This window comes from Croceivirga sp. ABH4_376, assembly GCF_056160685.1.
The window spans coordinates 1-230,686 of the sequence record NZ_JBSWXQ010000002.1 but is presented as its reverse complement, the minus strand read 5'-3'; the positions used below and the strand labels follow the sequence as shown (position 1 = coordinate 230,686).

General features: G+C 35.2%; 206 protein-coding genes, 2 tRNA genes and 1 riboswitch (1 of these 209 cut by a window edge). Of the genes, 111 read left to right on the top strand and 97 right to left on the bottom strand.

The features are described 5' to 3' along the window. The 14 genes from hisC to ACXAGS_RS05175 form a co-directional block, all read right to left on the bottom strand. Positions 1–796, bottom strand: the 5' portion of a protein-coding gene (gene hisC, locus ACXAGS_RS05240) for a histidinol-phosphate transaminase (RefSeq protein WP_474905153.1). It extends 251 nt beyond the left edge of the window; the window shows 796 of its 1,047 coding nt (coding positions 1–796); the start codon lies at positions 794–796; its stop codon lies off the left edge, out of view. 2 nt (positions 797–798) lie between these two features. Further along, a complete protein-coding gene (gene hisD, locus ACXAGS_RS05235) occupies positions 799–2,085 on the bottom strand; it encodes a histidinol dehydrogenase (RefSeq protein ID WP_474905151.1) in 1,287 nt (428 codons plus the stop codon). 1 nt (position 2,086) lies between these two features. Beyond that, positions 2,087–2,941 (bottom strand): ATP phosphoribosyltransferase, encoded by an 855-nt coding sequence (gene hisG, locus ACXAGS_RS05230; RefSeq protein WP_474905149.1) that lies wholly within the window; start codon positions 2,939–2,941, stop codon positions 2,087–2,089. Positions 2,942–3,162: 221 nt separating this feature from the next. Next, a complete protein-coding gene (locus ACXAGS_RS05225) occupies positions 3,163–3,978 on the bottom strand; it encodes a prohibitin family protein (RefSeq protein ID WP_010517060.1) in 816 nt (271 codons plus the stop codon). A gap of 10 nt (positions 3,979–3,988) precedes the next feature. Beyond that, positions 3,989–6,010 carry a hypothetical protein gene (locus ACXAGS_RS05220; RefSeq protein WP_474905147.1) on the bottom strand — a complete coding sequence of 674 codons (2,022 nt, stop codon included), beginning with the start codon at positions 6,008–6,010 and terminating at the stop codon, positions 3,989–3,991. A 12-nt stretch (positions 6,011–6,022) separates the two neighbouring features. After that, positions 6,023–6,769 carry a 3-oxoacyl-[acyl-carrier-protein] reductase gene (fabG, locus tag ACXAGS_RS05215; RefSeq protein ID WP_474905145.1) on the bottom strand — a complete coding sequence of 249 codons (747 nt, stop codon included), beginning with the start codon at positions 6,767–6,769 and terminating at the stop codon, positions 6,023–6,025. Positions 6,770–6,846: 77 nt separating this feature from the next. Then, positions 6,847–9,807 (bottom strand): M16 family metallopeptidase, encoded by a 2,961-nt coding sequence (locus ACXAGS_RS05210; protein WP_474905143.1) that lies wholly within the window; start codon positions 9,805–9,807, stop codon positions 6,847–6,849. A gap of 90 nt (positions 9,808–9,897) precedes the next feature. After that, complete coding sequence (gene sucD, locus ACXAGS_RS05205; RefSeq protein WP_474905141.1) at positions 9,898–10,770, bottom strand: succinate--CoA ligase subunit alpha; 873 nt, start codon at positions 10,768–10,770, stop codon at positions 9,898–9,900. 62 nt (positions 10,771–10,832) lie between these two features. After that, positions 10,833–11,768, bottom strand: a complete 936-nt coding sequence (locus ACXAGS_RS05200; RefSeq protein ID WP_474905139.1) for a UDP-3-O-(3-hydroxymyristoyl)glucosamine N-acyltransferase — start codon at positions 11,766–11,768, stop codon at positions 10,833–10,835. A 9-nt stretch (positions 11,769–11,777) separates the two neighbouring features. Then, a complete protein-coding gene (gene efp / locus ACXAGS_RS05195; protein WP_010517072.1) occupies positions 11,778–12,344 on the bottom strand; it encodes an elongation factor P in 567 nt (188 codons plus the stop codon). Between the two features lie 6 nt (positions 12,345–12,350). Beyond that, positions 12,351–13,136 carry an acyl-ACP--UDP-N-acetylglucosamine O-acyltransferase gene (lpxA, locus tag ACXAGS_RS05190; protein WP_010517074.1) on the bottom strand — a complete coding sequence of 262 codons (786 nt, stop codon included), beginning with the start codon at positions 13,134–13,136 and terminating at the stop codon, positions 12,351–12,353. Positions 13,137–13,139: 3 nt separating this feature from the next. After that, positions 13,140–14,546 (bottom strand): bifunctional UDP-3-O-[3-hydroxymyristoyl] N-acetylglucosamine deacetylase/3-hydroxyacyl-ACP dehydratase, encoded by a 1,407-nt coding sequence (locus tag ACXAGS_RS05185; RefSeq protein ID WP_474905137.1) that lies wholly within the window; start codon positions 14,544–14,546, stop codon positions 13,140–13,142. Then, positions 14,533–15,564 (bottom strand): UDP-3-O-(3-hydroxymyristoyl)glucosamine N-acyltransferase, encoded by a 1,032-nt coding sequence (gene lpxD / locus ACXAGS_RS05180; protein ID WP_474905135.1) that lies wholly within the window; start codon positions 15,562–15,564, stop codon positions 14,533–14,535. Before lpxD ends, ACXAGS_RS05185 begins: the two co-directional genes overlap by 14 nt. 23 nt (positions 15,565–15,587) lie before the next feature. After that, complete coding sequence (locus ACXAGS_RS05175; RefSeq protein WP_474905133.1) at positions 15,588–16,814, bottom strand: HD domain-containing protein; 1,227 nt, start codon at positions 16,812–16,814, stop codon at positions 15,588–15,590. A gap of 117 nt (positions 16,815–16,931) precedes the next feature. Between ACXAGS_RS05175 and porX the strand changes: the two genes are divergently transcribed. The 6 genes from porX to ACXAGS_RS05145 all read left to right on the top strand — a co-directional run bounded on the left by porX (position 16,932) and on the right by ACXAGS_RS05145 (position 21,415). Then, on the top strand, positions 16,932–18,473 hold the full coding sequence (porX, locus tag ACXAGS_RS05170) for a T9SS response regulator signal transducer PorX (protein ID WP_474905131.1): 1,542 nt from the start codon (positions 16,932–16,934) through the stop codon (positions 18,471–18,473). A 1-nt stretch (position 18,474) separates the two neighbouring features. Continuing rightward, a complete protein-coding gene (gene tsaE / locus ACXAGS_RS05165; RefSeq protein ID WP_474905129.1) occupies positions 18,475–18,885 on the top strand; it encodes a tRNA (adenosine(37)-N6)-threonylcarbamoyltransferase complex ATPase subunit type 1 TsaE in 411 nt (136 codons plus the stop codon). A 175-nt stretch (positions 18,886–19,060) separates the two neighbouring features. Further along, the gene (locus ACXAGS_RS05160; protein ID WP_474905127.1) at positions 19,061–19,198 is read left to right on the top strand and encodes a hypothetical protein; all 138 of its coding nucleotides are present in this window, start codon (positions 19,061–19,063) and stop codon (positions 19,196–19,198) included. Between the two features lie 89 nt (positions 19,199–19,287). After that, positions 19,288–19,830, top strand: a complete 543-nt coding sequence (locus tag ACXAGS_RS05155) for a hypothetical protein (RefSeq protein ID WP_474905126.1) — start codon at positions 19,288–19,290, stop codon at positions 19,828–19,830. Between the two features lie 26 nt (positions 19,831–19,856). Next, positions 19,857–21,053, top strand: a complete 1,197-nt coding sequence (locus ACXAGS_RS05150) for an alanine dehydrogenase (RefSeq protein ID WP_474905124.1) — start codon at positions 19,857–19,859, stop codon at positions 21,051–21,053. Positions 21,054–21,055: 2 nt separating this feature from the next. Beyond that, positions 21,056–21,415, top strand: coding sequence for a DUF4258 domain-containing protein (locus tag ACXAGS_RS05145; RefSeq protein ID WP_474905123.1), 360 nt, complete (start codon positions 21,056–21,058; stop codon positions 21,413–21,415). 2 nt (positions 21,416–21,417) lie between these two features. Here ACXAGS_RS05145 and ACXAGS_RS05140 read toward each other — a convergent pair whose 3' ends face one another. Next, entirely contained in the window at positions 21,418–22,584 is a 1,167-nt protein-coding gene (locus tag ACXAGS_RS05140) for a proline dehydrogenase family protein (RefSeq protein ID WP_474905121.1), read from the bottom strand. A 90-nt stretch (positions 22,585–22,674) separates the two neighbouring features. On the opposite strand from ACXAGS_RS05140, the gene aroB reads away from it, so the two are divergent. Beyond that, entirely contained in the window at positions 22,675–23,733 is a 1,059-nt protein-coding gene (gene aroB, locus ACXAGS_RS05135; protein WP_474905119.1) for a 3-dehydroquinate synthase, read from the top strand. A gap of 95 nt (positions 23,734–23,828) precedes the next feature. After that, positions 23,829–24,104, top strand: a complete 276-nt coding sequence (locus tag ACXAGS_RS05130) for a hypothetical protein (protein WP_474905117.1) — start codon at positions 23,829–23,831, stop codon at positions 24,102–24,104. Here ACXAGS_RS05130 and ACXAGS_RS05125 read toward each other — a convergent pair. After that, positions 24,101–24,622 (bottom strand): DinB family protein, encoded by a 522-nt coding sequence (locus ACXAGS_RS05125; protein WP_474905115.1) that lies wholly within the window; start codon positions 24,620–24,622, stop codon positions 24,101–24,103. The two genes, ACXAGS_RS05130 and ACXAGS_RS05125, sit on opposite strands and share 4 nt — an antisense overlap. 2 nt (positions 24,623–24,624) lie before the next feature. Continuing rightward, the gene (locus tag ACXAGS_RS05120; protein ID WP_010517091.1) at positions 24,625–25,104 is read right to left on the bottom strand and encodes an Lrp/AsnC family transcriptional regulator; all 480 of its coding nucleotides are present in this window, start codon (positions 25,102–25,104) and stop codon (positions 24,625–24,627) included. A 351-nt stretch (positions 25,105–25,455) separates the two neighbouring features. Here ACXAGS_RS05120 and ACXAGS_RS05115 point away from each other — a divergent pair, with 351 nt between their 5' ends. Together ACXAGS_RS05115 and ACXAGS_RS05110 are read left to right on the top strand one after the other, a co-directional pair. Then, positions 25,456–25,806 (top strand): helix-turn-helix domain-containing protein, encoded by a 351-nt coding sequence (locus tag ACXAGS_RS05115; protein WP_474905113.1) that lies wholly within the window; start codon positions 25,456–25,458, stop codon positions 25,804–25,806. A gap of 33 nt (positions 25,807–25,839) precedes the next feature. Then, complete coding sequence (locus ACXAGS_RS05110; RefSeq protein ID WP_474905111.1) at positions 25,840–26,211, top strand: DNA topoisomerase IV; 372 nt, start codon at positions 25,840–25,842, stop codon at positions 26,209–26,211. 71 nt (positions 26,212–26,282) lie between these two features. Here ACXAGS_RS05110 and ACXAGS_RS05105 read toward each other — a convergent pair whose 3' ends face one another. The 5 genes from ACXAGS_RS05105 to ychF form a co-directional block, all read right to left on the bottom strand. Next, positions 26,283–27,236 carry a sterol desaturase family protein gene (locus tag ACXAGS_RS05105; RefSeq protein WP_474905110.1) on the bottom strand — a complete coding sequence of 318 codons (954 nt, stop codon included), beginning with the start codon at positions 27,234–27,236 and terminating at the stop codon, positions 26,283–26,285. Positions 27,237–27,296: 60 nt separating this feature from the next. Then, a complete protein-coding gene (locus ACXAGS_RS05100) occupies positions 27,297–29,918 on the bottom strand; it encodes a DNA gyrase/topoisomerase IV subunit A (RefSeq protein WP_474905109.1) in 2,622 nt (873 codons plus the stop codon). A 31-nt stretch (positions 29,919–29,949) separates the two neighbouring features. Further along, a complete protein-coding gene (locus ACXAGS_RS05095; RefSeq protein WP_474905108.1) occupies positions 29,950–31,800 on the bottom strand; it encodes a DNA topoisomerase IV subunit B in 1,851 nt (616 codons plus the stop codon). 109 nt (positions 31,801–31,909) lie between these two features. Continuing rightward, positions 31,910–32,812 (bottom strand): DMT family transporter, encoded by a 903-nt coding sequence (locus tag ACXAGS_RS05090; protein WP_474905106.1) that lies wholly within the window; start codon positions 32,810–32,812, stop codon positions 31,910–31,912. 67 nt (positions 32,813–32,879) lie between these two features. Continuing rightward, positions 32,880–33,974, bottom strand: coding sequence for a redox-regulated ATPase YchF (gene ychF / locus ACXAGS_RS05085; RefSeq protein ID WP_474905104.1), 1,095 nt, complete (start codon positions 33,972–33,974; stop codon positions 32,880–32,882). 340 nt (positions 33,975–34,314) lie between these two features. Here ychF and ACXAGS_RS05080 point away from each other — a divergent pair, with 340 nt between their 5' ends. The 4 genes from ACXAGS_RS05080 (at position 34,315) to ACXAGS_RS05065 (ending at position 42,029) form a co-directional block, all read left to right on the top strand. Further along, positions 34,315–34,884: an RNA polymerase sigma factor gene (locus tag ACXAGS_RS05080; RefSeq protein WP_474905102.1), complete on the top strand. Its 570-nt coding sequence runs from the start codon at positions 34,315–34,317 to the stop codon at positions 34,882–34,884. Positions 34,885–35,030: 146 nt separating this feature from the next. After that, the gene (locus ACXAGS_RS05075; RefSeq protein ID WP_474905100.1) at positions 35,031–37,898 is read left to right on the top strand and encodes a TonB-dependent receptor; all 2,868 of its coding nucleotides are present in this window, start codon (positions 35,031–35,033) and stop codon (positions 37,896–37,898) included. A 189-nt stretch (positions 37,899–38,087) separates the two neighbouring features. Next, the gene (locus ACXAGS_RS05070; RefSeq protein ID WP_474905098.1) at positions 38,088–39,083 is read left to right on the top strand and encodes a FecR family protein; all 996 of its coding nucleotides are present in this window, start codon (positions 38,088–38,090) and stop codon (positions 39,081–39,083) included. 18 nt (positions 39,084–39,101) lie between these two features. Beyond that, the gene (locus tag ACXAGS_RS05065; protein ID WP_474905096.1) at positions 39,102–42,029 is read left to right on the top strand and encodes a TonB-dependent receptor; all 2,928 of its coding nucleotides are present in this window, start codon (positions 39,102–39,104) and stop codon (positions 42,027–42,029) included. Between the two features lie 34 nt (positions 42,030–42,063). Here the strand turns inward: ACXAGS_RS05065 and ACXAGS_RS05060 are convergent, their stop codons facing one another. Further along, positions 42,064–42,417 (bottom strand): 4Fe-4S dicluster domain-containing protein, encoded by a 354-nt coding sequence (locus tag ACXAGS_RS05060; RefSeq protein ID WP_474905094.1) that lies wholly within the window; start codon positions 42,415–42,417, stop codon positions 42,064–42,066. Positions 42,418–42,484: 67 nt separating this feature from the next. On the opposite strand from ACXAGS_RS05060, the gene ACXAGS_RS05055 reads away from it, so the two are divergent. From ACXAGS_RS05055 to ACXAGS_RS05015, 9 genes are all read left to right on the top strand, one after another. Next, complete coding sequence (locus ACXAGS_RS05055) at positions 42,485–43,528, top strand: acyl-CoA reductase (protein ID WP_474905093.1); 1,044 nt, start codon at positions 42,485–42,487, stop codon at positions 43,526–43,528. A 60-nt stretch (positions 43,529–43,588) separates the two neighbouring features. Continuing rightward, positions 43,589–44,653 carry a 3-phosphoserine/phosphohydroxythreonine transaminase gene (gene serC, locus ACXAGS_RS05050; protein ID WP_474905091.1) on the top strand — a complete coding sequence of 355 codons (1,065 nt, stop codon included), beginning with the start codon at positions 43,589–43,591 and terminating at the stop codon, positions 44,651–44,653. 5 nt (positions 44,654–44,658) lie between these two features. Beyond that, positions 44,659–45,588 carry an NAD(P)-dependent oxidoreductase gene (locus ACXAGS_RS05045; RefSeq protein WP_474905089.1) on the top strand — a complete coding sequence of 310 codons (930 nt, stop codon included), beginning with the start codon at positions 44,659–44,661 and terminating at the stop codon, positions 45,586–45,588. A gap of 74 nt (positions 45,589–45,662) precedes the next feature. After that, positions 45,663–46,304 carry a DUF937 domain-containing protein gene (locus ACXAGS_RS05040; RefSeq protein WP_474905088.1) on the top strand — a complete coding sequence of 214 codons (642 nt, stop codon included), beginning with the start codon at positions 45,663–45,665 and terminating at the stop codon, positions 46,302–46,304. Positions 46,305–46,373: 69 nt separating this feature from the next. Further along, positions 46,374–46,814 (top strand): DUF6146 family protein, encoded by a 441-nt coding sequence (locus ACXAGS_RS05035; RefSeq protein WP_474905086.1) that lies wholly within the window; start codon positions 46,374–46,376, stop codon positions 46,812–46,814. A gap of 28 nt (positions 46,815–46,842) precedes the next feature. Next, positions 46,843–47,358 (top strand): DUF6787 family protein, encoded by a 516-nt coding sequence (locus ACXAGS_RS05030; protein WP_474905084.1) that lies wholly within the window; start codon positions 46,843–46,845, stop codon positions 47,356–47,358. A 55-nt stretch (positions 47,359–47,413) separates the two neighbouring features. Then, a complete protein-coding gene (locus ACXAGS_RS05025; RefSeq protein WP_474905082.1) occupies positions 47,414–47,713 on the top strand; it encodes a hypothetical protein in 300 nt (99 codons plus the stop codon). A gap of 37 nt (positions 47,714–47,750) precedes the next feature. Continuing rightward, complete coding sequence (locus ACXAGS_RS05020; protein ID WP_474905080.1) at positions 47,751–50,150, top strand: TonB-dependent receptor; 2,400 nt, start codon at positions 47,751–47,753, stop codon at positions 50,148–50,150. 10 nt (positions 50,151–50,160) lie between these two features. After that, positions 50,161–50,712: a type 1 periplasmic binding fold superfamily protein gene (locus ACXAGS_RS05015; protein ID WP_474905079.1), complete on the top strand. Its 552-nt coding sequence runs from the start codon at positions 50,161–50,163 to the stop codon at positions 50,710–50,712. A 51-nt stretch (positions 50,713–50,763) separates the two neighbouring features. On the opposite strand, the gene ACXAGS_RS05010 is transcribed toward ACXAGS_RS05015, so the two are convergent. The 3 genes from ACXAGS_RS05010 to msrA are packed head-to-tail and all read right to left on the bottom strand — an operon-like array spanning position 50,764 to position 52,260. After that, complete coding sequence (locus ACXAGS_RS05010; RefSeq protein ID WP_474905077.1) at positions 50,764–51,063, bottom strand: hypothetical protein; 300 nt, start codon at positions 51,061–51,063, stop codon at positions 50,764–50,766. A 44-nt stretch (positions 51,064–51,107) separates the two neighbouring features. Beyond that, positions 51,108–51,707: a GTP cyclohydrolase I FolE gene (gene folE / locus ACXAGS_RS05005; protein ID WP_474905076.1), complete on the bottom strand. Its 600-nt coding sequence runs from the start codon at positions 51,705–51,707 to the stop codon at positions 51,108–51,110. A 1-nt stretch (position 51,708) separates the two neighbouring features. Beyond that, entirely contained in the window at positions 51,709–52,260 is a 552-nt protein-coding gene (gene msrA / locus ACXAGS_RS05000; protein WP_474905074.1) for a peptide-methionine (S)-S-oxide reductase MsrA, read from the bottom strand. Positions 52,261–52,391: 131 nt separating this feature from the next. Here msrA and ACXAGS_RS04995 point away from each other — a divergent pair, with 131 nt between their 5' ends. The 5 genes from ACXAGS_RS04995 (at position 52,392) to ACXAGS_RS04975 (ending at position 57,783) form a co-directional block, all read left to right on the top strand. Further along, entirely contained in the window at positions 52,392–53,051 is a 660-nt protein-coding gene (locus ACXAGS_RS04995) for an ABC transporter ATP-binding protein (protein WP_474905072.1), read from the top strand. Continuing rightward, positions 53,051–53,611, top strand: a complete 561-nt coding sequence (locus ACXAGS_RS04990; protein ID WP_474905070.1) for a CPBP family intramembrane glutamic endopeptidase — start codon at positions 53,051–53,053, stop codon at positions 53,609–53,611. The genes ACXAGS_RS04995 and ACXAGS_RS04990 overlap by 1 nt, the downstream gene beginning before the upstream one ends. Then, on the top strand, positions 53,608–54,369 hold the full coding sequence (locus ACXAGS_RS04985; RefSeq protein ID WP_474905068.1) for a TIGR02757 family protein: 762 nt from the start codon (positions 53,608–53,610) through the stop codon (positions 54,367–54,369). Before ACXAGS_RS04990 ends, ACXAGS_RS04985 begins: the two co-directional genes overlap by 4 nt. 121 nt (positions 54,370–54,490) lie before the next feature. Further along, positions 54,491–55,963, top strand: a complete 1,473-nt coding sequence (locus ACXAGS_RS04980) for an alkaline phosphatase PhoX (RefSeq protein WP_474905066.1) — start codon at positions 54,491–54,493, stop codon at positions 55,961–55,963. An 8-nt stretch (positions 55,964–55,971) separates the two neighbouring features. After that, positions 55,972–57,783 (top strand): cytochrome-c peroxidase, encoded by a 1,812-nt coding sequence (locus ACXAGS_RS04975; protein WP_474905064.1) that lies wholly within the window; start codon positions 55,972–55,974, stop codon positions 57,781–57,783. Between the two features lie 28 nt (positions 57,784–57,811). On the opposite strand, the gene ACXAGS_RS04970 is transcribed toward ACXAGS_RS04975, so the two are convergent. Then, positions 57,812–58,948 carry a Gfo/Idh/MocA family protein gene (locus ACXAGS_RS04970; RefSeq protein WP_474905062.1) on the bottom strand — a complete coding sequence of 379 codons (1,137 nt, stop codon included), beginning with the start codon at positions 58,946–58,948 and terminating at the stop codon, positions 57,812–57,814. A gap of 105 nt (positions 58,949–59,053) precedes the next feature. On the opposite strand from ACXAGS_RS04970, the gene ACXAGS_RS04965 reads away from it, so the two are divergent. The 5 genes from ACXAGS_RS04965 to ACXAGS_RS04945 all read left to right on the top strand — a co-directional run bounded on the left by ACXAGS_RS04965 (position 59,054) and on the right by ACXAGS_RS04945 (position 63,360). Further along, positions 59,054–60,541 carry a S10 family peptidase gene (locus tag ACXAGS_RS04965; RefSeq protein WP_474905061.1) on the top strand — a complete coding sequence of 496 codons (1,488 nt, stop codon included), beginning with the start codon at positions 59,054–59,056 and terminating at the stop codon, positions 60,539–60,541. Further along, the gene (locus ACXAGS_RS04960; protein ID WP_474905059.1) at positions 60,541–61,173 is read left to right on the top strand and encodes a CatA-like O-acetyltransferase; all 633 of its coding nucleotides are present in this window, start codon (positions 60,541–60,543) and stop codon (positions 61,171–61,173) included. The genes ACXAGS_RS04965 and ACXAGS_RS04960 overlap by 1 nt, the downstream gene beginning before the upstream one ends. A gap of 141 nt (positions 61,174–61,314) precedes the next feature. After that, positions 61,315–61,584: a hypothetical protein gene (locus ACXAGS_RS04955; RefSeq protein WP_474905057.1), complete on the top strand. Its 270-nt coding sequence runs from the start codon at positions 61,315–61,317 to the stop codon at positions 61,582–61,584. Positions 61,585–61,642: 58 nt separating this feature from the next. Continuing rightward, entirely contained in the window at positions 61,643–62,647 is a 1,005-nt protein-coding gene (locus ACXAGS_RS04950; RefSeq protein WP_474905055.1) for an LLM class flavin-dependent oxidoreductase, read from the top strand. Positions 62,648–62,685: 38 nt separating this feature from the next. After that, positions 62,686–63,360 (top strand): SGNH/GDSL hydrolase family protein, encoded by a 675-nt coding sequence (locus ACXAGS_RS04945; protein ID WP_474905053.1) that lies wholly within the window; start codon positions 62,686–62,688, stop codon positions 63,358–63,360. A gap of 22 nt (positions 63,361–63,382) precedes the next feature. Here ACXAGS_RS04945 and ACXAGS_RS04940 read toward each other — a convergent pair whose 3' ends face one another. Together ACXAGS_RS04940 and ACXAGS_RS04935 are read right to left on the bottom strand one after the other, a co-directional pair. Then, a complete protein-coding gene (locus ACXAGS_RS04940; RefSeq protein WP_474905051.1) occupies positions 63,383–63,592 on the bottom strand; it encodes a hypothetical protein in 210 nt (69 codons plus the stop codon). A gap of 27 nt (positions 63,593–63,619) precedes the next feature. Further along, positions 63,620–64,123 carry a hypothetical protein gene (locus tag ACXAGS_RS04935; protein WP_474905049.1) on the bottom strand — a complete coding sequence of 168 codons (504 nt, stop codon included), beginning with the start codon at positions 64,121–64,123 and terminating at the stop codon, positions 63,620–63,622. An 80-nt stretch (positions 64,124–64,203) separates the two neighbouring features. Between ACXAGS_RS04935 and ACXAGS_RS04930 the strand changes: the two genes are divergently transcribed. From ACXAGS_RS04930 to ACXAGS_RS04910, 5 genes are read left to right on the top strand one after another with little or no spacing between them, the layout of a single operon-like run. Further along, positions 64,204–65,199 carry a glycosyltransferase family 2 protein gene (locus tag ACXAGS_RS04930; RefSeq protein WP_474905047.1) on the top strand — a complete coding sequence of 332 codons (996 nt, stop codon included), beginning with the start codon at positions 64,204–64,206 and terminating at the stop codon, positions 65,197–65,199. A gap of 35 nt (positions 65,200–65,234) precedes the next feature. Then, entirely contained in the window at positions 65,235–67,148 is a 1,914-nt protein-coding gene (locus ACXAGS_RS04925; RefSeq protein ID WP_474905045.1) for a BatA domain-containing protein, read from the top strand. After that, positions 67,145–68,398: a dihydroorotase gene (locus ACXAGS_RS04920; RefSeq protein WP_474905043.1), complete on the top strand. Its 1,254-nt coding sequence runs from the start codon at positions 67,145–67,147 to the stop codon at positions 68,396–68,398. The genes ACXAGS_RS04925 and ACXAGS_RS04920 overlap by 4 nt, the downstream gene beginning before the upstream one ends. After that, positions 68,398–68,730, top strand: coding sequence for a hypothetical protein (locus ACXAGS_RS04915; RefSeq protein WP_474905041.1), 333 nt, complete (start codon positions 68,398–68,400; stop codon positions 68,728–68,730). The genes ACXAGS_RS04920 and ACXAGS_RS04915 overlap by 1 nt, the downstream gene beginning before the upstream one ends. Before the next feature lie 14 nt (positions 68,731–68,744). Beyond that, positions 68,745–69,407, top strand: coding sequence for an alpha/beta hydrolase (locus ACXAGS_RS04910; protein ID WP_474905039.1), 663 nt, complete (start codon positions 68,745–68,747; stop codon positions 69,405–69,407). Here ACXAGS_RS04910 and ACXAGS_RS04905 read toward each other — a convergent pair. Both ACXAGS_RS04905 and ACXAGS_RS04900 read right to left on the bottom strand, forming a co-directional pair. Then, the gene (locus tag ACXAGS_RS04905; RefSeq protein WP_474905037.1) at positions 69,404–69,898 is read right to left on the bottom strand and encodes a hydrolase; all 495 of its coding nucleotides are present in this window, start codon (positions 69,896–69,898) and stop codon (positions 69,404–69,406) included. The two genes, ACXAGS_RS04910 and ACXAGS_RS04905, sit on opposite strands and share 4 nt — an antisense overlap. A 1-nt stretch (position 69,899) precedes the next feature. Continuing rightward, a complete protein-coding gene (locus ACXAGS_RS04900) occupies positions 69,900–70,676 on the bottom strand; it encodes an MBL fold metallo-hydrolase (RefSeq protein WP_474905035.1) in 777 nt (258 codons plus the stop codon). A 75-nt stretch (positions 70,677–70,751) separates the two neighbouring features. Between ACXAGS_RS04900 and ACXAGS_RS04895 the strand changes: the two genes are divergently transcribed. Then, positions 70,752–72,221 carry a nucleotidyl transferase family protein gene (locus ACXAGS_RS04895; protein WP_474905033.1) on the top strand — a complete coding sequence of 490 codons (1,470 nt, stop codon included), beginning with the start codon at positions 70,752–70,754 and terminating at the stop codon, positions 72,219–72,221. 27 nt (positions 72,222–72,248) lie between these two features. On the opposite strand, the gene bcp is transcribed toward ACXAGS_RS04895, so the two are convergent. Beyond that, entirely contained in the window at positions 72,249–72,701 is a 453-nt protein-coding gene (bcp, locus tag ACXAGS_RS04890) for a thioredoxin-dependent thiol peroxidase (RefSeq protein WP_474905031.1), read from the bottom strand. A gap of 44 nt (positions 72,702–72,745) precedes the next feature. Here bcp and ACXAGS_RS04885 point away from each other — a divergent pair, with 44 nt between their 5' ends. After that, a complete protein-coding gene (locus ACXAGS_RS04885) occupies positions 72,746–73,414 on the top strand; it encodes an endonuclease III domain-containing protein (protein WP_474905029.1) in 669 nt (222 codons plus the stop codon). 29 nt (positions 73,415–73,443) lie between these two features. Here the strand turns inward: ACXAGS_RS04885 and ACXAGS_RS04880 are convergent, their stop codons facing one another. Next, positions 73,444–73,587, bottom strand: a complete 144-nt coding sequence (locus ACXAGS_RS04880) for a hypothetical protein (protein WP_010517167.1) — start codon at positions 73,585–73,587, stop codon at positions 73,444–73,446. 71 nt (positions 73,588–73,658) lie between these two features. Beyond that, positions 73,659–74,240, bottom strand: a complete 582-nt coding sequence (locus tag ACXAGS_RS04875; RefSeq protein ID WP_474905027.1) for an RNA polymerase sigma factor — start codon at positions 74,238–74,240, stop codon at positions 73,659–73,661. 252 nt (positions 74,241–74,492) lie between these two features. Between ACXAGS_RS04875 and uvrA the strand changes: the two genes are divergently transcribed. Further along, entirely contained in the window at positions 74,493–77,273 is a 2,781-nt protein-coding gene (gene uvrA / locus ACXAGS_RS04870; RefSeq protein WP_474905025.1) for an excinuclease ABC subunit UvrA, read from the top strand. A gap of 226 nt (positions 77,274–77,499) precedes the next feature. Further along, positions 77,500–78,738: a hypothetical protein gene (locus ACXAGS_RS04865; protein ID WP_474905023.1), complete on the top strand. Its 1,239-nt coding sequence runs from the start codon at positions 77,500–77,502 to the stop codon at positions 78,736–78,738. Between the two features lie 45 nt (positions 78,739–78,783). Here the strand turns inward: ACXAGS_RS04865 and ACXAGS_RS04860 are convergent, their stop codons facing one another. Genes ACXAGS_RS04860 through ACXAGS_RS04845 form a run of 4 tightly spaced genes read right to left on the bottom strand, consistent with a single transcriptional unit; the run spans position 78,784 to position 84,244 of the window. Next, entirely contained in the window at positions 78,784–80,253 is a 1,470-nt protein-coding gene (locus ACXAGS_RS04860; RefSeq protein ID WP_474905021.1) for a lipopolysaccharide biosynthesis protein, read from the bottom strand. Continuing rightward, a complete protein-coding gene (locus ACXAGS_RS04855; protein WP_474905020.1) occupies positions 80,237–81,523 on the bottom strand; it encodes a glycosyltransferase in 1,287 nt (428 codons plus the stop codon). Before ACXAGS_RS04855 ends, ACXAGS_RS04860 begins: the two co-directional genes overlap by 17 nt. After that, positions 81,523–83,958 carry a YfhO family protein gene (locus ACXAGS_RS04850; protein ID WP_474905018.1) on the bottom strand — a complete coding sequence of 812 codons (2,436 nt, stop codon included), beginning with the start codon at positions 83,956–83,958 and terminating at the stop codon, positions 81,523–81,525. Before ACXAGS_RS04850 ends, ACXAGS_RS04855 begins: the two co-directional genes overlap by 1 nt. 25 nt (positions 83,959–83,983) lie before the next feature. Further along, positions 83,984–84,244 carry a DUF4834 family protein gene (locus ACXAGS_RS04845; RefSeq protein ID WP_474905017.1) on the bottom strand — a complete coding sequence of 87 codons (261 nt, stop codon included), beginning with the start codon at positions 84,242–84,244 and terminating at the stop codon, positions 83,984–83,986. A gap of 84 nt (positions 84,245–84,328) precedes the next feature. Between ACXAGS_RS04845 and ACXAGS_RS04840 the strand changes: the two genes are divergently transcribed. The 3 genes from ACXAGS_RS04840 to ACXAGS_RS04830 are packed head-to-tail and all read left to right on the top strand — an operon-like array spanning position 84,329 to position 87,329. Next, positions 84,329–85,294, top strand: coding sequence for a transporter (locus ACXAGS_RS04840; RefSeq protein WP_474905015.1), 966 nt, complete (start codon positions 84,329–84,331; stop codon positions 85,292–85,294). Positions 85,295–85,353: 59 nt separating this feature from the next. Beyond that, the gene (locus tag ACXAGS_RS04835; protein WP_474905014.1) at positions 85,354–86,475 is read left to right on the top strand and encodes a GTP cyclohydrolase; all 1,122 of its coding nucleotides are present in this window, start codon (positions 85,354–85,356) and stop codon (positions 86,473–86,475) included. Continuing rightward, positions 86,475–87,329, top strand: a complete 855-nt coding sequence (locus ACXAGS_RS04830) for a fructosamine kinase family protein (RefSeq protein WP_474905012.1) — start codon at positions 86,475–86,477, stop codon at positions 87,327–87,329. Before ACXAGS_RS04835 ends, ACXAGS_RS04830 begins: the two co-directional genes overlap by 1 nt. A 1-nt stretch (position 87,330) precedes the next feature. Here ACXAGS_RS04830 and capB read toward each other — a convergent pair whose 3' ends face one another. From capB to ACXAGS_RS04815, 3 genes are all read right to left on the bottom strand, one after another. Beyond that, the gene (gene capB / locus ACXAGS_RS04825; protein WP_474905010.1) at positions 87,331–88,590 is read right to left on the bottom strand and encodes a cysteate-C-fatty acyltransferase; all 1,260 of its coding nucleotides are present in this window, start codon (positions 88,588–88,590) and stop codon (positions 87,331–87,333) included. Between the two features lie 122 nt (positions 88,591–88,712). Continuing rightward, positions 88,713–89,753 (bottom strand): cysteate synthase, encoded by a 1,041-nt coding sequence (capA, locus tag ACXAGS_RS04820; RefSeq protein ID WP_474905008.1) that lies wholly within the window; start codon positions 89,751–89,753, stop codon positions 88,713–88,715. Between the two features lie 52 nt (positions 89,754–89,805). After that, complete coding sequence (locus ACXAGS_RS04815) at positions 89,806–91,950, bottom strand: S9 family peptidase (RefSeq protein WP_474905006.1); 2,145 nt, start codon at positions 91,948–91,950, stop codon at positions 89,806–89,808. A 63-nt stretch (positions 91,951–92,013) separates the two neighbouring features. Between ACXAGS_RS04815 and ACXAGS_RS04810 the strand changes: the two genes are divergently transcribed. After that, positions 92,014–92,340 (top strand): YbaB/EbfC family nucleoid-associated protein, encoded by a 327-nt coding sequence (locus ACXAGS_RS04810; RefSeq protein WP_474905004.1) that lies wholly within the window; start codon positions 92,014–92,016, stop codon positions 92,338–92,340. 11 nt (positions 92,341–92,351) lie between these two features. Beyond that, positions 92,352–92,801: a thioredoxin family protein gene (locus tag ACXAGS_RS04805; protein WP_474905003.1), complete on the top strand. Its 450-nt coding sequence runs from the start codon at positions 92,352–92,354 to the stop codon at positions 92,799–92,801. Between the two features lie 51 nt (positions 92,802–92,852). Here ACXAGS_RS04805 and ACXAGS_RS04800 read toward each other — a convergent pair whose 3' ends face one another. The 3 genes from ACXAGS_RS04800 to ACXAGS_RS04790 form a co-directional block, all read right to left on the bottom strand. Next, entirely contained in the window at positions 92,853–93,956 is a 1,104-nt protein-coding gene (locus ACXAGS_RS04800) for an OmpA family protein (protein ID WP_474905001.1), read from the bottom strand. 449 nt (positions 93,957–94,405) lie between these two features. Beyond that, positions 94,406–95,428, bottom strand: a complete 1,023-nt coding sequence (locus ACXAGS_RS04795) for a threonine aldolase family protein (protein ID WP_474904999.1) — start codon at positions 95,426–95,428, stop codon at positions 94,406–94,408. A 9-nt stretch (positions 95,429–95,437) separates the two neighbouring features. Further along, complete coding sequence (locus tag ACXAGS_RS04790; RefSeq protein ID WP_474904997.1) at positions 95,438–97,852, bottom strand: zinc-dependent metalloprotease; 2,415 nt, start codon at positions 97,850–97,852, stop codon at positions 95,438–95,440. A gap of 83 nt (positions 97,853–97,935) precedes the next feature. On the opposite strand from ACXAGS_RS04790, the gene prfB reads away from it, so the two are divergent. From prfB to ACXAGS_RS04775, 3 genes are all read left to right on the top strand, one after another. After that, positions 97,936–99,034 (top strand): peptide chain release factor 2 gene (gene prfB, locus ACXAGS_RS04785; protein ID WP_474904995.1). Its coding sequence is split into 2 segments (ribosomal slippage): positions 97,936–97,998 and positions 98,000–99,034, totalling 1,098 coding nucleotides; the frame shifts between segments, so codons are not numbered across the junction. Positions 99,035–99,133: 99 nt separating this feature from the next. Further along, entirely contained in the window at positions 99,134–99,595 is a 462-nt protein-coding gene (locus ACXAGS_RS04780) for a hypothetical protein (protein ID WP_474904994.1), read from the top strand. A gap of 1 nt (position 99,596) precedes the next feature. After that, positions 99,597–102,089: a TonB-dependent receptor gene (locus ACXAGS_RS04775; protein WP_474904992.1), complete on the top strand. Its 2,493-nt coding sequence runs from the start codon at positions 99,597–99,599 to the stop codon at positions 102,087–102,089. Positions 102,090–102,284: 195 nt separating this feature from the next. On the opposite strand, the gene ACXAGS_RS04770 is transcribed toward ACXAGS_RS04775, so the two are convergent. Then, positions 102,285–102,458 carry a hypothetical protein gene (locus ACXAGS_RS04770; protein WP_095529366.1) on the bottom strand — a complete coding sequence of 58 codons (174 nt, stop codon included), beginning with the start codon at positions 102,456–102,458 and terminating at the stop codon, positions 102,285–102,287. A gap of 141 nt (positions 102,459–102,599) precedes the next feature. Here ACXAGS_RS04770 and fumC point away from each other — a divergent pair, with 141 nt between their 5' ends. Further along, positions 102,600–103,997, top strand: a complete 1,398-nt coding sequence (gene fumC, locus ACXAGS_RS04765; RefSeq protein ID WP_474904990.1) for a class II fumarate hydratase — start codon at positions 102,600–102,602, stop codon at positions 103,995–103,997. A gap of 80 nt (positions 103,998–104,077) precedes the next feature. Here fumC and ACXAGS_RS04760 read toward each other — a convergent pair whose 3' ends face one another. Next, positions 104,078–104,965 carry a hypothetical protein gene (locus ACXAGS_RS04760; RefSeq protein WP_010517194.1) on the bottom strand — a complete coding sequence of 296 codons (888 nt, stop codon included), beginning with the start codon at positions 104,963–104,965 and terminating at the stop codon, positions 104,078–104,080. A gap of 159 nt (positions 104,966–105,124) precedes the next feature. Between ACXAGS_RS04760 and ACXAGS_RS04755 the strand changes: the two genes are divergently transcribed. Then, entirely contained in the window at positions 105,125–105,934 is an 810-nt protein-coding gene (locus ACXAGS_RS04755; RefSeq protein ID WP_474904988.1) for an MBL fold metallo-hydrolase, read from the top strand. Between the two features lie 44 nt (positions 105,935–105,978). Here the strand turns inward: ACXAGS_RS04755 and ettA are convergent, their stop codons facing one another. Genes ettA through ACXAGS_RS04740 form a run of 3 tightly spaced genes read right to left on the bottom strand, consistent with a single transcriptional unit; the run spans position 105,979 to position 108,893 of the window. Further along, the gene (gene ettA, locus ACXAGS_RS04750; RefSeq protein ID WP_474904987.1) at positions 105,979–107,670 is read right to left on the bottom strand and encodes an energy-dependent translational throttle protein EttA; all 1,692 of its coding nucleotides are present in this window, start codon (positions 107,668–107,670) and stop codon (positions 105,979–105,981) included. Positions 107,671–107,689: 19 nt separating this feature from the next. Continuing rightward, positions 107,690–107,866, bottom strand: coding sequence for a CAL67264 family membrane protein (locus ACXAGS_RS04745; RefSeq protein WP_095529367.1), 177 nt, complete (start codon positions 107,864–107,866; stop codon positions 107,690–107,692). A gap of 49 nt (positions 107,867–107,915) precedes the next feature. Beyond that, a complete protein-coding gene (locus ACXAGS_RS04740; protein WP_474904985.1) occupies positions 107,916–108,893 on the bottom strand; it encodes a Gfo/Idh/MocA family protein in 978 nt (325 codons plus the stop codon). 74 nt (positions 108,894–108,967) lie between these two features. Between ACXAGS_RS04740 and ACXAGS_RS04735 the strand changes: the two genes are divergently transcribed. Continuing rightward, entirely contained in the window at positions 108,968–110,596 is a 1,629-nt protein-coding gene (locus tag ACXAGS_RS04735) for an acyl-CoA carboxylase subunit beta (protein WP_474904983.1), read from the top strand. Positions 110,597–110,606: 10 nt separating this feature from the next. Here ACXAGS_RS04735 and ACXAGS_RS04730 read toward each other — a convergent pair whose 3' ends face one another. The 8 genes from ACXAGS_RS04730 to ACXAGS_RS04695 all read right to left on the bottom strand — a co-directional run bounded on the left by ACXAGS_RS04730 (position 110,607) and on the right by ACXAGS_RS04695 (position 117,907). Continuing rightward, positions 110,607–110,885, bottom strand: a complete 279-nt coding sequence (locus tag ACXAGS_RS04730; RefSeq protein ID WP_474904981.1) for a Trm112 family protein — start codon at positions 110,883–110,885, stop codon at positions 110,607–110,609. Beyond that, positions 110,882–111,514: a thiamine phosphate synthase gene (locus ACXAGS_RS04725; protein WP_474904980.1), complete on the bottom strand. Its 633-nt coding sequence runs from the start codon at positions 111,512–111,514 to the stop codon at positions 110,882–110,884. The genes ACXAGS_RS04730 and ACXAGS_RS04725 overlap by 4 nt, the downstream gene beginning before the upstream one ends. After that, positions 111,505–112,566, bottom strand: coding sequence for an AIR synthase-related protein (locus ACXAGS_RS04720; RefSeq protein WP_474904979.1), 1,062 nt, complete (start codon positions 112,564–112,566; stop codon positions 111,505–111,507). Before ACXAGS_RS04720 ends, ACXAGS_RS04725 begins: the two co-directional genes overlap by 10 nt. Continuing rightward, complete coding sequence (locus ACXAGS_RS04715) at positions 112,566–113,294, bottom strand: class I SAM-dependent methyltransferase (protein WP_474904978.1); 729 nt, start codon at positions 113,292–113,294, stop codon at positions 112,566–112,568. The genes ACXAGS_RS04720 and ACXAGS_RS04715 overlap by 1 nt, the downstream gene beginning before the upstream one ends. 60 nt (positions 113,295–113,354) lie before the next feature. Next, a riboswitch (TPP riboswitch) is annotated at positions 113,355–113,448 on the bottom strand. Between the two features lie 68 nt (positions 113,449–113,516). Further along, positions 113,517–114,863 carry a M24 family metallopeptidase gene (locus ACXAGS_RS04710; protein ID WP_474904977.1) on the bottom strand — a complete coding sequence of 449 codons (1,347 nt, stop codon included), beginning with the start codon at positions 114,861–114,863 and terminating at the stop codon, positions 113,517–113,519. A gap of 32 nt (positions 114,864–114,895) precedes the next feature. Continuing rightward, complete coding sequence (locus ACXAGS_RS04705; protein WP_474904976.1) at positions 114,896–115,960, bottom strand: AMP-binding protein; 1,065 nt, start codon at positions 115,958–115,960, stop codon at positions 114,896–114,898. After that, a complete protein-coding gene (locus tag ACXAGS_RS04700) occupies positions 115,932–116,864 on the bottom strand; it encodes a lysostaphin resistance A-like protein (RefSeq protein ID WP_474904975.1) in 933 nt (310 codons plus the stop codon). The genes ACXAGS_RS04705 and ACXAGS_RS04700 overlap by 29 nt, the downstream gene beginning before the upstream one ends. Continuing rightward, positions 116,855–117,907, bottom strand: coding sequence for an o-succinylbenzoate synthase (locus tag ACXAGS_RS04695; protein WP_474904974.1), 1,053 nt, complete (start codon positions 117,905–117,907; stop codon positions 116,855–116,857). Before ACXAGS_RS04695 ends, ACXAGS_RS04700 begins: the two co-directional genes overlap by 10 nt. A gap of 45 nt (positions 117,908–117,952) precedes the next feature. On the opposite strand from ACXAGS_RS04695, the gene ACXAGS_RS04690 reads away from it, so the two are divergent. Beyond that, positions 117,953–118,741 carry an SDR family oxidoreductase gene (locus ACXAGS_RS04690; protein WP_474904972.1) on the top strand — a complete coding sequence of 263 codons (789 nt, stop codon included), beginning with the start codon at positions 117,953–117,955 and terminating at the stop codon, positions 118,739–118,741. Position 118,742: 1 nt separating this feature from the next. On the opposite strand, the gene ACXAGS_RS04685 is transcribed toward ACXAGS_RS04690, so the two are convergent. The 9 genes from ACXAGS_RS04685 to ACXAGS_RS04645 all read right to left on the bottom strand — a co-directional run bounded on the left by ACXAGS_RS04685 (position 118,743) and on the right by ACXAGS_RS04645 (position 128,295). Next, entirely contained in the window at positions 118,743–120,701 is a 1,959-nt protein-coding gene (locus ACXAGS_RS04685; protein WP_474904971.1) for a sensor histidine kinase, read from the bottom strand. Positions 120,702–121,340: 639 nt separating this feature from the next. After that, entirely contained in the window at positions 121,341–122,099 is a 759-nt protein-coding gene (locus ACXAGS_RS04680) for a LytR/AlgR family response regulator transcription factor (RefSeq protein WP_474904970.1), read from the bottom strand. Between the two features lie 33 nt (positions 122,100–122,132). Beyond that, positions 122,133–123,041: a 1,4-dihydroxy-2-naphthoate octaprenyltransferase gene (gene menA / locus ACXAGS_RS04675; RefSeq protein WP_474904968.1), complete on the bottom strand. Its 909-nt coding sequence runs from the start codon at positions 123,039–123,041 to the stop codon at positions 122,133–122,135. Then, on the bottom strand, positions 123,042–123,635 hold the full coding sequence (locus ACXAGS_RS04670) for an SPOR domain-containing protein (protein ID WP_474904967.1): 594 nt from the start codon (positions 123,633–123,635) through the stop codon (positions 123,042–123,044). A gap of 143 nt (positions 123,636–123,778) precedes the next feature. Beyond that, positions 123,779–124,618 carry a CvfB family protein gene (locus ACXAGS_RS04665; protein ID WP_474904966.1) on the bottom strand — a complete coding sequence of 280 codons (840 nt, stop codon included), beginning with the start codon at positions 124,616–124,618 and terminating at the stop codon, positions 123,779–123,781. Between the two features lie 55 nt (positions 124,619–124,673). Next, the gene (locus ACXAGS_RS04660; protein WP_010517227.1) at positions 124,674–125,015 is read right to left on the bottom strand and encodes a DUF2853 family protein; all 342 of its coding nucleotides are present in this window, start codon (positions 125,013–125,015) and stop codon (positions 124,674–124,676) included. Between the two features lie 33 nt (positions 125,016–125,048). Continuing rightward, positions 125,049–126,788 carry a 2-succinyl-5-enolpyruvyl-6-hydroxy-3-cyclohexene-1-carboxylic-acid synthase gene (gene menD, locus ACXAGS_RS04655; protein WP_474904964.1) on the bottom strand — a complete coding sequence of 580 codons (1,740 nt, stop codon included), beginning with the start codon at positions 126,786–126,788 and terminating at the stop codon, positions 125,049–125,051. A gap of 48 nt (positions 126,789–126,836) precedes the next feature. After that, positions 126,837–127,871: an isochorismate synthase gene (locus tag ACXAGS_RS04650; protein WP_474904963.1), complete on the bottom strand. Its 1,035-nt coding sequence runs from the start codon at positions 127,869–127,871 to the stop codon at positions 126,837–126,839. Between the two features lies 1 nt (position 127,872). Next, entirely contained in the window at positions 127,873–128,295 is a 423-nt protein-coding gene (locus ACXAGS_RS04645; protein ID WP_474904962.1) for a PaaI family thioesterase, read from the bottom strand. Positions 128,296–128,347: 52 nt separating this feature from the next. Between ACXAGS_RS04645 and ACXAGS_RS04640 the strand changes: the two genes are divergently transcribed. After that, on the top strand, positions 128,348–128,986 hold the full coding sequence (locus ACXAGS_RS04640; protein WP_474904960.1) for an alpha/beta hydrolase: 639 nt from the start codon (positions 128,348–128,350) through the stop codon (positions 128,984–128,986). On the opposite strand, the gene ACXAGS_RS04635 is transcribed toward ACXAGS_RS04640, so the two are convergent. Further along, the gene (locus tag ACXAGS_RS04635) at positions 128,976–129,842 is read right to left on the bottom strand and encodes a hypothetical protein (protein ID WP_474904959.1); all 867 of its coding nucleotides are present in this window, start codon (positions 129,840–129,842) and stop codon (positions 128,976–128,978) included. The two genes, ACXAGS_RS04640 and ACXAGS_RS04635, sit on opposite strands and share 11 nt — an antisense overlap. A 224-nt stretch (positions 129,843–130,066) precedes the next feature. On the opposite strand from ACXAGS_RS04635, the gene ACXAGS_RS04630 reads away from it, so the two are divergent. Then, the gene (locus ACXAGS_RS04630; RefSeq protein WP_474904957.1) at positions 130,067–131,620 is read left to right on the top strand and encodes a M28 family peptidase; all 1,554 of its coding nucleotides are present in this window, start codon (positions 130,067–130,069) and stop codon (positions 131,618–131,620) included. Between the two features lie 51 nt (positions 131,621–131,671). Here the strand turns inward: ACXAGS_RS04630 and ACXAGS_RS04625 are convergent. Next, a tRNA-His gene (locus ACXAGS_RS04625) sits at positions 131,672–131,748 on the bottom strand. Between the two features lie 109 nt (positions 131,749–131,857). Here ACXAGS_RS04625 and ACXAGS_RS04620 point away from each other — a divergent pair. From ACXAGS_RS04620 to ACXAGS_RS04605, 4 genes are all read left to right on the top strand, one after another. Next, on the top strand, positions 131,858–133,849 hold the full coding sequence (locus ACXAGS_RS04620) for a tetratricopeptide repeat-containing sensor histidine kinase (RefSeq protein ID WP_474904955.1): 1,992 nt from the start codon (positions 131,858–131,860) through the stop codon (positions 133,847–133,849). A 10-nt stretch (positions 133,850–133,859) separates the two neighbouring features. Continuing rightward, positions 133,860–135,866, top strand: coding sequence for an ATP-binding protein (locus ACXAGS_RS04615; RefSeq protein WP_474904953.1), 2,007 nt, complete (start codon positions 133,860–133,862; stop codon positions 135,864–135,866). A gap of 44 nt (positions 135,867–135,910) precedes the next feature. Beyond that, positions 135,911–137,815 (top strand): hypothetical protein, encoded by a 1,905-nt coding sequence (locus ACXAGS_RS04610; RefSeq protein WP_474904951.1) that lies wholly within the window; start codon positions 135,911–135,913, stop codon positions 137,813–137,815. A gap of 130 nt (positions 137,816–137,945) precedes the next feature. Continuing rightward, entirely contained in the window at positions 137,946–140,039 is a 2,094-nt protein-coding gene (locus tag ACXAGS_RS04605; protein WP_474904950.1) for a tetratricopeptide repeat-containing sensor histidine kinase, read from the top strand. Here the strand turns inward: ACXAGS_RS04605 and bshB1 are convergent. From bshB1 to ACXAGS_RS04590, 3 genes are read right to left on the bottom strand one after another with little or no spacing between them, the layout of a single operon-like run. Then, entirely contained in the window at positions 140,036–140,758 is a 723-nt protein-coding gene (gene bshB1 / locus ACXAGS_RS04600) for a bacillithiol biosynthesis deacetylase BshB1 (RefSeq protein ID WP_474904948.1), read from the bottom strand. The genes ACXAGS_RS04605 and bshB1 overlap by 4 nt on opposite strands. A gap of 1 nt (position 140,759) precedes the next feature. Next, positions 140,760–141,929, bottom strand: coding sequence for a trans-sulfuration enzyme family protein (locus ACXAGS_RS04595; RefSeq protein WP_474904945.1), 1,170 nt, complete (start codon positions 141,927–141,929; stop codon positions 140,760–140,762). Positions 141,930–141,967: 38 nt separating this feature from the next. Then, positions 141,968–143,377 carry an MATE family efflux transporter gene (locus ACXAGS_RS04590; protein ID WP_474904943.1) on the bottom strand — a complete coding sequence of 470 codons (1,410 nt, stop codon included), beginning with the start codon at positions 143,375–143,377 and terminating at the stop codon, positions 141,968–141,970. A 172-nt stretch (positions 143,378–143,549) separates the two neighbouring features. Here ACXAGS_RS04590 and ACXAGS_RS04585 point away from each other — a divergent pair, with 172 nt between their 5' ends. Next, positions 143,550–144,833: a M14 family metallopeptidase gene (locus ACXAGS_RS04585; protein ID WP_474904941.1), complete on the top strand. Its 1,284-nt coding sequence runs from the start codon at positions 143,550–143,552 to the stop codon at positions 144,831–144,833. 3 nt (positions 144,834–144,836) lie between these two features. Here the strand turns inward: ACXAGS_RS04585 and ACXAGS_RS04580 are convergent, their stop codons facing one another. Both ACXAGS_RS04580 and ACXAGS_RS04575 read right to left on the bottom strand, forming a co-directional pair. Further along, positions 144,837–145,388: a hypothetical protein gene (locus tag ACXAGS_RS04580; protein WP_474904940.1), complete on the bottom strand. Its 552-nt coding sequence runs from the start codon at positions 145,386–145,388 to the stop codon at positions 144,837–144,839. A 44-nt stretch (positions 145,389–145,432) separates the two neighbouring features. Next, positions 145,433–148,624 (bottom strand): cytochrome c biogenesis protein, encoded by a 3,192-nt coding sequence (locus ACXAGS_RS04575; protein ID WP_474904938.1) that lies wholly within the window; start codon positions 148,622–148,624, stop codon positions 145,433–145,435. Between the two features lie 134 nt (positions 148,625–148,758). Between ACXAGS_RS04575 and ACXAGS_RS04570 the strand changes: the two genes are divergently transcribed. The 7 genes from ACXAGS_RS04570 (at position 148,759) to ACXAGS_RS04540 (ending at position 156,567) form a co-directional block, all read left to right on the top strand. Continuing rightward, complete coding sequence (locus ACXAGS_RS04570) at positions 148,759–149,517, top strand: Rossmann-like and DUF2520 domain-containing protein (protein WP_474904936.1); 759 nt, start codon at positions 148,759–148,761, stop codon at positions 149,515–149,517. Beyond that, on the top strand, positions 149,501–150,028 hold the full coding sequence (locus ACXAGS_RS04565) for a KdsC family phosphatase (protein WP_474904934.1): 528 nt from the start codon (positions 149,501–149,503) through the stop codon (positions 150,026–150,028). Before ACXAGS_RS04570 ends, ACXAGS_RS04565 begins: the two co-directional genes overlap by 17 nt. After that, complete coding sequence (locus tag ACXAGS_RS04560) at positions 150,021–150,617, top strand: Maf family nucleotide pyrophosphatase (RefSeq protein WP_474904932.1); 597 nt, start codon at positions 150,021–150,023, stop codon at positions 150,615–150,617. The genes ACXAGS_RS04565 and ACXAGS_RS04560 overlap by 8 nt, the downstream gene beginning before the upstream one ends. A gap of 35 nt (positions 150,618–150,652) precedes the next feature. Next, complete coding sequence (locus tag ACXAGS_RS04555; protein WP_474904930.1) at positions 150,653–151,597, top strand: septum formation inhibitor Maf; 945 nt, start codon at positions 150,653–150,655, stop codon at positions 151,595–151,597. Further along, complete coding sequence (locus ACXAGS_RS04550) at positions 151,594–152,148, top strand: mechanosensitive ion channel domain-containing protein (protein ID WP_474904927.1); 555 nt, start codon at positions 151,594–151,596, stop codon at positions 152,146–152,148. The genes ACXAGS_RS04555 and ACXAGS_RS04550 overlap by 4 nt, the downstream gene beginning before the upstream one ends. A gap of 74 nt (positions 152,149–152,222) precedes the next feature. Beyond that, entirely contained in the window at positions 152,223–154,733 is a 2,511-nt protein-coding gene (locus tag ACXAGS_RS04545) for a PIG-L family deacetylase (RefSeq protein WP_474904925.1), read from the top strand. 124 nt (positions 154,734–154,857) lie between these two features. After that, complete coding sequence (locus ACXAGS_RS04540) at positions 154,858–156,567, top strand: sodium:solute symporter family protein (RefSeq protein WP_474904923.1); 1,710 nt, start codon at positions 154,858–154,860, stop codon at positions 156,565–156,567. Positions 156,568–156,618: 51 nt separating this feature from the next. Here the strand turns inward: ACXAGS_RS04540 and ACXAGS_RS04535 are convergent, their stop codons facing one another. Beyond that, the gene (locus ACXAGS_RS04535) at positions 156,619–157,461 is read right to left on the bottom strand and encodes a DUF2911 domain-containing protein (protein ID WP_474904921.1); all 843 of its coding nucleotides are present in this window, start codon (positions 157,459–157,461) and stop codon (positions 156,619–156,621) included. Positions 157,462–157,536: 75 nt separating this feature from the next. Further along, a complete protein-coding gene (locus ACXAGS_RS04530) occupies positions 157,537–158,730 on the bottom strand; it encodes a T9SS type A sorting domain-containing protein (RefSeq protein ID WP_474904919.1) in 1,194 nt (397 codons plus the stop codon). Between the two features lie 112 nt (positions 158,731–158,842). Between ACXAGS_RS04530 and ACXAGS_RS04525 the strand changes: the two genes are divergently transcribed. From ACXAGS_RS04525 to ACXAGS_RS04495, 7 genes are all read left to right on the top strand, one after another. Beyond that, positions 158,843–159,334, top strand: coding sequence for an SRPBCC family protein (locus ACXAGS_RS04525; protein ID WP_474904917.1), 492 nt, complete (start codon positions 158,843–158,845; stop codon positions 159,332–159,334). 1 nt (position 159,335) lies between these two features. After that, a complete protein-coding gene (locus ACXAGS_RS04520; protein ID WP_474904915.1) occupies positions 159,336–160,031 on the top strand; it encodes an SDR family NAD(P)-dependent oxidoreductase in 696 nt (231 codons plus the stop codon). Further along, positions 160,031–161,341: a cryptochrome/photolyase family protein gene (locus ACXAGS_RS04515; protein WP_474904913.1), complete on the top strand. Its 1,311-nt coding sequence runs from the start codon at positions 160,031–160,033 to the stop codon at positions 161,339–161,341. Before ACXAGS_RS04520 ends, ACXAGS_RS04515 begins: the two co-directional genes overlap by 1 nt. A gap of 45 nt (positions 161,342–161,386) precedes the next feature. Beyond that, the gene (locus tag ACXAGS_RS04510) at positions 161,387–162,817 is read left to right on the top strand and encodes an amidohydrolase (RefSeq protein WP_474904911.1); all 1,431 of its coding nucleotides are present in this window, start codon (positions 161,387–161,389) and stop codon (positions 162,815–162,817) included. Between the two features lie 8 nt (positions 162,818–162,825). Next, positions 162,826–163,695: a VOC family protein gene (locus ACXAGS_RS04505; RefSeq protein ID WP_474904909.1), complete on the top strand. Its 870-nt coding sequence runs from the start codon at positions 162,826–162,828 to the stop codon at positions 163,693–163,695. A 7-nt stretch (positions 163,696–163,702) separates the two neighbouring features. Beyond that, a complete protein-coding gene (locus ACXAGS_RS04500) occupies positions 163,703–164,707 on the top strand; it encodes a pirin family protein (protein ID WP_474904907.1) in 1,005 nt (334 codons plus the stop codon). Between the two features lie 61 nt (positions 164,708–164,768). After that, a complete protein-coding gene (locus tag ACXAGS_RS04495) occupies positions 164,769–165,197 on the top strand; it encodes a BLUF domain-containing protein (RefSeq protein WP_474904905.1) in 429 nt (142 codons plus the stop codon). Here the strand turns inward: ACXAGS_RS04495 and murA are convergent. From murA to ACXAGS_RS04480, 3 genes are all read right to left on the bottom strand, one after another. Next, positions 165,194–166,501 (bottom strand): UDP-N-acetylglucosamine 1-carboxyvinyltransferase, encoded by a 1,308-nt coding sequence (murA, locus tag ACXAGS_RS04490; RefSeq protein ID WP_474904904.1) that lies wholly within the window; start codon positions 166,499–166,501, stop codon positions 165,194–165,196. The two genes, ACXAGS_RS04495 and murA, sit on opposite strands and share 4 nt — an antisense overlap. Positions 166,502–166,521: 20 nt before the next feature. After that, positions 166,522–167,178 (bottom strand): DUF4290 domain-containing protein, encoded by a 657-nt coding sequence (locus ACXAGS_RS04485; protein WP_474904903.1) that lies wholly within the window; start codon positions 167,176–167,178, stop codon positions 166,522–166,524. 68 nt (positions 167,179–167,246) lie between these two features. Then, on the bottom strand, positions 167,247–167,534 hold the full coding sequence (locus ACXAGS_RS04480; RefSeq protein WP_474904901.1) for a DUF493 family protein: 288 nt from the start codon (positions 167,532–167,534) through the stop codon (positions 167,247–167,249). Positions 167,535–167,607: 73 nt separating this feature from the next. Between ACXAGS_RS04480 and ACXAGS_RS04475 the strand changes: the two genes are divergently transcribed. From ACXAGS_RS04475 to ACXAGS_RS04455, 5 genes are all read left to right on the top strand, one after another. Next, positions 167,608–168,183, top strand: coding sequence for an AAA family ATPase (locus ACXAGS_RS04475; RefSeq protein ID WP_474904899.1), 576 nt, complete (start codon positions 167,608–167,610; stop codon positions 168,181–168,183). A 4-nt stretch (positions 168,184–168,187) separates the two neighbouring features. Continuing rightward, positions 168,188–170,074, top strand: a complete 1,887-nt coding sequence (locus ACXAGS_RS04470; RefSeq protein ID WP_474904897.1) for a RecQ family ATP-dependent DNA helicase — start codon at positions 168,188–168,190, stop codon at positions 170,072–170,074. Next, positions 170,064–171,020 (top strand): methionyl-tRNA formyltransferase, encoded by a 957-nt coding sequence (fmt, locus tag ACXAGS_RS04465; RefSeq protein WP_474904896.1) that lies wholly within the window; start codon positions 170,064–170,066, stop codon positions 171,018–171,020. The genes ACXAGS_RS04470 and fmt overlap by 11 nt, the downstream gene beginning before the upstream one ends. Positions 171,021–171,197: 177 nt before the next feature. Further along, positions 171,198–171,470, top strand: a complete 273-nt coding sequence (locus tag ACXAGS_RS04460) for an HU family DNA-binding protein (protein WP_010517279.1) — start codon at positions 171,198–171,200, stop codon at positions 171,468–171,470. A 115-nt stretch (positions 171,471–171,585) separates the two neighbouring features. Beyond that, on the top strand, positions 171,586–172,146 hold the full coding sequence (locus ACXAGS_RS04455; protein ID WP_474904893.1) for a YqgE/AlgH family protein: 561 nt from the start codon (positions 171,586–171,588) through the stop codon (positions 172,144–172,146). Here ACXAGS_RS04455 and ACXAGS_RS04450 read toward each other — a convergent pair. Together ACXAGS_RS04450 and ACXAGS_RS04445 are read right to left on the bottom strand one after the other, a co-directional pair. After that, the gene (locus tag ACXAGS_RS04450; RefSeq protein WP_474904892.1) at positions 172,133–172,984 is read right to left on the bottom strand and encodes an aminotransferase class IV; all 852 of its coding nucleotides are present in this window, start codon (positions 172,982–172,984) and stop codon (positions 172,133–172,135) included. The genes ACXAGS_RS04455 and ACXAGS_RS04450 overlap by 14 nt on opposite strands. Positions 172,985–173,038: 54 nt before the next feature. Next, entirely contained in the window at positions 173,039–173,422 is a 384-nt protein-coding gene (locus ACXAGS_RS04445; RefSeq protein WP_474904890.1) for an START-like domain-containing protein, read from the bottom strand. 132 nt (positions 173,423–173,554) lie between these two features. Here ACXAGS_RS04445 and ACXAGS_RS04440 point away from each other — a divergent pair. The 4 genes from ACXAGS_RS04440 (at position 173,555) to ACXAGS_RS04425 (ending at position 177,096) form a co-directional block, all read left to right on the top strand. Continuing rightward, positions 173,555–173,628: transfer RNA gene (locus ACXAGS_RS04440), tRNA-Met, on the top strand. A 67-nt stretch (positions 173,629–173,695) separates the two neighbouring features. Then, a complete protein-coding gene (locus ACXAGS_RS04435; RefSeq protein WP_474904889.1) occupies positions 173,696–175,615 on the top strand; it encodes a DUF294 nucleotidyltransferase-like domain-containing protein in 1,920 nt (639 codons plus the stop codon). A gap of 1 nt (position 175,616) precedes the next feature. Further along, the gene (locus ACXAGS_RS04430; RefSeq protein WP_474904887.1) at positions 175,617–176,264 is read left to right on the top strand and encodes a 3'-5' exonuclease; all 648 of its coding nucleotides are present in this window, start codon (positions 175,617–175,619) and stop codon (positions 176,262–176,264) included. Positions 176,265–176,742: 478 nt separating this feature from the next. Next, on the top strand, positions 176,743–177,096 hold the full coding sequence (locus ACXAGS_RS04425) for a hypothetical protein (protein ID WP_474904885.1): 354 nt from the start codon (positions 176,743–176,745) through the stop codon (positions 177,094–177,096). 35 nt (positions 177,097–177,131) lie between these two features. Here the strand turns inward: ACXAGS_RS04425 and acs are convergent, their stop codons facing one another. The 5 genes from acs to ACXAGS_RS04400 form a co-directional block, all read right to left on the bottom strand. Beyond that, positions 177,132–179,039: an acetate--CoA ligase gene (acs, locus tag ACXAGS_RS04420; RefSeq protein WP_474904883.1), complete on the bottom strand. Its 1,908-nt coding sequence runs from the start codon at positions 179,037–179,039 to the stop codon at positions 177,132–177,134. A 29-nt stretch (positions 179,040–179,068) separates the two neighbouring features. Further along, complete coding sequence (locus ACXAGS_RS04415) at positions 179,069–180,844, bottom strand: sodium:solute symporter family protein (protein ID WP_474904881.1); 1,776 nt, start codon at positions 180,842–180,844, stop codon at positions 179,069–179,071. Further along, the gene (locus ACXAGS_RS04410; RefSeq protein WP_010517298.1) at positions 180,844–181,098 is read right to left on the bottom strand and encodes a DUF4212 domain-containing protein; all 255 of its coding nucleotides are present in this window, start codon (positions 181,096–181,098) and stop codon (positions 180,844–180,846) included. Before ACXAGS_RS04410 ends, ACXAGS_RS04415 begins: the two co-directional genes overlap by 1 nt. Before the next feature lie 186 nt (positions 181,099–181,284). Further along, positions 181,285–182,241, bottom strand: coding sequence for a phosphoribosylaminoimidazolesuccinocarboxamide synthase (locus ACXAGS_RS04405; protein WP_474904879.1), 957 nt, complete (start codon positions 182,239–182,241; stop codon positions 181,285–181,287). Positions 182,242–182,244: 3 nt separating this feature from the next. Continuing rightward, positions 182,245–183,204, bottom strand: a complete 960-nt coding sequence (locus ACXAGS_RS04400; protein ID WP_474904877.1) for a PhoH family protein — start codon at positions 183,202–183,204, stop codon at positions 182,245–182,247. A gap of 119 nt (positions 183,205–183,323) precedes the next feature. On the opposite strand from ACXAGS_RS04400, the gene ACXAGS_RS04395 reads away from it, so the two are divergent. The 5 genes from ACXAGS_RS04395 to dnaN all read left to right on the top strand — a co-directional run bounded on the left by ACXAGS_RS04395 (position 183,324) and on the right by dnaN (position 188,095). After that, positions 183,324–184,157, top strand: coding sequence for an SAM hydrolase/SAM-dependent halogenase family protein (locus ACXAGS_RS04395; protein WP_474904875.1), 834 nt, complete (start codon positions 183,324–183,326; stop codon positions 184,155–184,157). Then, positions 184,154–184,450, top strand: coding sequence for a putative quinol monooxygenase (locus ACXAGS_RS04390; RefSeq protein WP_474904873.1), 297 nt, complete (start codon positions 184,154–184,156; stop codon positions 184,448–184,450). The genes ACXAGS_RS04395 and ACXAGS_RS04390 overlap by 4 nt, the downstream gene beginning before the upstream one ends. Positions 184,451–184,454: 4 nt before the next feature. Next, on the top strand, positions 184,455–185,183 hold the full coding sequence (gene gldF / locus ACXAGS_RS04385; RefSeq protein WP_474904872.1) for a gliding motility-associated ABC transporter permease subunit GldF: 729 nt from the start codon (positions 184,455–184,457) through the stop codon (positions 185,181–185,183). A 2-nt stretch (positions 185,184–185,185) separates the two neighbouring features. Next, positions 185,186–186,853, top strand: coding sequence for a gliding motility-associated ABC transporter substrate-binding protein GldG (gene gldG, locus ACXAGS_RS04380; RefSeq protein ID WP_474904870.1), 1,668 nt, complete (start codon positions 185,186–185,188; stop codon positions 186,851–186,853). A gap of 123 nt (positions 186,854–186,976) precedes the next feature. Continuing rightward, complete coding sequence (gene dnaN, locus ACXAGS_RS04375; RefSeq protein ID WP_474904868.1) at positions 186,977–188,095, top strand: DNA polymerase III subunit beta; 1,119 nt, start codon at positions 186,977–186,979, stop codon at positions 188,093–188,095. 59 nt (positions 188,096–188,154) lie between these two features. Here dnaN and ACXAGS_RS04370 read toward each other — a convergent pair whose 3' ends face one another. The 5 genes from ACXAGS_RS04370 to ACXAGS_RS04350 form a co-directional block, all read right to left on the bottom strand. Then, positions 188,155–189,150 (bottom strand): transporter family protein, encoded by a 996-nt coding sequence (locus ACXAGS_RS04370; protein ID WP_474904866.1) that lies wholly within the window; start codon positions 189,148–189,150, stop codon positions 188,155–188,157. Further along, positions 189,113–190,162, bottom strand: a complete 1,050-nt coding sequence (locus ACXAGS_RS04365) for a cytochrome-c peroxidase (RefSeq protein ID WP_474904864.1) — start codon at positions 190,160–190,162, stop codon at positions 189,113–189,115. Before ACXAGS_RS04365 ends, ACXAGS_RS04370 begins: the two co-directional genes overlap by 38 nt. Positions 190,163–190,216: 54 nt before the next feature. Continuing rightward, positions 190,217–190,999: an MbnP family protein gene (locus ACXAGS_RS04360; protein WP_474904862.1), complete on the bottom strand. Its 783-nt coding sequence runs from the start codon at positions 190,997–190,999 to the stop codon at positions 190,217–190,219. A gap of 75 nt (positions 191,000–191,074) precedes the next feature. After that, a complete protein-coding gene (locus ACXAGS_RS04355) occupies positions 191,075–191,467 on the bottom strand; it encodes a hypothetical protein (RefSeq protein ID WP_474904861.1) in 393 nt (130 codons plus the stop codon). 60 nt (positions 191,468–191,527) lie between these two features. After that, positions 191,528–191,890 carry a DUF4870 domain-containing protein gene (locus ACXAGS_RS04350; protein ID WP_474904859.1) on the bottom strand — a complete coding sequence of 121 codons (363 nt, stop codon included), beginning with the start codon at positions 191,888–191,890 and terminating at the stop codon, positions 191,528–191,530. 86 nt (positions 191,891–191,976) lie between these two features. On the opposite strand from ACXAGS_RS04350, the gene mnmE reads away from it, so the two are divergent. Next, positions 191,977–193,347: a tRNA uridine-5-carboxymethylaminomethyl(34) synthesis GTPase MnmE gene (gene mnmE, locus ACXAGS_RS04345; RefSeq protein ID WP_474904857.1), complete on the top strand. Its 1,371-nt coding sequence runs from the start codon at positions 191,977–191,979 to the stop codon at positions 193,345–193,347. 109 nt (positions 193,348–193,456) lie between these two features. On the opposite strand, the gene ACXAGS_RS04340 is transcribed toward mnmE, so the two are convergent. Then, positions 193,457–196,315 (bottom strand): glycosyl hydrolase 115 family protein, encoded by a 2,859-nt coding sequence (locus tag ACXAGS_RS04340; RefSeq protein ID WP_474904856.1) that lies wholly within the window; start codon positions 196,313–196,315, stop codon positions 193,457–193,459. A 990-nt stretch (positions 196,316–197,305) separates the two neighbouring features. On the opposite strand from ACXAGS_RS04340, the gene ACXAGS_RS04335 reads away from it, so the two are divergent. After that, the gene (locus ACXAGS_RS04335) at positions 197,306–198,046 is read left to right on the top strand and encodes a tyrosine-protein phosphatase (RefSeq protein WP_474904855.1); all 741 of its coding nucleotides are present in this window, start codon (positions 197,306–197,308) and stop codon (positions 198,044–198,046) included. Here the strand turns inward: ACXAGS_RS04335 and ACXAGS_RS04330 are convergent. From ACXAGS_RS04330 to ACXAGS_RS04315, 4 genes are read right to left on the bottom strand one after another with little or no spacing between them, the layout of a single operon-like run. Beyond that, entirely contained in the window at positions 198,043–200,433 is a 2,391-nt protein-coding gene (locus tag ACXAGS_RS04330) for a GumC family protein (RefSeq protein WP_474904853.1), read from the bottom strand. The genes ACXAGS_RS04335 and ACXAGS_RS04330 overlap by 4 nt on opposite strands. Positions 200,434–200,465: 32 nt before the next feature. Then, complete coding sequence (locus ACXAGS_RS04325; RefSeq protein WP_474904852.1) at positions 200,466–201,236, bottom strand: polysaccharide biosynthesis/export family protein; 771 nt, start codon at positions 201,234–201,236, stop codon at positions 200,466–200,468. Between the two features lie 26 nt (positions 201,237–201,262). After that, on the bottom strand, positions 201,263–203,206 hold the full coding sequence (locus ACXAGS_RS04320) for a polysaccharide biosynthesis protein (RefSeq protein ID WP_474904850.1): 1,944 nt from the start codon (positions 203,204–203,206) through the stop codon (positions 201,263–201,265). Next, positions 203,203–204,339, bottom strand: coding sequence for a DegT/DnrJ/EryC1/StrS family aminotransferase (locus tag ACXAGS_RS04315; protein WP_474904848.1), 1,137 nt, complete (start codon positions 204,337–204,339; stop codon positions 203,203–203,205). Before ACXAGS_RS04315 ends, ACXAGS_RS04320 begins: the two co-directional genes overlap by 4 nt. A gap of 306 nt (positions 204,340–204,645) precedes the next feature. Here ACXAGS_RS04315 and ACXAGS_RS04310 point away from each other — a divergent pair, with 306 nt between their 5' ends. From ACXAGS_RS04310 to ACXAGS_RS04215, 20 genes are all read left to right on the top strand, one after another. Then, positions 204,646–205,668, top strand: coding sequence for an NAD-dependent epimerase (locus ACXAGS_RS04310; protein ID WP_474904847.1), 1,023 nt, complete (start codon positions 204,646–204,648; stop codon positions 205,666–205,668). Between the two features lie 76 nt (positions 205,669–205,744). Next, positions 205,745–207,073 (top strand): UDP-glucose dehydrogenase family protein, encoded by a 1,329-nt coding sequence (locus tag ACXAGS_RS04305; protein WP_474904846.1) that lies wholly within the window; start codon positions 205,745–205,747, stop codon positions 207,071–207,073. 398 nt (positions 207,074–207,471) lie between these two features. Further along, positions 207,472–208,413, top strand: coding sequence for a heparin lyase I family protein (locus ACXAGS_RS04300; RefSeq protein ID WP_474904844.1), 942 nt, complete (start codon positions 207,472–207,474; stop codon positions 208,411–208,413). A gap of 72 nt (positions 208,414–208,485) precedes the next feature. After that, complete coding sequence (locus tag ACXAGS_RS04295; RefSeq protein WP_474904842.1) at positions 208,486–209,691, top strand: O-antigen ligase family protein; 1,206 nt, start codon at positions 208,486–208,488, stop codon at positions 209,689–209,691. A 13-nt stretch (positions 209,692–209,704) separates the two neighbouring features. Next, positions 209,705–211,150, top strand: coding sequence for a lipopolysaccharide biosynthesis protein (locus ACXAGS_RS04290; protein WP_474904840.1), 1,446 nt, complete (start codon positions 209,705–209,707; stop codon positions 211,148–211,150). Continuing rightward, positions 211,143–212,237: a glycosyltransferase gene (locus ACXAGS_RS04285; protein WP_474904838.1), complete on the top strand. Its 1,095-nt coding sequence runs from the start codon at positions 211,143–211,145 to the stop codon at positions 212,235–212,237. The genes ACXAGS_RS04290 and ACXAGS_RS04285 overlap by 8 nt, the downstream gene beginning before the upstream one ends. Before the next feature lie 61 nt (positions 212,238–212,298). Next, positions 212,299–213,426 (top strand): glycosyltransferase family 4 protein, encoded by a 1,128-nt coding sequence (locus tag ACXAGS_RS04280; RefSeq protein WP_474904836.1) that lies wholly within the window; start codon positions 212,299–212,301, stop codon positions 213,424–213,426. Beyond that, on the top strand, positions 213,423–214,631 hold the full coding sequence (locus tag ACXAGS_RS04275; RefSeq protein ID WP_474904834.1) for a glycosyltransferase family 4 protein: 1,209 nt from the start codon (positions 213,423–213,425) through the stop codon (positions 214,629–214,631). Before ACXAGS_RS04280 ends, ACXAGS_RS04275 begins: the two co-directional genes overlap by 4 nt. 159 nt (positions 214,632–214,790) lie before the next feature. Continuing rightward, on the top strand, positions 214,791–215,411 hold the full coding sequence (locus ACXAGS_RS04270) for a sugar transferase (protein ID WP_474904833.1): 621 nt from the start codon (positions 214,791–214,793) through the stop codon (positions 215,409–215,411). A 48-nt stretch (positions 215,412–215,459) separates the two neighbouring features. Beyond that, positions 215,460–216,494, top strand: coding sequence for a GNAT family N-acetyltransferase (locus tag ACXAGS_RS04265; RefSeq protein WP_474904831.1), 1,035 nt, complete (start codon positions 215,460–215,462; stop codon positions 216,492–216,494). Between the two features lie 12 nt (positions 216,495–216,506). Further along, on the top strand, positions 216,507–217,283 hold the full coding sequence (locus tag ACXAGS_RS04260; RefSeq protein WP_474904829.1) for a VOC family protein: 777 nt from the start codon (positions 216,507–216,509) through the stop codon (positions 217,281–217,283). 100 nt (positions 217,284–217,383) lie between these two features. Then, positions 217,384–219,108, top strand: a complete 1,725-nt coding sequence (locus ACXAGS_RS04255) for an HAD-IIIC family phosphatase (protein ID WP_474904828.1) — start codon at positions 217,384–217,386, stop codon at positions 219,106–219,108. 4 nt (positions 219,109–219,112) lie between these two features. Beyond that, on the top strand, positions 219,113–219,355 hold the full coding sequence (locus tag ACXAGS_RS04250; protein ID WP_474904826.1) for an acyl carrier protein: 243 nt from the start codon (positions 219,113–219,115) through the stop codon (positions 219,353–219,355). A gap of 95 nt (positions 219,356–219,450) precedes the next feature. Continuing rightward, entirely contained in the window at positions 219,451–220,521 is a 1,071-nt protein-coding gene (locus ACXAGS_RS04245; RefSeq protein WP_474904824.1) for a 3-oxoacyl-ACP synthase III family protein, read from the top strand. A 3-nt stretch (positions 220,522–220,524) separates the two neighbouring features. Next, the gene (locus ACXAGS_RS04240) at positions 220,525–220,740 is read left to right on the top strand and encodes a phosphopantetheine-binding protein (RefSeq protein ID WP_474904822.1); all 216 of its coding nucleotides are present in this window, start codon (positions 220,525–220,527) and stop codon (positions 220,738–220,740) included. A gap of 83 nt (positions 220,741–220,823) precedes the next feature. Continuing rightward, positions 220,824–221,489, top strand: a complete 666-nt coding sequence (locus ACXAGS_RS04235; protein ID WP_474904821.1) for an LbetaH domain-containing protein — start codon at positions 220,824–220,826, stop codon at positions 221,487–221,489. A 150-nt stretch (positions 221,490–221,639) separates the two neighbouring features. Then, the gene (locus ACXAGS_RS04230) at positions 221,640–222,869 is read left to right on the top strand and encodes a GNAT family N-acetyltransferase (RefSeq protein WP_474904819.1); all 1,230 of its coding nucleotides are present in this window, start codon (positions 221,640–221,642) and stop codon (positions 222,867–222,869) included. 62 nt (positions 222,870–222,931) lie between these two features. Further along, on the top strand, positions 222,932–224,095 hold the full coding sequence (locus ACXAGS_RS04225; RefSeq protein ID WP_474904817.1) for a GNAT family N-acetyltransferase: 1,164 nt from the start codon (positions 222,932–222,934) through the stop codon (positions 224,093–224,095). A gap of 11 nt (positions 224,096–224,106) precedes the next feature. Continuing rightward, positions 224,107–225,561: an MBOAT family O-acyltransferase gene (locus ACXAGS_RS04220; protein WP_474904816.1), complete on the top strand. Its 1,455-nt coding sequence runs from the start codon at positions 224,107–224,109 to the stop codon at positions 225,559–225,561. A gap of 4 nt (positions 225,562–225,565) precedes the next feature. Then, the gene (locus tag ACXAGS_RS04215) at positions 225,566–226,522 is read left to right on the top strand and encodes a hypothetical protein (RefSeq protein WP_474904815.1); all 957 of its coding nucleotides are present in this window, start codon (positions 225,566–225,568) and stop codon (positions 226,520–226,522) included. Between the two features lie 31 nt (positions 226,523–226,553). Here ACXAGS_RS04215 and ACXAGS_RS04210 read toward each other — a convergent pair whose 3' ends face one another. After that, on the bottom strand, positions 226,554–227,486 hold the full coding sequence (locus tag ACXAGS_RS04210) for a PorP/SprF family type IX secretion system membrane protein (protein WP_474904813.1): 933 nt from the start codon (positions 227,484–227,486) through the stop codon (positions 226,554–226,556). An 18-nt stretch (positions 227,487–227,504) separates the two neighbouring features. Then, positions 227,505–230,686, bottom strand: a 3,182-nt coding sequence (locus tag ACXAGS_RS04205; RefSeq protein ID WP_474904811.1) for a gliding motility-associated C-terminal domain-containing protein, incomplete at its 5' end; no start/stop codon positions are given.

Genomic DNA, 230,686 nt, shown 5'->3' with positions numbered 1-230,686 from the left:
ATGTTTGCACTTGCTCTTTTACCGTTGTATAATTTTCTAGGGCTTCAAATGCCTTTTGTTGTGTAAGTTCGTTTACGTTGTAGGGCGGTTTAATTTTCTTTAAAACCGCTATGATATCTTCTGAAGCAAAACACAATCCCAAACGAATACCCGCCATAGCAAAAGCTTTAGAAAGTGTCTGTGTTACAATAAGGTTAGGAAAATCGTTTAAACGAAAACTCCAACTTCCATTTGTTGCAAAATCGATATAGGCCTCATCTACTACTACTAATCCCGGAAACTCAAACAACAAGCGTTCTACCGCTTCAAAATCAAAACTATTCCCTGTAGGATTGTTTGGTGTGCATAAGAACAACAGCTTCGTATTTTCATCGGTGGCTGCTAGAATCTCATCAACATTAGGCTGAAATTTATCTGTTAGCAGAACTTCCCTATTTTCTATATTATTGATGCCAGATAGTACCTTGTACATACCGTACGTAGGTGGTAAGCTTATAATATTGTCTTTACCTGGTTCACAGAACGCCCTAAAAATTAAATCGAGTACTTCATCGCTACCATTACCTACTAAAATCTGACTGGCTTCTACTTGTTTTACCTCAGAAATCAGTTGCTTTAAATTACGCTGATGTGGGTCTGGGTATCGATTTAAACCATTTTCAAACGGATTTTCATTCGCATCTAAAAAAACCATCTGTTCTCCAGAGGACACATACTCGTCTCTAGCAGATGAATAAGGTTTTAACGCCTTAACGTTTTCACGAACCAACATGTCCAAATTAAATAGTGTATTCATTACTAATCCTCCAAGGCTTTAAGGCGCAAGGTAACCGCATTTTTGTGCGCTTGTAACCCTTCTGCTTCTGCCATTAATTCTATACTTTTTCCTAGTTTTTTTATACCCTCTTTGCTCAAACGTTGAAACGTCATACTCTTGGTAAAACTGTCAAGATTAACCCCACTATACTGCTTAGCATAACCGTTTGTTGGTAAGGTATGGTTGGTACCAGAGGCATAATCTCCCGCACTTTCTGGCGTATAATTCCCTATAAAAACCGAACCAGCATTATACGTATTGTTTATATAGAAATCTTCATTTTCCACACATACAATGTAGTGTTCTGGTGCATATTGGTTAATAATAGCAAGAGCCGTCTCGTCATCATTCACGATAATTAACTTGCTATTTTCAATAGCTTGGGCTGCAATCTCTTTTCTTGGTAAAACGGCCAATTGTTTTTCTAATGCCCCAGTCACTTTAGATGCAAAGGCTTCTGAAGTGGTTACTAAAACTACCTGACTATCCACGCCATGTTCTGCCTGACTCAACAAATCTGAAGCTACAAAATCAGCATTTGCGGTGTCATCTGCTACAACTAACAACTCACTAGGACCTGCCGGCATATCTATACTTACTCCAAATTTGGTTGCCATTTGTTTGGCAGTAGTTACATATTGATTACCAGGGCCAAATATTTTATACACCTGAGGTACACTCTCCGTACCAAAGGTCATTGCACCAATAGCTTGTATACCACCTACCTTTACAATTTTGGTAACCCCGCATAATTGTGCAGCAAATAAAATAGCAGGATTCAATTTTCCTTCTTTGTTAGGCGGACTGCATAGTACAATTTCTTGGCAACCTGCAATTTTTGCAGGTAGGGCCAGCATTAAAATGGTAGAAAACAAAGGTGCTGTGCCACCAGGAATGTAAAGACCAACTTTTTGTATAGCTCGTTTTTCTTGCCAACAGTCTACGCCAGGCATGGTAGTAACCGCTACTCGTTCTGTTTTCTGCGCTTGGTGAAAAGCTTCAATATTAGCTTTGGCAACTTTAATAGCCTCTTGCAATGTTGTTGAAACTAAAGATACACCCTCATTAATCTCTTCTTCTGATACCAATAAGTTGTCAAGTTTGGCGCCATCAAATTTTTCGGTATAGGCTTTTAATGCCTTATCTCCTTGCGCCTGTACCGCATCAAAAACCTCCTTTACAATAGGTTCTAAAGCTTCGTAAGATTGTGTAGGCCTTGCTAAAATGGTAGGCCATTCACTTTTAGGCGGATTTGTATAACTTTTCATCTTAAAGCACCATTTTTTCTATTGGGCAAACCAAAATACCTTCTGCACCAGCCTGTTTTAACTCGTCTATAACTTCCCAAAAAGTATCTTTGTTAATCACCGTATGTACAGAGCTCCAACCCTCTTCTGCCAAAGGTAAAACCGTAGGGCTACGCATTCCGGGTAAAATTGTAAGAATGGTATCTAAATTTTCATTAGGTACATTCATTAAAACATATTTGCTTTGTCTTGCTTTTAGAACCGATTGAATACGGAATAATAATTTGTCTAAAATAACTTTACGTTCGTCATCAATCTTAGGAGATACCGCCAGAACCGCCTCACTCTTTAACAGTACTTCTACCTCTTTAAGATTATTCTTGAACAGCGTACTACCACTGGAAACTATATCACAAATAGCATCTGCAAGACCAATATTAGGTGCAATTTCTACAGAACCGTTAATTAAATGTATATCTGCATTAATACCATTTTGCTCTAAAAATTTGTTTACGGTATTTGGGTATGAAGTTGCAATACGTTTTCCCTCAAAATCTTTAAAGGAAGAGTACTGTTTTCCTTTAGGAATGGCCATACTCACTTTACATTTAGAAAAACCAAGCTTTTCTGCAACAGTAATGCCTTCTCCCTTTTCAAACAGCACATTTTCTCCAATTATGGCAATATCTACTACACCATCTTTAAGGTACTGCGGAATATCTCCGTTACGTAGGTAAAAAACTTCCATAGGAAAATTACGGGCAGAAGCCTTTAATTGGTCTTTACCGTTATCTATAGACACGCCGCAATTCTTTAAGATATCCAAGGAATCTTCATTTAAACGGCCGCTTTTTTGAATAGCAATTCTTAGTTTCATTTTTTAGGTTTACGTGTTTCGCTTTTCGCTGGTTCTACTTTTCTTTTTCAGTTATAGGCATAAAAAAACCCGTTTGAATGCTCAAACGGGTTTTTAATTATTTTGATATACACAAAATACAGTTACCTCGCTTGAGCGATTGTAAAAGTATGATGATGTACATGATTTCTTTTCATAATGGTTCAAAAGTAAAACGAAAATCTTTTACAAAAAAGAAATTTTTAGTTATTTCCTAAAATTAATGGCAACCCGTCATCTCCAGATCCTACCACTACCACTTTAGAATTAGGGCTTTTAGCTAATTCCAATGTCGCTTCAATTCCTTTATCCTGTAGAATCTTATCTGTTAAAGAAGCGCTTAAAATTTTATTGGCATCCGCTTTACCTTGCGCTTCTATACGTTGACGTTCAGCTTCCTTTTCCGCAGTTACCAATCTAAACTCGTACTCTAAAGATTCTTGCTCTTGCTTTAATTTACGTTCTATTGCGTCTTTTATTGTTGGTGGCAAGGTAACATCACGTACCAAAATTTCATCTAGCACTATAAATTGCTTGTCCACAATTTTTTTAGTTTCCTCAAAAATTTCACGTTGTATGGCATCCCGCTTACTAGAATACAATTGTTCTGGTGTATAGCGTCCTACAACACTTCTTGCCGCAGAGCGTATGGTGGGTAAAATAATTCGTTGCAAGTAATCTTCGCCAATTTCTTGGTGTAATTTACCTAAGTTAACAATATCTGGCTTGTACCAAGCAGAAGCATCTAACTGAATATCTAATCCGTTAGAAGAAAGTACTTTCATTTTTTCAAAAATCTCTTGTCTTCTTACTTCATAAACATAAACCTTGTTCCAAGGAGCTACCAAATGAAACCCTTCTCCTAAAGGCGGTTTTTCTGTTACTACACCACCTCCAAAGGTTTGATAGAGCACACCCGCCTCTCCCGATCCAATGGTAATGGCAGATTTTGATATTAATATGATTAACAAAATAATTGCGAATACCACAGGTAAGGCAATTTTGGGTAATTTATCCATAATTAAAATATTAAAGTAATCCGTTGTATTTTCTAATAAACCATTCTGCTGCCAAGGTTATACATAATACAACCAGCAGCCATTTAAAACCTATTAAAGGTACCACATTTTTAGTGCTTCTCTGAATTGGTTTAAAGCTATCATCTTCTAAAAGTTGTTCTTTTAGGTTTGCAATTTGATTTGGATAATAGACTTTTCCATTATTATTGCTTGCAATTTGTGTTAACCTACTTACATCCGTAGTGTTGGCTTGTGCTTCTAAACTAAACAAGGAAATCTTAAACGATCCAGAAGTTGATATCCCCTCTTTTTTTTCTTTGACGGTAAACGTATAATCACCAGCTTGCAGATTACTTAAGTCCACATGGTAACTCGAATTTTTTAGCACAAAAGGAATTTTTTGACTAAAATCATCCGCTGTATTTTTCACCGTAATTTCTAGTTGCGCTTTTTCGTCAAAGCGATACGTTTTGTCATAAAACGTAGCAGAAATCAGTGCTTGTTTAGGGGTGGGAAAAACTTTATCATAATTTAATTGGAGCCTATTTTTTTGTTGGCTAGAAGAAAGATAAAACGCTATTTTCCCCATGAAGTTATCAAAGGATGTAAAGTCGTTCTCGTTTCTAAAGGTTTGCATACGCCATTTCCAAATATCCGATGCAAACAAAACCGCTACTTTTTGTTCCCCTGTAAAAAAAGTTAGCAATGGGTCTTTTAAATCAACTCCCCTGATATTTTGATAATACAATGTTTCATGCGGATTGGTTATTAAAATATCTCCAAGTTCACCTGATAAAGGAGGAAAATTGTTAGGAGTGAAATCAGACACATCAAAAAGTGAGAACCCTTTGTTATCCGAAGCAAAAATTGTCTCCTTTTGACCTAAATCTTCTTTCTCAAAGCCCAAGTTTAATTTATTTACTCCATTCCAGTCTGTATTTGCACCAAAAATGAAAAAACTACCCACATTTTTAGACTTAGCATATTCTACAACACGCTTATGATCAACTCCTATTTGATAAAAAATGAATAAATCTATATCCGCAAGCTTTTCTTCCGTATACGGCTTATCTAAAAACAAGACTTCTCTTTGCTTATTGGCCTCTATACTTGTCTTTAGTGTACCCAAATCTGGATGTTTGTAATCTGATATGATTCCAACCTTGGTACGTTCATCTATAACTTCTACAGCCGTTTCTAAAGAGTTATTTGTAAGATTCTTCTCGTTTAAAGAAGAAGAGATGGTCACTACAATATTTTTAATTCCAGCGCTAGATGCCTTTAAATTGGTGCTAAAGTTCGCTGTATTCTTATTCTTATCTAATGTGATATTTTGTTTAGTAACCTCTTTATCGTTTATAGTTACACGAATTACCGCATTAATTGGTTGTTTCCCCGTGTAACCAATATTAGCTTCTACAGGAAATTGATTACCAACAAAGGAATAGTCATTGGCAAACAAGGAAGTTACTCTTAAATCGTCATATTGGGTGGTATCTCCAATAGCAATAGCATCTAAACTGAAATTCTCACCTAATTCTAAATATTGATATTCTTCACCTATATTCTGTATGCCATCACCTATTAATACAATTTTATTATTCTCAGTTGTATAAATCTGTTCAATATCCTTTAAAGCACTAGCTATATCAGTAGTTTCGTCTAAAAAGCTAATAGAATCAAGTTCTTTAAGCTTAGCACCATAAGTGAAAGATTTTACCTTAAAACGCTTTTCTAATTTTTCATCTTTGTATAAATCATTATAAGCCTTTAACACCTCTTGTTGATTAGGCTTTACAGAGGCAGAATTATCTACTAATAGAAAAAGATTAGGTTTTATAATAGTATTGGTTGTACTATTAAATTTTGGATTTAATAATAGTATAAAGACGGCTAATAAACTTATAAAACGTAAAACGGCCAAGATATTTTTCCATCTAGACCGTTTTTCCTTATACCGATATTGAAACACCGCGATTGCAAAAGCCAAAAAACTGGCTAAAATTATAAGCAATACGGTAGAACTATTCATGCTTTAGCTATTTTAGGTTAGCATACCACCATCAACATTTAATACTTGACCTGTAACATAAGCAGAAAGGTCTGAGGCAAAAAACAGGCATGCATTGGCAACATCGTCAGGAGAACCACCTCTTTTTAATGGTATACCGTCTCGCCAACTTTGTACCGTTTTTTCGTCTAATTTATCCGTCATTTCTGTTTCTATAAAACCTGGAGCAATAGCGTTGCAACGTATGTTTCTAGAACCCAATTCCAATGCTACGGATTTAGTAAAACCTATCATCCCTGCTTTGGATGCAGCATAATTGGTTTGTCCCGCATTACCCTTAACACCAACAACACTACTCATGTTTATAATAGAGCCCTTACGCTGCTTAAGAAAAGTACGTTGTACCGCTTTGGTCATGTTAAAGACAGATTTAAGGTTTACTTCTATAACCTTGTCAAAATCCTCTTCTCCCATACGCATTAACAAATTATCTTTGGTAATACCAGCGTTATTGATTAATACATCTATACCACCAAAATCTGCCAAAACATCTGCTACCAATTTTTCTGCTTCTGCAAAATCTGCCGCGTTGCTTTTATAAGCTTTCGCCTTAACACCCAAGGCGGTTAGTTCCTTTTCTAGTTCCAAGGCAGGTGCCTCACTAGAACTATAAGTAAATGCTACATTGGCCCCATGATTGGCAAAAACTTCAGCAATACCCTTACCAATACCCCTACTGGCTCCGGTAATAATTACATTTTTATCTTGAAGTAATTTCATTTTATATGATTTTTGTTGGTGGACAAATATATCAATTAAAAACCCTGTTAAAAAACAGGGTTTTAAAGAAATATAATTTAGTTTTTTATTGGAGGTGGCGTTTCAAAATTGAATAAATAATCTACATCTAATTCTTTTACCTTGCCTAACTTTTCTAATGCTTTGACATCCAAATCTTTCTTATTGCCTACAACAAGAATATTGTAATCTGTTTTTGCAATATTATCGGTGAAAAATGTAGATAAATCTTTAAGTTCCATTTGCTGTACTTCATCATAAATGGCTTTAGCGTTATTTTCTGTAATCCCACGTTTCTTCAACCTTTCATAATTCCAAAAAATATCTTTATCCAATACTCTTTCTGCGGCCATTTTATTTAAAGTTGCTTCCTTTGCGGCATCAAAATTTGCTTGCACTTCGGGCATCTCTGTCATTAAATCTAACATAGCATCTACTGCCTGGTTTAACTTGTTGGCCTGTGTGCCAATATAGGCATACGTATAATTGGGTTCTCCTTTTTTAGAAGCCAAGCTATGGGCCGCAAAAGCAGAATAAGCCAAGGATTGCGACTCCCTAATTTCTTGAAATACAATAGAAGATAAACCCGAACCAAAATAAGAATTAAAAACTTGTGCTTTTGCCATTTGGTCCGCATTAAATGCGTCTCCTTTTCCCAAGAAGACCATTTCTGCTTGTACCATATCGTAATTGGTAAAGAAAACATTATCTCCAGTAGCAACCTTAGTATATTCTTTCTTAGCAGGGTAATCTTTTAATTCATTGACCGTATGGTTTTCTTGTATTGCAGCTTCTGCCTCTGCCAAATCTTTTCCATAATAGAAAAAACGATGCTTATAATCCTTGAGACCTTTTATGATGTCTACCAATTCCTGCGGATTCATTTGCTTCAACTCTGCAATGGTAAAAATATCCCTTGTTGGCGAGTCTTCACCATATTGGCCATAATTGAACAATCCGTTCCATAAAATGGCTCCTTTATTAGATTTAGTATCTTCTCTGCCTTTTGCAATTTTCAGGACATATTTATCGTATGCGTTTTGATCCGGTACTGCATTGGACCATAAATCTTCTAGTAATTGCAAGCCCTTGCCCAAATTTTCCCTTAATCCATTAAGGTAAATAACCGTTTGCTCTCCCCTAGTACGAACTCCGTAATCTACGCCAAGTTTGTAAAATTCTTTACTAATCTCTTCTGCAGATAATTCATCTGTTCCCAAATATTCTAAATAGTTTAACGCTATAGGCAATTTTTTATCATGTTCACTACCCATATCAAAAATGATATTGAGTTCCATTAAATCATTCCTTTCATTAGAAACATAAGAAAGAGGTACGTTGTTAACCTCGTTTTTAGCTATGGCTTTTTCATAATCGATAAAAACTGGTTCCAAATTGGGCATTTGTATACTTTCTAATTGCACAAAGAAGTCTGATTTCTTACCTCTGTTCAATTCAACTGGAGTTATACCAGGGTTTTCTACTTTTACCACATTTGAAGGTTCTCCTTGTCTTTTATAAACCACCACATAATTGTCCTTATAAAAATCATTAGCATAAGCTACCAATTCTTCCTTAGTAACTTTTTTCATTTTATCCAAAAGAGCAAGCCTATCTTCCCAATCCTGAAAATGTACAAAAGACTGAACCAGTTCATAAGCAACATTAGATGCTTCCTCAAAGTCTCTCATTTTCCTAAGTTTAAGGTCATTTACAACAGCATCTGTTAACCAATCGTCAAAATTTCCCTTCTTTATTTCTTCTAATTGGGATAGAATCAAATCTTCTACTTCTTCCAGTGTTTGTCCAGACTTAGGGTTGCCATAGAAAACGTGCATTCCATAATCATTCAAAAATTGTGTATAACTACCGGACTGTTGAACTTTTTGTGCCTTATTTAAGTTTAAATCCATTAAACCTGCGGTAGAATTACTTAAAATCATATCAATCATCATGATTTTAATTTCATCTTCCGTTCCCATAGCTGGTGTTCTAAAGGCAATATTTACACGTTCACTTTCTGGTCCATAAACCTCTCTTTTAACAACAGTAGTCAAGGGGGCTTCCGTAGGTCGTTCAGGATGGTTAACCTCTTTGTACTCCATTTTACCGAAGGTGTCATTTACCATTTTTATAGTATTGTCAAAATTCAAATCGCCCACCAAAATAACCGCCATGTTATTAGGAACGTAGTAAGTGTTGAAGTAATCTCGAATTGCAACCATAGATGGATTTTTCAAATGCTCCGAGGTACCAATAGTGGTTTGTTGCCCGTATGGATGTTTAGGAAAAAGCGCGTCGTTCATTGCAAAGCTAGACCTTCTAAAATCGTTATCCTGACTACGATTAAACTCTTCATAAACCGCTTCTAATTCGGTATGGAATATGCGTAAAACCAATTCGCCAAAGCGTTCACTTTCTAACAACAACCATTTTTCTAGCGCATTAGAAGGTATTTTATTCGTATACACGGTTTCTTCATGCCACGTCCAAGCATTGGTGCCTTGTGCTCCGTAAGAAGCCACCATTTTATCGTATTCGTTAGCAATTGATACGGTAGAAGCTTCGTAGGAAACTTTATCTATTTGCTTGTAAATTTCCTTTTTCTTTTCTTCATCTTTTTCCGCTTTATGCAATTCGTATAAATTAGAAATAGAATCCAATAAAACTTTTTCCGTTTTCCAATCCGAAGTTCCAAATTTAGATGTTCCCTTGAACATCATATGTTCTAAGTAATGTGCCAAGCCCGTATTATCTACAGGATCATAAACCGACCCCGCCCTTACTGGTACAAATGTTTGAATTTTTGGTTCGGCCTTGTTCTGGCTTAAATAAACGGTTAAGCCGTTTTCTAATTTGTAAATACGGGTTCCGGTAGGATCATTACTAACGGTTGTATAAGAAAACCCATTTGGATCGGTTTGCTCACTTACAGCAAAATCTTGTTTTTCAGTTGTTTTTTTACAGGATTGGAGCGCAACAAAAGCCGCAACCATTCCTAAGAAGAGCGTTTTTTTCATAATAGTTTGATGATTGTTGATTGACATAAAAAAAGCCGAAGGAAAGTTATCCGACGGCTTTAAAATACTTAGAAGGAAGTTGTTACACAATTAACTTACCACTTCTTTAACTTTTTTACCTATTTCTGCAGGGGAATCTACAACATGAATTCCACAATATGCCATAATTTTTTTCTTAGCTTGTGCAGTATCATCACTACCACCTACAATTGCACCAGCATGCCCCATAGTTCTACCAGCAGGAGCTGTTTCGCCAGCAATAAAACCAACAACAGGTTTTTCACTTCCGCTCTCTTTGTACCATTTGGCAGCTTCTGCTTCTAATTGACCGCCAATTTCGCCAATCATAACCACACAATTGGTTTCTGGGTCATTCACTAACAATTCTAGCGCTTCTTTAGTTGTAGTACCAATAATTGGATCACCACCAATACCAATAGCAGTAGAAATACCTAATCCTTGACGTACAACCTGATCAGAAGCTTCATATGTTAAAGTACCAGATTTAGAAACGATACCTACCCCACCTTTTTTAAATACAAAACCGGGCATTATCCCAACTTTTGCTTCTTCTGGTGTAATTACACCTGGACAGTTAGGACCTATTAACCTACATTCTTTGTTTTGTATGTAATCATATGCCTTTACCATATCCGCAACCGGAATACCTTCTGTAATTGTAATAATTACTTTAATACCTGCATCTGCAGCTTCCATAATGGCATCAGCAGCAAATGCTGGTGGTACAAAAATAATAGTGGTATCTGCACCAACTTTCTCTACTGCCTCTTCAACTGTATTAAATACGGGTTTACCAAGGTGCTCTTGACCACCTTTTCCTGGAGTTACACCACCAACTACATTGGTACCGTATTCTATCATTTGCTCTGCATGGAAAGTTCCTTCGCTTCCTGTGAAGCCCTGAACAATTATTTTTGAGTCTTTGTTGACTAGAACGCTCATATTATTTTGTTTGTAAGTTGTACAAAAATATGGTATTACCTATGAAAAATAAAGTATCCCTTTTAAATGTTTTTTAATTTTTGAATGATTCCTGGTATTTGCTTCACATGTGCCAATTGTTTAAGCTTTTCCCGAGCCTCCTCTACAGGGCTACCAAAATAGGTCTTATGCCCTTCAAGGGATTTTGAAATACCGGTTTGGGCCAAGACTACGGCCTTGGTTCCAATAGTAATTCCACTGGTAACACCAACTTGTCCCCATAACGTAACTTCATCTTCTATGACCACACAACCGGCAATTCCACATTGGGAAGCAATTAAGCATTTATGTCCAATAACCGTATCATGCCCTACCTGTATTTGATTGTCTAACTTGGAACCTGCTTTAATGGTTGTATCTCCTGTAACACCGCGATCAATAGTACAGCCCGCTCCAATGTCCACATTATTTTCAATAACAACCCTACCCCCGGAGAGTAATTTATCAAAACCATCTGGCCTTTTTTTATAGTAAAACGCATCTGCACCTAAAACAGTACCAGCATGTATGGTTACATTATCTCCAATGACGCAATCATCATAGATAGCTACGTTAGCCTGTATTAAGCAGTTTTTTCCTATAATTACATTATTACCAATAAAAGCGTTGGGTTGTACTATAGTGCCTGTACCGATAATAGCGCTATCAGCAATATTTTTGCTTGCTTGATTAAACGGCTTAAAGTGCTGGGTTAACTTATTAAAATCCCTAAAGGGATCGTCAGAAATCAAAAGGGATTTACCCTTTGGACAATCTACCTTTTTATTAATAAGCACTGTAGTAGCATTAGATTCTAATGCCTTATTGTAATATTTAGGATGGTCTACAAAGACAATATCTCCTTTCTCCACCACATGAATTTCGTTCATGCCGGTAACAGGAAAATCTTCTGGACCAACAAACTCCGCATTTATTAGCTGAGCAATTTCTCCTAAATTATAGGTTTTTGGGAATTTCATTTAAGCTACTTATTCTTTAGCTCTTTCCATATAGGCACCCTTTTCAGTGTCTATCTTTATTTTATCTCCCTCATTAATAAACAAAGGAACATTAATACGAGCACCTGTTTCTACAGTTGCCGGTTTAGTAGCGTTTGTAGCTGTATTGCCCTTTACTCCTGGCTCTGTATGCGTTACCTCCAAAACTACACTAGCCGGCATATCTACAGATAATGGCATTTGATCTTCTGCATTAAAGATGATAGTAACCACTTCACCTTCTTTTAATAAATCTGGCGTGTCCAAATTATCTTTTTGCAGCGCAATTTGGTTATAATCATCCGTATTCATGAAATGAAACGTGTCACCTTCTGGATATAAAAATTGATACGAACGTGTTTCTACACGAACATCTTCTATTTTATGTCCGGAAGAGAAAGTGTTATCTATAACCTTACCTGAAGTAACACTTTTAAGTTTTGTTCTTACAAAAGCAGGTCCTTTTCCTGGTTTTACGTGTAAAAACTCTATAATTTTATAAATATCGTTGTTGTAACGGATGCATAATCCTTTTCTAATGTCTGATGTACTTGCCATGTTCTATTAATTGTTGCTAAAATAACCTTTCATGATTCCTCTTTGTGAATCACGAATAAATTGTAGTATTTCGTCTCTTTCTGGAGTTGCCTCCATCTCTGCCTCTATAATTTCCGCAGCTTGAGAGTTGTTGTAATTTCCTTGATATAAAATTCTGTAAATGTTTTGGATTTCGCGAATTTTTTCTGCGGTAAAGCCTCTTCTACGCAATCCTATTGAATTAATTCCTACATAGGAAAGTGGTTCTCTAGCTGCCTTAACAAAAGGTGGTACGTCTTTACGCACTAAAGAACCTCCTGTAACAAACGCATGATGTCCAACGGATACGAATTGATGTACTGCTACCATACCTGCTAGTACCACGTTATCTCCTATGGTTACATGACCAGCAAGTGTTGAGTTGTTACTAAACACGCACCCATCACCTACCAAACAATCATGGGCAATATGGCTGTAGGCCATTATAAGGCAATTGTTTCCAATTACCGTTTTCATACGATCTGTGGTACCTTTATTTATAGTTGCACATTCTCTAATTGTGGTATTATCACCAATATGCACCGTAGTTTCTTCTCCTTGGTATTTTAAATCTTGTGGCATAGCCGAAATAACGGCACCAGGAAAAATGTTGCAATTTTTACCAATGCGCGCCCCTTCCATTATAGTTACATTGGAACCAATCCAAGTACCTTCACCTATGGTAACATTATTATGAATAGTGGTAAAAGGCTCAATTACAACGTTTTTGGCGATTTTTGCCCCAGGATGTACATATGCTAATGGCTGATTCATCTCTTAATTTCCTTTTGTTTTTACAATTTGGGCCATTAACTCTGCTTCCGATACTAACTTGCCATTGGCGTAAGCATAGGCTTGCATATGGCAAATTCCCCTACGAATAGGTGATATTAAATCACATTTAAATATTAAAGTATCTCCTGGTAAAACTTGTTGTTTAAACTTAACCTTATCTATTTTCATAAAGAAGGTTAAATAGTTTTCTGGGTCTGGCACCGTACTTAATACTAAAATACCACCGGTTTGCGCCATTGCTTCTACCTGTAAAACACCTGGCATAACTGGGGCCCCTGGAAAATGTCCTACAAAAAAGGGCTCGTTCATGGTTACGTTTTTAACACCAACTACGTGCTTATCTGACAATTCCATGATTTTATCTACCAACAAAAATGGTGGCCTATGTGGCAACATATCCATTATTTGATGAATATCCTTCACTGGTTTTGCATGCAAATCAATATCCGGAACGTTGTTTCGCCTTTCTTGCTTAATAATTTTCTTAAGCTTTTTAGCAAATTGTGTATTTACAAAATGTCCCGGCTTGTTGGCTATAACTTTACCTCTAATAGGAGTACCAATCAAAGCAAGATCTCCAATAACATCTAACAATTTATGCCTTGCTGCCTCATTTGGTTGATGCAGGGTTAGATTGTCTAGAATACCATTTGGCTTAACCGACAGTTTTTCTTTATCAAAAGCTTTTTCAAGCTTTTTCATGGTACTATCAGAGATTTCTTTATCTACATAAACAATAGCATTATTTAAATCTCCTCCTTTTATCAAACCATGCTCTAGCAGCGCCTCCAACTCGTGCAGAAAAGAAAAGGTTCTTGCATAAGAAATCTCCTCCTTAAAGTCTGACATTCTTTCCAAAGTGGCATTTTGGGTACCTAAGACTTTGGTACCAAAATCTACCATTGTTGTAACTTGATATGAATCTGACGGTATGATGGTAATTTCACTCCCGGTATTCTCATCGCGGTAAGAAATTACATTTTTCACCACATATTCGTCTCTTTCGGCGTCTTGTTCTACAATACCGGCCTCTTCCAAAGCTTCTACAAAATATTTAGAAGAACCATCCATAATTGGCGGTTCAGGGGCATTTAACTCTATTAGTACATTGTCTATACCTAAGCCTACCAAGGCGGCCAATACATGTTCCGAAGTCTGTATTTTAACGCCTCTTTTCTCTAAATTAGTACCCCTCTGTGTGTTTACCACATAGTTAGCATCCGCTTCTATAATGGGCTCTCCTTCTAAATCTACACGTTTAAAAGCGAATCCCATATTTGGCTCTGCAGGTAAAAACGTCATTGTTACATCTTCACCGGTATGTAGACCAACACCTTTTAAGGTAATTGGTTTAGATATTGTTTTTTGTTTTGTCTTAATGACTTCCATTTTCTGTTCTCTTTTCTAATTCAGAAATCTTTTGAACTATTTTTGGTAAATTTTTAAAGTGTACGTAAGACTTATTATAATCTCCATAATTAAGCGCAGGTGAACCCTGAAGCACTTCGTCATCTTTAATATTACGGCCAATACCCGACTGCGCTTGAATTTTAACCCTATCTCCAATAACAATATGGCCTACAATACCAACTTGTCCACCTATTAAGCAGTGTTTTCCAATCTTTGTAGACCCAGCAACACCAGTTTGTGCCGCAATTGCCGTATGCTCTCCAATTTCAACATTATGGGCAATCATTATCTGATTATCCAACTTAACTCCATTTCTAAGTATAGTTGAACCTAAGGTAGCCCTGTCTATGGTAGTACCAGCTCCTACATCTACGTGGTCTTCTATAATAACGTTTCCGGTTTGTGGCACTTTTTTGTATACACCGTTTTCATCAGGAGAAAAACCAAATCCGTCCGCTCCTATGATGGCTCCACTGTGTATAACACATTCCTTACCAATACTACAGTCCGAATATATTTTTGCGCCAGCAAAAACTACACTATTATCGCCTATGGTTACATTGTCTCCAATGTATACATTAGGATATATTTTAACATTATCACCAAGCTTAACGTTCTCTCCTAAATATGCAAAAGCACCAAGGTAAATGTCTGTTCCATAAGTAGCACTTTCCGCAACATAGGATGGATTCTCTATACCTACTTTATTGTTTTTAACTTGATTGTAATATTCTAGAAGCTTAGAGAATGCATTATAGGCATCCTCTACCTTAATAAGTGTGGTACTCAAATCTTGCTCTGGTTCAAAGTCTTTATTAACTATGGTAACCGATGCTTTAGTACTGTATATATAATGGGTATATTTTGGATTTGCTAAAAAGGTTAAAGAACCATTTTCTCCTTCTTCAATTTTAGAAAGTTTATGAACGGTGATTTCAGGATTACCCAGAACCTCTCCTTCTAAAATGCCGGCTATTTGAGTGGCTGTAAATTTCATTGCCGCAAAAGTAAGAAAATTTGTTATACGCTTATCTTAGGGTAGCATGCATAGTATTTGGTTACTTTTTCTGAAAGTGCCGCCAAATTAAAGTGATCCGATGCTTTTGCAACATCTACCAACTTTCCATTTTTTGAAAGAATGTGTATGTTCTCACTTTCTTTATTATAAGCCTGATTACCTACAGCTCCAGTAAAAACAAAATAATCCAATTGTGAATCATCTAGATCAAACTGCTTTTTAACCAGTTCTCTTTTATGATTTAGTTTTACTTGATTAAATGGTTTGTTTTTAACTTTTACCTTTAATAAGTTTCTATTCAGAATAATTTTTGATAATTCCGAAAGGATGAAATCTTCATGAAACTGCCAACCTTTAAGAGCTGCTAGCACATCCACATCGTCTAACTGGGTAAACATTAATAAAACTTCTTGATCAAGTAGCGCTTCCTCTTTTCTGGTAATGAAAAATTCAAGTGTTTTAGAAACGTTTAGTTTAACACCGCTATCAGCAAGTTCTCTTGCCCTATTCATGATACGCACCAAAAGTTGTTCTGCAGCCAAACTAGTTTTATGTAAATAAACCTGCCAATACATAAATCTCCTCGCCATTAAGAATTTTTCAACAGAATACAATCCTTTTTCCTCTACAACCAGCTCGTTATTCTTTACATTGAGCATGGTAATTAATCGTTCAGAACTAATATTACCTTCGGTAACCCCAGTATAAAAACTATCTCTTCTTAAATAATCTAACCGATCCATATCTAATTGACTGGATACAAGCTGATTTAAAAACTTCTTATCGTGATTATTTTGAAATATTCTAATTGCTAAAGTTAATTGCCCATTAAATTCTTTATTCAACTCCTCCATTAATCGAAGGGAAAGACTTTCGTGACTATGCCCTAAAACCAAAGTATGTTCCAGTGCGTGCGAGAAAGGTCCATGGCCAATATCATGCAACAAAATAGCACATAATAGAGCGTTCTCTTCTTCTTTAGAAATAGTCACCTGCTTAAATCGAAGAATTTCAATTGCTTTTCGCATAAGATGCATGCAACCCAAAGCATGATGGAACCTAGTATGGTGTGCCCCTGGATACACCAAATAGGATAGCCCCATTTGGCTAATACGCCTTAACCGTTGAAAATAAGGATGAGCTATTAAGTTAAAAATTAGTTCGTTAGGCGTTCCTATAAACCCGTAAATTGGGTCATTAAATATTTTGAGCTTGTTGGTCTGTGCCAAGGTTTATATTTTTACCTAACAAAGATAACACACTCCATTAAATGGTTTGTTCGTTTCTTTACATACCTTACCAAGACCAAAAAAAAAGTTATAAGAAAAGCACAGTTAAAATTTGAAATGAAAGAATTTATCATTTTATGGGTCGATGACGAAATTGACTTGTTAAAACCCCATATACTTTTTTTGGAAAAAAAAGGATACAAGGTAATTAGCGCACCAAGTGGACAAGAAGCCCTTGCCGAAGTAAAGGAAAACAATTTTGATATTGTTTTTTTAGATGAAAACATGCCTGGTCTTAGTGGTTTAGAAACCCTCTCTGAAATTAAGCTTATAGACAGCACCTTACCAATTGTTATGATTACTAAAAGTGAGGAAGAATATATAATGGAAGAAGCCATTGGCAGCAAAATTGCAGACTATCTTATAAAACCTGTTAATCCAAATCAGATACTACTTTCTTTAAAAAAGAATTTAGACCATTCTAGATTAGTTTCTGAAAGAACAACTGCAAACTATCAGCAAGAGTTTAGAAAAATAGCTATGGACTTGGCTATGGTTAATACCTGGGAGGAATGGGTAGACCTATATAAAAAACTAATATACTGGGAGCTTCAATTAGAAGACATTGAAGATAACAGCATGTGCGAAATACTCAATTCTCAAAAAATCGAGGCAAACACCCAATTTAGCAAGTTTATAGATGCCAACTACCCAGATTGGTTTTCTGGTAAAGGACCTATATTAAGCCATAACTTATTTAAAACTTTGATTTCACCAGAAATCAAAGAAAACAAGACTCTTTTAATTGTAATAGACAACTTAAGATATGACCAATGGTATGCATTTGAAGAAACGCTGGGCAACTATTATAAAAAAAGACAGGAAAATGCCTATTTTTCTATTTTACCTACCGCAACACAATATGCCAGAAACTCCATTTTTTCTGGATTAACCCCATTGGAAATGTCCAAAAAACATCCAAATTGGTGGAAAAACGATACGGATGACGGAGGGAAAAATCTACACGAAGCCGACTTTTTAGGCGCACAATTAAAACGACTGAAACTAGATATTAATTGGGAATATCATAAAATTAGCAGCTTAAAACAAGGGAAACATTTGGCCTCTAATTTCAATAGTCAAAAAAACAATGATTTAACCGTGGTTGTTTATAATTTTGTGGATATGCTTTCGCACGCAAAAACTGAAATGGATGTAATACAAGAGTTGGCCGGCGACGATAAAGCTTACCGTAGTTTAACCTTAAGTTGGTTTAAAAACAGTCCCCTTTTAGAAATTATACAGCAAGCCCAGCAGTTGGGATTAAAATTAATAATAACAACGGATCATGGCACCATTAACGTTAAACAACCCTCAAAAGTTATAGGCGACAAACAAACAAGCCTAAACCTTAGGTATAAAACCGGTAAAAGCCTAACATACAATGAAAAAGATGTTTTATCGGCAACTAATCCTGCTAATATACAATTACCGGCAATTAATGTAAGTAGTTCCTATATTTTTGCTAAAAACGATTTGTTTTTTGCCTACCCAAATAACTACAACCATTATGTTAGCTATTATAGAAATACGTACCAGCATGGGGGTATATCTTTAGAAGAAATGATTGTACCCTTTATTGTTTTAGACCCAAAGTAAGATGCCAAAAATCAATTTTAATAAAAGTGAGCTACCTAACATCGCAAAAATATTATTAACCGATATAGATGAAAAAATACTGTGTTTTAAAGGTGAAATGGGAGCAGGTAAGACTACGACCATTAAACATCTTTTAAAAGAATTAAAGGTGGTTGACCAAGGGAACAGTCCAACATTTGGAATTGTAAGTGAATACCATAATGAAAATGGTGATGTAGTAGCTTACCATTTTGATTGTTATCGTTTAAACTCAGAAGAAGAAGCGTTTGATTTAGGGATTGAAGAGTATTTATATTCAGGCAAATATGTTTTCATAGAGTGGCCAGATGTAATAGCTAATTTACTACCAACGGTTAGGTCTATTATAAAGCTGTCGTTTATCGATGAAAATACAAGGTCTATCGAGTATTAATTTTTTCTTAAATAGATTTTTTCTATATTCAGGGTAACAAAAATTCCCTCGATGAATAGATGATATTATCGTTAAAAAGCAAAATATGTCGACTAAACGCTTTTTAGGTGAAATATTTTCCTACATTTGTTGTGAATTGATTCAATTTATTTATTAACCAATTACTTTTATTACGATGAACACTAAAAAAGTATTATTTGGCATGATGGCTGTAGCATTTTTAGCCATGGCGACTGTTTCAACTACAGTTCTTAACGAAGACACTGTTAAACAAGAAGCCAGCGTCAAGAAAAAAGGATATAAAAAATTTTAATTTGCATCCTTTCTGAATTAAAAAGCTCCATTAGTATGGAGCTTTTTTTTTGAACAATAATTTTAAAGTTTCTTAGTTATCATTACTGTATGGCAAAAAAAAACACACTTAGAAATAAATTTTTAATCGAAGGATTGATTTCAGTCTTTATTATTATATCTCCTTTAATTCATTATGCTTGGAAATACATTCCCGATGGAATTCAAGAAACATATTTTTTAGGAATAAAATTAGATGCAAATGGTTTTGAGGATATTAATAATGCTATTTATTACTACTTGAGTAAATATATCCCCTTAATGCTATTATTTATATGGTTTATAACCTGTAAAGAGTGGTGGTATCATGCAATTATAATACCAATTACGATGTATGCTTTTCAGCTTCTTTCTGCAATAACATTTGAATCCAATATTGTAGACGAAAATGAGATTTTATATATTGTTGCTATAAACATGGTAATCACGCCCATTATATATTTTATTCGACTTAAATTAGTTGATAAATATGTGCATGGTATTGATTTAAAAGCCATGGACCAAGAATTAAAATTTTTAAAGGAAAAAGAAGCACTTAAAAAAGAATGGGAAAAGCTAGAACAACAAAAAGCCGCCCTTTTAAAAAAAATGTAAATTTGTCTTCCTAGTGCGATAGATTTATGGACCAACCCTTTCCTTTTAGTAAACAACAACTTTTACCACAAGAAGAAACTTTAGAAATATTAAAACAAAAAGGAGAGCTCTTTATAGGTTTACCTAAAGAAAATCAATATCAAGAAAAAAGAATTTGCTTAACACCGGATGCCGTCAATGCATTAACATCCAATGGACATCGTGTCTTAATTGAATCAGGTGCAGGCGAAGCTGCCAATTATACAGATATTGACTATACCAATGCCGGCGGAGAAATTACTAATGATATTAAGAAAGTATTTTCCTGCCCTTTAATTTTAAAGGTGGAACCTCCTACCCTGGCTGAAATTGAACTGATTAATCCGCAAACCATAATAATTTCTGCTTTACAGATTAAAACACAAGAGAAAAAGTATTTTGAAGCATTGGCAAAAAAAAGAATAACCGCAATTGCTTTTGAGTATATTAGGGATGAGGATGGAAAGTACCCAGCCGTCAGATCCTTAAGTGAAATTGCTGGAATATCTTCCATACTTATTGCTTCGGAACTAATGGCTACTTCAAATGGTGGCAATGGTCTTATGTTTGGTAATATTAGTGGCGTACCTCCAGTTGAAGTTGTTATCATAGGGGCTGGTACTGTAGGGCAATTTGCTGCCCGATCCGCTTTGGGATTAGGTGCCAATATAAAAATCTTTGATAACAGCATAACCAAACTCAGAAATATCCAGACCAATTTAAATCAGACTGTATACACTTCTACCATACAGCCTAAAAACTTGCTTAAAGCCCTAAAAAGGTGCGATGTTGCTATTGGAGCCGTAAGGGGTAAAGACCGTTCACCAGTAGTAGTTACCAACACTATGGTGGAGCATATGAAAAAAGGGGCGGTAATCATAGATGTAAGTATAGATATGGGTGGTTGTTTTGAATCTTCAGAAATTACTACCCACAAAAAGCCAGTTTTAGAAAAGTATGGCGTTTTACACTACGGTGTTCCTAATATACCGTCTAGATATCCAAGAACTTCTTCTATTTCTATAAGTAATATTTTTACACCGTATCTTTTAAAAATAGGAGAAGATGGTGGGTTAGAAAATTCGCTGCGTTTTGACCGCGGCTTACGTAATGGCCTTTATATGTATCATGGTATTTTAACTAATAAAAGTGTTGGCGATTGGTTCGGACTTTCGTACAATGATATTAATTTCTTGATTTTTTAAGGATGTTCGGATTTATTAAACGTTTAGGCTGGTACCTAGTAGGACTGTCCATAGGATTGGTTTTTTTCGTCTTTATTCTTAAGCAAACTTCTGGCGGCAAATCTTTAGACTTTTGTTATTTACCTAATTGCAGAGTGCTAAAAGACATTAGAAGCAAAACATTTGTTTATGAAGATAATGTGGAGCAGTTTCTAGCTAATGACAGTATTGCCTGGAAAGCCTTTTTTAAGGAAGGCAATGTTGACTTTGGCGCAAGTGACACCAAAGCCGAACCTTGTAAATTTTATATTATAGAAAATGATAAGGGCGAAAAAATCAAAGCAACCAATTGTAAAGACAAGGTTACAATTAGTAATCCTTAAACCTACATTCTTCGTCTATTTCGTTCTTTTCTAAGTAGCTCTAATTCTCTAGAGGTCTGTCCGGCAACCGAAGTATTCTCCTCTGCCCTTCTAATTAAATAAGGCATAACATCTCTTACCGGACCGTAAGGCAAGTATTTTGCGGCGTTATATCCATAAGCCGCTAAATTATAACTAATGTTATCGCTCATGCCATATAGTTGACCAAACCATATGGACTGGTCATTGTGGTCAATACCCTTATCCGCCATAATTTGCATTAGCTTATAAGAACTCGCTTCATTATGGGTGCCTGCAAAGATGGTAAATACGTCTAAACGCTCTGCCATGAATTCAATGCCTTCATCAAAGTTTACGTCCGTAGCTTGTTTGGATTCGCAAATAGGGCTTTTGTAATTATGCTCTTCTGCCCTACTGTTCTCCTTTTCCATATAAGCACCCCTAACTGCCTTTATACCAACTTTAATACCATGCTCTTTGGCATTTTGGTATAAGCTATTCAAGAATTCCAAACGATCCCAGCGGTACAGTTGCGCGGTATTAAAAACTACAGGTTTTTCTTTATTATACTTTAACATCATTTCCCAAGCCAAAGTGTCAGCTGCTTCTTGTATCCAGCTTTCTTCAGCGTCTATTAATAAAGAAACATCTAACTGATGTGCTTTTTTACAAACTTGATCATACCGGTTAACCACTCGTTGCCATTCCGCCTTTTCATCCTCAGAAAGATTTACTTTTTGGTTAACCTTTTCTAATAGCCCAAAACGTGCAAAAGCAGTGGGCTTAAAAACTGCAAATGGTATGGCTTGTTTTTCCTTAACAAAGTCTAAAACCTTTAAAATTTTTTCTAAAGCATGGTCTAATTGATTCTCTACCGTTTTACCCTCTACAGAATAATCAAGAATGGAGTAAACACCTGCACCATACATGTTATCAATTACAGACATACAATCTTTTTCATTTACACCTCCACAGAAATGATCAAAAACAGTTGCTCTTATTAAACCTTCTACGGGTAAATGTGCATTCAATGCAAAGTTGGTTACCGCTGTGCCAATTTTAACCAAAGGTTGGTTTGCAATTAGTTTAAATAAAAAATAAGCTCGCTCTAATTCAGAATCACTTTTAAGACGAAAAGCAATTGAAGTATCCTCAAAAATTTGCTTCATTTTTACACATTCAATAAAGTTGCGAATATAAGCAAGGAATACATAAATATATCTTCAAAATATTTCTTTCTTTGAAAATAAAACTAAACTATGCAGTCTCTAATTACAGCCTCTCATGAGGTACATTTTGATGCGGTTGCTAAAGAAGCTTTAAACCAAAGTATTATAGCTAATTCTTATTCCAAAATATTTGTTTTGGTAGATGAGAACACCAATAAACATTGCCTACCATTGTTCCACAAGATGTTTAATGGTGAAGTAGATGCCATAATTACAATTGCCCCGGGAGAACCCAACAAACATATAGAAACCTGTCTTAAAGTTTGGGAATCGTTATCTAATTTAGGTGGCGACCGGAAGAGTTTATTAATAAATTTAGGAGGCGGAGTTGTAACTGATTTAGGTGGTTTTGTTGCCTGCACCTTTAAAAGGGGAATAGATTTTATAAATATACCTACCACATTACTAGCTATGGTAGACGCTTCCGTTGGGGGCAAAAATGGCGTGGACCTTGGTCCTCTTAAGAATCAGATAGGAGTAATACAACAACCAAAAATGGTTCTAGTTTTACCCAGTTTTCTAAAAACTTTACCAGAAAGAGAAGTTATTAGTGGTTTTGCAGAAATGCTTAAACATGGGTTAATTGTGGATAGGGAGTATTGGAATACTTTAAGAAATAATGGTGTAAGTAAGGATGCAAAGTCTATTCTTAAATCGGTAAAAATAAAGAGCGATATTGTTACCGAAGATCCAAGAGAAAATAGTGTTCGTAAAAAGCTCAATTTTGGACATACCCTAGGGCATGCAGTAGAATCTTATTTTCTAGAATCCACAGATAGAGAAACCCTATTACATGGCGAGGCTATAGCTATAGGTATGATTTTAGAAGCCTATCTGGCACACAAGTTAACCGGGTTATCAAAATTGGATTTAGATGAAATAAAAGAAACTTTTTTAAGGTTTTATCCTAAAGTAGCCATTTCAATTGCTGAAATATCGAAGATTAAATCGCTACTAATCCATGATAAAAAGAATAGCCATGGCAATATTAATTTTGTACTATTAAATGAAATTGGAGATGCTGTGGTAGATGTAAAAGTTCCGGATGAATTAATTGACGAAGCTTTTACATACTACAAATTACACTAAGTTAGCCAACAAAAAATTAAGCTTTTACAACTAATATTAAACAGAGCACATTGGTTTTTAGTAGCTTAGGTGTATAACCTAAACCACAGTAAACCATGCAGCGAAAAATTATTAGTTACAAGAATTTAGACCACAAAAAAGCTTCTTTATTATTAGATAAATATCCTCATGGCTATGGTGATGAAGATATCTATACCTTAAAAAAACCAAATGGTGAAATAATTGAAGCCGTAGAAGTAAAAACAGAAGATACCGTCTACCTCGTCAAAATCAGCAATAGTCTTACTTCCTTTATTGAGAACTTTGATAAAGTAATTGAAACGGAGTTAAGCAAGGAGTTAGGTGAAGCAGATTTGCCTTTAACAGATTAAAGGTTTAAATAGCGTTCTCGCAATATTTTTTCATGGTGGACCACATGACCGGCTAGCATGAAAAGTATTGCGCGTACGGACATTGAACCACCGCTTACCTTGCCTATAAATTCTAATGAAGATTGGGTTAAGCTTTTTTGCAATAAAATACTTGAATCCCGTACCACTTCAAATTCTCTAATTAAACTTTTTAGCGTTCTATTTTCTGCATTACTAAAATTGATATAATCGTCCTGTTCAAAACCAGGTAATTGAGTTTTATCATTACGAGCCAGCCTTAATACCCTGTATTGAAAAATGCGTTCTGTATCAATAATATGAATTATTAATTCTGCTACCGACCATTTTCCTTTAGCGTACCTAAAATTTAAATCAGCCTCCTTTAAAAGTGACATAGTATCTAAAAAAGAAGATTTGGAATGAATCAAAACCTGATCCAATTCCAAATCTTTTAAAGCAACTATATAAGGTTTGTAGAATTCTGGATATTCTATTTCCGGTAAATTAGATGCTTTCAATTCTAAAGTTCATTAAATATTGTATGCATTAAACGCTTTTTGTCGTTAATACTTTCCTCAAGAGAAATCATAGTCTCAGTTCTACTGATACCATCAATATCATCAATTTTAAAAATTATGTTTTTAGCATGAGTTGTATCTCTTGCACGTATTTTACAAAAGATATTGAATTTACCTGTGGTAATGTGAGCAACTGTCACATATGGTATCTGAGACAAACGCTCCAATACAAATTTAGTTTGATGTGTCTTCTCCAAAAAGATGCCTACGTAGGCAATAAAAGAGTAACCTAATTTTACATAATCTAAGGTTAAGGAAGAACCTTTAATAATACCCGCTTCTTCCATTTTCTTTACTCTAACGTGAACAGTACCAGCAGAAATCAACAATTTTTTTGCGATATCCGTAAAAGGAGTTCTCGTATTGTCAATCAGCATATCTAATATCTGATGGTCTATTTCGTCAAGCTTAACTTTACTCATTATTAAAATATTTTGCAGTAAAAGTAATTAATTAAGAAATATAACATAATAAAATGTGTGGTTTTTTGAGTATAATGTAAGTTTTTCCCGATTATCGACACAAAAAAAATAATTTTCCAAACATTTTAAACAATAACCATAGTCAAATTATAAAAACGTACAATTCTATAATTCCGCCCAACCTATTTACAATTGTAAATTATATTTAGTTACTTCATGTATAAATTTGTATTTCAATATTTTATAATATTTTACATATAATTTTTATTTAAACATATTTGTCTAGAAAAAGTTTGAAAAAATTGGTATATATTTTAGATATTTACCAATAATTTACATTTGTAAACAAGTATGTTAGATAGAATAAAAGAAGTAATTTCCTATTACGATGAAACAGCATCTAGCTTTGCCGATAAAATTGGGGTGCCGCGTTCTAGCATTTCGCACATTTTATCAGGTAGAAACAAACCTAGTTTGGATTTTATATTAAAGCTGTTTGAAGCTTATCCAGATATTAATCTTCACTGGTTTTTATATGGTAAGGGTAATATATGCGCAACTTCTAATTCGCAAAAGATGCAAGAACCAATTAACGAGAGGACAACAGAACAGGATGCTGAGAAAAGAAAATCAGTAGCTGTTAAAAACGTTGTAATTTTTTACGAGGATGGAACATTCGAATCTTATTTGCCTAAAATTTAAGGTATTTTTGTAATCTTAAATTAAAAATTGATTATGAAGTACCTTTCCCCTATTGTCTTTATATTTTTATTTACTTCATGCTTAAAGCAACCCGAAAGGGATTGTAAAAAACACCAAACGGGTACGTATTCTTTTTCTAGTATTGTAAACGGTGATACACTACGAACTAGGTTCATCAGAAATAACGAATTTGAAGTGGATTATTTCAACGGAAATATAGATACTAGTTCTGTAAGATGGATAAATGATTGCGAATGCGTTTTAAAAAACACCAATCCGAAAAACAGGTCCGAAGAAAAAGCAATACATGTAAAAATTTTGACAACAACGGACAGTTCTTATACTTTTGAATTTAGTGCTGTTGATGAAACCAATAAATTAAAAGGAACCGCTTTTAGGGAATAATTTTAAAGAATCTATTGTCAAATAAAAGATATTAAATAAAAAAGGTGCGATATACATAGCACCTTTTTTATTTAATTAGGTCGCTTAAATGCAAAACCTTTTTTCTTTTTCTCTTTAAACTCTGCTTGTTGTTGTTTAACAGTCATGGTGCTACCATCATGGCTCCAACCAGGAGGGCCAAATATGTACATTAGCTTATGCGAAAGCTTATCTACCTTTTTAACATCGTTCCATATATCTTTAAACTCATGCGTTAAAATCACTATGGGATTGTAAGAGTTTGGTGCATGTATTACGCCATACTTCACCTCTATTTCTTCATCATATTCTTTCCAAGTACCAAATAGTTTATCAAATATGTTTAGAAAACCACCGTGATTTTTATCTAAATATTCTACGTTCTGCGCATGATGTACTTGATGCATAGTGTGCGTATTAAGGATTTTCTCTAAAAACCCCATCTTAGGTATATATTGAGAATGCAATTGAAACTGCCATAGCGCTTCTATACCCAGGCAAACAATTACCATTTCTGGCGGAAAACCTATTGCTGGCATCCACATATAAAATAAAGGTTTGTAAAGAATTGTAAACCAACCATTACGAATAGCAGTACCTAGGTTAAAGTTATCTGAAGAATGGTGAACAATATGTGCAGCCCATAAAACCCTAATTTCATGATTAGCTCTATGAAACCAATAATATGTAAAGTCATCTGCCAGCATACAAAGCAACCAAACATACCAAGCATAACCAAAAGATTGGTAACCCAAAATATTGGTGCGTACCCCTTCTATGCTTTCTGGATTAAAAAAGTTATAGGTAGCATTGAATAACACCACCATAAAAATCACTTTAAACAGAGGTCCTAAAATTGCCGAACCAATTCCCATAAATCCACTAGCGGCCAAATCTTTCCATTCGTAAATATGATCATCTCCATGTGTCTTACTATACGTAAGCTCTACCAATATAAAAGCAATAAATACTGGCACACCGTATACTAACGGGTTTGTAAAATCCATAAATTAAAAAATGTAATTAGTGTTATTATTCAAGGATGGTAAGATATATTTAATATTGATCTAAAACAACGTTGTTTGGTCAGATTCGTCATTGTTTGTATCAATTTTGGTATTGTCCTCGCTTATAGCGTCATTACTATTCTCTTCAACTTCCGCTATTTCTTCTTCTACTTCATATGGTAAAGCTTCCAATACATTTACGTGTTTTAGTTTATCTGTGGTTAATTGGTTGCCTTGCGCTTTAATTCCCTTAACAGCTATAAATTCTTCTACATTTACCGTCTCATTGGGTTTAGGGTCTTTTCCTCTTGGCTTTATGAACTCCAACTCTACCATAGGCCTCCAATCCGTTAAGATTAGCTCTAGTTGTGTTTTAGGGTGCTCACTGATTATGAGCTCTTCTTTGTTTGTGTTTTCTATTAAAAAACGTTTTAGGTAATATCTTTCTTTTTCACCATCATAATAGATTACTGAGATGGGCTTTTCCGGAACCCATTTTTCCAAAATAATCATATCGTCATCAAAGCGTGTATTTAAATCTGGGGTAATGGTTTTAACAATACCCTTCTTATTGGCCACCAAGAGCAAATCTTCTCCTTTAAAAGCACCTAAAAGCTCGCCTCGCTCATCGGTATTTAGACGGCGCACAACATCATCGAACCAAATTTTTCTTGGTTTTAATGTGGAAACACCCTTTTCCTTAAGTTCAATACGTTTTACCGCATACTTAGAAACCGTATTTCCTTTAGAGCTTCTTCCCTTAATAAGAATATCGGCAAAATCAATGTCCCACTTCAACTTTTTAATACTACCAGATTGCCTTAAGTGTACGGTAATTACTTCTGCTTCACCATTAGGGTTAGCAGAAAAGTATAATAATTCACTTCCAGCTTTCCCATTGGTTAAATCATACATTTTATCCCTGGTTATACTTGTTACATTAAATCGCTTAATATAACTGGGGCCACCTTTGCCGTCTTTATAGACCATATTATAGGTTGTACGCTTGTCTTTTTTCTTAAAGACAGCCACATGTATAATTCCTTTCTCTACAAATGTTTTACTATCAACCTTGGTCACCATCATTTTCCCAGATTGTGTAAAGACAATTATATCATCAATATCGCTACAATCTGTAACATATTCATCTCTTCTTAATGATGTACCAATGAAACCCTCTTCCCTATTTACATAAAGCTTGGTGTTCCTTATAACCACTTTGGTTGCTTCAATATCGTCAAAGATTCTAATCTCAGATTTACGCTCCCTACCTTTACCGTACTTAGTTTTTAACTCTTTAAAATAGGCAATTGCAAAATCGATTAAATTATCTAGATGATGTTTAGTTTCTGCAATGCGATCTTCTAAGCTCTCTAGATATTGTTTCGCCTTATCCAAATCAAATTTAGATATGCGTTTGATACGAATTTCTGTTAAACGAACAATATCATCTTCGGTTATAGCTCTTTTAAGGTGACCTATATGTGGCTGCAAACCTTTATCTATAGCCGCTATAACCCCTTCCCAAGTTTCTTCTTCTTCTATTTCGCGGTAAATCCTATTTTCAATAAAAATGCGTTCCAAGGAAGAAAAATGCCATTGCTCCTCTAGCTCATGCAGCTGAATTTCCAACTCTTGTTTTAGCATATTCACGGTGTTATCCGTGGAACGCTTTAGAATTTCAGAAACCCCCATAAATACGGGCTTATTGTTTTCAATAATACACGCTAATGGAGATATAGACGACTCGCAAGATGTAAATGCATATAAAGCATCAATACTTTTATCTGGAGAAAGCCCGCTTGGCAAATGCACCAAAATCTCCACCTCTGCCGCAGTATTGTCTTCAATTTTCTTAACCTTGATTTTGCCCTTATCGTTAGCTTTTAAGATGGAATCGATTAAGGAAGAGGTGTTTGTGCCATAGGGTATCTCCTTAATTACCAGTGTATTCTTGTCTAAACTATCAATTTTAGCCCTTACACGTATTTTACCACCCCTAAGACCATCATTATAATTGCTTACATCTATAATACCTGCAGTGGGAAAGTCTGGATACAACTTAAAACTCCTACCTTTTAAATGATTTATAGAGGCATCTATAAGCTCATTAAAATTATGTGGTAAAATTTTGGTAGATAAACCTACCGCAATCCCTTCTGCACCCTGCGCCAACAATAGTGGAAACTTAACCGGAAGGTTTACAGGCTCTTTTTTACGACCATCATAAGACTGTTGCCACTCGGTTATTTTAGGACTAAATACAACATCTAACGCAAATTTAGATAGTCTGGCCTCTATATAACGTGATGCAGCAGCACCATCTCCTGTTAATATATTTCCCCAGTTTCCCTGAGTATCAATCAATAAATCTTTTTGGCCAATTTGAACCATTGCATCACCAATACTGGCATCACCATGAGGATGGTATTGCATCGTATGCCCTACTACATTGGCAACCTTGTTATACCTACCATCATCTAGCTCTTTAAGCGAATGCATAATTCTACGTTGAACCGGCTTAAAACCATCTTCAATTGCAGGCACGGCACGTTCTAATATTACATAGGATGCATAATCTAAAAACCAATCTTTGTACATACCCGTTACCCGGGTTAATGCCTCTTCTTGTTGATTTTCCGATTGTCCTTCGCCATTGTTCAAGGCTTCATTTTCTTCCATTGAAAGATTAGTTTGGTATAATGGTATTGGGTTAGTTCTCTTCTACTAGGTCTAGCTCTACTTTAAGATTGTTTATGATGAATTTTTGACGGTCTGGTGTATTCTTACCCATATAGAACTGTAATAATTGGTCTATAGACATCGCTTTATCCAACATCACAGGTTCTAGACGAATATCGTCTCCAATAAAATGTTGAAATTCATCTGGTGAAATTTCCCCTAAACCTTTAAATCGTGTTATTTCTGGTTTACCGCTTAACTTTTCTATGGCATTTACCTTTTCTTCATCGCTATAACAGTAAATTGTCTCTTTCTTATTTCTTACCCTAAATAACGGTGTTTGTAGTATATAAAGGTGATTTTCTCGTATTAATTCAGGAAAAAATTGCAAAAAGAAAGTGATCAGCAACAATCTAATATGCATACCATCTACATCTGCATCCGTAGCAATAACAATATTATTATACCTCAGGTCTTCTAAAGAATCTTCTATATTTAAGGCTGCTTGTAAGAGGTTAAATTCTTCGTTTTCATAAACAATTTTTTTGCTCATCCCATAAGAGTTCAAAGGTTTACCCCTTAAACTAAATACAGCCTGTGTATTTACGTCCCTAGACTTGGTAATAGAGCCAGAAGCAGAGTCTCCCTCTGTTATAAACAAAGTGGTTTCTAAGCGCCTATCGTTTTTCATGTCCCCTAAATGCACTCTACAGTCTCGCAGTTTTTTATTGTGCAGACTTGCCTTTTTAGCTCTTTCCCTTGCTAATTTACGTATGCCAGATAGTTCCTTACGCTCCTTTTCTGCCTGCACTATCTTACGTTGTAAGACATCTCTTGTTTCAGGGTTTTTATGGAGGTAATTGTCTAGATATTTCCCAACAAAATCGTTAATATACGTTCTAACCGTGGGCAGGTCCCCCCCCATATCCGTAGACCCCAACTTGGTTTTGGTTTGGCTTTCAAAAACTGGTTCCATTACTTTAATGGAAATAGCAGAAATTATAGACTTTCTAACGTCTGATGCATCGTAGTTTTTACCAAAATGGTCTCTAACCGTTTTTACCACAGCTTCCCTAAAAGCAGCTTGGTGTGTACCCCCTTGCGTAGTGTGTTGGCCATTTACAAAAGAATGATAGGACTCACTATATTGTGTTTTACTATGCGTAATGGCAATTTCAATATCATTTCCTTTTAAATGGATAATTGGATACAGAAAATCGTCTTCATTATTGTTGTCTTCCAATAAATCTTTAAGACCGTTTTCTGAATAATATTTTTCGCCATTAAAAACAATGGTTAACCCAGGGTTTAGGTACACATAGTTTTTGAGCATGCGCTCTACATACTCGTTTCTATACTTGTACTTTTTAAAAATAGTCTCGTCCGGGGTAAAGGTTACCATTGTCCCTTTACGCTTTGTAGAATCTACCAACTCCTCCTCTACCAAATTTCCAACAGAAAATTCAGCACTTTTGGCCTGACCATCCCTTACGGATTCTACCTTGAAAAAAGTAGATAAAGCATTAACCGCTTTGGTACCCACACCATTTAGACCAACTGATTTTTTAAATGCACGGGTGTCATACTTACCTCCCGTATTCATTTTAGACACTACATCTACCACCTTGCCTAAAGGAATACCACGACCATAATCCCTAACCTTTACCGTGTTGTCCTTAATAGTAATTTCGATGGTTTTACCAGTACCCATGACAAATTCATCAATACTGTTGTCTAAAACCTCCTTTAAAAGTATGTAAATACCATCATCTGCAGAAGAACCATCGCCCAATTTACCAATATACATACCGGGTCGCATACGAATATGCTCTTTCCAGTCTAACGAGCGAATATTATCTTCGGTATATTGAGTTTGTGCCATTATGTAGTAGGATTATCCCAACGAATATAAAATTATGTACGAAAAATAAAAATGGGAGCGCTATAATTTAATCAACAAATAAAAAGCTGCTATTGTTGATATGTGATTATCAACGTTTTTGTTTATTGATTGATAAATAAATAATTCCCACAATAACCACTAACATTCCTAAAAGCTGCAACCAAGATAGTTTTTCTTCTAAAAAAAGGTAGGCCAATACTATTGTAGAAATTGGCCCTACGCTACCAAGAATTGAAAAATTATTGGCGCCAATGGTTTTTATAGACCAAGAAACCAAAAACGAAGGAATTAATGTGGCAACAATAGCCATTCCAAAGCCGTAGGCATAAACGGGGTAAGGTAAATTAAGAACCGTATTTAAAGGATTTACCGCAATGTAGTGAATTAGAATACAAAAAGTAGAAACTAGCATTGCGTAGCAAGTAAAACGTAAAACCCCTAATTTTGGAATTAACCAACCACTACCTACCAAATAAGAGGCATATGTTATTGCACTTAATACAACCAGAAGCGCTCCTAGCCAGACATTATTTCCAGTAACACTTAACTCATTCCAAAATGTAATTAACACTCCCAAATAAGTAATTCCTATGGCTATTTTCTGTTTTTTAGAAACCTTTACCTTTAAAAATACGTAAGATAGCAGCACAACTATTGTGGGGTAAATAAATAAGATGATGCGCTCCAGACCAGCCTTTATATATTTTAGACCTAAAAAATCAAAATAGCTGGCCAAGTAATAGCCCACAAAACCAAACAACACCAACCACAAAAAGGTTTTAGCCCTGATTTTTTGGGGTTGCTTATACTCCAAATAACATAGGATAACAATATAAAAGGGAAGTGCGAACCCCATTCTCAAAAGCAAAAGACTTAACGTGTCAACTTTATAGAGATACGCAAGCTTAACCATAATAGCTTTAGAAGAAAAAAGAACAACTCCTAACAACCCAATTAAGATTCCAAGATTATTAGATGTAGGTTTAGTCATAGTACTAACCTACTGTGTAAAAAACATATGATTTTATACTTTAGAACTAAAATGGAATGCCCAAAGGTTAAACATTAAACCTAAAATGCATAACATCGCCATCCTTTACAATGTATTCTTTACCTTCTACACGCATTTTACCGGCCTCCTTAACTTTAGATTCACTACCAAATTGAACGTAATCTTCATATGCAATTACTTCTGCCCTAATAAAACCTTTTTCAAAATCGGTATGTATTACACCCGCAGCTTGTGGTGCTGTGGCTCCAACGGGAATGGTCCAAGCCCTTACTTCTTTAACACCAGCTGTAAAATACGTTTCCAAATCTAGTAACTTATAGGCACCTCGAATTAATTTTGCAGCTCCAGGCTCTGTTAAACCTAAATCTTCCAAGAACATTTGGCGTTCTTCATAAGAATCTAGTTCATTTATATCCGCCTCGGTACCTACCGCTAAGAAAATAACTTCTGCATTTTCGTCTTTTACGGTTTCTTTAACCTTTTCTACGTAAGCATTTCCTTCTACTGCGGCCGCCTCGTCTACATTGCAAACATACATTACGGGTTTGTCCGTTATTAACTGTAACGGTTTTACAAATTCAATTTTATCATCATCAGACACCATGATAGCACGTACAGATTGGCCTGCTTCTAATCCTTCTTTTAGTTGTATTAAAACAGCTTCTTCTTTTTGCGCTTCTTTATTACCGGTTCTTGCAGCTCTTTTTACTTTGTCAAGTTTTTTCTCAACACTTTCTAAATCTTTTAACTGCAATTCCATATCAATGGTTTCTTTATCTCTAATGGGATCTACAGAACCATCTACGTGCACAACATTATCGTTGTCAAAACAACGTAGAACATGCAAAATTGCATCCGTTTCCCTAATGTTTCCAAGAAATTGGTTTCCTAATCCTTCTCCCTTACTTGCACCTTTTACCAAACCGGCTATATCTACTATCTCTACCGTGGCCGGTACCACTCTTTCTGGATTAACAAGCGATTCTAATTTTTCCAATCGCGGGTCTGGAACATTTACCACACCAATATTTGGTTCTATTGTACAAAAAGGAAAATTTGCACTTTGTGCCTTTGCATTGGACAAACAGTTAAAAAGGGTGGATTTTCCAACGTTAGGTAAACCTACGATACCTGCTTTCATATTTAGAGAAGTTTATTGCTTGTTTATTAAAGGCTGCAAAGATAAGTTGAAGAAAACAATTAATACTATAACCTATTAAACATTGAATAAGCTAAGTAACCTAGAAGAAAAACAATACCTAATAGTGCCAAGGCCGATAAAAAACAACCTATCTTCATCCAAATACCAGTATATTCTTCGTTTTCTTCCATTATTAAATTTAAACCACAAATATAATTTAGCCCTGTACTTCTCACTAATATTTGGCATCAATTTTATAGTTTATTCTTGTTAATCTGTCTTTAACCTATAATTAACATTAAAATAATTTTATACATTTAGCAAAGAGAAGCTATAATTAATGGAGGTATTAGATCAAATACTATGGTCAGAATTTAAAAAAGGCAAGCAGGATGCTTTCAAGAGCCTTTTTAAAAAATACTACTCTCCCCTATACTTTTATGGGTTAAAATTATCTGGCAATCAAGAGATGACTAAAGAGGCATTACAAGACTTCTTTGTCTATTTACATACCAACGCCGCTAATTTCTCTGAGGTTGAAAATGTAAAAGCCTATTTGATGATTTCTTTTAGAAGAACAATTTTAAAAGAAATTACCAAACAACGAAAGGCCTTACAGCAGACCACATCAATTGAAACGGGTGAGGTATTCAACTTTTTGGAGGAAGAATTACATAAAAATCAAAAAAATTCTTTTACGGATAACACTACACTTCTTAAACACCTAAACCTACTTCCGGAAAGACAAAAGGAAGTGATATATTTGAAATTCTACAACAGCCTCTCTGTTAAACAAATAGCAGAGGTTATGGGAATAAGTACTCAAAGTGTTTCTAACACCCTCCAAAAAGCATTTTCCAAATTGAGAAAATGCATAGAATCTGACCAAATTCTATCTATTCTTAAATAAATTACGCACTACCGAGGGTATATTTCTATTTTTTTTGCTCTATAGGTTTGAATACTGAAATTTCAACTTGCTTTATTGTGCCATAGCGCTACTATCAAATGCAATTTGATTTTTCTAGTATGAACATCTAACTCATACTAAATATTATGAAAAAACCTAAATTAACGTATTGGGGCTTACTCACAGCAGCAATGGTGGCTTTACCTACCGCAACCATTGCTTCCTCAAACCCGATTACAGAAAACAAGGAGGAAAAAACAAAAATTAATGTTTCCATTAATCGTTATCAAAATGTAGTAACTGGTAAGGTAACAGATGAAAATGGCATTGCCTTAGCAGGTGTAAACATTTTGGAAAAGGGTACTTCTAATGGTACAACTTCTGATTTTGATGGGAATTACTCCATTACGGTTGCTAATGATGCAACTTTAGTTTTTAGTTATATTGGATTTGGTACCAATGAAATTAAAGTTTCGGGACAATCTACCATCAATGTAACCTTGAGCGAAGGAGTACAATTAGAAGAATTTATTGTTGTTGGATCTAGAACGGCTCCAAGAAGTAATACGGACACTCCGTTGCCCGTAGATGTATTACCGGCAAAAGAACTAACCTCTACCGGGCAAGTTACTTTTGATAAAGCATTACAGTACAAAATTCCATCTTTTAATACGGTACAAACACCGGTAAACGATGCTACTTCTCTTTTAGACCCTTATGAAATTAGAAACATGGGGCCAAGTAGAACGTTGATTTTGATTAACGGGAAAAGAAAAAACTTAAGTGCACTACTATACACCCAGACTTCTCCCGGTCGTGGTGAAACCGGTGCAGATATTTCTGCAATACCTACAGATGCTATAAAGCGTGTAGAAATACTTAGAGATGGTGCTTCCGCACAATATGGTTCTGATGCAATTGCTGGGGTAATGAACATTATTCTAAAAGATAGTCCAGAAACCGGTTCTGCAACGCTAAGAGGTGGTATTACCTCAGAAGGTGATGGAGAAATGTATGGGATTGCAGTGAATAACGGTACCTCTATTGGAGACAACAAGGGGTTTGTAAATTATACAGTAGACCTTTCTAAGGTTAGCCTAGCTAACAGACCAGGTACTGTTGACGCAGAAGGAGAAGCTGGCGATTTTGGAGCAGATTTAGCTACTGTTCAAGAGTTTTTAAGCAGAAGACCTGATGCAGGTAACATAAATGGTTCTCCAGAAACAGCAGCTGCTAAATTCTCTGCAAATTTTGGTTACGATATTAGTGAAAATACAGAGTTGTATGCAAATGCGGCCTACGTTTATAAAAACGTAAATAGTTTTGCCAACTACAGAACTCCTTATTGGAGAACGGTTGATGATTTTCCATATTTGGCAGATTTTTTCCCCGGAAATAATCCGAACACAGCAGGTGGTTATGATGGTTACCTACCAACTTTTGAAGGTTTATTGAGTGATTATAACGGTACTGTAGGTTTCCGTTCTACCATTAATGACTGGAATGTTGATTTAAGTTTTACTACCGGTGGAAATTTACAAACCTATAAAGTAAACAACTCACACAACAGAAACTTTGTGTATTCCCCATCTACATGGGTAGATGCTAATGGTAACGGAACCATAGACGATGGTGAGGTTACGGAAAGCTCTCAGTTGTACAGAGAAAATTCTCCACGTTCTTTTGATCCAGGAGGCACACGTTTTTCTCACAATGTTGGAAATATAGATATTTCTAGATTACTTTCTGATAAGGTAAGCATTGGGTTTGGTGCTGAGTTCAGAACAGAAACTTTTGAAGTAATAGAAGGTGGCCTAGCCTCTTATGATGGCGGTGGTGCCGATTCTTTTGCAGGTAACACACCTCAAAATTCGGGTAAATTTAACCGTTACAACATTGGTGGTTATTTTAGTTTAGATTATGATGTTACCGATGCTTTCTTATTAAGTGGTACCGTAAGAGCAGAGAACTATTCAGACTTTGGCGGTGCATTTGTATATAAATTCAGTTCTAGATACAAATTTAGTGATGCATTAACCCTAAGAGGTTCTATTTCATCTGGGTTTAGAGCTCCTACCCTACATCAAATTTATACCCAAAAAGCACAATATAGCTTTATTCCAGGTCAAGGAATTCAAGTAGGTGGTTTGGTCAACAATGTTTCCTCACAAGCACAATTACTCGGTATTCCACAGTTAGACGCGGAAACTTCCAACAACTTTACCATTGGTGTTGGTGGTAAAATAAACAATCACTTTAGCTATACCTTAGATTATTATAACATAGCTGTAAAAGATAGAATTGTATTAAGTACAGAGATTGGACCAACAGAAGCCGGCAATACCGCTTTAGACCAAGTATTGTCAGATAATAATTTGTCTGACGTAAGTTTCTTTGTAAACGCTTTGGATACTAGAACTTCTGGATTAGATGTTGTATTGAGCTATAAAGATATTGCCCTTGGAAAAGGCGATTTGGACTTTAACCTTTCTGGAAACTACACCTTTCAAAACGAAAGAGACGGTGCGGTAAAAAATCCAACTTTGGTAGAGAATGCTGGGCAGTCAGTTGTTAATGACACGCAAGAGGCGTTATTTTTTACCTCTAGACCCAGAACAAAATGGATATTAGGTGCTAATTACCAATTAGATAAATTAGGTATCTCTTTAAACAACACATATTTTGGTAAAACTACCTTTAAACAGCAAGGTATGGATCCAAATATTAGAACAGAGTTTACACCTAAAATTGTAACAGATTTAGGATTTAACTACAACGCTACGGATAAATTAACCTTAGCACTTAATATCAATAACATTTTGAATGTACTACCAGAATGGAGTTTTAAAGCAGAAAATGCTGCAGGTGAAACTTTACTTGCAGACCCAGCACAGGTTAAGACCCAATCTAACTTAATTACGTTCAACCAAAGATATTCCCAAATGACGTATGATGGTTATCATTTTAGTCAATTAGGGACACTGTTTAATTTGTCTGTGAATTACAAGTTCTAAGATGAATTATGATTTCTAATTATTTTTGAGTTATTCATGGAAAGGCTGCCAATTGGCAGCCTTTTTTATTTAATTGGCCTCTCCATTTTTAAGAATTATATATTTTCAACTAAAATATTTTAACTTGCTCCGTTTTATTAGGGTATATTTTTGAGATTTTCTCTCTTTACCATAAAGTTGCACGGTTAAATGGCTAATAATAAAGAGCTTTCTGTTTCTAGTTTAATAAAAGACACTTCTTTTGTAAATTGGGCAAAGGGTTTAAATCAAAACGATATTGAATATTGGAACAAGTGGATTGTCAATAATCCAGATAAAATAGCCCTTGTTACAGAAGCAAAAGATTGTATAGTTGGCATTACCTTTAATGAGCAAGAGTTAAAGGCATCTGAAATTGATACTGCGTGGCAAGACTTAGCTTCAAAATTACCCCAACATCAACAAACGGAACCTTCCACTAAAAAAATTAATTGGTGGGTTTTAAGTGGTCTTGCCGCTTCAATCGCTGTACTAATTGTCCTATATTTAAATTTTACCAATTCTTCTATCTCTACGTATAGCACGGGTATTGGAGAAACATTAGTAGTAAACCTAACGGACGGCACTAGGGTACAGTTAAATTCTAATTCTAGCATTAAATTTGAAAAGGATAATCCAAGAGCTATAAAGCTTTCCGGAGAGGCGTATTTTGAAGTAGCTAAAAAGCTAACAACAAAAGCTAAATTTGCGGTTAAGACCAACGATTTATTGGTAGAGGTTTTTGGTACTAAATTTAACGTTAACGCACATAGAAACAGAACCTCAGTAACCTTAGACGAAGGTTTGGTTAAGCTTAAACTGGCAAATGGCGTTACCAAAAATATGTTGCCAGGGGAGCATGTAAGCTATTCCCATAGCATGGACCAAACCGTAAAATCTAGTAGCCCGGAAAACATTAAAGAAATATCTTCTTGGAAAAATGGGACCTTAGAATTTAATGGCGTTCCCTTGCATCAAGTTGCTGAACGCATAGAGGACATTTATAAGGTATCCGTAGAATTTATGGATGGCGAAGCACCCAATCAGCTATTAACGGGTGGTTTACCTATAAATAACCTAGAAATTTGCCTTAAAGCAATTTCTGGTGCAACAAATACAGAGATTATTCAAAATGATGATACAATAAGTATTAAATTGAAGCCTTAAAAGCGTAGCTTTTATTTTATGACTTTAAAAGGCTTATCTAACTTATTACTTTCTTTAGTATTTTTTTGCTTTTCGATTTTTAATTCAGGAATCTATGCCCAAAATTTAAAATCGGAAACAAACCTTGTCTCGCTACTACAGCAACTAAGCAAAGATTACAACGTATATTTTAATTATAATCCAGAAGATTTAAAGGATATTACTTTGAATACTTCTAGCCTTGAAGGGCTAAGATTAAAAAAGAAATTAAAACAAATTGAACAGCTAACGGAATTAAAAATAGAAATTTTAGGTTCAAGATATTATGTCATTTATTCTGGTAAAGATTTAAATAAGAATAATAAAAAAATCACTGGCGGGCTGTTTACCCAACAGAAAAAATTAAGGTTACAAACTAACGTAATTGGTAAAATTACCGATTTAAACGGTTTGCCTTTGGCTGGGGTTAACATAAGAATTAAAGGCTCTAGCATAGGCACCACAAGTAATTTTGATGGCAATTATAGTTTGGGTGCCAACGCCAATGATATTTTGGTTTACAGTTACATTGGATTTAAAACAAAAGAACGAAAGGCAGATAAAAACGTAATAAATGTAGTGCTTATAGAGGGTATATCCTTAAATGAAGTGGTTATGATTGGTAACCGTTCTAAACCTAGAACTGTTCTAAATTCTGCCGTACCTATAGACAATATTTCTGCTGTTGATTTGAGTAGTACGGGACAACCCACTTTAGACCAGATGTTGAACTATAAGATTCCTTCATTTAATTCCACAAACCAAGCAATATCTGATGCAACGGCACATTTTGACCCTGCCGATTTAAGAGGTCTAGGTCCAAGCAGAACATTGGTATTGATCAATGGTAAAAGAAAAAACCAAAGCGCCTTGGTTTACATTAATGATACCCCTGGAAAAGGTGAGGTAGGTGTAGATTTAAAAAGTATACCTGCTTCTGCCATTGAACGCGTAGAAGTTTTAAGAGACGGTGCATCCGCACAGTATGGTTCCGATGCCATAGCGGGGGTGTTAAATATCGTTTTAAAAAAGAACAAACAATATACCCAAATAGAGACCCAGACTGGTATTACCACCCAAGGTGATGGTTTTAGTAATGGCATCTCCATTAATTCAGGAATCCCTTTTCAAAATTCCGAGGGTTACCTTAACCTAACTGCTGCATTCTACCAACAAGATTTCACCAGTAGAACCAATAATTTGGGGTTTGATGCCCTTTATAACATTGGTGAAAATGATACCGAATGGGCCAATTGGTTGCAAAAATATCCCGATTTAGGCATGACCGTTGGGCAGCCAAAGACGAAAAACTATAATCTAAACTACAACATGGAATTACCGGTGTCCGCAACCTGTAGTTGGTACTCGTTCGGTGGGCTTTCCTATAGAATTGGTGAAAGTTTTGCGCTTTTTAGGGCTCCGTATTGGATAGAGGACCCAAATAATCTATTTCATAAGCAAAACGAGGCTTACGAAGGATTTCAACCCACTTTTGAGACAGATATTAGGGATAATTATTTTACGCTAGGTTTCAAATGCCAAATACTAGGTTTTAAAACAGACATAAGTGCTACTCAGGGTAGAAATGCAGTAGATTACCACGTGGCAAATAGCCTAAACGAAAGTTTAGCAGCTACTAGTCCTACACAGTTTGATGTTGGATCATATGCTTTTGACCAAATACTGACCAATATGGACTTTACCAAGGCGTTTGGTAAAACCAATATAAACTTTGGTTGGGAAATTAGAAGGGAACGCTTTAGATCTAGCGCTGGGGAACCTGCCTCTTACTTAGGTGAAGGAACGGTTTCATTTCCCGGTATCCAACCAAGAGACCAACTTATCGCCACAAGAAATAACTTTGGCTCTTATGCCGAAATAGACCATGAATTTTCTAAAAGATTCATGTTAGGAACTGCAATTAGATATGAATACTTTAGTGATTTTGGTAAAAATATCTCTTGGAAAGCTTCTGGCAGGTATACCTTTAAAAAAGATAAAGGAGCTTTACGTGCTTCTGTAAGTACAGGTTTTAGAGCTCCTTCTTTACATCAAATTTATTTAAGCAATACACAGACCTTGGTCTCTGGAGCGTCTGTTTCCAATCAAGGAACATTTTCTAATCAAGACCCCATTATAAGGGATAATTTAGGTGTTAAACAATTAACAGCGGAAAGGTCTAGAAATATTACAGCTGGCATCACCATCAAACCGTTAGAAAACTTATTTTTCTCAGCAGATTTCTACAACGTCTATGTTAAGAATAGAGTACTATTTACCAATGAAATTGGTTTTGATGAAGATCTTGCTCAAACTAACCCGGTAGAATCTATTTTACTAGCCAATGATATTACCTCTCTCAAATTCTTTATAAATGCCGTTAATACCAATACCAACGGGGTAGATTTGGTGGGCAATTATTCCAATATAAAATTAGGGGAAGCTTGGGGAAAGCTCACATTAGCTGCCAACTTTAATAAAACCCGTATTGTAGATGATATTGCTGCACCTACTATTTTAAAAAACAATAATTACGAAATATTCAATAGAAAAGAACAAGCTAGAATATTGAGTGCTAGACCAAGGTCTAAAGTTTTATTAGGGTTTAATTACAGTCTTAGAAGATTGAGCATGGGTTTAAATAACACCTTTTTTGGTACCGTAAAATGGCAACATGCAGAAGACCCGGACAAAGACCAAACGTTTGCAGGTAAAATACTTACAGACATAACCTTTAATTATCAGTTAAACACAAATATTAGTTTTTACTGTGCCGTAAATAATATTTTTAATGTTTATCCAGATGAATTGGATAACAAAGGTGATGTGTTAACAGATTTGGGGGGGCGTTTTAAATATGCTTGGGAAGTAAACCAATTTGGTTTTAACGGAACTACTTTAAATGGTGGACTAAAAATTAAGTTATAAAAAAAGGAACCCTAAGGCTCCTTTTCTATATTTTTTATCCGTTTGGATGCATAAATTTCTGTTTTGCTAGTAGCTCTTCTTCGGTTTCTTCCCTATCTTCATCAGGAACACAACAATCTACAGGACAAACTGCCGCACATTGCGGTTCTTCATGAAAGCCCATACATTCCGTACATTTATCAGGAGCTATATAATAAAACTCGTCACTTATCGGTTCCTGTACTTCCTCGGCATCTACCGCTTTACCATCAGGTAAAACTACAGCACCGTTTAAAGAAGTTCCATCGCTATAACGCCACTCATCTGCACCCTCATAAATTGCTGTATTAGGACATTCTGGTTCACAAGCCCCACAATTTATACATTCGTCTGTTATAATTATTGCCATTATTTTTGCTTTTTCAATCCGTACTTTTGTACAAAGGTAATCCCTACTAATTTAGTCTACAAATATAATGGCAGAACAGATTCCTCATTTAGAAGCTTTTGTTAAACTCGGCAACTTATTCCAGAATTTTTGTGATAATGATACTTCCAAAGAAGAAAATTGGCATCATAGATTAACAGAAACAATTATAGTAGCCAACAATCAAAATGGTTGGTTCACCAAAGAAAATATTTTATACGCCTTAAAAAGTTGGGCAAAAGTCTTGACTATTGATAGCCTTACCGCTTGGTTAAACGCTTATAATATTCCTGCTGAACAACCAAAGCGTGTAGCTATTATTATGGCAGGAAATATTCCGTTGGTTGGTTTACATGATTTTATTTCGGTGGTACTTTCTGGTCACCAAGTAATAGCAAAACTATCTAGTAATGATAAGGTATTAATGCATTTTATTGTAGACTATCTAAAAGAAGCCGATGCTTTACTAAAACAAAAAATAAACCTCACAGAAGATAAATTAGGCGATTTTGATGCCGTAATAGCTACTGGAAGTAACAATACAGGTAGATATTTTGATTATTACTTTGGAAAGTATCCTAACATTATTAGAAAGAACAGAAACTCTGTAGCGGTTTTATCTGGAACAGAAAGCGCAGCTGAATTGCAAAAATTAGGAACGGATATTTTTACATACTTTGGTTTGGGTTGTAGAAGTGTTTCTAAAATATATGTGCCAAAAGATTATAATTTTGACCATTTTTACCAAGGTGTTTACAGCTTTAAAACGGTGATAGACCATCATAAATATGCTAATAATTATGATTATAACAAAGCCGTATATTTAATGTCTGATGTTCAAATTCTAGACAACAATTTTTTGTTGTTGAAAGAAGATAAAGGGTTTGCCTCCCCTATTGGATGTTTGTTTTATGAGACTTATGAAAATGTTGAAGAACTAAACAACACCTTACAGAAAGAAAAAGAAGCGTTACAATGCATTTTGTCCAATCTTGAAATTACTAACGCGCTACCCTTTGGTATAAGTCAAAAACCTAGCTTAACAGATTATGCCGATGGAGTTGATACCCTAAAATTTTTATCTACACTCTAGCGGTCCTTTTCTTTAAAATATTTAAAAAAAGTTAGACCTTTAACCGCTTAAAGCAATAGCATGAAAAAGCATAACTTTAGCGCGGGGCCCTGCATTTTACCACAAGAGGTGATGTTAAAGGCGGCCGCGGCAGTCCAAGAATTAGATGGTATAGGTTTATCTTTAATTGAAATTTCCCATAGAAGTAAAGAATTTGTAGCTATTATAGAAAAGGCTCGCTCCCTAGCCTTAGAATTATTGGGCCTAGAAAACAAGGGCTATCAGGCCTTATTTTTACAAGGTGGCGCAAGTACACAGTTTCTAAATGTAGCTTACAACTTACTAGAAAACAAGGCTGGCTATATCAATACGGGTACTTGGAGCTTAAAAGCTATTAAAGAGGCTCGTTTGTTTGGAGAAGTAATTGAGGTTGCTAGTTCTCAGGAACAAAACTTTAATCACATTCCTAAGAATGTTGTAGTTCCTACAGATTTAGACTACCTACATTTAACCAGTAACAATACTATCTACGGAACACAATTTAAGTCTTTCCCAGACGTAGAGATTCCTTTGGTGTGCGATATGAGCTCTGATATATTTTCAAGGCAACTAGATTTTTCAAAATTTGACCTGATTTATGCTGGTGCTCAAAAAAATATGGGTCCGGCCGGAACGGTGTTGGTAGTAGTTAAAGAAGATATTTTAGGTAAGGTTTCAAGAAAAATTCCTTCTATGTGTAATTACCAAGTACATATAGAAAAAGATAGCATGTTTAATACACCAGCGGTTTTTCCAGTATATGTGTCAATGCTTACCATGCAATGGCTCAAAGATTTAGGGGGTATTGCTGCTATTGAGGAATTAAACGAAAAGAAAGCAAACCTAATCTACTCAGAGATAGATTTAAACCCGGTTTTTTCGGGCATCGCTAAAAAAGAAGACCGCTCTAATATGAATGCCACATTTAATATTACTGACGATACTTTGGTAGAAACTTTTGATAAAATGTGCTTAGAAGCTGGTATTAGCGGAATAAAAGGCCATAGATCCGTAGGTGGCTATAGGGCTTCTATGTACAATGCGTTACCCTTAGAAAGTGTTGGGGTTTTGGTGGATATAATGAGCGAAGTAGAACGAAAAGCATAACAGCAATGAAAATCCTTTGTAAGGAGGCATTACAACCAGCTGCAACTAAACTATTAGAAGATGCGGGCCATGAGTTGACGGTAATAAATGTAGCCGACAACCAATTAGTAAATTACATACAAGAAAACCAGATTAACGGTCTAATTATCAACACATCCAAAATAGAGGTTTCTATTTTGGATCAGTTGCAAAATTTAGCTTTTATTGCCAATACCAATCTAAAAGAATGTGCTATTGCATTATCAGATAAAAAGCAATTAATAAAATTGGACTTAGTTAATGCCAATGCGGTTTCAGAATTGGTTTTTGCACATTTATTAAATGGTGCAAGAAATTTACATGATGCCAATAGAAACATGCCATTAGAAGGTGATTCCAACTTTAATCAGTTAAATACACTTTATCAAAATGGAAGAGAATTAAACGGTAAAACCCTAGGATTGGTTGGTATAAACAAAGCTGCAGAAAAAGTAGCGGCTAAAGCCATTGCATTTGGTATGCAAGTAGTTTATTATGACCCTTCATTAGAAAAGGTTCAGTTTTCAATAGAAATAGTAAACAATATAATTTCAGTAAATATACCGGCAAGGTCAAAATCTGAATTTTTGAGTGAAGTCGATTTTATCAGTTTTCATACTGAAGCTGTTGAAAAATACTGGATTGGAAAAGATGAACTAGCGCAATTAAAACCAACCGTTGGCATAATAAATGTAGACGGTAAGGGTGCTTTGGATGAAGTTGCCTTGGTAGAACAATTGGATAATGGTAAATTATTGTTTGCAGGGCTAGATACTTTTGAGTCTGAACCTAAACCAGAAATTCCTATTCTAATGAACCCAAAAATTTCGCTATCTCCCAATATTGCAAAATATACCTTGGATTCTAAACTGAACTTGGAAATAGAAATGGCAAAAATAATAGCAGAAAGCTATTAACGTTTCATTATAAGTTTGGCTTAGTTTTTGTAAATTACCAAGTAGAAAATCGTAAACACTAATTATTATATAAAATGTCAGGATTATTAGATTTAATCAATAGCCCAATTGGACAACAATTGGTAAGTGGAGTTGCAGGACAAACAGGGCAATCTTCCAATAAAACTGCAGAAGTTATTTCTATGGCTATGCCATTATTAATGGGAGCTATGAAAAAGAATACAACTTCTACGGAAGGAGCTCAAGGGTTAATGAACGCCTTAAACTCAAAACATGATGGTGGAATACTAGAAAACCTAAGTGGTTTGTTTGGTGGTGGCGTAGACCAATCTGTAATGGATGATGGCGCTGGAATATTAGGTCATATTTTAGGAGGAAAGCAATCTCAGGTAGAAAATGCCCTAAGTAGTAAAACCGGTATGGATAGTGGTTCTGTGGCACAAATACTTAAAATTGCCGCACCAATACTAATGGGTTACTTAGGTAAGCAACAACGCCAACAAAATATTAGTTCTCCAGAAGGTTTAAATGGTTTGCTAGGCGGCCTTATGGGTGGTAATGCTGCTGCCAACAAGCAACAATCCTTAATAGAATCTTTCTTAGATTCTGACGGAGATGGTAGTATCATAGATGATTTAGCTGGAATGGTACTAAGTGGAAATTCACAGAAAAAAGGAGGCATAGGTAGCTTACTTGGTGGCCTTTTTGGAAAATAAGGTGCTGTTTATAAATACATTAACAAGTCGTTTGAAATCTTCAAACGGCTTTTTTTGTACCTTTTAATTATGAAAAAGATTGTATTGATATTGGTTCCGTTAATTCTAATAGCGTGTTCCAGCGTAAAGGAAAACCTCGCAATTTCTGATAAGGAAAAACAAATTTTAAATTCTACAGAGGAGCAAGAAGTTACTATTGCTGATGAAGAAACTGAATATGAAATTATTATAATAGAACCTGGTTTTTATGCTTGGCTAAATAGTATAGCAAGACCAGAAGGATATTATTCCCAAAGTTTTTTAGAAAATAGAAACCAAATATATGTTATGAATTGGAACCAACGCGTGTTAAGCCCTACTACGTTCAACCCCAATTTGTATGAACTCCAAATAAATTATGATCCTAATATAGACTATGGTTACGAGGTAAATTATAAACTTTACAATTACTTCATTTTTTTTCAACGTAAATACAACCAAAGATTGGGTCCCTTTTTTCCACGTATATAATGCGTAACTTTGCAGCCTTTGAGGAACTATGAAAAAAATAAAAAAACGCTGGGACATAGTTAAAAACTGGCAATTGGTATTCCCCATAATTGGATTTCTATTGACGCTCGCAACTGGTTATTACTTTGCAAGAAAAGTGCTCCATTTAATAGATTTTAATAATACACCATGGGAATGGCCTATTACTTTATTGGGTACGTGTCTGTTAACATACCTGTTATTAAAGTTTTTTTTGTGGTGTTTTCAAAAATTAAAGAACAAATGGGTAACGCAATACCGATGGGAAATGATAGCCATTTTTATTGTTTTTGCCATCACCGGTAGTCTTTCTGCAAGGTTAGCTGCACCTTTGGTACACCTATTAGGGTTAGATTATGAAACCAGTAGTGGTTGGCTCTATTGGCCGGTTCGTATATTAATCATTTTTCCAATTTATCAATTATTATTAGTGGCAATTGGCTGGTTATTTGGTCAATTTCAATTTTTTTGGGCTTTTGAAAAGCGAATGCTTAAAAAAATGCGCCTTGGTTTTTTGATTCCCTAAATTGTGATTTTGTTAACAGCAAGTTCAATATTGAAAAGCTTAGTTTTGTGGTAACATGAAAATAAAACAGATTTTCACATATATACTGTTGTTTACCTTGTTATCCTTTAAGGTATCTACTTTTCATGTCTTTTCTCATGCAGAAAACGAAGAAACAGAAATTCAAAATTGTATTTTGTGTGAAGTTACATTTGCACAACAACAAGAGGCATTAATTGCGCATGCTACAATTGATTTCAAAGTTGAGTTGTTTACAGCGATTTCAATTCCATTACCAATACAGACAGAAGTACCTTCTACTTCCTATTTTTACTTTAGGCATACCTCTCGCCCACCACCAGCCCGCTTGGCTTAAGCAAACCTTAGATTAGTAATAATTGAATTTTATTTTGATGAGAACACTTGTGTTCACTATATTCTTTCTTGGAATAGCAACGGTTGGCTATTGTCAACAATGCAACCTTACCTTACAAGGTACTGTAAAAGATTTTCATGATAACTCTTATTTAGAAGGAGCAACTATTGTAGTTGTGGCTACCAATCAATATGCCATTTCTGATAAAAATGGTTTTTATAAACTTGAAAACTTATGCCCAGGGTCAATAGAAGTTGAAATTTCACACATTTCATGCAATACGCTATTGCAAGAAATTGAAATAGAAGAAGACACCACAAAGAACTTTACCCTAGAACACCATTTTGAAGAATTAAAAGAAGTTAAGGTTATTGGAGATGCTGTTCATGACAAGACCAATTCTGGACAAGAAGCCTCTATTACCACTTCAAATTTAGAAGAAAACAGTGCAGGTAATCTAGGAGATATCTTAAAGAACGTTAGTGGTATTACCACATTAAATACTGGAGCTACAATCTCCAAACCCGCTATTCATGGTTTAAATGGTAGTCGTGTACTCATTTTAAACGATGGGGTACGCATGCAAGATATGGAATGGGGAGATGAACATGCACCCAATGTTGATCCAAACAGCGTAGGCAATATCCGTGTTATTAAAGGAGCTTCTGCACTACAATATGGAGGCGATGCAATTGGAGGTGTCATTGTAATGGATCAAAACAACTATTTTAATAAAGATACCCTTTACGGTAAAACTATAGTAAATGGTATAACTAACGGTCGTGGGGGTAATATTACCTCTACCCTTACCAAAGTTTTTGAAAACCATTGGCATTTGAGCGTTAATGGTTCTTATAAAAAATTGGGAGACCAAGAGGCTCCAGACTATATTTTAAGCAATACCGGTGTTCAAGAATACGCATTGTCTTTTGATTTTGGTAAACATGGTTACAAGCAAGGATTCAATGCCAAATACTCTTATTTTAATACCGAAATTGGTATTCTAAGAGCCTCTCATATTGGTAGTGTAGACGATTTAATTCTGGCTATAAATAGCGACACACCTTTAGTAATTAACGATTTTACCCATGATATAAATAATCCTAGACAAAAGGTTAGCCATCATTTAGCCAAATTAGAATATTACAGACGTTTTAAAAACCTTGGCAAGGTACGTTTACAATACGATTTTCAACTAAACAATAGAAAAGAGTTTGATATTAGACGAGGCGAAAATGCCGATAGGGCATCCGTAGATTTGGAACTGACCACACATACCGCTGGGTTAGATGTAGAGTGGATAAACTGGGGAAAATTTAGCTTAAAATCAGGTATAATGGGGCGTTACCAAAATAACTTTCCAGACCCAAGTACCCAAGTACGCAGGTTAATACCTGATTATAAAAAATTTGACGCCGGCCTTTTTAACATTCTTACCTATAGCGCTAACGAGAACTGGACCCTAGATGCAGGATTTAGGTATGATTTTTCGCATATTGATGCTGATAAATTCTACATTACTACACGATGGGAACAACAGGGGTATGATGAAGAATTTGGAGATTGGGTAGTAGAAGACTTAGGTAACCAGCTATTGACCAATCCAAGATTTGACTTTCATAATATTTCTGCAACCGTAGGAACTAAATATGCGCCATCTAATTTTGATAGTTTTAAGGTAAATTATGCATTAGCGCAACGTGCACCCAACCCATCAGAATTATTTAGCGATGGTTTACACCATTCCGCATCTAGAATAGAGCTAGGAGATTTGCGTATCAATAGCGAAACTTCGCATAAAATAGCCATCTCTAAAGAACACGATTATGATTATTGGGGGTATGCTTTAGAACCCTATTATAATTTTATAAACAACTTCATAGTACTGGAGCCATCTGGGGTAGAATTTACTACTAGGGGCGCCTTCCCCGTTTGGTCTTACAGACAAACCAATCTTAGTATGTTTGGCTTAGATGCAAGTGCTTATGCCAATTGGACCAATAAAATTAGGACCAGTCATCTATTTTCTATAGTTAAAGCTAAGGATACCAAAAAAGAAGGACCTGTAGTAAATATTCCAGCTGCACGTACCACCAACAGTATTAGCTATAAAAACGAACAACTTAACAATCTAGAACTAAAATTAAGTAGCAATCTTGTTTTTAGGCAAAATGAAACCCCTGAGAATATTAGTGTGTACTCTCCAAGGCAAGACCAAGAAGTGGTACTGGATATTAATACAGCACCAGACACTTATCATGTCTTAGATTTTAGTTCAAAAATACAATTCAAATTAAGTGATAAAACAAAGCTAACAACATCACTTATGGCAAATAATATCCTAAATACATCTTATAGAGACTATTTAAATAGACAACGTTATTTTGCCGACGATTTGGGCAGAAATATCATTTTACAATTAAAACTCAATTATTAATAACTACTTTATGAAAACAATTAAATTTTTATCCTTATTAGCTTCTACAGCGTTCTTTTTTGCCTGTTCTGATGACAATGACACTCCAGAGGTAATTAACGAAGAAGAAACCATTACCACAATGAATATAACATTAACGCCACAAGGTGGCGGTGATGTAATTACCTTTACTTCTGTAGATTTAGATGGAGATGGCCCAAACCCACCTGTAGTGTCTGCCCCAAATTTAGCGGGAAACACGACCTACATGGGTACCATTGAAATTTTGAACGAATCTGAAGAAGAACCAGAAGATATTACAGAAGAAATTCAAGAAGAGGATGAAGAGCATCAACTTATTTACGAAATAGGTGGAGCATTAGATTCTGTTACGGTAACAGATAGTGACGGAAACGGAGACCCATTAGGACTTGAATTTACGTTGGTTACATTAACAGCTGGCGAAGCTAGTTTAAACATCTACTTAAAGCATGAACCAACCAAACCAAACGATGGTTCATTTGAAGGTTCTGGTGGAGAAAACGAATTTACAGCAGAATTTGATTTTATAGTTGCCAACTAACTATTAAAATCGTAATAAGAATAAGGCCGCTAAAAGCGGCCTTATCTATTTTTAAACGTCTATTATTTTACCAACCTTTTTACCAGAAAGCACATAAGTATACAACCACATAATGGTAAAAGTGGGTATTACATCTAAACCTGGTACCAGCTCTTCTACAAAAGTAATAACACCTGCGGCCTTGCCCGCTTTACCCTTGTACATACGGGTCATGAGCCAACCCGCAAAAGGAGCCCAAACCACGTCCAACATATCACCCAGACCAGGTAGTAATAAAGAAGACATACCTACTAGGTCTAGTAAAATACTAAGAAATAAATATTTAATCTTTTTATCTTTCATTTTAGTCATACCTGTAATTTAACTAAAAACAAGCAATTATCGTTCCAGAAAAGTTAGGATAAATTTGCGCTAATCAACTTCAAAAATTCGTTTCTAGTTTCAATTTTTTCAAATTGTCCCCTAAAACCAGAAGTAGTAGTTACAGAATTTTGTTTTTGAACTCCGCGCATCATCATACACATATGGCTAGCCTCAATTACCACTGCAACCCCCTTAGGTTGTAATGTGTTATTTAAACATTCTAAAATATCATGGGTTAACCGTTCTTGCACTTGTAACCTTCTGGCAAATACATCTACTATTCTAGGTATCTTGCTAAGTCCAACAATTTGCCCGTTAGGTATATAGGCCACGTGTGCCTTACCAAAGAAAGGTAACATATGGTGTTCACACAAAGAATATAACTCTATATCTTTTATTATTACCATGTCATCGTAATCTTCTTTAAACATGGCACTTTTTAAAATTTGCTCTGCGTCTTGTTTGTACCCTTGTGTTAAAAAAAGCATTGCCTTAGCGGCTCGTTCAGGTGTTTTTAGTAATCCTTCCCTTTCTACATCTTCGCCAATCTCATCAATAATTTTGGCATACCGATCTTTTACTTCGTTAGCCACTTCTATATTGTACTCTTCTAAATTTCTATATGGTGCCATATTAAGCTTTTTCTGTCTTTAGTTTATCCGAAAAATAGTGTTGTATTTTTTTGATTTTTGGATTAATAATAACCCTACAATAAGGCTGATTGCTATTTTCGTTATAATAGTTCCAATGCTCCTCTTCTGCCGGATAAAAAGGTTTTTCTGGACTCACTGCAGTTACTATTGGAGATTCAAAAATAGATTTTTCTGTTAACAACTCAATAAAGGCTTCGGCTTGTAAACGCTGTTCTTCGGTTGTATAAAATATTTCACTCCTGTATTGCGTACCAACATCATTGCCCTGCCTATTAAGGGTTGTTGGGTCATGCGTTGCAAAGAACACTTCCAATAATTCGTTATAGGTAATCGTATTTTTATCAAATTCAATCTTAATTGCTTCTGCATGCCCTGTTCTTCCCGTACAAATTTCTCTATAAGCAGGGTTTTTAATAGCACCTCCCGTATAACCGGACAAAACCGACAAAACACCGTTAAGTCTCTGAAAAACAGCTTCTGTGCACCAAAAGCAACCATTGGCAAAAATAGCTGTTGCCGTATCTTTGTTCATTTTCAATTTTTAGAATTTAAATTAGCAATTTTTCTGCTAAGTTAACAGTCGTTATTTTGTAAACGCCTTAACAATAACCAATTTCTAATAAAGTACTACAATTAGTACTTTTACCCTATTATAGTTAATACATGATAAAAGCAAAGAACATTCAAAAATATTACGGGGACTTACAGGTATTAAAAGGGGTAGACCTACATATTGCCAAACAAGAAATTGTTTCTATTGTAGGTGCTTCTGGAGCGGGTAAAACCACCTTACTACAAATTTTGGGAACCTTAGACACTCCAAGTAACCCCAAAGAAAGTTCTTTAGAAATAAACGGTACTTCACTTAATCAATTAAACGACAAAGAACTAGCCAAATTTCGAAACGAACATATTGGGTTTATTTTTCAATTTCACCAATTGCTACCAGAATTCACGGCTTTAGAGAACGTTTGTATTCCAGCATTTATAAAGAAAACACCAAAATTAGAAACCGAAAAGAAAGCCAAAGAGCTATTATCCTTTCTTGGGCTATCTAACCGAATTAATCATAAGCCAAATGCATTGAGTGGCGGTGAACAGCAACGGGTTGCCGTGGCACGTTCTTTAATAAACAATCCCGCTGTTGTATTTGCAGATGAACCCAGTGGTAACCTAGACTCTGAAAGTGCAGATAACTTGCACAACCTATTCTTTAAGCTAAGGCAAGAATTTGAACAAACCTTTGTTCTAGTTACGCATAATAACGAACTAGCGCAAATGGCAGATCGGTGTTTAACCATGGTAGATGGTAAAATTGTATAATGAATTTGTTGTCTAAAATCTGGGAGTTTGTAAAAGCTCCCTATTATGGCCCAATCAAAGCAAATAACCACTTAAAAGTTAAATTATTACTTAGTTTACTTTTTTGGCAGCTCGTATTGGCCTTTACAGCAGGTATGGTTATGGGTCTGTTCGTTACTTTTTTTAAACTAGAATTAGGAGAACATGCCATAAGAGAAATGGTAGCAAAAAATTCTTTTTTAAAAATCTTTTTATTGACGGCTGTAATAGCACCAGTTTTAGAGGAATTGATATTTAGAGCACCTCTTGGACTTTTTACAAACAAAAGCTTTTATAAGTATTGGTTCTATTTTTTTACCATAGCTTTTGGTTTTGTACACCTAATGAATTTTGAAAATATTGGTACAGCTATTTGGTTTGCTCCTATTTTGGTTTCTCCCCAGCTCATAGCGGGTATATTTTTAGGTTATACACGTAATAAACTTGGGCTTTTGTATTCAATGGCCTTACATGCATTATTTAATCTTATTCTTGTTAGTCCTGTTTTAATTTTTAAACTATTAAAAGGAGTTGTTTCTTGAAAAAATCCGAATTAAAATCTTTTTTGGACGAAAAGGCCGCTTATTATGAAAATCCATCCTTTTTGGATTCAGACCCCATTCAGATTCCACATTTATTTTCACTTAAAGAAGATATAGAGATTATTGGCTTTTTAACGGCTACAATAGCTTGGGGTAACCGTAAAAGTATTATTAACAATGCACATAAAATGGTGGCGTTTATGGGTAATTCGCCCTATGATTTTGTTCTAAACCACACGCAAGAAAATTTAGAACCGCTTAGCAATTTTGTGCATAGGACCTTTAACGGAACAGATTTTCAGTTTTTCATAAGAGCCCTAAGGCATGTTTATACGTTTCACGGTGGGTTAGAAGCAATCTTTACACAATATCAATCTAAAGACAGTTTGCAGCCTGCTATTACCCAACTAAAAAAACATTTCTTTGAAGTTGAACATTTGCCAAGAACCCAAAAACACCTGAGTGATCCAAACAAAGGTTCTGCTGCCAAACGCATAAATATGTTTTTAAGATGGATGTGCAGACCCGCTTCAAAAGGGGTAGATTTTGGACTTTGGAATATTCCTACCGCTAAACTTTCGTGCCCATTAGATGTACATTCCGGTAATGTTGCACGTAAGCTAAAACTAATTAGGCGCAAACAAAACGATGCGAAAACGTTATTAGAGCTAGACCATTCTCTTAGAAAATTGGACAGCAAAGATCCGGTTAAATATGATTTTGCGCTTTTTGGTCTTGGTGTTTTTGAATCATTCTAAATAGTAACACAAGCTTAATGCAGTTAAGGTTCAGCTAAACCAATCAAAATATCCACTTAAGATATTCTTAATGTTATCCAGGTACTTTTAGCACAATTAAAAGAAAAACCTTTATTAAAAAATGAGAACACTTAAAAACACCCTAATTTTTATTGGTCTTGCTACATTCGCTTCTTGCGATAGAATTGAAGATTTTATCGGAGAAGGAGGCAATGAAGGCGAAGAGCCAAAAGGTATTGAGCTTGCCAACCACTCTAATACCGCCGCTTACTTTAAAACCATGCCTGGCTTTGAGAACGTTGAGATTTATTCTCTGTTAAGTTCTGGAGACCAATTACCAGATTCTCCAAATTTTGTTTACGGTTCCATGGCAGATGGTGCTGGATTAATTGCAGAAGAGGATGGTACTTTCACCTTAATAAACAATATAGAAGCAGATTATTCTATTGCCAGAATTACTTTAGACGAAACGTTTAAGCCGGTAAAAGGAGAATACATTCTTAATGCAGAAGCCACTGCATATACGGCACAATGTTCTGGTTCTTTAATTACTCCAGAAGAACATGGTTTTGGACCTATCTACCTTTCTGGTGGCGAATGGGGCGGTTCTTCTAAAGGGGTTTTTGCAACAGATCCTTACAAAAGTACCACTAACGCAGGTGTAGCTTCTTTGCTACCAAATTTTGGACAATGGTCTACAGAAAATGCCGTAGTTATTGGAAAAGATGCTTTTCCTGGTAAAACAGTTGCTTTTATTGGTGATGACCACTCAGATAACGAAGTTCCTTCTGGCCAATTAGGTATGTACGTTGGTGACCATGGCGATTTAAACGGTGGTAAACTATATACGTTAAAAGTAATGACAGAAGGCATCAACTATGAAATGGATATGGTAGAGGGTGAAACTTACGAAGCTGAGTTTATTGAAATGGAAGAAAGAACTATTGACCTATTGGATGCTGAGGCAAAAGAAAAAGGTGCAATGGGCTTTTCTAGATTAGAAGATATAGACTGGAGAAGAGGTATTGGCGCTAACCAGAGAGAAATCTATTTTGCCGTAACCGGTAGAAAAAAAGATGGCTTAGTTGGCAAAGGAACCCTTTACGGTAGAATATATAAAGTGGTTTTAAGCGCAGATGACCCTACTAAAGCTACTATTTCTTGTGTATTAGATGGTGATAAGCTAGATGGGAAGGCCAAAGAATTCCATAGCCCAGATAACATTGTAGTTACTAGTAATTATGCTTACATACAAGAAGATCCAAATGGTTATCCAGATACTGATGATAAAGCTCATTACGCGCGTTTATACCAGTACAACTTAAACACTGGAGAAATTAAAACAGTTTTGGAATGCGACCAATTAGCTGCTGCGTCCAACGGTATTGGTAATGCCACAAGTACTTGGGAAATTACAGGAATGATAGATATTTCTGAGACCATTGGTGTAGAAGATACTTTTATCATGATTACACAAAACCACGGGTGGGAACCTGCAGACGGTTCTGCGTTTACAGACCCAATGGCAAGTACAGACCCAAATTCTAGAAAAGAAGGAAGCCAAATGTTTGTAGTGAAAGGATTGGCTAACTAATATTAGTTATGATATACTATTTTAAAACTATTACCAAAGGGGCTTATGCTTGCATAGGCCTCTTTGCTATTTTGTCTATTTCCTGTAAAAACACAGAAAAAGGCGAAGCAAATAATGCGGATAAAGCCTCTTTAAATACGCTTATTGCCCAAAATTATAAGGAAAACCTGCTTAATTGTGCTGCTTATGTAGATAGTATACAACGTACCCAAAATAGACAAGAGCTAGAACGTTATTATCTTGAAGCACGTACCCTTTTTAAAGCAGTAGAACCGGTTTTAGCATTTCAAGATGTAAGCAATTATACCTTTTTAAATGCTCCAAATATTTTAAAGATTGAAGAGGAAGATTTAACCAATATTCGCATTAATGACCCTAAAAGTTTCCAAACTTTAGAAGAAAGCATTTATGCTGATGATTTGGATATACAAACCATTCATGGAGCAGCAAATTTAATTACCCAACGGCTTAAACTATTAGAAAAGAATACAGATTTATCGTATTTAAAAGACCATCACATCCTATGGATGCTTCGGGATGCATTATTGCGTGTAGCATTAACAGGAATTACAGGTTACGATTCTCCCGTTTTAGAAGCTTCCCTTTCAGAAAGTGCAACGGTTTATCTAACCTTAAAAAACATTTTAGTTGCTGCCCAATCAAAATTCCAAGATAAAGCCTTATACGATGCATGGCTAAGTGAAATAAACCAAACCATTGGATTGTTGAGTAAAGGAGAATTTATCGCTTTTGACCGGTTTAATTTTATAAAAAACCACACCAACAAACAACTTACCCTTTTTAATAAAACAGTAGCAGATTGGCAGGTAAAATTTCCATTTACTATGGCTATTAACAATGATGCTACTTCAGTTTTTTCCAATAACGCTTTTAATACCAAACACTTTACGGATTTAAAAAACCCAAAAACTGGTAATGCCGTTGTACAATTAGGTCAATTATTGTTTAATGACCCTAATTTGTCTAAAAAAGGGAACATGAGCTGTGCTACCTGCCACCATAAAGACAAGGCGTTTACAGACGGTTTAAAGGTTTCTAAAGGACAAAAAAGAAATGCCCCTACCCTAACCTACGCAGCTTTACAGCAAAAATTCTTTTATGATACTAGGGCCGGTAGTTTAGAAGGGCAAATTGTATCTGTGGTAGAGAATGCTAACGAATTTCATGCGGATTTGGATTTTCTATTGAAAAAAGTGAAAGAAAACAACCAGTATAAATCACTATTTGATAGTATTTACAAAGGTAACGTCACCGATTTTACCATTCGTAATGCCATGGCAGAATACATACGCAGTCTGTCACCTTTTAATTCGAAATTCGACCAAAATATAAATGGATTGGAAAATACGCTTACTAAAAGTGAAAAACTAGGTTTCAACATCTTTATGGGGAAAGGAAAATGTGCAACATGCCATTTTCCTCCGGTATTTAATGGCACCATTCCACCTGCATTTAACGAAACAGAAGTAGAACTTTTAGGCGTACCCACTAAAAATGATACTATAAATGCAGTTGTAGATGCAGATTTAGGCGGCTTTCATTTATTTGGTACAGCGGAACGCAAGTACTTTTTTAAAACACCTACTGTAAGAAATGCTGCATTAACTGCTCCTTATATGCATAATGGTGTGTATTCGGAATTAGAACAAGTGGTAGATTTTTACAATCGTGGTGGCGGTGCTGGTATTGGTATAGATTTACCCTTACAGACTTTACCGCCAGACCCGTTGCAACTATCAGCAGAAGAACAACAGGCATTAGTAGATTTTATGGAGTCTTTGACTGATAGCAATTTTTAAAATAAAAGCCCCAAATTGGGGCTTTACATTATTCTGCAAAACCGTAATCTTTTGGTATATCCAAGGATATTGTTTTGCCTCCTTTAGCAATAGACCCATAAATTGCACTAACAATTATCATATCTCTTTTACCCATTTCGCCTGGGGCTAAATTGGTAGTACCATATAAAATATGAGCGGCAAAATCGTCCATTTGTAATTTTTGTTGACTTTCATGTGGAAAATCTAAAGTTTTACCATCAGAAGTACTACCGCTCAAGGGACCATAATTGTTAGCAGGTTGCAATTTAAACCAGCCATTGGTGCCAGCTACATACATACTATTTGCACTAAAATTATGCGAGGTGGTAATGTTAGCTACTGCCCCACTAGGAAAATTTAATTGTGCGGTTATGGTTTCATCGGTATCTTTAAAATACTCTGGCCGGGTAGAAAACTCCTGCGCCGCTACAGAGATAGGGTTTTCACCGGTACCGTAAATTGCACTTTGTATGGCATAAACCCCCATATTAACCAAGGCTCCGCCTCCAGATAATTCTTTGTTTAATCGCCATTGGTCAGGGTTACCAGTAGAACGGTAAGCCGCCTCTGCAGAAACAAAGGTTATATTACCGTAAGTTTTCTTTTTTACAAATTCTTTAACCTGTTGGGTATAAGGTTCTGAATGTAATCTATAACCCATGCCTAATTTTACGTTTGCTTTCTTACAAGCATTTATTATCTGCTCACATTCAGCTACGTTCATTGCCATAGGCTTCTCACAAATAACGTGCTTACCAGCTTTGGCGGCACGTACACAAAAGTCTGCATGCATAGCGTTGGGCAGTACCACGTAAACTATATCTATATCCTTGTTGTCTTTAATCGTATCAAAATTCTCATAATTATAAATACTACGCTCCGGAAGATTATATTTTTTGGCCCAACTAATTTCTTTAGAGGGGGTGCCCGTAACAATTCCAGCTAAATAACAATTCTTGGTATCTTGCAAAGCTGGAGCCAATTGGTAGGTGCTGTAACTACCCAAACCAACAAGGGCAATACCTAGTTTTTTGTCTGAGGTGCATGCGGCATTAATACCCATTGGCAAACTAACGGCTACCATGGCAGCCCCAGTTCCCTTAGTAATTTTGGTTGTAAAATCGCGTCTAGTTAGCTTATTCATAAGTCTTTAGTTGTTTTCTTTAAATATATAAAAATACCCCAGCCTAAACCCAATTACTCGCCATTAAAAATTCCTTATTTTTAGGACTAACTAAATAGACCTAAAATGAATAAGACTTTATTACTTACCTTAATTACAGGTTTTACCGTAATGTATGGTATAGCTCAAAGAACCATACCGGTAGATACTACTGTAACCACACAACACAGTGTTACAATTAACGGAAACACATTAAATTACACAGCAGTAACAGGTACACAACCTGTTTGGGACAACAATGGTAAACCAATTGCGGCTGTACATTATACCTACTACACCAAAAATGGTATAAAAAATAGAGAAAATAGGCCTCTTTTATTTTCTTTTAATGGTGGCCCAGGATCAGGATCGGTATGGATGCACCTAGCCTATACAGGACCTAGAATTTTAAAAATAGATGATGAAGGTTACCCCGTGCAACCGTATGGTGTAAAAGAGAATCCCTATTCCGTACTAGATGTAACAGACATTGTTTACATAAACCCTGTAAATACGGGTTATTCTAGAACTATTCCAGAAAATGGCAAAGAAGTGGACCGCGAGCAGTTTTTTGGTATCAATGCCGATATTAAGTACCTAGCGGAATGGATGAACACCTTTGTTACCCGTAATAATCGTTGGCGTTCACCAAAATATATCATTGGAGAAAGTTATGGAGGTACCCGTGTCATGGGTCTTTCATTAGCGTTACAAAACCAACAATGGATGTATCTAAATGGGGTAATCATGGTTTCACCTGCAGATTATAAAGTAATCCGTGTAGGTGGGCCTGTTTCTTCTGCATTAAATTTACCTTATTATACTGCCGCTGCTTGGCATCATAAAGCCTTGCCATCTTCCCTACAATCTAAAGACTTATTGGATGTTTTACCTACGGTAGAAGATTTTACTGTAAATGAATTAATACCGGCAATTGCAAAAGGCGGATTTATTGGGGAAACAGAAAAAAATACAATCGCAACAAAAATGGCAGAATATTCTGGTTTAAAAAAGCAGGATATTTTAGATCATAATTTAGACGTACCTACACGATTCTTCTGGAAGAATCTTCTAAAAGACAAAGGAGGGTTCACGGTTGGCAGATTAGATAGCCGTTATTTGGGTATTGATAAGCAAGGCTTTGGAGACAGCCCTGATTACAATTCTGAAATTACCTCTTGGTTACACAGTTTTACCCCTGCAATTAATTATTATCTACAAGAAGAGCTAAATTTTAAGACCGATGTAAAATATAATATGTTTGGTCCTGTGCACCCTTGGAATAATGAAAATGATAATACCAGAGATAATTTAAGACAAGCTATGGCACAAAACCCATATTTAAATGTTTTGATCCAATCTGGTTATTATGATGGTGCTACCACCTATTTTAATGCTAAATATACCATGTGGCAGGTAGACCCAAGTGGTAGAATGAAAGACCGTTTTGAGTTTAAAGGATACAGATCTGGTCATATGATGTATTTAAGAAAAGAAGACTTAAAAAAGGCAAATGATGATATTAGGGCCTTTATTTTAAAAACAACTACAAACGGTAAAAGCGCCAAATATTAATGAAAAAAATAAAATTTGATTCTGCCCATCGAAAAAAGCATTTTGCTTTTTTCAATGGCATGAGTCATCCTCACTTTCAGCTTACGGCAAACGTTATTATTACCAACTTCTATAAAACAATAAAAAATTATAATAAGCCACTTAACAATAGTTTAGTCTACCTTTTATCCAAAACTGCCAACGATATTAAAGAGTTTAGGTGGCGTATTCGTGGAGAAGAAGTGATTGAACATGAAATGGCTAGGCCTTCTTTTACCGTACCTACGGACCAAGCAGATGTTTTTAGCTTTTGTACTGTAGATTATTTGCCAGATTATGAAGCTTTTTTAGCTGAAGCCTCAAGAATTCAAGAATTAATGCGTACCAATCCGTCTTTTGAAGACGAAGCGGGTATGGATAATTATTTATTTATGTCTGCCATACCTTGGGTCAAGTTTACCAGTATGCAACATGCTATGAATTACCATCCACATGATTCTGTTCCTAGAATTTCTTGGGGTAAGATTTATGAGGAAAATAAGGAAATACTTATGCCTGTTAGCGTACAAGCACACCACGCACTGGTAGATGGTAGGCATATGGGAATGTATTTTAATAATCTTGAAGAAAACGCGCTTAATTTTAAATTATAATCAGACATTTGCTGTTTATTCTAGTTTTTATGTAACGTTTTAGGTTTTAAAGCTACGTATAAGTATCAATCGTGGAATATACTTATTTCGTTTTTTAAGAGCTATAAAGCCTTTCTACATCAATCATAAAAACAAACAATCATGGGATTTTCAAGCGCAGCACGTAGTGTTAAATTCAATTTAAATCAGTTAGGAAAAAGACCGCACAAAGATTATAAGGACGTTTTTGGCAAAAAGAATAAAGCAACAAAACTTGAATTCAATTTAAAGAATACAACTAGAAAAGTGGATATTCAATCTTTAATAGCCCAAAATAAAAAACGGGAGGTATTCTGGAATAGCTTTACAATTTTGCTTCCCTTGGTTATAGTTGCTATTGGGTTTTTATTCGTGTTAATCTATCTTAAATAATGTAAGTCATACCGTCATTTTACGTACCATTGAACTGCACATGAAGAAGCGTAATTGTATGGAGCCATTAAAATATTCAGTTTTAGATTTAGTACCTATTGCAGCAGGTGACGATACTGCCCAAGCTATTGATAAGAGTTTAGATTTAGCCAAGCATGTAGAAAAATTAGGCTATGAAAGGTTCTGGGTTTCGGAACACCATAATACACCCAGTTTAGCCAGTTCTGCCACGGTAGTAATTTTAAGCCATTTATTGCAAGGCACCAAACGTATACGTATTGGTTCTGGTGGTATCATGTTACCCAACCATGCCCCGTTAGTGGTTGCCGAACAATTTGGTACCCTAGCGGCTTTGTATCCAAACCGTGTTGATCTTGGTTTGGGCAGGGCTCCGGGAACAGACCAAGCAACTGCACATGCCCTGAGACGAGGTATTCAAGAAAGTGTACAAGATTTTCCAAAAGAAGTTTTGGAATTACAGCAGTTTTTATCAGAAGATAATTGGAATTCATTGGTAAGAGCCTTACCGGGAGAGGGTGCCAACATTCCTATCTTTTTATTAGGCTCTAGCACCTTTAGTGCAGAATTGGCGGCAAAATTTGGATTGCCCTACGCTTTTGCCAGTCATTTTGCACCTACACACTTACACCAAGCCTTTGAAAAGTACCATACACAATTTAAACCCAGTAAAGCCTTGGCTACGCCCTACCCTATGGCCTGCGTTAATGTTATTGCCGCAGATACGGACCAAGAAGCCCGATATTTAGCAACTAGTTTTTATCAATTTGCTATGGGTATTATCACAAACGTTAGAAAACCTTTACCCCCGCCTGTAACAAGCATGGACGGTATATGGTCTTTAGAACAAGAAATGATTATAAAAAATATGATGCACTATACCTTCATTGGTTCTATTGAAACTATACACGAACAATTAGCTGCATTTGTAGAAAAGACAAGAATTAAAGAGCTAATTATCACTACCAATATATTTGAACACGAGGCGCGCAAAAAATCTTATACGCTGGCAGCTAAAGTTCTAGACGATTTGGTATTGGTCTAATATTTTGTTTTATCTTTTGGGCTGAAACTGCACCAGTTATGAAATTGACCAAAATTATAGCGCTTATTATGTTATCGTTTTTAGGATTTTCAAAAAACAGTACGGCACAAGAACAAGATTGGCCTAATCTAACAAAGTACAAGGAGGCCAATACTAAGGTAAAAAAAGCATCTGTAGTGTTTATGGGAAACTCTATTACAGAAGGTTGGGCAAATGTAAATCCAGATTTTTTTACAACTAATAACTACGCAAATAGAGGTATTAGTGGGCAAACTACCCCACAAATGCTCTTGCGGTTTAGACAGGACGTAATCTCTTTAAAACCTAAAGCTGTTGTGATATTAGCTGGCACTAATGACATTGCTGGTAATACAGGACCAATGACCTTGGAACAAATTAGAGATAATATTTTATCTATGGTAGAGTTGGCACAAGCCAATGACATACTGCCAATAGTATGCTCTGTTTTACCTGCTTACGACTATCCGTGGCGACCTGGTTTACAACCTAATATTAAGATTCCTAAATTAAATACACTCCTTAAAGATATGTGTACCCAAACTGGGGCGGTTTATTTAGATTATTTTACATCTTTGGCAGATGAACGCAACGGTTTACCAAAAAAGCACTCGTATGACGAGGTACATCTTACAGAAGAGGGCTATAAAGAACTAGAAAAAATGGTTGCTGCCTGTTTAAATAAACAGCTTTAATCATTATTAGCGTAAAACAACCTTACGGCTTGCAATACTTGTTTAGCTCGTTTGGTTTGTTATGCCATTTCATATATCGTGGACTGGTAAAATAGGTGTCTTTTATGTACTTAAAATCCTGCTTTGCCGCCTCTATTTTATTAGGTGCAAAACCCAATTCTACCGCCTGTACGGCTGTTCTATCTTCATACATTACTGAAAAATCCAGCCCTAAATCTTCTAAGCGCCACATAAAAGATTCGGTTGCTTCTTTTATAATTTAATAGTCATAGAAATCTCGGCTTCCGTACCAATCAAAAATTACTCCATCAATTCCTGCCAATTTCATCATCAAAAAATGATATTCCTGTAAATCTGGATCAATTGATGAATACGGACCAATTAAGGGATAAAAATGGGAAGCAATCTCACGTTTACCGCTAGCATCTATTGAATCTGGGTTTTTATTGGCCATTGTCCAATATTTGCCCCAGTACCCATCAATTGGTTTGCTTTGAAACCATGGCATATAATGGGCAAATACTTTTTTAGGGTTGGTTTTTACGACATCCATGCCAGTAATTTCCATTATTTTGCTAGATTCTCCTTGTTCTAGAAGACTATCTTCCTCTATTAAAAGTTGCTTTAAATCTATGGCAGATAAAGTAGTTTTAGACTGTGTAGATGCATTGTCAGAGCTGTTGTCTACCTCCTTTTCACAAGAAGTAAGTAAAACAAAAGTTAATACTATAAAGAAGTTAATCTTTGGTTGTTTTTGATGCATGGTGTTGGTTTTGCACCACAAAAACAGGAATAAATCTACATTTTTCTATATAATTTCGATAAGCGGTATATTTAACCCTAATGGTTAGTATTATAATACCCTTTAAAAACACAGAAAACTATATAGCGGATTGCCTAAATTCTATTATAAATCAGGATTTTAAAAATTGGGAAGTTTTGGCAATAGATGATAATTCTACGGATAAAAGCACCGTGTTGGTAAAGGACCTAGCCAATAAGCACACCAATATCCATTATTTAAAAAATAAGGGCGAAGGAATTATTCCTGCTTTACAAACGGGATACGATAAAGCAACTGGCAAATTTATTACCCGGATGGATTCTGATGACATTATGACTACAAACAGGCTTAGTACAATGGTAAATGCACTAAGAAATACGGGGAAAGGCCATGTAGCTGTTGGCCAAGTAAAGTATTTTTCTGAAGAAGGTATTAGTGATGGGTATGCTAAATATGAAGCATGGCTAAATCAACTTACAGCACAAGGCACTAATTATGAAGAAATTTATAAAGAATGTGTTATACCCTCACCTTGTTGGATGGTCTATAAAACAGATTTTGAAGCTTGTAACGGATTTAACCCTCTAAGATATCCTGAAGATTATGATCTAACCTTTAGATTTTACGCTAGAGGTCTTAAAATAATTCCATGTGATGAAATTCTACACCATTGGAGGGATTATGGTACGCGAACCTCTAGAACCCACGAGCATTATGCACAAAACTATTTTTTAGATATTAAACTACACTATTTCTTAAAACTAGAATATTCTTTAAACAGACCCTTGGTTGTATGGGGAGCAGGTTTTAAAGGAAAAACAATTGCAAAAAAGTTGACTAAAAAACAAGTACCATTTACTTGGGTATGCGATAATCCTAATAAAATAGGAAAGAACATTTATGGAACTACCCTACAGCATTATTCCGGTTTAAAAAGTCTACAGAACCCACAAAGCATTATTACCGTTGCCAATGAAAAAGCGCAAATAGAAATTAGACACTTTTTAGACAAACAAGGACAAAGACAAGCATTAGATTATTTCTTTTTCTGCTAAGACCAAAAGCGTATCTTTGAAAATTAAAACACGGAATGCAGTTTAAACATCCTGAAATTCTTTGGGCGCTACTTCTACTGATTATTCCAATCCTCATTCATTTATTTCAACTTAGAAAATTTAAGAAAACCGCCTTTACCAATGTGGTAATGCTACAAAAGGTTTTTTCTGAATCCCGTAAGAGCAATACTTTAAAAAAATGGTTGCTGCTTTTATGCAGGCTAGCCATCCTTAGCTGTATTATACTTGCATTTGCACAACCTTTTACCGCAAATTCTTTGGCCTTAAAAGAAAAAGAAACGGTAATTTATATTGATGATTCTTTTAGCATGGAGGCAACCAACGATGGTGTTCCTTTATTACAAAAAGCAATACAAGAAGTTTTACAGCATGCAGATAGAGATGAAGAACTATCCATATTTACAAATACGCTAACGTACCAAAACAGTAAACTTTCCAGTCTTACCAATCGACTATTAAATGTTAAGGCTAGTGCTAACCAACTCAATAAAGAGCAAATTCAACTTAAAGCAAACTCGCTCTTTAGCAAGTCCAACACAACGGAAAAACAATTTATTGTTATATCTGATTTTCAGCAGGTTTTAAATTGGGACAATAACCCTTTACCTAGGGTTTCTACTTATTTAGTGCCTTTAAAACCATCTGTACAGAAAAATGCTAGTATAGACTCGGTATATATAGAAGATAAAGGTAACCCTAATAGATATACCCTAGAATTTAACGGAATTCCAGAAGGAGAGCAACTACCGCTTTCTATTTATCAAAATGATACTTTAATCAGTAAACTGGCCGCTGTTGGTACTAGCGAGCTTACATCAAAAATAACGGTAGACTTACCCAATAAAAAAGAATTGAATGCGCATGCTGTTTTGGTAGACAATTATTTGCCTTACGACAATCATTTCTATTTCACAAAAGATGCAACTTCCAAAATAAAGGTGCTGGCTATTTCTGATGGTAGTGATGACTTTTTAAAACGAATCTACACAGAAGATACGTTTGATTTTAAAGGATTTACGGCCACAGATTTAAATTATAGCCTTATTGATGAACAGCATACCATAATTTTAAATAATTTAAATAATATACCTGCTAATTTAATCACCTCATTAACAGGTTTTTATAAAAATGGTGGTTCGCTCATTGTAATACCGCCAGTAAAAATACCCACGGAACAATACAATAATTTACTGTTGCCATTAGAACGTATTTCTTACGGAGAAAACATTTTGAGTGGCCAAAAAATTAGCAACATTCAATTTAACCACCCATTATTCAAAAATGTATTTGAAAAAGAGGTGGCCAATTTTGATTTTCCAAGCGTAGAAAGTTATTATAACCTTAGTAACTACTCTGGTACGGCTTTGGCTTTAGATAATGAAAAACCATTTTTACAAGTTGTTAATAGACTCTATTTGTTTACCGCTAGTTTAGATATTAAGAACAGTAACTTTATCAATTCTCCACTAATAGTTCCCACATTTTTCAATATTGGTTTCTTTAGTTTTCCTAACCAGCAATTGTATTTTACAGTAGGTAAAAACAATAATCTAGCTGTAAACCAAACTAATGGCAATACAATTATAAAATTAAGTAAGGGTGAAAATGAAATTATACCATTACAACAATCTTTTGCCAAATACAACTTACTCAATTTTAAAGACGCACCTAAAAATGATGGTATATATACATTGCTCGTAGATAAAGAGTCTACCGGCACTGTTAGTTTTAATTATGATCGTGCAGAAAGTAGTCTAAAATATAGTGCTACAGAAACATATACCAATTTTAAGGTTTTAGACTCTATTGAAAACTTATTTACAGCTTTAAAAGCCGCTAATAATAGCACTGCCTATTGGAAATGGTTTGTTATTTTTGCCTTACTATTTTTGCTTTTAGAGGTGGTTATACAAAAATATCTATCATGAACGTACTGCTAAAATCGGCCAAGATTGTGGCGCCAGAAAAACCAGAATTCCACCTTAAAAAAAGAGATATTCTAATAAAAGACGGCAAAATAGCTTCTATTGCTTCTAAAATTGACAAAACCACTGTAGAAAACATTAATTACAAAAATCTGCATGTTAGCCTTGGATGGTTTGATTCTAGTGTGTGCTTTGGCGAACCGGGTTATGAAGAACGTGAAACAATAGTTCATGGTTTAGATGTTGCGGCCAAAAGCGGTTTTACGGATATAGTACTTAATCCTAACACAAAACCTAGCCCCAACTCTAATAGCACCATCATATTCCTAAAAGACCGTGCTAGCCAAAAACTTACAAACTTACACCCCTTAGGTAATTTTACCATAGATGCAAAAGGAATTGATTTAGCAGAATTGTACGATATGAAAAATGCAGGTGCCGTGGCATTTTATGATTATAAGAAAGCCATTGCCAATGCAAACCTGCTAAAAATAGGTTTGCAATATGCACAGAATTTTGATGGATTAATCTATTCTTTTCCCATGGATTTAAAAATTAAAGGAAAAGGTATAGTTAATGAAGGAAAAGTAAGTACAACACTAGGGTTAAAAGGTATTCCTGCATTGGCAGAAGAATTACAGGTTTCTAGAGATTTATTTTTATTGGAATATACTGGAGGTAAATTACATATACCTACAATTTCAACCGCTGGCTCCGTAAAATTGATAGCCGCTGCCAAAAAGAAAGGATTAAATGTAAGTTGTAGTGTTGCTATTCATAATTTAATTCTAACAGATGAAAGTTTAACTGAGTTTGAGACCAATTTTAAAGTGATGCCTCCCTTACGTACTAAAAAAGACTCTCATGCGTTGCAAAAAGCACTAGAAAATGGTACCATTGATTTAGTCACCACCGATCACACTCCAATAGATGTTGAACAAAAGAAGGTGGAGTTTGACAACGCTGAATATGGAAGTATTGGCCTAGAATCTGGTTTTGGAATTTTAAACAAGGTCATGGGAATGGAAACGGCCATTAGCTTGCTTACCAAAGGACGTTCTATTTATGGCATTGAAGAACCTACATGGAAAGAAGGAAGCAAGGCAAATTTAACACTATTTAATCCCGACGGAGAACATGTTTTTAATTCTGAAAAAATTTGGTCTGCTTCTAAAAACACTGCTTTTTTAAATACAAAAATTAAGGGCACTGTGTACTGTACTATCAATAACAATAAGTACATTAAGAACTAATGAAAAACGACATAAAAAACGGTAAAACTACTGCTATTGTATCCTACATAACTATAGTAGGCTGTTTAATAGCCATTACCATGAATTTAGAACCCAAAAATAGTTTTGCACGTTTTCACATAAGGCAGGCTTTTGGAATACATTTATTATTCCATGCAATGGCAATTGTAGCAACCTTTTCTGGTATTGCCGTGGCTTCTATTTCTACGATTCTATATATGTTTTATATGGCCATGTGGATTTTTGGCTTTGTACAAGTACTCAACGAAAAAGAAAAAGAGCTGCCCCTATTAGGTGCCTATTTTCAAAAATGGTTCACATTTATTAATTAAATTCCCCCAATACCATGATTAGCCAATCTTTATCCTTAGACCACTTAATTAGACCAAATAGCATAAAAAAAGCGGACAAACCGGCCGTAATTTTTTTATTGCACGGATATGGAAGTAATGAAGAAGACTTATTTTCTTTTGCGCCAGAATTGCCAGAAGACCAATTTATAATTTCTGTTAGGGCACCTTATAGTTTAGAACCTTTTGGTTATGCGTGGTACGCTATTAATTTTGATGCAGAGCACGGAAAATGGAGCGATGATGAACAGGCTAAAACTTCAATGGATAAAATATTAGATTTTATAGATGAAGCATGTGAAAGCTACAATTTAGATCATGAAGCGGTTACCTTAATTGGTTTTAGCCAAGGCTGTATACTTAGTTATGCCTTAGCGCTATCATACCCAAAAAAGATTAAACGGGTAATAGCCCTAAGTGGCTATATTAACGAGGCTATTTTAAATGAAAACTACGAGAACAATAATTTTTCGCAATTAAGTATATATGCATCCCATGGTAGTGTAGATCAGGTAATACCCGTAGAATGGGCTCAAAAAGCTCCAGAATTATTAGACAAGTTGGGGATAGACCACGAATACAGTGAATATCCTGTAGGTCATGGGGTTGCACCACAAAATTTTTACGATTTTAAAGCTTGGTTAGAACGTAAGTCTTAATTACTTCTGCTATAAAGCAAATGATCCATAAGGGTAAAATCTACGCTACGGTCATCGTTTATTTGGTATTTAATAATTAAGTCTCCCCAATATTTACCGTCACTAAAGTCAGTAACAATCCACTTGTGGTTTAGTACTTTAATCTTATTTAATTTAAAATCGCTATTCATACCCTCATATGGTATTAGCGGATTGTCGCCTTTCTGTTCATTTGTTTCCAATAATTTATCCTCAACATATCGCGTAGGGTTTTCTAGACCCAAATGGTCGTAAAAAGCCAATGCATCATCGTTATTATCCAAAGAAAAGTATTGCAAATCTGCTTGTTTTATCCGTGCGGCTTGTAAAGAATCTTCTAATTGCGTTACTGTTGCCAACAACTCATTTATCTTCTTATCATTTGCGGTAGATTTTTTATTACCGGTAACCAAGGCATAAAGGGCAATTAAACTGGCAAAAACAAATAAATAAAGAAATAGATTCTTTTTCATACTAGATTTCTATAGTTAAATTATCGTAGGCCAAATGTACATTTTCTGGTAGTTCTTTCTCCACTTCGGAATGAAAACCTAATAAATGGCTTATGTGGGTAAAATAAGTTTTTTTAGCGCCAATCTTTTGTGCAAAAGCTATTGCTTCTTCTAAATTAAAATGTGAATAATGCGGTTCTATCCGCAGGGCATTGATAACCAGAACATCTAAGTTATCCAACTTCTCACATTCTTTTGATTCCACCTTTTTAACGTCTGTTAAATAAGCAAAATCCTTAAAACGATACCCTAAAACCGGTAAGCGATTATGAAAGGCTTCTATTGGGGTAACTTTTAAATTGTTCAACAAAAACGTTTGGTCCTTATTTACCAAATTAATACCAACAGCAGGTGCACCTGGGTATCTATTCTCTGTTGCAAAAATATAATCAAAACGCTGCTTTAAGGAGGCTATTACCCTTTCGTGCGCATATACCGGTATATCTCCCTGCCTAAAAAAGAAAGGACGTATATCGTCTATGCCAGCTGTGTGATCAGAATGTTCATGAGTAAATAGAACACCGTCTAATTTAGGAATAGGGTGTTTTAACATTTGTTGCCTAAAATCAGGACCACAATCAATTACATAATTAAATTCTTTCCAAGATATAAGAACAGAAACTCTTAAGCGTTTATCTTTAGGATCATTACTCAAACATACTGGGTGTTTGCTCCCAATTATTGGAATACCTTGAGAAGTACCAGTTCCTAAAAATGTGACTTTCAACCTATCGCTCATGTATTTCAAAATTATAACATAAAAATTTAAAAGCTTTATATAACTTATTAACTTTGGCCTAACAAATTATTAGATATGCCCATTGCACCGCATAAAGAATACGAGTTTGAAAATATACCATCCATTAAGGCTAAAACCTTACGGATAAACTTAAATAACAACATTTACGGAACCTTTGCAGAAATTGGTGCGGGCCAAGAAACCGCACGTCATTTTTTTAGGGCCGGTGGTGCCTCTGGTACCATTGCAAAGGCCATGAGCGCCTATGATAAGGCCTTTAGTGATGCCATATATGGTATTGAGGAAGATGGCAGATATGTTACCCAATCTAGGCTACGTAAAATGTTGGCGTATGAAATGGAATTGGTAGAAGAACGTATTTCTAGGGAAGATAATCCAAACTACTTATTCTTTACCTACGCCAATACAGTGGCTACCATAGATTTTTCTAAGCGTTACAAAGGTCACGGGTGGATTGGTCTAAGGTTTCAATTAGACCCTGAGCAAAAGGAGTTTGATGAAATTATTCTACACGTACGTTTTAAGCAAAATGAAGCTAGGCTACAACAAGAAACCCTTGGTATTTTGGGTGTAAATCTTATATATGGTGCTTTCTACAAATTTGACAAGCCAAAGAAAATCCTAAAATATTTATACGATCATATTGATAAGGATACTCTTGAAATTGATATGATAAATTTCATGGGGCCAAGTTTTAGTCATGTAGACAATCGTTTAATGAGTTTGCAACTTATTAAAAATGACATGACAGATGCTGTAATGTTTGGACCAGACGGAAACAATCTATTACCTGCAGCCGTTTTATACAAAAAGAACATTTTAGCATTGCGTGGTAGTTTTAGGCCGGTTACTAAGGTTAATATGGATATGTTCCATAAATCGCACGATATTTTTATTAGGGAACCCACGGTAGACCACGATAATACCATTGTTATTTTTGAAATTACCTTGTCTAACCTAAAAGCTTCAGGAGAAATAGACGAGCAAGATTTTATGGATCGTGCAGAACTGTTGTGTTCTATGGGGCATACGGTTATGATTTCTAAATTTCAGGAATACTATAAGTTGGTAGAATACTTTAATAACTATACCAAGAATAAAATTGGACTCACGATGGGAGTCAACAATTTGGTAGATGTTTTTGATGAAAAATACTATCGCCATTTAAGTGGAGGTATTCTTGAGGCTTTTGGTAAATTATTCTTTAAAGACTTAAAAGTATACCTGTATCCAATGAAAGACCCGGAAACAGGACAAATACTTACCTCCAATAATGTACGGGTACATCCTAGGATGAAAGAATTATACAAATTCTTTAAGTATAACGGTAAGGTTATGGATATTATAGATTACGATCCTGAAATTTTACACATATTTTCTAGAGATGTTCTTAAGCGCATAATCAATAAAGAAGAAGGTTGGGAAAAAATGCTCCCAGAAGGTGTGGCAGATATGATTAAGGAAGAAAACTTATTCATTAGAAAAGAAAATACCTTACCAGAAAAAGAGAAAATTGATAAATAAAAAAAGCGGCTTTAAGGCCGCTTTTTTTTATTTCAAAATTTGAGCCGCATGCTCTTTTGTTTTAACTTTTGATATTACCTCATCTACAATACCTTCTTCATTAATTAGAAATGTAGTTCGGTGTATACCATCATATTCCCTACCCATGAATTTTTTTGGTCCCCAAACACCAAAAGCATTGATAACCGTATGGTCCTCATCTGCCAATAGCGGAAAAGGAAATTCATACTTATTCTTAAAATTAGCCTGTCTTTTCTGGGAATCCGCACTAACTCCCAAAAGCTCAAAGCCTTGTTCCTGTAGGGCTTTATAGTTATCCCTTAAATTACAGGCTTCTGCCGTACAGCCTGGTGTACTTGCTTTTGGATAGAAAAAAACAACTAATTTTTTTCCGCTGTAATCAGATAACTTCACTGTATTGCCATCCTGATCTACTGCGGAAAAATCTGGAACTTTATCTCCAACCTCTAATGTTTTCATAGCTTTGTATTGTTTAAAATATTTTCTTTCAAAATTAAACAATAATGACCAAAGCAGAGAAGGTAGATTTTACTATTAAAACGCTAGACAATTTATACCCTAAAATTCCCATTCCCTTAGATCATAAAGATCCTTATACCCTATTAATTGCGGTATTATTATCTGCACAAAGTACAGATGTTAAGGTAAATCAGATAACTCCCATATTATTTAGAGTTGCAGATAACCCATTTGATATGGTTAAATTAACCGTAGAAGAAATACGAGAAATTATACGGCCAGTAGGTTTATCTCCCATGAAGGCAAAAGGCATACATGGCTTATCACATATTTTAATTGATAAATACAAAGGAGAGGTTCCTCAAGAAATTGAATTATTGGAAGAACTGCCTGCAGTTGGGCATAAAACGGCTAGCGTTGTAGTTTCCCAAGCATTTGATATCCCTGCTTTCCCTGTAGATACACACATCCATAGATTAATGTATAGATGGGGATTTAGCAATGGAAAAAATGTGGTACAGACAGAAAAAGATGCAAAAAGATTGTTCCCAATAGAAATTTGGAACCGCTTGCATTTACAAATAATTTGGTATGGAAGAGAATATTCTCCTGCAAGGGGCTGGAATTTAGATAAAGATATCATCACCAAAACAATAGGAAGAAAATCCGTAATTAACGCCTATTTAAAAACAAAAAAAACCGCTAAAAAATAGCGGTTTTGTTTATTTGTATGGTTTGCGTCTTAATTTAAGACCGTTTCGAACTGCATGTTATCGTAGTTGATAACTTTCAATGATTTAGAGAACCCAAGTAGAAACTGAACCGTTTCTGGTTTTGCGCTAGCAATTCTACAAACTTTAGGTTCTTCAGAGTAAATTTTTTCCATATTCTAGCGTTTAAATTCTAAATAATAACGCCAGTAAAATGGATTTATTGTTGGTATCGTTCTAATGCCGATTAATTCGTTAAAACGATATTGTTGCGTTCAACTATCTTTCTTAAGTTGATTAAAGCATAACGCATTCTACCTAAGGCCGTATTTATGCTAACACCTGTGTTTTCAGAAATTTCCTTGAAACTCATATCCTTATAGATACGCATAATTAAAACTTCTCTTTGATCATCTGGCAACTCATCAATTAGTATTGATAAATCACTATCTATCTGATTTTTGATCATTTGCTTTTCAGCATTTAACTTATCGTCATGGATAACAGAGAAGATGTTGAAGTCATCACTTCCTTCAAATTTTGGCATTCTCTTGTTTTTTCTAAAGTGATCAATAATTAGGTTGTGTGCTATACGCATAACCCAAGGTAAAAATTTACCTTCCTCACTATACGATCCTCGTTTAAGTGTTTTAATTACTTTAATAAAAGTATCTTGGAAAATGTCTTCTGTAATGTCTTTGTCCAATACTTTAGAATAAATAAAGCTGGAAATTTTTTGGTTGTGCCTGTTAATTAGCACTTCTAGGGCTTTTTCATCCCCTTGGATGTAGTTCTTTACTAATACCGAGTCATCTATTTGCAGTTCCATACAAATTACTTTTTTTGGTTATAACAGTCCTGTCCTACAACTAGTTAGGAAGTCTATTGTTATTAGTTATTAAATAAAAAAGTAATTATTTACTGTATAGGCCTATCAGAGATTTAATTACACTTCAAATATAGATATTAGGTATACCTGTGAAAAAACTATGTTGTGATCTGCGGTATTTGTGATGTCAAAGTTAACAATATTGGTATAAACTGCATTCAATCGTATCTTTATTCTTTAATTTTCTGGTAAATGACCCTCATTAAAGACGTAAATCCTAAGCAAAATATAATCATTAAAGGTGCCAAACTGCACAACCTCAAAAATATTGATGTAGTAATTCCTAGAAATAAGCTAGTAGTTATTACCGGATTATCAGGTTCCGGTAAATCTAGTCTAGCTTTTGACACCTTGTATGCAGAAGGCCAAAGAAGATACGTAGAAAGTCTTTCTTCTTATGCCAGACAATTTTTGGGTAAACTAGATAAACCTAAGGTAGACTATATTAAAGGTATTGCTCCCGCAATTGCAATTGAGCAAAAAGTGAACTCTACCAATCCAAGATCTACGGTGGGTACTACCACAGAGGTGTACGATTACCTTAAACTCTTATATGCACGTATAGGTAAGACTATTTCTCCTATTTCTGGTAACGAAGTAAAAAAAGAAACCGTGTCCGATGTGGTAGACTATGTAAAGTCTTTCCCTGAAGGCACTAAAATGTTATTGCTTGCCCCCATTCAAATTAGCCAGGACAGAGATGCTTTAAAATCGTTGACCTTATTTTCAAAACAGGGTTATGCAAGGGTAAAATACCATAATAAGGTATACCGTATAGATCAAGTTCCAGAAGATATTGGTAAATCGTTTTATCTGGTTGTTGATCGTATTGTGGTAAAAAAAGAGGATGAAGACTTTTTAAACCGATTGGGCAATGCTGTGGATAATGCTTTTTTTGAAGGTAAAGGCAGTTGTATAATAGAGGACTTAAACACCAATAGCGAAACACAATTCAGTAATCAATTTGATTTGGACGGGATGAAGTTCTTAGAGCCAAATGTACACTTATTCAGTTTTAATAATCCCTACGGGGCTTGTCCTAAATGTGAAGGATATGGTGATATAATAGGTATAGATCCTGATTTGGTTATACCCAATACCGCTTTGTCTATTTATGAAGAGGCTGTTTTTCCTTGGCGTGGCGAGAGTATGGGCTGGTACCGAGAACAATTGGTAAATTCTGCATACAAATTTGATTTTCCTATTCACAAACCATGGTTTAAATTAACCGAAGCGCAAAAAGATTTGGTTTGGAATGGTAATCAGCACTTTATAGGGTTGCATAAGTTTTTTGACCAATTAGAAGAAAAAAGCTATAAGATACAGAATAGAGTTATGCTATCTAGATACCGCGGAAAAACAAAGTGCCCGGTATGTAATGGAAAAAGACTTAGAGAAGAAGCAAATTATGTGAAGGTTAATGAGAAATCCATTTCAGAATTAATTGCATTACCAATTAAAAATCTTATCCCGTTTTTTGATGATTTACAATTATCTGAGCATGATGCTGCTATTGCAAAAAGGCTTTTAAAAGAAATAACTACTAGATTATCCTTTTTGGATAAAGTTGGTTTAAGCTATTTAACGTTAAACCGTAAATCTAATACCCTTTCTGGGGGCGAAAGCCAACGAATTAACCTAGCAACTAGTTTAGGTAGTAGCTTGGTTGGTTCTATGTACATTTTAGACGAACCCAGTATTGGCCTACATCCAAAGGATACCGAAAATCTTATAGAAGTTCTAAAGTCATTAAGAGACCTTGGTAATACGGTAATTGTGGTAGAACATGATGAAGATATCATGAAGGCTGCAGATAGTATTATAGATATAGGACCAGAAGCCGGTACTTTAGGTGGTAATGTTGTTGCAACAGGAACCTTTGAAGCAATTTTAAATGCAGATTCATTAACCGCAAAATATCTTAATGGCGACTTGGAGATAGCTGTCCCCAAGGAGAGAAGAACCTCTAAAAACCATGTACAGATAATAGGCGCAAGAGAAAATAATCTTAAAAATATAGATGTAACCTTTCCCTTAAACATGCTTACTGTTGTAACTGGGGTTTCGGGAAGTGGTAAAAGTACATTGGTAAAAAAAATACTATATCCTTCCATGTTAAAAGAAGTTGGTGGGTATGGTGAAAAGGTTGGTCAGTTTTCTGAGTTAAAAGGCAAGTACTCGCAAATAAAACATGTAGAATTTGTTGATCAAAACCCTATTGGGCGTTCTTCTAGGTCAAATCCTGTAACCTATATAAAAGCCTATGATGATATTAGGGCGCTATTCGCTGCTCAAAAACTTAGTGTTCTTAGAGGCTACAAAACCAAGCATTTTTCGTTTAACGTTGATGGCGGAAGGTGCGAAAAATGCAAAGGAGAAGGAGAAATTACCGTAGAAATGCAGTTTATGGCAGACGTGCATTTAGTTTGTGATGTTTGTGAAGGTAAGCGGTTTAAAAAAGAAGTACTAGAAGTTAAGTTTGAAGAAAAAAATATAAATGATATTTTAAATCTAACAATAGATGATGCCGTTGCACATTTTGAAACGCATGGGCAGAAAAAAATTGTTCAAAAACTAAAACCATTACAAGATGTAGGTCTAGGTTACGTAACCTTAGGGCAAAGCTCTTCTACCCTATCTGGTGGTGAGGCCCAACGTATTAAATTAGCATCATTTTTGGTTAAAGGCAATACAAAAGATAAAGCGCTTTTCATTTTTGACGAACCAACTACAGGGCTTCACTTTCACGATATTAAAAAATTACTCAAATCGTTTAACGAACTTATTGAGAAAGGACACTCCATCATAGTTATAGAGCATAACATCGACTTAATAAAGTGTGCCGATTATCTTATTGATTTAGGCCCAGAGGGAGGTGAAAACGGTGGTAATTTACTAGCAGAAGGAACACCGGAAGAAGTGGTCAATAACAACGCTTCTTTTACAGCTAAGTATTTAAAAGATAAGATATAGAATTCAAGGTTCTTTTCGCTTTTTGGGTATTCCATAAATGTTTACAAAGCAAAAAAAGCTCATTTAAATTGATGTTGTGTTTTACAAATTAGGTTGCTAACTAAAACCAACGCCAACGTATCATATTGATTTTCATATATTTAAAAATAAATTTAGTTTTTGGCACGCTGTTTGTTTTGTTTTAGTGGAATGCAAATAATTGTATTCTTAATTTAAAACAGAACGTATGAAAAAGTTAGTACTATTAATGGCGGCAGTCTTGTTTGGAGCTACTAACATCCACGCAGAGACTTTGGAAGAATCAACAACAATCAGGTCTTACACATACGGCAACTCATTTATTTTTACAGAGGGTGGTATTACCTTCTCTGTATATCCAGATGGTGAATTTGATTTTTATATAGATAATCAGGTAAATGTAGGTGTAGGTGCCCGTATAGGTAACGTAGGTATCACCTTTAATTCTGGTTGGGATTATAATCCTTTTGTTCAATATGATGATTATGGGGCTATAATCCAAGTAGAGAACGTTCCTATTTTTTATGATTACTACGGTAGGGTATCCCAAATTGGAGATATAGATGTTTGGTATAGAAACGGTAGGGTTAGAAGATTGGGCGGACTAAACGTATTTTACAATGGAGGTGTAATAAGTCATTATACCGGTTTTATAAATATTTATAATAGAAGATATGTATATAGGCCTTTTCATAGATGGTTTGCGAGACCAGCTGTAGGTTTCTGCAACGTATACACAACCCCGTACAGAAGGTATTATGCACCTGTTAGATATACATGGTATAAACCATACAGAAACAATTATAGAAGGTCTTATGCACATATTGGTAAAGAGTATAGATATAACAAAGCAAGAAGAAGTACTATTTATAGAAACGATAATCGCGTAGCGGTTAACGATAGAGCGGTAAGAAGGTCTACAAATAGCGGTAGAAGTAATTTAGATTATGCAGCAAATAGGAGCACGACTAGAAGAGCTCCAGTTGCTAAGAATAACAAAAGCTATAGAAATAGTCAACGTTCTAGCGCTTCAAATGTAAACAGAAGTAATACTAAGGTTTCTAGAGGGCAAGCAACAAATTCTTCTAATAGAAACAATGTATATAGAAGAAGTAGTACTGCTCAAAGAGGTAATACAACCACAAAACGTACGGTAACAAAAACACCAAATAGGACAACCGTTACCAAACGTAGTATTACCAAAGCGCCAAATAGCAACCGTACGGTAACTAAAAAAAGTACATCTACTTATAGAAAGCCAAAAAGTAATACTTCTTCTAGAAGTTATTCTAACAGAAGTACAACTGCATCTAGGAAAGCTAACAGCAGCAGAACAGTAACTAAAAGAAGCACTAGTTCTGTTAAGAAATCTGTACCTAGCAGAACTAGTAGATCCTCAAGTTCTAGAAGTAGTAGCCCTAGGAGTACTACAAGAAGAATGCAATAAAAATTAGGTTGGTTAGTTGTTTAACCCCTTGGTAAATTTAATTTATCAGGGGGTTTTTCTTTTAAGTTTTTGAAATACACCCACTATAATTCCATTAATTTCTTCAGAGATACGGAATTTATAAATTACAAGGGTATATAAAGTTACAATTAGCATGGTTTTTAATCCAATATTTATAATTGGGCCAAATGGAAATGATAGGTACCAAAAAATTAAAGTAATACCTGCTATTAATAGGAAAGTTTTTAAAGTGCTTATGGTTAAAGGCCATAAACCAAACTTTTGTTTAACAAAAAGAAGTTTAATTATATTAAAAACGAACAACGCAATAAAACTTGCTAATGCCGCACCAAAAATTCCATATTTTGGAATAAAATATAAGTTGAGAACTATAGTGGATACCGCTAATAATACACCTAAAATTAGAATGGTTTTATAATATATAGAATTATAAAGAATAGAGTTTACATTACCCGTAAGTGATTCCATAACTTTTGCTAAACCAATCAAAAACACTACACTAAAACCTTTTGCATATTCTTTGGGCAGAAGAAGATAAAGATCATCAATATTTAATATAATCAACAGGAATATGATTCCTGAAGCAATAAATAAGGTTAAGGAAGTCTTTTTGTATAATTGGTTTAAACCTTCTAAATCATCATCATTCAATAATTTTGCAGTTAATGGATAAGTAATCTGATGCATTGCCCTAGATGGAACTATAATTACCGTTGCTATAAATATTGCCACACTGTAGTAAGCAACATTTGCAATTTCCTCAAATTGATTAATCATAAATTTATCAACCTCTAATAGTACTAGAGCGGCGGAACCACCTAGGATAATATATAAACTATAACCTAGTATATCTTTACTATTGCTAGGCAATAAAAACGTTAACTTAGGAAGTTTTAGCCTGAAAGCGTAGATTTTCATTATAATGGTTCTTACTATGTAAGTAGCTACCATTAATTTTAAAAATAAAGGAACGGATAATACTTCTAGATACAATAAGACAAGTAAAACCATGATACCAAGACGTACAAAAACTTCTTTCATGAAATTACCAAAGACACTTTTTAAGTATACTTTACTCCAAGCATAGAAGACCTCAAAATAGGACATGGCAACACCAATCCAGAAAATATACCAAATATAACCGCCCACCAGTTCGTTTTCCTTTGAAAGAAACCTTGTTATTTCTTGTTCAAAAACAAGTAGTATTACAGCCACCGGAAGTATTGCAAGCAATGGGCTAAATAACATTAATACCAAAAATCTATCTTGCTCTTCTTCTGGCTGACCGCTAAAAAACTTGACCAATGTATTTTGAATTCCAAAAGCCAGTAAAGGCATTAAAATAGCGGCAGTAGCCAATATAAAGTTCACTAAACCAAAATATTCCGGGGTTAGAATATGGGTATATAAGAAAAGAATATTTATGGCTCCTACACCAAAACCAATGTAGGTAACTACCATATTTTTAATAGATTGTTTAATTACGATTCCCATGAATCACTTTTGCTAAATCTTTGGCCAAATAACTACGTTGGTACTGCTGTATCTCCTCAGCTTCCACACTTAAATCACCATTTTTAAATTCAGTATAAAAGGCCAATACGGCATTTTTTATTTGTTCTTTATCATTGGCTGGCGAATAGCTACCAACCTTATGGGCTACAACCATATTACCTGCTTCCCAATTATTAGGTCCTATTGCCAAAATTGGTCGTTCAGCATTAAAATATTCAAACAACTTACCTGGAATTATACCCCTAGTTTTTTCAGAATCTATTTCTAAAAGTAGCAATACTTGTGCACTTTTTTGATGCATTAAAACGGATTCATGTGCTACATATGGAATTAATTCCAAGTTTGCTTCTAAACCAGAATTCTTCAAGGAATCTACAATAGCTTTACCCGTAGTTCCAACTAATTTTATTTTTAAATCTTCTTTAAAATTAGGCAATTCTGAAGCTAATTCTTTCAAAACCTCCCATAGCAGTTTTGGATTACGATCGGTAAGTAAAGAGCCAATATGCGAAAGCGTAAATGTTTGGTCTACTTTGTAATTGGCCTTATTAGGTAAATAACCATTTGTAATTACTTTTAGAGGCTTATTTGTAATTTTAGAAAACTCTAACCGGGTATGCTTACTAGTTACAATTACTGTATCTGCTTGGTTTAAAACTTGTTGTTCTAATTGTTTGTGTTTTTGGCGGGTATTCTTGGTCAATTTTAATTTAGCATGATATCCTATACTGGTCCACGGGTCTCTAAAATCTGCAATCCAGTTTATTTGAAGCTTTTGTTTTAATTTGAGTCCTATTAAGTGAATACTATGTGGTGGCCCTGTAGTAATAAGGGTATCTATGTTATGCTCTTTTAAATAAGACTCTAAATATAACACGGAGGGCTTAATCCAAAATTTTCTCGCATCCGGAACAAATAAATTACCCCTTATCCAAAGCATTAAACGTTCAAGAACAGATTGTTTTTTCTTGTTTTCAATAATTCCAGAACTTATTCGTTTGGTTTTTTTGCCAGAAAATATTTTGGCCAAACCATAAGGTTCCCAAATTGGTTGTTTTAGTATGGTTACATTTTCTGGCACTTTATCCACTAAACTTTCATCGGTAAGAGGGTAATGAGGGTTTTTAGGTATGTATACCGTTGGCTCTACCTCAAATTCAGGAAGAAATCGTGTAAAATTTAACCATCGTTGTACCCCAGGGCCACCAGCAGGTGGCCAATAGTAGGTTACAATTAGAACCTTTTTCATTATTCTTGGGTTTTATCCTTTTTTCCTTTAAAAAGAAGGAATAACCCAGTTACCAGCAGAAGCGCTAAAACAATATTGCTTATCAAAGAAATTGTGCTTCCTAATTGTACAACTTCAGGTTCAAACTCAAAAACTATTGTATGACTTCCCGCAGGTATCAATAAACCTCTTAAAGCATAATCAACCTTGTAGATTGAAGCCGGTTTACCGTCTATGGACGCTTTCCAACCGTTAGCGTAGAACATTTCTGAAAAAACGGCAAAACCTTCATTCTCATTTTTAGATTGATAGCTTATAAAATTAGGCCGATAATCTTTTACCACAATCTGAGCTGTACTATCCAAAATAAAGTTGGTTTTAGCCAGCTTTCTAGTATTGGTTAGCTCAACAAGCGCCTTATTTTTAGTGTCTAAATTTTTAAGACCTAATATAGCTTCATCCGCGGAAGCAACATGTTCTATTTGTTCTACAAACCAAGCTGGGCCATTAACATCTGGGTTAGATGCGGGGTAACTCCTACCCTCTTCATCTTGTTGAATAATGTATTTAACGTTCAGCATGTTCAATACTTCTACATTGTTGTTGTACAAGTGAAAATCGAACAAGTTTTGCATTTTCTGTGGCTTTGCCGCATGGTAACCACCTAGGGATTTATGAAAATAAGAAGTGCGCGCACCATTTAAACCTTCTTGCGGATCAAACACCCTAAATATACTTTTATCCTGCTGAATGGCTTTATCTAATTCAGATGCGGTAAAAGGTCTGTTTATTTTTCGCTGACTTACAAAATCGTCTTGGTTTACATAACGCTTATCTATACCTACTAAATCTATTAGTATTAGAAGACCTAAACCAACTATGGTAACGTTTTGGTTGAGTTTTTCTCTAATAAACAGGAATATAACACCAGCAGCAACTAATAATAAAAATAAGGATCTAAATAAGTCTTGCGTAAAAACGGTTTCTCTATCACGTTGAATCATCTGCATTAGCTCCTCCCCAAAATACTGTCTATAAGTGCCATCGCTTAAACCTTCAAAGCTAAAAGTACCTTTTAGTAAAAACAGACCTATAAGCAATCCAAAACAAATAAATGCAGTATTTCGTAAGGCATTTAATTTTGCCTTCTTTTCTATATTCTTTTTGAAGAGTGATTTTAAACCAAGAACCGCTAGAATTGGCATACAAAGTTCCAATACTATTTGAATAGATGATACCGCCCTAAACTTATTGTAAAGGGGAAAGTAGTCTATCATAAAATCCGTTAGTACACTAAAATTTTTACCCCATGATAATAGTAAGGAAAGTACAATACCACCTAATAACCACCATTTGTGTTTTTGTTTTATTAAAAATAAAGCTAAAAGTGCCAAAAAGAATATTACAGCCCCAATATAAGCAGGCCCTGCAACTATGGGTTGTTGCCCCCAATACAATGGTAAACCCTCTGTAAATTCAAGAGCTTTTGAAGATGATAGCCCTTGGCTAGTTAAAAACTCATAGGCTTTAGAACTTTTTCCTAGATCTTCGCTATTGCTACCCCCATATAACCTTGGCACTAGTAAATTAAGCGATTCTAAAATACCGTAACTGTATTGGGTAATGTACTCTTTATCTAAACCGGTAGCGGCCTCTTTTGCACTACCATCTGGATTGATACTTAATTCTGATTTTCCTCTTGTACTCCATTCCGCGTATTCCTTAGTGGCCAAAAGACTGGTAGTATTGGTGGCAATCCCTAAAATCACGGCTAAAATCAATACGCCCACAGCTTTGGCAAAAGCTACCAACTTTTTATTCTTGATAGCATAAGCCAAATACACCAGACCAACTATTAAAACCAGTAACATAAAATAATACGTCATCTGATAATGGTTGGCACTTATTTCTAATGCCATAGCTAGTGCAGTCAATAAAAACCCAGCAATATATTTTCTTCTAAATGCTAATATTATACCGCCTAATAACATTGGTAAATAAGCAATAGCATGTGCTTTTGCATTATGCCCCACTCCAAGAATAATTATATAGTAGGTAGAAAAACCAAAGGCAAGGCTACCCAAAACAGCTAATCTATAGTCTACTTTTAAGCATAACATCAAAATATAAAATCCAATGAAATATAGAAATAGATAGTCTGCTGGCCTGGGTAAAAAGCGAATTAATCGGTCTAATTTTTTTACATAATCATGTGGATAGTTTGCTCCTAGTTGGTAAGTTGGCATACCGCCAAAAGCACTATTGGTCCAATAAGATTCTTCACCTGTAGATTCCTTATAAATTTCCCTTTCTTGGGCCATACCTTTGTATTGGGCAATGTCCGACTGGAAAATACCTTTACCTTGAATAACTGGGTAAAAATAAATTACCGATGCGGCTATAAAAAAAAGGAGTACTGCTAAATGGGTAAAAACTGCTTTGGTGGTAAGCTTCATCAATATAATTTTGAGTGGCTAAAGATCACTCAATTTCTTCAAATTCTATGTATTCTCCAACTTTTTTTGAAGGATTGGATTTTGGGTTTGATTTTTTATAGACAGTAGTCTGGCCGTCTTGCTTTACTTTTTCACCGTTTTGTTCAAATCCTTGAAATTGTGCCCCAAACCGTTCTTCCGCCTTTTTTGCTGCATATTTTAGCATTCTAGGGGCCAACAATTTTAGCAGTAATTTAGCACCGTAGTATACAATAATAAGGATTAATATCGTTTTTAATAAAACCATAGTTATACTCTAATACTTCAAAATTAAAAGGTTGGTAGCATAATTATAGCTTTTGTTTCATAAAATAGTATTAAATCTATTGCCGTGGCCTTATCCAACAGATACCTATTACTTGTTTTTCTAGTGTTTCCTTTTTTAGTTAAAGCGCAATATACAGACGTTATAAATTCTAATAGACCCGGTATTGCGGTTAGTGCTTATGCTGTGGGCTCTAATGTTATACAAGCAGAGACTGGCTTTTTATATGAGAGAAGAAACCATTCTACCTTAAATACGGATGCCAGTAGGTTTGGAGGCGAGTTGGCACTTAGGTACGGTTTATTATTTGAGCAATTAGAAGTTATATACGAAGGAAGTTTTTTAAAGGAAAATATTACCTATAAAAATTTTGGGTTCACAGATAGCCGAACAGATTTTACTAGAAATAGATTGGGGCTTAAATATTTGATCTTTGATCCCTACAAAAGCGCTGAAGCCAATAAACCTAATCTATATAGCTGGCGGGCTAATAATAAGTTTCAATTAAAAAATCTAGTTCCTGCGGTATCTTTGTATGGTGGGGCAACCTTTAATCTTGGCGAAAACCCTTTTTATCCAGAAGATGGTACTATTAGTTACAGGGCAATGATTGCCACACAGAGTAGGCTTACCCCAAAATCTGTCTTAATAACCAATATTGCGTACGACCGTATTACTACTGATTTTCCGGAACTAAGTTATGCTGTCTCCTATTCTAGGGCCTTTAGAAATCCTAAATGGAGTGTGTTTGTGGAGCATCAGGGCATAAAAAGCGATAGACATTCAGACTTATTGCTTCGTACTGGAATTGCCCATCTATTTAGCCCAGATTTTCAAGTTGATTTTAGTATAGGTGGAAGTTTCAAGGATACACCTATGCGACTTTTTGGAAGAACTGGTTTATCTTATCGTTTAGACTTTCATAAAGATAAACTAGTGCCCATAAATGATCAAGCCCCAAAGAACAAAATAAAAAAGAAGGCCATGAAATCTAAAAAGAAGAAAAGAAAAAAGAATAAACTAGATTTTTAGGCCCATATTAAAAAACCATCACTTTAATTTTTTTAATATTGTGCTTCTAACAAAGCACAATGATTAGCATACACGAGGTTACCAACAAATCTGAATTAAAAGAATTTGTAAAATTCCCGTTTTCCCTTTATAAGAAAAATCCATATTGGGTACCCCCTATAATAAAAGACGAGATGGAGTCTTTTGACACCGTCAAGAATCCTGTTTTTAAAAATGCAGAAGCACAACTTTTTCTTGCCAAGAAAAATGGTAAAATTGTAGGTAGGGTTGCTGCCATCATAAATTGGTTAGAAATAAAAGACCAAGGCTTAAAAAAAATGCGTTTTGGGTATTTTGATTTCATAGATGATTTAGAGGTATCCAAAGCTTTGTTAGATAAAGTAAAAGCCATTGGTGAGAGCCATAAACTAGATTTTATGGAAGGGCCCGTGGGATTTTCTAATTTAGATAAGGTTGGTGTACTAATAGAAGGTTTTGAGCATATTGGCACAATGATTACGTGGTACAACCATCCTTACTATAAAGACCATTATGAGCAACATGGTTTTGTAAAGGAAAAAGAATATCTAGAGAATAAATTCAAAGCTTCTGCGGCAGATCCTAAGCTTTTTGAAAAAGCCAACATGCTCATTAAAAAACGATTTCAACTACGAGCATTAAACTTCTCTAGTAGCGATGAAATAATGCCTTGGGTTGATAAAATGTTTGATTTATTTAATGGTAGCTACGCCAAGCTTTCTTCTTTTGTGAAAATCACAGATGATCAAAAGGCGTATTTTAAAAAGAAATACATTTCTTTTATAAACCCAGAGTATATCAAGTTTGTGGTTGATAAGGACGATGAATTGGTTGCTTTTGCTATTGTAATGCCTTCTTTTTCAAAGGCGTTGCAAAAAGCTAATGGTAAGTTATTCCCATTTGGATTCTTACATCTTTTAAATGCTAGAAAGAAAAGCAAAGACGTAATCTTTTATTTAATTGGAATTAGGCCTGATTTTCAAAATAAGGGAATTACCGCAATAATTTTTAATGAGTACTACCACACATTCAAAGAGAAAGGTGTGGAAAACTGTATTAGAACGCCAGAATTGGAAGAAAATACAGCAATACGTCAAATGTGGAAGCATTTTGATCCTATTACACATAAACGTAGAAGAACGTATCGTAAAAATTTAGTTTAATGTTTAGTTGGGTAAAACAGTTAATACCCGAAACTCTAGTACATATAAAACCCCTTTCTGGTGGTGACACTTCAAAAGTTTTTAAGTTAGAGACCAAAAGCAAAAGCTATCTTTTAAAAACAAATCAATTATACCCAACAGATGATTTATTAGGAAGTGAGGCCTTAGGCTTAGAGGCTATTAGAAAAACAAAAACTATAAAAGTGCCTAATGTGGTTAAGATGGGTAATATTAATAACCATTCTTATTTGCTTTTAGAATGGATTCCCTCAAAACCACCAACTGCCGAATCCTTTAAAAAGTTAGGGCATAAATTAGCCTTGCTACATAAGCATACTAGCGTTACAAAGTTTGGTTTTGATACCGGTAACTATATAGGAAGCCTACCTCAACACAACAGTTGGAATGACGATTGGCCTACTTTTTACATATCAAAACGCTTAATACCACAATTTAGATTAGCGATCAAAAACAATCTATGGGCCAAGCATAAAGTGCCTACTGAAACTATTTTATACGAAAGATTGAACACTTTAATTGGAAATGTAACACCCGCTTTACTTCATGGTGATTTATGGAATGGTAACTTTCTTATCCATTCAGATGGATCCCCTTATTTAATTGATCCATCTACTCATTATGGTCATAATGAAGTAGACTTGGCCATGACCAAACTTTTCGGTGGTTTTAACGATTCCTTTTACGCGGCGTACCACGAAGTTATAGCCCCTCATGAAAATAAAAATGCACTAACCGAAGTATATCAATTATACTACCTATTAGTGCATCTTAATCTATTTGGAAAAAGTTATTTTAATAGCGTAAATACAATAGTAAAGCGCTATTTCAACTAAATTATTCTCCCATTGCAGCTGCTACAGCAGCAGATAATCTTTTGTAGGTACCATTCTGCAAACGTTCTCTAATGGCAGAAAAAGCCTCTAGGGTTTCTTCAATATCTGCCATGGTATGTGTTGCAGTAGGTATTAAACGTAATAATATTAATCCTTTAGGTATTACAGGATAAACCACAATTGAGCAGAATATGCCATAATTCTCTCTTAAATCTTTAACCAAAGCCATTGCCTCAGGAATACTACCATTAAGATAAACAGGCGTCACACAACTTTGTGTGGTACCCAAGTCAAAACCTCTTTCCCTTAATCCGCTTTGCAAAGCATTTACGTTCTCCCAAAGTTTAGCCTTAAGTTCTGGCATGCTACGCAGCATATCCAATCGTTTTAAGGCACCTTTTACAAATACCATTGGCAACGATTTTGCGAACATTTGGGAACGCATATTATATTTTAGAAAGTTTATAATTTCTTGATCTGCCGCAACAAAAGCACCAATACCAGCCATAGATTTAGCAAATGTTGCCAAATACACATCTATCTGGTCTTGAACACCCTGCTCCTCTCCGGCTCCAGCACCCGTTTTACCAAGGGTCCCAAAACCGTGAGCATCGTCTACCAATAATCTAAACTGGAATTTTTCTTTTAAGGCAACAATTTCTTTAAGGATACCTTGTTCTCCACGCATACCAAAAACACCTTCTGAAATAACTAGTATACCGCCACCGGTTTCGTTAGCCATTTTTGTAGCACGCTCTAGGTTCTTTTCTAGACTTTCAACATCATTGTGCTTAAAAGTGAAGCGTTTACCAACATGTAAACGAACACCATCTATAATACAGGCGTGGCAATCTACATCATAAACAATAATATCATCCTTAGATACCAATGCGTCTATTACAGACATGAAACCTTGGTATCCAAAATTTAATAAGTAAGATGCTTCTTTATTAACAAAAGCGGCAAGTTCTTGCTCCAATTGTTCGTGATAGTTAGTGTGTCCACTCATCATACGAGCTCCCATTGGGTATGCCGTACCGTGCTCTAAAGCTGCATCGGAATCTACTTGTTTGATTTCCGGTAAATTAGCTAAACCTAGATAGTCATTAATACTCCAGGTTATTACATCTTTACCCCTAAACTTCATTCTATTTGAAATAGGGCCTTCCAATTTTGGAAATACGAAATAACCTTCGGCCTGAGAAGCCCATTTGCCCAAGGGGCCTTTGTTTTCAATGATTCTATCAAAAATATCCCTCATCTACCTAAAATTGATTTAAATGCAAAAGTATGGATTTTCTACAACCATACAATTTTGTTTCAACACAAAAAAAGACAATGAATATAATTTTCATTGTCTTCTTTTCTATGTTTAATATATTCTTATTTAATGTATTCTATTTCTTTGGGTTTAAATGCTTTTTCACCCTCAAAAAAGCCTTGATTACCCATCCACTCGTCACTATACACTTTACTCATATATCTAGACCCATGGTCTGGAAAAATTACCACCACCTTGCTATCAGCGTTAAACTCTCCCTCTAAATGATATTGCATTATAGCTTGCATAGCGGCTCCACTTGTATAACCAACAAACATACCCTCTTCTGCTGCAATACGTCTTGCCATGTGCGCACTTTCTGCATCCGTAACTTTTATATAACGGTCTATAATATTAAAATCCGTTGCTGTAGGTATTAAGTTTTTACCTAAACCTTCTATACGGTAAGGATATACCTCGTTATGATCAAACTCTCCGGTTTCATGATACTTTTTTAATACAGAACCATAGGCATCTACTGCCAAAACCTTAATATTAGGGTTCTGTTCCTTTAGGTATCTTGCTGTTCCAGAAATAGTACCACCAGTACCACTGCAGGCCACCAAATGGGTAATCTGCCCGGCTGTTTGCTCCCAAATTTCCGGCCCAGTACTTTTATAATGTGCTTCAATATTAAGCTCGTTAAAATACTGGTTAATATAGATAGAACCGGGTGTTTCTTGGTGTAAACGTTTGGCAACTTCATAATAGGAACGTGGATCGTCTGCGCTTACATGGGCAGGACATACATAGACCTTTGCTCCCATTGCCCTTAACATATCTATCTTATCTGGAGAAGATTTAGAACTTACGGCAAGGATACATTCATAACCTTTAACCATACTAGCCATGGCTAAACTAAAGCCCGTGTTACCAGATGTAGTTTCTATAATGGTGCTATTGGAATTTAAAATTCCCTTGCGTTCTGCCTCTTCTATAATATATGTAGCAATCCTATCTTTAGCAGAGTGCCCAGGATTAAATGCCTCGACTTTGGCATAGAAATCGCCCGAAAGCGATTCTGTTAATCGATTTAGTTTTACCAAGGGGGTATTACCAACTAAATCTAAAATACTGTCGTAGGCTTTTATTTGGTTTTTCATATCGATAGTATTTAGATAGCTATTCGCCATCTGCCTGCAAAAGTACTATTTTTTAATTTGATGGGATTTTTCCTTCCAAATCTAAAAGAAATGCATACTCTTTTGCCGTTTCCTTTAAGGCCTCAAACCTACCCGAAGCACCACCATGACCTGCATCCATATTTGTATCTAAAAACAGTAAGTTTTGGTCTGTTTTTAATTCTCTAAGTTTTGCCACCCATTTAGCGGGTTCCCAATATTGTACCTGAGAATCGTGCAAACCTGTGCTTACATACATATTTGGATACTCCTTAGCGGTAACATTATCATAAGGAGAATACGATTTCATGTAGTCATAATAGGTTTTATCGTTGGGATTTCCCCACTCATCATATTCACCAGTAGTTAAAGGAATAGTATCGTCTAACATAGTAGTAATTACATCTACAAACGGTACCTGTGCTACTACACCATTATATAATTCTGGCTCCATATTTATGATGGCCCCCATTAACAATCCTCCTGCAGAACCGCCCATGGCATACAAATGCTGGCTGCTCGTATAGTTTTGCTCTATTAAATGCTTAGAACAATCTATAAAATCTGTAAAGGTGTTTTTCTTTTTTAACAACTTACCATCATCATACCATGGTCTACCCAAATATTCGCCCCCTCTAATATGGGCAATTGCAAAAATGAACCCTCTATCCAATAAACTCAATCTTTGTGTGGAAAAATAAGGGTCTATAGTAGATCCATACGATCCATAAGCGTATTGCAATAAAGGAGCCGTACCGTCTAAAGGAGTGTCTTTATGATAAACCAAACATATTGGAACCGTTTTACCGTCCCTAGCATTGGCCCAAATACGTTTTGCTTTGTAATTCTGTTTATCAAACTTTCCACCTAATACTTCTTGTTCCTTTAAAATAGTTTTCTCTTTAGTTTTCATGTCCATTTCTATAATGGCGTATGGAGACTCCATAGCATTGTAGAAATACCGAAGTTTATCGGTTTCAAAGTCTAAATTGGTATAGGTGCCGGCCACGTAGGTTTCACTATCAAAAGGCAAATAATAAGCATCCGTACCGTCCCACCTTACAATTTTCAACTTATTAAGACCTTCCTCCCGCTCTGATAAAACATAATAATCTTCAAAAATGTCTATGTCTTCTAAAAGCACTGCTTCCCTGTGGGGTATAAACTCTTTCCAGTTAGCTATGTTCGTACTTTTATCCGCAACCTGCATTAACTTAAAGTTGGTAGCTTCGTCTTTGTTGGTTAAGATGTAGAAGGTATCTCCAAAATGATAAATGCTATATTCCAAACCTCTTTCCCTTGGTGAAAAGATGGTGAATGCCGCATCTGGCTCATCTGCCCTTATGAACCGATATTCCGATGTAAGAGTGCTTACAGAACCTATTACAATGTACTTTTTGGATTTTGTTTTATAAACAAAAACATTGAAGGTTTCATCCTCTTCTTCATAAACCAAAACATCTTGGCTTGTTGGGGTACCAAGTTGATGCTTATATATTTTATCAGACCTAAGTGTTACGGGGTCTTTTTTTGTATAGAATATCGTTTTATTATCTGCCGCCCAAACAGAACTACCTGTGGTATTCTCTATTTTATCTGGATAAATCTCATTGGTTTCCAGATTTTTGAATTGAATATCATATTGTCTTCTAGATACCGTATCTGTTCCAAAAGTGGCCAATTTGTTATTTGGGCTCACCGATATACCTCTTAGATTGAAAAAATCATGTCCTTTTGCCATTACATTGCAATCAAACAAAATTTCTTCTTTGGCATCTAAAGATCCTTTTTGCCTAAAATAAATAGGATATTCCTTTCCTTTTTCGAACCTACTGTTATAGAAATAGCCATTTAACTTATAAGGTACGGATTCATCATCTTGTTTTATACGCCCTTTTAATTCATAGTAAAGCTCTTCCTGAAATTTTTGGGTATGAGAAGTCATTTCATTATAATACTTATTTTCTGCTTCCAAATAAGCTATTACTTCATCATCTTCTCGATTATTTAACCAATAGTAATTATCTACTCTGGTATCTCCATGAATGGTCAATTCCTTCGGAATCTTTTTAATCTTTGGAGGTTGTGGCACGATTGTTTCTTTCATATTAGTAGAACATGAGCTGGCAAAAGTAGTGCAGATTAAAAGAATGCCAAGCTTTCTTTTTATAATTGTCATGGTTAAATAACTAGTGTTAGTTATACAATTTAGTAATTTTGAACTGTTTAAAAATTTAAAAATATGTTTGGAGATATTATGGGTATGATGGGTAAGCTAAAAGAAACCCAACAAAAAGTAGAAGACACAAAAAAAAGATTGGACACCGTTTTATTGGATGAAAAATCTAACGACGATTTGCTAAAAGTTACCATTACCGCTAATAGGGCGATAAAAAGTATATCTATTGATGAAGCCTTATTAAAAGACAAAGAACAATTAGAAGATTATTTAATTCTTACGCTAAACAAAGCTATTGAGAAAGCCACAAAAGTGAATGACGCAGAACTGGCAGCGGTAGCTAAGGATGGCATGCCCAATATTCCAGGAATGGATTCGTTATTTAAATAAAATAACCTAATATGAAGTGGATTATTTACGTAGTTTCTATAGCTGTAGCCCTATTTCAACTTAATATAAGTTCTAGTAATACTATTAATTGGGAGACTAATTATGAGCAGGCATTTAAAAAAGCAAAAAAGGAAAATAAAAATGTACTTGTTTATTTTACCGGAAGTGATTGGTGCGGACCTTGTAAAATGCTAAAGAAAGATTTGTTTGAAACCGAAGCCTTCAATACTCTTTCAAAGGATTACGTTCTACTTTATGTAGATATACCAAGGAATAAGGATTTGTTAACAGCTGCCGAATACAAACAAAACAAAGAGCTTTTACAAAAATGGAATAAACGCGGTGTTTTTCCGCTATTGTTAGCAGTATCTGCCAAGCAAAAAGTTATTGATGAATATTCTGGCTATAGTATGAATGGTGAAGTTAGTTACCACCTACAATTTTTAGAAAAAAATAAATAAAGAAAAAGCCCTCCATTGAAGAGGGCTTTTTTATTTTAATGTTTACCAGGTTTAGTTGTTAATTAACCTAAACTCTGTTCTTCTGTTAGCAGAATGCTCTCTTTCTGTACAAGATACACCATCTGCACATCTGTTTTTAAGTCTTGTTTCTCCGTAACCATTCGCTACCAATAAACTAGAATTAACTCCTTTAGTAATTAAATAATCTGCAACGGCTTTTGCTCTTCTTTCAGAAAGGTTTTGATTAGAAGAGGCAGAACCTCTAGCATCTGTATGAGAAGCAATTTCTAACTTTACTCCAGGGTTTTGCTGTAAAACAGGCATTAACCTAGTGTCTATAATTCTTTTTGCTTCTGCAGTTAAAGTAGCGCTACCTAAATTCCAGTTAATTGGTAATGCCTGATACTCTACCAAAGCACACTCAACTTCTTTCCAAGAAGTTAAACCACCTTTAGATTGTAAAACTTCTTTAGATACCGTTTTAGTCACGGCAGGAATAACTTCTTCTACGGTATAAGCATCCTTATCTAAAACCGTTTTAGTAATTGTAGCATACTCTGCCGGGATAACCTCTTCTACAACCTTTGCTGGCTCAACCAATACTCTTTTAGTATAAGAACCAGATTTTTCTGAACCAGCTATTCTATTAAAGCTAGCATCATTAGCAAGCGTTTGTGTGCTTACTGTTGTATATTCTGCTGGGTAACCTTTATAACACCAATATCTACAATCGTCTGGGTTACCACTGGCACAGTCTGGAGCAGGTGAACCTAATTCCCATTGTGCGTAAGCTGGCTTTATCTCTATAGTTTCAGAACTGGGAGCAAATGCTGCAGGCACAATTCTTAAAGAACTACCTGCTTCTTTTGAAACATAAGATACCGTTTCTGTACCCCATTTAGCAGGCACTACCACCAATTTTTTACTTTCTTCTTTTACCAAAACACGTTCAGTAACTGTTTTAAAGGTAGCTGGTATGGTTTTCAATACCTTATAAGCTGGTTTTACCGTAACGGTAACCGTTTCGTTAGTATATACATCTGGAGTTGTACATCTAACATAACATTTACCTGGTTCTGGGTTAGTAGGCAAATCTTGCGCATAAGTTGTTGCCGCTGCGGTAAATAATGCGACAATAAAAAGTACTTTTTTCATAATTTGTTAGTGTTTGTTAAATTAATAGACCAATTATTTAATTCTGTATTTATGAAACCTATATCTTAAAAAAGTCACAAAAATTTTATCTAATTATTTAAACCAAGCAGTAAAACGTAAATACTTAAACGAGGCTAAAGTATATTAACATGCTGTTTTACAAATATATACAAATCAAAAAAACTTAAATTTTTAAGTGATTTAATTTATTTTTTAATAAATATTTGTTAACGATTTATTAGTCGAAAGCTATTTTAGACCTATAAAAACTAGAACAGAATTGAATACTTTAAAAAGAGAAGAAACCGCTGATAAAATTGGCGTCAATTAAAAAAGTTGTTCGTTTTGGAAATACAAATGAGGTTAGCCCACGTTAAATATCCATATCTAAATGGGACAGATATGGATAAAAACGCAAACAACATTTAAACTTTAATACGGAACAAGCCTTAAAATTCTTTGAGACTAGCTAAAACAACATCATGCATTTCTTTGGTGTAGTCTAAGTGGGTAACCATTCTTAGTTTACCTTGCCCCATATTTATGATGGATATTTCTTTAGCAGCCAGGAAATTTACCAGCTTTTCTTCTGAGGTAAGCGCGGTATCCAACTCAAAAATAACAATATTGGTTGCTACCGGCTCTACTTGTTTTACCCAATTACAATTGGTTAAACAATTGCCTAACTCCTTAGCTTTTAGATGATCTTCACTAAGTCGGTTTCTGTTATAGTCCAAAGCGTAAATACCAGCAGCTGCCAAATAACCTACTTGGCGCATACCCCCACCTAGAATTTTACGGATACGCAGGGCTTTTTGCATATTTTCATTTGATCCCACCAATACAGAACCAATAGGGCAACCCAACCCCTTACTAAGACATACGCTTATTGTATCAAAAAGTGAACCATATTGTTCCGCTGTTTCGCCTGTAGCTGCAAGCGCGTTCCACAATCGGGCACCATCTAAGTGGTAAGCTAAACTGTGTTTTTCACAAACTGCCTTTATACGTTCTAACTCTTTAAAGCTATAACAGGCACCCCCACCTTTATTAGTAGTATTCTCTATAGCAACTAATCTAGATAAAGGGCTATGGTAAAAATCTGGCGGATTTATAGCTGTCTCTACCTGTTCTGCCGTCATCATACCTCTATGACCATCTACCAATTTACAAGAAGCACCACTATTAAAACTTACGCCACCTCCTTCATAATTATAAATATGTGCATACTTATCACAAATAACCTGATCACCAGGTTGCGTATGAATTTTAATAGCAGTTTGGTTGGCCATTGTTCCAGACGGAAAAAACAAAGCAGCCTCCATATTAAAAAGCTTGGCCACTTTATCTTCTAATTCATTTAAAGTAGGGTCGTTCTTAAAAACATCATCACCAACCTTAGCACGCATCATGGCATCTAGCATACCTTTAGAAGGTCTGGTTACCGTATCACTAATTAAATTAATTTCCATTTACTTGTTTTAATCTTGCATACAATCCATTCCAATAGGTGAACCATCAGGAATTGTAGGTGCTTCCGTCTTTACTTTATATCCTTTAGGGTTGGCAATAAACCCTTCTACTTCTTTCTTTAAAAGAATAGCACTAGGATTTGTTGCGCGTTTGCCTTCTCCTAAATAGGTCTTGAGCTTCATCATCTCAAATAAAACGGCAGCAGTTACCTGCGGATAGCTCTCTTCACTACTAGCTAGGTGCATCATCTCTTGCAAAACGGTCCAATTTACAATTTGCTGTACTTCGCCTTCTAATCCGCTTGGCGATTTTGCTTTAACCGTGGCATTTAATAGCTGCTCTAATACTTCTTGCAATCCCAATTGGTTTTGGTCCATACCTTTTTGTTGTACCATTCTGTTTGCACGTTGTGGATGTAATAATAGGCTAGCCGTCATTTCTGCGGCTGTCTCGGCTGCACCCAAAGCGTCAAAACCTACCCCCATCTTACTTTTAAAAGATTCCCTTGTTCTGTTGTAGCCAATACTTCTTGGAGCAAATAACGCTAGTTTATCTTTAGGTATGGTTAAATTTTCTGGCTGTAACGTTTCAATAATACTATTTAAAGCCAATTGTTGCGTTTTTTTAGGCAACCATTTTACTGCTGTTTGGCTATCTCCTTTTACCTTATAATTGTAATCTAGACCACCAACCAATTTAGCTGCAGCTTCTGTTTGGTATCTGTGTAAGAAGTATAATGGTACAAAAACATCTTCCAATACGGAAAAGGGCTCTGAGGTTTTAATATTATCAATAGAAAAGTTCTGTATTACCTGTTTTCTTACGGATAAAATACGGTTTAATTCATCATAAGCATTAGCTCCATTATCCCATAAATGTGCTAATGCATGTGCACCACCTTTTGGCCTTGCGTCTTGATCCGAAATATATCTAAGACCGTCCTTTTCTGCCTTTGCTAATATGGCATCCAAAGCCGCATCTTCATTAGTTCCGGTTGGAAAGTCTGAATAGGCGTAGGCAACAGTAACTTTATCCCAATCTCCAATTCCGGTGGCATAAGCATTAGAAAAATCCATTTGGCCATCTTTAAATTCTAGATAGGGATGCGGATAGTCCATAACCGAAGCCCTATTATTGGTACTTGCCGCAAAATTGTGCGCAAAACCAAGGGTATGTCCAATTTCGTGAGCAGATAATTGCCTAATTCTAGCTATGGCTATTTCTAACATAGGATCTACATTATCGTCAGAATTTTTAAACGGTGCATTCATTAGCGCCTGGGCAATCATAAAATCTTGCCTTATACGAAGACTTCCTAAACTTACGTGCCCTTTTATAATTTCGCCAGTTCTTGGGTCTCTAACACTTGCACCATAACTCCATCCTCTGGTGGATCGGTGTACCCACTGGATTACGTTGTAACGTACATCCATAGGATCTGCATCATCGGGCAGCATTTTTACTTGAAACGCATTTTTATAACCAATGGCCTCAAATGCCTGGTTCCACCATTGCCCCCCTTCTAGTAAAGCTGAACGTACGGGTTCTGGGGTTCCATTATCCAAATAATAGATAATTGGCTCTACCGCTTCACTAACTGCTGCTTCAGGATTTTTCCTTGCTAACCTATGTCTTGGAATGTATCGTTTAACAATAGGTTCTTCTACTGGTGTTGCGTAATCATAATAAGAAAACGGATACGCACCACTTCTAGGGTCAAACTTTCGTTTTATAAACTTATTGTCCGGTAATTTCACAAAAGAATGGTGTTGGTTTACGGTCACGTTATTAGAGGTAGGTGTTACAGACCGGATATTGCCTCCTTTAGCCTTACCTGTAAAAGTTAGTAGTACATCAAACTCTACATTTTCTGGAAACGATTTTGTGCGTTCAAAATTTAAAGCACTCTTGCTTTTATCTAATTTGTAATTCCCCTGCCCTCTTGCTGCTAAACGATCGGTAACTCCATGGGCATCTTGCATTAAAAAGTCCGTCAGTTCAATTAAATAGCTTCCGTTTTTAGCTTCAACTATGGGAAATCCAAACAAAACCGATTTCGCAAATGCTTGTTCTACGGATTTTTTCTCCAAAACATTATCGGTATTGGCCCTATATTTTAAATTAGGTTGTACCAAAAGGATTTTTTGACCCATTTTTTTAAAATGTACCACTTGTTCGTTGCCCAATTGGCCCCTATCTAAACCTATATCATTACTTCCAATACCACTGCTAAGGGAATAAACATATAAAAAGTCTTGGTCTAGATTGTTTATTTGCAAATACAACTTATCTGATGTGGTATCATAATAGGTATCAAAATAGCCTTTGTAATGCTCTAAATCCTTGGTCTTATCAAATTTCTGTGCCAGCAGTAAGCTCTGGCTTGTAAGAATGGTAATTAAAACAATAAAGTATTTTTTCATGGAGCTAGTTATTTAAGTTCCTAAAATAAAAGAATATAGTTGTACAGCCATAATGAAACCTTATTTTTGCGAAAAAGACAATTATGGTAACTACAGATCAACATAAAGATCTTATTGATCGCCTTGGTGCGTTAAGGAGGTATCTTTGACATTGATGCCAAACTTATTGAAATAGAAAACGAGGAAGAAAAAACCTTGGAACCCGATTTTTGGAACAATCCCCAAGAGGCCCAAAAACAAATGCAATCCATTAAATCTAAAAAGAAATGGGTTCAGGATTATAAAGAAGCAGAAACCTTAATAGGTGATTTAGAAGTTCTGTTAGAATTTCATCAAATGGGTGAAGTTACTGAGCAAGAAGTCATAGCTAAATACACCACAGGCTTGGATTTAATTGAAAAATTAGAATTCAAAAATATGCTTTCTGATGAGGGCGATGAGTTAACCGCCGTGTTGCAAATAACAGCTGGTGCCGGTGGTACGGAAAGCTGTGACTGGGCTTCCATGCTTATGCGTATGTACATGATGTGGGCCGAAAAAAATGGCTACAAAGTAAAAGAGCTAAATTACCAAGAAGGAGACGTTGCAGGTATAAAAACGGTAACCTTAGAAATTGAGGGCGAATTTGCATTTGGTTGGTTAAAAGGAGAAAATGGAGTACATAGATTGGTAAGAATTTCCCCATTTGATAGTAATGCCAAGCGGCATACCTCGTTTGCATCTGTTTATGTTTATCCGCTAGTAGATGATAGTATAGAAATAGAAATAAACCCTTCTGAAATTGAAATTACCACTGCTAGATCTAGTGGAGCTGGCGGCCAGAATGTCAACAAGGTAGAGACCAAGGTGCAATTGGTTCACAAACCTACTGGAATTCAGATTTCTTGTTCAGATAGTAGGTCACAGCACGACAATAGGGCTACCGCCTTAAAAATGTTAAAGTCGCAATTATACGAGATAGAATTGCGAAAAAAATTAGAAGCTAGAGCGGAAATAGAATCGTCTAAGATGAAAATTGAATGGGGCTCACAGATAAGAAATTACGTAATGCATCCGTATAAGTTGGTAAAAGATGTAAGAACAAGTGAAGAGACCGGTAATGTGGATGCTGTCATGGATGGTGACATAAATGCCTTTTTAAAAGCATACCTAATGATAATGGGACAACAAGAAAAAGCCTAGCGTTAATCTTTTCTTAAACATTTTATAGTATTTTACCAATTAACAAAGCATTGGCAAAACAGTGTAATAGCAACACCTAAATTTGAAAATCGCATTAAAATGAAAATAGCTATACGTAAAATTTTACCTCTATCCTTATTGTTCTTTTCTGTATTGTCTATGGCACAATATGGTTACGGAAGTAGATACGGTGGGTATGGCAGAAGAAGTAGCATTCCGCAAGCCCAGACACCAGAAAAAGAGCCAGAAAAACTAACAGCAGAAGAAATTGTTGAACAAGAGATGCCTAAGATTATAGAAACCTTGGCCTTAGACCCTTTTGAAGAAGCAATAATGAGAACCACATTGGTAAATTCTGTTAAGAAACGTATGGAGCTTCAAATTTTAAACTTGGAGCCTCAAAAAATGCGAGAAGAGTTTAAGAAAATTCAAGATCAACAAGAAAAAGAATTAAAGGCTGGACTGCCTCCTGAAAAGTATCAGATTTATTTGGAAATGAGGGAAAATCCAACAAAGACCAAACGAAAACAGAAAAAGAAAAAAAAGAAATCCAAAACCTAGTATGAGAAAACTGTTCCTTACAATTTTGTCACTGACCACATTAGCAACATTTGCACAACGCCCAACAACACAGACCAAACCGATAAAAATAACTGGAACAGTAGTAGACAAAGACTCTGGACAACCTTTGGAGTTTGCTACGCTTGTTGTACAATCTGTAGACGACCCCAGCAAAGTAGATGGTGGTATTACCGATTTTGACGGTAATTTTACCGTGAACGTACCAGCTGGCAACTACAATCTTAAAGTAGAGTACATCTCTTATAAAAGCTTTACGCTTAACAATCAAAACCTTACAAAGGATAAAGATTTAGGTAAAATAGCCTTGACTTTAGATGCTACCCAATTAGAAGCTGTTGAAGTTGTGGGAGAGCGTACTACCGTAGAGGTGAGATTGGACAAAAAGATTTACAACGTTGGTAAAGATTTAACCAATAGTGGCGCAACAATTAGTGATGCCTTAAACAACATACCCTCTGTAGATGTTGATGTTGAAGGGGCTATTAGTTTAAGAGGAAATGAAAACGTTAGAATTCTAATCAACGGCAAGCCCTCTGCCCTAGCCGGTTTTGGTTCTACTGATGCCCTTAGGCAATTACCTGCAGATGCCATTGAAAAGGTAGAAGTTATAACCAGCCCTTCTGCCAGATACGATGCTGAGGGTACAGCGGGCATACTTAACATTGTACTTAAAAAAGAAAAAGTTTTAGGTTTTAATGGTTCTGTAAACGCTTATGTTGGCGATCCAGCTAACGCCGGAGTTACTTTTAATGGTAACCTACGAACCAAAAAATTCAACCTGTTTACTACCCTTGGTTATAGATATAGAGATGCGCCCGGTAACGCCATTTTTGATAATACCTACACATCTGGCAGCTTTGACCGTGTTTTTGAAGATAGGACTTATAACAGGTTAGACAAAAATTTAAATGCCAATTTGGGTATAGAATATTTTTTAACGGAAAATTCTTCTATTACCGCAGCTGGCTTTTATCGTCGCTCAGATGAAAATGATTTAACAGAGAACAGCAACCAAAGATTTAACAATGGTACCGTCACTAGTGAGACGTTTAGGGAAGAAGACCAAAATGAAGATGGGGATACCTATCAAGTTTCATTAAACTACATTAACAATTTTAATGATGATGGTCATAAACTAACGGCAGATTTCCAATATTCAAAGGATAATCAAATACAAACCTCTGTAATTGAAGAAAATCAAAACATCCCCACCAATGAACTTATTGCGTTGGAAAATGTATTTGAGGATGAAGAAGAACGAGAGTATTTAATACAGGCAGACTACGTTTTACCCATGGGCGAAGCTCAGTTTGAAGCCGGTTTTAGAAGCACCTTAGAACAATCTATTACAGATTATCAATTAGACAGTTTAGATCAAGCTTCCGGTATTTTTGTAACCAATGAGAATTTGACCAACAAATTTACGTATGATGAAAATGTGCATGCTGCCTATGTACAATACGGTAATAAATATGGTAAGTTTTCGGTTTTAGCTGGTTTAAGACTAGAAAATACCATTTTAAAAGGTAAGGTAGAATCAGAGTTTGACCCTGAGGCCCTACAAGAAGAACTAGGTATAGATGTAGATGTAAATTTTGACAAAGATTATTTGGGCCTATTTCCTACGGTAAACTTAGTTTATGAAATTTCTGAAACAGAGAATTTCAGTATTGGGTACAATAGACGAATTAATAGACCAAGAGGTTGGTTTATTAACCCATTCCCTTCTCGTTCTAGTAGAACAAACATTTTTCAAGGAAATCCAGATTTAGACCCTGCCTACTCTAATGCTTTTGATATAGGCTATTTAAAGAGATGGAAAAAATTGACACTTACCAGTTCTGTGTATTACCAGAAAGAAACCAACTCTTTTGAAAGGGTACAAGAAGAAACGGGGCAAACCACTACTGATGGTATAGAAATAGTACGTTCCATTCCTATTAACTTATCTACACAAAATAGGTATGGGGCAGAAGCATCGGTATTGTACAATCCAACCAAATGGTTACGTTTAACCAGTAGTTTCAATTATTTTAAATTTTCTACAGAAGGTTTTTTCAACGGTGTAGATTACGGTACCGATAATAGTAGTTATTTTGCTAGATTAGGTTCTAAAATTACTTTACCTGCAGATATAAATTGGCAAACAAATGCTTTTTATTTTGGCCCAAGAGCTAATGCACAAACAGAAACAAAAGGAATTACCTCTATAAACCTTGCATTTAGTAAGGACATTTTAAAAGACAACGCAACCGTAAGCTTAAATGTTAGTGATTTGTTGAATAGCCGTAGACGTAAGTCTTTCACGGAAACCGAATTTTTTACTTCTAGAAGTGAATTTCAGTGGAGACAAAGACAAATTACGCTTTCATTCCTTTACAGATTCAATCAGTCTAAATATGACAGACAACGCAACGGAAATAGAAATGGTGGTGGAGATGATGACTATGAATTTGAGGGAGGTCAATCCTAAAAAAAACAATTAGATACATTAAAAAAGGAGCTTAACAGCTCCTTTTTTAATTTTTATATACGTTATATTATGTTTAATCGGTAGTAAATTATTTTAAGAAAGAACTAACGAAACTATTACCGTTGTAGCGAAATAATTTAATGGGTAACCACCGACCAAGACATAAAAAAAGGAGCTTAATTAGCTCCTTGTTTATTATTCGTTACGTTTAGCTTTTTTAGCCGCCCTTTTCTCTTTTAAAATTTCCATAATGTTACCTGTTAACCAATAAGGTACAACAAAGGTTAAAAGAAATATCATTAACCAAAAACCAATGGTTAAAATGGTTAAGAAAGCTAAAAATCCTAAATATTGGTCAAACTCTACCATGAAATACAATTTGTAAGCAAAGATACCCTTAAAATTTTCAAAATTCAAAACACATTCGTAAAAAATATAACAACGCTTGTTATAAGTTACAAATAAGGCCGCTAAGCCTTACCTTTGTGGTTCTACAAACGAATTTTCATTATGGAATATAGAATTGAAAAAGACACCATGGGGGAAGTAAAAGTCCCTGCGGATAAATACTGGGGCGCCCAAACAGAACGCTCAAGAAACAATTTTAAAATTGGAGCTGCCGGTTCCATGCCTTTAGAGGTAGTATACGGTTTTGCATATCTAAAAAAAGCGGCTGCATATACCAATCATGAACTGGGCGTATTAGCTATAGAAAAAAGGGATTTAATTGCCCAAGTTTGCGATGAAATTCTTGCGGGTAAGCATGACGACCAATTTCCATTAGTAATCTGGCAAACCGGTTCTGGTACCCAGAGTAATATGAACGTAAATGAAGTTGTTGCCAATAGGGCACACGAAATTGCAGGAAAAAAGATTGGCGAAGGTGAAAAAACCATTCAACCAAATGACGATGTAAACAAATCCCAATCCTCTAATGACACTTTCCCAACAGGAATGCATATTGCAGGTTATAAAAAGATTGTTGAAACTACCATTCCAGGTGTAAAACAATTACGAGACACCTTAAAAAAGAAAGCAGAAGACTTTAAAGATGTGGTTAAAATTGGTAGGACCCATTTAATGGATGCCACACCCCTAACTTTAGGTCAAGAATTTTCTGGCTATGTATCTCAATTAGACCATGGTTTAAAGGCATTGGAAAATACCTTACCACATTTAGCAGAATTGGCTCTTGGCGGCACCGCAGTTGGTACGGGATTAAATACGCCTAAAGGTTATGATGTTTTGGTTGCAAAATACATAGCCGAATTTACAGGTTTACCGTTTATAACGGCAGAAAACAAATTTGAAGCACTTGCCGCCCATGATGCTATTGTAGAATCTCATGGAGCACTTAAACAATTAGCGGTTTCATTAAATAAGATAGCAAACGATATACGTTTAATGGCTTCTGGTCCACGCTCTGGAATAGGTGAATTAATAATACCTGCTAATGAACCTGGAAGTTCTATTATGCCGGGCAAGGTAAACCCAACACAGTGTGAAGCCTTAACAATGGTTTGCGCACAGGTTATGGGTAATGACGTTGCCATTACAATAGGCGGTACTCAAGGGCATTATGAACTTAACGTTTTTAAACCCTTAATGGCTGCAAACCTGTTGCAGTCCGCTCAATTAATTGGTGATGCCTGTGTAAGTTTTGAAGAAAATTGTGCTGCCGGTATTGAACCTAACAACGCTACCATTAAAAAATTGTTGAACAATTCCTTAATGTTGGTTACCGCTTTAAATACCAAAATTGGTTACTATAAAGCTGCCGAAATTGCCAATACGGCTCATGAAAATGGCACAACTTTAAAAGAAGAAGCCATAAATTTAGGCTACGTTACAGCAGAGGAATATGACGAATGGGTAAAGCCAGAGGATATGGTAGGTAGTTTAAAATAACCATCCAATCCATAAAAAGAAAAGAAAAAGGGCATCCAGTATACGGATGCCCTTTTTAAGTGTAATGCGGATAGTGTTGTTTATTTTAAAGTGAACTTAGATGTTCCTAACAATTTTAAACCATCATCATAAACATTCACCATATAGTTTCCTTTCTGAAACTCTGCAGCTGGCTTGTTTATATAATCACAAACATCTAAAGCACTATTTTCATAATAGAAGCTTGTACCCTTACTGTAAGTAATACTAGCGCCATTTTCATTGCTTTTGGTAAAACTTTCTCCTAATACGTTTCCTTGAGGATCCAATACTTCGATAAAGAACTCACGGTCTCCTGCTTGTGCAATAGAGTTATCGGCAACGGTAAAACATACTTTAAATTTGTCTGTAGCACGGGCTCTAGAAGTAGAAACTAATTTTCCACTACTGCGCTCCTTTACGGCATCTATCTTAAAGTTGGATAAATTTAGTGCAGAACCTCTTTCTACTGCTTCTGCCAATTGCGTGTTCTGTACCACTAAAGAATCATTAAAAACTGTTTGTTTTTCTAATTCTGTATACGTACTATCTCTTTGCATAGCCAATAGCGTATTACTTTGCGTTAAACTATCAACTTGCTTTAACAATTGCTCTCTTTCTGCTTTAAGAACAGAAACTTGTCTTCTATATCTAGATAAAGTGGCAACGTCTGCCTTCATCGTTTTTATAGAATCAATATATTTTGCAATATTGTCTCTAGCTGCAACCAACTCTTCATTAGTGGCATTACTTTCTAAAATAGCTTTGTCATACTCAGATTTAAGACTATTTAAATCTTCTACAACCATCTCTTTCTCTTGTGTAAGAGCTGCAGCAGTTTTCTGCTTGTCTTGGTAAAGGCTAACTGTGTAGATCAACAAACCCACCAATACAACGCCTAATAATCCGGCTATTACCTTTAAACTGTTGTTACTTTTTGCTTCACTCATAATATTAAGTTTTAACGCTTTAAACAAATATAAATTTGTTAGTGTCTGAGTTATATACGTGCTAGAACAAGGTTTGGATGTTGGTAGTTGAAAAAATTGTTAAATATGTAGTGCTTACCTTAAGTATTTTTTAGTTTTAACAAAAAAGAAAATTTTATTATGAATTGGAAATCAGTATTTTACGCAACTTTAACTTGTGTTATTTTGTTCTCTTGTGGAAATAAAAAAAAATCAGAAAATTTTAAATCTGATAAAATAGCACAAGAGAATAACAACAAGGAATTAGCTACAAAATCCGTTAGCGCATTAACAATAAATCCTATTGAACATGCTACCATGGTTTTAGAAAAAAACGGAACCGTTGTTTACGTTGACCCCGTTGGAGGCGCTGAGAAATTTAAATCCTATAACAAGCCCAATTACATTTTAATTACAGATATTCACGGGGATCACTTAAATATTGAAACCTTAACCGGATTATCCCTAGATAATGCGAAAATTATAGCACCAGGCGCGGTTGCGGAGAAATTACCTGAAAATTTAAGAGGTAGAACCATTGTTATAGAAAATGGCGATACTAAAGAATTGAACACTGAACTTTCTGCCAAAGCTATACCTATGTATAATTTAAGGGAAGAAGCGTTAAAATTTCATGAGAAGGGACGTGGAAACGGTTATGTTTTAAATTGGGTTGATGAAAGAATTTATATTTCTGGCGACACTGAGGATATTCCTGAAATGCGAAATTTAAAAAATATTGACAAGGCCTTTGTTTGTATGAACCTACCATATACAATGCCTGTTGCCAGTGCAGCCGCAGCTGTAACGGATTTTGAACCCACTATAGTTTATCCGTACCACTATAGGGGAACTGAAGGGTTAAGTGATATTGAAGAATTTAAACGATTGGTTTTAGCAGAAAAGCCAAACATTGAAGTAAGCTTTTTAAATTGGTATCCTGCACAATAAACTAAAAAAGCCAGCTAAAAGCTGGCTTTTCTTTTTTAAGGTTATTACCTAACCAACTTTTTATATTTAATACGTTTTGGCATAATATCACCTCCAAGGCGCTTTTTCTTGTTCTCTTCATAATCTGAAAAAGAACCTTCAAAGAAATATACCTGAGAATCTCCTTCAAAAGCAAGGATGTGTGTACAAATTCTATCTAAAAACCACCTGTCGTGAGATATAAGTACTGCACAACCTGCAAAATTTTCTAATCCTTCTTCCAATGCACGTAATGTATTTACGTCCAAATCATTCGTAGGCTCATCTAAAAGTAAAACGTTACCTTCTTCCTTCAGGGTCATTGCCAAATGCAAACGGTTACGTTCTCCCCCAGATAACATGTTTACCTTTTTATTTTGTTCACTTCCAGAAAAATTAAAACGACTTAAATAAGCTCTAGAATTAACCTGCTTACCTCCCATCATAATCAATTCCTGTTCGTCACTAAAATTTTGCCAAATGGTCTTTTCTGGGTCAATATTGGAATGGGACTGGTCTACATAAGCAATCTTTGCGGTGTCTCCAACCACAAATTCTCCCTTATCTGCCGTCTCTTCTCCCATTATCATTCTAAAAATGGTAGTTTTTCCGGCTCCATTTGGCCCAATAATACCTACAATACCTGCCTGTGGTAAATTAAAGTTCAGGTCTTCATAAAGTAGTTTATCGCCATAAGCTTTACTAACTCCCTTCGCCTCGATAACATTTGTACCCAATCTTGGACCATTAGGTATGTATATTTCTAGCTTTTCCTCTAGTTGTTTTTGGTCTTGGTTGGCCAGTTTATCGTAATTCTTTAAACGGGCTTTTTGTTTCGCCTGTCTACCTTTTGCCCCTTGTCTTACCCAATCCAATTCTCGCTCTAATGTCTTTTGACGTTTAGAAGCTTGTTTACTTTCCTGTGCTAAACGTTTGGCTTTCTGATCTAACCATCCAGAATAATTACCCTTCCATGGTATACCTTCTCCCCTGTCTAATTCTAGTATCCACCCCGCTACATTATCCAAAAAGTATCTATCGTGCGTAACCGCAATAACAGTTCCCTTGTATTGGGCCAAATGATGCTCTAACCAGTGTACGGATTCTGCATCTAAGTGGTTGGTAGGCTCATCTAGCAACAACACATCTGGTTCTTGCAACAACAACCTACATAACGCCACCCTACGCCTTTCGCCTCCAGAAAGTACGCCAATTTTTTTATCGGCATCTGGGGTACGCAGGGCATCCATGGCAATTTCTAGCTTGGTATCTAATTCCCATGCATTGCTAGCATCTATTTGATCCTGTAGTTTGGCCTGTTTGTCCATAAGCTTCTGCATCTTGTCTGCATCTTCATAAACTTCTGGCAAACCAAACATATCGTTGATTTTATTGTACTCGTCTAATACCGCAACAGTTTCTGCAACACCTTCCTTAACCACATCTAAAACCGTTTTCTCTTCGTCTAACTGTGGCTCTTGTTCTAAATAACCTACAGAATAACCAGGTGAGAAAACTACGTCTCCTTGGAAATTTTTATCTACCCCAGCAATTATTTTTAACAAGGTAGATTTACCGGATCCGTTTAAACCTAAGATTCCAATTTTAGCTCCGTAAAAGAAGCTTAAATAAATATCCTTTAAAACTGGTGTATTGGCGTTTTTATAGGTCTTAGTGACCCCAGACATGGAAAATATTACTTTTTTATCGTCAGACATTTGTCGTAAATTAATTTGTTTAAACTCTACCTTTTAAGGCATTAAACACCCAAGCAACTGCAAAAAAACCTATACCCACGGCTGCAAAACCATAACCGGCTACTTCATCATATTTAAAGGCACCTAAAGCAATCATACCTAAGCCTACCAATATCATAATAAAGGTAGCAATAGCTAATACTTTATTCTTATCCATCATTTTTCAAATTCTTTAAAAGTTGACAAATATCCGAAAATAGAACATTTTACTCAAAAGGAAACTTTACTCCTATGATTTTTCTAATATCATCCATCATTTTAAGTAAATTTCTACTGTCTTGTAAGGTCCAAAGTTCACTTTCAGTTTTACCCTCGCTTAAACAGCTCATAACTTCAAGAATTTCATAGTAGTAACCCATGCCCGTTGTAGGGATTTCGAATTCTTCTATTTCGTTATTTTTTTCTAGTCTATAGGTCTCTGCCATATGCCACTGTTGGCCTATATGAATACTTCCTGTGGTCCCTACCACTTTTGCCTTGGTTTCTAAATGGGTTCCCAGACCAGAATGTAAAATGGCTTGGGCATTATCATAATCCAGAATAATAGAAACTTGTTGCTCTATACCTGTTTTATAAAAGTTGGCACTAGCATATATATTTTTTGGCTTACCCAAAAACAAATAAGCAAAAAATAAGGGGTAAATTCCAATATCTAGCAAGGAACCCCCAGCCAAATTCGGGTTTAATAAACGTTTACCATCCCCACGGTCTAATCCGTAAAAGGTAAAGTCTGCGTTTACATAACCTATAGGTCCTATAGTGTCTTGCTCTACCAATTCTTTAACTTTTTTAATAGTTGGGTTAAATCTAGACCACAAAGCCTCCATTAAAAAGAGTTTTTTTTGTTTGGCCACAGCAATCATATCTTCTAATTGCTTACTGTTTACCCCAATTGGTTTTTCACACAACACATGTTTACCATTTTGTAGTGCCAACATGGTATGTTCAAAATGAAAATTATGTGGCGTGGCTATATAAATAACCTCTGCTTCGCTTTCTACTAAAAGTTCTTTATAACTACCATAAGCGCTTTTTGCGCGAAATGTTTCTGCAAACGTTTTAGCCTTTTCCAATTCCCTTGAGGCTACTGCCGTTAATTCTGCTTCTTTAACCAAAGCTAAATCCTTCGCGAATTTTCCCGCTATATTACCAAGGCCAATTATACCCCATTTCGTTTTTTTCATACTCCTTAATCTAAGCATAAAGTTACTTAATAATCATCCGTATCTTTACAAGAGTTTACAACAATTTACGCTGAATGGACTTAAATTTTAACAAAAACGAAGATTACAACAAATTACTACGTTCAGACCTTAATAGACGCCTGGCAAAGGTGAAATTAGGTGGAGGTGCAAAACGTATTGAAAAACACAAGGCCAAAGGAAAACTTACCGCAAGAGAAAGAATAGCATATTTATTGGATAGTGATGAAGAGGCAATAGAAATTGCTGCCTTTGCCGGTGGAAATATGTATGCGGAACACGGTGGTTGCCCATCTGGTGGTGTAGTAGTCAAAATTGGTAAAATAAAAGGCAAACAATGTATTGTTGTTGCAAACGATGCAACGGTGAAAGCTGGAGCTTGGTTTCCAATAACCGGGAAAAAGAACCTTAGAGCCCAAGAAATTGCCATAGAAAACAAATTGCCTATAATTTATTTAGTAGATAGTGCGGGTGTTTATTTACCCATGCAAGACGAAATTTTTCCCGATAAAGAGCATTTTGGCAGAATCTTTAGGAACAATGCCGTAATGAGCAGTATGGGAATTACACAAATTGCTGCGGTAATGGGCAGTTGTGTGGCAGGTGGTGCTTATTTACCCATAATGAGCGATGAAGCGCTAATAGTAGATAAAACTGCAAGTATTTTTCTCGCTGGATCTTATTTGGTGAAAGCTGCAATTGGTGAATCAATTGATAATGAAACCCTAGGTGGAGCAACCACCCATTGCGAAATAAGTGGGGTTACCGATTATAAAGCGGCAGATGATAAGGATGCGTTGGATAAGATTAAATCTATCATGGGAAAAATTGGTGATTTTGACAAGGCGGGTTTTAACCGAGAAACTTCCAAGTTACCAGCAAAAAACCAAGATGATATTTTTGGAATATTACCCAAATCTAGAGGAGACCAATACGATATGTTAGAAATTATTGAACGTTTGGTAGACGATTCTAAATTTGAACAGTATAAAGAAGACTATGGCAAAACAATTTTAACCGGCTACGCTAGAATAGATGGTTGGGCAGTTGGTATAATTGCTAATCAACGTAAAGTGGTAAAAACCGGTAAAGGCGAAATGCAGTTTGGCGGTGTTATTTATTCCGATTCTGCGGATAAGGCTACCCGATTCATAGCAAATTGTAATCAAAAGAAAATACCTCTTGTATTCTTGCAAGATGTAACCGGCTTTATGGTGGGTAGTAAAAGTGAACATGGTGGTATTATAAAAGATGGTGCCAAAATGGTAAATGCAGTGAGTAATTCCATAGTACCCAAATTTACCGTTGTAATAGGTAATAGCTATGGGGCAGGAAATTATGCCATGTGCGGAAAAGCTTATGACCCTAGATTAATTTGTGCCTGGCCAAGTGCTGAATTGGCGGTAATGAGTGGTAACTCTGCCGCTAAAGTGTTGTTGCAGATAGAAAAGGCTTCCTTGGAGAAACAAGGCGAAGCTTTTGATGCGGAAAAAGAAAAAGCACTGTACGATAAAATTAAAGCGCGTTATGATGAACAAATATCTCCTTATTATGCGGCTGCCAGAATTTGGACCGATGCTGTAATTGACCCAATGGACACGAGAAAATGGATAAGCACTGGAATAGAGGCGGCTAACCATGCTCCTATAGAAAAACAGTTTAACATGGGGGTGCTACAAGTGTAGCACCCTTTTTTTACGTGTCCAGTTCTAGAATTTTCTCTTGATTATCATCAAGATTTAAGGTTTCTAATTTATCCCATTTTTTAAGTAATGGTTCTTCCAGCGCTTTTTCCCTAAACTCATCTGGGGTCATAATTGGAATTCCATAAATTACCGGGTAATAACGCTTGCATTTGGGACAAGTCATTAAAGCCTCAATTATATGGCCTTCTTCGTCTTGCAAAAATACCTGTGTTTTTAAGTCTGCCTTATCTATAGGGCAGCACAATTTATTTAGGAAATCTTTTCTCATAATATTTTATGTATTATTTGGGCATATGATTTTGTGGTCGTGGCTAAGTCATTAGCTTTCATAATTCCAGAAATTATAGCCACCCCCTGAATAGGGAATGCCTTAAGTTTATTAATAGTTTTAAGATTGATGCCTCCAGAAACAAAGAAAGGAAGTTTCGTCATTGCCCTTGCATTTTCTATGGTCTCTAGTGAAACCAGTTCGCAATCTATAGCAGATTGGGAAGGAAAAACGGCACAGAAAGATATATAATCCATGTCATTAGCTTTTGCCTTCTTTATAACTTCCAAATCATTGGAACAAGTAATTCCAAATAGATAGTCTTTCTTAAAATTTGTTTTATCAAAATTATTTGGAATGGTATCCAAATGAAAACCATCTACCTGAATAAAAGGTTCTAGCTCCAGATTTTCATTTAATAGAAGTGGTCTATTAAAGTACGATGTTAGTTCGTAGAAACGAGCTATCAAGTCTACTTTTTCTTCAATAGAAATACCTGCAGGCCAGTTGTTCCATATTTGTACTAGGTTAACGCCATTATCTAACGCAATTTTTACTTTATCCAACAATTCTTCTAAAGACTGGGCTGGGTCTACAACAAGATAAAGTCCTCTTAATCCTAACTCCATCCGTTTTCTAAAGCTTTAAAATAAGCACCCCAGTATGGATCTATACCATCAAATTCTATAGTAGACCATATTTGGTCTTTTTCTAGCCTACATAAATTGCCCAACTTGGTAAAATTACCAATCTGTGTTGCTTCAATTTTATGCTTGGTTAAATGTTGAATCAAATTTTCGGCTTTTTCTTGCTGAACCATTATTAACATAGCCCCAGTTCCTAAAGCAAACCTATGGTCAATTTCAAATAACCGCGTAATAGCCTTTTGTGTGTCGCCTAAAGGAATTAATTCGTCCTTAATATTGAAACCGATACCACAGGCTTCCGCTACCTCCAAAAGTCCTCCCACAACACCACCTTCCGTTACATCATGCATGGCATGAAGCTCAACATTAGGTTTAAGTAGTTCACGTGCCATTACAGCTTCTTCTACCACCGAAGTTTTGTAAAATTGATTTGCAGCTAATTTTTGAATTTCCACTCCTAATGCATCACTTACTTTATTTGGGAAGCTACCTGCTAAAATAGCGGACGAACTGAACGCCGCACTTTTGGTCACAATAATGGCATCACCTTCTTGTACCCCATCACTTGTTAAAATTTCATTTTTTGGAGCGGTCAAGAACATGGTTCCCCCTCCGGATATGGTGCTTTGTTGTCCTTCTATTTTGCAAGTATGACCTCCTGTAATGGCAATTCCTAATCGCTCAGAAAATTCATGAATATATTTCCAGTACTGTTCAAAATCTGTATTGGACATAGATGCTGGTAGATTTAAAACAAACTGCGCATATTGCGGTTTAAATCCAGTAGTAGCCATATCATTGGCTAAAAGTTGTACGGATATCCAAGCAGATTTTTTTAACCCCATAGAAGGAATTAAGGACAAAGGATCGCTACTGGTTGCTAAAGCCATGCCGCTACCTATATCTATAACTGCTGTATCTACACCAAACTTAGGACCTTTAATCACGGTTTCTCTTTTAGCTCCCGTTAACGGAAAAACCATTTTTTTAAACCCGCTACTGGTTATTTTGCCTAACGGTAAATCTTTACTCATTAGTCCACATCATTTAGTTTAACATGCAATCCAAAAAAATCCCCAACAGGTACGTTCCACTGTTGTACTGGAAACCATTTAGGTAAACCTGTAGTTGTCCAATTAATGGTATAATCCCTACCCTTGAGTGCTTTATCTATAACCGCTGTTAAGGTTTTTGGCGTGTAAAAGTTTGCGGTAACATAAAAATGGTTTTTGCCAAACTGTTGCTGCACCCTACGTCTAATCAATTTCGGGGTGTTTCGGTTCATCATACCAAAAACAATTCCGTATTTACCTACCCTTACCGCTTCTTGTATTACCTTAACCGGGTCTTTGTAATATTCAAAAGTGGTTACAAATGCCAAAACATCAAACGTATGGTCTTTAAAGGGCATGTGATGACTATCTGCCATAACCAAATCGCCCTGAAAACGTTGGGCCGCTTGGCCTAGCATAAAGGGTGAAATATCACCACCACATGCATTTATTCCAATTTCTTGCCACCAACGTGTAAATCTAGTAGTTCCGCAACCAAATTCTAATAGGGTATTAATACGGTCATCGCTCTTTACCAATGAGGCCAATACTTTTTTCTGCCAAACTTCTGCTCTTTTGTATGGCCCTTCGTAATACTCTTCGTAAGTATCAGTATATTTTCTATTAAAAAACCATTCGTCCCTACCTTGCCATTGTTGCAAATTCTGGGTAACTAATTGAAAACTTTCTTTTTCTTGTAAATCACTCATATTCAGGTATACTTTAATTATACACCTGAAGCTAGATAAGTAGTATAGGTTCTATGCAGAACAAATTGTCCTTAACTTTCCTACGCTGGTATTATCCAGTTCAGGTTTACGGGTATATTCTCAGCCCCAATTAAGAGCACCCCGAGTTATAAGCTAAGGTACAAACCTTTTAAGGATATAATCAATTCTTGATTTAAAAATTGATTTGTCTCTTTAAATTTATTATTGCCCCAATTGCGATTTAACCCTAGGTATAAGCATCAAATTTGTTTGTCTGCCATTAACGTATCTAAATCCGTCTTTACCGTAAAATCCAGCTTCTTCTAACATTATTCTGATATCCCGTTTCCATTCCGGAATATTAACTGTGGTATTAAGCTCAATAGCATAAACCGTATTTGGGTTTAACGGATAATTTTCACCATCGTCCTTAAACACACCACCTTGTGCATCCCACATGCCAATTGTTGTACCTGCAGAATGCCCGTAAAGACCTAACGGGTGTGTATAAATAGCTGGTTGAAGCCCTGCTTCCTTAGCTTCTTTCAAAGATTTTGCTAAAATTTCATTTCCAGTATGTCCCTTAATCATATTATTAGTTAAAAAGTCTTGTACTTTATTACCCTCCTTTAAAGCGTCTACAAGAAATTTAGGTGCTTGGGTTTCATTTGGCTTTAAAACGTAGGCTAATTCTTGACAATCCGTATTTAAACGCAAATAGGTTATTCCAAAATCACAATGCACCAAGTCTCCGGGCATAATAACCATGTCTTCTGGTCTGCCCGAAAAGGAATATAGGTGGCCTACTAATTCATCGCTAGTTCTTTGCACATCAACTGTTGGGTGAAACCATGTTTCTAAGCCTAAATCCGTAACCTTTTGTCGCATCCACCATTCTACATCTGTAGTAGTTGTAAAACCAGGGGTTATTACTTTTTCTGAAAATGCTTCTGCAATAATATCGTGGGTAATATCTACCAATTGATTGTAGATTACCATTTCTCTTTCGGTTCTGGTTTCTATCCACCTAACGGCCAACTGTTCCGCAGAAGTAATTTTAGAATGGTACTTTTTTGGCAAAGCGGCTAAAAATTCTTCATAATCTGTTTTTACCAAGCCGTCTGCTATATTGTGGTCTTTAGAAAAATTTAGGGCAATAGTATTTGGATTCCGGGCTTCTATCAATTCTACAAGTCGTTGCCATTGATCAGGTTGCTTTTCTAAATCCCAGGCCGAAACTATACTTTTGCCCACATTGTAACGGGCAACAGCTAATTTTTCTATCGTATTTTTGGTTTTATCCCTGTAAAACAACAAAATTGTTCTACGCCTAGCATTTAACCAAGTTGCGGGTAACATAGTTTTAATAACAGGGTCTTCATTATACTCCCTTGAAATAACCAACCACATATCTATGTTGGTTTTATCCATTAACTCTGGCAAAAGAACATTGAAGCGTTCTTCCAAAATTTCATCTACAATTTGTGCTCTTTCTTTTTCAGAAACAATTTGTTGCGAAAAACATAGAGTAGATATAAAGAATACCAATAATAATTTAAAATTTTTCATTTTGAATTGGTTGATTTTGATTGGTGCTGAAATTACAGAAATAATTTATCTATTGTGGCTTGCCTTTTTACTTTACCCGTTTCAGTTTCTTCAAATTTAGCTAGTGTGTAAACTGATTTTGGCATTTCAAATCTGGATAAATTGGAATGTTGTTTTATACTATCCAATATATTTTTGTTTTCAACTGATTCTTGTTCTATAAGCAAACATAGTTTTTGACCCAATAGTTCATCCTTTACTCCAAATAAAAAAAAACGGTTTGGAATAAGTGCTTTTAACTTATCCTCTATCACCTCAGGAATCAATTTAATACCACCGCTATTGATGACGTTATCCCATCTTCCTAACCATTTAAACATATGGCTTCCTTTTAGTTCAACTAAATCATTGGTCCGTATAACGTCATTTGAAACTTTGGGAGCCTTAATTACTAGACAACCTCTGTGGTCTTTTTCAATTTCAACCTCTGGTAAAACTTTAAAAAAATTAGAATTTTTAATATTCTTAGCGGCAATATGTGTTATTGTCTCCGTCATCCCATAGGTTTCAAAGCAATTGGTATTTAAAACTAATAATTGCTCTTTCAGTTTTTCAGATACCGGGGCTCCTCCTATAATCAGCGTTTTTACATTGTTTAAAAAAAATATGCTGCCAGTAACCTGTAACGGAACCATCGCTACAAAATCGAAATTTACTGCTACATTTTTTAAAGGATTATTAGAGGGAGATACGATTACTAAATTTAAACCGAGTACCATAGCCCTTACCAGCATCATTTTACCAGCAATGTAAGCTGCTGACAGGCACAATAGAGCAGAATGGCCGGGTTTCAGATTGAAGAATTCACCTGTTGCCAATGCAGAGTTTATCATATTTTCCTTTTGCAAAACGATTGGTTTTGGATTTCCGGTAGAACCTGAGGTAAATACCTTTACCGAATCGGTTTCTGATAACCAATCCACTATAAAATCACCAACTGCAACCCTATAATCTATATCTGAAGCTTGTTCTAGCTTTGCAAAGCTCAGCAAAGCATCTTCAGAAAATGATTTCCCGTTTAATTTAAAATCAGGATGTAGTTGCGTTCTCTTTTGCAAAAAATTCTTCTTTAGTTAAAACCCTACCAAACAATTTTTCTTTCCAATTTTTCCAATTGTAGATTTTTCCAAATAATGCTAACAGTATTGGAAAAATAACCAATACGGGAACCAATACATCCCAACCTAGAATAGGCTCTGAAACATCTGTATAAATGGAATCTGTTTGAAAAGCAGTCCATTCTGCCGTTAATAATAAGGCTGAAATTAAGTTATTGGCAGCATGAAAACCCAAGGCCAATTCCAACCCCTCGTCCATAAGGGTTATTATTCCTAGAAAAAATCCGGTTCCAATGTAGTATACCATAATACCCATTCCCAATTTGCCTACTTCAGGATTGGCAATATGCATTAAACCAAAAATAATTGAGGTGGTAAATAAAGGAACCCACCTGTTTTTCGCTAATAAACCTAGGCCCTGCATCATGTGGGCTCTAAACATATATTCTTCAAAACTAGTTTGTAAAGGCACCAATAAAATGGCAATTACTGCCATGGGTATAAATTTAGTTAGCTGAAAAGTAAACACATAATTTTCTGGAGACATAAATATATCTGTCATGGTTAAAATAACCGTTAATGTACCCCATACTCCAAATGCAAAAAATACCCTCTTCCAATCAATTTTTTTCCTAGACGTAGTTAAGGCCGTAATACTCTGCCTATGTACTAGAAGCACCCAACCTAGAACTACAAATAAACCAGCCACTAATGGTGCCAATAGAAAAATTAAGGTAATATTTTTACCCAGCTTATCTATAAGCATAGCCATTGAGGCTTCTACATCCATATTGCTCATTAAAGTAGCAATATAATTGAGTAGCATAAAACCAATGAAACCAATAGGTAGCACAAAAAACTTCCATAAACCAGGGGTACTTTTGTAACCTTGTTCTATATACATAAGGAGTTGATTAGATTATCTTGCCAAGATAAGTCATTTCTATAAAACAACTTTCCTTGGCTAACGGTTAAGGGAGAATCAAAATTATTGGTAAAAAGACTGCCTGTTCCCAAGCCTTGCGGCATTGTTGTTTCTAATGTTGCGGTCCATTGTGCAATGGCATTTAATCCTATATTGCTCTCTAATGCGCTTGTAATCCACCATTTAACTCCTAAAGATTCAGCAATGGCTATCCATTCTTTTGAACCTTTAAAACCACCCACCAAGCTTGGTTTTAAGATAATGTATTGGGGTTTTATGGTTTCTAACAAAGCGGTTTTGTCCTCATACCTAAATATCCCAATCAACTCTTCATCAAGGGCTATAGGTAGTGGTGAATTACTGCATAAGGTAGACATGGCTTGCCGTTGTCCTTGCTTTATTGGTTGTTCTATTGAATGTAAATCAAGTTGAGCCAAAACCGTTAATCTTTCTAAAGCATTAGAAGGGCCAAAAGCTCCGTTGGCATCAACTCTCAATTCTATTTCCGATGCAGAAAATCGTTTTCTTATGGACTTTAATAGAGCTATTTCAGTATTAAAATCTATGGCGCCAATTTTCATTTTAATACAATGAAAACCTTCGTCTATTTTTTGCTGAATCTGCTCTAACATAAAAGATGTATCGCCCATCCAAATAAGTCCGTTAATATTGATAGGTGCTTCATTTTGAACAAAATCAGATGTAAATAATTCAAAAGGAGAAATGCTGTTTATTGACAAAAATGCTTGTTCTAAACCAAACTGAATGGACGGAAATTCTTCCAACTCTTCTAATAATTTGGAAAGGCCTAAATGGATGTTAGAACAAACATATTGAAGCTTCTTTTCATAATCCGGTCTATCATCTATACTTAAACCTCTTAGAATACCGCATTCGCCAATACCCTTTTTACCGTTTTCGTCTAAGATAATAAACCAAGTTTCTTTTTGGGTAAGCACTCCTCTTGAAGTACCACTTGGTCTTTTAAAATTTAAAATATACCTTTTATAGAATGCTTTCATAGCCTTAACAAATTTAAGTATATTACCTTTTTTACTAGAATTAAAATGACCGAAAAAAAAGTAGTTTGGATTACAGGCGCGTCTTCAGGTATAGGAGAAGCCTTAGTGTACGAATATGCTAGCTTAGATTATAACATTATACTTTCTGCCCGTAGTGCCGATAAATTAACTGCCATTGCAAACTCAGTTAAAGATAAAACAGGTACAGCCATTTTGCCTTTAGATTTAAACGAGCTTGACACCATGGAACAAAAAGCTGAAAAAGCTTTTAATCTTTATGGAAGAATAGACATCTTAATTAACAATGCTGGTATTAGCCAAAGGTCTTTAATTGTAGACACCTCCTTAACAGTATATGAAAAACTAATGCGTATTAACTATTTAGGAACCGTAGCTTTGACCAAGGCACTACTACCTTATTTCATAAAACAAAAGCATGGTAAAATTGGTGTGGTTACTAGTTTAATGGGCAAATTTGCATCACCCTACCGATCTGGATATTGTGGCGCTAAACATGCCCTACATGGTTTTTTTGATGCCTTACGTTTAGAGCACCAAAAAGACGGCATAAGTGTAACCCTAATTTGCCCTGGATTTGTTGCCACATCAATTGCAAAGAATGCCTTAACAAGTTCTGGACAAAAACAAGGTACAGATGATAAAGCAACAAAGGCAGGCTTATCTCCTAAGCTTGCTGCTAGAAAAATTAGATTGGCTTTACAAAAGAAAAAATTTGAAACTTACATTGGTGGAAAAGAACTACTGGGCATTTATCTAAAACGATTTTTTCCAAAATTACTCCACAAGTTAGTACTTAAAAGTACGGTGCGATAATTTAAAAATTGAACCAAAAACGGACACCTTCTTTTGTATGGTCTACATTAAGTTTAGATTGTAGTTGATTTACCAATCTGTTAATTAATCTAAAGCCCATAGAGGTATTGGTACGTTCGTCCATATCTTCTGGTAAACCTACCCCGTTATCGGAATATTCAAAATATCCTTTATCACCATCTTTACGCAAGTGTATGTAAATTTTGCCGTTATCATCACCATCTGGGAATGCGTATTTAAACGTATTGGAAACCAATTCGTTTAAAATAAGCCCAAAAGGTATTGCTCTATCAATATCCAGTTCGGTCCCTTCTGCATCTACCGTGATGCTTATGTTATGCCCTCCCTTTTTAAATACAGATTGTACACTATTGATTAAGCTTTCTATATAACCCTGCATCTCAATGTAAGAAAGGTCTTCGTTTTGATATAGTTTTTGATGGATTAACGCCATGGCTTTTACCCTACTTTTTCCTTCTTCTAAAGCAGCAATGGCAGCTTTACTCTTGGTATTACGAGTCTGTAAGCTCAATAAACTAGATACCATTTGTAAATTGTTCTTAACCCTATGGTGAATTTCCCTTAACAACGATTCTTTTTCTTTTAAGGAATCTTCTATAAAGTGCTTTTGTTCCGCAATTAAACGTTGGTTTTTAATACTCTTGGCATAAGCATACACTAGACCAATAAGACCCAAAACCGTAAATATCAAGGATATCAATACTAAATAGATTCGCTCTCCCTGCGCTTTAAGGTCACTTCTAATTTTCTCATTAGCCATTTTTTGCTCAGCAATAAGCTTTCTAGAGTTCTCTAAGTCCGAGGTGCCCACAATAGCAACCAATTGTTGTTTTAAAATAGATACTTCATTAGCTTTTAATGAATCTTTTATAAAAGCATTTTTCTTGTAAAACTGAGCAGCACTTTTGTAATTTTCTATTTTGTCATAATATTGAGCCAATAGCCTATTGCGTTTAATACGCTGCTCCACGGTCATTTCTTCAAATTCCTCTTCTAAAAGTTTTTTTGCGGTACGGTTATTATCTAACTGCAAATGCGCCTCGGCCAGATTTAAGGTGTTTTCGGTAATCTGACTTGTAAATTTTCCGTGATTAAACTCTTTAAAAGTTTTTATACTGTTATTAAGGTTGGGTATAGCTTCAATAAATTGTTTTAAAAGTACTTGGCTTTTACCAATATTGCCCTCTACTTCTGCCCGTAATGCCTCACTATTAAAAATATCCATTTCCGTTTTCTGGATAGAAATGTCATTTATATATAGATTAAGGAATGAAATGGATTTATTGAATTCCGTGAGAGCCGTAGGCGCAGATTTATCTTGATACAAGAAATATCCAATTTTGTTGTGAAATTGTGCAAAAGCAAAATAGTCGTTATCAGGAATAGTTGGTTTTACATCCATAATATACTGCTTCATTGCCTGCCTATACAACCCCATACTAGCATATATGTCATGGTAGGCTACGTTTTCTGTTAGCCCCAAGCTCTTCTTTAATTCCCTTATTTCAATTTGCTTATCATACATTTGGAGTCGTTGGTAATTTTCATCCATCAATTCCAATAACAAAGACATTTTATCAAGCTCCAAACTGTCTGTACCATTATATAATTCCTTGGCTATTGCTATGCTTTTATCATTATCGCCAATATCACTATACAATTTGGCTTCCATTAATTTATAAGCCAGTATACCAATGGTATCGTTTGTTTTTTCTGAAGTACTTAATGATACTTTGACGGACTCTAACCAATCATAGGCGGAGTTTTCTGTGTACCTGTTGGGAGTGTTAAAAAAGTAGTCTAATTTGTTTTGGGCCCCTTCTAAAGAAGTAAAGGTTTCTAACGGATCTACCTCTTGAGAATTTTGTGCTTGCATGGGCAAGCTAAGAATGGCTGCAACCAAATAGGTTAATACTACTAATGTTTGTTTGGGTTTCATATGTTATTCTCGTAACTATAGTTTCTCTTTCCAATTTTTACAACTAAACTAAACATGCAACCAGACAATTGGTTATTTCAATTTTTGCTGTAATTGCTAAGCACAAGGTGGTTAAATAACTAAAACTTATATCCTTTTAGTGTGCAAAGGAGTTAAAAACTTTAAGTTTTAAATAAAGACTGTGCATATGGGATTATGCACAGTCTTAACCATTTCGGTTTACATTCAAAGATAAGATTTGGGTGTTCTTTAAGAACAGTATCAAAAGTAGGCTATTATGGTACTGCCTTTTTTATTTTGTTGTGAAAGGAACCTATTCTGTTGTGAAATAGTTTTCCGTTAAAAAGACTGTGTATTTCATCGGGATTTTAAATGTTAAATGGTATAAAATGAAAAAAGCCCTGTTCCGGAGAACAAGGCTTTTTTACGAGAACACTATATGAAAATGAAAAAATTTTGTTTTGCTTTTGAATAACCCTATCAAGGAATTACACTGTAAATGTAAATGGAAATAAACACGGCCAACAATTATTGTTGTGTAAGTAATAAATGCTGTTGCCTATAAGGTTAATTACAATGTTGAACAAAAAAAAGCACCCTGTTATAAGGTGCTTTTAAAATTTTATAAGAATTGATAGCTTAAGAATTCATTGACGAAATAATAAATTCTTTAAATTCTTTTGAAATAGGAATTAAGTTATTGTTTATCATTATGTCTTTAGAGTTTATAGCATCTATGTGATCAACATTTACAATGTAAGATTTATGCGCCCTAAAAAATTTGTTCTTGGGCAATTTCTCCAAATAGTCTTTTAATGGAGAGCGAACCAAGAATTTTTTATCAACCGTATTTACTTCTAAATAGACATTGTCTGCCTTAATAAATTGTATGTCGCTGAACTGTATACGGTAATAAAGATGTTGCTTTTTAACAAAAATGGAATCTTTTAAAACCGAATTGGATGTAAAGCTCTCTCCTGCTTTTGTATCTAGATTAGATTTTTCATTAACCTTTTGCGCATAATTAAAATTGGATAGCGCTATTTCTATGGAAGTATATAAATCTTGCTGCTCAAAAGGTTTAACCAAATAACCATCTGGCTTTACCGTTTTTGCGTTCTCTACGGTTGCTTTATCTGAGTTTGAAGTAACAAAGATGAAAGGAATATTGTAGTTTTTTCTAATGTGTTTTCCTAAATCAATACCCGTTTTGTCTGATGCTAAAATAATATCGATTAATACTAAATCAACATGATTATTTTTTAAAACTTCTACTGCTTGTTCATAAACAATAACATTATCTACAACTTCATACCCAATCTCTTCTAACATAGATTGCATATCATCTGCTATAATAACATTGTCCTCAACAATAAGTATTTTAATAGCGTGTTCCAAATTATAAGGCTTTAGAAAAATTTAACATCAAAATTACAAAAAATAATTTAGCGAAAAATAAATTAACAATGCTAATAAAAAAGTGCTCAAGGCCACTATTTTAAGCTCTGGATCTAACAGTTTAGGTTCTTTGTTTTTAACAACCTTTATTACATGAAAGCCCAAAACAACATAGGGCAACAAACAAATTATAAATGCAGCGGTCCACCCAACAAGGCTAAAGTAAACCAGTAAAGCTACAAGGCTAAAACAGATTAAAATAACATGGTATTTTTTACCCGTATCAAAACCTATTTTTACTATCAAAGTGTTCTTCCCTGCCTTTGTATCTGATTGTATATCTCTTAAATTATTTAAGTTTAGTACCGCAACGCACAAGAGACCAACAGCTGTTGCCGGTAAAAATAATAATAGATTAAACTGCTTTGTTAATAAAAAATAGGTGCCTAAAACAGCCAACAAGCCAAAAAACAAAAAGACGAAAAAATCGCCCAACCCATTATAACCGTATGCCGATTTACCTACGGTATATTTAATAGCCGCCCATATTGAAGCCAAACCCAGCACAATAAATAAAACAATAAAAGGCAGTTCTTCTTTGGAGAATACGCTAAGAATTAAAATTAAGGTTGCTATAAAAGCTATAACAGACAGTATTATTATTCCTAATTTTAATTCTTTAGCAGTTAGCAAACCACTTTGCAAGGCTCTAGCAGGGCCTATTCTTTCTTCGTTATCCGTTCCTTTAACACCATCACCATAATCGTTTGCAAAATTGGAAATAACTTGAAACAAAACGGTAATTAATATGCATAGCCAAAAAATTGATGGCTTGCTATACCCTTGAAAATTTGCTACGGCAGCCCCAACTATAATCCCCGAAACGGACAAAGGCAAAGTTCTTAAACGAGCCGCGCTAAACCACGCTTTAATCTTAGTCAATTAAAATGGGTCTTCTATTTGTAAACGCTCACCGTCTTTGTAAGAAGCCACAAAGGCATCTTCAAAACCTATGTTCACCAGTTGTTTTCTAAATTTTTGCGCCTCTTCCAAGGTTTCAAAAGTGCCCAAGGAATAGGCATAAAAAGGATTGGTTTTAACAAATAGCGTATTGGTTAAAGCATCTGATGTTAGTGTTACATTATTCTCTACAAATGATTTTACTTGCACAGAATATATTTTTTCTTTCTCTAAAAATTGTTTAGCTAGATAAAATTCTTTTACTAAACTTAATTCTTGGTTCTGCTCTTTAAGATTATCTATTCTTGTTTTTATGGCATCTAAACTATCAATAGAAACCAAAAGATTGTTTTGTTGGTTGTTAGAGGTATTAACACCAACAGAAAATGAGGTTAAACCAATTATTCCTAAAATAAACAAGGTTGTAATACCCACCAGTACGTTACGCTGAATACGTACTCTTCTTAAATCTTTATTCTTAAACTTTATCTGGTCTAAAAGTCGTTCATTAATAATTTGAGACTTCTCTATATCCTTATGTAAATCCAGTAAATCCGTTTCTTCAATAAAAGGCATATTATCAGGGGAATTTATAGATTAAAATTAATTTTAAACTTTAAATAATTATAGCGTAATAGGTTACAAATGTAATTTTTTCTAGGGGCACCTAAAAACTAATCGTAGAAAGTTAGTTATTGTATGTTAAAATCACAAAAAAATTAATCCTCGGCAATTAGCGCTATTCCTTCCGCTTCAATAGATATCATTCTCCTTTTGTAAAGAATACCTATAGCCTTTTTAAAAGCTTTTTTACTAAGTTGTATCCGCTCTTTTATTTCTTCGGGATCAGATTTATCATGCAAGGGTAAATAGCCACCAGCATCTTTAACTATTTCCAGTACCTTGTTTGCATTAACATCTAGGGCCTCAACTCCAATGGGTTGGAATGTGACATCAATTTTATTATCTGGTCTAATGTTTTTGATATATCCCTTTAACTGGTCTCCTACCCTTACATTTTTAAATACATCATTAGCAAAGACCAAACCCTGATGCTTTTGATTTATAATGACAGATAAACCCAAATCTGTCTTTTTGTAAACCATTAAATCTACTTCTTGGTTAAGTTCTAGTTCTAACTGGTCATTGTTTAAAAACTTATCAATTTTTGTACTACCTACCAACCTAAAAGACTTTTCGTCTAAATAACAATGAACAACGTAATACCTTCCTGCTTCTAGTTTAATCTGTTGTTGCCTAAAAGGCACTAATAGCTGTTTCTCTAATCCCCAATCTACAAAAGCGCCAAAATCATTAACCTCCATAACCTTTAGCTTGGCAAAACCATCTCTTATTAAAAAGGGCTCCAGCGTTGTTGCTATTGGTCTTTCCATATGGTCCAAATAACAAAAAACCTTTATTTCTTGTCCTAAATCTATGCCCTCTGGAACATATTTATTGGGCAATAAAACTTCCGTACCCTCGCCATCTCCTAAAAAAACCCCAACAGAGGTACTTCTTAAAACTTCTAATGTATTGTAATTTCCTAAATGAATCATATAAAAACAAAAAACCGTGCACAAAGCACGGTTTTAATTCTGATATATTAAAATCTTAATTGTATACAGACTCTTTTTTAAAGTGCTTTGCTAATTGATAGTATACAACAGCCCTATGCTTGCTTTTTACAGAAGTACCATATTTGGTTACTACAGACTTAATGGCTTCCATTAATTCTGGACTATCTGCCAAGCCCAATTTTTTCATTAAAAAGTTCTTTTTAACCGTCTCAAGTTCCTTATCGTCACTACCAGAAACTTTAGAAGCATCTAAGTTATAAATGGCCGGTCCTAAGCCTATAGCCACTTTGGTAAGTAAGTCCATATCTGGAGTTTCGCCAAACTTCTCTTTAATGTCTGCGGCATACTTTTCAATTAATTCATCTCTTTTACTCATGATTGTTAGTGCTATTTAAAGTTTTATATGCTTCTAAGATATGAAATCGAAATAATCAAGCAAAATTTTGTTATTAATGTTAGTTGGGGTTTTAATCTCCAATAATGACGGTCCTTCATTTTGATTAAAAAAGTCTTTCAATAAAACTATCAAATTCTCTTTATTATCGGCCATAGTGTAATGGATACCATATTGCTTACAAAAATACTTCGCATCTAAATTATGCTGCGTCTCAAAATATTTGGAAAAGGTTTCAGATTCATCAAAACCTGGTAGTATCCTAAAAATACCCCCTCCCCCATTGTTTATCATTATTACCTTAAAATTAGATTTTACATAGTTGTTCCAAAAGGCATTGCTGTCATAGAAGAAACTTAAATCACCAGTGATTAATAGCGTTGGCAAATCATAAAAAACGGCGGCCCCAACAGCTGTAGAAGTACTGCCATCAATACCACTTGTTCCCCTATTACAATAAATTGGATTGCTAGGATTAAGACAAAATAACTGTGCATACCGTACCGTAGAACTGTTACTTAAGTGCACCTGAATACCGTTTGGTAAAGCTTCAATTATGTAATGAAATGCTAAGAAATCTGAAAATGGAATTTGGTTAATATATGCTTGTCTTTTTTCCAAATGCCTTTGCATTTTAGCATTCCAATACGGAAAGTAATTACTTTCTACTGTCAGGTTTTCTTGAAGCAACATTGCCAAGAAATTATTGGCGTTAGTTTTAAAATGTTGTTTTAAGGCGAAAAAAGTATCATTAGCTTTTCCTTCGCCCACATGCCAATGGGTTTTGGGCTGATAATTTCTTAAAAATGCTTTTATTTTTTTTGAAACCACTAAACCACCAAAGGTTAATAGAATTTCTGGCTGCAGGTTTTTAAATAATTGGTCTTTCTGCCCTGATTTTTCAATAGGAAATATAAGGCTGTCAATGCTTGAGATGAAATTTGTATGATGCAAATTGGAGGTGGTCTCCGTTAGAACCAATACACTGTTATCATTGCCTAAAATATCTAGAAACCTTTGTTCTACGGAATTGGGTGCGTTTACACCAACTAAAACAAGTTTACGCTTTGCTCCTTGCCATTCTTTAATAAAAGAATCATCTAGGTTAAAAGAACTATGCTTGACCTCTGATACGGAACCAAAGTTTACGTCATCCATAGGTTTTTTAGCATAGTTATACAAAGGTTCCTCAAAAGGGATATTTATATGAACAGGCAATTTTTCATGTAATAAAACAGAAAAAGCTTGTTCTAAATCCTTTTTATTATAAGCCATTACATTTGTTTGGGTTTCCTGTAACAGCTTAGGTGCATAGCGCTCTAATCTTTCTAAAGCGTGATTAACATCTATTTTTAAATTGGCGGTGTACCCAATATGTCTATGATATACATGATCTTGTCTAATTGTTTGGCCATCGCCCACATCAATTTTATAAGGAGGTCTATCCGCAGATAGTACCAATAACGGTATTTCGCTATAAAACGCCTCTGCAATGGCAGGATAATAGTTTAACAAAGCACTACCAGATGTGCACACCACGGCAACAGGTTCCTTTAAATATTGTGCCATACCTAAAGCAAAAAAGGCAGCGCTACGTTCATCTACAATACTGTAGCAGTTAAAATAGCTATCATTGGTAAAACTCAAAATCAAAGGAGCGTTTCTTGATCCCGGGGAGATTATAATATTTTTTACGCCATAGAATTTGCAAGCTTGTACTACAGCTTGAGCCGACGGAATTTCTGATATTTTCATGTATTACAAAAATACGAATGCCAGTGGTTCTTAAACAAGTTTGTTAGGCTATAAAACTGCTAACATGGTAAGGCTTTTGTTTACCGTCTCTTCCCATTCCATTTCTGGTATTGAACTTTCGGTTATACCCCCACCAACATATACGGTTGCCAGGTTATCTTTTAATTGCATGCATCTTAAGTTTACAAATAAATCCAATTTATCTTCTATCAAATTTAATGGTCCCAAATAACCGGTATAATATTCCCGGTTATACCCTTCATTAGTAGCAATAAAACTTTGAGCTAAAGATTTTGGTAATCCGCCAACTGCGGGAGTTGGATGTAAACTATCTAAAACAAATGGTAATTTTTCCTTGTGGTCTATTTCCGCAGCAATATTCGTCTTTAAATGCCATAGGTTGGCTGCCTTAACAGTTTTAGTATCAGAAACACTTAATTTTTCACAATAAGGCTTTAACGAAGCTTCTATAAATTCAGTAACTATCTTTTGTTCTTGTATTTCCTTTTTGGTCCAAGAAGGATCCCTACCTTCTTCTACCGGTAGCGTACCTGCCAAAGCGGTTGTTTTTAACTGGTTTTTTGTAAAACCTAGCAAACGTTCCGGGGTAGCACCCATCCACGTACCAACTTCTGGATGAAAAAACCAGTAACAAAATGCATTTTCATAATTAGACAAAAGTTGCTGAAATATGGAAGAATGCGATTTTTCCGTATTAACGGTAATTGGCCTTGATAATACAACCTTATTTAGTTTGCCCTTCTTAATTTCTGAAACCGCATGTGACACCAAACTCTTGTACCTATCTTTTGTTGTATTATCAGAGATGGGTTTGGCTGATGAAGCCTTTTTAGCAAAGGGGTCTAAATTCGACTTCAATTTTAAAATCGTATCCGGTTTTACTAGAACTTTTTTCTTTTTATTGTCATAAGGTGCAAATAAAAAACCCTCATCCTTAAAACTGAAAGAGAAATGTAACGTTCTATCGTTTTGGGCCATTAAAATAAGTTCTTCTGTATTTGGTAACCTATAGAATACAAAAGGCAGCCTATTCTCTAAAAGCGCTGTAACCTTATTCCACATATTAACCTTTTGGCAAAGAAATAGTTGTTAGTTTACAGTTGCTTACCAACACCCCTTCTTCATTGGTTATTTTTATTTCCCATAACTGAGTGGTTCTACCTTTATGAATCATAGCGGCTTTGGCGTAAACAAAACCATCTCTAACACTTTTAGTATGGTTAGCACTAATTTCTAACCCACGAATCATAAACTTTTGGGCATCTAAAAATATATAAGAAGCCGCACTTCCAACGCTTTCCGCTAGGGCCACAGAAGCCCCACCATGTAAAACACCATCAGGTTGGTAAACTTTTGGCGTTACCGGCATTCTGGCAACAAGAAAATTTTCGCCAACATCTACGTATTCAATATCCAAAGTTTCCATTAAAGTACCCTTGCATACCTCATTACATACCGCTAAAATCTTTTCCTTGTGTGCTTCCATTAAATCTTTTTTGTAAAATTACGTATTAAGAATACAAAACGCCAATAACCCAATGGATAGAAAAGTGGTAAGTTATACCAGCACCAATAATTATGAAACGTTGAATAGGAATACCGAAAACACCAATAATGTTTGGCTTGTTTTTCATGGTATAGGTTATTTAAGCAGGTATTTTATAAGGCACTTTTCTAAATTAAACTCAATAACCAATTACGTGATTGCTCCTGAAGCTCCTTCTAAATATTACCTAAAGGATGATTACAAATACGTTGGGGCCAGCTGGCTAACAAAAGAATATACACAAAGGGAAATAAACAACAATTATAATTATTTAGACGCAGTTTGGGGTAAAGAACAAATAGGTACAGAGAAAAATATTATCCTTTTTGCCTTTTCTCAAGGGGTTTCTATATTATTACGATGGTTAGCCCATAGTAAAGTAGAATGCTCTGAAATAATTCTAATGGCCGGTAGTATACCAAAAGAATTAGAGCCAAAGGATTACCTACATCTAAAAAAAACTAAGATTAAATTTATTTATGGCATAAACGACCCGTTTATTACCGCTGAAAAAATTACAAAAGAGAAAGAGTTCATGAACACGCTTTTTCCTGAACCAATTGAAGTAATTACTTTTCCTGGAGGTCATGAAATACCTAAGAATTGGATGCAAATTGTTGCTACCCCTTAATCTCTTCTTTTGTCTCTAAAACCGGCTCATAATAGCTTATTTTTCTAGTAATATAGGTATTATCTGGAGTCGTAATTTTTTTAACCCAATTTTTAGGGTCATGATTGTCAAATTGAAAAATAAACCCTTTGGTAGCCACAGAATTACCTTTTCGTACGGTTGCCTTTTCTAAAATCATTTCCTTGTTATACGAATATAAATGACTCTCCGCAGCAGTAAACTGATCCGCTTTTTCGTTGAAAATATAATGAACTTCAGATTTTAACAATCCGTTGGAATCATGTACAGTTTCAATAGCCGTTTTTGGGTCGCCATCCACAAATTGTTTTTCTAAAACCACTTTTAATTTTTTACCTCCCGTACCTTGTTTGTAAGAGGTTCTAGTACTACTTTGTATTATACCATTTTCAAACTTGGTAATTGTTTCTTCTCCTTTGTAGGTAGTATTTTCAAAAACTATTTCGTCTACGGCATTTTCATGAGAAGAAATAATCCTAACAAGTTTATCATCTTCGTCATATAGATATTCTTGGGTCTCAAAAAACTCTTTATCGTAAGAAATAATATGTTCAATAATTTTTAAATTTTCTGTAGTATCCCTTTCGTACAAATAAGCCAGTGAAGAAGCGGTATCTAGCCTGTTTTCTTTATAACTTTCATTTCTTACTTCTGTAAGTGTAGATTGATCAAACTTATAAAGCGTTACATCCCTATCCGTATTGTTGTAAACGGTTGTAGACTTTAAAAGAAAACCTTCTTGGTTAAACTCTAAAATTTCTTTGCCGTAATCTGTTATTATACTACATGTTTTTACCTTGCCCTTTAGGTCAAAGTCGTTAATTGTAAATGTTTTCAATTCTTGAGAAGAAACAAGTATGGAAACAAAGAGAAAATAAAAAAACATATAACATTTTACCATAAAACAAAATTACATTCAATTCTTACATAACTAAAATATAAACAGATTAATTAGATATTTTTTTCCATTCATTTTAAAATTAAAAACATGCAGTTCAACTTGATATTCAGTTTACTAAAACTGTTTTAACTATTTTAGCCAAAATTTGGATTACACTATTTATGAAAAAACTACTCTTGGCCAGTTCCATTTTGGCCTTTGCTTGTAATACTTCTCAGCAAGCAGTTACAGACAAAGCCACGGCTACCCTTGCAAAAGATCCGTCGCCTATTGCTCAGACAATAACAGAAGAAGAATTAAAAAATCATTTGTACACCTATGCTTCAGACGAATTTGAAGGTCGTGAGACTGGTAAACCTGGTCAGAAGAAAGCTGTAGCCTATTTGGTATCGCAATACAAAGAAATGGGCATTCCTGCGCTTAAGGCGGATGGTGACTACTTACAAAAAGTACCGCTAGCCGTTAGTAAATTACCAACTGGTAGTATTGTTGTAAATCAGAAAGAGTTTGCAATAGGTGAAGATTTTATAACATTTGACAAAGCAGTACTTAACCGTGACGATTTAGTTTACGTTGGGTATGGCATAGATACCGATACATATTCTGATTATGCCGGTCTTGATGTAAAAGGTAAGTTAGTTTTGGTAAAGTTTGGTGAGCCCAAAAATTCTGAGGACAATTATATTTTGTCCGGTAATGCAGAAAAATCAGAATGGAGCAATATGTCAGAATCCATAGGTTTAAGAACAGAGGCTGCTGTTAAAAATGGTGCCTCTGGAATTCTTTATTATGACCCTGGTAATTATGCGCGTTTTAAGCAATACTTCAATTACATGAAAACCAACAATAGTGGTAAAATGGAATTGAAAGCTGCTAAAAACGATAACTTCATGATTCTACTTAATACGAATCTTGCAAAAAGTATTTTACCTACTATTGAAACAATAGCTGAACCGCAAAGTATAAACACAAAAATAGATTTGCGCATTAATAGCGGAGATGAGGCCGTAGACTCTGAAAATATTGCGGCAATTATTAGGGGTAAAAGCAAACCAGATGAGTATTTGGTTTTATCTTCTCACTTAGACCATATAGGCATAAGTGCAAATGGAGACATAAACAACGGAGCAGATGATGATGGATCTGGTACGGTTGCGTTATTAGAACTTGCACAAGCTTTTAAAACAGCTGCTGATAAAGGCGAAGGCCCAGAGCGTTCTATTATCTTTTTACACGTAACAGGCGAAGAAAAAGGTTTGCTAGGTTCTAAATATTATACAGATTATGAACCATTGGTACCATTAGAAAATACCGTAGCCAACTTAAATATTGACATGATTGGCAGAATTGACCCTAAAAGAACTGGCGATAGAAATTATATTTATTTAATTGGTTCCGATAAATTAAGTACGGAATTACATGATTTATCTGAGGCCGTTAACAAAAAATATACCCAGATAGAGTTGGATTATACTTATAATGATGAAAATGACCCCAATCGTTTTTACTATCGTAGTGACCATTATAATTTTGCTAAAAACAACATTCCTATAATCTTTTATTTTAACGGCACCCATGCGGATTATCATAGACCAAGTGATACTCCTGATAAAATAAATTATGATTTACTACAAAATAGAACTCAATTGGTATTCTATACTGCTTGGGAAATTGCCAATAGACCAAACCGCCTGGTGGTAGATAAAACGGAATAACCTAGTTAGATTAGAAAAACAAAAAAGCCCAACATATGTTGGGCTTTTTTTTGGGGTGGAAGACCGGGTTCGAACCGGCGACCTCCGGAACCACAATCCGGCGCTCTAACCAACTGAGCTACAACCACCATTTAAAGCGGATGCAAAGGTAATTAAATTTTTAAAAATCTATAAAATATTTACAGGTAATTACACTAAAAAAAATTATTAATTTGAACTTGAAGTAATTACACCTAAATGACACTTAAAAAAAGTATCACATCAAATTCTAAATATGGTCTCATAATCATTATTTACACGCTTTTTATCTATAATTTGTTTGGACAGGGAAGTAAAAATGAAAACAGTGAATTTTTTAAAAAAGAAATTCAATTAGAGCCAAAATACATAGACCAAAAATACTTAGATGATTATAGGCTGTTAGAGCAGTATCCTGATAGCGCCTATAAAGCGGGAATTAAGCTAATAAATCTAAGTACTAGGGCAAATTATGCCATTGGCAATGCCAAGGGAAACGAATTGGCAGGTAGAGCCCTTATAGTTTTGGGTAAATTTAAAGAGGGCCGTAGGCACGCAGACGTAGCCTTAAAAATTGCGCAACAGACAAACTCTCATCAACTTTTTCTAGATGCCTTAAATATTAAGGGAGCATCTTATTTTAGAAACAAAGAATTTGATAAGGTTTTTGAAATTAATAGAAAGGGGTATGAATATGCCACAAAACATAAACTAAAAGATAAGCAAAAGCTATTTGCTATAAATGCAGCCTCCCTTCTTTCCCAAATAGGAGATACCGACCAAGCTCTACTATTTTTTAACGAAAGTCTTAAATTATTAACAGAAAAAGACAACCATAAACGTGCACAAATACAGCACTTTATGAGTCAATTATATGCAAATAAAGATAGCCTTGAACCTGCAAGAAAATTGGCATTTAAAGCACAAAAGTACTTTAGACAACAAAAAAATGACCTGTGGGAGGCTAAAACAAGAATAGTGCTTTTTGAAATTTGTAGAAAAGATAAAAAACTACAGGATGCATTAAATCAAATACAAATTGCAGATAGCCTTACCAAAGACTTTGGCGAAAGTAAAATTAAGATAGATATAGCTCTTGCTTATGCTCTAATAAATTATGATACTTTCCATACGAATTTAGCATTTGAACAAGCTTTAAAAATTGAAGAAAGGGCAAAAGCACAAAATTATCATTCAGCTCTTATTGAAACCCAAAAATTACTTTATAGGATTTACGAACAAAAAGAGGACTACAAACAAGCCAATACCTATTACAAAAGTTATAATAAACTACAAGACTCTATAAAAATTCAAGAGAACTCCAACAAACTAAAATTGTTGCTGGCACAAAATAATTTAGAAAAAGAAAAAGAGATTATAGCTTTAGAAACCGCAGGCCGAATTCAAAAAAAGGAGAACCTCAATTATATATTCTTACTGTTAGTAATTACATTAATAATAATCCTTGCCGTAGTACGTATAAATTATATTAACCAAAAAAAGGCCAACTTAAAACTCGCAAAACTCAATAATGACAAAACCAAGATATTTTCAATTATTGGTCACGATTTAAAATCCCCTATTGGAACACTACAACAACTTATGAATTTGTATAATTCTAATACCATTACCGAAAAACAGATAAAGGAATTTGCCCCAGAGTTAAAACAAAAACTAGATTATAGCGGTCAAATACTTAATAACCTTCTGTATTGGTCTAGAACCCAAATGGAAGGTCTAAAAGCCACACCAACAGAATTCTATCCACCCCAAATAATTGAAAAATATATTAGCAGTTTCAATAATAGAATAACCGAAAAGAAAATTACCGTTCTTCTAGAAAACCAACTCGTTAAAGAAGATGAGATTTTTTTAGATGAAAATCATTTTGAAATTATCTTTAGAAATCTCTTTACCAATGCCATTAAGTTTACTCCAGAAAATGGAACAATTACCATAAACGTTTCAATTTCAAAAAAAGCCTTTACACTAACAGTGATTGATACTGGAACTGGTATGAGCCATAAAAAAGTCAACGAAATACTAAAAGGAGAATATGTTGAATCTACATACGGAACCGACAGTGAAAAAGGAACAGGTATTGGCCTAACTTTATGCAAGGAACTTATTAAATTAAACAATGGCGAGCTAATTATAGAAAGTTCCTTAGGAAAAGGAAGTACCTTTAAAGCTATATTCTATTCTAAATAGATTAAACGCTATGTTTTTAATTAAATACTTAATTTCTATTTCTACTAATGAATTATTGAGAAAAATTGTTTTTGCTATTTGTCTTTTTACTTCTATAGTTTTAATAGGTCAAGAAAAGTATAGAGATAGTATTAGAATAAGGTTAAATAGTATAGAGAGTACCGCTAATGACTCCCTTTACATTACTACCTTGAATGAATACGCTAGGACTTTTATACAAGAGAACAATGATAGCTTACTTTTTTATGCGGAATTGTTAGGCGATAAAAGTAGGGCATCTAACAACATTTTAGGGCAAGCCATGTCTTACCTAAATAAAGGTACTGCTTTTGCAACAGTTGGTAAATTTATAGAAGCGGAAACAGAATTGACCAAAGCGTTGCGCTTTGGCAAAACAACCAACAACAGCGTTATACTTTTAAAAATTTACAATGCTATCGCCCTAAACAATTTTTTATTAAAAAACTATACCAAAGCTTTCACTCACGCACAAGAAGGTCTCAAATTGGCTAAAAAGGAGAAAAATAAAGAAATGATTATTCTCTTTAATATGAATATTGGTACCATTTTTGGTATTTTAGAAGACAATGATGTAGCCCTACCTTATTTTAAGGAAGCATTAAAATTTGCAGATGAACCCAGCCAAGAGTTTACCAAAGCAATGGTAAACACTAATATGGCAAGACTTTATGAAAAAATAGATAGCTTAGAAATAGCCAGTAAAATTGTGGATACGGCAACTTTAACCATGAAGCAATTAGGTGCCAATTCTTGGTTAAGCTACAATTACATTACCAAAGCCCATATAGCTTTAAAAAGAGATAGTTTAGAAAAAGCTGCAGATTATCTTGAAAAAAGTAATAGGTTATCTAAAGAATTAGAAGACAATGAACTGCTAGCAGAAAATTATTTGGCATTATCCCGGTTAGCAATCGCAAATAGCCAACTTTCCTTAGCCAAAAAACAAGCTAATACCGCCATAACATATGCAGAAAAAGCAAATAGCATCGCCAATAGAATTATTGGAGAAAAGCTACTATATCAAATTGCATTACAAGAAAATGATACCAAAGCTGCTCTATCGCATTTAGAATTGTACCAAAAACTATCTGAAAATCAAATAGAAACCAATGTGCATTCCAAATTATTACTGTTAGAAGCTACTAGTAAGTTTGAAAACGATAAACAGGTAATAGAAGAAAATAGAACACAGCAAGAGGAAGAACAAAGTAACACTTTGTTAATAATTGGTATTATCATTTTATGTCTGCTGCTTTTATTATTTTTTGGTTATTGGAACCACAAGAGAAAAATTGAAGAAAACAAAAAGTTGGACAACGTAGTAAACGAAAAACAAAAGATTTTTTCGATTATTGGTCACGACTTAACTTCACCGCTAAACACGCTACAGCAAAGTATAGAACTCTATCAGTCTAACTATATTTCAGAAGAAGATTTTAGAAAAACTTTGGATAGAATTAAGGGTGGGGTAAACCACAGTAGCTTTACCCTTAAAAACATGCAATATTGGGCAAAATCTCAAATTGGTGAGCTCATAGCAAATCCCGAAGAAGTTAACTTAGAAGAGACTTTAGTTAAATGTATTGGTCATTTTAAAAATCAAATAGAAGAAAAGAACATTGAACTAGAATACGAGTTGGCCAGACATTACATACTTTTTGATAAAGAACACATAGTAGTGGTTCTAGAAAATCTTATTTCTAATGCTCTTAAATTTACGCCCACTTTTGGTAAGATTAGCTTTAAAATTAAAGCAACTACATTTGGGGTTTTGTTTACCATTTGTGATACCGGTGTAGGGATTTCCGCCAGCACCTTAAAAGAAATTAGTGAAACTGAAATGGTAAATACCTACCCTGGAACCAACCTTGAAAAAGGTACGGGTATTGGCTTAAAAACCGTACTAACCTTACTAGAGCTAAATAATAGCAAGTATACAATTGATAGTAAAATAAATAAGGGAACTTGTATAAGTATAAACTTCCCCGCCATTTAGTAAAAATAAATATGCTAATTTTAAGTAAGTATTTATTTCAATTGATGAATCCCAGTATTTTACTAAAATTTGCAATCTTTTATATTTTTCTTCTTTTTGCCCCAATACTTAGTGCCCAAGATAGTAGCGGTTTAAGGGATGAACCTTATGTAGATTTATTGCTTTCTGTTTCTAAAAAATACCGTTTTAGACAACCAGACAGTGTCCTTATTTATGCTCAAAAGGCGTTGGGAATCAGTAAAAAACTCAACTATAAAAAAGGAGAGTTACTAGCCTTAAACGGTATTGCGGGATATTATACCGATATTGGCGACAATGAAAATGCCGCTCAGTATTACAACCGTATTAATGAGCTTATTAAACAAGAAAAAGATGATGCCGTAAAGGTTGAATTTTATAAAACCTTTGCCATACAATCTATTATTTCTGGTAACCAAGAAAAAGCATTGGAACTATCTTACCATGCTATTAATATATGTAAAAAACAAAGTTTTATAGAAGAAGAAGCAACCATAAGACATAACCTTGGTTTTATGTATACAGGTATAGGTATGTATGCCGAGGCGGATGAGCAGTATAAAATTGCCGATAGTTTACACCTAAGTAGTGGTAACCTATCCAAAGCCGCCATGACAAAATCAAATATGTCTTTAAATGCTTTAAAAATTGATAATTATATCAAAGCAAAATCTTATGCATATCAAAGTTTAAAACAATTTTTAAAAGATGATGATCCATTATGGTCTAGTAGAAGTTACAGGAGCCTTGGAAACTATTACCTTAAGACTAAAAAATTAGACAGCGCTGCTTTTTTTACATTTAAATCTGATAGTATTTTAAAATTAATCGTTAATCCATATGATTGGGTATTAGTTGGAAATCTACTTAGCAAAATCAATTTAAAACGTGGCGATTTAGCTTGCGCAACCTTTTATGCCGATTCTACGCAAAAACTAGCATTTCAATTAAAAGACACCACCGGCATCATAGAATCTTTGCATACAAAATTTGAAATTGCTTTGAAAAATAATGCTACAGCAAAAGCCCTAGAACACAAACTAGAAGCAGAAAAACTAAGTAATATATTAGATTATAATCGAAGGATTGTAAGGCTAGGATTAATTAAAACCAATTTAGATTTAAAAAGACAAGAAGAATTAATTAAACTAGAGAATGAAAGAATAGCGTCCCAAAATCAATACGTAAGGATAGCGTCATTCTTCCTCTTAATAATTATAATTGGTGTTGGTGTACTATTCTATAATCGGATTTTGGCCCAATTAAAACAACAGGAGAATCTAGTAGTACAGAATACGCAAAAAGCGGAAGTATTTTCAAAAATTGGTAAAAACCTTGAGTCACCTATAGAAAACCTTAAGGTGTTTTTATCCAATACAAAAATGGATAAACTAAACGCAGAAGAACTGGAAAAAACCATCTTTAACTTAAAACAAAACCTTAATAAAAGCGAAACCGAGCTTACCACATTGTTACATTGGGCAAAATCTAATTTAGAGAACAATCAAGGCAATAAGGACAGGGTAGAAATAACCAACTTTTTATCAGAAATATTAGAAGAATACAGCAAGCTACCAGAAAGTATTTCTTTTGAATTTAAGGCATTGGCAGATAAAATAACACTGAAAGCAAATAAGAAACATCTTACCCTTGTTTTTAAAAATATTTTAAAAATTTTTACTGAAGATGCTACCACAAACCAAAAGCTAATAATAGAACAAATAGCACAAGCCAATAAACTAACGCTAAATTTTTATCTAAAAAACCTAATCCAAAATCATCACCAAGAAAAAGTAATAAATCAAAAAATTCGTAATTTAGACTTAAACATTACAGGAGATTTAACTACCAAGAACAACGGAGAAATATTTATAGATTATCATCAAAAAGCCAAAATTAAACAGCTAAGGTTAAAATTTTCCATCGCTTAATCATTCTATATTACATCGATTAAATACCACTATTAGCGGTTAAAACACACAAATATTTCAAGTTCACAACAATTCTTTTTAATACTGGTATAAGTAAAATAGATTTGTATCTGAATTTATAGACCTACAATTGAAACAAAAAAAAGCCCCTAATCACTACGCCAAATTTTTGGTAATACAACTCTTGATAGTATTGTTAAGTGGGCAATATGCTTTGGGTATTTCCAATTTAGACCAAAGTACTAAGGACAGTCTATCACTTAAAATCAAAAATTTTAGAAATAAAGGTTTAGATAATAGTGAAAATACCGCATACATAGATGCTGTATTAGCGCTAGCCAAAGAGTATAGATATTATAATGTTGACAGCTTATATAATTTAACCAGAAAGGCTCAGAAACTTTTAGTACATGCCGATCATCCAAAAGGCAATTATAATGTCTATTTCAACTATGGTGTATATTATTCAGATATGGGTTCTTTTCCTAAAGCCATTGAAAACCTGAATAAAGCACTGGATATAGCCTATAATTTGGATGATAACAAATTAATAGCTGGCGCTTTAAATAGACTCGCATCGCAATACCAATACGGCGGGGATTACGAAAAATCTTTAATGAACTATCTAAAAGGGCTAGACTTTGCTAAAAAAAGTGAGGACAATGATATTCTTTCCGTTGTAAATGAAAATATAGCGCACCTCTATGCTTCCCAACAAGAATATGACATTGCATTAGATTTTTATAAAGAAGTAACAGAAATAAACAAAAAACTGAACAATCCCGTAGTTACCGCGCAAACCTTAAGTAATCTTGCTTCTATTTACACAGAAATTGGAGATACCAAACAAGCAATGTTTCATATTAACCAAAGTATTAACACTTTTGAGCAAGAAGAAGTATATGATTGGTTAGCTTATTCCTATAGCGTAAAAGGAGAAATTTACTTAAAAGAAGGAAAAGAGAAATGGGCGCTGTATTGGTTAGATCAAAGTAAACTTCTTTATAACAACAATTTAGATGATAAGCGGGGAGAAATAGCGCTTTACAACAATCTTTCCTTGGCATATATGGGAACGGGTTCTGATAGTTTGGCTACGGATTATGCCCTTAAGGGACTTGATATTGCCAAAGATATCCAGTCTAAAGAAGGTCAAATAGACTGTGCGGAAACCCTCTATAAAATTTTTAAAGAAAAAGAAGATTTCAAAAGAGCGCTTTGTTATCATGAAATCTTTACTTCATTATCAGATACCTTGGCTAAAGAGTCTAACACCAAAAGTTTAAAACTCTTTAAAACACAATTAAAATATGACCAGCAGAAAAAAGAATTAATCTTAGAAAACGAAAAAAAATTAGCCAAGCAACAAAATCTTATCACCTTAGCGCTTTTGGTTCTTATTATATTAATAGCAGCCGCAATTCCATTATACCTAAATCAGAAAAAACTTAAAAAACTCTATAAAGAGCTAAAAATACAAGCTGCTAGTTTAACTGAAAGAGAAAAAGAATTAGAAAGTTCTAACACCACCAAGGATAAATTATTTTCTATTGTAGGTCACGATTTACGAGGTCCTATTGGAGCTCTGCAGGGATTATTAGAAATGATTATCTCTGGTGATTTAGGGCAACAAGAAGCCAATAGATTTATAAGAAAAGCAAAAACAGATGTAGATCATGTTTTATTTACCCTTAACAACATTCTTTCTTGGGGAAGAACTCAATTAAATGGAGGTAATACAAGACCCACCACTACAAACATTTATAAGTTGGCAGAAAACAACTTGGACTTTTTAGATGAAATGGCTGCAGCTAAAGACATTAAAATAATTAATGACATTGCAAAAGCAAGTAATGCATTTATAGATGAAAATCAAATAGATTTAGTGTTAAGAAACCTTATTAGCAATGCAATTAAGTTTACGCCAAATAACGGTTTAATCACCTTGGAGTCTGAGGAAAGTCTAAATCATGTTCAAATAAAAATTAAGGATACGGGAGTTGGTATGGATAATGCCACCAAAGAGAAAATTTTTAAACCAAATACCAATTTTACCACCTATGGTACCAATAATGAAAAAGGTACCGGACTTGGTCTTTCCTTGTGTAAAGAAATGATAGAGAAAAACAATGGCAAAATTTGGGTAGAAAGTGCCCCACAAAAAGGATCCACTTTCCATTTTACAGTGCCTAAACTATCTGAAAACCTTAAAAAAGCTAGCTAGATTAAATTACTTAAAGAGTCTACTGCTACAAAACGTTCTACCGTAAACCCCTCTGCGTAATCAACACCAATTAGCCTACCTAGGTCTCTTGCCCTATAGGTTACACTTTCAAGAAAATTAGTACTACTAATGGGTGTTTCTGGCTCATCACTATTAGGGTCATAAAACTGCGAAGCATATGCTTTTATGGCTTCATTCTTTTTATCCATAAAACCGGTAACATCTACTACAAAATCCGGAACCAAATTTTTCCATTGTATATAATGATAAACTAGTTTTGGCCGCCATGGAGCTTGATTCTCATTACTGCTATCTAGTTTTGTTTCAATCTTTACCAAGCCACTTAAGAATGCCGCATCACTAACTAAGGAAGCTCCTTTGCCATGATCTATGTGCCTATCATCTATAGCGTTACATAAAATAATCTCTGGCTGGTATTTCCTTATCATTTTAATTACTGCTAATTGATGTTTTTTATCGTTAACAAAAAAACCATCAGCAAACTCTAGATTTTCTCGAACGGCAACACCCAATATTTTAGCTGCATCTGCAGCTTCTTTGTCTCTTATTTCAGCAGTTCCCCTGGTACCCAATTCACCGCGGGTTAAATCCATAATTCCAACTTTTTTGCCTAATGAAATTTCTTTTGCAATGGTTGCACCTGCCCCTAACTCGGCATCGTCAGGATGCGCACCAAAAACCAATATATCTAACTTCATGCTATGCTAAAACTTGGTTATTTGTTACTGTTGATATGGCTTGGTTTATATCTGCAAGAATATCTTCATGTTCTTCAATACCAACACTAAAGCGTATTAAATTATCCTTTATACCCTGTGCCTTTCTATCTTCGGCACTCATGAGCGAGTGTGATGTTTTGGTGGGTAACAACATAGTACTTTCAACACCGGCCAAACTCATTGACGGTTTTATCAATTGTAAGGCTTTTAGGAAAGCTGTTGCATCTATGGATTCTAATAATTCAAAGGACAACATTCCCCCAAAACCTTTCATTTGCTTTTTGGCCAATTCATAATCTGGATGTGATTCTAAACCTGGGTAGTAGACCCGCTCTACAGCATCATGTTTTTCTAATTTAGATGCCAATACCAAAGCATTTTTGTTCTGTTCTTTTACCCTTAAACCCATAGTTTTTAGACTACGTTCTAATAACCAGACCGTTTGATCACTTAAACTACCGCCAAAACATATAGATGCCTGCCAAATTTTTTCTATGTGCTCTTTAGATGCAGCAACAGCGCCCGCACAAATATCTGAGTGACCACCCATATATTTTGTTGCGCTATGCAACACAATATCGATACCAAAATCCACCGGGTTTTGATTAACCGGACTGGCAAACGTATTATCAATCATACTCACAATACCCTTACTTTTAGCTAGTTTAGCCACTGCTTCAATATCTGTTACGGTCAATAATGGGTTAGATGGAGTTTCTATATAGATTACTTTTGTGTTTTCCTGTATTTCCTTTGCAAAGTCTTCTGGTTTCCAACCTGTTGTAAACGAATAAGAAATACCATATTTTTCAAATTGTGTAACGGCAAAATTATAGGTGCCGCCATAAAGCGTTTGTTGCAAAACAATATGGTCTCCTGCTTTTAAAAAAGCCATTAATGCATGGCTAATAGCAGCCATACCGCTACCAAAAATCATAGCAGCTTCTGTATGTTCTAACAAAGCTATTTTTTCTCCTAATGCTGCTTGGTTAGGAGTATTATAATATCTAGGATACCGCTTAACCTCCACATCTTCATATTCATAGGAAGAACTCATGTAAATGGGAGAAACCGCTCCCTTAAACTGTTCATCCTTAACTTCGCCAATGTGCGTGCAAATGGTATTTAAACCTATTTTATTTGTATCCATTTTCAATAATTAAAAGAAGCTTAAAATTACAAAAAGCTTTACACTTGAACTGTTTTCCAGGTACCTTTCTTAAACCAATAAAAAGCTAAAATTACCAAAAGTACCTCTGCTATGGTTATTGCCATAAAAACACCAACTGGTCCAAAACCTAACCATAAAGCCAAAGCATACGCTAAAGGCAATTGAAAAAACCAAAAAGCAATCAAGTTTATTCTAGTTGGGGTCTGGGTATCGCCTGCACCATTAAACGCTTGTGTCATAACCATGCCGTAGGCATAAAAAACATAACCCGCCGCCATAATTTTTAAACAAAGTGAGCCGTTTTCTACAACTACCGGATTGGTATTAAACCATTTTAAAATGATTTCTGAAAAAAATAGATATACCAAAGAAACCAATCCCATAAAAATGGCATTATATTTTCCGGTAATCCAAACCGAACGCTCTGCTCTTTCTGCTTTTTTAGCACCTAAATTCTGCCCTACTAAAGTTGCCGCGGCATTGCTCATACCCCAAGATGGCATTAATGTGAACATCATTACCCGTATAGCAATAGTATAACCTGCTAAGACCTCGCTACCAAATTCTGACATGAGACGCATTAAAAAAACCCAACTAGTGGTACCAATTAAAAACTGAGCTATACCACCAAGTGAAACTTTTACTAAACTGAACATTAACTTAAGATTTACCCTCAAATCAGTTATTGCCAATTTTATCTTGCCCCATCCAAAGAATAAAATTACTAGTTGAAAAAGCACCGCACTACCCCTACCAATGTTGGTAGCAATTGCCGCACCGGTTACGCCATATTCTGGAATTGGGCCCCATCCAAATATAAAAATGGGGTCTAATAAAATATTTAAACCGTTGGATAAAACCAAGGTCCACATGGCCATACTTGCATCACCAGCACCTCTAAAAATTGCGTTAATAAGAAATAAGAGCATTATGGTAATGTTACCCGTTAAGAGCCACTTGGTATAGCCAGCTCCTTCGGCAATTACTTCTGGTTCTGCGCCCATTAACCTAAGAATATCTTGATTAAAATAATAACCAACTACTCCTAACATAATTGCAATAGCCATACCTAAGAAAATGGCCTGAGCTGCGGATTTTTTAGCGGCATCTATATTTTGCTCCCCTACCCTTCTGGCAACAATTGCAGTAGCTGCCATGCTTAGACCAATGGCTAGAGCATAAATTAGCGTTATTACAGATTCCGTTAAACCAATAGTCGCTACCGCATTAACACTTACTTTTGAAACATAAGCTATGTCTACAATAGCAAAAATACTTTCCATCATCATTTCCAAAATCATAGGAATTGCTAATAAAAAGATGGCCCTTTTAATACTGCCGTTGGTAAAATCTGATTCCTTACCAGAAATAGCGGATAAAAAGGTTTTAAAAAATGAATAAAGTATATTGTTTTTTGAAGATCTCACGTGTTATAGATTTTAAGATAAAAGAATGTGTAAATGCATACCAATACAATTGCGCATTGTAAGTATTTACATCTGAATTATTACGGATTGTATAATTTCTATAACTTCATGATGCTACAAAGATGCATTTTTTTTTAATTCGCAACTTAAATCCACTGATTAAATCCTTAAAATGAATTATTTAAAGCTATTTATCCTCTTCATTTTTATAGTTTCTTGCAAAAATTCCGCACCGGTTACCCAAACCGTGAACAAAGGCTATCAAGGTCAAGGTAAATCTCCTGTAGTACCCACCAATAGTAAACCCGTACAAAAACAATGGAAAGGAACATGGGCCTTAAACGATAGTACCGTTTTTTTTGATAATAATTTTGATGGAGGACGATTAAATGGAATTGTACATGATGGGGATGACCATTATACCCTTTGGATAACCGCAGAAAATACACCCATCAATGTAAGTCCGTGGTATGCCTTTAAGGTTTGGAGTAAATCCCAAAAGGATATAAATATAAAGTTTACCTATCAAGATATAAGAAGCCGGTATTACCCTAAAATAAGTACGGATGGCTTAAATTTTAAACCCTTAGATAGTCTCTTTTACAAAGAAATTAATCCAGGCAAAGGAGATTTTGGTATAAAAGCTGCTCCAGAACAAATAGAAATAAAACTTACATCTAGCCCAGACACAACATGGGTAAGCGCACAAGAGCTGTACACTTCTAAAAGGATACAACAATGGGTAGATAGCCTTGCACAACTACCTTTTAATACCTCTAAAATAATTGGCTATAGTACGGAGAAAAGAGGCTTACAATTATTAACCACAAATGAAGGTAATAGTAAAAAAGCCTTGATGATTATTTCTAGGCAGCACCCACCAGAGGTGACTGGTTTTTTAGCCATGAAATCATTTACGGAAACGATTAATGGACCTTCTGAACTTGCAAAGAAGTTTAGGCAGAAGTTCACCATTTTTTCGGTTCCTTTAATGAATCCTGATGGAGTTGACAACGGTCATTGGCGACACAATATGGGGGGAATAGATTTGAATAGGGATTGGCAAAACTTTAACCAGCCAGAAACTAGAGCGGTTAAAACCTTTTTAGAGCAAAAAAGCCAAGAAGGTTATGATTTTGTTTTTGGAGCTGACTTTCATTCTACTTGGGATGATATTTATTATCCATTAGATACTACCGTTACAGGAGAAAAGGGAAAGATTGTTTTTGATTGGATACAGAATATTTCCAATCGCTTACCTCAAAAACAAACCAACGTTAAACCTTCTACAAGTATTGATCCTACCATGGTTTCTAGAACTTATTTTTATGTAAAACATGAAATGCCGGCCATTGTTTTTGAATTGGGGGATAATACTCCAAGACCATTTTTAAAAGAAAAAGGCAAAGTGGCGGCAGAAGAACTAATGCAACTCTTGTTAGCAAAATATCCTTAATTACTAATTTAATTTTTCTGGACTATCGGTAGCGCTATTACTTCTAATTAGCCAGCGTTCGTCTTGGATAGATTTATAGATAAGTTTATACTCCAAGCCATCTTGCAATAAACTTTCAATGGTTTTGGCTATAAGCTTACAATCCTTTTCACTACCCTCTACTTTTAAGAACGTGTACACTTCGTTTGCAGGTATGGCAATACCAGGGTCCAAGGTGGCATAGGTATAATTTGCTAAACTATCTAAGGCTGGTTGTTTTCGCTTTAGGTAAGACAACAACTCATTATCATAGCTTGTTAGATTCTCTACTTCACCATGATAGATCATGTGCACGCTTTCTAAAATTGCCGGACCAACACCATGGTTTTTTAAACTTAATTCGTAAACCTTACTATTGGGATGGTTACGTTCTGCAAATTGTACATAAGGTAATATTGACAAGTAGTTTTGCTTACGCATTAAACTGGTTTGGTAAATAAATATTACCAAAGTCAATACACTAACCATCATGGCGGTTAAACTAAGTAAGGTGTTAGCGTTTAGCATTTTCTTCATACTTGAAAAGTAAAAAGAAAATCTCTAATAAAAACGGTTCTTATTTACAAGGAAGCTATTGTCTTGTTTTTGTTGTAGTACTTTTTATGCTTCCAATAACTAAGGCCTCCTAGAATAAAAACTCCCAATACCGAATACCAAACAAAAGACGGTGTAATAACTTGGTCTCCGCTGGCATAACTATGTAGGCCAACTAAGTAAAAATTTACTCCAAAATAGGTCATCATAATACTGGCAAAGGCTAGAACACTAAAGAAGTTAAAAACCCACTTACCTCTAAGACCCGGCACCAAACGCATATGTAGCACAAAAGCATAAATCATAATTGAAATTAACGCCCAAGTTTCTTTTGGATCCCAACCCCAATACCTACCCCAACTTTCGTTGGCCCATTGGCCACCTAAAAAGTTACCAATAGTTAACATTACCAAACCTACCGTTAAGGAAAGTTCGTTAATCACAGTTAATTCCTTAAGGTTATGCTCCATCCGCTTATGGTTCTTTTTGGTGGTAAGCAAAATAAGAATCATGGCCGTAACCCCTAAAATCATACCTACGGTTAACGGTCCATAACTACCTACTATAACCGCAACGTGAATCATTAACCAATAACTGTCTAATACTGGTTGGAGATTAGCAATTGCCGGATCTACCCAGCTTTGGTGCGCGATCCATAGTAACATAGATGTTACAAAAGCACTGGAGGCCAAGGTAAGTTCACTTTTGCGCAACCCTAGTAAAAGACCCATTCCCATGGTTGCCCAAGAAACGTAAAGAATACTTTCATAAGCATCGCTCCAAGGTGCGTGACCAGAAATATACCATCTAAGAACAAGACCTGCTGTGTGCCATAAAAAGAAAATAATAAGTACCCCTTTAAATAAATAAGAGGCAGCTTTCCATATTTCCCTTTCTTTAAAAATTCTAAATATTAATACCAAAAAGTAAAAAATACCAATTAGGGCATAGTACTTATAAAGTCTATTAAATATATCTAGCTTGTTATATAGAATCTCTGTCTTTATTTTCTCGTTAGAAGGTAAAACCTCTGACCCATGATTTTCCTGATTTTGCTTAAAAGCATCTAGCAACCGATCGGCAGTGCTGTAATCTCCCGTTTTAATAGCTGCTTGTACACTATTCAAGTAATAAGGGACGGAATTTTGCATAAAATTGGCATAAAGCGAATCTTGAACTTGATGTTGGCCAGACCTAAATTCAATGGTAGATATCCACTTGTTATTTTCATCATTCAACAACGGAAAAATCTTTAAAATTTGACCACTTAATGCCGTGTTGAGCAATCCAAAACGTTCATGGGCTTTAGTAAAGTCTTTCTGAAATTTATTTGGATTGGTGGTAGAAGTGGCTTCTTCTAGATATGGCCTAAGTTTGTACATTCCCGTAGCATCAAAAAAGTCTGTTGCCTTTACTCTTTTCTGAGTGGGGGGAACTCCTATTATTTCCCTTATACTATCGTTTTGTATTTCACCTAGATTAATAAATTCTACATTATACCAAGCCGAAGGATTTAACATCATCGAAATAAAAACCTGATCCGAGTTTAATCCATTATATTTATCCTTACCACTTAATTTTCTTAACAACTCAGACGTAAATGTATGTAAGGGTTTCATTCGCCCTCCTTCATCTTGAATTACCAGCGCTCCAAATTTATCTGCGTGTTCCTCAGAAACGGTAGTTGCAGCTATTACGGAGTCTACTTGGGCAGCCGTTGGTAATTGATTATGCCCTTCATGGCTTTCTGCTTGTTGGGCAAAAGTAGAGGTGGCCATTAAAAATAGAATTATCGAGGCCAATCCTTTTCGTTTATTGCTTAACTTTTCCAAACTAGCCGTAAGGTCCCTAAATCTAGATTTACCAAAAAACATAATACCCATTAATCCAATATATAGCAAAAAGTATCCTATATACGTAATCCATGTTCCCCATTGATCATGATTTACACTTAGCACGGAACCCTTTTCATCTGGCATAAAACTGGACTGAAAAAACCGATAACCTTGATGGTCCAAAATATGGTTCATGTAAATATCATAATCAAAAGGGCGTTCATCTTCTATAGTTACCTTACTCATAAAAGATTTGTAGCTATTAACCGTACCTGGGTACTTTTCGGCAATAAAATCATTTAACTTTACATTAAATGGTAAAGTGTGTTCTTTAGAGCCATATTTGAGCATAAAACCAAGACCTCCTACCGTAAATTTATCGGTAAAAGGCACACTCCCCTTTCCTCCTAAAATCTTCTTCTCAACGGTTTCACCATTTACTGTAACATCTAATATTAGCGCGTCTTGAGACTCCTTAGTAACTTCGTTTTCTGGTAGTTCTACTATTCCGTAACTACCTTTTACCATAGGCTCTGGGATAACAAATTGCATACCGGCCATATTATAAAGAGAACGCAATTGAAGTTGTTGTAAACTATCTTTTGCAACTGCACCTTTAAATTGGTCTGCCATACGCATAAAATCACCCTCGAAAGGGGCTTTTATGCCATATTTTTCTCCATCATAGAAGATATTAATGGCCCCATTTGTTTCTTTATTCAATGCAAATAAAACATTATGAATACTTGCAATTTTGCCATCTTCTAAATAATGTTCATGGCGTTGCCCATCACCCGCTTCAACAATTTTTAGATAATTTTTGCCGTTTGGGTCTGGTACCAATCCCTTTTTGGCTCCATCTATAAAACCAGCATAACTAATGGTAAAGGGCGTACCGTTGAAATCTCCTTTCCAAGGCAAGCTACTTCTTTTGCCTTCTGGAGTGACCAAAATATCGTCTTCAAGAATTTTACGCTTGGTTTCCCCATTTATTTCACCATCTACAAAAGCGGTTAAATAGGTTTTATCGGAATAAAATACATTTTCAGATTCACCTTCCCTAATAAGCATCATCCCCTCAAAACTTATGTAACGGGTAACAAAAGCGCCAACAATTATTAGAATCCAAGAAAGATGCAAAATAAGAACGGGCCATTTTTTCCAAGTCAATAGTCTATATCTAAAAATATTACCTGTAAAATTGATGACAAAAAACACCATGATAGCCTCAAACCAAGTAGCATTATATATGTAGATTCTTGCCGTTTCCGTGCTGTACATGCTCTCCACAAAAGTACCTATACCCATTGCCGCGGCAAAAAGTAAAAATAACACGGCCATTAATCTTGTAGAAAAGAGCGTTTGTTTTAAAGTATCTAACATATTATGGTTTGTTCTTTGGCTTGCAAAAATACGGTGTTTTACTCATTCTATTTGGTGGTGTTTAGCATAAAATAACCCCGAATATGTGTTAACATATGTTATAATGTTGCCATATTATATTTGTAATTTTGAGCATGCTTTCTATAATTCTACTTGGCACGGGCAATGTTGCCCAGCATCTTTATACAGCATTAACAGCGCTAGACACTGTTAAGCTTAAGCAAGTGTATGGTAGAAACCCAAAGGCCCTTGACTATTTTAAGAAAACAACAGTAACCAATAACCCAGAACAAATTTTAGATGCAGACGTCTATTTAATAGCCGTTAAGGATGATGCCATTAAGACGGTAAGCAACTTATTGCTTGGAAAAAATGGAATAGTTGCCCATACTTCTGGTGCAGCGCCTTTATCAGATATAAAAACAAACCATAGTGGAGTTTTCTATCCCTTACAAAGTTTTACAAAGGGTAAAAAAATAGACTTTTCTAGCATTCCGTTTTGTATAGAAGGTAATAATGAGAAAACAGAAGAAATACTTTTAGAGCTTGCCGGTAAACTTTCTAATCAAGTTTATAAAATCTCTTCTGAACAACGAAAAACCATTCACTTGGCGGCTGTTTTAGTTAATAATTTCAGTAATCATTTATTTACTTTAGCCAATTCTATTTGCCAAGAAAACCAAGTACCATTTGCTATTTTACATCCGTTGATTACCGAGACCGTAGAAAAAATTAAACACATTAGTCCAAGAGAAGCGCAAACGGGCCCTGCAAAAAGAAAAGATGTCCTAACCATACAATCTCACTTAGACCAGTTAGAAAACCCCTTGCACAAAAAAATATATCAATTATTAAGCGAGAGTATTATACATACCTATGAAAAAAAATTATAAAGAATACCTTAAAGATATTACCACATTTGTTTTTGATGTAGATGGCGTATTAACAGACGGAACGGTAACCATTACTACCTCTGGAGAGCTATTACGCAAAATGAACGTAAAAGATGGGTTAGCATTAAAAACGGCAGTTAATAAAGGATACCAGATATGCATTATTACCGGTGGTACCAATGCAGGTGTTAAAGAAAGATTGCAAGGTCTTGGCATTACCACTTTTTATATGGGAGCCCACCATAAAGAGGAACCAATGGAAGAATTTTTGGATGTTTATGGGCTAAAAAAAGAAAACATCTTATACATGGGAGACGATTTACCGGATATTCCGCCAATGAAAATGGTACAGTTGGCAACCTGCCCGCAAGATGCAGTAGCAGAGGTAAAAGCTATTTGTGATTATGTTTCGCATAAAAAAGGTGGCGAAGGTTGCGCAAGGGATATTATAGAACAGGTGTTAAAAGTTAGGGGAGATTGGAATCTAAATTTTAGTGCGGAGAATGATTAAGAATCCATTAGCAGAGAAATTAAAAAACAATACCGTAATTCTTGCCTCCGGCTCGCCTCGGCGAAAAAAATTCTTAGAAGAGCTAGGTATTCCTTTTCGCATTTCCATAAAGTCTGTAGAAGAAGTGTATCCAGATCAATTGGAGGGTGCCGCCATTGCCGATTATCTAGCTAAACTAAAAGCCACACCTTTTACCAACTTAGCACAAAATGAAATTCTGCTCACTTCGGATACGGTGGTTTGGTGCAATGGAACTTCTTTAGCTAAAGCCGCAGATAAAGCAGAGGCTATTGAAATGTTACAAAAATTATCGGGTAAATGGCACAGTGTAATTACTTCGGTCTGTTTTACTACTCTCCAAAAGCAGGTAATAGTACATGCCAATACCGAAGTTAAATTAAAATCCCTAACACCAGAGGAAATAAATTTTTACATTGAAAAATATACCCCTTTTGACAAAGCTGGTGCCTATGGCATTCAAGAATGGATAGGTGCTATTGCCATTGAAGAAATTAAGGGCAGTTACAACAATGTGGTTGGCTTACCTACTCATCTAGTTTATAAAACGTTAATGGACATGGTAGAATAGCTACCTGCCACTATTTTTGTTTTAAAATATAGGCTATGAAAATTTGGAATACTCTTAAAACAGGCACTACCTTTTTTATTGGATTATGCTTGATTCAATGTTCGGAAGACAAAAAAGCGATCCATACAAACGCTACCACTGCAAAACCAGAAAAGAAAGAGCTATTACCTAAACAACCGCTTTCTAAAGACTTTAAGGCCTATTGGTATGCGGGTAATGCGGAAATTAGCAGTTATAAACTTGAGCAAGCCAGATATGGTGAAATTAGGGAGGGTAATGCTGTGCTGATTTATGTAACAGAGCCTTTTTTGGAAGGCAAGCAAGTAAAGGCAGATAATAGCAACCCAGATAATATTCCGGTTTTAAAACTAAATGCCACCAAAAATTATCTAACAGGAATTTACCCTTATTCTATTATGAGTAGCACCTTTTACCCTGTTTATAATAACCAACATGCGTTAAAAAGTAGTTTTTCCGCACAAGAATGGTGTGGGCAAGTCTACGCACAATTAAACAATAGAGCTGATTTTGAAGTATTAAGCCATAGTTATTTTGAAAGCGAGGCAGACCAACAACTAGTCTTATCTAAAACACATTTAGAAAACGAAATTTGGACTATTATTAGAATAAACCCTGAAAGTCTACCCTTGGGAAATATAGAAATATTACCTTCTTTGGAGTACTTTAGGTTAAAACATAAAGAAGTGAAAGCGATGCGAGCAAAAGCTAGCTTAAATGAGCAAGATGGGGTAAGTATCTATACCATAAAGTATATTGATAATGAAAGGGAATTAAGCATTAGTTTCAACTCTAATTTTCCTCATGAAATTAGAGGGTGGGAAGAAACCTACCTTAGCGGTTTTGGTAAAAATGCCCGTAAAATGACTTCTAAGGCAACTATGATAGAACAATTAAAAACCCCGTATTGGAAACAAAATTCCAATAACTATACAAGCTTAAGAGACAGTCTAGGTCTATGATAAATCTTGAAACAATCATTTCAACTTATAAAAACGAGCTATTAGGCTCGTTTATAGCCTTATTATTATTTGGTATCATTAGATTTTTAACCTTAAAAACCGTTAAGCGTATTGGATTAATCAGTGATATTAACCAAATGCGTACCCGTTTGGTAATGCGGTATGTTAGTTTTGGACTGTTTGTTATTTTAATAGTGGCCTTAATCCTAATTTGGGGCGTTAATTTTAAAGAAGTTGGGTTTTTAATTTCATCCGCATTTGCTGTGTTGGGTGTTGCCTTGTTTGCCAACTGGTCTATTTTAAGCAATGTAACTGCCGGCATAATTTTATTTTTTTATTTTCCATATAAAATTGGGGACCGCATAAGAATACAGGATAAAGATTTTCCAGAAGAAGCTATTATTGCAGATATACAAGCTTTTAGCATGATTCTTATAAAAGAAGACACTGGAGAATTGCTAACATACCCTAATAATTTAATTCTTCAAAAGGGTGTGGTTTTAATACAAAAACAAGTTGCCACAGACGAGGATTTAGAACAGCATTTTTAGGTGTTAAAGAAACTCTAAAAGCTTAATCCCTGCCTAGGATGTCCCTATATTTGAAATTAACAAACCAACCCAAAATGCAATTATACAAGCTATTTTTCTGCTGTTTGGTATTGTCTACTGTTACATTTAAGGCACAGCAGCCCAAAAAGTTATCCTCATCAGAAATACATAACGAAATTCAAAAGCTTAATTTTCTAGGTAATGTGCTCTTTGTTGCCGCGCATCCAGATGATGAAAATACCAGGTTAATTTCCTATTTAGCTAATGAAGTAAAAGCACACACCACCTATTTATCCGTTACCAGAGGAGACGGCGGTCAAAACCTTATAGGAACTGAGTTTAAAGAATTATTGGGCGTATTACGTACCCAAGAATTATTAGCCGCTAGAAACGTAGACGGGGGCTATCAACGTTTTACTAGGGCGGTAGATTTTGGTTTCTCTAAGCATCCAGACGAAACTTTTGATATCTGGAACAAAGAAGAAGTATTGGCAGATGTAGTTTGGACCATTAGAAAATTAAGACCAGATGTAATCATTAACCGTTTTGACCATAGAACACCTGGTTCTACACACGGTCACCATACCGGCTCTGCTATGTTAAGTGTAGCGGCTTTTGACCTTGCCAAAGACAATACTAAATACCCGGAACAACTAAGCTATACCCAACCATGGACGCCAAAACGATTGTTTTTTAATACATCTTGGTGGTTTTATGGTTCTAGGGAAAAATTTGAAGAGGCCGATAAAAGTAATCTTATTTCAATGGATATTGGCGTATTTTATCCTGAGTTGGGTCTTAGCAATAATGAAATAGCTGCCGCTTCTCGCAGTCAACACCTTTGCCAAGGTTTTGGCCAAATGGGCTCTAGAGGTTCAGAAACGGAATATGTTGAATTTTTAAAGGGTTCTAAACCTAAAAGCAACAAAGACATTTTTGAAGGAATTAATACCACATGGACAAGAATTGAAGGTGGTAAGGCCATTGGTGAAATTTTAAACAAGGTAGAAGCAGATTTTAATTTTACCAACCCTAGTGTGCACATTCCAGAACTTTTAGAGGCACATAAACTATTAAAAAAGGTGAAAGACGATTTCTGGAGAGAACGTAAACTTAAAGAGTTAGAAAATATAATCTTGGCATGTTCTGGCATTTATTTAGAAGCAGGAACACAACAAGGTGCTGCTAGCCCAGGTAGTACGGTAAAAGTTTTTCTAGAAGCTGTAAATAGAAGTTCAATTAACGCAAAGTTGAATGCTATTTCCCTAAATCAAAATTTGGCCAATCTAAACACCAGTATTTCGTTAGATAATAATCAGAAAAAAACTTTTGAAATAGAGGTTTCCATACCTAAAACTTCTAAGTATACCGCACCTTATTGGCTGCTAAACAAAGGGAGTCTTGGTATGTATAAGGTTAAGGACCAAGAATTAATTGGTAAGCCGGAAACACCAACCGCCTTAAAAGCATACTTTAAGCTATCTATTAATGGTACAGATTTAACCATTGAAAAACCAGTAGTATATCATTTTTCTAAACCGGATAAAGGAGAGCAATACGAGCCCTTTGTTGTCTTGCCTGTTGCTACGGCATCTTTTAAAAACGAAGTAATATTGTTTGCTGACCAAAACCCTCAAGAAGTTAGTGTTTTAATCAAAGCGGGTAAAGACAATCTAAAAGGTACTATCGCATTAGACGCACCTAAAGGCTGGCTTGTTAGCCCTGCTCAAGACTTTACAATTGAACTAAAGGGTGAAGCCGTTAGCCTCCAATTTACGGTTACGCCTACCATAAATGAAAGTTTTGGAGAATTAACCCCTGTCCTTACGGTAAATGGGCAAACCTATAATCAAAGCCTTACAGAAATAGACTACGACCATATTCCAAAGCAATCTGTTTTACTGCCCGCTCAAAGTAAGGTTGTACGCTTAGATATTAAAAAAGAAGGCGAAAATATAGGTTATATAGTGGGTGCAGGAGACAACGTACCGCAAAGCCTGTCTCAAATAGGATACAATGTAAGTATCCTAGCATTGGAAAAAATTGAAAATGCTTCAGACTTGGCACAGTTTGATGGTATTGTAATGGGCATACGTGCGTACAATGTTTTAAACGACCTTAAATTTAAACAAGGTATTCTACTAGACTATGTGGCCAACGGGGGTACCATGATCGTTCAATATAACACTGCTAATAGATGGGCTTCTCAATTTGAAAATATTGCCCCCTACCCCATAACCATATCTAGGGACCGTGTTACCGATGAAAATGCGGCGGTTCGTTTTTTAAATCCTGGACATCCCGTCCTCAACAAACCAAATAAAATTCTGCAAGCAGATTTTAATAATTGGATACAAGAAAGAGGACTTTATTTTCCAAACGAATGGAGCAAAGAATTTACTCCTATTTTAGGGATGAATGATAAAGGTGAAGCACTTACCAAGGGCAGTCTATTGGTGGCCAAATACGGTGAGGGATATTACGTGTATACAGGATTAAGCTTCTTTAGGGAATTACCGGCAGGTGTTCCAGGCGCTTATAAGTTGTTTGCTAATATGCTATCTTTAGGCAAAGGTAAGGAGTAACATGAAAGAGAATCTAGAACAAAAAAACAAGTACGTTTGGAAAAAAGAGTACACGCTGGTACTGGTACTTAATTTAGTTTATATTCTATATTTTGTGTATTTAATGAACGCTAACAACTAATTAATGGAATTATTAGATTGGCTTGTTCTTGCTACTACCCTACTCTTTATTGTTGGTTTTGGCATTTATAAAACACGTAATAGCAATGACGTAGATGATTACGTAAAAGGAGGCAAAGATACCAAATGGTGGACAATAGGTTTATCCGTAATGGCCACCCAAGCAAGTGCCATCACATTTTTATCCACTCCTGGCCAAGCTTTTCATGATGGTATGGGGTTTGTACAATTCTACTTTGGTTTACCCATGGCCATGATTGTTATCTGTATGGTTTTTATACCTATTTATCACAGGTTAAAAGTTTACACGGCCTATGAAATGCTAGAAAATAGATTCGACTTAAAAACAAGGACCTTAACCGCGATCTTATTCTTAATACAGCGCGGTCTTGCAGCTGGTATTACTATTTTTGCTCCTTCCATTATCTTATCTGCCGTATTGGGCTGGGACCTTAGTACGCTAAACATTATTATTGGTATTCTGGTTATTCTTTACACGGTTTCTGGTGGTACAAAAGCAGTGAATATTACCCAAAAACAGCAAATGTTTGTAATAATGGTGGGCATGTTTTTTGCATTCTTTTTTATTTTAGGAAGTCTACCGGCAGACGTTACTTTTGGCGAAGCACTTAAAATTGCAGGAGCCAATGATAAATTGAACATCTTAAATTTTGAATTGGACACGCAAAACAGATATACCTTTTGGAGTGGAATAACGGGAGGTTTCTTTTTAATGCTGGCTTACTTTGGTACGGACCAAAGTCAGGTACAACGCTATTTATCTGGTAAAAGTGTTAGGGAGAGCCAACTAGGTTTAATATTCAATGCATTGTTAAAAATACCCATGCAATTTTTTATCCTTTTAGTAGGTGTAATGGTATTTGTATTTTACCAATACAACGCTGCTCCATTGCATTTTAATCCAGCAGCAAAAACGGCCATTGAAAACTCTAGTTTAGCATCAGATTTTAATGCTCTAGAAACCGAACATCGTGAAACCGAAACCGATAAGCGTACGGCACAAAACGCATTTGTAAGCGCACTAAAATTGAAAGATTATGATGCTATTGAGCAAGCTAAAATCAATTTAAGAGCCGTTAACCAGCACGAAGAACAAAACAGGGCGGCAGCAAGAATTCTTATTGAAGAAGCAGACCCTACCGTAGAAACAAACGATAAAGATTATGTATTTATTCACTTTATCCTTAATAATTTGCCAAGGGGCTTTATTGGTTTATTATTGGCCGTAATCCTGTCCGCGGCAATGTCTTCCACGGCCTCAGAATTAAATGCCCTGGGAACCATTAGCGCGTTAGACCTTTATAAACGAAATAAAACACAACAGATTTCTGCTAAACAAGAAGTTAGGGCCACCAAACTTTTCACCTTAGTCTGGGGAATTGTGGCTATTCTTATTGCGAATATTGCCAGCCTTTTTGACAACTTAATTCAATTAGTTAACATCATTGGTTCTATTTTTTATGGAAACGTTTTGGGGATTTTCTTGCTAGCGTTTTTTATAAAATTTGTAAAAGGAAACGCCGTGTTCATGGCGGCCATTATTACCCAAATTATTGTCATTGTAGGGTGGTATCAAAATTGGATGTCTTATTTATGGCTTAATGCTTTTGGGTGTGCCTTGGTTATACTATTTGCATTGCTACTAGAGGCTTTAGACCGCGTATTAAAAAATAATAAACCCATACGGATATAAAAAAACCCCGAATAAATTCGGGGTTAGTTTTTCTAAAAGTATTATGGGGATTTACTTAGCGCCCCACTCTGCCAAAGAGTCTTTGTTCATTTTTACGTAATCTGCATTACCGGCAGCTTCTGCAGCAGCTAATGATTTTTTAGCAGCTTCAATGGCTCCTTTTTTATCTCCAGATTTAGCATAAATCAACGATTGTTTACGCATCATCCAAAATGCATTTGGGTTGGCAGCTACAGCTTTATCTATCCATTCTTTAGCTTTAGCAATGTCTTGTCCCTCTTCAAAATAGTAAGAAGCAGCGGCATAATAGTCATTACCATTAGGGCCTGCCATTACACCCTCAATGCTCTTCATGGCTTTTTGCTTGGTTGGTACTTCAAACTTTACACCTACGTATACCTTCTCCCAAAGAATCCCAAAAAGGGCATCATTATTGGTAATATCATCAATGGTAATGGTAAATGTCTCAATAGGCATCTCAACAGGATATACCTCAGTTTTAACAGTTGCAGCTACCTTGCTAGCATCCCAGTTTTGTGGTGTACCCCAATTGTTGGTATCTGCATAAAAAATTACTTCCCAAACCGCTTCGCCCGGTTTTGTAAATACCGCATATGAACCAGCTTTTAGGTCCTTACCGCCTACTTTAACATCATCACTAAATGTAATTATGGTATTCTGGTTTGCACCTGTTCTCCATAATTTTCCGTAAGGTACTAAGTCCCCAAAAATAGTTCTACCTCTCATAGAAGGTCTAGAATATTCTACAGTTACATCTGTTAAACCCACTTTTTGAGTCAATGTTGAGCTTGGACTTGGCTGTGGCGTTTGTATTTGGGCAAAAGCACCAAAAGTAAGTGAGAAAGCCAATCCTAATAAAGCTAGTTTTTTCATGTTCTAGTGTATTTTAGTTTTAAAGCAAAACTAAAGCTAAAGCGCCCCCTTAAACGTTAATAAAAACTTAAAAGCTTAATGTGTTTTATAGAATGGCTTTACAACAGTTTTACCATTGGCAATAAAAGAAATGTGATATATGGAAGAACTCAATACACTAATGTTCAACTGGTTATCCATTACCTGTTGAGATGAAAAGGTAAGCACTTGTTTTCCGGTTAAATCAAATACCGTTGCTCCGGAAATGTTGGATTCATCCGTAAACTCAAAACCTAAATAATCGCTTTCCTTTTCTATATAGAGTAACACATCTAATGGTACATCTTCTATCTCAGGATTTGAACCATCTTCCTCATCGTTGTTTTCCTCGTTATTGTTATTGGTATCCGAACTGGTATTACCCACATCGCTTTCATTTTCTAGAATTGTTAATAAAAAAAGCCTAGCTGGACTATTGATAAAAGGAGGATTGGTGAATTTTTCACAAGAGATTAAAAACTGGTTCTGTCCAATTGCGGTTATACCTTCAACTTGTGCCATACCAATAGGTAAATCATATTTTTGAATGGTAGTATCATCAATTGCCTCTTCGTTAAACGGTATCAAGGCAAAAAATGGCTGTAAAGTTTTAGAATAACCAACCAAGGCTACGGCGTTTTCCTCTGGCTGCCATGTGGCATCCGTTACTAAACCATCTATTTTAAACTCACCAATTCTTTGCGCAACATAAGAACCAGCTGTCTTGGGTAAACTATATACCTGTGTTTGATTACTCTGCCATTGTTTCGTAAATATATAAAGTTGATTTGTAGTAGCTATAATTGCTTCGGCATCAAAATCGCTATTTTCACTACCACTAAAATCCGTCTGATCAGGATAAGAAAAACTAATTTTACCAAAAGAACTTAACGTATTATCCAAAATTTGCTGCTTTGGTACGGTATAAATAACCAAATCTTCCCGAGCACCTAAATTATTTCCAATATCCGCTAAATAAACCGTTGTTTCATCTGCTGTTATGGCTTCCCAATCATTGGTTTCTATGCTATTTAAGCCAATTTCATGTTTTATTGAAACATTAAGGGTATCCAACTCATACAAAACAGTAGTATTTCCAGAATCATTAAAAGAATAATACCGGTTTTCTAAATTCAAAAGACCACTGCTTTCCAACAATGCGTCCGGTAAATTACCTAGTTCCTCTATTTGTATTTGGGCTACCACATTAGAGCTGAACAAGAAAATTAGGATATATAATATGTTTCGCATAAAACTAAGGTACAGAATAATCCATGAGCCGAATCCATTAAATTCTTAATTGTTTAACTATTTATATTTTTTATTAAACATTATCACTAATATATTTGTTAAAAATTGTAGGATGAAAGTGTACAGGTTAGTTGCAAAACAAGGATTGGCTATTTCAAAAGAAAAAGCATGGAACTTTTTGTCCAATCCTAATAACCTAAAGAAAATTACCCCAGGGCACATGGGATTTAAAATTATATCCGGAGCGGATAGAGACATGTATCAAGGACAAATAATACAATATAAAGTATATCCATTTCCTGGTATTGCCACAAAATGGGTAACTGAAATTGCACATGTTAAAGAAGGAGAATATTTTGTTGATGAACAACGCTTTGGCCCTTACGCCTTGTGGCATCATAAGCATTTTATAAAGGAAGTGCCAGGTGGTGTGGAAATGGAAGACATTATAGATTATAAACTTCCCTTTGGTTTAATAGGTAGGTTAGCACATCCTCTATTAGTAAAACAACAATTAAAAAAAATTTTTGAGTTCCGAGAGGCTAAATTGAATGAACAATTTGGAAAGCTTAACGGATACAAAAACAGTATAAATTTTGAATAAAATGGAAAAGAATATTTTACTTATCGGTGGCTCCCACGGCATAGGGTTTGAACTAGCTAAAATACTTGTAGACGAAGGCTGTACCGTTTATGTAGCATCTAGGGAAAAAGACGATTTAGGAAATCTAGATGTTAACCACATAGTTTTTGATGCTACAACAGATACTTTAAATACTGATGGATTACCAAAAGAATTAGATGGTTTTGCTTACCTACCCGGTAGCATAAACTTAAAACCGTTTAAGATGTTATCCTTAGAAACATTTGAACAAGACATGCAGTTAAATTTTTTCTCATTAGTTAAAGTGGTGCAAAAGGTTATGCCCTTGCTAAAAGAAAAATCTAGCATGGTATTCTTTAGTACGGTTGCGGTAGGTACCGGAATGCCTTTCCATTCAAGTATTGCCGCCGCCAAAGGAGCCGTTGAAGGTTTTGCAAAATCGCTTGCTGCAGAATATGCTCCTAAAATAAGGGTTAATGCCATAGCCCCATCATTAATAGACACTCCATTAGCGGACCGTTTATTAAGCAATGATAAAAAGAAAGAAATGATGGCCAAAAGACACCCGTTAAACCGATATGGCCAACCAAAAGATGTAGCTAATTTAGCGGCCTATCTACTATCTGATAAATCTTCTTGGATTACGGGGCAGACTATAGGTGTAGATGGAGGATTGTCAACCTTAAACACCCAATAATGCAAGATAAGATTTCCATATTTTGGTTTAGAAGGGATTTACGTTTTGAGGATAATGTTGGGCTTTATCAAGCGCTCTCTGGAGATTATCCCATCTTACCCATTTTTATATTTGATAAAGAAATTCTTGAGAACCTTCCCAAGGACGATGCTAGGGTAACTTTTATTTTTGAAACGCTGCAACAAATGCGAAAAACGCTTCAAGATAAAGTAGAAAGTAGTCTTGCAATTTTTTATGATACGCCTAAAGCGGTTTTTAAAAATTTAATTAAAGATTACCACATTGAGACCGTTTTTACGAATCACGATTACGAACCTTATGCTAAAAATCGAGATGCAGAAATCAAAGAATTAATAGAAGGCGAAGGAATCAATTTCAAAACCTTTAAGGACCAAGTAATTTTTGAAAAAGACGAAGTTGTAAAGAACGATGGTGACCCATATGTAGTGTATACACCGTACATGAAAAAATGGAAGGAAACCTTTAACGCTTCTAAAGACTTGGTAAATTATGACAGTGAGAAACACTTTGATGGTTATGTAAAACATAGCAGATTGCCCAACCTTAGTCTCTCTGATATGGGTTTTGAAAAATCTGATATAGAAATACCAGATTATTTAACTACCCAGCATTTAATAGCCAATTATGAGAATACCCGTAACTATCCTTATCTAAAAAATGGAACCTCTAGACTTGGGCCGCATTTAAGGTTTGGTACCGTATCTGTTAGAAAAATGGTTAAAAAGGCTACGGAGGAAAAAAATGAAACCTTTTGGAACGAATTGATATGGAGAGAATTTTTTATGCAAATTCTTTATCACTATCCAAAAACAGTAAATAACGCCTTCCGTGAAAAATATGACCGCATAAATTGGCGCAATAACGAAGAGGAATTCGAAAAATGGAAAACCGGTAAAACAGGCTACGCCTTGGTGGATGCAGGCATGCGACAACTGAACAAAACCGGATACATGCACAATAGGGTACGTATGTTGGTCGCTAGTTTTTTATGTAAACATTTACTTATAGACTGGCGTTGGGGCGAAGCTTATTTTGCAGAAAAGTTACTGGATTATGAGATGGCCAGCAATGTGGGCAATTGGCAATGGGCAGCTGGTAGTGGCGTAGATGCAGCACCTTACTTCAGGATTTTTAACCCTATGACCCAAGTTGATAAATTTGATAAAGACAAGAAATATATTAATCGTTGGGTAGAAGATATAAACGAATTTAGCTACCCAGATAAGATGGTAGACCATAAAGAAGCTAGAGAACGTTGTTTAAAAGTATACAAAGAGGCTGTAGGATAAGTTTTTTTTATTAGTACATTTAGGGATAACCAAAGCGTACTAATTATGAAAAAATTACTATTGTGTTGTTTCTTTACGGCAACACTACCAACCCTTATCATTGCCCAGAAAATGGGCAAAAACAAAAAAGCTGTAATAAATTCTGTAGAGAACCACAAAGAGAACCTTATTGCAATAAGTGATTCTATTTGGGCATTAGCAGAAACGGCCTTTGAAGAAAGTAAATCTGCAGAAATATTAGCAAGTTATGCGGAAAAAAACGGTCTTAAGGTAGAGCGCGGTGTTGCTAACATTCCAACAGCCTTTACCGCCACTTACGGTTCTGGCAAACCAGTTATAAGCATACTGGGAGAATTTGACGCATTACCAGGCTTATCTCAAAAAACGGAACCCACAAAAAATCCTTTAAATGAGGGGGCACCTGGTCATGGTTGTGGACACAATATGTTTGGTGCAGCTAGCTTAGGTGCAGCAATTGCAATTAAGGAGCAAATAGCCGCAGGAACCCTTAAAGGAACCGTAAAATTTTTGGGAACACCTGCAGAAGAAAAATATTTTGCTAAAGTTTGGATGGTAGAAGCTGGGCTTTGGGATGATGTAGACGTAAATATTAGCTGGCATCCTGGAGCCAATATTGAGGCAGACGTGCAAAGTGGTCTTTCCCTAATCGATTTTATAGTAGAATTTTACGGACAAGCAGCACATGCCTCTGCAGATCCTTGGAACGGAAGAAGTGCCTCTGATGCTTTAGAGCTTTACACCACTGGTATCAATTACTATCGTGAACATATTAAACCTACTTCTAGAATCCACTATCATATACAAGATGGCGGGCAGGTAGTTAATGTAGTACCAGATTATTCTAAAATTTGGGTACGGGTAAGAGACCCAAAAAGAAAAGTGATGCTACCCACTTACGAACAGGTTAAGAAAATGGCAGAGGGTGCCGCAATTATGGCCAATGTTGATTATAAGATTAGCTTGGTCTCTGGTATTTATGAAACCTTGGTAAACCGTTCCGGAGGCGAGATAATGCAAGGAAATCTAGAACTACTAGGCCCAATTTCCTACACTGCAGAAGAAGAAGCCTTTGGTAAAGCCATACAAAAAGCTACCGGTAAGCCAGAAGTAGGTATGGACAGTAAGATAAACCCACTACTTGAAACTCAAGAATTACCTGGTGGCGGTTCTACGGATGTAGGTGATGTTAGCTGGAATGTTCCCAATATAAATTTAAGTGTAACCGTGGCGCCAAAAGATACACCATGGCACTCGTGGGCGGTAGTGGCCTGTGGCGGAATGAGTATTGGTCATAAAGGTATGGTCTATGCCTCAAAAGCAATGGCAATGACCATGGTAGATTTATTTGAAAATCCTAAATTAGTAACCAAGGTTAAAGAAGAGTTTAAAACAAGAAAAGGAGATGAAAAGTACGAAGCTATGATAGACGGACCTCCTCCGATTGGAAAAAACTAATAGATTACATGTCAAAGAATTATGTATACAGCCTGCTTTTAGCAGGCTTTTCGTTGCTTAATGCCCAACAAAAAGATATGCAAGCGTTTATTCCGCTACTAGGTAAAACTTGGATAGCCGAAGGGGCCTGGGGAAACGGTTCTACTTTTAAACAAGAGCAAATTTTTAGAATGGCGCTAGATAGCAATCTGGTAATAACAGAAACAAAAGGTTTTCTAGATCCCACACAAAAAGATTTTGGGCATAGGGCCCATGGCATCCGTAAGTTTGAACCACGAACCGGAAAAATTAAGTTTTGGGAATTTGATATTGAGGGGAACACCACAGAAGGAAAAGTATACGTGACAGATAAAGACATATGGTATAGTTATGATTATGGCGGTACCCAAGTAACAGATCATTGGGAATACCTAAATGACCATACCTATAACTATACGGTTGGTGTTTATAATGAAGGTACTTGGGAACAAATTTTTCTTAAAACACAATTCCTTGCCATAGACAATCAATTTAATTTTACTATTAAGCAAGTCAACTTATTTACTACAGATCTTGAAGGTGCATCAAAATTTTACGAACAGGTATTCGGATTAAAAACAAGCAGTAATGCGCACCAAAGGTTTAAGTTATTATATCTAGATGCCCAAATACAACTAAAACTAATTAAAAAAGACTCCTTAACTTCAACCGAAAATAGCATCTTAAACATACATACACCTTATTTAAATAGGGTTATTAGCCATTTAAAAAGTAATGACATTCCATACTACGAGCGTCCAGAAAAAATGGACTTTTCTGTAGAAAAGACAGAGCACCTAAAACAAATTTTTATTCAAGACCCAGACGGGCAGTGGATAGCGATTTACAACACGTATTAATTGTTTTATGAACGCAATACAAAAAATATTCCCCCTTGGCTTTCCTTGGCAAACACAAGACCCATTCTTATTTTGTGTTTACCATCAGGATAATTATCCAGAAGGAACAGATACCCTTGGGCCTGATCAAAAACATTTAGAGGGAAGGCCCTTAGGAAATGATTTTCAGAAAAAAAATGGTTTCAGGATGTATCATGGCAAAACCATACCTGGTTTTCCGTACCATCCCCATCGTGGTTTTGAAACCATTACGGTAGTGAACAAAGGTTACTGTGACCATTCTGATTCTCTAGGGGCAGCGGGCAGATTTGGAATGGGAGACGTACAATGGATGACGGCCGGCCGTGGCGTACAACACTCAGAAATGTTCCCACTATTAAATCAAGACAAACCCAATACCTTAGAACTCTTTCAAATTTGGTTGAATTTACCACAAAAGGACAAGTTTACAGAACCACATTTTAAAATGCTTTGGCGAGAAGATATACCGATTATTACGGAGAATGGCACAGAATTACAACTAATTGCAGGTATGTACCATGGTAATAAAGCCCCATCCCCTGCCCCTAATTCTTGGGCAAACCTTAGCGATAATGAAGTAGCTATTTGGACCTTAAAACTTAAGCCCCAGAGTACATTTACTTTACCCACAACAAATGCTCCTATAAACAGGACGATTTACTTTTACGAAGGAGAATATTTAAAAATTAATGAAGAATCAATTGAAGTAAATCATGGCATTGACCTAAACCCTACTATTAAAACAGAAATAAGCACCAATGAAAATAGTGCCTGTTTATTGTTATTGCAAGGCAAACCTATTGCAGAACCTATTGCCCAGCATGGCCCATTTGTCATGAACACCCAAAAAGAAATTGAACAAGCTTTTGAAGAATATAGACTTACACAATTTGGTGGGTGGCCATGGCCCTATTCTGATAATGTGCATCATAGTGAAAAAGGACGTTTTGCCAAATATCCAGATGGTACAATAGTTGAAAAGGAACTGTAAACGACTTGAAAGTTTCCGTGCTAAATTTTATATTTGAAATACCACAACCTAACAACTAAATATGTATTCTATTATCTACCGTTCGGTAGCTGCTCCTAATTTCTCAAAGTTTGATATCTATCAAATGCTCAGTAAAGCAAGGTCTTTCAATAATGATAATGACATTACGGGATGTTTACTTTATCATAACAAAGAATTTGTTCAGCTACTAGAAGGCGAAAAAGCAAAAATAAATTCCCTTTTCGAAAACATTAAGAAGGATAAAAGACACGAAAAAATACAGACGCTAGACGAGATGGAAATTTCCCAGCGCATATTTGTAGATTGGGATATGGCTTATCATGATTTTACGGATAATAACAACATACCGCATGAAAAAATGCGCCAGATAGATGCTATATTCGATAAATCTGGCGCATTTACAAAGCCAAGCAGGCTTTCAATGGATTTCTTTAAAAATGTTAATCAGATACTATTTAAGAAATCTTAAATCCTAACAATATCCGCACCTATGGCACGTAGACGTTCGTCTATATTTTCATAACCTCTATCTATTTGTTCAATGTTATGGATAGTAGAAGTTCCTTTGGCAGATAGCGCGGCTATTAACAAGGAAATACCGGCTCTAATATCTGGAGACGTCATAGTTGTAGCCTTTAAGGTAGATTTAAAGTCGTGCCCTATTACGGTTGCCCTATGCGGATCACATAAGATTACCTTAGCACCCATATCTAATAGTTTATCTACAAAGAACAATCTACTTTCAAACATTTTTTGATGAATAACCACTTCACCCTTAGCCTGTGTGGCCACAACTAAAATAATACTTAGCAAATCTGGAGTAAATCCGGGCCAAGGAGCGTCTGAAATAGTCATTATAGAACCATCTATAAAATTCTGTATTTCATAGCCATCTTTATGTTCTGGAATATAGATATCATCTCCCCTTTGTTCTAATGTTATCCCTAACTTTCTAAAAACAGAAGGTATTTGTCCTAAATCGTCCCAGCTTACATTTTTAATGGTCAACTCGCTTTTAGTCATAGCGGCAAGCCCTACCCAACTACCAATCTCTATCATATCTGGTAACATAGTATGCTCCGTACCACCTAACGCTTCTACACCTTCTATGGTCAATAAGTTAGAACCAATGCCGGAAATTTTAGCTCCCATACGCACCAACATCTTACAAAGTTGTTGTAAATAAGGTTCACAGGCGGCATTATATATAGTTGTGGTACCCTTTGCCAATACGGCAGCCATTACAATATTTGCCGTGCCGGTAACAGATGCTTCATCTAAAAGCATATAGGTTCCCGTAAGCTCCTTAGCTTCAACACCATAAAAGTGTTCTTCTTTATTATATCTAAAAGATGCACCTAATTTTATAAAACCTTCAAAATGGGTGTCTAATCTTCTTCTACCGATTTTATCACCTCCTGGTTTTGGTATAAAACCTTGACCAAATCTACCTAATAATGGACCTACCAGCATAATAGAACCTCTTAGTCCCCTACCGTCTATTTTAAATTGTTCGGATTGCAGGTATTCTAGATTTACGTCATCTGCTTTAAACGTATAAGACCCTTTGCCTTTCTTTTGGATTTTAACACCTAAATCTTCTAAAAGCGCAATTAATTTATTTACATCTACAATATCTGGAATATTGTGAATGGTTACCTTTTCCGGTGTAAGCAAAACAGCACAAAGTATTTGCAAAGCCTCGTTCTTTGCGCCTTGAGGAGTAATTTCGCCTTTAAGCTTAATGCCCCCTTTAATTCTAAATGTTCCCATTTAAAAATTTTGAAAAATGGTTAGTTTCTTTTTTTACGGTTGTTTCTAGTGTGCTTTTTCCCGTGGTTTCTAGTATTACTACGAGTATTGGACCTACCGGTATTCTTTAAAAACTGACCGCTATCCGTAAGACTTTCTCCATCTGGAGCCAAATCTATCTCTCCGTTACTCAGTTCTTTTAAATGATCAAAAATCACATAATCTTCAACCGTATCCTTGTTCCAATTTAAAAAACACTTTTTCATGTGATTGGCAATCGCATATTCCAATCCGTCTCGCATATCACCTTTTTCCCATTTTATGGCAACATCTATCATTCTTTTGATATTGTTACCATAAAACCTGTATTTAGGATGGTTTTGCGGATAACTTAAAGGCTCTGGCCTTTGTTTAAGCACTTCTTCACTTGTAATAGGAAATGGTGAATCTACATCTAACTGAAAGTTAGACATAATAAACAGTTGGTCCCATAATTTGTGTTGAAAGTCTGGAACATCCCTAAGATGGGGTTGTAGATTACCCATTACACTAATAATGGCCTGGGCTACTTTATTACGTTCCGCTCTATCTTCTATAGAAACCGCATGATCAACCATTTTCTGAAAATGTCTTCCATATTCTGGAATAATCAATTGCGAGCGTTCTGTGTTGTATTCTAAATTCTCTACTAAATTCAAACTGGAAAGTTTTAGGAAGTATTTTATTCTGCCTGCAAATTAAGAAATTTATAAGCAGTAATTACATTTTATAACGAAATAACACCTTCTACCTGGGCCACTTCTTTGTATTTGGCCACTACGGCATCCGGATTTTCTAATTCAACCGTTACAGAAACACTAGTATAAGTGCCTTTACTAGATTGTTTGGAAGTAATTACCGCTCCCGTGTTGTTGAATATATTATGAATCTGCGCTACCTTCTCATCATCCGAAGGCACAATAAACTTATATAAGTACTTACTTGGCCAACTTGTATTTTCCCACAATTGCTCTTTAAGACGCGTATAAAACGCTTCGGAATTCTTCTCCTCCATTTTTCTATTTTACACAAAGATAAGTGCTTGTTTTCAATTTTATTCCTAAAGCGCAATTTCGTTACTTTGCCGGATGAATGTAGCGGAAGAAAAACGAAGAAAAATAGTAATTACAGGCGCTCCCGGTACCGGAAAAACAGTTCTTGTAGAAGGTTTAGAGGCGCAAGGCTTTACTTGCTATCATGAAATTATTAGAACCATGACGGCCGAGGCCAAAAAACAAGGAAAAAAAACAGCCGAATTAACTATTAATCCTCTGAACTTTGTAGCAGACCCAATGGCGTTTAACCGCATGTTACTAGAAGGAAGGTTAGCCCATTACAAAACCGCACTAAAAAAACAGGATTCCGTTAGTTTTTTTGACCGCGGTTTACCAGATGTTTTGGCCTACATGGATTATTTTGAGCAAGAATATCCTGATGAATTTTTAGAAACTTGCAATGCTCATAGATACGATACTATTTTTATGGTTCCACCCTGGAAGGAAATTTACGTGTCTGACAACGAAAGATTAGAAACCTACGAACAAGCAGAAGAATTGCACCATCATTTAGTAGAAGCTTACCAACGCTTTGGATACAACTTAATAATGGTTCCAAAAACCACCATACCAGAACGAATAGAATTTGTGCTAAATAATGTAACTTAAGGCTGTGCAAGAGCAACCTTTAGTAATATTAAAACAATTCTGGGGCTATTCTGAATTTAGGGGCTCACAGGAAAACATCATACAAAATGTAATGGCCAATAGGGACACTATTGCCCTTTTACCTACCGGGGGCGGTAAATCTATTTGTTACCAAGTACCCGCTTTAGCAAGAGAAGGAATTTGCATTGTTATTTCACCACTAGTTGCCTTAATTCAGGACCAAATTTCTAACCTAAAAGATAAAGGAATCAAATGTACCGCCTTATTAGGGGGTATGTCTTTTGAAGAAGTAGACCATGTATTGGATAATTGTATCTATGGTAATTATAAATTTTTATACCTATCCCCAGAAAGACTACAGCAAGAATTAGTACAAGACCGCATTAGGCAAATGCCGGTTAATTGTATTGCCATAGACGAGGCACATTGTATTTCTGTTTGGGGGCAAGATTTTAGACCAGCGTATTTAAAGTGTTCCATTTTAAGAGCACTACACCCCACAGCACCAGTTATAGCGTTAACCGCCACAGCTACGGAACAAGTTATTGTAGATATTAAAAACGCTTTAGACCTAACGGAGTCCAATCTGTACAAAGATTCTTTTGGCAGAAAAAATATAGCTTTTTCCATTATACAAGCAGAAGACAAGTATTTTCAAATGCTTTCTAGTATAAACTCGGTTTCTAATAGCACCATTGTGTACACCCGTACTAGAAAAAGTACGGTTCAACTACAAAACTATTTGGAGCAAAAGGGGATAACCGTTCAAAGTTACCATGGTGGACTAACCCAAACAGAAAAAAAAGAACGATTAAACCTATGGCTAACGAACAAGGTAAAGGTTATGGTAGCTACCAATGCCTTTGGTATGGGTATTGACAAAGCAGATGTGGGTTTGGTTATACATTTTCACCTTCCAGATAGCTTAGAAAACTATTTTCAAGAAGCGGGAAGAGCAGGCAGGGATGGTTTACCCACAAAAGCTATTCTATACAATAATGCAGAAACCATTGCCAGAACCCAAAAACAATTTATAGATCAATTACCAACAATTGCATTTTTAAAATTGCTGTTTAGAAAAGTATGCTCTTATTTGCAAATAGCTTACGGCGAAGGAAGCGGAGAAGAATACGGTTTAAACCTGAATGAGTTTAGTTTGCTTTACAAATTAAATCCGGGTATGGTATATAACGGTTTGCGAATGTTAGACCAAAATGCCATAATACAATTACAGCAGCAAAGTGTACAACGTACCATAATACAATTTACCGCAAACAAATACGAGGTTTTTGACTGGTTAGAGGCTAACCCATCTTTAGCAACCGTAACACAAAGCATCTTAAGAACCTACGGAGGCATATTTGAGTTTGAAACGCACATAAACCCCAATCTGATAGCTAAAAAAACCAATTCTCCACTTAAAAAAATAGAAAATTGCCTTACTAGATTAAAAATGGATGGTCTCATAACCTACAATGCCAAACAAGAAGACCTTACTATGCGTTTTTTGGTACCTAGGGAAGATGACCTTACCATAAACAGTTTTGCTGATAAAATTGCCAAGTTAAACGAGACAAAAATTCAAAAATTAAGGCAGATGATAGCCTATGCGGTAAATACCAAGGTTTGTAGACACCAGTTTTTACTGCAGTATTTTGGAGAAAACAGTAAGCCCTGCGGCATTTGCGACGTTTGTTTAAAGAGGGTAAAACCTAAACAATTAAAGTCGGAAATAATTTACTATTTAAATAAACAACCACAGAGCTCTAGAGAACTTACCTTAAAAATAAAGGATAACCCGGAACAAATTCTTGAAGAACTTAGACAATTATTGGAAGATGGTATTTTAACTTTGTCAACAGATAACAGATATTTCATAAATGGTAAATAAAAGAGAATTACGAATTGTTTTTATGGGCACTCCAGAATTTGCCGTTGCCGGTTTATCTAAATTGGTAACAGATGGTTATAAGGTAGTTGGCGTTATTACCGCTCCGGACAAACCTGCCGGTAGGGGAAGAAAACTATCCGAATCTGCGGTAAAGAAGTATGCGTTATCTAAGTCCATACCAGTTTTACAACCAACCAATCTTAAAAACAATCAATTCTTAGAAGATTTAAAAGCATTAAACGCCAACTTACAAGTAGTAGTTGCCTTTAGAATGCTTCCAAAGGCTGTTTGGCAAATGCCAGAATTTGGTACGTTCAACTTACATGCTTCCTTATTACCCCAATACCGCGGTGCAGCACCTATAAATTGGGCGGTAATAAATGGAGAAAGAAAAACTGGCGTTACCACCTTCTTTATTGATGAAAAAATTGATACGGGAGCAATCATCTTTAAAGAAGAAACAGAAATTAGGGAAAATGAAACCGCAGGAGAGCTGCATGATAAATTAATGCACCTTGGAGCTTCCCTAATCAGTAAAACGGTAAAAGCCATTAGCGAGGGCGATGTGGTTACACAAATCCAGAAAGAAGCCAAAGAGCTAAAAGCTGCTCCTAAAATTTATAGGGAAACCTGCCAAATAGATTGGAGTGCATGTATTGATGCTATCTATAATTTAATTAGGGGCCTTAGCCCCTATCCTGCCGCTTGGACCAATTTGCAAAATGGTAAAGATGTCCAAACCGTAAAAATTTATAATGCGGATAAAGAAGTGTTAGCGCATAATTTGGAAACCGGAACCGTTCTATTGGAAGGTAAAAAACTAAAAATTGCTGTAAAAGATGGGTTTATATACCCCACCGAAATACAACTTCCGGGTAAAAGAAAAATGCCCGTAAAAGATCTTTTAAACGGGTGGAATATTTCAAATAATGCTAAAATGTTCTAAACCCCTGTGTTTACTAGGCTTCGACGAAATGCACTTTTTGCGCCAGTGTTATCAACAAACAATTCAAGTTATTAACAAAAACAGCGATTTCCCCTGTATTTACTTGCGTCGATGGCAAATCCGTATAAATTTGTTCAGCATTAAAATAATTTTAACAACAATTAATTTAATTCAATTATGAACAAAACAGAATTAATCGATGCTATGGCAGCTGATGCTGGCATCACTAAGGCAGCAGCCAAAAAAGCATTGGAATCTTTCTTGGGCAATGTTGAAGGATCTTTGAAAAAAGGTGGCAGAGTTTCTCTAGTAGGTTTCGGATCTTGGTCTGTATCTAAAAGAGAGGCAAGAGAAGGTAGAAATCCACAAACTGGACAAACTATCCAAATTGCAGCTAAAAACGTTGTAAAGTTCAAAGCAGGTTCTGAGTTGAGCGATGCTGTAAACTAACAAAATATTCCTTTTTATGAAGCACCTATTTCTCAAGAATAGGTGCTTTTTTTATTATACCATATTGTATTTTATTACATAAAGTCTTACATTTAAAATATCTAGCTATTTCAAAATGATGGGACCAAAGCCAAAAAAAGGTAAACTCCTTATTGCAGAACCCTCATTAACCGGGGATATCTCTTTTAACCGATCGGTTGTGCTCTTGGCAGAACACAACGAGGAAGGTTCCGTTGGATTTATTTTGAACAAACCCTTAGATTACGATATTTGTGATTTAATAGGAGATATTAAACTTCCATTTAAAGTGTACAACGGTGGCCCCGTAGAACAAGACAATCTTTATTTTATACACAAAGTACCTGAACTTATAGAAAATAGTATTGAAATCTCTGATGGTATCTATTGGGGCGGCGATTTTGAAAAAACCATTTCTTTAATCAATGATGGTGTTATAACCGATAAAGATATTCGTTTTTTTCTGGGGTATTCTGGTTGGGCGGCTTTGCAATTAGACCATGAACTTAAATCTAACTCATGGGTTGTTACCGCCAACGTTTACGAAAGCGATATTATCCAAAAATCTGCAGAAGCCTTCTGGAAAGAGAAAATGGTAGAACTTGGAGGCGATTATCTTATCTGGTCTAATGCACCAGAAAACCCTACGCTAAACTAGCTAGGCGCAACTGGGCATTCAATTTTCCCTGTAGGTTAGTACTTACTGTATTTTCAAATTCTTTTTTTCTATACTTACCAATAGCCGTAATACCATTTTGGGTGTCCAATAAAAATAGTTCATCTGCTTTTTGTAATTCAAAAGGAGAAATACTGGCCTCCTCAACTTCAAAATCTTCCAATTTTTCTAGCAACTCTACTAGCTTTTTTCTGATTACGGTATTTGGGGCACCATCCGCAATTGGCGGCGTTTTAATCAACTTGCCTTTAACTAAGAAAAGAGCTTGATCTATACCCGCTATTACCTGCTTATTAAAATTCAGCAGCAAGCAATTGGCTAAATGGTTTTCTTTAGCAAAAACTTTGGCTACTTGTTTTCCAATTTTATTGGTGGTATTAATGGTAGACAACATATCTGTATTAAAATAGTAGTCTTTAAACAATTCTACCTCATATTCACCTTCATTATTGGTATAAAAGGTGGTTTCCTCTGGTTTTACCTTAATTAAATAAACAGTTTCAGAATTTACCAAATCTGCTTCTGTTGTATGTCTGGCAACAATTAATTGTACCGTATAAGCCGCTTTAGATAACGATAAAGCTTGGATGGTTCTCTGTATCTGTTCTTCAAGATATTCCATGGTAAAATTCATAGGGATTTGCATTCGTAGAATACGCATACTTGCCATTAGCCTAAAATAATGCTCCTCCCAATAGATTATTGCATTATCTACAACCCTAATTGGTTCTACCAATGCATCTCCGTTTAAAAGAAAACTACTATTAGCGCTAAACAGTTTTTCTTCTGATGCTACTAAGTCTCCGTTAAAATTAACCATAAAAAATCCCGATTTTTAAATCGGAATCAAAGATACTGCTATATTTTAGGAATTCTATTTTGAACCTAGCACTTGTTTTAAGTCCGAAATTTGATTCTGCCATAACAATTTAGCCTCCTCTACTTCATCATCCTCTGCAAAATCTGAGATAAATAAAGAAACGTCTTTGGTAATTTCGTCTACTATAATACGCATTTCAAAAAAGGCATCGTCTTCTGTTTCTTCCCATCTAAAACGAACAAATTCGTCAGATTTTCGCTTTAATAACTTAGCTTCTTCTTCTGCGCCATCCCAGATAAAGGTAAAAAGTTCACCTCTAGAATTTACGTTATCCGCAAACCATTCTGAAAGTCCGGAAGGGGTAGAAATGTAATTGTATAATAATTGGGGGGAAGATTGTATAACAAACTCTAGTTCAAATTTCGTCTTATCACTCATGTATAGTGTGGTTTATCGTATTAGTTTTTATAATTCGTCAATATATAAAATTATATTTCAAAAAATAAAATAAAAATGAATTTTGATGGTGAGAAAATTTACCCATATATTTGCACCCGTTTTAATACAGACGGCGAGGTAGCTCAGCTGGTTAGAGCGTCGGATTCATAACCCGGAGGCCGGGGGTTCAAGTCCCCCTCTCGCTACAAAAGACCACTAGTTTAGTGGTCTTTTTTTATGCCCATAGTTTTTATAATTAACTATTTTTAAGGCATGCAGAATACAATTTCTTTTAGGGTGGCGGACTTTCTTAAACGTTTTCCCCCATTTTCATATTTACAGCAAGACCAGATAGAAACCCTTTCCGAAGAGGTATCCATTATTTACAAGGAAAAAAACGAGCTTGTTTTTGATGTAGAAGAAACCGCACACAACGTGTTTTATACCGTGCATAAAGGAGCCGTAGCCCTGTGGAGTGTACAAGAACAAATTGTTGTAGATATTTGTGATGAGGGAGATATTTTTGGCTTACGCCCTTTAATGGCACAAGACAAGTATAGATTACAAGCTAGAACAGAAGAAGAATGCATTCTTTACGCCATTCCATTTTCTAGTTTTAGGCCACTACTGAAATCCAACGAGCGTCTAGCCAATTTTTTAGTAGAAAGTTTTGCCTCTAATACCAGAAATCCCTACTCAAAAAGTCATAAAGGAAAATTATTTGGGGACGATTTTAAATTTAACCCTACTAAGGATAAAAGCGTTCTCTTAGATGTACAAGATGTAAAATATGCCAAAAATCTAGTTAGTTGCAACGCTGCAACCCCCATTAAAACCATTGCGGAGCAAATGACCTTAAATCGCATTGGTGCTATGCTCATTACCAACAATGAGCTACCTGTAGGCATTATTACGGATAAGGATTTGAGAAATAAAATTGCTACAGGTCTTTTTACGCCCCATGCAACGGCCGAACAGATTATGAGTAGCCCGGTAATTACCTACCCAAAAAAAATGACGGTTACCCAAGCACAAATGGCCATGATGAAAAACGACATCAGTCATTTAGTATTAACACAAGATGGTACTGTAAATTCAAAAGCCGTGGGCATACTTTCTAAGAACGATATTATGTTGTCTTTAGGCAACAACCCGTCTGTTTTGATTAAAGGAATTAAACGTACCAAAACTGTTGCTCAGCTAAAACCACTTAGAAAAAGTACTATGAATCTTTTAAGAGGATATTTAGACCAGAATATTCCAATGGGTTTGGTGGCAAAAATTATCTCTGAAATCAACGATGCCTGCACTAAGCAGATCATAAAATTGTCTTTAGAAACCATGCAAGATCCACCCCCTGTAAAATTTGCTTGGTTGGCCATGGGCAGCCAAGGCAGGCAAGAGCAAATGCTTCATACCGACCAAGACAATGCGCTGGTCTTTGAAAACGTACCGGAAGAATTATTTGAGGATACCCAAGCTTATTTTCTGGAATTGGCAAAAAAAATCACCAAGGGGCTACACCATATAGGTTATGCGTATTGCCCAGCATACATGATGGCCTCTAACCCTAAATGGTGCACCAGCATTGATGGTTTTAAAGAACAGACGACTAACTGGATTACCAACCCAGGACCAGATGAGGTTTTGTTATCCCTAATCTTTTTTGATTATTCTAAATCATACGGAGACGACCATTTGGTAGCTCAATTATCAGAATACATCCTTAAAGAAATTGGCAGATACCCCATATACCTGACCCATGTTGCAGGCAATGCACTGACCAACCCGTCCCCTTCTGGATTTTTTAGGTCTTTTTTGGTGGAGCAAGATGGGGAACACAAAGACCAGTTCGACCTTAAGAAAAGAACCCTGATGCCCTTAAGTGATGCTGCACGGGTATTGATACTTTCCCATAACATAACCGGAATCTCCAATACTTGGGAACGTTATGAAAAGTTGGCAGAGCTAGAACCGAACAATAAGGAAATATATTTAGCCAGCAGTTATGCATTTAAAGCATTATTAAAGTTTAGAACCAAGCAAGGATTAGAAAATAAGGATACCGGCAGATACATAAAACTAGAAAGGTTAAATAAGGAAGAAAAAATGAAGTTGAAAAGAACCTTTAAGACCATAAAAGAAATACAAGAATTGATAAATCTTAGGTTTAAAGTAGCTCAAATAAGATAAAATGGCAAACCCATCTCTTCCACACTATTGGCAAGATTATATCCATTCTCTTAAAAATGCCACAAATAAGCATCCAGACCAAATAAGGTATGTAGTTCTAGATACAGAAACCACAGGTTTTAATTTAAGAAAAGACCGTATTTTAAGTATTGGGGCCCTTGTTTTACAAAACAAAGAGATTAGAGTAAACGAAGCCGTAGAACTATTTATTAACCAAGAAACGTTTGATGCTAGCACTGTAAAAATCCATGGAATTCTTAAAAATGGTAAAGCAAAAAGAATAACTGAAATTGAAGGTTTAAAAAGGCTCTTGAAACTATTGGAAGGTTCTGTTTTGGTGGCACATCATGCCTTTTTTGACATAGGTATGATTAATGAAGCCCTGAATAGAAACGGATTACCAGATTTGAAAAACAAATCCATAGACACTGCATTGCTTTATAAAAAATTAGCACCCAAATCTGAACAATCGCGAAAGCGATATACACTAGATTTTCTTGCAGATACCTTTAAAATTAGCAAAGCAGATCGCCATACCGCCCTAGGTGACGCCTATATAACCGCTTTAGCATTTTTACGCATTACAAATAGAATAAAACCAAAATACTTTAAAGATTTAGAAAACAAAAAACGTTTTATCTGGTTCTAGTACAAAATGCTTTACCTAATCATTGCAATGTGTAAACAAAATAGAGATTCTTCTCCTTGCCACTAATCTATTTACACTAGTTATCCGTCGAAAAAAATAGTACATTATTGATATATCAAATTATCTTTTACTGAAACTAAACTCAATAAATTGCAATGAACCACAAGTTTTATGCACTTTAGAGACTTCCTTTGAAGAAGCCACCACCTATTATGGAATAATAAATAAGGCTAAAGATACCCTGTTTAACGTATATTCCAATCCGTTTTTCATTCATAAAACCCAAACACTTTTGGCTTTTAGTGAAAAAGAAGGTTGGGGAAAAAGTGAATATGCCAAGCGCGACTTAATAAAAAGTGGTGTTCCTATTAAAGCGGGTAAATTACAAGCTAAACCACATTAAAAATATGCAGCACAGCAAGAAGTAACCTTATTTGATGGTAAACGAGGTAGTACCAATTTTGTAGACGGTAAATGGTTGGGGTACGAAAAACAAAACTTTAAGGGAACATTTCTATTTGAGGAAAGCCATGAAATTAGCAGTATAAGTGTAAGTCATTTATCAGCTCCCACTAGTTGGATTTTTTCACCTGTAGGCTATAAAGTGGTGGGAATTACAGAAAATGGGGCAAAAAAAACCTTAAAAACTCTTGATTTAGATAAAAACGCCCCTAATGTTGATGTGCAACGAAACCTCATTACCTTAGAATTTGAGACCGTAAAGGTTAAAGGAATAGAATTAGAAATCGTGAACCAAGGTAAAAACCAAGACTGGCACACAGACCCCGGAGGCAATAGTTTTATTTTTATTGATGAAATAGTTTTAAATTAAAAAAAGGTCTGGCTTATGCCAGACCTTTTTTACTCTTAAAGTTTCTCATTTATGATTTGGTCCACTACTTCTGGGTTTAATAAAGTTGAAGTATCTCCCAAATTACCTAGGTCATTAGAGGCAATTTTTCTGAGTATCCGTCTCATTATCTTACCACTACGGGTTTTTGGTAGTCCGGTCACGAATTGTATTTTATTCAGTTTGGCAATAGGACCAATTTTATCAGAAATTTGCTGATTAATCTCGTTTCGTAGGTTATTCCTATCCCTAGATTCTCCTGTTTCTTTTAAAATCACGAACCCGTAAAGTGCATTTCCCTTAATATCGTGCGGAAAACCAACAATAGCAGATTCTGCCACCGCTGGATGCTCGTTAATAGCATCTTCTATAGGTGCGGTTCCCAAATTATGCCCAGAAACAATAATAACATCGTCTACCCTACCCGTAATCCGGTAATACCCAACCTCATCACGTAAAGCGCCATCGCCTGTAAAATACATGTTCTCAAAAGCAGAAAAATACGTGTCTTTATAGCGTTGGTGGTTACCCCATATGGTTCTAGCCATAGAGGGCCAAGGGTATTTTATACACAATCTGCCGTCTACCTGATTACCCTTTATTTCTTTACCATTTTCATCCATTAAAGCGGGTTGTATCCCTGGCAAGGGCAGCGTGGCATAGGTGGGTTTTGTTGGCGTACTAAACGGTATGGGAGATATCATAATACCGCCTGTTTCGGTTTGCCACCAAGTGTCTACAATAGGGCAATTCTTTTCGCCAACGTGATCATTGTACCAATGCCAAGCCTCCTCGTTTATAGGCTCCCCAACGGTACCTAAAACTTTTAAGGACGATAAATCGTACTTGGTAACAAAATCAATATTTTCTTTAGCTAGGGCCCTAATTGCCGTTGGTGCCGTATAAAATTGGGTAACCTTATGTTTTTGCACAATTTCCCAAAAACGTCCATAATCAGGATACGAAGGAACACCCTCAAACATAACCGTTGTTGCACCGTTGGCCAATGGGCCGTACACAATATAGGAATGCCCCGTGATCCAGCCAATATCTGCCGTACACCAATACACATCTTCTTCCCTGTACTGAAAGACATTTTTAAAAGAATAGGCAGAATAGACCATATATCCTCCAGTAGTATGCATCATTCCCTTGGGTTTACCCGTAGAGCCCGAAGTATACAAAATAAACAAGGGGTCTTCAGAATCCACTATCTCCGGTACGCAATCGCCATATGCCTCATCTAATAATGGCTGTAACCATTCGTCTCTATTTTCTTTTAGTTTGATATCGGAATGGATACGTTTGGCCACCAACACTTTTTCTATGGTTGGGCAGCTTTCTAAAGCCTCATCCACAATCCCTTTTAAATCGATAGTTTTTGCACCGCGATAAGAACCGTCTGAGGTAATTACCATTTTAGCCTCGCAATCGTTAATTCTGGTTGCTAAGGCCGAAGCCGAAAAACCAGCAAACACTACGGAGTGTACGGCTCCAATACGTGCACAGGCCAAGAGGGAAATAGCCAATTCTGGTATCATAGGTAAATAAATGACAACCCTATCCCCTTTTTTTATTCCTTTATCCTTTAAAACATTCGCAAACTTAGAAACCCGTTTGTGCAGTTCTAAATAGGATATATGCTCCGCCGTTTCATCTGGATTGTTAGGTTCAAATAAAATGGCCGTTTTATCTCCCCTAACATGTAAATGGCGGTCAATACAATTTTCCGTAATATTCAGTTGGGCGCCAGAAAACCATTTTACTTCTGGTTTACTAAAATCCCATTCTAAAACGTTGTTCCATTTTTTACGCCATAAGAAGTGTTCCTCGGCTATCTCTTCCCAAAAATTCTCAGGATTTCTAACGGATCTACGGTATACTTGAAAATATTCTTCTAAATGTTTAATGTGGTAATTACTCATTGTAAAATATAAGTCTTTATTGTTTCTGTTTAATGTTCTATAGCTTCACCTGCCCCACTAGGTATTCTAATGTTCTCTACTATTACTTGCACATGTGCTGGAGGTGCGGGCGTAAAGGTCGAAACCAATAGTGCGATGATAAAATTGACCACCATACCAACAGTACCAAAACCTTCTGGAGAAATACCAAACCACCAATAGTCTTGCGTTGCAGTTTCTGGATTACCTATCCATCCCAGTTTAAAGCGGGCTATGTAATAACAGGTTATGGCCAAACCAGCTAACATACCGGTGATGGCACCTTCCCTATTCATGCGTTTACTAAAAATACCCAACACAATTGCAGGGAAAAAAGACGATGCCGCCAAGCCAAAAGCCAAGGCTACCACGGATGCGACAAATCCTGGTGGATTAATACCAAAATAGCCAGCTACCAATACTGCCACCAAAGAAGATAACCTTGCGATCAACAGTTCTTTCTTATCTGATATTTCTGGGGCTAATTGTTTTTTCACCAAATCATGAGAAATGGAAGTGGAAATAACCAAGAGTAAACCAGCAGCGGTAGACAAAGCAGCCGCCAGTCCTCCTGCAGCAACCAAAGCAATTATCCAATTGGGTAAATTAGCTATTTCCGGATTGGCCAATACGGTAATGTCCCGATCCACATATAATTCATTTGCTGTTGGACTTGGATTGGCTATTAATCGTTCTCCGTTAACCCCTCTTTTAGTCTCAAAAACTGGTTTAGCATCTAACAGGGCATTTCCGGGAGCATACTGTATTTTTCCATCTTTGTTTTTATCTGTCCATGCAATAAGTCCTGTATCTTCCCATTTGGCAAACCAGGCCGGTATTTCTTTATATGGGGTGTTTTGCACTGTTTCCATCAAATTGGTACGGGCAAACACCGCAATTGCCGGTGCAGTGGTATATAGAATAGCAATAAAGAGCAATGCAAAACCAGCAGACTTTCGGGCATCCTTTACTTTAGGAACGGTAAAAAACCGAATAATAACATGGGGCAAACCAGCGGTACCCATCATTAGTGCAGCAGTTATAAAAAAAACATCCATTTTAGATTTGGTACCATCCGTATATGCGGTAAAACCCAAATCCGTCATTAAACCATCTAGCTTATCCAATAAATAAACGCCATCACTTCCGGCTGACCCCATTCCTATCTGTGGTACGGGATTACCAGTAGCCATTAGGGAGATAAAAATTGCAGGTACCATAAAGGCAAAAATCAGCACACAATATTGAGCTACTTGGGTATAGGTAATACCCTTCATTCCACCTAAAAATGCATAGAACAACACCACGGCCATACCAATGTACACACCGGTATTTACCTCAACATCTAAAAATCGACTAAATACAACGCCCACACCTCGCATTTGGCCGGCCACATAGGTAAAGGAAACAAATAATGCCGCAACAATAGCCACCGTTCTTGCTACATTAGAGTAGTATCTATCTCCAATAAAATCCGGAACGGTAAACTTTCCAAATTTTCTTAAATAAGGCGCCAAGAGTAAAGCTAGAAGTACGTAACCGCCTGTCCAACCCATTAAATAAACAGAGCCATCATACCCAGAAAAGGCAATTATGCCCGCCATGCCCAAAAATGAGGCGGCAGACATCCAATCTGCTGCGGTAGCTAACCCATTTGCCAAAGGAGAAACACCTCCACCGGCAACATAAAATTCTTTTGTAGAACCTGCCCTAGACCAAATAGCTATTCCTATGTAGAGGGCAAACGTAATGCCCACCAAAATAAATGTCCACGTTTGTATTCCCATTACTCGTCTAGATTAAATTTCTTGTCCAAACGATTCATTAGAACAACATAAATAAAAATAAGCAGTACAAAAACATATATAGAACCTTGTTGGGCAAACCAAAAGCCTAATTTAAAACCGCCCAAACGGATGGTATTTAATTGTTCTACCCACAGTATGCCAAAGCCATAAGAGACTAAAAACCATATAGCCAATAAAATAGCTAAATAGGTAAGATTAATACGCCAGTATTTCTTGTGTTGTTCAGTTTGCATTGGTTCAGTTTGAACCTGAAAGATAGAAAATTTTTAAAGTGTATATATGAACATTTCTATATAACCAACGCAATATTTTGAGAGTTTACTACATTTTTAACTAAAAAGCATTGAAGTGAAATTGTTATATAACTAAACAACCCCAATAGCAAACTATTAGGGTTGTTTAATCAATATTATCTAAAACTATAATTCTTTAAGGTAACTATTTACATTGTTCCCTATACGTTCATGGATATTACTTACATCTGCTTTCACAAAAGTTTCCCCTGTTATACTCTCATATAGCTCTATATATCTTTCAGAAACGGAGTTGATATATTCATCTGACATAACCGGTACGGTTTGGCCTTCTAAACCTTGAAAACCATTACTAATCAACCATTGGCGAACAAACTCTTTTGATAGCTGTTTTTGTGCTTCTCCGTTTTTTTGACGCTCTGCATAACCATCCGCATAAAAATATCTAGAGGAATCAGGGGTATGTATCTCATCTATTAATACAATTTGCCCTTCTTTGGTCTTTCCGAATTCATATTTAGTATCAACTAAAATAAGACCTCTTTGGGCCGCAATTTCAGTTCCTCGTTCAAACAGTGCTTTCGTGTAGTTTTCTAGCACCCTATAATCCGCTTCTGAAACTATACCTCTTGCCAAAATGTCTTCTCTGGAAATATCCTCGTCATGATCACCCTGTTCTGCTTTTGTTGCTGGCGTTATAATTGGTGCTGGAAATTTATCGTTTTCATTCATTCCCTCTGGCATGGCAACACCACATAAACTGCGTTTTCCCGCTTTGTATTCACGTGCCGCATGGCCAGATAAATAACCACGGATTACCATTTCTACCTTAAAAGGTTCACAAGCTTTACCTACCGCTACATTAGGATCTGGGGTTGCCAATAACCAATTGGGTACAATATCTTCCGTAGCTTGCATCATTTTTGTGGCAATTTGGTTTAATATTTGCCCTTTGTAAGGAATACCCTTGGGCATTACCACATCAAATGCAGAAAGACGGTCTGTAGCCACCATGACCAAAATATCATTTTCTAAGGTGTATACCTCTCTTACCTTTCCCTTATAAACACCTTGCTGTTTTGCAAAAGTGTAGTGGGTGTCCATTAATGTATTTACAGCCATCTTTTAAAATTGATTTTGATGCTCTATGTCTTTATACGCTTCTATAACTTTTTTCACCAGTTTGTGCCTAATAACGTCTTTATCATCTAAATAGATAATTTTAATCCCCTCTACGTTTTTCAGGATTAAGATAGCTTCCTTTAAACCAGAGATTACCCTTCTAGGTAAATCTATTTGCCCTGGATCCCCCGTTAAAAGAAATTTTGCATTTTTACCCATACGGGTTAAGAACATCTTCATTTGGGCGTGGGTGGTATTTTGTGCCTCATCTAATATAACAAACGCATTGTCTAGCGTTCTACCCCGCATAAAGGCCATTGGTGCAATCTGTATGGTACCGTCCTCTATGTATTTATCTAATTTTTCTGGAGCGATCATATCCCGTAAGGCATCATACAAAGGTTGCATGTAAGGATCTAACTTCTCTTTTAAATCCCCGGGTAAAAAACCTAGGTTCTCACCAGCTTCTACGGCTGGTCTGGTTAAAATTATGCGTCTTACCTGTTTTTCCTTTAATGCCTTAACAGCCATTGCCACACCTGTGTAGGTTTTGCCTGTACCTGCTGGTCCAATGGCAAAAACCATATCGTTTTTCATAATGGCATCTACCAACTTACGTTGGTTTACGGTTTGTGCTTTTATTAGTCTACCGCTTACCCCATGTACCAATACTTCGCCACTAGCTGCAGAAGATTGTACTTCTTCTTTGGAATCACTGGTCAGTAACCTTTCAATAGCATTCTCATCTATTTTATTGTATTTGGCAAAGTGTTCCGTTATCATGTCAAAACGGCGATCAAACTCTTCTAACATTTCTTCATCGCCATAAACCTTTATTTTATTACCACGGGCAACAATTTTTAGTTTAGGAAAATACTTTTTGAGTAATTCTATATTCTCGTTTTGATTGCCAAAAAAATCTCTTGGACTAATCTCTGTAAGTTCTATTATTAGTTCGTTCAAAAAAAGAAAGTATTAAAGTTGTGGGGTAATAAATTCGCTGTTCTTTGTTTTTATTTAATTTTACAAACAAACTTAACCAAAATACAGTTTTAACTAGCAAAAAACTATTAACAGCCTATATGGCGATAATTACTCTTACCACAGACTTTGGAACCAAGGACCACTTTGTAGCCGTGTTAAAAGGGGCATTACTAACAGAAGTGCCTACTGCCACTATTGTTGATATCTCACATTCCATTTCTCCTTTTAATATTCATGAATGTGCCTATTTGCTAAAAAATAGCTATAAAGCGTTCCCTAAAGGTAGTATTCATATCATTGGAATTGATGCGGAATGGTCTCCAGAAAACGAACATATAGTGGTATTGGTAGATGGGCATTATTTTATTAGCGCCAATAATGGGGTTATTTCACTGGTTACCTCAGAAAAACTACCAGAAAAAATTATGGCCATTAACCTCCCAAATGGTGAAATATCAAGCTTTCCAACCCAAGATATTTTTGTTCCTGTGGCAGCACATTTGGCAAGAGGAGGGCAACCAGAAGTGGTTTGTACGCCTTTTAACGAACTAAAGGAATTACGTGATTTTAAGCCAAGAATCGAAAATAATGGCAATACTATTATTGGCAATGTAATCTATATTGACAATTACGGTAATGTAGTTACCAATATAGAACGCAGCACTTTTGATGCCTACCGCAATGGCCGGTCTTTTGAAATAACCGCAAGAAGGCAAAGCATAAAAGCCATACAAAAAAGTTACAACGGAATTGTAGATTATAACAAAGAAAAAAATCAACGCAAGGGACCAGGAGACCTATTGGCGCTTTTTAATGCTGCAGGCTACCTAGAGCTGGCCATTTACAAGAGTGATTTAAATACCGTTGGCGGTGTTTCTACCTTAATAGGGCTACAATACCGAGATATCATAACCATTAATTTTGATGCATGATCGTAAGAATTGTAAAACTGACTTTCAAAACAGAAGAAATTGCCACCTTTGAGCGTATTTTTGAAGAAACCAAGGCTAATATTAGAAATTTTGAAGGCTGTAATTTTTTAGAATTATATCAAGATGTAAATTCGCCACAGCAATTTTTCACCTATAGCTATTGGGACACCCAAGATCATTTGGAAAGCTATAGGCAATCAGATTTTTTCAAGTCGGTTTGGAGCAAAACTAAGGTCCTGTTCGCAGCTAAACCAGAAGCATGGAGTGTAACCAAAAAACATACTTTAGCGTAAATCAATGAATGCTATACTAAAAAAAGAACTTCAATCTTTCTTTAATTCACCTTTAGGATTTTTAATCATAGGTGTTTTTTTAATTCTCAGCAGCCTTTTCCTTTGGGTATTTAAGGGCGATTATAACCTCTTAGAATACGGTTTTGCAGATTTAAGTAAGTTTTTCCTATTTGCACCTTGGATTTTTCTATTTATTATACCTGCCATAACCATGAAAAGTTTTTCAGAGGAATATAAAATGGGTACTATGGAATTGCTCTTAATAAAACCTATTGGCATCCCCAAAATTATATTGGGCAAATATCTAGGAACGCTTTTAGTTTCTTTGCTAATGGTATTACCAACCCTGGTGTATGTTTTTTGTATTGGTGCACTGGGCATGAGCACTAATAATTATGACCTAGGGGTAATCATAGGTTCTTATTTTGGTCTGTTTTTCTTAATTGGGCTTTTCCACGCTATTGGTTTATTTGCGTCAACTGTAAGTAACAATCAGATCTTTTCTTTTCTACTTGGTGTGCTTTTATGCTTTCTAATCTTTTTTGGGTTTGATGCCCTAGCCTCGCTGTCCTTAGATGGGGGTACCCAAGAATTGGTTTCCGGTCTAGGTGCAAACACGCATTTTAATAGTATTGCAAGAGGTATTATAGACACTAGGGATTTGGTTTATTTCATCAGTCTAACCCTATTCTTTCTTTACTTAAGCTATTTGCAAATTCAAAAAAAGAGGTAGTTATGGTAAAGAATCTTAAAAATATAGCGCTAGCACTAGTTGTATTAGTTGGTTTAAACCTTTTGGCCGCCTTAGTTTACACTCGATTTGATTTAACCGAAGATAAGCGTTATACCTTATCCCCAGCGGCTAAGGAAACGGTAGTTCCATTTGAAGCCCCGGTAATTGTAGACATTTTATTACAAGGCAATTTACCATCTGAATTCAATCGTTTAAAAAACGAAACCCTGCTGCTCCTAGACCAGTTTAAGGCAGAAAATGGTAAAATTTCGTATAACTTGGTTAATCCATTAGAAGGTGCAACCAATAAAGAACAAACCATGGCAGAATTACAGGGTTTGGGTCTAAAACCAGCTTCTGTAACCATTAACGAGGATGGTAAAACCTCTCAAGAGTTTGTTTTTCCTTGGGCCATGATAAACTATGGCAACAAAACAGTAAAAGTACCCTTATTAAAAAATAAGTTAGGTGCAACGCCAGAAGAACGGATCAACAATTCCGTTCAAAATTTGGAATATGCTTTTGCGGACGCCTTTACCAAATTAACCACAACAAATAAAAAGAAAATTGCCGTTTTAAAAGGGAATGGAGAACTAGCCGATCAATACCTAGCCGATTTTCTTACTACCATCAAGGAGTATTACAATATTGGAGCTATAACCCTAGATTCCGTTAGTTCTAATGCAAATGGTGTTTTAGAGCAATTAAAAGGTTTTGATATGGCGCTAATTGCCAAACCTACAGTAGCCTTTAACGATCAAGAAAAGTATGTTTTAGACCAATACATGGTACATGGTGGTAAAACACTATGGTTACTAGACCAAGTGGCCATGGAAATGGATAGTCTGTATAACGAGACCGGTAGCGCTATTGCACTTCCTTTTAATTTGGAGTTAGACGATTTGTTATTTAAATATGGCGTACGTGTAAATCCGGTATTGGTAAACGATTTGTACAATACGCCTATTGTAATGGCAAATGGTAGCGGCAATGACAGCCAATACAATCCGTACCCCTGGCCCTATAATCCTATGGTTTTTTCAAGGGAAAATCACCCTATAAACAAAAATATAGAAGCCATACGATTGCAATTTGCAAATGGTATAGACACCTTATCCAATGCCTATAAGAAAACCGTATTGCTACAGGCATCTCCTCTTTCCAGAACAGAGGGCATACCCAAAGAAATAAACCTGAACTTGTTGGCAAAACCACCAAAACAGGAAGATTATGTGCCCAATGCAGGCACCCCTTTGGCCGTATTGGTAGAAGGTGCGTTTACCAGTGCCTATAAAAACAGGGTTAAACCCATTGTACTTAACACTACTGCGGAAAAAGGGCCTAGTAATAAAATGATCGTGATAGCAGATGGTGACGTTGTTAAAAACCAAATAGAGCGTGGTAGACCCTTAGAGCTAGGCTTTGATAAATGGACCAACAGTTTTTATGGAAACAAGGAATTCTTGATAAACTGCGTAAATTATTTGTTAGATGATACTGGACTTATAAACATCCGTAATAAAAAAGTAAGTATTCCCCTATTGGACCCACAAAAAATCGTGGATAGCAAACAAAAATGGCAACTTATAAACACCTTATTACCAGTAAGTTTATTACTTTTATTAGGATTATTCTATAGTTGGTATAGAAAGCAAAGTTTTAAAAGCTAAGTGTTAATAAATTAGTTTCTTAACGCCGTAGTTTTAAGATATATTTGCTGTTAGCCATTTGTAAGCACATTAGCTGCGGCTAAAATTGAAAAATGTAGAAACCGGATTGCAAAAATCTATTTGATGAAATTCATAGTATCTAGTACGTATTTATTAAAACAACTACAAGTTTTGGGCGGTGTAATCAACAACAGTAACACCTTGCCAATTTTAGATAACTTTTTGTTCGATTTAAAGCAGAACAGCTTAACCGTATCCGCTTCTGATTTGGAAACCACCATGAGTTCCGTAATCGAGGTAGATTCCGATTCTGAAGGGCTAATTGCCTTACCGGCAAAATTGCTATTGGACACTTTAAAAACGTTTCCAGAACAACCGCTAACCTTTGTGGTAGAAGACAACAATACGGTAGAGATTAGTTCTAACCATGGTAAGTATGCCCTTGCCTATGCAGATGGTGCAGAATTTCCAAAAGCAATAGAACTTACAGAACCAAGTTCTACCACTATTTTAGGAGATGTATTGGCCACTGCCATAAACAAAACCATTTTTGCCGCTGGTAATGATGATTTGCGCCCGGTTATGAGCGGTGTATTTTTTCAATTTTCCCCGGAGAACTTAACCTTTGTAGCAACGGATGCCCACAAATTGGTAAAATACCAAAGAGCGGATATCAGTGCTTCGGAAGTAGCTGAGTTCATCATGCCTAAAAAACCTTTAAATTTATTGAAAGGAATTTTAGCAGGTTCTGAAAGCGAAGTAAAAATTGAATACAACGAAAGTAACGCAAAGTTTACGTTTGATAATAGTGAGCTTATTTGTAGGTTAATTGATGGTAAATACCCAAACTATGAAGCGGTAATACCAAAAGAAAACCCTAATATGTTGAGTATATCCCGTTCACAGTTTTTAAGTAGTGTTAAGCGTGTGTCTATTTTCTCTAATAAAACAACGCATCAAATACGCTTGAAAGTTGCAGGTGCAGAGTTAAATATTTCTGCAGAAGATGTAGATTATAGCAACAAGGCAGAAGAGCGTTTGTCTTGTGCATACCAAGGAGACGATATGCAAATTGGGTTTAACTCACGCTTTTTAGTAGAAATGTTAAACAACCTTTCTTCTGATGATGTTACCTTAGAAATGAGCTTGCCTAATAGAGCAGGTATTTTAACCCCAGCAGATGGTCTAGATGAGGGAGAAAAAGTAACTATGTTGGTAATGCCGGTTATGTTAAACGGGTAATTCCAAAATAGATAATCTTAAAAAAAACCACCGTGAAAACGGTGGTTTTTTGCTTTAACCTATAAGTTGTAATTCAAGTAAAACAACAAACGTTGTTTAATTTTCACATCGTCTGCAAATAATTCTTGGCGTAAGGGAATACCAATATCTGCACCTAAAACCAATCTTTTCAAACTCAACTCTGCCCCTATTGTACCCAAGTGCATATACCCATTGGTATCTGGCAATTGGTCTCCGTACTGTTCTATTTTTTGGAAAAAATCGCCACTAAACCCCACAAAGGGAGCTAATACGTTTGTGCCTACCAAAAAACCATTAAACACCTTAGCATTATAGCTGAGTTGGTCTCCAAACCGATACTCGTTCCTGTTTTCACCTTTTAAAAAGTAGCTTGCTGTAGCGTTTACCCCAAACATTTTCTTGCTATAACTATAGCCCACAGAAAAAATAGCGTCAGTACTACCGGTTCCCAATTGAAAACCTGGATTTACCCTTTCCGTAAGAACTTGTTCAAATTCTCCCGTTGGTAGTTTTATACCTATTCCAAACCTTAATGAATGACCTGAGTATTCTGGCATAACAATCTTATTTGAATCTGCCTCCTCATCTTGGATTTGGTCCTTTTTAAAATTTAAGGTATACCAACCAATGAAGCTAATGTCCCCTAGTCCGTTTAATTGCTCCATACGGTCAGTAAACTCCCTATTTAAATCTTGGTAAGGTACCGTTGCCGTAATATGAAAATTAGAGGCAATTGGTATTTTAGCCCATACTTGATAGGTATTAAAATGTTCCTGACTGGTAGGACTATTCTCAAAAATACCATCCTTAGATTCAAATTGTTGGTAGCTATAACGTACCCCTATAAAATTGGTGTTACCCAGCGTCCCAAATCCAAAATTACCTCCGGTTGTTGCACAGCCACAGAAGTCGCACTCAAATTTATACGTACCCAAAGGTTCCGGACAAGGATTGGCATTTGCCATAAATCCTACTAAAATAAAACAGAACAAGAGGTTAAAACTCCGCAAATCGTTTGTCTTCAATAAATTCATTATCCGTTAATGTTTTTAAAAATGCGATTATATTTTCCTTTTCAGTAGTTGACAAGGGTATACCTAAATTTCCGCTACCGTCTATTAAGCTTGGGTCTATAGTACCATTGGTAACCATACCATTGGCATAAAAATCCAATACCGCTTCCAAGGTCCCAAACCTACCATCATGCATATAAGGAAATGTTAGCTCTATATTCCTTAAACTAGGCACCCTAAATTTGTAAAAATCGTCTTGAAACCCACTTACTCTTTTTCGGCCTTCTTCCTCAGGAAAATTTGGGTTTATGGGTAATCCATTGTTCCTGTAGCTTTGGTCCGTAAATAATTCGCCTGCATGGCAATTAGCACATTTTTGTCTAAAGGTCTCTAATCCGGCCAATTCTTTGTCCGTTAGCATTTCGCCTTCTCCCCTGTTGTATTTATCATATCTACTGTTACCAGAAACCATTTGTAGCATAAATTGGGATAGCACTTTCAATAATCGTTCACTATTTATCGCATCATCTCCAAAGGCTTTGGTAAATAACTTAGGGTAATCTTTATCTGCCTTTAACTTAGAAAGTACGTTAGGTAAACGCTCGTTCATTTCAACCTCACTTGTAATAGGAATTATTGGTTGTAGGTCTAAATGAATAGCAGCACCATCCCACGTAAATTCATTAAAAAAGGCAAGATTATGTAAGGGTTGTGCATTTCTAAATCCCTCCAAACCATTAACTCCATGACTCACCGTATGCCCATGATGCGTAAAAGAAAACGCTTGTTCATGGCAAAAACCACAGCTAATAACACCGGTAGAAGATAATCTTCCATCATAGAATAGTTTCTTTCCCAATTCAAAACCTTCCTCGGTCAAAGGGTTTGCCTCCAAATTGTAAGCAACCTCAGGAAAGTTAGTGGGTACAGAAAGTTCCATTGGTGTTGGTACCGTTATATATTCTTTTTCAGCGTTGTTTTGGCACCCTATGATAAGCCCAATAACCGCTGAGAGTACAATCCACTTTTGCATTGCAATACGTATTTTACCTTCCCTTTGTTAGTAGCAAAGGGAAGGTTTTATTCTTTAGTTATGCACGTGGTCTACCGTGAAGATTTTTGAAGTATTCACCGCTATTTGTGGCGACTTAACAGGATCTACATGGATTTGCGCCTTATCTGCCAAATACAAGATTGTTTCTGCATTTAAAACGCCTGCCAAATCTGCAACTACATGAATTTCTGGAGTTATATCGGTTCGCAATTTGGCAGAAACCGGTAAATCAAGGGTAATTTCCTTATAATTATCCAATGCGGTACCATGGCTCCCCATGTGTATGGCAAAAGCGGTTTCTTCTGTACTGTTATCAGAACTAAAACTTCCTTCATAACGAATAAACTTATAACCTGCTTGCCAAGACCATAGCATACCTGCATCTGTTGCAATCGCTAAAAAATCGCCCTGCCCCTCTGCACCCTGAAGGTATTTTTCTTGGTCTACCCCAATACCAAAGGTAATTTTGGTGTAGTTACCAGCTGGTACATTGGGTAGTGAAATAAAGCGAGAAGCGTTATCAGATTCATCAATAACAAAAAGAGATTCGTCTTTTGGATAGGTAAATACCGTACCGTCTTCTTGCGTAAGACTTATGTTACTCACAATGTATTTAAAGGTTTCTATAGTTAAGCGTTCGGTACCATTTCCTGGGTAGGCGGTTCCCAATAACAAATCAGAACCAGCATAGGCATTATCAAATTCAATTTTTAAGGTGCCTTCACCTGTTATTTGGTCTAACTTGTCATCATCATTACTACAAGACATACCAATAGTTAACAGCATACAAAATGCCGCATATTTTAAAACTTTCATTTAACTGTTTTTATATGTAAAAAGTACTATTTAAGGCTAGTACTAAAAGCCTAAAAAATAAATGGAAAGAAAGTTTTAACTTATTGGAGGTCTTAAATTGGGCGTACCTGCATATTGTTCCCACATGTCTTCTTTAAAGTGGTTGTTCAATACTTTTGTGAAAGTTTGCTTGTCTAGCTTAACGCTATATTCCTGTGGTACAAATAAGGGAACAAAAGCTTCTAGTAATGATAGAACAGCATGATCTGCCTGTTGCTCTTTTTTGCTTTGATCAGCAGCAGCTAGCTGCTCCATAAGGTAACATTTACCATTACATTTTAGCTCTGGCCGTTCTTTGTTAATACAATAGTTCTCTATAAAAAAATCAATATTGAATTGAAAATAGGAAAAATAACCTACAAAGTAAGCGGGCCTTAAGGCAAAAGCAACTAAGAAGAAAATGGCCAAATACTTTTTTACCGCTCCCATTGGACACAAAATTAGGAGGTATTTAGGTTATAAAAAATATTTGGCGCAAACTTATTTTGCCTAACCGATGAAACGGATAGTCAAGAACTGACTAGGTGCTTCGCCATTGGCAGCTTTTACCGCATTTACAATAGGCAACACAAAACCTAATATCCCAACAAAAATTAAGGATAAAATACCCAGACCAAATAAAAGTATGGCCGGTATGCTTATAAATATGTACAGTAGCATACTTAATTGAAAGTTGATAATGGATTTACCATGCGCGTCCATACCTTCAACATCGTTCTTAGATGCCAACCATAGAATTAACGGTACTATAAAACCGCCAAATCCGGTTACGTAATGCAATAACTGACTTAAATGTGTTATGGCCAATAACGTATTATCCTTACGCATTGCCCTTGTTTGTGTAATTGTCATTTTGATTGATTTATTGATGAATACACCTATGTGACGCAATTTGTTTTAAAATGTTACAGCCCGCCTCTAATTTGTACTTTTGCAATATGTTATATGACGATACCATAATTGCCTTGGCTACCCCTTCTGGAATGGGTGCCATTGCCGTAATACGTATTTCTGGACCACAAGCAATTGAATGGGTAGATGCCCATTTTCAATCTATCCATAAAAAAAGACTAACTACCCAAAAAAGCCATACCATACACCTTGGATACGTTAAGGATGGTGATAAAACGTTAGATCAAGTATTGGTATCCATTTTTAAGGGACCAAACTCTTACACGGGAGAACATGTTATAGAAATTTCTTGTCATGGCTCTATGTATATACAACAACAAATAATACAGCTATTTTTAAAAAAGGGCTGCCGCATGGCCACTGAGGGCGAATTTACGCTACGCGCTTTTTTAAATGGTAAAATGGATTTGAGCCAAGCAGAAGCCGTGGCAGATTTAATTGCTTCGGACAGCAAGGCAAGCCACGAAATTGCCTTACAGCAAATGCGTGGTGGTTTTAGCAACCAAATACAAGAACTACGGGAAGAACTATTAAATTTTGCCTCTTTAATAGAGTTAGAATTGGATTTTTCCGAAGAAGACGTTGAATTTGCGGATCGCACCCAATTCTTAAATTTATTAAATCGTATTACCGAAGTTTTAAAAGGGCTTATTGATTCTTTTGCCTTGGGTAATGTTTTAAAAGAAGGGATACCCGTAGCTATTGTAGGCGAACCTAATGTGGGTAAATCTACCCTGCTTAATGCTTTGTTAAACGAAGAAAGGGCTATTGTAAGTGATATTCCCGGCACTACTAGAGATACGGTTGAGGACCAAATAGCAGTTGGTGGGGTTACTTTTCGGTTTATAGATACCGCGGGCATACGAGAAACGGAAGACCATGTAGAAAAAATAGGGATACAACGTGCTTTTGAAAAAATTGAAAAAGCACAAGTGGTGCTCTATTTGTTTGAAGCCGGTAAAGATAAACTGGCAGAAATTAAACTGTTACAAGATAAATTTCCACACAAACGGATTCTAGTGCTAGCCAATAAGGCCGAAAACCTTAAGGAATCTGAAAAAACCAATTTAAAAGAACGGTTACCAGAGGCCCTATTATTATCTGCCAAAACCGGCACGGGTCTCAAAGAGTTACAAGACATGCTTCTAGACCTAACCGTAAAAGGGCAATTGGGTAATAACAATACTATTGTAAGTAATAGTAGGCATTATGATTCTTTACTTAAAGCACTAGAAGAAATTACCAAGGTAAAAGAAGGTATGGACATGGGGCTAAGCAGCGATCTAGTAGCTATTGATATCCGGGAAGCTTTATACCATTTAGGCGAGATAACCGGCCAAGTTACCAATGATGAATTGTTGGGTAATATTTTTTCCAATTTCTGTATCGGGAAGTAGGCTTGCTAATGAATACACGATTATCTGTTAGTTAAAACATTACCACAAAAGAAAAGCTCTCAAATCCATGAGAGCCTTTCTAACTAAAAACTAAACTATCTCACTAAAACTATTTTTTATATGTAGGTGCCGGACCTTTGTAAGATGCCTGCAATCCCCCAAAATCAATAACTGCTTTTTGGATTACCATTCCCGGATTACCACCCACTAACTTTAACGTATGTTTACCCGGTTTGGGAATCCAAATTTTACTGGTATTGATAGCTGCATTACGGATTACGTTACTCTGCCATTCAAACGAATATTCTTCAGAAGCTGTAGCTTCCCAATGTATAGGGCTATTATCTATTTGAACGCCATAGCGTGTGCCCGTAACTTCATCTTTTCCAAAAACCGGTAAGGCATAAGTATACACCGTTACATAGCCAGCTTTATCCGAATAAAAATCATAAGCTACAGAGGTATTTGCCCAACCCTTATCCGTTACACTACCCAACTGTACCGAAGCTCCTAAATAACCTAAACCATCAATCACAGCTACCTTAGCCCCATTCTTTTCCTCTTTTCGTGAAAATTTTGCAGGATTAATACTTACGACACCATTATCTTCTGCATACAATACCCCATCTGGCGCTTTTTTATTGTCCACAGCGAGTAAAACACTTTCCTCCTTACCATTCAAAATAAATTTGATTTCTCCCTTAAGGAAACGTTCATCTGGAATTTTGGCCCAGTCTATTTCAACAGCTATCTGTTCTTCTAGAATGGTTTTTCCTTTCGTTTTAGTAATTTTTACCCATTCCGGTGCACTTACAACTTGCCAGATAAGGGGTTGCTTAGATTTATTAAAAATTTCTATGGTGTGCGATTTTTGGGTACTGCGATAAAATTTTGGCAATACATAAAAACCATTATTGGTATTTCCATTAGGTATAAAAAGTGAAAATGCCGGTTCATCTAAAAGTGAAATGGTTTCCATGGATGGCATTTGCAACTCTGGTAAACGGTCTGGTGCGGTCATCATGCCCTGCCATTTCCCGTTACTTAAACCGTTATATGCTTTGGTAATTAGCCCTAAACTATCGTCGTACATTTTAACCTTATCTACCAAATTATTGGTTGCCGCCCTACCTTGCTGCGCATACCACCTGTTTTTTTGGGCCAAAAGCATTTTATGGTTTACCAAATGTGCCGCTACCACCGGATAGAGAACCAACTGATAATAGGCTGGTTTCAGGTCCTTTGGAATAGCATTATAAATAGATTTTACCTTAGTTGCAATAGTATTGTATCGTTTTAAGCGCGTCTCCGCTTCGTTATAATTCTGAAAAGAAAACTCGGTATCCCTTATGTTTTCTTTGGCATCCAAACTGTTCCAGCGCCAGTCCCATGCCATGTATTCTGGTTTACGTTCAAAACCAAGGTTAAAATATTCCGTAAAAATTTGCTTAAAGTCCTCTTGGTAATGCGCTCCAAACAGCTCGCCCAAATAGGTTGGAATTTTATCATTACTATTTTCAAAGTCAAAAGCGGAAACATCCCATGCCATCTCCAAAAACAGTTGCATTCCTAATTCCCCAGGTTTTATATCGCCTACATTAAGCAACCAATACGTATCTGCTCCTGTTTGGTAAGCCTTACCCATTTCTTCTAACATTAAGGCCGGCGGGGTGGTATTAAGCCAGAGGTAGTCATTGGGTGAACCTAAATAAGAAATATGATAGTAAACCCCAATTCCGCCTTTGCGTTTCGCTTCTGATGGATTACTTAGTTTTTTGATGTATCCGTAATTATCGTCTGGCCATACAATGGTAACATCTTCTGGTAATTGCATGCCGCTTTTATAAATATCCAATACCTCTTTGTAGGGCACAAATATTTGAGGAATAGCCTCTGGTTCTTTTTGAATATGTTTCTGCAAAATAGTACGTTCCTCTCTAATTACTTGTTCCAAAACTCCCGCTTTAGTGTACCCTTCTGGAACCTCTTTCATACCCGTATCGTGTATACCCCGCATTCCCACGGTGTAAATATTCTCAAATGGGGCCGCTTCTTGTACACGGGCATCCATTACGGCCAGTACACCATCTTTATTGGTCACATAATCCCATTCTCCATTCTTTTGTTTATCCCATTCCGTGGTGTTATTGTAAAGCAAAGGCTCTGCATGGCTGGTGGTCATAAGAATTCCATAACGGTCCGTTACTATTTTATTTTCGGGATACTTATAAAAAGCTCCGGTAACCTCATGCATGGCCGGGGCCAACATATTTGCTTTTAATCGCAGTAAAAGTTCGCAAACCTTTGCATAGGTATTTGGGCCAATATCCCCAATTTCAGGGTCCATTAATTTACTGGCCCATGGCTTTAGCGCCCAATCCTCATCATTAAGAAAAACACCCCTATATTTTACGGATGGAGCCTTACTGGTATAATTTAGATTTTTAAACACCACTTGAGCTTGTTTTGCAATAGGTACATCTGCCCACCAATACCATGGGGAAACACCTATGCGTTTAGAAAGTTCAAATACTCCGTAAGCCGTACCCCTTCTATCGCTCCCCACTATTACCAGTGCCGTGTCCAACCCTTTCCATGGATTTACGATCGTTAGTAGCTTAAAACGTTCCCATTCGCCCTCAATATCGTTTACTTTAATTTTGTTTGTTTTTATCAATTCTTGAATTAGCGGACTTTTCAAACTTCCAATTAAGATTGCCGTTTTACCTGTAGTTTTTTTATAAAATAATCGGGGTGTCTTACCTGTTACGGATGCTATATCTTTTACCAAATGATTGGCCGCCGTAAGTACTGTTTCTGCATCCGCTTTATCAACAATAATTGGAGCTACTTTGTTTTGATAAAATAGTTGAAATTCTTCCGTTTGGGAAGTAGTGCTCTGTGCTGTGAGTTGATAGAAATTGGCGATGACAACCAGCAGAATTACGATTTTTTTGCAGCTTAACATGGTGCGAAAAGTTTGTTTTTAGTTATGGTTTAAGATGATTTTAATTTTAGACACCCAAGTGTATTGGTTTTTTGTTTTATTGCAGTTTAAACTCGTGGTGCCAACAGTTAAAATCAATCAAAGGTGTAATTAATACCTATAGTAAATATAAGCTTTTTCTTTATTTGTGCAATCGATTGCATATAATTAGCCTGTGGACTTTACTTTTAAAACAGAATAAGCTGAAATAAGTTCAGCATGACGGCAAATCTTAGTACTTACTACTTTTTAATTTTTACTCCTAAAGAGATTTCTCAGTCGTAGCGCTGCTACTCTTATCGAAATGACATAGCGCAAGTATTTTATAGTGCATTGTACTTTTAACTAACAACTATTAACTAAAAACTAAGATGCTGAAACAAGTTCAGTATGACGAAACACAAACCACTTTGTACTTAACACTTTTTACTTAATACTCCTTTCTTATAACTATTAACTAATATCTTATAACTGGAAAAACAGACCCCTCAGTCCTGCGGACAGCTCCCCTTACTGAAGGGAGCACTTGTATTTGTTTTTTTAGCAGATTTCTCAGTCGTAGCACTGCTACTCTTATCGAAATGACATAGCGCAATTATTTAATAGTGCTTTGTACTCTTAACTTCTAACTTAATAAAAGATGCTGAAACAAGTTCAGTATTACGCAATAAATGGTACTTTGTGCTAAACACTCTTTACTTAATACTCCGTACTTTTAAATTGTAACTATTAACTCATAACTTCTAACTTATAACTAAGACTAAGTCTCCACTGCGCTCGACCTAAAGGAAAGAGCTATATCTATTTTATCTATCTTTCTAAATTCAAGAAACTTTTTTCAGATAGAACTCATACCTTATTCAATTGCTTATTATACAACCATCAACTTTTTAGAGTTTAACCAAAATTCATAAATTTAATTTGAGCAAAAAATTTTATTGAACAAAGCTTACATTTGCCAAAAATTCTAGTATGTTCAGTTTTTTTTCCAAAAAACAATACTTGGTTGATTTACTAAATGGATTTGTAGACATACACAATCATATATTACCTGGAATTGATGATGGTGCTAAAAGCGTAGGAGAAGCTATTGCTTTACTCAAAAGTCTGAACGAATTTGGAGTAAAATCATTCGTTTGTACTCCACATATTATGCATAATTACCATGACAATGATAGAGCCAGTATTAATAAAGCTTATGACCTATTAAAGGTAGCTATAAACGAAAATGAATTATCTAATCTACGGCTAAAGTTTGCTGCAGAACATATGATAGACGATAATTTTGAGAATCTTCTATCAAAAGATGAAATAGTAAGATTAAGCGATAATTATTTGCTGATTGAAATGTCCTACTTACAACCAAGTATTAACTTTGATGCGGCTGTAGAAAAAATTAAGTCCAAGCAAATTTTTCCTATTCTGGCGCATCCTGAACGTTATTTATATTTTCATAAAAGCCCAAGGGTGTTTCATCGCTTTAAAGAAAATGGAATAAAATTACAACTGAATATGTTGTCTTTAAGTGGTTATTACGGTAAAGAAATTCAAAAAATTGCTTATTACCTTTTAGATAACAATTTAATTGATTTTATTGGCTCCGATGTACATCACATGCGACATGTAGATGGGTTAAAAAAAATTACATTAAGCCATAAAAAAAGCAATCAAATTGATTGCTTAATTCATAATACCATAAATACTTTTTATTAGGATTTGGAGTAAAATTTCCACCATGGCTTAACTTCCTGTCCATAGCCATATCCGTACTTTCCGCCGTAACCCAATTCAGATTGCTTTACATTATTCACTATAAAAGAAAGCCCATTTAACTTACCTTCTTGTTTTAATTTTTTTGGAAAATCTATAACTTTCTTCTCAGTAGAATCTGCTTTTACAACGTACAGAATTTGACTAGCATATTCACTAATAAGCACAGTATCCGTGACTACCATCATTGGTGCTGTGTCTACAATAACGTAGTCATAACTCTTAGAAACTTCTTGAAACAATTCCCCAAGCCTATCATTCATTAATAGTTCAGTTGGATTTGGTGGAATTTTACCTGAAAAAATTATATCTATATCGTAGTCGTTTACATTTACCGGTGTAATAATATCAGAAACAGCTAAATCTTGGTTTATTAAAAATTCTGTCAAACCATTTTCTATTTGATTGGTCGAATTAGATAAAAAGAATTGCGAATCCTTATCAGGAGAAAAGAACTCATGTATTTTTGGACTTCTAATATCCGCACCTATAAGCAAAACTTTTTTACCCGTACTAGCATAAATTGCCGATAAATTTGAGGATATAAACGTTTTTCCTTCTCCCGGAACACTTGAAGTAACATAAAAAATATTATCTGGATTTACTTTTTGAGATTTCTGTACATAATTAAGATTTGTCCTTAAAATTCGTAAAGATTCAGAAAGCACCGACCTATCGTCTTTTTGAACTAATTTTGAATCACCTTTAGCTACTTTTGGAACTTCTACCATTACGGGAATATTACCACCTAAACCCTCCAAATCAAGTTTATTATGAATTTTATTGTCTATTAATTCATTTAGATAGATTATTGAAAATGGAATTAAAATCCCTAAAATAAATGCAGCCAATAAAACAAGTGCTTTTTTAGGTTTTATTGGATCATTGCTGATTAGATAGGCTTTATCAATTACTTTAGATTTAGGCGTAGCTGAGGCAAATGTTATTTGAGATTCTTCTCGTTTTTGCAGTAAATATAGATATAGGGATTCAATTGTTTGCTGCTGCCTAGTAATATCTCTTAACGCACGCTCGTTTTTAGGAGCAGAATAAATCCTAGAATTTATTTTGGATAACTGGCTACTTAAACTATTAACCTGTAGACTCAAATTATTTTCAACGCTATTTAGACTAGATTTCATGCTGCGTTTTAAACCATCCAATTGCTGATCTAAATTTACTATTATAGGGTTCTTTTCATTTGAACTTTCTAAAAGTCGCTTACGTTGCAAGGCCAATTCATTATATCTTGCAGTAGTAGTAGCAATAGTCGGGTCTGCAATTCCCACATTAGCAGGCAATAATTCGTAACCTTCCTGAGCATCAAGTAAATCCTTCATGCTAGACGCTATGTCTAACTGCACAGAGGCATTTTGCAACTCTTGCTGACTATTGGCCCCTAGATTTAAATTAACACTTGTTTGGGTTGCTATATCAGCAATTCCCTTACCAGATTTAAACTCTTCGGCATTTTCATCTACATTAGACAAATCACCATATATTTCGCCAATTCGGTCATTTATAAAAGTTGATGTACGATCAGCAATAGCTTTTTTATCTTCTATAGCATTAATATTAAATCTAGATATGAGCATGTTTAATAAATCTTTACCCCTTTGAATTATCTCATCTTCTGTAGTAAGATTAATTATTTTGGAAGATTGTTGATTAATAGTGCCTATGGTTACTTTAGATTGAAGTTTTTCAGCAACCTCGTAAAGAGGGTCTATGTTTATTTTGAAATTTCTCCCAATAAGTTCCGAAGTTTTTTCTATTCTAGGAGTAATGATAATATCGCCCGCTACAGTTTTAATTTTATTGCCATAGGAAAGCTTTCTTATAATGTTTTCGTCCTCTAAAAAATATTCAAAAGATGTTTTAGATATTGGACTTACAAACAACTCGATATCAGCTTTAAAAATCACAGAATCCGGAGCTACAAAATTGACCTTAAATGAAGGATTGAGATATTCCTCTGTATCTCTAATATTTCCTAGCTCTGTAATTCCAATGTTCAGACCTAATTCCTTAACAATTTCCACAAAATTAGATCTTGCTCCTAAAATTTCAATCTCATCTAAAATTTCATTGCCTCCAGCACCAAAAAAATCAAGTTCAGTAAAGGCTGCCAATTCAGAGCTCGAAGAGTTATCATCTAATATTTGAATTTTAGAGGTTATAGCATAGGCAGGATTAGTGTAGCGAATTTTTAGTATTCCTAATATTAAAGCTATTACCACACATAATATAAACCAATACCATTTTTTTATATATGGCTTGGCCAACTCCCTGTAATCAAGAGTATTTTTAGAAATCTCGTTTGAATCCATTAAACAGATTTAAGATAATGTTGTAAATGCGATTAATTTCTGGTTAGTAATAACACTGTTGATGTTATTAACACAGATGCAATAGATATGGCAATAGTAGCACGTTGATCAAGACTAGATTCTGTTTTCCCAGATTTATTAGGTTCTACATAGACTACATCATTTTGTGTTAGGTAGTATACTGGTGATTTCAGAGCATTCTTTTCATTCAAATTAATTCTATTGTAAACTTTAGCTCCATCAAAATCTCGAATAACCATTACATTATCCCTTCTACCTTTAATATTAATATCTCCCGCATAGCCTAATGCTTCCAAGATAGTTATTTGCTCGCCATTTATAGGATACGTTCCTGGTCTATTAACTGCACCTAATATGGTGACGGTAAAATTTCTAATTCTAATATTTATTATTGGATTTTTAAGATAGTCTTTCAATTTTTCCCTTAATAATTCGCGTGTTTCGTTAGGAGACAGACCCTCTATCTTAATTTTTCCAATAACTGGAAAATCAATCTCTCCATTTTTGTCTACCAAATAGTTTACTTGTTCAGGTCTTACACCACTCATCCCCTCTTCTGCCCCTCTAAACAAATTAAAAGGCACGCTGGCTTCCGGATCCAATGTAGAAACGTGAATACTAACTAAATCATCCACCTTGAATTTTGAAGTAAAGGTATTTTCGTTAACCAGTGTTTCATATGAACCAGCGTCTTGAAAATAGACTACATTTTTTGGAGAGGCACAGGAAAATACGAGTAGTAATAAAAAAAGATATCCTACAAGTTGTATTTTATAATTCATCTAAGTGTTCTTTAAAGTGTTTGTTTTTAATTGTTGTAAAGTGTTGTTTCTATTGCAGAAGTGCTTTTTTTATTGTGTTCTTTGATTTTGTCGAATTTACAAAAATCAGAATTATTGGAAATAAATTCAGGAACTATATTCTTCATTAATTGTACCACGTTATCTTTAAAAAATAGATTTGCTACACAGAGTTCATCAATCAAATTTCTCACTTTTGAGTATTCTATTTCCCTTACTTTACTAATTAATATCTTTTCATGATAAGTTGGTAGTGTATTCTCTCCGTTTGCCAACAACTCTTCATATAATTTTTCTCCAGGTCTTAATCCCGTGATTTTAATATCAATATCGTTAGGATAGTGTAAACCGGATAGACGTATCATGTTTTTAGCCAAATCAATAATTTTAACTGATTCTCCCATATCAAAAATAAAAATCTCACCACCTTTACCCATAGCACCAGCTTCCAATACCAATTGAGAGGCTTCTGGTATAGTCATAAAATATCTAGTAATATCTTTGTGCGTTACGGTTAAAGGGCCTCCCTTTTCTATTTGCTTTCGAAATAACGGAATAACAGAACCATTAGAACCCAAAACGTTTCCAAAACGAGTTGTTATATACTTAGTTTTTCCCTCCTGTTGTTTACAACTAATGTACATCTCAGCAATTCGCTTTGTTGCCCCCATTATATTTGTAGGGTTCACTGCCTTGTCAGTGGAAACAAAAACAAATTTCTCAACAGCATACTCAAAAGCCAAATCTACTATTGTTTTAGTGCCGGCTACATTAATTTTAATAGCTTCATAAGGGTCTTGCTCCATCAATGGAACATGTTTGTACGCAGCTGCATGAAAAATTCTATCTGGCTTATACTCATCAAAAAGTTGTCTCATTTTATTCTTGTCCCGAATGTCACTAACTATTGGAATAAAATTGAAAAAACCTGCTTGTTTTAACTCTTGTTGTAAATCATATAAAGGTGATTCTGCCTGGTCTATGACTATTAAAGATCTGTATTTGTATCTACATATTTGCCTTACCAACTCACTCCCAATAGAGCCTGCACCACCTGTAACTATAATAACCTTATCTTCAAAGTCTTTGGATACTTTACTATTTTTTATTTCAATTGGTTGTCTATCCAATAAATCTTCTATCTGTACTCTTTTGATTTGGGAAAGCTTCAATTCACCATTGATCCAATCTTCAACCGGAGGTACAATTTTAACCTTTACAGGTAAATCTACTATCTCATTAACCAATTCTCTTAATTGCTTTGCATTAATGCTTTGGATAGAAAAAATAACTTCATTTATTGCGTTATACTTGACAAAATCTTCCGTTAAAATACTTTTGTCGTATACTTTAACCCCATTAATCTGTTTACCTACTTTTTTTAGATTATCGTCTACAAATCCTATTACCCTAGCCGCAATCTTAGAATGATTCATTAAGGTGTTGTAAGTAATTATGCCCGATTCTCCGGCTCCGTAAATAATTATATTTTTGGACGGCTCCTGCCCCATTTTTAAAACACTTTCATAAGCTACCTTGAATAAAAATCGGGAAGCTGCCAATGCAAAAAATGTTAGCAAGCTATTTATGATAATTATGGAAAGGGGTATTGTAAACTGATCTAATATTCCAAAGTATCTATTAAGCATTACGGTAGCAATAGCTCCAATACTTCCTAAGCAAACCGCATTAAATATGGCATAAACATCCTTAATTCCTGTGTGTCTTACAACCCCTTTATAGCTATTGGTAAATAAAAATGCAGTTAAGAATAATGCTACGATAATAGGGAGCTGAATCAATAAATTATCCACCTCAAAATTTAGGCTTAAATTAAATCGAACTAAATAGGCTAAAATAAATGAAACACTTACAATTGCTAAATCAATTGATAAAACCGTCCATTTTGAAGCGTAGCGCCTGCCATTTTCTTTTAAAAATTCCTTAATCATAGAAGTACGTTTTTAAGAATATTGCAGATTCGTTTTAAGTCTTTTTCAGTTAGACTAGATCCACTAGGCAAACACAAACCACGATTAAACAAATCTTCGCTAACCCCATTGGTGTAAGCTAGATTAGTATTGTAAACTGGCTGTAAATGCATTGGTTTCCAAAGAGGCCTAGACTCAATATTTTCTAATTCAAGTGCTAATCTCAATTTTTCCCTAATGTTGTAATTAGGCGTCAAAATACATGTTAACCACCTATTGCAACTAAAACCTTCTGGCTCTTCAAGAAAGCTTATTTCAGATAATTCACCTAATTCCTTTCTATAAAAATTGTAATTATTTCTTCTAGCCGAGACTCTATCTGCCAAAACTTCCATTTGCCCCCTTCCAATACCGGCCAATACATTACTCATCCTATAATTGTATCCTATAACGGAATGTTGATAATGTGGTGCGTTATCCCTTGCTTGTGTGGCTAAAAAAACCGCCCTTTCTTTATTTTCTTTAGTCTTGGTCAATAAGGCCCCACCGCCAGATGTTGTTATGATTTTATTACCATTAAAAGATAGCACCCCCATCTCACCAAATGTACCACAGCTATTCCCCATATAGGTGCTTCCTAAAGCCTCTGCACTATCTTCTATTATAGGAATATCATACTTTTCTGAAATGGTATGAATTGGCCCTACCTGGTAAGGCATACCATAAAGATGTACCGCAACAATAGCTTTAGGCTTAATACCTGCACTTATTCTGTCTACAATAGCCTTTTCTAATAGGTTTGGACAAATGTTCCAGGTTTCTTGTTCACTATCAATAAAAATTGGTTTGGCTCCCAAATAAGTTATCGGATTGGCAGAAGCTGCAAACGTAAAACTTTGACATATAACTTCGTCACCCAAACCAACACCCAATAAATCTAAAGCCAAATGCAAGGCAGCCGTACCAGAGCTTAGACATGCGGCGTAGGTATTATTAGCCACAAAATTTTCAATGGCATTTTCAAACTGTTGAACATTAGGTCCAAGTGGTGCTATCCAATTGGTCTTGAAGGCCTCTGCTACATAGCGCTCTTCGTTTTCTCCCATATGGGGCGGAGACAACCATATCTTTTCAACTGCTGTAGTGGTTTTCATTTATCGGTCTTAGGTTAATGTTAAAATTCCATAGTTAGAATTGAGAATAAATTTAGTTGTTAAAACGGCCTAACTGCATTATTTTAAATAGTATTCGGCAAATACATTATAAAATCGATTAACTACAAACATAACCATCTGGTCAGAAATAGTAGTTCTAGATAAGACGCAAAAAAAGCCGATAAGTCACCAAACTAAAAACTCTATTTTTATTCTGCAATATTAATGGTTTGTTGCCATTGGAATGTATATTTTTGAAAAGAATAAAGGGTTATTTATAATTAACAGTAAAATACGTACGATAAAATGAAAATCCTTGTTACTGGAGCTGCAGGTTTTATTGGGTATCATGTAACCAAGAGTCTCATAAATGCCAATCATAAGGTTGTTGCTCTTGACAACATCAACGATTATTATGAAGTACAACTTAAATTTGCTAGATTAAAGGAATTAGGGTTTGAAAAAGAGCAAGTAGAACCGTTTCATTTAGAAACTACCAGCAAACTAAATGAAAACTTAACTTTTACTAGGGCCAATTTAGAAGACCGTGATTTTCTTTTTGAATTATTTTCAAGAAATCATTTTGATAAGGTCTGTAATTTAGCCGCACAAGCTGGTGTAAGGTATAGTTTAGAAAAACCCGAAAAATATATTGAAAGCAATATTGTAGGTTTCTTAAATATTTTGGAGTGCTGTAGGCATTATAAAATTAACCACTTAGTGTATGCAAGTAGTTCTAGCGTATATGGTCAAAACAAAAAAGTTCCATTTAGCACCACAGATAACGTAGATCATCCAATAAGTTTGTATGCGGCAAGCAAAAAAAGCAATGAGCTAATGGCATACACTTATAGCCATTTATTTGGAATAAAAACCACTGGCTTACGCTTTTTTACGGTCTATGGTCCATGGGGTAGACCAGATATGGCAATTTTTTTATTTACTAAGGCAATTCTAGAAAATGTTCCTATTAACGTTTATAACAATGGAAAGCTAAAACGAGATTTCACCTATATAGAGGATATAGTGGATGGCGTCCACAAAATCATTAATGACCAAGAACAAGCGGCGAGAGAAGATAAATATAAGATTTACAATCTAGGAAACAACCAACCCGTAGAGCTTTTAGATTTTATTAAAACAATAGAAACTAGCTTGGGACAAAAGGCACAGAAACTTATGCTCCCCATGCAACCAGGGGATGTTCCTACCACCTGGGCAGATATTGACGAAACCATAAAAGATATAGGTTATAGACCAAAAACACCTATAACAAACGGAATACCTAAATTTGTTGCCTGGTATAAGACCTATTATGGATTACCCTGAATATCATAAAAAACAGAAATAGACGTTTTTGTATTAACATCTTTCAAAATAAATATAAAATAGTTAAACCTAAAATATGAATTTAACAGTAATCGGAACTGGCTATGTGGGCCTTGTTAGTGGCACCTGTTTTGCGGAAATGGGGAACAAAGTAACCTGTATAGATGTAGACGAAAATAAGATACAAAATCTAAAAGATGGTATTATTCCTATCTATGAACCTGGGTTAGAACCTATGGTTAAAAGAAACATAGACAATAATACCTTATTGTTCAGCACCAGTTTAAAAGATAACCTTTCTAATTGCGATATCGCTTTTATAGCAGTAGGCACCCCAATGGGAGAAGATGGTTCAGCAGATTTAAAATATGTTTTGCAAGTTGCCAAAGAAATTGGTGAGCATATGTCTACACCTTTAATTGTTGTAGATAAGTCCACCGTTCCTGTTGGCACGGCAGATAAAGTTAGAGCAACTATCCAAGCTGAATTGGAGAAAAGAAATGCTGAAATTGAATTTCATGTGGTTTCTAACCCAGAGTTTTTGAAGGAAGGTGACGCCATAAACGACTTTTTAAAACCAGACCGTGTAGTTGTAGGTTCTGATGATGAGAGCGCTACCAAAAAAATGAGGGCGTTATATTCGCCTTTCTTTAGAAGCAGCATGGACCGTTTAATTACAATGGACGTGCGTTCTGCAGAAATGACCAAATATGTTGCCAATGCCATGTTAGCAACCAAAATATCGTTTATGAACGAGATTGCCAATATTTGTGAATTGGTAGATGCAGATGTAAATAAAGTAAGGATCGGTATTGGTTCTGATAGCCGTATAGGGTATAGTTTTATATATCCAGGTAGCGGTTATGGCGGTTCTTGTTTTCCAAAAGATGTAAAAGCTCTTAAAAAAACGGCTGCAGAGCATGGTTATAAAGCAAGAATTATTGGTGCGGTAGAAGATGTAAACGACGACCAAAAATTTGTAATAGCAAATAAGGTCATTAATAAGTATGGAGAAGACCTTAGCAACAAAACCTTTGCGGTTTGGGGCCTTGCCTTTAAACCACAAACCGATGATATGAGAGAAGCACCAGCTATCTACATTATTAAGGAACTTGTTAAAAGAGGTGCAAAAATACATGCCTATGACCCAAAAGCTATGGAAGAGGCACAACATTTTTACTTAAAAGACATTCCTAATATAACCTATTTTAACGCTAAGTACGAAACCTTAGATGGTGCAGATGCAATGATTTTGTTAACGGAGTGGAAAGAGTTTAGGTCTCCAGATTTTGAGGAGTTAAAGAAACAACTAAGGCAAGCCGTTATTTTTGACGGCCGTAACCAATATAATGAGCAAATGCTTAAAGAAATGGATTTTGAGTATTACCAGATAGGAAAAAAATAGCTTCTAATTCATTTTTAAACAACTCAAACCCTAGATTTTACGGTCTAGGGTTTTTTAATATCCTATTCCCTAATCTGTAAGGGATTATATTACCCTGTCACCCATTTATTAAACGTACTTCTTCTTCAAAGGTTATACTTGGGCCAGAAACCTAACCAGATAACCGTTTTTGAAACCGCTTGATTATCACCTGTTTGTTAAAAATAAATGCATTTCATCGAAAAAAACATCGATGAACAACCATATTGACTCATTTGAACGTAATTTTAACGCAATCAAATTATTCTATTGAATTACCATTAATCGAATAAAAGACTATTAATGTCGAAAAATATAGATCAAAAACATTTTTTAAAGTTCCCAAACTTGCAAACCCCAATCGTATTTAACCTTAAGTTATGAAAGTAAAAATTCCTTATTTTTCAGCTATTATTTATCTCAGTTTAGTCATAATTTCTTGCTCTTCTTGTTCTCAGGACAACGATGTATTCATTTCGTCAGTAATAGAAGAACCAATAGCCCCTGATATTGAAATTGAAATTCCCAACAATGATGCTGAATCAAACAATGATCAAGATTCTAATAATCTAAACCAAAACAGTGGCGAAATTATAGTAATTGAGGATTTTGAAAATGGTAAAACTGCGTGGGAGTCCTCAGGAACTTTTAGGGGAGAAACCAATGACGCAGAAATAGTTGGAAACGCTAGGTCAGGAGAATATGCTGTTAAGTTTACTGCAAATGCAGGTGGAGTAAGAAGTGAATTTGCCATCAGAAATAATGATTCCAATAAATATTATGAATGGGGATTTGAATATTGGAACGCTGTTTCAATTAAAATTGTGGAGCCTGTTGGGGGATATAGAATAGCATTGCAACATCATGCGATTCCAGAAAATAATCCTACAAGATGGACAGATAGTGCTGGCAGCAATTCTTTTACAATGACTATGACAGATACACATCTCACATTCTGGACCGCAACTGATAAAAATTCAGTTAATGATAAGCCCGGTAGTTCTTCAGCTTTGGGAAAAAAGAAAGGTGTATCTGTTCCTTACCAAATAGGTGAATGGATTGATATTGTATCGCATTTTAAATTAACACCTGATAATACAGGATATTATGAAATATGGGTAAATGATAATAAAATTTTAGATATTCATGATAATCCCACTGTGTATTTATACGACAATGGTGGAGGAATTAAATATCCATTCGATTATTCCAAAATAGGTATTTACTATGGTAATAATGATAAACGTGGAGAAGTTCATTATGATTGTTTTAAAATTGTCAAAGGGAAAAGCTCTTTGGAACAAATGAGTCCTGAAGATTAATTTAGATTATAATTAGAAGAAAGAAATTAAAAATGTAATTTTACATTTTTAATTTCTTTCTTCTAATTATAAATGATCAACAAGACTATACCAGTAGACAAATTAAATCACGTAATTGGTTGTTTCATTATTATAACAATAGTCTTTCTAATTGCCTTAGGTCCATATTTAGACAAACATTTCATCTCAACAATAATCCTAATTCCTAGCTTATTTTTAATAGCTGTAAATAAAGATTCTAGAAGTTTCAACAAAAGGAATACAGAGCTAATTTTCTTCTTTTTACTATTTCTTGGAGGTTTTTTTTCTATTTTTTATTACACCTACTATGAGGATTACCTCAAGGATTTGAAATCAATTTTAGGAGCCTTTCTATCTGCATATATCGCAATTTCGTTTACAAAAAATCAAGATTATAGTGACTATTTCTTTTACGGATATATTATAGCCGCAATCTTACTGATAGTAATAATGTACTTAAACGATAATTTTAGTTTTACAGATTTTGCGTCAAGAATAGACTATAGGGATAGGTTCCTTTTGAATGCAAACGCTTACTCCTATTTTAGCTACTTTGCAAATATCTCACTCTTCTTTTTCCATATAAAAAGAAGAAGTTTTTTATCAACAATATTTCTTGTTTTATTACCTGTTTTATTTATCATAATAGCATTTGTAACTCAATCAAGAGGGGGCTTATTCTTAATTATTTTTATCAATTTAGCGTATTGGGTTATTATCCATAAACCAGCTAGCGATAAAGCATATTTAAAATTTTTGAAACCTATAATATTTTCACTTTTAATTATATACGGCACTTACAAATTCATTTCCTTCTACCAAAATTCCAGAATTAAGAACCGAATAGAGTCAAGTAGTGTTGGAGAGGATTCAAGAGGTTTACTTATTGAAAAAAGTTTTGAGTTATTTGAACAAAAACCATTTTTTGGTGTGGGTTTAGGACAAATACCTAAAATGAATGGTATTGGACAATTTTCTCATAATAGTTACATAGAAATTTTAGGAGAACAAGGATTATTTGGTGGGATATTACTTTCATTGGTGTTTTTCATACCTTTAATAAAGTGTTTAAAACTAATTATTTATAATCATAATAATCCGATAAATAAATTATTACTACTCTTTCTAATTTCCTTTTACTTTTATAATAATTTATATGTGTTTTATAAATACCCTTTCTCAATGATGTTCTTTTTCCTTATGGTAGGCATTATAAATCGAATATATTATAAAACAGTAACCCTTGTCAAACAATAAATTCTTTTATTAAATGTCTTTAAAGTCAAACGCTATAAAGAGTTTTAACTGGACTGCATTTGAATTGATTTTCAATCAGGGAACAGTATTTTTTGTTGGCATTATATTGGCAAGGTTATTGGAGCCAAAAGAATTTGGGATAATAGGTATCATAACTGTTTTTTTGGCAATTTCCAACTCTATAGTAGAGGGTGGGTTTAGTAGTGCATTAATAAGAAAAAATGATGCGAACAATAAAGATTATAATACTGTTTTCTATTCTAATTTAGCCTTAAGTGTAGTACTATATATTTTATTGTTTTTATCTTCACCATACATCTCGAACTATTTTGATATTGAAATATTAAATGTAACTCTTAAAATTGCAGGGCTAACCATATTATTTAATAGTGTCTCGATAATACACCGTACAATTTTAATTAAAAAACTGAATTTTAGACTTTTAGCCTTAATCAATATTTTATCGGCAATTTTTGGTGGGGTTTTTGCGATTTTTTTAGCTTATCAAAGCTTTGGTATTTGGAGTTTAATATGTTTAATTTTAGTTAGACCAATTATTCAAACAGTATTATATTTTATATTAGGTAGCTGGCGTCCTCAGCTTTTATTTGATAAAAAGAGCTTTGTAGAATTGGCAGGATTTGGTTACAAAGTACTTTTGTCTGGATTAATTAATACAATTTACAAAAATGTTTATTATGTAGTCATAGGAAAAATATATTCTCCGCTAACATTAGGCTATTATACTCGAGCAGAACAATTTCAAGCGCCAGTATCTGGAACCATAAGCCGAGCAATAAGCAAGATTAGTTTTCCATTGTTATCCCTTATTCAAGACGATAGAGAAAAATTAAAACATGGATTTGTCAAATTTATTAAGTTTAGTTTTTACTTAACCTCTTGTGTAATAGCTATAATAGCTGGGGCAGCAAAATCCATTGTATTATTATTGATAGGAAGTAAATGGAATGAATCAATCATTTACCTTCAATTGATGTGTATTCCTGCAATATTATATCCACTTCAAATACTACATTTAAATTTATTATTAATTAAAGGATACTCAAATTTAAATTTAAAATTGGAAGTAGTTAAAAAAATTATATTGATTCCTCTAATCTATATTACCTCTAAATTTAATGTCGAAGTAATGCTTTACGGTTTAATATTGTTTTCTATATGTGAATATTTTATAAACAGCTTTTTTACCAATAGAATTATTAGATATCCAATAAAGGAACAACTATTGGATTTATTTCCTCGAATATTAATTGCTTTTGTCCTATTTTCCTCATTATTGTGGATAGACTCTTTTAACTTTAGTCTTACTTTAAAATTAACAATTCAATTATCCACAGCTTTTCTGGTTTTTATTCTAATTAATGAAGTATTTAAACTAGATGAATATAAGGAAATGAAAAATAAAATTAATGAGCTTTTAATCAAACTAAATGTATAAGAAAAATATTGCCTTCTTATTGACCAAGGTATCGGAAAAGGGAGGCATCTCGCGCGTTTGTTCAATAATTACAAATGAATTACAAAATTTAGAAAACTTCTCTATACATGTAATTAGCTTTCAACAACAAGATAACCATGGCTATTTATGGAATAAGAATATCAAATTTCACAATTTGGTTAGAGACAAAACACCTATGAAACAAGGAATATTTCCAGCAACGTTTAAACTAAGGACTATTATAAAGAAATATGATATTAAAATAATTATTAGTTGCGGTGAATTAGTAGCTCCGCTGGGCGTATTTGGTTCTTTTTTTACTAATGCAAATGTTTTGTATTGGTCACATTCTAGTTTTAAAAATACCAAAAGTAACAAGTTTAGAAAATTAAATGAACAATTTGCTTGCTTTTTTTCAAAAGCTGTAATTAGCTTAACAAAAACTGATGAAAAGAATTACTATACCGAAACTAAAGCAAAAAAAGTTTATCAGATTTACAATCCTATTGATTCTAAAATAACACTAAGCAAGAATATTTACAATGCAAATTCAAATAAGATTATTAGTGTCGGAAGACTAGTCCCTCAGAAAAATTTTATTTGTTTAATAGACGTAGCTAAAATTGTACTTGATACCAACCCTGATTTCGTTTGGCATATTTATGGTTCTGGAAAAGAAAAAAAAGCGCTTAATAATAAAATTATAAAATTAGGATTAAAAAATAGATTGATACTTAAGGGTCAAAGCAATAATTTGTATGAAATATATCCGGAATACTCTTTAATGGTTATGACATCCAAATACGAAGGATTTCCAATGACGCTTTTAGAAGGAATGGCCTATAATCTGCCACTTGTAAGTTTTGATATTTCAACTGGGCCAAATGAAATTATACGGAATAATCATAATGGTTTTTTAATTAAACCATTTGATAAAAATAAGATGGCGAACAAAATCAATCAATTAATTCAAAATAAATCATTAAGAATTGAGTTTTCAAAAAATAACATGCAACACGTATCTGAATTTAATCTGAGCAACATAGTTGAAAAATGGACAGATATAATTGAAAAAAACATAGATTGAATATGATCATAAAATCCATATATGTTCTAATTTAATTAATAATTCTATTTTATTTGATTTAATGAAAAAATTGAAATGTTTACATATTTGCAATGATTTTCTAGGCAGTAGCGTCCACAAAAATTTATATTCACATTTAATAAAGGAAGATATCGAACAAACAATATTCATTCCTTTAAGATACGGGAAAGAAAAGAAATTAACTGATTTAAAAGAGTCATTAAAGGTAGAGTATATTGTATCCGATTATTTAAAGCCATCCCACCGAGTTTTCTTTAGAAAAAAAATTAAATTTCTGTATAAACCGCTAAAATTTAGAATAATTCAGGAAAAGTTCAATATTGTTCATGCGACCACTCTTTTTAGTGATGGTGCTTTAGCATTAAAAGTATATAAAGATTTTAATATTCCTTATATAGTCACAATCAGGTCAACAGATATAGATGCATTTTTTAGATTCAGACCTGATTTAAGTCCTTTAGCGAACGAAATCTTAACAAAATCCTCTAAAATTATTTTTATTAGTAATGCCTTAAAAGAGCGTTTTTTTAAGCTTAAAAACATAGCTAATATTAAAGAGTTAATTAAGGATAAATCGATAATAATTAATAATGGCATCGATGATTATTGGTTAAAAAATAAAAATTCCAAGCAAATTCTAACAACACCTTACAAACTACTATATGTTGGTTCCCTAGTTGGAAGAAAAAATGTAGTTCAATTAATTAAATCTGTAATTCAGTTAAATAATTCAGGCTTAAAATATGAGTTGACTATTGTAGGAGAAGGAGGAGAATATGAAAAAAGTGTTAAACATTCGGCGAAAAAGTTTCCAGCTTTCATAAAATACCTAGGCGCAATAAAAAACTTAGAAACCCTAAAAAGTATATACAATCAAAATCAAGTCTTTGTATTACCATCTACAGTAGAAACTTTTGGACTTGTTTATATTGAAGCATTAACACAAGGATTACCAACTATACATTGCAGAAATCAAGGAATTGACGGTACATTTAAGAAAAGAATCGCAACAGTTGTAGAACCTAATTCCTTGGTCAGTTTAAAAAATGGAATCGAAGATACTATTAAAAATTATGAACAATTTGAGCTTAATAAAATAGATTTTAGTCGATTTTCATGGAAATTAATTGCCAACAAATATAAACACCTATATCAAACGATTAAATGAACATCTTATACATACACCAGTACTTTCAAACACCAAATGATTGGGGCGGTACCCGATCCTATTGGATAGCACAAGAATTGATAAAAAATGGCCACAAGGTAACCATGCTTACTACCTCTAGTGCTATTGATACTAAAATACATAAGGCAAATGTAGACGGAATAGAGGTGATTTATTTAAAAGTGCCCTATAGCCAATACATGAGTATCTTTAAAAGGTTATTGTCTTTTGTTAATTTTATGTTGAAGTCTTCCAGGATGGCTTTAAAACAAAGAGATATTGATTTAATTATAGCCACTTCTACCCCACTTACCATTGGTTTCCCTGCATTGGTAGCAAAAAAACTAAAAAAAATACCCTTTATCTTTGAGGTTAGGGATCTATGGCCCGAGGTGCCCATACAAATGGGTGGTTTAAACAATAAATTTGCTATTAAACTTGCGCGCTGGTTTGAAAGGACAATTTATAAGAATGCAGAGCAAGTGGTTGCCCTATCCCCAGGTATGGAAGACGGAGTAATAGCTGCCGGCACCCCAAAGGAAAAGGTTGCAATGATACCTAATATGTCTAAAATAGACTATTTCTGGACACGCGAAAAAAATCTTGATCTGGCCAAAAAACTAGGCGTTAAACCCAACTCTTTTAAAACGGTATACTTTGGTGCTATGGGTATAGCAAACGGAATGGATTATATAATTGAAGGTATTAAAGAATTAAAAAATAACCAGGATGTTGAGTTTCTATTTATGGGAGGTGGATCAACAGAACCTGTTTTAAAGAAGAAGTGCGAGGATTTGGGAATACACAATGCCCATTTTCTTGGTGGTTTTGGCTTAAAAGAACTATCCGAAATTGTGAACTTATGCGATGTTTCAATCGTTACTTTTGCAGACTTGCCCATCTTAGCAACAAATTCTCCCAACAAACTATTCGATAGCTTATCTGCAGGTAAACCGATACTGGTTAACTCTCCAGGATGGACAAAAAAAATGGTTCAGGAATACAATTGTGGTATGTTTGTGGATCCTAAAAAACCAAATGAACTAGCTACCGCTATAGTACATCTAAAAGAAAATCCCGAAACGTGCAAAACAATGGGGTTAAACGCAAGAAAGCTAGCGGAAACAAAATATGACAAATCTATCTTGTGCAAAGAATTTGCAGAGGTGGTTAAAAATGTTCAACAAAAAATTGAACGCAGGTAACGGCAACTAATAAGACTGGGATTAAAAAAAATGGTCTTATAACCCTTAATTTTCACATTTAAACTAGAATATTATTAATCTGTTTAAACCAGTATTTATCTTAGTATTGTCTTAAGTATATTAATAATAGCATCCTAAACAAAAACACACAACCTAACTATGTATAAAAATTTCTTTAAACGGATTTTAGATATTTTTGCTTCCTTATTCTTAATACTACTTTTATTTCCTGTTATTTTAATTGTTACCATCCTTCTTTTTATAGCAAATAGTGGAAAACCTTTTTTCTTACATAGAAGACCAGGTAAAGATGAGAAAATATTTACCCTTTATAAGTTTAGGACCATGAAGGGAAGTCCAAAAGATAAGGATGGAAATTTTGTGCCAGATGTACAACGTATTACCAAGGTTGGTGGCCTTGTTAGAAGTACTTCTCTTGATGAGTTGCCCCAATTGTTCAATGTATTGTTCGGTCATATGTCAATGATAGGCCCAAGGCCTTTATGGGAGCATTATTTGCCACTTTATAATCAATTTCAAAAGCAACGTCATGATGTTAAACCAGGAATTACAGGCTGGGCACAAATTAATGGTCGTAATTCTATTAGTTGGGAAGAAAAATTTGAATTGGACGTATGGTATGTTAAAAACATCAGTTTTAAGACGGACATGCAAATACTTTTTAGAACGGTTAAAAAAGTACTTATTAGGGAGGGTATCGCCGAAAACGATACAGACACCATGACCATGTTTACCGGAACTCCAGAATCACAATCATAAGCAATGACCACAAGCTTAGATATATTAACACAGACTAAATGCAACTCCATGTTCAATGTAGTAAAGGAAAAAAAGGAATGGGACGCAGTTGTAGAACAATGCGATTTTTCTGATTGTTACCACACTTATGATTACCACCAACTAGCAAAAGGTTACAAAGAAGAACCAATCTTAATTTGTTACCACCATAACAAGAGCACAATTGCTATTCCTCTATTAATTAGACCAATAGAAAATACTGTATACAATGACGCCACATCTGTTTATGGTTATCCTGGTCCATTGACCAAAAACATTAAAAGTACATTTGATTTTGGCCAGTTTCACAATAATTTTACTCAATTCTTAAAAGACCTAAATATTGTAAGTGCTTTTTCTAGGCTTAACCCTTTTATACCTGCACAAAGTAAATGTCTTAACTCACTTGGTACAACTACCATTGTTGGTAATATCGTATACTTAGACTTAACTAAGACAGAAGATGAACAATTAAGTGCTTATCATAAAAGATTAAAGACATACATAAATAAATCAAGGGCTACTTACACTATAAAAAAGTCCAAAAAAAATGAAGACATAGAAAGTTTTATGGAACTTTACTATGAGAATATGCATCGTGTTAGCGCTAAAAAAGAATATTTTTTCGCTAAAGAATACTTCCTAGAATTATTACATTCTAACCAGTTTGATACGGAGTTAATGCTGGCTGTGTGTAATGCTACAGGAAAAGTTGCAGGTGGCGCAATTTTTATTTTAAAAGATAAAATTATTCAATACCATTTATCGGGTGCAAGTGAAGATTTTTTAAAATTAAATCCTGTTAAACTGCTTATTGATGAAATGCGTTTGATGGGCGCTGCAAACGGTTATTCCTATTTAAACCTTGGTGGTGGTTTTGGTAGTAAAGAAGATTCCCTTTTTTACTTTAAATCTGGTTTCTCCAATGAAACCGCTCCATTTAAGGTATGGAAATATATAATTAATCTGGACGTTTACAATAATTTAGTTGCATTAAAAAACAAAACAACAAACAATCATAATTCTTCCGATTACTTCCCCCTATATCGTTTGGAAACCCAATAAACAAGGAAAGGAATGAAACCAGCCAAATTTCACCACATTCAATTAAATGTAACCCAAATAAATAAAACGGCGGAATATTATAAAAAATACTTTGCCGTAAACTACAATGAAAACAAAAAGGATATATTACTCCTGAACACCACAGACAATTCTTATTTTTTTCTAAATGAAGTACAAAAAAAGCCAGATACACACTTGGGAACTAGTCTATGGCACATTGGATGGTCTGGAAAAAATGGTGAGGAAGAGTTTAATTGGCGAACAAATAGTGGTATACAAGTACATACTCCCATAAATCCATTAAGAGAACATCATTGGATGTACTTTTATGGGCCAGATAATGAAATAATTGAAGTTTTTACAGAAAACCAACACAATAATTTTGAACACATACACTTATTGGCATCAGATGTAGATTATACCACGGAATGGTTTACAAAGTATTTAGGTCTTATTCCCGTGAATGAAAATGCTATACCTTGGAGTAACAATCTTTTTAAGTGGAACAAGATAATTCTAGGAGATGTTAATATTATGATTAACGGAAAACCAGAGCAACAAAGAACTTGGTACCCAGATGATGGTTTTAAACCTACTGATACTACTACAATAGATCGTATAGGGTTTTCTGTAGAAAATATTAGAGGGGTTTACGATAATATGGTAAAAAATGGAGCTGATATAATTAGTGAATTAGCTCCTAATAAGTTCATTAATAAAACCAGCTTTTTGGTCCAAGGACCTGACAAACTTAAAATTGAAGTAATAGAGAAATATCCTAAAAACTAAGGTTTTAACTATAACATTATTAGCATAAACCGTAATCTTTACCGCAGAAAATAAATTTTACAAAAAGTTAAAAATAATTCATTAATAGACTTTTACTACCATGAAAAACTTTGTGCAACTCAAAAAAAACCTAAAAAAAGATTTTGCAGGTTTACGCACACTTAAAATTGCACTATTAGGAGATTCTGCCACGCAATTTTTAAACCAAGCAATAAGAGGATTAGGATATGACAACGGCTATGATCTTCAAATATGGGAAGCAGATTTTAACCAGATCGAAAGACAAGTGTTCGATAGCGCGTCAGAACTTTACGAATTTGAGCCTGATGTGATAATCTTATTTCGTTCTTCCCAAAAGTTATTGGGTAAATACAACAAGCTGCCATTAGAAGATCAACATCAATTGGCGAAAAATGAATTGGACCTAATAGATTCTTTAAACAATACAATATTAAGCCATACTACAGCCAAGGTAATCTACTATAACTATGCAGAAATAAATGATGCCGTATTTGGAAATTTTGCCAACAAAATTGAAAGTTCATTTCTTTTTCAATTAAGAAGGTTGAATTATGAACTTATGCTCTTAGCACAAAATAACCCTAATTTGTATTTGTGCGATCTATCTTCTTTACAAAACAACCTTGGAAAATCTACCTTGTTCAATCCCTCTTTATATGTAAGTACTGATATGGTTATAAGCTTAGATGCCTTACCGCATATGGCTATGGTGACCATAGATTTAATTAAGGCTATTTACGGTAAGTTCAAGAAATGTATTATTCTAGATTTAGATAATACCACATGGGGAGGAATTATTGGAGATGATGGTATTGAAAACATACAAATAGGTAGTTTAGGAATTGGTAAAGCTTTTACCGAATTACAACAATGGGTTAAAAAATTAAAAAACAGAGGTATCATCGTTGCTGTTTGTAGTAAGAATACAGAGTCCGTTGCTAAAGAGCCTTTTGAAAAGCATCCGGATATGGTATTGAGACTAGAAGACATTTCGGTCTTCAAAGCAAATTGGGATAATAAAGCGGATAATATTAGGCAAATACAAAAGGTTTTAAACATAGGGTTTGATTCTATGGTATTTCTTGATGATAATCCTTTTGAGAGAAATATTGTTAGAGAAAATCTACCAGATGTGTTGGTACCAGAATTGCCAGAGGACCCAACCCATTACTTAGAGTACTTATACACTTTAAATCTTTTTGAAACCGTTTCTTTTTCAAAAGAAGACAAGGATCGAACCAAATTATATCAAATTGAAGCTGAAAGGGTAAAAGCACATGAAAAGTTTACGAATGAAAGTGACTTTTTGCAAAATTTGGAAATGATTTCTAAAATTGAAGGATTTAATTCATTTAACATACCAAGAGTAGCACAATTATCCCAAAGATCAAATCAGTTTAATCTTAGAACCATTAGGTATACAGAAGCAGAGATTGAACAAATATCAAAATCTGATGATTTCAAAAATTTTGCGTTTTCATTAAAGGACAAGTACGGTGATAATGGATTAATTTGTGTGGTGATACTTAAAAAATTGAATACCACGGAACTGTTTATTGATACTTGGTTTATGAGCTGTCGTGTATTGAAACGAGGTATGGAAAACTTTGTTCTTAACACTCTTGTTTCCTATGCCAAAGAAAATAACTTTAAAAGGCTTATTGGAGAGTATATAACTACCGAAAAAAACCAAATGGTAAAAGAACATTATCCTGAATTAGGCTTTAAAAAAGAAAATGAGCTATTTGTCTTGGATACATCTACTTATAACGATAAAAAAAGTTTTATAACAGCAAATAACTAACTTTATGGAAAGAGCCGAAGTACTTTTACGCTTGAACGATATTTTCAAAGAAACCTTAGATAATGAAACAATTAACATTACCGTTAATTCTAAGGCAGACGATATAGATGAATGGGATTCATTAATGCACGTTCTTTTAGTTGATGCTATTGAGAAAGAATTTCATATCAAATTTAAGGCAAGTGAAATCCAAAATTGGAATAATGTTGGAGAAATAATAGATTCTATTGAAAGAGAATTGACTTAAGGTTGCTTAAGCTATTATTACAGGTAACCGTAATAAAAATTGGTATAGCCCTACAAAATTATATTTATCAGCATAAAACCACAAAAAAACAGATTATGAATCTAAAGTTCTACAATAAAAAGATAACAGGTATACTTACTGTTTTTCCAGAAAATGAAATCAAATTTGAGGACGAAATTGATAACTATGAGTTTTCTAGAAAACAATCCATGAAGCTAAAGTTGGTAATGGGTTTTAATAAACGAAGAACAGTTAAGCCCGGTACTTCAGTTTCAGATTTGTGTGTTTATGGTTTAAACTATTTATTCGATAACAACGCGCTTAAAAAAGAGGATATTGATGCCCTTATTTTAGTAACACAATCACCAGATTATTTTATGCCGGCCACCAGCCACATCATTCACGGTAGGCTAGGTTTAAAAAGAGACATATATCTAGACGATATTACCCAGGGATGCTCAGGTTATCCATTTGGTTTAAACAAGGCTTTTATGTTGTTAGAACAAGAAGAGATCAATAAAGTGGTGGTGGTTAATGCGGATATAATGAGTACTAAAGTGTCTAAAAAAGATAGAAGTAGTGGCCCATTAACTGGTGATGGTGCTACTATTACAATAGTTGAAAACAGCGATAAAGAGAACACCATTTTTGGATCGGTTAACGCAGACGGAACTGGCTCAGATGCATTAATTATTCCAGCCGGAGGCTTTAAACAACCCGCTACTGCAAAAACCGCAGAATTGGTAAAAGATAAAGCTGGCAACTACAAGGCCTTAGATCATATAGAAATGAAAGGTGACGAGGTATTTAACTTTGTACAACGCGAGGTTCCACCAATGATAGACAAATTACTTGCAAAGGCTGGTAAAACCAAAGAAGAGGTTGCTTATTTTATGTTTCATCAACCTAATAAATTCATGGTAAAACAGCTTTCGAATGTAATGGAAATTTCGGAAGATAAAATGCCAAATAATTTAGTAGAGAATTTTGGCAATTCTGCAAGCGTAACCATACCTGCCTTAATTTCTTATAACCTTGGAGAAAGGCTTAAAAAAGAATCTTACCTAATGTGTTTGGCTGGCTTTGGCAATGGCTTAAGTTGGTCTTCTTTATTGATGGAGGTAGGCAATTTAGATTTTTGTGAAACAATAAATTATACAAATTAAATTATGGATAGTTTTTTAGAAGAAATGGCTGAAATTCTTGAGGAAGAATCAGTAAGTTACAGTGATGAATTAGCATCTTTTGAAGCATGGGATTCTCTAACGGTTCTATCTATAATTGCTCATTGTGATGCTGAGTATGGTGTAGCACTTTCAGCAGAAGAAATAGACAATTCTGAAACCGTTGAGGGGCTTAAACAATTAATAGATGGCAAGAAGTAAGTATTTTAATATTTTTACATTGTCTACCAAACTAGTTGTCACATAAAAAACAAAATTAAAACCAAACCAAAACCAAAAAAATCATGAGGAATGTAATAATATTGGGTACAGGAGGATGTGCCTCTGAAATAACTTTTTATATAGAAGACAACAACAAACACAAACCAGAGAGTGAAAAAATAAATATTAGAGGCTATATCGATTACGCTGATCATGTAAAAGACCATTATGACAAATATAATTTTAGCGCTCCTGTAGTTGGCGATATAGATTCTTACCAACCCAAAGAAGATGAGGAGGTACTACTCGCTGTAATGAGTATAGAGTTTAGGATCAAAATGATAGAAGCCTTAAAATCCAAAGGGGCTAAAATTGGAAGCTTTTACCATCATACAATTGTTAAACCAGACGATATAGAAATGGGCGAAGGCAATATATTTGGACCATTTTGTATGCTAGAAAAGTATGCTATTGTTGGAAATTATAATTTGCTTACTTCTTACTGCTTTATTAGCCATGATAGTGTAGTTGGCGATAATAATTTTTTCTCGGTGGCAGGTATTGCCGGAACCGTTACTGTGGGCAACAACAATTATTTTGGAATTAGATCCTTTACCGTACCAGGTGTTACGATTGGAAACAATAACGTGATACAGGCAGGTATGTGTGTAGATAAAAACTTAAAAGATGATACCACACTTTTCTACAGATTCAAGGAGAAAGTGATGGCAATACCTAAAACTAAATAATAACATTTCTTTTTTAAAAATTTTTACTCTTATAGTTCACCATTACTATACTTTTACGCTTTAATTCAAAATTGGAGGGGTGAACTATAATTTTATGCCTATAATATTTTTGGTTTGTATGAACAGAATCTTAAAGCAATACATTGTTAGATGAATCCGTTTTTATCCAATACTTTTATAACTACTTGGGAAAAACATTTTTTAAAGCGAATAAAATCAGAATATTTCAAGTTTTTACCCCAAGTTCCATTCTATAAGAGTAAAATTCCTGGTTTGTACATAAACTCTGGTAAAAACTTAACTAAGGGGGTACAGCTTAATTTTTCTAAAACTGATTTACGTAAAGAAAAAAACAAATGCTTTTTGGTATATGACGTTATAGACTATGAATTAAGAAAAACTGATGATTCTGTACTATCCTTAGCAAATTATGCTATAAAACAATATCCCGGATATTTAATAAACCTTTCTCAATTTAATTCATTAGAGGATTATTTAACCAAGAATTTTAAGAAAAGTAGTCGTTATAAGTTACGTAAATATAAAAAGAGGTTAGAAGAAAGTTTTTCTATTCGTTTTGAAGCATTTACGGGGCTTATTGATAGAGAACAATACGATTCTATCTTTTCTAGATTTAGAAAACTATTGGAAAAAAGGTTTGAAGACAAACAAATTACCAATAATAATTTAGACTTAGAGGAATGGAATTTTTATTTTGATGTTGTTTATCCTTTAATTTTAGAAAAAAAAGCAGTCCTATTCGTACTATATAATAATGAAAAACCTATTAGTATCACATTAGGTTACCTTTCGGATAAACGAATCTATGATGCGATAACGGTTTTTGATATAGACTATACTAAATTTCATCTTGGAAGTATCAAAATTATGTATTTAATAGATTGGTCTATTAAAAATAAATGGGAAATGCTGGATTTCTCTAAAGGTCATTACGAATACAAAACCAGATGGGCCAATAAAAAGTTTGACTTTTATTATCATCTCTGGTTCGATAAAAACTCCATCAAAGCTACACTTATTGCAAAATTTATCAAAGCGTTCTTTACTTTCAAGCAATATTTGAGAGATCGTAATATTAATGAAAAACTACACAGGCTTACCTATAAGCTTAAATCTAAAAATGTTACTATAAATAAAGAGTTTAGTCTGGAAAAAATAAATTTAGAATCCATAGATTCTAAGCTAAATGAAATACCTTTATTTTCCCTTGAGAATAATACATTAAGAAGAGCCTGTTTTGAATATTTGTACCTGTACCCAGAAAAGGAATCTAATTTAAAAATTTACCAAATCAACTCAGAAGAAAATCGGTTTCTAATTAAAGGAATTTCAAATCACACTCTAGTTACAATAGTCTAGTAAAACGTCAATTTTAAGAATAATTAAAAGAATTTCAACTTAACTTGGTTGTTCATAACATTATGCTAGCTAAAACTACTACTAAAAAATTTTTGTTAGATTACAATAGGTCAAAACCTTTCTTTGCAGACTTTTATATACAACTTCCCTATTCTTTTGATAAAATAAATGGTTGCTTACCACTGGTTAAAAACAGCAATTTAAATTTAGGCGAAAATTCGGTTCAAATTATTGATTTTATTCCAGGATATATAAAGCCAAAAATTAAAAACGAAATTCACTTTAAAATCAAAGAAATAGCTACTGTTTCAGGCTATGCCATAGATTTGAGTGCATTCGATACCTTTGAAGACTACCAAGCAAGTATGCCAAGAAAGAGAAGACAGGCGCTTGCTAGGTCTGTTAGGCGTCTAAATCAATGTTTGGACGTTAGGTTTTCCATGATACAAAATTCCATTACCAAGGACCTATATGACTATTTAATGGGTTGCCTTAAAGAAATGATTACTAGAAGATTTGAGCAACGTCCTGAAGAAAGTGAAACGTTAAAAGTATGGAATAAATTATTGGAAGAAACCTTTGACCTTATTAATAAAGGCAACGCCTCTTTATATGTTTGTTATAACAAAGAACAACCAATTTTTATTTCCCTGAATTATCATATGGACAAAATACTGTTCGGATATATATCTTCCTACGACATTGACTACGGAAAATTTAGTTTAGGACAAATTTGCGTTTATAAACATGTAGAATGGTGTTTTGATAATGGATATTTGCTATTTGAAATGGGATGGGGCGATTTGGAATATAAAAAATGGTGGAGTAATAAAGTTTATATATTCAAAAGTCAAATATTCTATTCCAAATACTCAATATTTGCTTATTTAAAAACTCAATATCTGATACTCAAAAAGTTTCTCATAGCATACTTAATCCTTAAAAAAGTAAATATTTACGTAAGACGCTTTAAATCTAAATTAAAACCAACTAATAAGTCAGTAAATAAAAGCAATTTCTATCAGTTTTTAGATTATACATTCCCAGAAAACCACTCGTATAATAAAATGAATGTAAGTGATTGCGCTATTCCTAAAATCATAATTAATGACTTCTTGTTTATAAGCCAAACAAAAATTTCCAACATAGAGGTTTATAAAAGTAAACACGAAAAAAAGTATATACTTAAGGGTAATAAAGTAACCAAGAAATTAGTTTATACATAAAAAAATAACCCATGTTATTCAATTCTATTGAATTTCTCATATTTCTACCAATTGTTTTCTTTTGCTATTGGTTTGTTTTTAAAAACAATTTAAAAGCGCAAAATGTTTTTGTTATTCTAGCCAGTTATTTGTTCTATGGTTGGTGGGATTGGCGATTTCTTTTCTTAATTTTTCTAAGTACGGTCTTAGATTTTTATGTAGGTCAGGAAATACATAAGAATATTGATAACAAGAATAAAGCCAAGCGGTGGTTATGGCTTAGTATGTTGTTTAATCTAGGCATGTTGGGGTACTTTAAATATTGCAATTTTTTTGTGGATTCCTTTATAGAAATGTTCCAATTATTTGGATATTCCATGAATAGTACTTGGACACTACGAATTATACTTCCTGTCGGAATTTCGTTTTATACGTTCCAAACCATGTCTTATTCTTTTGATATTTATTATAAGAAGTTAAAACCAACAACAGATTTTATTGCATTCACAGCTTTTGTATCCTTCTTTCCACAATTGGTTGCCGGACCAATTGAAAGAGCTTCCAACTTACTCTCACAAATAACAAATAAAAGGTCTTTTAATTATACGCAAGCTTCGGACGGCCTTAAACTTATCCTATGGGGGTTCTTTAAAAAACTAGTTATTGCAGATGCATTAGCACCAATTGTAGATGATATTTTTGCCAACTATCAATCCTATCCCGCATCAACCTTAATTTTAGGCGTTTGCCTATTTAGTTTTCAGGTTTACGGAGATTTTAGTGGGTATACAGATATAGCAATTGGTACGGCAAAACTTTTTGGAGTAGAGCTTATGTCTAATTTTAAGTTTCCCAATTTTTCTAGGAACGTTGCCGAATATTGGCAAAGGTGGCACATATCCCTATCTACTTGGTTTAGACATTATTTATACATTCCAATGGGCGGATCACGTGTTGGCAAATTAAAGGCTATTAGAAATATTGCGGTGATTTTTCTAGTTAGTGGGTTTTGGCACGGGGCAAATTGGACTTTTATTTTTTGGGGCGCACTCCATGCATTGTTTTACATTCCTGTTTATCTTTTGGGGCGTAATAGGATGTACGCCGATAATGTTGTAGGAGAAAAAACATGGTTACCTACGCCAATAGAATTATTACAGTTATTTACCACGTTCGCATTAGTAACTTTTTCCAGAATCTTTTTTAGATCTCCATCAATCACTGATTCATTTAAATATATAAATCAGATAATTACCAATTTTAGCTATGAACCATATATGCATCCAATGGGCTATAGAATGTTGGATTTTTATGTATTGATTCTAATTTTTACAGTTTATGAATATATTATTAGACGAAACGAAAGAGAACCCTTTAAATTTAAATCTAGATTTGTTCGTTTTTCTATTTATGTAATAATTGTTATGACCATATTACTTTTTTATGATGATGGCGTAAATAGGTCTTTTATTTATTTTCAATTTTAGAACTATGAAGAAACTTATCTTAAAAACGATATTATATATATTCCTGATTCTCATAAGTCTAGAAATCACCGTTAGGGTTTTTCATTTGTATACAGAAGATCCTCCAAGGTTTATAGATAAATATGGTGTAGAAAAAAGGGTTCCAGGCCATACGGGATATGCGGTAACTGGTAACAGAAATCAAAATTTTTCAGAGTTTAGAATAAATAAAGCCGGATTTAATTCGTATAGAGAGTTTATTCCAACTAGGGAAACATATGAAATTGCAATAATTGGTGATTCTTTTATTGAAGGTTTTCACCAAGACTATTACCAATCTATAGGAAAACAAATAGAACAAAACCTCGACAATAAGGTGTCTGTCTATGAATACGGTTACGCTGGTTATGATTTAGCTAATCAAATGCATTTAATTCATGCATATAAAGAGCAATTTGATTTAATAGATGAAATTGTTATCTATTTAAATTATGAAAGTGATTTAAATAGAGGTGTTTATGAACCAAATAAACAACGAATTGCGATGTTACGATCTACTATATTTAAGATAAGAGATAATATTAAGTTATTATCCTACGGATCAAAAATAGGTGTGGTAGACCCAATTAAAAAATTTATCACCGGTAAAACATTAAATCAAAACCCAAGGGGTTACAATAACAATAAACTAAATGTTTCAAAAGAAAATCAAGAAAAATACCTTTCTAATTTTCAAAACCTAATTAAACTTTATGGTTTTGACTATAAAAAAACTACAATCCTACTAGATTCAAGAAAAACAAGTAAGTCCTTTTTAGATTATTGCGATAAGAACCAAATAAAGTATTTGGATTTTGCTCCTATTTTTAAAAATGCAAAAAAACCTGTGACCTTAATTTATGATCATCATTGGAACAGTTATGGAAGGTCGTTAATTGCCAAGAGTATTTCTGACTATTTTAAACAAAAAAAATTACCTTGAGCACATATTTAGATAGCCCTCCTCCGATTGTTTAAAAGAAGTTATTCTGAAAATCAAGGCTTCTTTTATTTAAAAAATCAAACCTTAAAAATACCTCTACAGAACCATCATTAAAACTTGTGTTTCCTAATTCACTAGTTTCCCAATCGTACGCTACACCAATCATAAATCGTTCGGTAATTTGAAATCCAGCAAGTGCGCTTACCGCACTTCCAAAACGGTAAGCTCCTCCTACAGAAAAACGTTGATTAAATAAGACACTAGCTGACAAATCTACTGCTAGCGGAGCGCCGTTTACCGCCTTTACTAATAATCCTGGTCTGATCCGAGTTTGTCGATCAACATCGATAATATATCCTGCCATTAGATATAAATTCATTCTTTCTGTTGCCAAATAACTATTTTGACTATCATTTTCAAAATGCTTGGTTTCTAGAAACTGTGGCACGGATAATCCTGCATAAAAATTATCTGCTATTACAAATGCTCCTACTCCAAAATTTGGAGAAAACTTGTTATCAATATTTGGCAAATTAGGTTCTTCCCCGTAATTGACCAATTTGGTAAAATCAATATTTAAAATATTAGCACTTGCTTGTAGGCCAAATGATAATTTTACCGCGTTAGATATTGGAATGCTATATGAAAAAGAAGCATCAAAAAAAGTTTCTTTACTAGTTCCACTTCCAATCTCATCATTAACCGCAGAGATGCCAAATCCCAATCTTTCTGATAAAGGTGAATTGAAATGAACAGTTTGTGTATTAGGTGCTCCATCCAAACCTAACCATTGTGATCGATGTAGTAAACCAACCGTAGCTACACCTCTGGAACCCACAATAGCAGGATTTATAACTTGGGTATTAAGCATATATTGGGTATACTGTGGCTCTTGCTGTGCAAATACTAGTATTGTATGCAACATACTCCACAAAAAAGTAGTTAAGAAGATATTTTTTTTCATATGTCTTTGTTGGTATGTTTATCTATTTATATATAAATAACCAGATTTAGAAACTTGCTTGTTAGACTCGTTTAGGTACTGTATGGTGTAAAAGTAAACGCCAACTGGAAGTTTTTCTCCCTGGGTTAGTGTGGCTCTACCATTGGATACTCCTGTAAAAACATTTCCGGTATTATCATACCCATTCGTTTCAAAAACTTTTACCCCCCATCTATTAAATATTTGTACGGTGTTATTTGGATATGCCTCTATATTCGTTATCCTAAAAAAGTCATTTATTCCATCATTATCTCCCGTAATAATAGAATTACCTATTGTAATACCACAAACCGTATCTAGTGGCGGTGTGCCTCCGTTAGAGTCACAACCATTTAAAGGGTCTGTAGCATCTACAACCTCTTGTCCATCATTTATAGCATCGCCGTCGGTATCTGCTAGATTCGGGTCTGTCCCTAAATCTAACTCTTCTTGATACGTTAATCCATCTTCATCACAATCACTATTTAGAGATGGGATACCGCCAATTGATTCACATTCGTCCAACGGATTCGTATTATCAATCACCTCTTGGCCATCAATAATTCCATCCCCATCGGAATCCAGATTATATGGATCAGTACCTATAAATACTTCTTCTTCATTTATTAATCCATCGCCATCACAATCAGCATTTTGCCAGATAATATTGTTTGCTTCATAACCCGTATACCCTGCTTGTTGTTCTGGATCGCAAGGATTGTTCTCATCCGTTCCATTGTTAATTTCAATTTCATCTGTAATTCCATCTCCATCGGTATCTAATGTACTGTATGGGTCTGTACCGTTGATAGCCTCCTCGCCATTGGTAACTCCGTCACCATCACAATCTGCAGCCTGCCAAATTGGGTTGGCGCCATCGTATTCCGTATAACCTGCAGCCTGTGCCGGGTCACAAGGTTCGTTCTCATTCGTTCCATTGTTGATTTCAACATCGTCTATTATACCATCTCCATCGGTATCGCCAGAAGCTAAATAAGGGTCTGTACCGTTGGTAGCTTCTTCGCCATTGGTAACCCCATCTCCATCACAATCTGCAGCCTGCCAAATGGTATTGATGCCATCATATCCCGTGTAGCCTGCAGCTTGTGCCGGGTCGCAAGGATTGTTCTCATCCGTTCCGTTAGCAATTTCAATATCGTCAATGATACCATCACCATCTGTATCCTCTGATGCTAAATATGGGTCTGTACCGTTGGTAGCCTCTTCGCCATTGGTAACCCCATCACCATCACAATCAGCTGCCTGCCAAATGGTATTGGTGCTATCGTATCCTGTATAACCTACTGCTTGCGCCGGGTCACAAGGTTCGTTCTCATTCGTTCCGTTGTTGATTTCAACATCATCGATTATACCATCACCATCAGTGTCCCCTGATGCTAAATATGGGTCTGTACCGTTGGTAGCCTCTTCGCCATTGGTAACCCCATCTCCATCACAATCTGCAGCCTGCCAAATAGCATTGGTACCATCGTATCCTACATAACCTGCTGTTTGTGCCGGGTCACAAGGATTATTAGGATCTGTTCCATTAGCAATTTCAATTTCATCTGTAATTCCATCTCCATCTGTATCTAATGTACTGTAAGGGTCGGTTCCATTAGTAGCCTCCTCGCCATTGGTAACTCCGTCATTATCACAATCAGCTGCCTGCCAAATGGTATTGGTGCCATCGTATCCCGTATAACCTGCTGCTTGTGCCGGGTCACAAGGATTGTTTTCATCCGTTCCATTGTTAATTTCAACATCATCCGCTATACCATCACCATCGCTATCCCCTGATGCTAAATAAGGGTCGGTTCCGTTGGTGGCTTCCTCACCATTGGTAACCCCATCACTATCACAATCCCCAGCCTGCCAAATGGCATTCGTACTAACGTAGCCCGTGTAGCCTGCAGCTTGCGCCGGGTCACAAGGTTCGCTCTCATCCGTTCCATTATTGATTTCAACATCATCAATTATACCATCACCATCAGTGTCCCCTGATGCTAAATATGGGTCTGTACCGTTGGTGGCCTCCTCGCCATTGGTAACCCCATCACCATCACAATCTGCAGCCTGCCAAATAGCATTGATGCTATCGTATCCTGTATAACCTGCTGCTTGCGCCGGGTCACAAGGTTCGTTCTCATTCGTTCCGTTGTTGATTTCAACATCATCGATTATACCATCACCATCAGTGTCCCCTGATGCTAAATATGGGTCTGTTCCGTTTGTAGCCTCCTCGCCATTGGTAACCCCATCTCCATCACAATCTGCTGCCTGCCAAATGGCATTGGTGCTATCGTAGCCCGTATACCCTGCAGCCTGTGCCGGGTCACAAGGTTCGCTCTCATCCGTTCCGTCGTTTATTTCAACATCGTCCGCTATACCATCACCATCGGTATCCCCTGATGCTAAATAAGGGTCTGTACCGTTGGTGGCCTCTTCGCCATTGGTAACTCCGTCCAGATCACAATCCGCTGCCTGCCAAATGGTATTCGTACTATCGTATCCCGTATACCCTGCAGCCTGTGCCGGGTCACAAGGTTCGCTCTCATCCGTTCCGTTGTTTATTTCAACATCATCAATTATACCATCACCATCGGTATCCCCTGATGCTAAATAAGGGTCTGTACCATTGGTAGCCTCTTCGCCATTGGTAACTCCGTCCAGATCACAATCCGCTGCCTGCCAAATGGTATTCGTACTATCGTATCCCGTGTAGCCTACAGCTTGTGCCGGGTCGCAAGGACCCAGTGGGTCCGTGGTATCCGTAACCTCTTGTCCGTCCCGTATACCGTCCCCATCCGTATCCGGGTTCAAAGGGTCCGTGGCCTCTATTGCTTCTTCCCCATTGGTCAAACCATCACCATCATCATCACATTGGGGGCTGGTGGTCATAGAATCCGTACTGCTTACGTTAGACTGGCCTGCCCCTGCCGTGGTTGGCACACCATTGGAACCAACAATATCTCCTAAACTGTCGTCCGCATCCAAATCGGCCAAAGTAAAACCACCGTCGCCTTCTATGGCGTCCGCACAACCGTCTCCATCACTATCATTGTCCAAATGGTCATAGATGCCATCCGTGTCCGTATCCTTATAACTACAGTCCCAACTTAAATCATCTATTAAAATCACGGTACCTAAAGCAGTTGTTGTAGAAATAGAATTGGTCCACT

Excerpts from the sequence above, each read along its gene's own strand:
- hisD (WP_474905151.1), bottom strand. The coding sequence starts at position 2,085 with ATGAAAAGTTATACAAATCCGCCTAAAAGTGAATGGCCTACCATTTTA.
- hisG (WP_474905149.1), bottom strand. The coding sequence starts at position 2,941 with ATGAAACTAAGAATTGCTATTCAAAAAAGCGGCCGTTTAAATGAAGAT.
- ACXAGS_RS05225 (WP_010517060.1), bottom strand. The coding sequence starts at position 3,978 with ATGGATAAATTACCCAAAATTGCCTTACCTGTGGTATTCGCAATTATT.
- ACXAGS_RS05220 (WP_474905147.1), bottom strand. The coding sequence starts at position 6,010 with ATGAATAGTTCTACCGTATTGCTTATAATTTTAGCCAGTTTTTTGGCT.
- fabG (WP_474905145.1), bottom strand. The coding sequence starts at position 6,769 with ATGAAATTACTTCAAGATAAAAATGTAATTATTACCGGAGCCAGTAGG.
- ACXAGS_RS05210 (WP_474905143.1), bottom strand. The coding sequence starts at position 9,807 with ATGAAAAAAACGCTCTTCTTAGGAATGGTTGCGGCTTTTGTTGCGCTC.
- sucD (WP_474905141.1), bottom strand. The coding sequence starts at position 10,770 with ATGAGCGTTCTAGTCAACAAAGACTCAAAAATAATTGTTCAGGGCTTC.
- ACXAGS_RS05200 (WP_474905139.1), bottom strand. The coding sequence starts at position 11,768 with ATGAAATTCCCAAAAACCTATAATTTAGGAGAAATTGCTCAGCTAATA.
- efp (WP_010517072.1), bottom strand. The coding sequence starts at position 12,344 with ATGGCAAGTACATCAGACATTAGAAAAGGATTATGCATCCGTTACAAC.
- lpxA (WP_010517074.1), bottom strand. The coding sequence starts at position 13,136 with ATGAATCAGCCATTAGCATATGTACATCCTGGGGCAAAAATCGCCAAA.
- ACXAGS_RS05185 (WP_474905137.1), bottom strand. The coding sequence starts at position 14,546 with ATGGAAGTCATTAAGACAAAACAAAAAACAATATCTAAACCAATTACC.
- lpxD (WP_474905135.1), bottom strand. The coding sequence starts at position 15,564 with ATGAAATTTACAGCCACTCAAATAGCCGGCATTTTAGAAGGAGAGGTT.
- porX (WP_474905131.1), top strand. The coding sequence starts at position 16,932 with ATGAAAGAATTTATCATTTTATGGGTCGATGACGAAATTGACTTGTTA.
- tsaE (WP_474905129.1), top strand. The coding sequence starts at position 18,475 with ATGCCAAAAATCAATTTTAATAAAAGTGAGCTACCTAACATCGCAAAA.
- ACXAGS_RS05160 (WP_474905127.1), top strand. The coding sequence starts at position 19,061 with ATGAACACTAAAAAAGTATTATTTGGCATGATGGCTGTAGCATTTTTA.
- ACXAGS_RS05155 (WP_474905126.1), top strand. The coding sequence starts at position 19,288 with ATGGCAAAAAAAAACACACTTAGAAATAAATTTTTAATCGAAGGATTG.
- ACXAGS_RS05150 (WP_474905124.1), top strand. The coding sequence starts at position 19,857 with ATGGACCAACCCTTTCCTTTTAGTAAACAACAACTTTTACCACAAGAA.
- ACXAGS_RS05145 (WP_474905123.1), top strand. The coding sequence starts at position 21,056 with ATGTTCGGATTTATTAAACGTTTAGGCTGGTACCTAGTAGGACTGTCC.
- ACXAGS_RS05140 (WP_474905121.1), bottom strand. The coding sequence starts at position 22,584 with ATGAAGCAAATTTTTGAGGATACTTCAATTGCTTTTCGTCTTAAAAGT.
- aroB (WP_474905119.1), top strand. The coding sequence starts at position 22,675 with ATGCAGTCTCTAATTACAGCCTCTCATGAGGTACATTTTGATGCGGTT.
- ACXAGS_RS05130 (WP_474905117.1), top strand. The coding sequence starts at position 23,829 with ATGCAGCGAAAAATTATTAGTTACAAGAATTTAGACCACAAAAAAGCT.
- ACXAGS_RS05120 (WP_010517091.1), bottom strand. The coding sequence starts at position 25,104 with ATGAGTAAAGTTAAGCTTGACGAAATAGACCATCAGATATTAGATATG.
- ACXAGS_RS05115 (WP_474905113.1), top strand. The coding sequence starts at position 25,456 with ATGTTAGATAGAATAAAAGAAGTAATTTCCTATTACGATGAAACAGCA.
- ACXAGS_RS05110 (WP_474905111.1), top strand. The coding sequence starts at position 25,840 with ATGAAGTACCTTTCCCCTATTGTCTTTATATTTTTATTTACTTCATGC.
- ACXAGS_RS05105 (WP_474905110.1), bottom strand. The coding sequence starts at position 27,236 with ATGGATTTTACAAACCCGTTAGTATACGGTGTGCCAGTATTTATTGCT.
- ACXAGS_RS05100 (WP_474905109.1), bottom strand. The coding sequence starts at position 29,918 with ATGGAAGAAAATGAAGCCTTGAACAATGGCGAAGGACAATCGGAAAAT.
- ACXAGS_RS05095 (WP_474905108.1), bottom strand. The coding sequence starts at position 31,800 with ATGGCACAAACTCAATATACCGAAGATAATATTCGCTCGTTAGACTGG.
- ACXAGS_RS05090 (WP_474905106.1), bottom strand. The coding sequence starts at position 32,812 with ATGACTAAACCTACATCTAATAATCTTGGAATCTTAATTGGGTTGTTA.
- ychF (WP_474905104.1), bottom strand. The coding sequence starts at position 33,974 with ATGAAAGCAGGTATCGTAGGTTTACCTAACGTTGGAAAATCCACCCTT.
- ACXAGS_RS05080 (WP_474905102.1), top strand. The coding sequence starts at position 34,315 with ATGGAGGTATTAGATCAAATACTATGGTCAGAATTTAAAAAAGGCAAG.
- ACXAGS_RS05075 (WP_474905100.1), top strand. The coding sequence starts at position 35,031 with ATGAAAAAACCTAAATTAACGTATTGGGGCTTACTCACAGCAGCAATG.
- ACXAGS_RS05070 (WP_474905098.1), top strand. The coding sequence starts at position 38,088 with ATGGCTAATAATAAAGAGCTTTCTGTTTCTAGTTTAATAAAAGACACT.
- ACXAGS_RS05065 (WP_474905096.1), top strand. The coding sequence starts at position 39,102 with ATGACTTTAAAAGGCTTATCTAACTTATTACTTTCTTTAGTATTTTTT.
- ACXAGS_RS05060 (WP_474905094.1), bottom strand. The coding sequence starts at position 42,417 with ATGGCAATAATTATAACAGACGAATGTATAAATTGTGGGGCTTGTGAA.
- ACXAGS_RS05055 (WP_474905093.1), top strand. The coding sequence starts at position 42,485 with ATGGCAGAACAGATTCCTCATTTAGAAGCTTTTGTTAAACTCGGCAAC.
- serC (WP_474905091.1), top strand. The coding sequence starts at position 43,589 with ATGAAAAAGCATAACTTTAGCGCGGGGCCCTGCATTTTACCACAAGAG.
- ACXAGS_RS05045 (WP_474905089.1), top strand. The coding sequence starts at position 44,659 with ATGAAAATCCTTTGTAAGGAGGCATTACAACCAGCTGCAACTAAACTA.
- ACXAGS_RS05040 (WP_474905088.1), top strand. The coding sequence starts at position 45,663 with ATGTCAGGATTATTAGATTTAATCAATAGCCCAATTGGACAACAATTG.
- ACXAGS_RS05035 (WP_474905086.1), top strand. The coding sequence starts at position 46,374 with ATGAAAAAGATTGTATTGATATTGGTTCCGTTAATTCTAATAGCGTGT.
- ACXAGS_RS05030 (WP_474905084.1), top strand. The coding sequence starts at position 46,843 with ATGAAAAAAATAAAAAAACGCTGGGACATAGTTAAAAACTGGCAATTG.
- ACXAGS_RS05025 (WP_474905082.1), top strand. The coding sequence starts at position 47,414 with ATGAAAATAAAACAGATTTTCACATATATACTGTTGTTTACCTTGTTA.
- ACXAGS_RS05020 (WP_474905080.1), top strand. The coding sequence starts at position 47,751 with ATGAGAACACTTGTGTTCACTATATTCTTTCTTGGAATAGCAACGGTT.
- ACXAGS_RS05015 (WP_474905079.1), top strand. The coding sequence starts at position 50,161 with ATGAAAACAATTAAATTTTTATCCTTATTAGCTTCTACAGCGTTCTTT.
- ACXAGS_RS05010 (WP_474905077.1), bottom strand. The coding sequence starts at position 51,063 with ATGACTAAAATGAAAGATAAAAAGATTAAATATTTATTTCTTAGTATT.
- folE (WP_474905076.1), bottom strand. The coding sequence starts at position 51,707 with ATGGCACCATATAGAAATTTAGAAGAGTACAATATAGAAGTGGCTAAC.
- msrA (WP_474905074.1), bottom strand. The coding sequence starts at position 52,260 with ATGAACAAAGATACGGCAACAGCTATTTTTGCCAATGGTTGCTTTTGG.
- ACXAGS_RS04995 (WP_474905072.1), top strand. The coding sequence starts at position 52,392 with ATGATAAAAGCAAAGAACATTCAAAAATATTACGGGGACTTACAGGTA.
- ACXAGS_RS04990 (WP_474905070.1), top strand. The coding sequence starts at position 53,051 with ATGAATTTGTTGTCTAAAATCTGGGAGTTTGTAAAAGCTCCCTATTAT.
- ACXAGS_RS04980 (WP_474905066.1), top strand. The coding sequence starts at position 54,491 with ATGAGAACACTTAAAAACACCCTAATTTTTATTGGTCTTGCTACATTC.
- ACXAGS_RS04975 (WP_474905064.1), top strand. The coding sequence starts at position 55,972 with ATGATATACTATTTTAAAACTATTACCAAAGGGGCTTATGCTTGCATA.
- ACXAGS_RS04970 (WP_474905062.1), bottom strand. The coding sequence starts at position 58,948 with ATGAATAAGCTAACTAGACGCGATTTTACAACCAAAATTACTAAGGGA.
- ACXAGS_RS04965 (WP_474905061.1), top strand. The coding sequence starts at position 59,054 with ATGAATAAGACTTTATTACTTACCTTAATTACAGGTTTTACCGTAATG.
- ACXAGS_RS04960 (WP_474905059.1), top strand. The coding sequence starts at position 60,541 with ATGAAAAAAATAAAATTTGATTCTGCCCATCGAAAAAAGCATTTTGCT.
- ACXAGS_RS04955 (WP_474905057.1), top strand. The coding sequence starts at position 61,315 with ATGGGATTTTCAAGCGCAGCACGTAGTGTTAAATTCAATTTAAATCAG.
- ACXAGS_RS04950 (WP_474905055.1), top strand. The coding sequence starts at position 61,643 with ATGGAGCCATTAAAATATTCAGTTTTAGATTTAGTACCTATTGCAGCA.
- ACXAGS_RS04945 (WP_474905053.1), top strand. The coding sequence starts at position 62,686 with ATGAAATTGACCAAAATTATAGCGCTTATTATGTTATCGTTTTTAGGA.
- ACXAGS_RS04940 (WP_474905051.1), bottom strand. The coding sequence starts at position 63,592 with ATGTGGCGCTTAGAAGATTTAGGGCTGGATTTTTCAGTAATGTATGAA.
- ACXAGS_RS04935 (WP_474905049.1), bottom strand. The coding sequence starts at position 64,123 with ATGCATCAAAAACAACCAAAGATTAACTTCTTTATAGTATTAACTTTT.
- ACXAGS_RS04930 (WP_474905047.1), top strand. The coding sequence starts at position 64,204 with ATGGTTAGTATTATAATACCCTTTAAAAACACAGAAAACTATATAGCG.
- ACXAGS_RS04925 (WP_474905045.1), top strand. The coding sequence starts at position 65,235 with ATGCAGTTTAAACATCCTGAAATTCTTTGGGCGCTACTTCTACTGATT.
- ACXAGS_RS04920 (WP_474905043.1), top strand. The coding sequence starts at position 67,145 with ATGAACGTACTGCTAAAATCGGCCAAGATTGTGGCGCCAGAAAAACCA.
- ACXAGS_RS04915 (WP_474905041.1), top strand. The coding sequence starts at position 68,398 with ATGAAAAACGACATAAAAAACGGTAAAACTACTGCTATTGTATCCTAC.
- ACXAGS_RS04910 (WP_474905039.1), top strand. The coding sequence starts at position 68,745 with ATGATTAGCCAATCTTTATCCTTAGACCACTTAATTAGACCAAATAGC.
- ACXAGS_RS04905 (WP_474905037.1), bottom strand. The coding sequence starts at position 69,898 with ATGAAAAAGAATCTATTTCTTTATTTATTTGTTTTTGCCAGTTTAATT.
- ACXAGS_RS04900 (WP_474905035.1), bottom strand. The coding sequence starts at position 70,676 with ATGAGCGATAGGTTGAAAGTCACATTTTTAGGAACTGGTACTTCTCAA.
- ACXAGS_RS04895 (WP_474905033.1), top strand. The coding sequence starts at position 70,752 with ATGCCCATTGCACCGCATAAAGAATACGAGTTTGAAAATATACCATCC.
- bcp (WP_474905031.1), bottom strand. The coding sequence starts at position 72,701 with ATGAAAACATTAGAGGTTGGAGATAAAGTTCCAGATTTTTCCGCAGTA.
- ACXAGS_RS04885 (WP_474905029.1), top strand. The coding sequence starts at position 72,746 with ATGACCAAAGCAGAGAAGGTAGATTTTACTATTAAAACGCTAGACAAT.
- ACXAGS_RS04880 (WP_010517167.1), bottom strand. The coding sequence starts at position 73,587 with ATGGAAAAAATTTACTCTGAAGAACCTAAAGTTTGTAGAATTGCTAGC.
- ACXAGS_RS04875 (WP_474905027.1), bottom strand. The coding sequence starts at position 74,240 with ATGGAACTGCAAATAGATGACTCGGTATTAGTAAAGAACTACATCCAA.
- uvrA (WP_474905025.1), top strand. The coding sequence starts at position 74,493 with ATGACCCTCATTAAAGACGTAAATCCTAAGCAAAATATAATCATTAAA.
- ACXAGS_RS04865 (WP_474905023.1), top strand. The coding sequence starts at position 77,500 with ATGAAAAAGTTAGTACTATTAATGGCGGCAGTCTTGTTTGGAGCTACT.
- ACXAGS_RS04860 (WP_474905021.1), bottom strand. The coding sequence starts at position 80,253 with ATGGGAATCGTAATTAAACAATCTATTAAAAATATGGTAGTTACCTAC.
- ACXAGS_RS04855 (WP_474905020.1), bottom strand. The coding sequence starts at position 81,523 with ATGAAAAAGGTTCTAATTGTAACCTACTATTGGCCACCTGCTGGTGGC.
- ACXAGS_RS04850 (WP_474905018.1), bottom strand. The coding sequence starts at position 83,958 with ATGAAGCTTACCACCAAAGCAGTTTTTACCCATTTAGCAGTACTCCTT.
- ACXAGS_RS04845 (WP_474905017.1), bottom strand. The coding sequence starts at position 84,244 with ATGGTTTTATTAAAAACGATATTAATCCTTATTATTGTATACTACGGT.
- ACXAGS_RS04835 (WP_474905014.1), top strand. The coding sequence starts at position 85,354 with ATGATTAGCATACACGAGGTTACCAACAAATCTGAATTAAAAGAATTT.
- ACXAGS_RS04830 (WP_474905012.1), top strand. The coding sequence starts at position 86,475 with ATGTTTAGTTGGGTAAAACAGTTAATACCCGAAACTCTAGTACATATA.
- capB (WP_474905010.1), bottom strand. The coding sequence starts at position 88,590 with ATGAGGGATATTTTTGATAGAATCATTGAAAACAAAGGCCCCTTGGGC.
- capA (WP_474905008.1), bottom strand. The coding sequence starts at position 89,753 with ATGAAAAACCAAATAAAAGCCTACGACAGTATTTTAGATTTAGTTGGT.
- ACXAGS_RS04815 (WP_474905006.1), bottom strand. The coding sequence starts at position 91,950 with ATGACAATTATAAAAAGAAAGCTTGGCATTCTTTTAATCTGCACTACT.
- ACXAGS_RS04810 (WP_474905004.1), top strand. The coding sequence starts at position 92,014 with ATGTTTGGAGATATTATGGGTATGATGGGTAAGCTAAAAGAAACCCAA.
- ACXAGS_RS04805 (WP_474905003.1), top strand. The coding sequence starts at position 92,352 with ATGAAGTGGATTATTTACGTAGTTTCTATAGCTGTAGCCCTATTTCAA.
- ACXAGS_RS04800 (WP_474905001.1), bottom strand. The coding sequence starts at position 93,956 with ATGAAAAAAGTACTTTTTATTGTCGCATTATTTACCGCAGCGGCAACA.
- ACXAGS_RS04795 (WP_474904999.1), bottom strand. The coding sequence starts at position 95,428 with ATGGAAATTAATTTAATTAGTGATACGGTAACCAGACCTTCTAAAGGT.
- ACXAGS_RS04790 (WP_474904997.1), bottom strand. The coding sequence starts at position 97,852 with ATGAAAAAATACTTTATTGTTTTAATTACCATTCTTACAAGCCAGAGC.
- ACXAGS_RS04780 (WP_474904994.1), top strand. The coding sequence starts at position 99,134 with ATGAAAATAGCTATACGTAAAATTTTACCTCTATCCTTATTGTTCTTT.
- ACXAGS_RS04775 (WP_474904992.1), top strand. The coding sequence starts at position 99,597 with ATGAGAAAACTGTTCCTTACAATTTTGTCACTGACCACATTAGCAACA.
- ACXAGS_RS04770 (WP_095529366.1), bottom strand. The coding sequence starts at position 102,458 with ATGGTAGAGTTTGACCAATATTTAGGATTTTTAGCTTTCTTAACCATT.
- fumC (WP_474904990.1), top strand. The coding sequence starts at position 102,600 with ATGGAATATAGAATTGAAAAAGACACCATGGGGGAAGTAAAAGTCCCT.
- ACXAGS_RS04760 (WP_010517194.1), bottom strand. The coding sequence starts at position 104,965 with ATGAGTGAAGCAAAAAGTAACAACAGTTTAAAGGTAATAGCCGGATTA.
- ACXAGS_RS04755 (WP_474904988.1), top strand. The coding sequence starts at position 105,125 with ATGAATTGGAAATCAGTATTTTACGCAACTTTAACTTGTGTTATTTTG.
- ettA (WP_474904987.1), bottom strand. The coding sequence starts at position 107,670 with ATGTCTGACGATAAAAAAGTAATATTTTCCATGTCTGGGGTCACTAAG.
- ACXAGS_RS04745 (WP_095529367.1), bottom strand. The coding sequence starts at position 107,866 with ATGGATAAGAATAAAGTATTAGCTATTGCTACCTTTATTATGATATTG.
- ACXAGS_RS04740 (WP_474904985.1), bottom strand. The coding sequence starts at position 108,893 with ATGAAAAAAACGAAATGGGGTATAATTGGCCTTGGTAATATAGCGGGA.
- ACXAGS_RS04735 (WP_474904983.1), top strand. The coding sequence starts at position 108,968 with ATGGACTTAAATTTTAACAAAAACGAAGATTACAACAAATTACTACGT.
- ACXAGS_RS04730 (WP_474904981.1), bottom strand. The coding sequence starts at position 110,885 with ATGAGAAAAGATTTCCTAAATAAATTGTGCTGCCCTATAGATAAGGCA.
- ACXAGS_RS04725 (WP_474904980.1), bottom strand. The coding sequence starts at position 111,514 with ATGGAGTTAGGATTAAGAGGACTTTATCTTGTTGTAGACCCAGCCCAG.
- ACXAGS_RS04720 (WP_474904979.1), bottom strand. The coding sequence starts at position 112,566 with ATGAGTAAAGATTTACCGTTAGGCAAAATAACCAGTAGCGGGTTTAAA.
- ACXAGS_RS04715 (WP_474904978.1), bottom strand. The coding sequence starts at position 113,294 with ATGAGTGATTTACAAGAAAAAGAAAGTTTTCAATTAGTTACCCAGAAT.
- ACXAGS_RS04710 (WP_474904977.1), bottom strand. The coding sequence starts at position 114,863 with ATGAAAAATTTTAAATTATTATTGGTATTCTTTATATCTACTCTATGT.
- ACXAGS_RS04700 (WP_474904975.1), bottom strand. The coding sequence starts at position 116,864 with ATGTATATAGAACAAGGTTACAAAAGTACCCCTGGTTTATGGAAGTTT.
- ACXAGS_RS04695 (WP_474904974.1), bottom strand. The coding sequence starts at position 117,907 with ATGAAAGCATTCTATAAAAGGTATATTTTAAATTTTAAAAGACCAAGT.
- ACXAGS_RS04690 (WP_474904972.1), top strand. The coding sequence starts at position 117,953 with ATGACCGAAAAAAAAGTAGTTTGGATTACAGGCGCGTCTTCAGGTATA.
- ACXAGS_RS04685 (WP_474904971.1), bottom strand. The coding sequence starts at position 120,701 with ATGAAACCCAAACAAACATTAGTAGTATTAACCTATTTGGTTGCAGCC.
- ACXAGS_RS04670 (WP_474904967.1), bottom strand. The coding sequence starts at position 123,635 with ATGCCTTTTATTGAAGAAACGGATTTACTGGATTTACATAAGGATATA.
- ACXAGS_RS04665 (WP_474904966.1), bottom strand. The coding sequence starts at position 124,618 with ATGATTCATTTAGGAAATTACAATACATTAGAAGTTTTAAGAAGTACC.
- ACXAGS_RS04660 (WP_010517227.1), bottom strand. The coding sequence starts at position 125,015 with ATGAGTAAAAGAGATGAATTAATTGAAAAGTATGCCGCAGACATTAAA.
- menD (WP_474904964.1), bottom strand. The coding sequence starts at position 126,788 with ATGAAAATATCAGAAATTCCGTCGGCTCAAGCTGTAGTACAAGCTTGC.
- ACXAGS_RS04650 (WP_474904963.1), bottom strand. The coding sequence starts at position 127,871 with ATGTGGAATAAGGTTACAGCGCTTTTAGAGAATAGGCTGCCTTTTGTA.
- ACXAGS_RS04645 (WP_474904962.1), bottom strand. The coding sequence starts at position 128,295 with ATGGAAGCACACAAGGAAAAGATTTTAGCGGTATGTAATGAGGTATGC.
- ACXAGS_RS04640 (WP_474904960.1), top strand. The coding sequence starts at position 128,348 with ATGGATAGAAAAGTGGTAAGTTATACCAGCACCAATAATTATGAAACG.
- ACXAGS_RS04630 (WP_474904957.1), top strand. The coding sequence starts at position 130,067 with ATGAAAAAACTACTCTTGGCCAGTTCCATTTTGGCCTTTGCTTGTAAT.
- ACXAGS_RS04620 (WP_474904955.1), top strand. The coding sequence starts at position 131,858 with ATGACACTTAAAAAAAGTATCACATCAAATTCTAAATATGGTCTCATA.
- ACXAGS_RS04615 (WP_474904953.1), top strand. The coding sequence starts at position 133,860 with ATGTTTTTAATTAAATACTTAATTTCTATTTCTACTAATGAATTATTG.
- ACXAGS_RS04610 (WP_474904951.1), top strand. The coding sequence starts at position 135,911 with ATGAATCCCAGTATTTTACTAAAATTTGCAATCTTTTATATTTTTCTT.
- bshB1 (WP_474904948.1), bottom strand. The coding sequence starts at position 140,758 with ATGAAGTTAGATATATTGGTTTTTGGTGCGCATCCTGACGATGCCGAG.
- ACXAGS_RS04595 (WP_474904945.1), bottom strand. The coding sequence starts at position 141,929 with ATGGATACAAATAAAATAGGTTTAAATACCATTTGCACGCACATTGGC.
- ACXAGS_RS04585 (WP_474904941.1), top strand. The coding sequence starts at position 143,550 with ATGAATTATTTAAAGCTATTTATCCTCTTCATTTTTATAGTTTCTTGC.
- ACXAGS_RS04580 (WP_474904940.1), bottom strand. The coding sequence starts at position 145,388 with ATGAAGAAAATGCTAAACGCTAACACCTTACTTAGTTTAACCGCCATG.
- ACXAGS_RS04575 (WP_474904938.1), bottom strand. The coding sequence starts at position 148,624 with ATGTTAGATACTTTAAAACAAACGCTCTTTTCTACAAGATTAATGGCC.
- ACXAGS_RS04570 (WP_474904936.1), top strand. The coding sequence starts at position 148,759 with ATGCTTTCTATAATTCTACTTGGCACGGGCAATGTTGCCCAGCATCTT.
- ACXAGS_RS04565 (WP_474904934.1), top strand. The coding sequence starts at position 149,501 with ATGAAAAAAAATTATAAAGAATACCTTAAAGATATTACCACATTTGTT.
- ACXAGS_RS04560 (WP_474904932.1), top strand. The coding sequence starts at position 150,021 with ATGATTAAGAATCCATTAGCAGAGAAATTAAAAAACAATACCGTAATT.
- ACXAGS_RS04555 (WP_474904930.1), top strand. The coding sequence starts at position 150,653 with ATGAAAATTTGGAATACTCTTAAAACAGGCACTACCTTTTTTATTGGA.
- ACXAGS_RS04550 (WP_474904927.1), top strand. The coding sequence starts at position 151,594 with ATGATAAATCTTGAAACAATCATTTCAACTTATAAAAACGAGCTATTA.
- ACXAGS_RS04545 (WP_474904925.1), top strand. The coding sequence starts at position 152,223 with ATGCAATTATACAAGCTATTTTTCTGCTGTTTGGTATTGTCTACTGTT.
- ACXAGS_RS04540 (WP_474904923.1), top strand. The coding sequence starts at position 154,858 with ATGGAATTATTAGATTGGCTTGTTCTTGCTACTACCCTACTCTTTATT.
- ACXAGS_RS04535 (WP_474904921.1), bottom strand. The coding sequence starts at position 157,461 with ATGAAAAAACTAGCTTTATTAGGATTGGCTTTCTCACTTACTTTTGGT.
- ACXAGS_RS04530 (WP_474904919.1), bottom strand. The coding sequence starts at position 158,730 with ATGCGAAACATATTATATATCCTAATTTTCTTGTTCAGCTCTAATGTG.
- ACXAGS_RS04525 (WP_474904917.1), top strand. The coding sequence starts at position 158,843 with ATGAAAGTGTACAGGTTAGTTGCAAAACAAGGATTGGCTATTTCAAAA.
- ACXAGS_RS04520 (WP_474904915.1), top strand. The coding sequence starts at position 159,336 with ATGGAAAAGAATATTTTACTTATCGGTGGCTCCCACGGCATAGGGTTT.
- ACXAGS_RS04515 (WP_474904913.1), top strand. The coding sequence starts at position 160,031 with ATGCAAGATAAGATTTCCATATTTTGGTTTAGAAGGGATTTACGTTTT.
- ACXAGS_RS04510 (WP_474904911.1), top strand. The coding sequence starts at position 161,387 with ATGAAAAAATTACTATTGTGTTGTTTCTTTACGGCAACACTACCAACC.
- ACXAGS_RS04505 (WP_474904909.1), top strand. The coding sequence starts at position 162,826 with ATGTCAAAGAATTATGTATACAGCCTGCTTTTAGCAGGCTTTTCGTTG.
- ACXAGS_RS04500 (WP_474904907.1), top strand. The coding sequence starts at position 163,703 with ATGAACGCAATACAAAAAATATTCCCCCTTGGCTTTCCTTGGCAAACA.
- ACXAGS_RS04495 (WP_474904905.1), top strand. The coding sequence starts at position 164,769 with ATGTATTCTATTATCTACCGTTCGGTAGCTGCTCCTAATTTCTCAAAG.
- murA (WP_474904904.1), bottom strand. The coding sequence starts at position 166,501 with ATGGGAACATTTAGAATTAAAGGGGGCATTAAGCTTAAAGGCGAAATT.
- ACXAGS_RS04480 (WP_474904901.1), bottom strand. The coding sequence starts at position 167,534 with ATGGAGGAGAAGAATTCCGAAGCGTTTTATACGCGTCTTAAAGAGCAA.
- ACXAGS_RS04475 (WP_474904899.1), top strand. The coding sequence starts at position 167,608 with ATGAATGTAGCGGAAGAAAAACGAAGAAAAATAGTAATTACAGGCGCT.
- fmt (WP_474904896.1), top strand. The coding sequence starts at position 170,064 with ATGGTAAATAAAAGAGAATTACGAATTGTTTTTATGGGCACTCCAGAA.
- ACXAGS_RS04460 (WP_010517279.1), top strand. The coding sequence starts at position 171,198 with ATGAACAAAACAGAATTAATCGATGCTATGGCAGCTGATGCTGGCATC.
- ACXAGS_RS04455 (WP_474904893.1), top strand. The coding sequence starts at position 171,586 with ATGATGGGACCAAAGCCAAAAAAAGGTAAACTCCTTATTGCAGAACCC.
- ACXAGS_RS04450 (WP_474904892.1), bottom strand. The coding sequence starts at position 172,984 with ATGGTTAATTTTAACGGAGACTTAGTAGCATCAGAAGAAAAACTGTTT.
- ACXAGS_RS04445 (WP_474904890.1), bottom strand. The coding sequence starts at position 173,422 with ATGAGTGATAAGACGAAATTTGAACTAGAGTTTGTTATACAATCTTCC.
- ACXAGS_RS04435 (WP_474904889.1), top strand. The coding sequence starts at position 173,696 with ATGCAGAATACAATTTCTTTTAGGGTGGCGGACTTTCTTAAACGTTTT.
- ACXAGS_RS04430 (WP_474904887.1), top strand. The coding sequence starts at position 175,617 with ATGGCAAACCCATCTCTTCCACACTATTGGCAAGATTATATCCATTCT.
- acs (WP_474904883.1), bottom strand. The coding sequence starts at position 179,039 with ATGAGTAATTACCACATTAAACATTTAGAAGAATATTTTCAAGTATAC.
- ACXAGS_RS04415 (WP_474904881.1), bottom strand. The coding sequence starts at position 180,844 with ATGGGAATACAAACGTGGACATTTATTTTGGTGGGCATTACGTTTGCC.
- ACXAGS_RS04410 (WP_010517298.1), bottom strand. The coding sequence starts at position 181,098 with ATGCAAACTGAACAACACAAGAAATACTGGCGTATTAATCTTACCTAT.
- ACXAGS_RS04405 (WP_474904879.1), bottom strand. The coding sequence starts at position 182,241 with ATGGCTGTAAATACATTAATGGACACCCACTACACTTTTGCAAAACAG.
- ACXAGS_RS04395 (WP_474904875.1), top strand. The coding sequence starts at position 183,324 with ATGGCGATAATTACTCTTACCACAGACTTTGGAACCAAGGACCACTTT.
- ACXAGS_RS04390 (WP_474904873.1), top strand. The coding sequence starts at position 184,154 with ATGATCGTAAGAATTGTAAAACTGACTTTCAAAACAGAAGAAATTGCC.
- gldF (WP_474904872.1), top strand. The coding sequence starts at position 184,455 with ATGAATGCTATACTAAAAAAAGAACTTCAATCTTTCTTTAATTCACCT.
- gldG (WP_474904870.1), top strand. The coding sequence starts at position 185,186 with ATGGTAAAGAATCTTAAAAATATAGCGCTAGCACTAGTTGTATTAGTT.
- dnaN (WP_474904868.1), top strand. The coding sequence starts at position 186,977 with ATGAAATTCATAGTATCTAGTACGTATTTATTAAAACAACTACAAGTT.
- ACXAGS_RS04370 (WP_474904866.1), bottom strand. The coding sequence starts at position 189,150 with ATGAATTTATTGAAGACAAACGATTTGCGGAGTTTTAACCTCTTGTTC.
- ACXAGS_RS04365 (WP_474904864.1), bottom strand. The coding sequence starts at position 190,162 with ATGCAAAAGTGGATTGTACTCTCAGCGGTTATTGGGCTTATCATAGGG.
- ACXAGS_RS04360 (WP_474904862.1), bottom strand. The coding sequence starts at position 190,999 with ATGAAAGTTTTAAAATATGCGGCATTTTGTATGCTGTTAACTATTGGT.
- ACXAGS_RS04355 (WP_474904861.1), bottom strand. The coding sequence starts at position 191,467 with ATGGGAGCGGTAAAAAAGTATTTGGCCATTTTCTTCTTAGTTGCTTTT.
- ACXAGS_RS04350 (WP_474904859.1), bottom strand. The coding sequence starts at position 191,890 with ATGACAATTACACAAACAAGGGCAATGCGTAAGGATAATACGTTATTG.
- mnmE (WP_474904857.1), top strand. The coding sequence starts at position 191,977 with ATGTTATATGACGATACCATAATTGCCTTGGCTACCCCTTCTGGAATG.
- ACXAGS_RS04340 (WP_474904856.1), bottom strand. The coding sequence starts at position 196,315 with ATGTTAAGCTGCAAAAAAATCGTAATTCTGCTGGTTGTCATCGCCAAT.
- ACXAGS_RS04335 (WP_474904855.1), top strand. The coding sequence starts at position 197,306 with ATGTTCAGTTTTTTTTCCAAAAAACAATACTTGGTTGATTTACTAAAT.
- ACXAGS_RS04330 (WP_474904853.1), bottom strand. The coding sequence starts at position 200,433 with ATGGATTCAAACGAGATTTCTAAAAATACTCTTGATTACAGGGAGTTG.
- ACXAGS_RS04325 (WP_474904852.1), bottom strand. The coding sequence starts at position 201,236 with ATGAATTATAAAATACAACTTGTAGGATATCTTTTTTTATTACTACTC.
- ACXAGS_RS04320 (WP_474904850.1), bottom strand. The coding sequence starts at position 203,206 with ATGATTAAGGAATTTTTAAAAGAAAATGGCAGGCGCTACGCTTCAAAA.
- ACXAGS_RS04315 (WP_474904848.1), bottom strand. The coding sequence starts at position 204,339 with ATGAAAACCACTACAGCAGTTGAAAAGATATGGTTGTCTCCGCCCCAT.
- ACXAGS_RS04310 (WP_474904847.1), top strand. The coding sequence starts at position 204,646 with ATGAAAATCCTTGTTACTGGAGCTGCAGGTTTTATTGGGTATCATGTA.
- ACXAGS_RS04305 (WP_474904846.1), top strand. The coding sequence starts at position 205,745 with ATGAATTTAACAGTAATCGGAACTGGCTATGTGGGCCTTGTTAGTGGC.
- ACXAGS_RS04300 (WP_474904844.1), top strand. The coding sequence starts at position 207,472 with ATGAAAGTAAAAATTCCTTATTTTTCAGCTATTATTTATCTCAGTTTA.
- ACXAGS_RS04295 (WP_474904842.1), top strand. The coding sequence starts at position 208,486 with ATGATCAACAAGACTATACCAGTAGACAAATTAAATCACGTAATTGGT.
- ACXAGS_RS04290 (WP_474904840.1), top strand. The coding sequence starts at position 209,705 with ATGTCTTTAAAGTCAAACGCTATAAAGAGTTTTAACTGGACTGCATTT.
- ACXAGS_RS04285 (WP_474904838.1), top strand. The coding sequence starts at position 211,143 with ATGTATAAGAAAAATATTGCCTTCTTATTGACCAAGGTATCGGAAAAG.
- ACXAGS_RS04280 (WP_474904836.1), top strand. The coding sequence starts at position 212,299 with ATGAAAAAATTGAAATGTTTACATATTTGCAATGATTTTCTAGGCAGT.
- ACXAGS_RS04275 (WP_474904834.1), top strand. The coding sequence starts at position 213,423 with ATGAACATCTTATACATACACCAGTACTTTCAAACACCAAATGATTGG.
- ACXAGS_RS04270 (WP_474904833.1), top strand. The coding sequence starts at position 214,791 with ATGTATAAAAATTTCTTTAAACGGATTTTAGATATTTTTGCTTCCTTA.
- ACXAGS_RS04265 (WP_474904831.1), top strand. The coding sequence starts at position 215,460 with ATGTTCAATGTAGTAAAGGAAAAAAAGGAATGGGACGCAGTTGTAGAA.
- ACXAGS_RS04260 (WP_474904829.1), top strand. The coding sequence starts at position 216,507 with ATGAAACCAGCCAAATTTCACCACATTCAATTAAATGTAACCCAAATA.
- ACXAGS_RS04255 (WP_474904828.1), top strand. The coding sequence starts at position 217,384 with ATGAAAAACTTTGTGCAACTCAAAAAAAACCTAAAAAAAGATTTTGCA.
- ACXAGS_RS04250 (WP_474904826.1), top strand. The coding sequence starts at position 219,113 with ATGGAAAGAGCCGAAGTACTTTTACGCTTGAACGATATTTTCAAAGAA.
- ACXAGS_RS04245 (WP_474904824.1), top strand. The coding sequence starts at position 219,451 with ATGAATCTAAAGTTCTACAATAAAAAGATAACAGGTATACTTACTGTT.
- ACXAGS_RS04240 (WP_474904822.1), top strand. The coding sequence starts at position 220,525 with ATGGATAGTTTTTTAGAAGAAATGGCTGAAATTCTTGAGGAAGAATCA.
- ACXAGS_RS04235 (WP_474904821.1), top strand. The coding sequence starts at position 220,824 with ATGAGGAATGTAATAATATTGGGTACAGGAGGATGTGCCTCTGAAATA.
- ACXAGS_RS04230 (WP_474904819.1), top strand. The coding sequence starts at position 221,640 with ATGAATCCGTTTTTATCCAATACTTTTATAACTACTTGGGAAAAACAT.
- ACXAGS_RS04225 (WP_474904817.1), top strand. The coding sequence starts at position 222,932 with ATGCTAGCTAAAACTACTACTAAAAAATTTTTGTTAGATTACAATAGG.
- ACXAGS_RS04220 (WP_474904816.1), top strand. The coding sequence starts at position 224,107 with ATGTTATTCAATTCTATTGAATTTCTCATATTTCTACCAATTGTTTTC.
- ACXAGS_RS04215 (WP_474904815.1), top strand. The coding sequence starts at position 225,566 with ATGAAGAAACTTATCTTAAAAACGATATTATATATATTCCTGATTCTC.
- ACXAGS_RS04210 (WP_474904813.1), bottom strand. The coding sequence starts at position 227,486 with ATGAAAAAAAATATCTTCTTAACTACTTTTTTGTGGAGTATGTTGCAT.